This window comes from Paracidovorax wautersii (assembly GCF_900113035.1).
In the GTDB taxonomy this organism is placed as follows: Bacteria; Pseudomonadota; Gammaproteobacteria; order Burkholderiales; family Burkholderiaceae_C; genus Paracidovorax; species Paracidovorax wautersii.
The window spans coordinates 1-224510 of sequence record NZ_FONX01000002.1 but is presented as its reverse complement, the minus strand read 5'-3'; the positions used below and the strand labels follow the sequence as shown (position 1 = coordinate 224510).

Below are 224510 nucleotides of genomic sequence, written 5' to 3'. Positions count from 1 at the left end.
TGCCCAGGATGCCCGGGGCCTCGGCCGTGAGCCAGCGGTAGAGCGGCGCGGCGTCGGCGCCGTTCACGTCGATCTTGGCCATGACGGAGAAGCTCACGCCGTAGTTCAGCTGGCAGAAGCTGGCGATCTCGTCGTTGCTGCCCGGGTCCTGCCCGCCGAACTGGTTGCACGGAAAGCCCAGCACCACCAGGCCCCGGCCGGCGAACTGCTGGTGCAGCGCCTCCAGCCCCGCGAACTGGGGCGTGAAGCCGCAGGCGCTGGCGGTGTTGACGATGAGCAGCACCTGGCCTTCGTACTGGCGCAGCGGCACCGGCGGGCCGCTCATGGGCTGGGCTTCGAAGTCGTAGAGAGTGGTCATGGGCCGTGGCTCCTGGAGGTGAGGACGCAAAAAACCCATTGTGGCGCCCGGCGCTGCGGCGTGCAGGCCGGGGGACGCAGCGGCGTCAGCCGCAGGGGCGCAGCGTGCGGCCCACGAGCGCGGGGCGGGCGCGCTCCAGCCGGGCGGCCTGTGCGGCGTCGCCGGCGGGCAGGTTCAGCCGCAGCATGTATTCGCTGGGCGTGCCGGTGCGTTCCTGCACCACGCGGGCGGTGCGCACGCCCTGCGCGGCCAGCCCGTTTAGGGCGCGCTCCGCGGCCTCCTGGCTGGCATAGCGGCCCAGCGACAGGCCGGGCTCCAGCGCGCTGCCCGGTCGGTCGTAGGCCACCTTGCGCGCCTTCAGCTCGGCGCGCTTGCGGGCCAGCGCATCCTCGTCGGGGAAACGGCCCATATAGACCATCCAGCGGCCGGAGGTGGGCGTGAAATCCAGGCTCCAGCTGCCGGCCGTGAAGCCCGCCGCCGGCAGGGCCACGCGCAGGGTGTCGGCCTGGCTCTGGTCGAAGGGGCCGGCCTGCTGGCAGACGGTGTTGGCGATGGGGCCGACCGCGCCGATGGCGGAACTCGCCACGGCCGCTGCAGGCGCCACGGGTGCGCTGGCCGCCTCCGGCACGGAGGCAGCGGGGGCTTGCACGCCCACCGGAGCCGCAGAAGGCGCGGAAGCCGCGGCAGAAGCCGCCGGGGCCGCAGGCAGGGCGGCCGGTGCGCTGGCCGCTGCGGCAGCAGCGGATGCCGCAGGCCGGGGCGGCACATGCAGCTGCAGGATCTCCGGGTGGATCTGCTGCGCCAGGCGCTGCGGCTCGGACGTTTCCTCGGGCCCCCCTCCCCAGCCGCGCAGCATGCCGGCCGACCAGGCGTAGTAGCCGGCATTGGCCAGCAGCAGGACGAGAAAGGCGATGCGCAGCATGGCGGAGGGGACCGTGGAGGTGAAAAGGACGACAGGCTACCGCGTCGGCAGCGCCTGCCCGGCCGGGCGCACGCTGATCTCGGAGCTGGTGACGGTCTGCAGCCCGCCCGGCGTCTGCACCAGCAGGGCGCCGTCGGCCGCCACGCCCTGGGCGATGCCGCTCTGCCCGTCGCTCAGGGTCACGTCCCGGCCCGCCAGCGCGTCGCGCAGGGCGAAGCGCGGCTGCACGGGCGCGAAGCCCTGGCGCTCGAAGGCCTGCAGCATGCCCACCAGCGGCGCGGCGATGCGGGCCAGCGCGGCGGGTGCGTCCAGCGCGGCATCGAGCTCGCTCAGGCTGGCGGGCGGCCGGTTCATGCCGTCGCCCGGGCGCGGCAGCAGGTTGATGCCGATGCCCACCACCACGTAGCGCGCGCCGCCCGGGGCCGAGCCGCCGGCCTGGGGCGCGACGAAGCTGGCGGTTTCGACCAGGATGCCGGCCAGCTTGCGGTCGCCGTCCAGCCACACGTCGTTGGGCCATTTCAGGCCGATGCGCGGCGTGCCGCTGCCGGGCGCGGGCAGCACGGGCTGCAGGCTTTCGGCCACGCTCACGCCCACGGCCAGCGACAGGCCCGACCAGTCGGCCGGCGCCAGCGGCAGGCCCAGCGAGAAGGTGAGCGAGGCCAGCGCGCCCGAGCCCTCGGCCGGCGTGCCTTGCGCCTGGCTCTGCCACGGCCGGCCCATGCGGCCCCGGCCGGCGGTCTGCGACTCGGCCACCAGCAGCGTGGGCTCGGCGCGGCCGGCGCGGGCTCGGCGCATGAGTTCGGTGCTGGTGGAGTCGATGCTGGGCAGCACCTCGACGGTGAAGCCGGGCAGCATCGGCTCCACGGCCAGCCAGATGTCTTCGGCGAACCAGCGCACGGGGGCGGTGCCATTGTTGCTGTGCATGTTCATGCCCGGCGCCCCCGGCCCGGGGCGGGCGCCGGCGCTGCGGCCTGGGGCCGGGTCTGGGGCTTGCTCTTCTTCTGTCTGGCTTCGGCCTGCTTCGCCTGGGGCTTGGGCGCCAGCCCCGGCGGCACCCAGCCGCGCTTGGGCGCCAGCAGCGTGCCCCGGCAGTTGGCGCTGCCGCACCAGCAGGGGTATTCGGCCTTGAGCTTGGGGGTATAGCGCTCCTCGACGATCAGGCCGTAGTCGTAGCTCAGCTCTTCGCCCGCACGGATGTTGCGCAGCGCGGTGATGAAGATGCGGCCGCCCTGCTCGTCGGCGAAGCAATTGGGGTCGCAGCTGTGGTTGATCCAGCGCGAGGAGTTGCCGCCGTAGTTCGCGTCGATCACGCGATCTTCATCGACGTGGAAATAGAAGGTATGGTTCGGCTGCGCGGGATCGTGCGGATGCCGGTCCTGCGCTTCCTGCCAGGAAATGATCTCGCCGGTGTATTCGATGATGGGCTCGCCCTCGGCGATGTCCTGCACCGCGAAGACACCCTTGCCGTGCACGCCCGAGCGCCGGGTCTGGATGCGCCGCCCCGGAGCGAATGGGGAAACGGCGGACGAGGCGATGCGGGGCATGGCAAAACTCTGTTAGTTTGAATAGGCACACATGCGTGCGCATGCGCGCGTGAGGCTCACGAATTGTAGAAGCGCCTCTGGAGGCGAGACCCCAAAATGAACAAGACTCTGGTAATTGCAGAAAAACCATCGGTGGCGCAGGACATCGTGCGTGCGCTCACCCCCATTGCCGGCAAGTTCGACAAGCACGAGGACCATTTCGAGAACGACCGCTATCTGGTCACCAGCGCGGTGGGCCACCTGGTGGAGATCCAGGCGCCCGAGGAGTTCGACGTCAAGCGCGGCAAGTGGAGCTTCGCGCACCTGCCGGTGATCCCGCCGCACTTCGACCTCAAGCCGGTGGACAAGACCAAGAGCCGCCTGAACGCGGTGGTCAAGCTGGCCAAGCGCAAGGACGTGGGCGACCTGGTGAACGCCTGCGACGCGGGCCGCGAGGGTGAACTGATCTTCCGCCTGATCGAGCAGTACGCCGGCGGCGCCAAGGGCGGCTTGGGCAAGCCCATCCGCCGCCTCTGGCTGCAGTCGATGACGCCCCAGGCCATCCGCGACGGCTTCGAGAACCTGCGCAGCGACCAGCAGATGCAGGGCCTGGCCAGCGCCGCGCGCAGCCGCTCGGAGGCCGACTGGCTGGTCGGCATCAACGGCACGCGGGCGATGACGGCCTTCAACTCCCAGGGCGGCGGGTTCTTTTTGACCACCGTCGGCCGGGTGCAGACGCCCACGCTGTCGCTGGTGGTGGAGCGCGAGGAGAAGATCCGCAAGTTCGTCAGCCGCGAATACTGGGAAGTCCACGGCGGCTTCCATGCCGAGGCGGGCGAATACCTGGGCAAGTGGTTCGATCCGAAGTGGAAGAAAAACAGCGACGACCCCGAGGCCCGCGCCGACCGCATCTGGGAGATCCACGAGGCCCTGGCCATCGCCGAGGCCGTGCGCGGCAAGGCCGCCACCGTCACCGAGGAAAGCAAGCCCACCAGCCAGGCATCGCCCCTGCTGTTCGACCTGACCAGCCTGCAGCGCGAGGCCAACGGCAAGTTCGGCTTCTCGGCCAAGACCACGCTGGCGCTGGCGCAGAGCCTGTATGAACGCCACAAGGCGCTGACCTATCCGCGTACCGATTCGCGCGCCCTGCCCGAAGACTATCTGCCCGTGGCCCGCGACACCTTCGGCATGCTGGCCACCAGCGGCATGCGCCACCTGGCGCCCTTCGCCCAGCAGGCGCTGGACCAGAACTACGTGCGCCCCACCAAGCGCATCTTCGACAACGCCAAGGTCAGCGATCACTTCGCCATCATCCCGACCACGCAGGCGCCCAGCGGCCTCTCGGAAGCCGAACAGAAGCTCTACGACCTGGTCGTGCGCCGCTTCATGGCCGTGTTCTTCCCCAGCGCCGAGCATCTGGTCACCACCCGCATCAGCCAGGTGGTGGGCCACAGCTTCAAGACCGAGGGCAAGGTTCTGGTCAAGCCCGGCTGGCTCGCCATCTACGGCAAGGAAGCCGCGGGCGAGGTCGAGGACGGCAAGGCCGGCGACAAGGGCCAGCCGCTGGTGCCCGTGCAGCCCGGCGAGATGGTGCGCACCGAATTCGCCGAGGCCAAGGGCCTGAAGACCAAGCCGCCCGCACGCTACTCCGAAGCCACCCTGCTGGGCGCCATGGAAAGCGCCGGCAAGCAGGTGGAAGACGAGGAACTGCGCTCCGCCATGCAGGAAAAAGGCCTGGGCACCCCGGCCACGCGCGCGGCCATCATCGAAGGCCTGCTGACCGAGAAGTACATGCTGCGCGAAGGCCGCGAGCTGATCCCCACCGCCAAGGCCTTCCAGCTGATGACCCTGCTGCGCGGCCTGGAGGTGGACGAGCTCTGCCGCGCCGACCTGACCGGCGAGTGGGAGTACAAGCTCTCGCAGATGGAAAAGGGCCAGCTCAGCCGCGAAGCCTTCATGCAGCAGATCGCCGCCATGACCGAGCGCATGGTCAAGAAGGCCAAGGAATACGACCGCGACACCATCCCCGGCGACTACGCGACGCTCTCGGCCCCCTGCCCCAACTGCGGCGGCGTGGTCAAGGAGAACTACCGCCGCTACGCCTGCGTGGGCAAAGCCGGTGACGGCTCCGACGCCTGCGGCTTCTCGTTCGGCAAGTCGCCCGCCGGCCGCACCTTCGAGACCGCCGAGGCCGACCAGCTGCTGCGCGACCGCCGCATCGGCCCGCTGGAAGGCTTCCGCTCCAAGGCCGGCTGGCCGTTCACCGCCGAAGTCACCATCGTGCGCGACGAAGAAGCCGGCAACTACAAGCTCGAATTCGACTTCGGCGACGACCGCGCCGCCGAGGAATCGGGCGAACTGGTGGACTTCGGCGAGCAGGTCAGCCTGGGCGACTGCCCCGTCTGCGGCGCGCCCGTCTATGAGCACGGCGCCAACTACGTCTGCAGCAAGTCCGTGCCCACCGCCGCCCAGCCCACGCCCAGCTGCACCTTCAAGAGCGGCAAGGTCATCCTGCAGCAGCCCGTGGAGCGCTCGCAGATGAGCAAGCTGCTGGCCACCGGCAAGACCGACCTGCTCGACAAGTTCGTCAGCATGCGCACCCGCCGCAACTTCAAGGCCTTCCTGGCCTGGGACAAGGAAGCCGGCAAGGTCAATTTCGAGTTCGAGCAGAAGGCCAGCAAGTTCCCGCCGCGCAAGACCGCCGCGGGCAGCAGCACCGCCGCCGCTACCAAAACCGGAGCAGCCAGCGCAGGCCGCACGGGCGCTGCCGCCAAGAAAACCACCAAGCCCGCGGCCAAGAAGGCAGCCTCTGGCACCACCGCCGCCAAGGCCCCGCGCAAGAGCGCAGCCGGCAAACCGCCCAGCCCCGCCCTGGCCGCCGTGATCGGCCCCGAACCCGTCGCCCGGCCCGAGGCGGTCAAGAAAATGTGGGAATACATCAAGGCCCACAACCTGCAGGACCCCAAGGACAAGCGCACCATCGTCGCCGACGCCAAGCTGCGCGCCGTGTTCGGCAAGGACAGTGCGGGCATGTTCGAGCTGGCGGGCATCCTGGGCAAGCATCTGCAAGGAGATGGCGAATGACGACGATCACCGCGACCACCGACGAGGGGCGCCCCGCCCCTTCTTCTTCTTCTGCCGCCACGGCCCGCGAGGGCCGGCCCCAGGCCCCAGGGCGCGCGCGCCGCGCCGGCGCGGCGGCCTTGCTGGCCTGCTGCGCAGCCCTGGCTCTCAGCGGCTGCGGCACCGTCGCCTCGCGCCCCTCCAACGACCCGGCCACCAGCACCCAGGCCAGCGAAAGCGGGGTGACGGTGTTCGGGACGGTCGATGTGGGGGTGGGGGGAGTGCGGTCTTCGCGGTGAGCCGTGGGAGATAGGAAAGCGCCCAGGCTGGCTGGGGCTTCAAGGCACCACATCGACAACGCAGAACCTGTCAGCCCGTGGAGACCAGCATCCAACTCCTGACGACGCCGGACGCCGAAGCGGCCTGCGACATAGTCCGAAGCTCCATTGCTGAATGCTGCTTCGCTGATCACCGGGGTGACCCGGAAGTCATACGAACCTGGCTCGGCAACAAAACGCCCGACAACTTCAGCGCTTGGTTTTCATCGCCGCAAAACATTCCGCTCGGTGCATTCGATGGCGGCAGGCTTGTCGGCGTGGCTCTCGTATCTGAATCCAGCCTCAGCCTTTGCTATTTGGCGCCCGAAGCACTCCATCGCGGCATAGGCAAGAGCCTTCTGGCCGCCGCCGAAGCAGTGGCTCGCCAAAGAGGTGTCGAGGAGCTCCATTTGGAAAGCACCCGCACGGCAGAAGCGTTCTACCGGAGAAATGGGTTTCAGCCGTCCGGCCCGGTGCATTTCCGGGCGGGCCTGCAGGCGCTTCCGATGAGCAAGCGTTTGACGCCCGAAGCGACAATCGGCGCTGAGCAGCCGTAGGTGGCCGTGGCGTGGCGCAATACCGCTCATATCCTCGACTTGGACATGCCCATGACCGACCTGGAAACCTCCTGGCACCGCGCCTGGATCGACCTGTCCCTGCCACCACCCCCAGGCCTGCATGAGCAGCTCATCGCCGCCTACCAGGAGCCCCAGCGGCACTACCACTCACTGCAGCACCTAAGCGAATGCCTGGCCCACTTCGCCACCGTCCGCGATCAGGCGCGGCACCCCGGCGAGGTCGCCCTCGCGCTGTGGTTCCACGATGCGGTCTATGACGTCAAAGGCGCTTCCAACGAGCGCCTGAGCGCGGACTGGGCCGTCCGCGTGCTGCAGGCAGTGGGCGCGGATGTGGCCGTGCAAAGCCGCGTGGAGCGGCTCATCATGGCGACGCAGCACGGCGCGGCGGAGCCTGCCGCCGACGAGCCCGACCAGCAGTTGCTGGTGGATATCGACCTCGCCATCCTGGGCGCCGCGCCCGAGCGCTTTGCGGAATACGACCGGCAGGTGCGCGCCGAATACCGCTGGGTGCCCGGCATCATCTATCGCATGAAGCGCAAGGCCGTGCTGCAATCGTTCCTGGCACGCCCGTACATCTACGGCACGGCGCATTTCCGGGAGCGCTACGAGGCGCAGGCACGACGCAATCTGGCGCTTGCGGTGGCGTAGCGAGGGCAGCCGCCTACACCACCAACCGCGAATACCCCACGCCCCCGCCCTTCACCACCCGAATCTGCGCCGGTATCCGCTCCTTCAACGCCTCCACATGGCTGATGATCCCGATCATCTTGCCGCTGGCGTTGAGTGAATCCAGCGCCGTGAGCGCCACCTCCAGGGTGTCGCCGTCCAATGAACCAAACCCTTCGTCGAGGAACAGCGAATCGATGGAGGTCTTGTGGCTCACCAGGTCCGATAGCGCCAGCGCGAGCGCCAGGCTGACCAGAAAGCCTTCGCCGCCCGACAGGGTGCGCGTGTCGCGGGCCACGTCGCCTTGCCAGGCGTCCACGATTTCCAGTTCCAGCTCGCCGGTGGATTTGCGGCGCAGCAGGTAGCGGCCGTGCAGGCGGTTCAGGTGCTGGTTCGCCAGCTGCAGCAGATGGTCGAGCGTGAGGCCCTGGGCGAACTTGCGGAACTTGTCGCCCTTGGCGGAGCCGATCAGGCTGTCCAGCCGTTGCCACAGGTCCGTCTCCGCCGTCTGGCTGGCGATCTGCGCGAACAGGGCTTGCTGGTTGCTGCGCAGCTGGGCGTCTTGCGCCAGCAGCGCGCGGTGGGCGCCGATCTGTTCGCTGAAGGCGGTGCGCTGTGCTTCCAGCTCGGCCAGGCGGGCGCTCAGGTCGTCGAGGGAATGCGGGGTCGGCGCCTGGTCCTGCAACCGTGCGTGGCGGTCCTTCGCGGCCTGCAGCAGGGCGTCGGCGCGTTGCTGGGCGCCGTGCAAGGCGTCGCGCTGCTGGGCCAGGCGCTGGCGCTCGGGTTCCGGCAGCAAGGCGGCCTCGAAGGCGGCCAGATCGGCGAAGGGGCTGGCCTGCAGCGCGGCGAGCCAGGCGGCAGTGGCTTCTTCCAAGGCGGCCCTGTGCTGGGCCTGCGTGGCCTGCGCCTGGGACTGGCGGCCTTCCAGTTCGGCCAGGGTGCGCTGCATGCGGTCGATGGCCTGCACGGCCTCGGTCAGTGCAGTGGATGCGTCTTGGCCCGCGAGGTCTTCGGGGTGCGCAGGCGCCTGGGACACGCCTTCTGCGCCTGCGAGCCATTCCGCGCAGCGCTCGGCCCAGCGTCGGGCCTGGGCTTCGGACGCATCGCGCTGTGCCTGCAGGCGCGTGGTGGCGTGCGCCAGCGTCTGCAGCTCCGCCTGGGTATGGCGCCAGCGTTGCCATTCGGCTTCACGCGCCTGCAGCCAGGGGGCGTGGTCGCCCGGCAGGGTGTAGCCGGCTGCTTCGATATCGGTGCGCAGGCGCGACTCCAGCGTGGCGAGTTCTGTCTGGGCCGCGCCCACCGCTTGCGACAGCGTGGCATGGCGGGCCTGCGCTTCCTGGGCGGCCTGCTCCTGCAGCGCCAGCTGGTGCGTGGCGTTCTGCACGGCTTGGTCCGCGTCCCTGAGCGCGACCGTCGCCTGCTGCATTTGCAGCTCACCCGCTTCTGCGTGCTGCAAGGCGCTCGCCAGCTGTGCCAGCGCGTCCGTGGCCGATTGCAGTCGGACGGCCAGCGTCTCCGCGTGGCGCCAATCCTCGGTATCCAGTGCAGCAGGGGCGGCCAGCTGCGCGGTGGTCGTGGCCCACCGGGCCTGCCAGTCCGCTTGGTGCCGCTCGGATTGCACCTGCTGCTCCTTGCGGGCGGCCAGCTGGGCCTTGCTGGCGGCCAGCGACTCTGCGACCGCCTGGCCTTGGGCCCTCAGCGTCTCCAGTTCGGTTTCCTTCTGCTGCAGGGCCGCCGCGGTGGCCGACACGTCCAGCGCCTGGTAGGCGTCGATGGCAGGGTGCGCCGTGGCGCCGCACAGCGGGCAGGGCTCGCCAGGCTGCAGGGCGTGGCGGTGCGCGTCCAGGCTCTGGATGCGGCGCTCCTGCTCCAGCAGCTTCTGCTTGTCGGCCACCTGTTCCTTGACGGTGGCGTACTGGCCGCGCAGGGTCTGGCGGGCGGCCTCCTGCCGGGCCACGTCGGCTTCCACGCGCTGCACCTCGGCAGCCAGCGCGATGTGCTGGCCGGCCAGGTCACGGCGCTGCTGCCCCAGCTGTTCGATCTGCCGCCAGGCCGCCACCTGCCCCTGGGCGTGTTGCCAGCGCTCGCGCAGCGCGGCCAGGGGTTGGCCGCCCAGCCGTTGGCGCTGCTCCGCCTGGGCCGCCGCCAGTGCCGCAGCCGCAGCCGACCGGGCCTGCGTGGCTGCATCCGCCGCCGCGCGTTGGGTGGTGATGTGGCCGGTGCGCAGGGCCATGTCGTCCTGCAGCGCCTGCAGCGCCGTGCTTTGCTCGGCCAGCCGGCCTTGCAGGCCGTGGTGATGCGACAACTGTTGCCGCCATGCACCCAGGCGCTCGCCCAGGTGGGCGTGCTGCGGGTGGGCGGTGCAGTAGTCGGCGTGGCGTTGCTGCGCTGCTTCGGTCTGCGCCAGCTCGGTCTGCGCGGCATCCGCCACGCGGCGTGCCAGCCAGGCGGCGCGGTGGTGCTGCTGGGCGTGGGCTGCGGATTCGCGCGCGTGCTGCGTGTGCAGGTCGGCCAGCAGCGCTTCGCTGGCGCGGCAGGCCCCCTGCGCCTGCTGCCAGGCGGTATGCGGCGCGCGCAGGTGTTGCGCGGGTTCGCTGTCGGCCAGACGTTGCAGTTCAGACGCTGCGGCCTGCAGTGCGGCCAGGGCCTGCTGCTGGCCGGCCTCCGCGTCCTGAACGCCTTGCGCCGCGCGCGCCAGATCGATATGCCATTGGCGGTGGCCGGCGGTGGTGGCATGGGCGGCCTGCACGTCCTCCAGCGCCTGCGTCCAGGCCTGCATCTCTTCCTGCATGGCTGCGATGCGCTCTGCGGGCAGCAGCTCCACACCATCGGCGCGGGCCTTGAGCTGGTCGAGTTGCTGCCGGGCGTCGCGGGCCCGATCGAACACCTTGCGGGAGATTTCGCCGTAGATCTCGGTGCCCGTCAGTTCTTCCAGCAGCTCGGCCCGGTCATTGGCGCTGGCGTTCAGGAAGGCAGCGAACTGGCCTTGCGCCAGCAGCATGGAGCGGGTGAAGCGGCCGAAGTCCAGCCCGGTGATGCCGGCCACGCGCCGCAGCTTGTCGCTGCTCTGGCTGCTGAGGATGGTGCCCAGGCCGGTGGCCGGATCCACCTGGGCCAGCTCCACCCTCGGGTCTTGCAAGGCGCCGTCCACCTTGTCGCGCGCCCGGCGCTGGCTCCAGAAGGCGCGGTACACGGCGCCCTTCACCTCGAACTCCACCTCGGCGAGGCAATCGGCGGTGTGGCGCGTCATGATGTCGTTGGCCGTCTTGGAGACGCTGGCAAGGCGCGGCGTCTGGTGGTAGAGCGCCAGGCAGATGGCGTCCAGCAGCGTGGACTTGCCCGCCCCCATGGGGCCGGTGATGGCGAAGAGGCTGTTGTCCGTAAAGGGGGGCTGGGTGAAGTCGATCGCCCACTCGCCCTTGAGCGAATTCAGGTTCTTCAGGCGCAGCTTCAGAATCTTCATGCGGCGGTGCCTTCCGTGATGCCGCTGACCACTTCTGCATAGCGCTGCCGCAGGGCTTCCTGCGTGCCGGATTCCAGCTGTTCCAGCGCCAGGCGCCGGGCGAACACGTCGTCGGGGCTGAGCTCATCCAGCGTCTCCATGGCGCTGCCGGCTATCGCGGCCAGTGCGCTCGCCCGTTGGCGGCGCACTCGTAGCACCTCCACAGGAAGGCCCTGCGCCATGGCGCCGATGCGGGCAGGCAGGTCTTGCAGGTAGTCGTCCTCCGCCACCGTCACCTCCAGCCACACGGGCTGCTCTGCGGTGCCTTGCGTGGCAGCTGCGGCGATGGCACCTTGCAGTTCAGCCAGGTTGCCGCTGACGGACACCAGGGCCTGGAACCTGGGCACGGCCAGGGGCGTGACCTGGGCGCTGCCGTCGCCGGCCAGGTCCACCAGCAGCACTTCCTTCTGCTGCCGGGCCTCGTCGAATCCCAGCGGGATCGGCGAGCCGCAGTAGCGGATGTGGTTCAGGCCACCGACCTGCTGTGGCTTGTGGATATGCCCCAGCGCGATGTAGTCCACGGGCGGGAAGGCGGCCGTGGGGAAGGCGTCCAGCGAACCCACATAGATCTCGCGCACCGACTCGTTGCTGCTGGCGCCCACCGTCGTGAGGTGGCCCGTGGCGATGAGCGGGATGGGCCGGCCCAGCGTCTCCTGCAATTGCGCCTGCCGATCGCGCGCCGCCTCATGGACCCCCTGGTAATAGGCCTGGATCGCCCGTTGCAGCGCCTGCTGCCTTTCCTGCGCGCTCTGTCCGGCCTGGCTTTGCAGCACGTCGCGCGGGCGCAGGAACGGCACGGCGCAGACCACGCAACCGGCCTCGCCGTTGCCACCCCGCCGGGGCAGCACGACGACATGGTCCGCCGGGTTGCCGACCGCGCCGACGACCGTCGTGCTCAGCACGGCCAGCAGGGAACGGCTTTCGCCCAAGGTCGCCACCGAATCGTGGTTTCCGCCCAGCAGCAGCAGCGCGACCCCGGCGCGGTGCAGCCCCACGACCAGATCGCTGTACAGCTCGCGCGCATAGCTGGGCGGCGTGCCGGTGTCGAAGATGTCTCCCGCGATGAGCACGGCGTCCACGGCGTGCGCATCGACTTGCGCCAGCAACCAGTCGATCAGGGCGGCGTGCTCCGCCTGCCGGCTCTTGCCCATGAAATGCTGGCCGAGATGCCAGTCGGAGGTGTGGAGGATGCGCATGGTGGTGGGGGCGGGGTGGATGCTGCGGTGAGCAATATTCTGTCTGCCAAAGGCTGCGGGCCGCGGCCGGCCTGCACTTCATCGACGACCGCCGACATTGCCTGATCGGTCAGTGCCGGGCCTCATGGAACCAGCGCATAGGCCACATTGCGGCCGCCGCCTTCCAGCCGCACCAGCACGCCCCGGATCACCAGATCGTTGATGTCCCGCAGCGCGGTGTCCGATGAGCATTTGGCAAGGGCTGCCCACTTGGCGTTGTTCAGCTTCCCCTCCATTCCGTCCAGCACACGGTTCAGCACCAGGGTCTGCCTGGCATTCATGGGCGCATCCGCCCAGCGCTGCCAGAACTGCGCCTTGGCCAGCACGTCGGCCACCAGGCCATCGGCGCCCTGTACGGCGCGCAGCAGGCAGCCCAGGAACCAGGCCAGCCAGGGCGTGACGTCGAGCGTGCCGCGCTGGGTGGTTTCCAGCTGTTCGTAGTAGTGCTTGCGTTCGCGCTGGATCTGCGCGCTCAGGCTGTAGAAGCGCTGGGCGCTGCCTTCGGCACGGGCCAGGGCCATGTCGCCCACGGCGCGGCTGATGCGGCCGTTGCCGTCGTCGAAAGGGTGCAGCGCGACCAGCCACAGATGCGCCAGCCCGGCATGCACGAGGGGATCGCCCTGGGGCGAGGGGTGGTTGAACCAGTCGAGGAAAGCGGCGGCTTGCGCGGGCAGGCGGGCAGCGGGTGGTGCTTCGTAATGCACTGTCTCGCGCCCGATGGGGCCGGAGACGACCTGCATGGGCCCTGCGGCATCGTTGCGCCAGGCGCCGGTCTGGATACGCAGGCGGCCGCTGTAGCTGGTGGGGAAAAGCGCTGCATGCCAGCCGAAGAGGCGTTCGGCCGTCAGCGGCTCGGCAAAGCGCTGGGTGGCATCCAGCACCATGTCCACCACACCGTCCACATGCCGGTCGGCAGGGGCCAGCGCACCGATGTCCACGCCCAGGCGGCGCGCGATGGACGAGCGCACGGCCTCATGGCTGAGCGCTTCGCCTTCGATGGCGCTGGTGGTGATGACCTCTTGCGTCAGCGCCTGCAAGGTGGCCTGGTCGCGCTGCGCCAGGCCTACGCCAGCCATGCGGCCGGCCAGGTGGCCCTGGGCGCGGTGGACTTCGGCCAGGGATGCGGCCAGCGCGGCGGCATCGAACCGCCACTGCGGCCAGTCGGCGCGTTGCCAGAGGCAGGTGCGGCGGCGGGGGGCTTTGTCTGACCACATGCGGTGATTATGCGGCGCATTCACCGCAAAAAATGCGGCGAATAAGCCCCGCATTCACCGCAGCCCTTGCGAGACAGGCCCCGTGCCGGCGCCCGGCTAATATCCCCAGCCCGGCCCACCCGGGCCGGTTTTCCTTCTTTCCCACCTTCCTACTACCCACGGAGATAGCACCTCATGTTCAGCCATGTCATGGTCGGCGTCGCGGACCTCGAACGTTCCAAGCGTTTCTACGACGCCCTGCTGGGCACCCTGGGCGTCGGGCCCGGCGTTGCCAACAAAAGCCGGTTCTTCTACCGCAGCCCCACGGGCCTGTTCGGCATCACGCTGCCCATCAACGGCGAGCCGGCCACGCACGGCAACGGCAGCACCATCGGCTTCACCATGGATTCGCCCGAGCAGGCCGACGCCTTCCACGCCGCCGGCGTGGCCCACGGCGGCACGACCTGCGAAGACCCGCCGGGCTGGCGCGAATTCGGCGGCGGCCAGATCTATCTGGCCTATCTGCGCGACCCGGACGGCAACAAGCTCTGCGCCCTCTTCCGGCCGCAGCAGGCGTGAGATAGCTCACGGCCTTTTGCTTCGCTTTTGATAGCTGCCAGCGCCCATCCTTCGGGCGCTGGCGGGTGATTCCGCTTCCAACCTTTCATCTCTCCACCCCACCAAGGAACCCGCATTGCAATCCGCCAGCCCCAGCACCTTCGACGCGGCCTATTACCAGCGCTTTTATTTCGACAAGAAGACCAGCGTGGTGGACCCGGCCCACATGGAGCGGCTGGGCGCGTTCGTGTGCAGCTACCTGCACTACCTGCGGGTGCCGGTGCTGCGCGTGCTGGACGTGGGCTGCGGCATCGGGCTGTGGAAGGGCATCGTGGAAAAGCACATCCCGGCCGCCCGCTACCGGGGCGTGGAGTTCAGCCCCTACCTGTGCGAGCGCTTCGGCTGGCAGCAGGGCTCAGTGGTGGACTATGCGGCGCCCGAGCCGTTCGACTTCGTGATCTGCCAGGGCGTGCTGCCCTACCTGAGCGAGCCCGACCTGCAGGCCGCGCTGCGCAACCTGGGCCGCCTGTGCCACGGCGCGCTCTACATCGAGGCGGTGTCGCGCGAGGACTATGAGCAGGGCATCATCGACGAGGACCTGACCGACGGCCGCGTTTTCCGCCACAGCGCCGAGCTCTACCGCAGCGGCCTGCGCGAGCATTTCGTGGAGCTGGGCGGCGGGCTATGGCTGAGCCGGGAGGCGGAGGTGCCGCTGTTTGAGCTGGAGCATGTCAGCCGCTAGGGCACTGGCTGCCGCTGGCACGGCAAGATAGAAAGAGAACAACGACAGTGTGAGGAGGGGCAGGGATGGACAACACGGCGCTTGCTTTGGTCAACCCGAACGGGCTGGTAACGGCGCTGCCAGTGCTCTTGCCATTGGGCATTGCGGCCCTGTTCGGGTGGGTGATGTGGCGCACCGAATCCTGGCATGTGCTGCGGCAACGCATTTGGCGGGTGACGCACGGCAAAGGAGAGATCACCGACCCGGACATCCGCCGATTCATCGAAGAGCAGACTGATCTCGGTGCTTTCCGGATCTTCGTAGGCCCGGCCGTTCGCTCGATACGCGAAGCACGTGAATTGATGGAGTGGTGCCGATCGCGCGATGTGGATTTAGGCACGTTGCGCGAATGCGGAGAATACTTTGACCCACGTACGAGAAGGATCAAGGCGGGTGAGCGATACCTCAAGTGGGCGGGACGCGTCTGGGGCTGCAGCGCGATGCTGCTGCTCCTAGCGGGGATCGCCGCCCTTCAACTGATGACGGTTTCCAGCACCCTGCTCTCGATCAAGAGCAGCGGCCAACCGTTTCTAGCCTCGGAATCGACGGTAAGTAGCTTGTGGCCTCCCTTTTACGGTCCCAGCCTGACGCGTGCAGACTGCGCAGATCCCCGAGCCGCAGCCCAACGCATTTCCTTCAATCCTGAAGACACGGCTGTGGTGTGCGAACTGCTGGCCGCACCGGAATTCAAGGAGTTCTTGCGCAAAGCCTTGTTTGAGCAACGTACCAGCCTGCTCCTGATCGGCCTGATCGCCTTGGGAAGTATGTACTTCCTCGGCGTTTCGGCACTTCGCTGTAAGAGTGCCCGCGAATTGCGCGCACGCCAGCTCAATCCCGCAATGCCCGCACAGCAGATGGAACTGGATTTCGGCAACCCGCCGTAAGCCGGGGACAAGGGCCGCAACAGCCAAGCCGGCGAAGGGAGTCCTCAGTCACAATCGCGGCCCCGATGCATTCGCCCATTCCCCCCTCCCCCCACGCCGTCTCCCGCCTGCGCACCGCCCGCCTCGCCCGCAGCGCCAAGCCGTTCCTGGCCCGGGGCGGGCCCCGGGGCGAGCGCTGCCCGGGCTGCCGGCTGCAGCCCAGCCACTGCCTGTGCGCAGCGCGGCCGCAGGTGCCGGTGGATGCGGGCATGTGCCTGCTGATGGCCGACATCGAGCCGCTCAAGCCCAGCAATACCGGCTGGCTGATCGCCGATGTGGTGGCCGACACCTTCGCCTTCGGCTGGGCGCGCACGCAGGTGGACCCGGGCCTGCTGGCGCTGCTGCGCGATCCGCAGTGGCAGCCGTATGTAGTCTTTCCGGGCGAGTTCGTCGATCCGCGGCGCGTGGTCACCCAGCTGCTGGCGCCGGCGACAGCCCCCGTCGCACAGACGGCACAGGGCGCACCGGCCGCTGCCCCCAAGCGCCCGCTCTTCGTGCTGCTGGACGCCACCTGGCCCGAGGCGCGCAAGATGTTCCGCAAGAGCCCCTATCTCGACAACCTGCCGGTGCTGAGCCTGGAGTCGGGCCAGCTCTCGCGCTACCGGCTGCGGCGCTCCACGCGGGGCGACCATTTCTGCACGTCGGAGGTGGCGGCGCTGTGCCTGGAACTGGCGGGCGAGACCCGCGCCGCCCGCGTGCTGGAGGCGTATCTGGATGTCTTCACCCACCACTATCTGCAGGCCAAGCATCAGCTGCCGCCGCATTGGGATGGCGACGAGCACCGGCGGCTGCGTGCGCTGGCGGCGGGCGATGCGCTGCCGGACGAGGCCGTGGGGACACCCTCAGCCTGACCCTGCGGACCAACAGCCGCTTAGAACGTGTTCACGATCTCGCAGGGGATCGCGTTGGAGCGCAATCGGGATGAGTGGATGCTTCGGATGCGCCGCATGGGCTCTGAGCCCATGCAAGCAGCCGGGGCGTCAAAACGCGTTGCCATGGCCCGATTTCGCTCCAACCCGAAGGGCAGCGGTCTGGGCGGGCGGTCTGCGGCGTTGCGGCGCTTGTGGATAGCCGTGCTATCCACTGCGCATCGCGCCTTGCATCCATCCCGCCCACACCGCTGCGCGACCCCTGGGAGATCGGGAACACGTTCTTACAACCGCCACACGATCGGGCGATAGGATGGCCGGCCCGACCGTCATCGCGGCCCGACCGCCGCAGCCGCCCACTCCATGCAACGCCGCCTCCTGATCGCCACCGCCCCTGCCGCCGTCTTCGCCGCCCTGCTGGGCTGCGCCGCGACGGCCTCGGCCGGGCCGCGCTACACCATTCCCCGCGAAGAGATCGAAGAGACGCTGGCCCAGCGCTTTCCGCGCCGCTTTCCGCTGGCCGGGCTGGTGGAGCTGAACGTGCAGGCGCCGCGCATCGTGCTCAAGCCCGAGCGCAACCGGCTGGCGGCCGACATGGTGGTCGATGCGGGCGGCCCGCTGCTGCGGCGCAACTACCCCGGGCGGCTGAACGTGGAGTTCGGCCTGCGCTACGAGCCCAGCGACCGCACCGTGCGGGCGCACGACATCCAGCTGAACACGCTGGAGTTCCCCGACCTGCGGCCCGACGCGGCGGCCCTGCTGGCGCAATACGGGCCGCAGCTGGCGCGCGAGTCGGTGGGCGAGGTGGTGCTGCACACCCTGCGCCCGCAGGACCTGGCCCTGCCCGACGGGCTGGGCATGCAGCCTGGCGCCATCACCGTGACCGACCGCGGGCTGGCGGTGGAGCTGGTGCCCAAGCCGCTGTCCTGACGGGCGGCACGCGCCGCGCCATTCACCACGGCCGCCAGAGCGCTATGAAAAAGAGAGCTAGCTGCACGCACTCCACCTGGGCTGGCGGCATGAATGGCTTGCAGGGCGGCCTGCCGGGTGACTCGCAGGTGCGCTGCCGTCCTGCACCGCGCACGCGGCGCTTGGGCCACCCTGTGCGGATGAACGCCCCAGCCTCTCATCCCCCCACCGCCGCCCACGCCCCCACGTCTTCCGCTGCAACGCCGGCGCCCCCTGCAACGCAGCAGCACGAGCCTGACGTCACCCCGCGGCCCGGCCCGCGCCTGGCCGGCCAGGTGGCGCTGGTCACCGGCAGCGCACAGGGCATCGGCCTCGCGGTGGCCGAGCGGCTGGCGCAGGAGGGCGCGCACATCGCCCTGCATGTGCGCAAGGAAGACGAGCGCTCCGCCCGCGCGCAGCAGCGCATCGCCGCCACCGGCCAGCGCTGCGAGGTCTTCGCGGGCGACCTGAGCGACGTGCCGCGCATGCAGGCCCTGGTGGCCGAGGCGGGCGCCGCCTTCGGCCGGCTGGACGTGCTGGTCAACAACGGCGGGCTGGAGCTGCGCGCCGACTTCCTCGACACCACCGAAGCCGACTACGACACGGTGCTGGACGTGAACCTCAAGGGCGCCTTCTTCACCGCCCAGGCCTTCGCCCGCCAGCTGCGCGACGCCGGGCGGCCGGGCCGCATCATCCACATGAGCTCGGTGCACGAAGACCTGCCCTTCCCGCACTTCACCTCGTACTGCGCCAGCAAGGGCGGCCTGCGCATGCTGATGCGCAACATGGCGATCGAGCTGGCGCCGCTGGGCATCACCGTGAACAACGTGGCGCCCGGCGCCATCCGCACGCCCATCAACGATGCGCTGATGCAGCAGCCGGCCAAGCTGGCGGCGCTCAAGGGCCAGATCCCGCTGGGCCGCCTGGGCGAGCCGCCCGACGTGGCGGGCGCGGTGGCCTTCCTCGCCTCGCCCGATGCGGCCTACATCACCGGCGCCACGCTGGTGGTGGACGGCGGACTTTTATGGAACTATGCGGAGCAATGAGGACCGCACAGACATGAGCAGCATGAGCGCCACCACCGCCCCGCCCGCCCCCGTCAACCCGGCTGCGGCCAGCCAGCGCATCTCCGACCGGCATCCGGCCTACCGCATCCACCTGAACCTCTCGCGCGTGCAGGCGCCGGGCGCGCCGCCCTGCGACCATTGCACGCCGGCCGACCGCTACCAGGAGCTGTTCATCGCGGTGCAGAGCCAGCAGGTGTTCGCCGACAGCAAGACCTTCGTGGACTGCGCCCCGCGGCAGGAGCCCGAGGCGATCCTGGCCGCCTACCGCGCGCTGCACGCGCAGCCCGGCTTCGACCTGGGCGCTTTCGTCATGGAGCATTTCAGCTCGCCCGAGGTGACGAACGACGACTACGTGGGCACGCCAGGCCTCTCGCTGGCCGAGCACATCGACGCGCTCTGGCCCGTGCTCACGCGCAGCCCCAAGGAACACCCGCAGCGCGGCTCCGCCCTGCCGCTGGCCCACCCCTACGTGGTGCCGGGCGGGCGCTTCGCGGAGCTCTACTACTGGGATTCGTACTTCGCCATGCTGGGCCTGGCGGCCTCGGGCCGCACCACGCTGCTGCACCACATGACGGACAACTTCGCGCGGCTGATCGATGCCTTCGGCTTCGTGCCCAACGGCACGCGCACCTACTACCTGAGCCGCTCGCAGCCGCCGCTCTTCGCCTCCATGGCCGAGCTGAGCGCGCTGGCTGGCGGCCCGCCCGTGTCGCACTACCTGCCGCAGCTGCTGCAGGAGCACGCCTTCTGGATGGACGGCCTGCACGTGCTGCACCCCGGCGATGCGCGCCGCCGCGTGGTGGCGCTGCCGGGCGGCGAAGTGCTCAACCGCTACTGGGACGACCGCGACACGCCGCGCGAGGAGTCATGGCGCGAGGACGTGGAGACAGCGTCCCTGGCCGACCGCCCCTCGCCCGAGGTCTATCGCGACCTGCGCGCGGCCTGCGAGTCGGGCTGGGATTTCTCCACCCGCTGGCTGCGCGCACCCGACCCGGCCGATCCGGCCACGCTGCAGCTCTCGCAGATCTGCACCACGCAGCTGCTGCCGGTGGATCTGAACGCCTTCCTGTACCGGCTCGAAGTCTCCATCGCCAAGGCCAGCCAGACGATGGGCGATGCCGCCACGGCGCGCCACTTCCACGAGCTGGCCGCGCACCGGCGCGAGGCCGTCAACCGGCTGCTCTGGAACGAGGCCGAGGGCGCCTATTTCGACTACGACTGGAAGGCGGGCACGCTGCGCACGTGCCTGACCGCCGCCACGCTGGTGCCGCTCTACGCCGGCATGGCCACCGAGGCACAGGCCGCCGCGGTGGCCCGCACCGTGCAGGCGCGGCTGCTGGCGCCCGGGGGCCTGGCCACCACCGAATGCGCCAGCGGCCAGCAGTGGGACCGGCCCAACGGCTGGGCGCCGCTGCAGTGGATGGCCGTGCGCGGGCTGGAGCGCTACGGCCACCGCGCGCTGGCGCTGGAGGTGCGCCGCCGCTGGATCGACACCGTGCGCGCCGTCTATCAGCGCGAAGGCAAGCTGGTCGAGAAATACGCCCTGCGCGCCCATGAGCACGACACCGCCGCCGGCGGCGACGGCGGCGAATACCCGCTGCAGGACGGCTTCGGCTGGACCAACGGCGTGGTGCAATGCTGGCTGGACCCGCGCTACGACACCGAAGCCGCCGCCCAGGCCATCTACTACGGCCCGCCGGACGAAAGCCTGATGCGGCAGAGCTGGGCCGACGAGCCCACCGCCGAGGACAGCGCCACCCACGGCGCTACGGACGGCACCGCACGCGGCGGCTGATCCGCCGGCGGCAGGCCCGGGCGGCTTTCTTCTGCTGCTGCCTGCGCCTGCCCCCCCCCGCCGCCCCCTCGGCAACCCACCCACAGCGCAACGCGCTTCAGCGGTGCGGCAGCGGCATTGCCCCGCCGCCGCACACATCCCTTCAAACCTTCGTCATTTCACAGAGAGAGGATTCACCCGCATGGATAGAGAGCTCGCTTCCGCCACCGCCTGGCTGCACACCGAAACCTTCTGGGGCCTGACGGCCTCCAGCCTGCTGATCGCCGCAGCCGCCGCCCTGCTGACCTACCTGGTGCTCACGCTGCTGCTGCGCTGGGCCGTGGGCCGGGCGCAGCGGGTGGCGCAGGGGCAGGCAGCCGATGCCCCGCGCGGCGGGCCGGCCTCCATCGCCCTGCAGGTGCTGGCCGGCACCAGCCGCCTGCTGATCCTGCTGGCCGCGCTGCTGGTGGGCGCGGGCCTGCTCGATCTGCCCGGCCGCTGGCCGGCCAAGGTCGATCAGCTCTGGTTCCTGGCACTGGCGCTGCAGGTGGGCCTCTGGGGCACGCGCGCCACGGCGCTGGTGGTGGACCGCTACCGCCAGCACCACGGCGCCACCGGGCCGGCGCAGATGAGCGCATCGGCCACGCTGATGTCGTGGGGCCTGCGCACGCTGCTCTGGGCCACGGTGCTGCTGGCCATCCTCTCGAACCTGGGGGTGAACATCACCGCCTTCGTCGCCAGCCTGGGCGTGGGCGGCATCGCCATCGCGCTGGCGGTGCAGAACGTGCTGGGCGACCTGTTCGCCTCCATGGCCATCGCGGTGGACAAGCCCTTCGAGGTGGGCGACTTCATCGTCGTGGGCGGCGTTGCCGGCACGGTGCAGCAGATCGGCGTGAAGACCACGCGCATCCGCGCGCTGAGCGGCGAGCAGGTGGTGATGAGCAATACCGACCTGCTCAAGCAGACCATCAACAACTACCGCCACATGCGCGAGCGGCGCATCGTGTTCAACTTCCGCGTGCCCTACGGCACCCGCGCCGACACGGCCGAAGCCATCGCCCAGGCCGTGCGCCGCATCATCGAGGCCGAGCCCAACGCGCGCTTCGACCGCGCCCACCTGCAGTCGTTCAGCGAAACCGGCCTGGCCTACGAGGTGGTCTACATCGTTCTGGATGCGGGCTACAACGTCTATATGGACCTGCAGCAGAAGATCAACCTGGCGCTGATGCGCGAGCTGGAGGCCCTGGGCGTGGACTTCGCCGTGCCCGAACGCCGCCTGCACGTGGCCAGCCTGCCGCCGCAGCCCCCGGCCGCGCCGCTGCAGACGGGCCCGGCCCGGCCCCTGTCGGCATGACGCTATGGATTGAATAGCAGACCGCACCCGTAGAATCCGCGCTCCGCCCCGAAAGGGCCGGAGCGCTTTTTTCCATTCCCGTTTTCCGGACACCCTCCCCATGACCCGCGACACCGCCCGCCAGAACGAACTCAAGAAGATGGAGCTGTGCGAGCCGTGCTCGGGCATCCAGCGCAACTGGCGCCGCGCGCCCGGCCATGCCGAGCTGGTGCAGCGCGGCAGCCGCAAGGAAGAGCGCGAGGACGGCCGCATCGTCACCGTCACGCGCTACCGCTGCGACCGCTGCGGCACGGCCTGGGAATACGAGAACGACAAGGCCGACCAGCACGTGGGCTGGTCCGTCGTCGGCCGCTGAGCGGCCCTCAGCCCGCGCTCAGCGCAGGCTGCCCGGCGGCGGCTGCAGCACCGACGGGTCGGTATGCACCAGCTCCAGCGGAAAGCGCTGGCCCGCCAGATAGTCGCGGATGCATTCGAGCACCAGCGGGCTGCGCAGCCGGTCGGCGCAGCATTCGATCTCTTCGAGCGTCATCCACACCGTGCGCACGATGCCGTCGTCCAGCGTGCGCCAGGCATGCGGCGCGCCCACGCTGCCCGCGAAGGCGAAGCGCATGTAGGTGATGTCGTCGCCCGTGCGCGTGCGCGTGAAGCGGTTGAGATAGACGCCCACCAGCGCGGCGGGCGTGAAATCGCAGGCGGTTTCTTCCAGCACCTCGCGGATGCAGCCTTGCACGGGCGACTCGCCCGGGTCCAGGTGGCCCGCGGGATTGTTCAGGCGCAGCCCGTCGGCGGTGTCTTCTTCCACCAGCAGAAAGCGGCCTTCCTGCTCGACGACGGCGGCCACGGTGACGTTGGGTTTCCAGCGGTTGGGCATGGCGGCATTATGACCACGGCCCAGGCGCCGTGCAGCCCACGCGTCAGGAACGCGGCGGCGGCGGCGCCACGGGCCGCAGCACCAGCCACAGCGCACCACCGATCAGCCCGCCCCCGGCGGCGTGCGCCCAGGTGGCCGCCTCGCCCAGCACCAGCCAGCCCCAGGCCACGCCGAACGGCGGAATCAGGAAGGTCACGGTGAGCGCCTTGACCGGCCCCACGTCGGCGATGAGCCGGAAATAGAGCACGTAGGCCCAGGCCGTGCAGAGCAGGCCCGTGGCCAGCAACGCGGCCCAGACCACCGGCGACGCAGCCATCCAGGTGGCTGGCAGGCCCGGCTGGCGCCATGCCTCCCAGGCCGCGAAGGGAGCCAGCACCAGTACCGCGCCCCACTGGCTGCCCAGCGCGACCAGGCGGCTGTCGAGCCCGCCGCGCGCAGTGATCCAGCGCCGCGTGAGAAAGCCCGCCGTGCCGTAGCAGGCCGTAGCGACCAGGCAGGCACAGATACCGCCCAGCGCTGCGGGCGTGAGCGCCACCGGCCCGGCCTGCGCCAGCACGGCCACGCCGGCCATGCCCAGCAGCACGCCGCCCAGCCGTGCGGCGGTGATGCGCTCGCCGAAGGCCAGCGCGCCGATCAGCACGCCCATGAGCGGCGTGGTCGCGTTCAGGATGGCGCTGTAGCCGGCCGGCAGCACGCGCGCGGCCAGCGCGAACATCAGGAACGGAATGCCGGAATTCACCACGCCCAGCACCAGCGCCGCGCCCAGCTTGCCGTGGAAGGCCGGCCGCAGCCGCGCCACCGCCACCAGGGCCATCAACCCCGCCGCCGCCAGCACCACGCGGCCGAAGGTGGTGGGCACGGCCCCCAGCACCGGCACGGTCATGCGCACGAAGAGAAAGCTGCCGCCCCACAGGGCGGCCAGGGTAAAGAGGCGAACGAGGCTGGAGATGTTCATGGCGTGGTCGAGCCGGCGATGCGGAACAGGTGGTGAGGCGGTGAGGGCCAAGGGAGTCGGAAGCCTGCGGATTGTGCGAACCGTGGATAGCTGGCACAAACGATTTATCCTGTGAGCCTGTTGAGCCTTTCTAAACACCCATGCGTCTTCCTCCCCTCGTGTCCGTGCGTTTCTTCGAAGCCGCGGCGCGCCACCTGAGCGTTCGGCGCGCGGCGGCCGAGCTGCACGTGACGCCGGGAGCCGTGTCGCAGCAGGTGCGCAAGCTGGAAGACTTCCTGGGCTGTGCGCTGTTCGAGCGGCAGGCGCGCGGCCTGGCGCTGACGGCGGCGGGGCGCGACTATCAGGCGGCCTGCGGCGAGGCGCTGGGGCGCATCGGCCAGGCCACGTCGCGCCTGCTGGCAGCGCACGAACGACGCGTGGTGCTGGTCAGCTGCACGCCCGGCTTCGCCGCGCAATGGCTGGTGCCGCGCCTGCAGACCTTCCTGCAGACGGCGCCGCTGCTGGACGTGCACGTCAGCACCACCCAGCGCCTGGTGGACCTGCAGGCCGAGGGCGTGCAGTTCGCCGTGCGCCATGGCTGCGGCCCCTATCCCGGGCTGCGGTCCGAGCGTCTGCTGGACGATGACCTGATCGCCGTCTGCAGCCCGCGCCTGGTGGCGCCGCGCCGCATGGCCCGCACGCACGACATCACCGGCGAGCGGCTGCTGCACGACGGCCAGCGCGACGACTGGCGCCTGTGGTGCCAGGCCCGGGGCCTGCCGGGCGTGGATTGCGCGCAGGGGGTGGTATTCGCGCATTCCAATGGCGCGATAGAGGCCGCGCTGGCGGGCCGGGGCTTCGCGCTGGTGCGGCGTGCCCTGGTGGCACGGGAACTGGCCGCGCGGTCGCTGGTCGGCGTGCAGGGCGACAACGGCCTGCCCACGCCTCTGGCCTACCACCTGGTGTATGCACCCGACACGCTCATCGACCCGGCGCTGCGACAGTTCCGCGACTGGATCGTGGCGCAGGCGGCAGAAGAGGCGTGAGAACGACCGGGCGCACGCCCTAGCCCGGACCTTCCCGCACCATGTAGACGGCCCCTTCGCCATAGCCGGCCAGCCGCTGCCGCTGTGCCGCGCCGGCAAGTGCCCGCACGTCAAAGCCCTGCCGCGCCCAGTAGGCCTGGGTGCCCTGCACCGACACCAGGGCGGCATGCCGCAGCCCGTCGGCGCGGGCGCCCTGCCAGGCGGCCGCCAGCAGCCGCTGCGCCAGGCCCTGGCCGTGGAATGCGGGCAGCACGGCCATGTCGTGCAGGTAGAGCGTATCGGCGGTCCCCGGCACGGCGCAGAAGTCGCCCTGCAGCGGGGTAATGTGGCCGAGCACGCTGCGGTAGGCGGCCAGGTACGCGACCAGCGGGCCTTCCGCGCCATCGGGGCCGCGCACCAGCGCCAGCGAGCACTGCGCCGCGCTGGCCAGCCGCCGCGCGAACACCGCCTCGCCCTCGATCAGGCCGTCGCCGTAGCAGGTGCGCTGCACGGCCAGCAGGCCGGGCACGTCGGCCGGCCGCAGCGGGCGCAGCCGCAGGCCCGGCGGGGGCAGGCCGCGGGCGATGGGTGAAACATGGCGATCAGTCATGCGGATTGAAAAGAAACGTCATCGAAATGCCGTTGAATACGCTTGCCTTGCGGCAAGAGCGTGCCGGGCGGCAAGGGATATGTCAGGATCACCCTCCCGACTCGCCGATTGTCCGGCGCCGCCGGCCCTACAAGGGCTGGAAGGCCGCCCGTTTTTGCTGATTGCCATGTCTCTGAGTCGCCTGTTGCACCTGCTGAGCCTGACCCTGGCGGCCGTCACCGCCGCGCTGGTGGTGCGGGCCGGCGTGCAGGAATGGTGGCAGTGGCAGCAGGCTGTGCGCGGGTCGCAGGCCATTGCGCGGCTGCAGGCGGACCTGCTGTTGGCCGAGCGCCTCTCTTTCGAGCGCGGCCCGGCCAATGCGCTCATGGGGGCCCGGCAGGAGCCGCCCGATCCCGACCGGCTGCGCGCGCTGCAGCAGGCCCGCGAGCGCACCGACGCGGCCCTGGCCCGGCTGGCCGAGCTGCTGCAAACGCAGCGGCAGCCGCAGATAACCGGGGCCGAGAGCCACCTCCAGAACATCGCCGCCCGCCTGGCGGAGGCGCGCAGCAGGGTGGATGCCACCATCGCCCAGCCATCGGCCCAACGCACTGCGGCGCAGGTCCAGGCCAGCGTGCAGGGGATGATCGCCATCGTGCCGCTGCTGACGCCCCTGACCAATGCGTTGGAGCAGGCCGCCCGGCAGACGCAGCCGGCGACGGAACGCTATCTGCAGACCCTGCGGCTCACCGCCGACCTGCGCGAGCAGGCCGGCCTGCTGGGTTCGCACTTCACGGCGCCGCTGACCAGCGGGCAGCCCTTCACACCCAACGAGCGCCTGGCCATCGAGCGCACGCGCGGGCATGTCGCCACGCTGCAGGCGCTGATCGAGCACCGCTTCAGCGCGCCCGACACGCCCGCGGTGATGGCCGAGCGCTGGGCCGCCGTGCAGCGCGGCTACTTCGACGAGGCGCAGCGGCAGCTGGTGGCGCCGGTCATGGCGGCCGGCAATCCCCGGGGCACGGAGCGGTTCCCATGGACGGCCGCGGAATTCGCGGACCGCTACGTGCCGCGGCTGACGCTGGTGGTGGCCCTGCGCGACGCGGTGCTGGCCCAGCTGCAGGCCCAGGCCGCCGCAGCGCAACGCGCCGCCCTGCGCAGCCTGGCGCTGGTGATGGCGGCCTCGCTGGCGCTCTTGCTGCTGACGGGCTACCTGCTGCTCACGCTGCGGCGGCGCGTGCTGCGGCCGCTGGCGGAGGTGACCCGCGCGCTGCAGGCGCTCACGCGCAACGAGCTGGACGCGCCCCTGCCGCGCATCACCGTGGAGGACGAAGGTGCCGCCGTGGTGCGGGCCGTGCGCGCGCTGCAGCAGCAGACCCGGGCACGGCAGATGCTGGAAGTGGAGCGCGACGGCCTCATCGCGCAGCTGCGCGAGCAGTCGCTCACCGACGTGCTGACCAGCCTGCCCAACCGGCGCGCCTTCTTCGCCGACGCCGCGCAGCGCCTGTCGCTGGCGCTGCGCCAGCGCTTCGAGGTGGCGGTGGTGATGCTGGACGTGGACTCCTTCAAGGCCTTCAACGACCGCGCCGGCCACACCACGGGCGACGCCGCGCTGCGCCTCGTGGCGGCGGCCATGCGCTCGGCCCTGCGTGCGGAAGACAGCGCCGCCCGCTACGGCGGCGAGGAGTTCGTCGCGCTGCTGGCGCCCTGCGCGCTCCCCCAGGCCCGGCTGCTGGCCGAACGGGTGCGGGAGGCCGTCGCCGCCACGCCCGTGCCGCTGCCCGACGGCAGCACGGCGCTGCTGACCGCGAGCCTGGGCGTGGCGGTCTCCAGCATCAGCGGGTTCGATCTGGACCAGCTGCTCTCGGATGCCGACGACGCGCTCTACCGCGCCAAGCGGGGCGGGCGCAACCGGGTGGAGCTGGCCGAAGAGCCGGCGGCCGAAGCCGGGGCCGCTGCGGCGATCTGAGACGGATGCGCAGGGCGCTATCCATTCGATAGCTGATAGCGCAGGCACGGCAAGCGCCAACGCGGTAAAAGCCTCATATGCCACACGGGGCACGCACGGGCCGCCGGCCCGCAGGCACGCCCGGCCCAGGCGCCCGGGCCGGCGCCGCCTTCAGCGCGGCAGCGTCGGCGGCTGCACCAGGTCGTCGAGCGACAGGCCTTTTTCCTGGAGCAGCGCCTCCAGCACGGGCTTCAGGCGCCCCAGGCTTTCCTGCACGGCCTCGCGCACCGTGTCCACCACCACCTGGGTGCTGCGCTCGATCTCGATGTTGAGGCGGTCGCCCTCGCGCTTGCCCTCGAACACCGTGGCACGGCGGGTTTCGGGGATCAGCCAGACCTCGAACCAGCCCTCCTGCCGGTTGACCTCGGCCACCGTCAGGCTGGCGCCGTGGATGGCGATGTAGCCCTTGGCGAAGACGTAGCGGCGGAAGGGCTCGGGCACGGCCACGCGCCAGACCAGGTTGTTGTCGAACTCGCGGCGCTCCACGAGCGTGCCGGTGAAATCGATATGGCCTGAAAGCGGGTGGCCGCCGATCTCGGCGCCGTCCTTGGCGGCGCGCTCCACGTTCACGCGGTCGCCCTCAGCGTAGCTGCCCAGCGTGGTGATGTTCAGGCTCTGCAGCATCACGTCGAAGTTGGCGCGCGTGGGCGAGACCAGCTCGGTCACCGTCAGGCACACGCCGTCGGTCGCCACGCTGGCGCCGATGGCGAGGTCTTCGCAGAAGCCTGCGGGAAAGTCGAGCGTGAAGGTGCGCAGGCCCGCGCGGTCTGTGATGGCGGCGATGCCTGCCGTGGCCTGGACGATGCCGGTGAACATGGTGGACGGTCTTCTAGGAGGAAGGAAAAGGCGGCGAAACGGGCGAAGGGCGATTCTGCCAGCCGCCTCCATCCCGATGCTGCGGACATGAAAAAGGCTGCCCATCGGGCAGCCTGTGCGGCCGGCGCAGCGGGCTCTTTCAGCGGGCGCGCAGGAAGTCGCCCACGTCGAGCAGCACCAGCTCGTTGTCGTCGGCCTGGTTGGGCTCGCGGCTGGAGCTGAAGGGCAGGTTGTTGTCGTTGCCGACCACGATGTGGGTCGGGTCCACGATGTCCACGTTCTCGATGGTGAAGAACGGGAAGGCGAGCACGCCGCCCGTCAGCGGCTTGCGGGACAGGTGCTGCGGGTCCTGGATGTTCAGCAGGTCGATGTAGCCCAGCTTGCGCAGCGGGCCGCCCGCGTTGGCGTCGGTCAGCTCCACCTTGTAGACGCGCTTGAACTTCGCCACGTCGGAGAAGCAGTCGGCGCGCTTGGTGCCTTCGGGGCAGGCCTTGTCGGGTGTGCCTTCGCCGTTGTCGCGTTCGATGACGAGGCCCATGGTGGGGCTGACCATGTTGAAGTCGCCGATGGCGTTCTGGTTGGCCTCCAGCACGTACTTCCAGTGGCGGCCGGTCCACTTCTCGGCCTTCACGTCGAATTCGAGCACGCGCAGGTACTGCTTGCCGCCCTCCACCGATTCATAGGCCTTGGCGGATTCGTCCCACACCGGGCCTTCGAGCAACGCGTAGAGCTTGCTGCCGTCGGGGCTCGCGGCCATGCCCTCGAAGCCCTTGGAACGCTTGATGTCGAAGGCCGGGGCCTTGGCGTCGGGCGCGCCGGCGGTGGTGACGGCCGGGTTGTCGGGCGAGCGCACCACGCGGCCATCGACCTGCGTGTCGAACACGGCCAGCACGCGGCCGTTCAGGTCGGCCTTGATGAGGTAGGGGCCGAACTCTTCGCCGATCCAGAGCGCGCCACCCGCGAACTGGAAGCTCTCGGGATCGAAGTCGGCGCCGGTCAGGTAGCGCTGCCGGGTGCCCTCTTCGGCGATGCGGAAGGGCACCTTCTTGTCGGGGTCGTGCAGGAAGACGGTCTTCAGGCGCCTGAACTGGCCGCTCTTGAAGTCCACATGGTAGTGGTTCAGGTAGAGCATGAAGTCGGGCGAATTGGCCTTGGAGCCGGCGCCGTTGTCGGTCAGGATCCAGAAGCTGCCGTCGGGCATGTGCTTGATGCCCGAATGGCCTTGCGCGGGCTGGCCCTCGAACGGCAGCGACACGCCCGTGGGCCGGCCGGCGGACTGGCCTTCGACGGTGCCCACCGCGTCCACACGCCGGGCCGTGGTGAACTTGCCGCTGGTGCGCAGGTCGGCGGGCGCATCGGCGGGCGGCGCGATGAAGGAGCGCGCCGGCAGCACGGCATGGCCGGCCAGCACGGCGGGAAAGGCTTGCGGGGCCGTCTGGGCCTGCGGTTGCGTTTGGGCCTGTGCCGGCAGGGCGGCGATGCAGGCCAGCGCGGCGCAGGCGGCCAGGCGGAAGGTCGAAGGGAACAACATGGGCAGCGCTCTCTCGGGGCAATGGGAAGAGCCGCCACCATGCCCATGGCCCATGACGCCGCCATGACGCGGCACGAGCGCCCGGCCCCCGTTGCGCAGCGCGCTCAGCCGCCCGCGCGCCGCCGCTGCGCCAGCTGCCAGCCCAGGTAGGCGATCACCGCCGCATTCAGCGCGATCACCGCCGTGGCCGCGGCCGTGGGCCGGTGCAGCCAGTGCCAGAGCTCGAACGGGATATAGAGCCCGCCCGAGAGCGCGCCCAGCCATTCGCCCCAGGCGCGGTCGCGCCAGAGGCCGTAGGCCTCGGCGAAGCGCAGCGCCGCATAGCCGGTGGCCATGGCGGTGAGCATCTGCCAGTCGCCGTGGCCGGACCAGCGGTCGATGCCGGCCAGCAGCAGCGCGGGGTAGTGCGCGCCGGGGCTCAGCCCCACATGGCCGATGAGCGCGACCGCGATCTGGTGCAGGTCGTTGTGCAGCAGGCCCAGCACGCCGACGCCGGCGACGAGCGCGACGGCGCCCTTGAGCGCCTCGAAGGCCGCGATGGTGCGCAGCGTGCGGCGGGTGCGGTGCGGGGCGGAGGGAGAGGAAGAGGCCATGGGTGGGTCCGAAGAGGGCGATGCGATCCGGGGACGGGAACTGCAGTATCCACCGGCCAGCAGCCCCGGCGAACGAACGATGCAGCGGCCGCCTCTACCCGCCTGCAGCCCCCGTCAGGCCAGGCGGAACACCGCCACGGCCTGCACCAGCTGCTGTGCCTGCTCGTTCAGGCTGTTGGCGGCGGCGGCGCTTTCTTCCACCAGCGCGGCGTTCTGCTGCGTGGTGGTGTCCATCTGCGTGACCGCCTCGCCCACCTGGGCGATGCCCGAGCTCTGCTCGGAGGTGGCGGCGCTGATCGCGCCCACCAGTTCGCTGACCTTGCGGATGGAGTCAACGATCTCCTGCATGGTGCTGCCCGCCTGGGTGACCAGCTGCGCGCCCTGGCCGGCCCGGGCGACGCTGGTGGTGATGAGTTCCTTGATCTCGCGCGCCGCCGCGGCCGAGCGCTGCGCCAGGCTGCGCACCTCGCTCGCCACCACCGCGAAGCCGCGGCCCTGCTCGCCGGCGCGGGCGGCTTCCACGGCGGCATTGAGCGCCAGGATGTTGGTCTGGAAGGCGATGCCGTCGATCACGCCGATGATGTCCGCGATGCGGCTGGAGCCGGCGTTGATGTCCTGCATGGTCTGCACCACCTGCTGCACCACCTCGCCGCCGCGGGTGGCGACGCCGGCCGCGTTGCGGGCCATCTCGCTGGCCTGGCGGGCGGTGTCGGCGTTGTGCTGCACGGTGGAGCCGAGCTCTTCCATGGAGGCAGCGGTTTCCTCCAGGGCGCTGGCCTGGGTCTCGGTGCGCTGGCTCAGGTCGTTGTTGCCCTGGGCGATCTGCGCGCTGGCGGTGGCCACGCTTTCGGAGTTCTGCCGCACCGAGCCGACTACGCTGCTCAGGCGGGCCATCATGGACTGCAGGGCCGTCATGAGCTGTGCGATCTCGTCGCTGCCCTGGACCGGCACGCGCACCGAAAGATCACCGGCCGCCACCGACTCGGCGAGGTGCACCGCGGTGCCCAGCGCGCGGTTGGTGGTGCGCGTGATGGTGACCATCACCCAGACCGCCACGCAGGCCAGCGCGGCCAGCACAGACAGCAGGACCAGCAGCAGATGGCGCTGGCGCGCGATCTGCTGGTCGAGCGAGGTCTGCAGCAGGGAGAACGAGGCATTCACCAGCGAGAACTGCGCATCGACGAAGCCCGTCATGCGGGTGATCCAGGTCGTGGCCGGCAGCGTCAGCGCCTCGGGGCGCACGATCGACTCCTCGGCCAGCTTGAACGCGTCCTGGCCGGCGGCCACGGCGGTGTTGCGCGCCGAATCCACGGCGGCGGGCAGCGTGCCGGAACCGGCGGCCAGCTCGAGCGCCTTGCGCGCGTCTTCGTAGTACTGGCGCGCCCGGTCGGCGAGCGCTTCGAGGCGCGCACGATCTTCCGGCGAGGCCTCGCCCCGGCCCAGCAAGACCGCGCCCCGCGCCCGCATCTGCCCGAGCGATTCGGCCAGCTGCGGCAAGTGCGACAGCACGGCACGCTGCACGAAGTATGTGGAAGCCTCGGGGTCCAGCGCGAGGCCGGAGCTGTTGGCCACGTCGTCGATCAGGCTGAGCAGCCGGCCGATGACGGCCGTGTGCCGCTGGTTGCTCTGCGGGCCGGTGAGGGACTTGCCCGCGACGGCGCCGGCCAGCGCGTTGAAATCCGTGGCCATGCTGTCGAAGCGGTCGGAGAGCGCCTTGTCCGCCAGAGGCGGCAGTTCCTTGCGCACCTGGGCGATCGTGGCGTCGATGTCCTGCTGGCGCTTCTGGCGGTCGGCCTCTGCGGACGACGTGCCGCTCAACACCGCGGCGGACAGGCCCCGGTGCTGCTGCATCTGCTGCAGCAGGCGCAGCATGTCGGCGGCAGGGGCCAGGCCCAGGCGCTCGGTGCGCGCCACGTCGAGCTTGTCCATCGCGATGCTGACCAGCATGACGGTGGGTACGAGAAAGAGAGCCAGCGCCAGCGCACCGATGAGTGCGAACTTGCGCGAAAAGCGGAGATGAGTGATCCAGGAAGCCATGTTGATGCGTTAGATGTTTCAATTTGCTACGCATCGTGACGACAGATGGATCATCAGTTGCGTGCATTGCTGAGAGGGCAAGGCACGTCTTGGTGCTCCCATGCACCGATGTTAACCATACATATTGTTACCATGATGACGGAAGCGGTATCCGCCTACAGCTCCCCGCCCAGGGTGTGGCGCATGGGCCTCAGCCCGCGCCCGCGGGCCTCCCGCAGGGGCCGGTCCCCTATTCCGCCCACTGCTCGCGCACTTGCAGCAGCTGCGGCTTGAGCGCGGAGAAGGGGCCGACCAGATCCGGGTCGAAATGCCGCCCGGCCTGGGAGTGCAGGTAGTCCATCGCGTCCTCCACGTTCCAGGCATCCTTGTAGGGGCGGCGCGTGGTGAGGGCATCGAACACGTCGGCGATGGCGATGATGCGGGACTCCAGCGGAATCTCCCGGCCCACCAGCCCGCGGGGGTAGCCGGAGCCATCCCACTTCTCGTGATGGGTCAGCGCGATGGTGCTGGCCAGGCGCAGCACGCCGCCGGGGTGCTCGCCGATGATCTCGGCGCCGATGCTCGGGTGGGTGCGCATGACGTCCCACTCGGTGGCGTCGAGGCCGCCGGGCTTGCGCAGCACGGCGTCCGGAATGCCGATCTTGCCCACGTCGTGCAGCGGCGCGGCATGCAGCAGGTCTTCCGCCCAGGTGCTGTCCATGCCGATGGCCAGCGCCAGCATCTGCGCGTAGAGGCTCATGCGGATGACGTGCTTGCCGGTCTCGTTGTCCTTGTATTCGGCCGCGCGGCCCAGCCGCTGCAGGATCTGCAGGCGCGATTCGCGCAGCTCGTCCATGCGGACCAGCGACAGGTGCGTGCGCACGCGGGCACGCACCACCGCGGCGCTGATGGGCTTGGCGATGTAGTCCACCGCGCCCAGCTCCAGGCCGCGGGCCTCGTCGGCCGCGTCGCTCAGCGCGGTCACGAAGATCACCGGCATGCCGGCGACCTGCGGCTCGGCCGCGAGCCGCTGCAGGACGGCGTAGCCGTCCATGTCCGGCATCATCACGTCGAGCAGCATCAGGTCGGGCCGCTGCTGCAGCGCGATCTCGACGGCCTTGGGGCCGCTGGTGGCGAAGAGCAGCCGGTAGTCCTGCTGCAGCACCTGCCGCAGCACCTGCAGGTTGGCGGGCTCGTCGTCCACCAGCAGCAGGCGCGGGCGGTGGTCGGGGAGAGTCATGGCGGTCATGGCAACACCTCCTGGCCCACGGCGGCCTCGCCCCGGGACCGCAGATCCTGCAGGCAGTCGCGCGCTGCGTCGAAATCGAATGCGTCGATGGCGTCCTGCAGCCGCTGCGCGTCGCGCACGGGCAGCAGGGCGAGCAAGGCGTCCAGCGCGCCGACCGCGATCTCGCTGTGGGCCAGGGCCTGGTCCAGGGCGTCGATGGCCTGGCGCTGCTGCAGCGGGTCGGCCGCGGCGGCCGGTGCCGCCGGCACGGGCGGCTGCGCATCACCGCGCTCGGGCGCAGCGGGTGCGAGTGGCGCCAGGGCCACCGCCACCGCATCCAGGGCCGGCAGCAGCGCGTCGAGCGCTAGCCGCAGCGGCGCGGCCGGGGGCGCGGCATCGGTGCGCGCAGCGGCCAAGGCGAGCTGTTCCAGTTCGGCGGCCAGCGCCTGCACGCGCCGCATAGCCAGGTTGCCGGCGGCGCCGTGTAGGCGGTGCGCGGCGCCGGCCAGCATCGGCCAGTCGGCTTGCGTGGCGGCGGACTGCAGGCCGGCGGCCTGCTCTCGCGCCTGGGGCAGAAAGCGCTCGATGGACTGGCGCAGCCGGCCGGCATCGCCCCAGGTCCGCTCGGCGTGGAGCCAGTCGATGTCGGGCAGCGGCGCAGCCGTGTGCACGGCCTCGTCGGGCAGCCAGTCCGGCAGCAGGCCCAGCACCCGGCCCACCTCCTGCAGCAGGCGCGCGGCATCCACCGGCTTGCTGGCGAAGCCCGCCATGCCGGCGGCGCGGGCATTCTGCTGGTCCTGCGCCAGCACGCTGGCCGACAGGGCCACCACGGGCGTGGGCACCCGGCCGCTCGCCCGTTCCTGCGCGCGCAGCAGGCGCGTGGCTTCGAGGCCGTCCATCTCGGGCATCTGCAGGTCCATGAGCACGATGTCGAAGGTCTGGGCCGCTGCGGCCTGCAGCGCGGCGGCGGCGCTGCCCACGCAGGTGACGGCATGCCCGGCCCGGGCCAGCAGCAGCTGCAGCAGTTCGAGGTTGGCGGGCACGTCGTCCACCGCCAGCACGCGCAGGTGCGGCAATACCGGCAGCGCGGGCTGAGCGGGCAGCTGCGCGGCGGCCTGGGCGCGCGCCAGCGGCAGGCGCACGGTGAAGACGCTGCCTTCGCCCACCACGCTCTGCACGCCGATGCCGCCGCCCATGAGCTCGGCCAGCTGCCGCGAGATGGTGGTGCCCAGGCCCGTGCCTCCGTAGCGCCGGGTGGTGGACGGGTCGGCCTGCGAGAAGGCGTCGAAGATGCGGTGCGCGCTCTTCGCATCCATGCCGATGCCGGTGTCGATCACGGCCAGCTCGACCTGGCCTTCGGCATGCCGCACCCGCAGCGTGACGCCGCCCTGGTGCGTGAACTTGAGCGCATTGCCCAGCAGGTTCAGCAGGATCTGCTGCACGCGGAAGCCGTCGCCGTGCCAGAAGTCCGGCACCTCGGGCGGAAAGTCCAGCACCAGATCCAGCTGCTTGCTGCTGGCCTGGATGCGCAGCGAATCCATGATCTGCACGCACAGCGCGCGCAGGCTGAAGTCGGTGCATTCCAGGCCCATCGCGCCCTTGTCGAGCTTGGCGGTATCCAGGATGTCGTTGAGCAGGCGCAGCATGGAGCGGGCCGCGCGGTGGACGGTGCTCAGGTGGCGGCGCTGCGCCTCGTCGAGGCCGCTGTCGAGCAGCGCCTCGGAGAAGCCGATGATGGCGTTCATCGGCGTGCGGATCTCGTGGCTCATGTTGGCCAGGAAGGTGGCGCGCGAGCGGGCCGCCTGCTCGGCCGTGTCCTTGGCCAGGCGCAGGTCCTGCTCCATCGCCCGGCGCTCGCTCAGGTCGGTGGCGAACTTGATGATCTTGATGACCCGGCCGCCCGCATCGAGGATGGGGTTGTAGGTGGCATGGATCCACACCGGCCGGCCGTCCTTGGCCACGCGCTGGTATTCGCCCGCGTCCAGCTCGCCGCGCGCCAGGCGCGTCCAGAGCGTGGCATACGCCGGGTCCCGCACGTAGTCGGGCGTGCAGAACATGGCGTGCCGCCGCCCCACCACCTCGTCGAGCGTGTAGCCCATGAGCCGCAGGAAGTTGCCGTTGGCCGTCAGCAGGCGGCCGTTCAGGTCGAACTCGGCCACCGCCTGGGCGCGGTTGAGGGCGCGCACCACGCCGGAGAACTCGGCGTTGCGTGCCTTGACCTCGGTCTCGTCCACGATCACGCCGTCGATGTACTGCACCGCAGCGCCGTCATCCGCCAGCCCCCTCCCCGTTTCGGACACCCACACCACGGCGCCGGAGCGCGCCATGAGGCGGTATTCGACCCGGTAGGGCCGGCCTTCGGCCACGGCGTCCGCCACCGCGTGCCACACGCAGGCGGCATCCTCTTCGTGGATCAGGCTGGAGAGCGCCATGCGCCCCCCGACCAGCTCGTGCGCCGACCAGCCGGTGAGCGCTTCCACCGCGTCGCTGATGAACACCAGGGCCCGGTCGGGCTGGCAGCGGCTGCGGAACGCCACGCCCGGAATGTTGCCCACCAGCGAATGCAATTGCTCGGCGTTGCTGCGGCGTTCGGCCTCCAGCGCGCGGCGCTCGGTCAGATCGACGAGAAAGCCCACGTAGAGCGGCATGCCGGGCAGTTCGACGCGGCCCACGGCCAGGCGGATCGGCACCAGCGAGCCGTCCTTGCGCAGCGCCTCGACCTCGCGGCTGCCGCCGACCATCTCGCCGAAGGCCGTGCGGCCGTGCAGCTGGCGATAGAGCTCGTGCTTTTGCCGCAGGGCCGGCGGCATGAGCATGACGGCGTCGCGCCCCAGCACTTCCTGCTCGCGCCAGCCCAGCATCCGCTCGGCCGCCCGGTTGAAGGACTGGATCAGGCCGTCATCCCCAAGGGTGACGATGCCGTCCACCGCCGTCTGCACCACGGCGCGCAGGCGCGACTCGTCGGCCATGGCCTTGCGGTAGAGCAGCCGGTGGCGCAGGGCGCCGTTGGTGGCGGTGACCAGCACGCCCAGCCCCACGGCCACCGCCGCGATCGCGAGCGGCAGCGAGCCGGCGTAGGCGTGCGCGGAATGCGCCGGCTGCCCGACGAGGCGCACCGCATCGACGCTGATGTAGTGCATGCCGGCGATCGCCACGCCCATCACGGCGCCGCCGCCCACGTCGGCCAGCCAGCCGGGCATGCCCTCGCCCTGCGAGGGCTGGTGCGCGCGCAGCAGCCACTGCCGCGCATGCAGGGACGCCACGGCCATGCCCAGGGCGAATACCACGGAGGCCAGGAAGCCGTCCACGTCGTAGCGCATGATCGGCGCCAGGGTGGAGGCCGCCATGCCGAGGTAATGCATGGCGGCGATGCCCAGGCCCACCAGCAGGCCGCTGACCGTGACGCTGCGCCCGCTGGCCTGCGGCTGCGCCAGCACGTTCAGCGCCACCCACGAGGCCAGCAGCGCCGGCAGCACCGACAGCGCGGTGATGCCGGAATGGAACACCCCCTGGCGGCACAGATCGAAGGCCAGCATGCCGACGAAATGCATGGCCCAGATGCCGCCGCCCAGCCCCAGGGCGCCCGAAAGCACCACGGCCCGGCGGCCCAGGGGCGTGACCGCCACGCGCGCGAGCCCGGCCAGGTGCATGGCCATGATCGAGGCCAGGACCGCCAGCGCCACCGACAGTGCGACCAGCCAGGGATCGTGCCCCCAGGCAGCCAGCGGCCCACGGCCGACGTCGTTGACGAAATAGGCATCAAACATTTACTTACCAGCTGAAAATTTTGGTTGCGCATTCTGCCCAACGGAATACAGCCTTGCTTTCGCCTGCCGGAGCATTTGAGCGCGATGCCCGGGCTTTCGTCGCGCACGCGCCGTGGCGGCCGCATCGCGCACTGCAGGGCGCACGGCCAAGCGATAGTTTCTATCTCTTGATTAGAAAGCCGCAATTGGCGTAATCAACCACCCATCCGTAGCATGGGCGCATTGCCGATTCGAGAGGAACCCCACGATGTCCCGCCTGCGCGCCACCGCCCGCCAGAACCTGCCCACGCTGATGAAGACGGGCAGCTACTACCTGATCCACATCTGCGTCGCCGCCCTGGTGGCCTACGCGGTCACGGGCAATCTGATCGCGTCGCTCACGCTGAGCCTGCTGGAGCCTACGGTCCAGGCGGTGGCCTTCTTCTTCCATGAAAAGGCCTGGGAACGCGCGGCCCGCCGCCGCGAAGCCGCAGCGCTCGACAACGCGGCAGCCGCTGCCTGAACGCACAGCGCCAACGCCTCAGACGAAAGGAACGCACCATGCCCTCGACCTCACCGAACCGGCCCGGCACGCCCGCCGCACGGGCCTTCCAGCACTGGCTGATGGACCGCCTGGCCGGGCTGGCCTGGGCGCAGTGAGCCAGGGCCGCCGCAGGGCCCGGGACGAAACGCGAAGAGAGAGAAAGAAAAGAGAGAAAGAGATGAAGGCCGTCAGGCGCGCACGTCGAGCAGCGCGCCCATCATGCGGTCGTTGGTGCGCAGCACCTGCAGATTGGCCGTGAACGCGTAGCTGGCGGATAGCTGGTCCACCGCCTCGCCTTCGAGCGAGGTGCCCGAGGGTGCCGCCGCCGCCTCGCCACCCTGCGCGGGGGCCGGCGCGCCCGTCGCCGGCTTCACGCGTGCCGCGACGCCGCCCTGCCCTGGCACGGCCTCTTCCTGCACCGACTGCGGGCGAAAGCCCGGCGTGCTCGCATTGGCCACATTGTTCGCCGACACGTCCATGCGCATCTGCGCGGCGCGCAGGCCGGAGGAGGCGATAGCCGAAACGCTGCTGTTCATGGTGCGGGCTCCGAGGCAAGAGGCAGGGCGGGAAGAAGGCCGATTATGCGGCGGAGCGCGTTTCAGCGCCCGGCGGCACCCGCGGCATGGGCGCGCTCCAGGCACTGCACGAACACCTGCACGGCCCGGCTGGGCGTGGGCGAGCGGCGCACCAGGCTCACGAACTGGCAGCGGTAGAAGAAAAGCTCCGGCCGCACGGCCTGCATGCGGCCCTGGCGCTCGAAGCTCTCGGCATAGTGGTCGGGCAGAAAGCCCAGGTAGCGGCCCGAGAGCACCAGCGTGGCGATGGATTCCTGGTCGAACCCGGTGGCGCTGCGCGTAAGGCGCGCCTGGTGGCTCAACTCCATGTTGGGCGAGTGGTAGCCCAGGCCGGCGAAGGGGTGGGCGCGCAGCGCGTCCCAGTCGAGCGCGGCATGCTGTGCGCCGAAGAGCGGATGGCCCGCGCCGCAGTAGAGCTGCATCGTCTCGCCGAACAGGTCGGCATAGACCAGGCTCTGCGAGGCGCGGTGCGCCGGGATGATGCCCACCTGCCAGCTGCCGTCGATCACGCCGCGCTCGATGGCGTTGATGGAGGCCACATGCAGCTGCAGCTGCACGTCGGGCGCCTGGGCGGTGAAGGCGGCGATGGCCTGGCCGATGCGGGCAGCCGGATTGCTGGCGGTCTTGTCGAACACGGCCACGGCCAGCTGGCCGCCCATGCGGGCGTGGATGTCGTCGATGCCGTCGCGAAAGCCCCGCACGGCGGCCAGCAGGCGCAGGGTTTCCTCATAGACCCGCTGCCCCTCGGGCGTGAGCGCGAAGCCCGCGCGCCCGCGCCGGCACAGGGTGAGGCCCAGGCGCGCCTCCAGGTCCTTGACGTGGCGGCTCACGGTGCTGGTGCCGATGTTCAGCTCCAGTTCGGCCGCGGCCATGCCGCCGCATTCGACGACGCTCTTGAACACCTGCAGCAGGCGCAGATCCATGTCGGCCACCTGGCCCAGCACGGCACGCTGGCGCGGCAGGGGAACGGACGGGGCGGGAGCGGAGGCATCAGGCATGGGCATTCCGGGTCATTACTTGCACTACTGCGCAAGTGAACGGTGATATTGCGGCATTCAAGGGATTATCGGCCGCACGAACAATGGCGCATCGCATCGGCAGGCTGCCATGCGCCCATCGTTTCGCCACGCCCCGCTGTCATCCCGCTTTCACTCTCACCGGAGTCCCGCATGAGCTTCGTTCCCCTGGATACCCCCGTCGCCGACCAACCGGACGCCGGCGCCGCGCCGCGCATGGACGCCGCCTGGCTCGACGCCCACTGGATGCCCTTCACGGCCAACCGCCAGTTCAAGGCCAAGCCGCGCATGATCGTCGCGGGCCAGGGCGCCTACTACACCGACTCGGACGGCCGCAAGATCTTCGACGGCCTCTCGGGCCTGTGGTGCGCGGGCCTGGGCCACGGCCGCCGCGACATCGCCGAAGCCATCGGCCGCGCCGCCGCCACGCTGGACTACGCGCCGGCCTTCCAGTTCGGCCACCCGGCCTCGTTCACGCTCGCCAACACGATCCGCGAGCTGACCCCGGCGGGCCTGGACTACGTGTTCTTCACCGGCTCGGGCTCCGAATCCGCCGACACCTCGCTCAAGATGGCCCGCGCCTACTGGCGCGCCAAGGGCCAGGCGAGCAAGACGCGCCTGATCGGCCGCGAGAAGGGCTACCACGGCGTGAACTTCGGCGGCATCTCGGTGGGCGGCATCGTGGGCAACCGCAAGACCTTCGGCCAGGGGATCGAGGCCGACCACCTGCCGCACACCCAGCCGCCCGCCGGCTCCTTCGTGCAGGGCATGGCCGAAGACGGCGGCCGGGCGCTGGCCGACCGGCTGCTGGACGTGATCGCGCTGCACGACGCGAGCAACATCGCGGCGGTGATCGTGGAGCCGTTCTCGGGCTCGGCCGGCGTGGTCATCCCGCCCAAGGGCTACCTGGAGCGCATCCGCGAGATCTGCACGCAGAACAACATCCTGCTGATCTTCGACGAGGTCATCACCGGCTTCGGCCGCTGCGGCGCCTGGACGGGCGCGGAAGCCTTCGGCGTGACGCCGGACATCCTCAACTTCGCCAAGCAGGTGACCAACGGCGCCCAGCCGCTGGGCGGCGTGATCGCCACGCGCGAGATCTACGACACCTTCATGGCGGCGGGCGGCCCCGAGTACATGCTCGAATTCCCGCACGGCTACACCTATTCGGCCCACCCGGTGGCCTGCGCTGCGGGCAACGCGGTGCTCGACATCCTGCAAAAGGAAGACGCACCGGGCCGCGTGAAGGCGCTGGCGCCCTACTTCCAGCGCGCCGTGCACGGCCTCAAGGGCGCCAAGCACGTGGCGGACATCCGCAACTACGGCCTGGCGGCCGGCTTCACCATCGCCGCCCTGCCGGGCGAGCCGGCCCGCCGGCCCTATGAAATCGCCATGAAGTGCTGGGACAAGGGCTTCTACGTGCGCTACGGCGGCGACACCATCCAGCTCGCGCCGCCCTTCATCAGCACCGAGGCCGAGATCGACCGCCTGGTCAGCGCCCTGGGCGATGCCCTGGACGAAACCGCTTAACTCATCTTTTGATAGCAGGCAGCGCAGGCACCACCTGCGCTGCAGGCACTTTTGACCTTGAAACCATGCAACACGACAAATCCGTGACCTCCACCGTCGGCCACCTGATCGGCGGCCAGCTCGTCGCCGACACCGCCCGCACGCAGCCGGTGTTCAACCCCGCCACCGGCCAATCGACCACCAGCGTGGCCCTGGCCGACCAGGCCACCGTGGAGGCCGCCATCGCCTCGGCCGAAGCCGCCTTCCCCGCCTGGCGCAACACGCCGCCGCTCAAGCGCGCGCGGGTGTTCGCCAAGCTCAAGGTGCTGCTCGAAGAGCATGCCGACGAGATCGCCGCCCTCATCACCGCCGAGCACGGCAAGGTGCTCTCCGACGCGCACGGCGAGCTGCAGCGCGGCATCGAGAACGTGGAATACGCCAGCTACGCGCCCGAGCTGCTCAAGGGCGAGCACAGCCGCAACGTGGGCCCGGGCATCGACAGCTGGAGCGAATTCCAGGCGCTGGGCGTCACCGCCGGCATCACGCCCTTCAACTTCCCGGCCATGGTGCCGCTGTGGATGTGGCCCATGGCCGTGGCCTGCGGCAACACCTTCGTGCTCAAGCCCTCCGAGCGCGACCCCAGCAGCACGATGTTCATCGCCCGGCTGGCGCTGGAAGCGGGCCTGCCGCCCGGCGTGCTGAACGTGGTCAACGGCGACAAGACCGCCGTCGATACGCTGCTGCGCGATCCGCGCGTGAAGGCCGTGAGCTTCGTCGGCTCCACGCCCATCGCCGAATACATCTACGCCGAAGGCTGCAAGCACGGCAAGCGCGTGCAGGCCCTGGGCGGCGCCAAGAACCACGCCGTGCTGATGCCCGACGCCGACATCGGCAACGCCGTGAGCGCGCTGATGGGCGCGGCCTACGGCAGCTGCGGCGAGCGCTGCATGGCCATCCCGCTGGTGGTGGCCGTGGGCGACGAGACGGCCGATGCCGTGATCGCGGGCCTGAAGACCGAGATCGCCAAGATGAAGGTCGGCCCCGGCACCGACAACGGCAACGACATGGGCCCGCTGGTGACGAAGCAGCACTTCGAGAAGGTGAAGGCCTATGTGGACAGCGGCGTCGCCGAAGGCGCGACGCTGGTGGTGGACGGCCGCACGGTCAAGGTGGACGGCCACGAGGAAGGCTACTTCCTCGGCGCCTGCCTCTTCGACCACGTCAGGCCCGGCATGAAGATCTACCAAGAAGAGATCTTCGGCCCCGTGCTGGGCGTGGTGCGCGTCAAGACGCTGCAGGAAGCCATGCAGCTCATCGACGACCACGAATACGGCAACGGCACCTGCATCTTCACGCGCGACGGCGAGGCCGCCCGCTACTTCACCGACCACATCCAGGTCGGCATGGTGGGCGTGAACGTGCCGCTGCCCGTGCCGGTGGCCTACCACTCCTTCGGCGGCTGGAAGCGCAGCCTGTTCGGCGACCTGCACGCCTACGGCCCGGACGCCGTGCGCTTCTACACCAAGCGCAAGACCATCACCCAGCGCTGGCCCTCGGCCGGCGTGCGCGAAGGCGCGGTGTTCAGCTTCCCCAGCAGCCGCTGAGGCCCGCCACCGCCGCCGGCCCGCGCGGGCTGGCGGTCAGGACGGATTGCTTGCCTGCGGGCTTACTTGCCCGCAGCGCTGGCGGCGGGCTTCTTGTGCGCCGCATGGCCCGCCGGATGGGCGCCCGCCTTGTGCGGAGCGGCCTTCTGGGCCGTCTTGTGCGCCCCGGCTTTCGCCGGCGCGGCCTTGGCCCGGGAGGCCGGTGCCTTGCGCTCCTTCTTGTCCTTCAAGGCCTTCGCGGGCACCTTGGCGGTTTTGGCGGCCTTGGCCTCCGCATACTTTTGCGGCGGCAGGGCCTGCGCCGCAGGGGCCAGGGGCTGCAGCGCCGTGACTGCGGGCTGCGCCGCCGCAGCAGCGCCCTGCGGCAGCACCGTCACCACCTCGCGCGCCTCTTCGGTGCTGTACTTGACCCGCAGGTTCTGCGGCGGCACGCCCCGCAGCACCAGTTGCTTGCGCACCGACAGGGCCCGTGCCAGCGCGGCATCGCGCGCCGGTTCGGGCTTGTTGGCCTGCCGGTCGCTGTAGCCCTTGATCTCCCAGAGCGCCGTCTTGTCGCGGGCCAGCAGATCCAGCAGGGCCGCGGTGCCCGGCGGCAGGTCGGTCGCGATGCCGGAAAAACGCGCCAGCGTGCCGTCGTCGGGCATGCGCAGCGCCGCCGGGGCGGCCGGCGCCGGAGCGGGCGCGGCCACGGGCGGCGCAACAGGTTCTGCGGCGGGGGCCGCCACGGGCGCGGCGGATGGCTGAGGCGCCGGAGCCAGGGGCGCCGTGCAGCCTGCCGCCAGCACGGCAGCGCCCAGCAACAGGGCGGGAACGAGAGCGGGCACGAAGGGGGAAGGGGCCAGGGAAGGCCGGTCTGAACGCATGGGATACGGTCGGTTGAACATGGGAAAAGTGAGCCAGGGCCGCTGGCGCCGCGCCGATGCGGCACACCGGCAGGGCGAGGGCGCCACGGCGGCGATTGTGCGCCGAGCCGGACGGCCCCTGTGCAGCCAGTCGCACACGCCCTTTCCACGATCCACTGTTACAGTCATTTGGCCGACCCGCCGCCGATCGCCCTCCCGCATCATCCGCCCGCCAGCCCGCTCTCAGTCCATGCCCGCACCCGCTGCCCAGGCTCCTGCCCGCCCGACGCCCCGCAAGGTGCACTGGCTGGTGCGCATGAACCGGCGCAACCGCTCGGTCTTCTATGCCATGCTGGGCCTGTCCATCGCATCGCACCTGTGGTTCACGGGGGCCAGCGCGGTGCTGTGGGCGGTGATGGCCTTCCAGTTCTTCATCTACCCGCAGCTGGCCTATTGGCGCGCCCTGCGGTCGCAGGACCAGCGCGCCGCCGAGATGCAGAACTTCAACCTGGATGCGGTCTTCGGCGGACTGTGGTCGGGCCTGCTGGGCATGCCGCTATGGCTGAGCTTCGCGCTCATCATCGGCAACTGCATCAACATGGTGGTTTTCTACGACCTCAAGGGCCTGCGCCTGCTGGCGCTGACCACCGGCGGCGGCATCGCGCTGGCCGCCGGCGGCTGGCTGGCGGTGGCTGGCACCTGGCCGATCGACCCGTCCACCCACACGGTCACCGGGCTGTTCTGCATCGCATCCCTGGCCGTGTACTTCGTGGCCTTCGCGCACGACGGCTACGTGCGCGCCATGAAGCAGTACCGCGACAACGAGACGCTGCGCCTGCAATTCCAGGAACTCCAGTCGCTGCAGACGCGGCTGCGCGACCAGGCCCTGCGCGACCCGCTGACCGGCCTCTTCAACCGCCGCCAACTCGACGCCGTGCTGGCCCCGGAACTGGAACGCTGCCGCAAGGCCGGCACGCCGCTGGCGCTGCTGATGATCGATATCGACCACTTCAAGCGCATCAACGACACGCACGGACATCCGGCCGGCGACGCCATGCTGCAGGCGCTGGCGCAGCTGCTCCAAAGCCATGTGCGCCCGCAGGACCTGGCCTGCCGCCACGGCGGCGAAGAGTTCGTGCTGCTGCTGGCCGACACGCCGCTGCCCGTGGCGCTGCAGCGCGCCGAGGCCCTGCGCGAAGCCTTCCAGGGCCTGCTGGTGCGCTACGGCGAGGTGAGCATGTCGGCCACCCTGTCCTGCGGCCTCGCGGCCTTCCCCGAGCACGCCTCGCTGCCGCAGACCCTGACCGCCTGCGCCGACCAGGCCCTGTACGCGGCCAAGATGCAAGGGCGCAACCGGGTGGCGGCGCATGGCGCGCCGGAAGCCTGGAGCGCGCCGGGCTGAACTGCCGCTACTGGCGCCGGTGGACCGTCCGCGGGCCGCGCAGCGTGTCGGTGTCCAGGATCAGCCGGCCCTGGATGCGGCCCTTCATGCGCTGGACGCTGTTGGCTGCGTCCAGCATGTGCCGCGCCATCAGCTCGCGCACCAGGGCGGCGTCGCGCGCCCGCGCCGCCTGGACGATCTCGCGGTGGAAGCGGGCGTTGGCTTCGCCGAAGCGGCGGTGCTCGGCCTTCGGGGTGCGGTTGCCGTACACGATGAGCTGGCGCAGCATCTCGTTGATCAGCTCGCAGGCGAAGCGCAGGAACGGGTTCGGGTTGGCCGCGGCCAGGATGTCGTGGAAGTTCACGTCCTCGCGACGCTGGCTGAGCAGATCGTCGCTGCTGGAATGGGGGTCGCAGCAGGCGATGCTGTGCTCCAGCGCCTCGAAATCGGCGTCGGTCAGGTGCGGCACCGCGCCGGCCGCCAGTTCGGGCTCCAGGAACTGGCGCACGGCATAGATGTCGTCGATGGTCACGTCCTTGAAGAACAGGTAGTTCTGCAGGAACTGCAGCGTGCGGTCCAGCGGCACCTCGGCGATGGTGCCGCCGCCCGACGGGCCGGTGGAAATGGTCACCAGCCCCTGCACCTCCAGCGACTTGAGCGCCTCGCGGATGGTGCCCTTGCTCACCTCGAACTGCGCCTGCAGCTCGACCTCGCGCGGCAGCCGGTCGCCCGGGCTCAGGTTCTTCTCGGTGATGAGCCGCTTGATCTCCTGCGCCACCATGTCGGAGCGCTTGAGGGACTTGATCGGCTTGCCGGCGGGCGGTTTCGTGGCCATGGTGGGTTGCAGGTTTGAGGGCGGGAAAGGGTGCGGCACGGTGCAGGACGCCTGGCCGTCGGCTCCGTGGTGCAGTGTATGCACCACGAACGGGCAGCGAAGCGGCAAGCAGGGTTTACCTGCACGGCATTTGTTCTATTTATCACTATAAATAGGAAAGATACGTGGCACGCCACGTGCTTTGCAAAGAGCCGTGCCCAGGCTTTGTCGAAGCCAGCCGGCCTCACCCCCACAGGAGCTTTACCCATGCAACGCCGCCATCTCTTGCAACTCTCCGCACTGGGCGCGCTGCCCGCATCGCTGGGCCTCGCGCGCAGCGCCTGGGCGCAGTCCACGGGGGCGATCCAGTTCGGCTGCCCGGTGCCCATGTCCGGCGCCTTCGCGGCCAACGGCAAGTTCGCCGACCTGGGCATGAAGCTGGCCATCGAGCAGTACGGCAAGGCCCTGGGCCGCCCCCTGGCCTACACCGTGCTCGACACCGAAGGCAAGCCCGCCACCGCCGTGCGCAAGGTGCAGGAAGCGTCCGAGCAGCAAGGCACGCGCTTCTTCGCCGGCGGCATCCTGTCTTCCGAATCGCTGGCGATGGGCAAGGAGGCGGAGAAGATCGGCGGCGTGTTCATCACCACCGCCGGCGCCGACGAGATCACCGGCAAGGACTGCAACAGCGCCACCTTCCGCTGGTCGGTGCCCACCTTCGGCGCCATCGAACAGACGGTGCGCCCGCTTGCGGACATCCTGCCCAAGGCCAAGCGCTGGTACACCATCACGCCGCAATACGTGTTCGGCGACGGCCTGCTGTCGGCCGCCAAGAAGGTCTTCAAGGACAAGGGCCTGGAGCACGTCGGCAACAGCTACCACTCGCTGTCCGAAAAGGAATTCAGCGGCTACCTGACCAACGCCATGGCCGCCAAGCCCGACGTGCTGCTGCTGCTGAACTTCGGCTCGCAGTCGTCGGACGCGCTGCGCCAAGCGGTGAGCTTCGGCATGCACAAGAACATGACCATCCTGATCGCCTGGGCCTCGGGGCTGGAGCAGTTCGAATCGCTTGGTGCGGACCTGTGCGACGGCATCTATTTCGGCGCGCAGTACTGGCACACGGTGAACGCCCCGCTGAACCTGGAACTGGTCAAGCGCAGCCAGGAGAAGTTCAAGTCCAACCCCAACTACAGCCTGGCGGGCTCGTACATCTGCACCAAGCTGCTGATCGACGGGATCATCAAGGCCGGCACGGCGGACCCGAAGGCCGTGGTCGCGGCGATGGAGGGAATGAAGTACGCGGGCCTGACGGGCGAGGAAGAGATCCGCAAGGGTGACCACCAAGTGCTCAAGAACTACTACCTGCTCAAGGGCAAGCCCAAGGCCAAGATGGCGAACAAGGACGACTACGTGGACGTGGTGAGTTCCGGCAAGTCGTTCCTGCCGCTGGACCAGACCGGCTGCAAGCTGGGCTGACCTCCCCACCCGGCACTCGCACCCCGCGCCGCCCACGCGCGCCGCCGCCCCGCCCGCCCGTCTGCTGGCGGCGGGGCCACCTTTCCCTTCTGCCCCAGCCCCACTCCATGAGCATCTACCTGCTACAGGTCATCAACGGGATCGGCATCGGCATGCTGTATTTCCTGCTGGCCGTCGGCCTGTCCATCGTGTTCGGCCTGCTGCGCTTCGTGAACTTCGCGCATGGCGCGTTCTATCTGCTGGGCGCGTATTTCTGCTACCAGATGACGCGCTGGAGCCTGAGCTTCTGGCTCGCCCTGGCCGTGGTGCCGCTGGTGGTGGGCGCCCTGGGCTGGCTCACCGAGAAGCTGGTGCTGCGCCACGTGTACGCCAAGCCGCACGAGTTCCACATCCTCGTCACCGTGGGCCTGGCGCTTGCCATCCAGGAGCTGGTGATCCTGCAGTGGGGCCCGCTGGGCGACAGCGTGGCGGTGCCCGACCTGCTGCAGGGCGTGGTGATGTGGGGCAGCTTCGTCTATCCCAAATACCGGCTCTTCGTGATCGGCTTCACCGCCGTGCTGGCCGTGGGCCTGTGGTGGGTGCTCGAAGGCACGCGCCTGGGCAGCGCGGTGCGCGCCGGCAGCGAATCGACCGAGATGGTGTCGCTGCTGGGCATCAACGTATTCCGCATCTTCAGCCTGGTGTTCGCGCTGGGTGCGGCCACCGCCGCCATCGCGGGCGTGCTGGCCGCGCCCATCCGCGGCGCCGAGCCCTTCATGGGCATCGAGGCGCTGGGCGTGGCCTTCGTGGTCGTCGTCGTGGGCGGCATGGGCAGCTTCGGTGGCGCACTGGTCGGGGGGCTCCTGATCGGCATCGTGCAGAGCGTGATGAGCACCGTCTGGCCCGAAGGGGCACGCCTGATGATCTACATCGCCATGGCCGCCGTGCTGCTGCTGCGCCCGCATGGCCTGCTGGGCCGCAAAGGATGAACACCGCCATGACGCTCTTGCGCAAACACTTCCACCTGCTGCTGGCCCTGGCCTTCGTGCTGGCGATGCCGCTCACCATGCAGTCCGGCTCCCTGGCCAGCGAGGTGCTGATCTACGGCCTCGCGGCAATGGGCTGCAACCTGCTGCTGGGGCACACGGGGCTCTTGTCCTTCGGGCAGGGCATCTTCTTCGGGCTGGGCAGCTACACCATCGCCCTCACGCTCACGCGCTGGCCCCTGCCCATGCCGCTGGCCCTGGCGCTCGCCGTGGTGGCGGGCGCGGTGGGCGCGGCGCTGGTGGGCTGGGTCGCGATCCGGCAGCGCGGCACCTACTTCGTGATGCTGACGCTCGCCTTCGCGCAGATGTTCTACTTCCTCGCCTACTCCATGCCCGGGCTCACGGGCGGCGACAACGGCCTGATGGACATCCCGCGCCCCTCGCTGGCCGTGGGCGGGTTCACGCTGTGGCCGCTCGTCTCGCCCTGGCAGTACTACGGCTTCGTGGCCGTGGTGTTCCTCGTCGCCTTCTGGCTGCTGCAGAACGTGTCGGCCTCGGTCTTCGGCCGCACCCTGCTGGCCGTGCGCGACAACGAGGAGCGCGCGGGCGCCATCGGCTACGACCTCAGGCTGCTGAAGCTGCAGGCCTTCGTCATCTCCGGTGCCGTCACGGGCCTGGCCGGCGCGCTGCACGCCATGATGACCGGCATCGCCCCGCTGGCGAGCGCCGAATATCACACGAGCGAGATGATCCTCGTGATGACCGTGATCGGCGGCACCGGCAACCTGCTGGCCTCGCTGCTGGGTTCGGCCTTCTACCTGATCGTGGGCGACTGGCTCTCCACCCTGTGGCCGCGCTGGCTGCTGCTGCTGGGCGTGGTCCTGATGGTGATCAGCCTGGGGATGCAACGCGGCCTCTGGGGCCTGTTCGAATCGGCCTGGAACCGCCTGCGCGGCGCGAACGCCACGGCGAAGAAGCCTTCGGAAGCCGCCGCCGGCACGGGAGACAAAGCATGAGCGCCGCACCCATCCTGCTGGAAGCCATCGGCGTGGAAAAGCGCTACGACAAGTTCGCCGCGCTCTCGGGCGTGGACCTCAAGGTGCGCGCGAACACCGTGCATTCGGTGATCGGCCCCAACGGCGCGGGCAAGACCACGCTGTTCCACATGCTCACCGGCACCAAGGCGGTGAGCGGCGGTCGCATCGTGTTCGACGGCCACGACGTGACGCGCGAGCCCGCCCACCGCCGCGTGCAGCGCGGCATGGCGCGCTCGTTCCAGGTGACCAGCCTCTTTCTCACGCTGCCGGTGCGCGAGAACCTGCGGCTGGCCGCGCAGGGCACGGCGCCCGCGCAGGCCCTCAACTGCTGGAGCGCGCCCTTGGGCGCCCGCTCCCGCGCCGACGTGGTGGCCCGCGTGCTGGCTCGGCTGGGCCTGGAGCGCCATGCCGACACGCCCGTGGGCAACCTCTCGCACGGCCAGCAGCGCCGGCTGGAAGTAGGCATGGCGCTGGCCGCGGGGCCGAAGGCCATCTTCCTCGACGAGCCCACCTCGGGCATGGGCATCGACGACCTGGACGACATGAAGCGGCTGATCCAGGGCCTCAAGGACGAGCACACGGTGGTGCTCATCGAGCACAACATGAACATCGTGATGGACATCTCCGACACCGTCACCGTCATGCAGCAGGGCCGCGTGCTGGCCGAAGGCCATCCGCACGCCATCCGCAGCGACGAGCGGGTGCGCAGCGCCTATCTGGGCAACATGATCACCGGGGGCAAGGCATGAGCATCCTGCAGATCGAGGGGCTGCACGCCCACTACGGCAAGAGCCACGTGCTGCAGGGCATCGACCTGCACGTGGACGACGGCGAACTGGTCACGCTGCTCGGGCGCAACGGCGCGGGCAAGACCACGACGCTCAAGAGCATCTGCGGCGTGGTGCCGCCCAGCCAGGGGCGCGTGCGCTTCCTGGACACCGACGTGCAGGGCCTGCCCCCGCACCGCATCGCGCAGCGCGGCGTGTGCCTGGTGCCCGAGCACCGGGGCGTCTTCCGGCTGCTGACGGTGGAAGAGAACCTGCTGCTGGGCCAGCGCAAGCAGTCGCCCTGGCAACTGGCCGACATCTACCGGATCTTCCCGCGCCTGAAGGAGCGCCGCACCAACGGCGGCGCGCAGCTCTCGGGCGGCGAGCAGCAGATGCTGGCCATCGGCCGCGCGCTGATGAACGCGCCGCGCCTGCTCATGCTGGACGAGCCCGTGGAAGGCCTGGCGCCCGTGATCGTCGAGGAGATCGTGGCCCAGCTCAAGGCCATCAAGGCCGCGGGCGTGGCCATCCTGCTGGTGGAGCAGAACCTGGAGGTCTGCACCCAGCTGGCCGACCGCCACTACATCATAGAACAGGGCTCCGTCGTGCACGAAGCCGCCAATGCGGCCTTCCTGGCCGACGAGGCCACCAAGGACCGCTACCTGGGCGTGGGCCTGGCCTGAAGCACGCACTTTCTCCAACACCCGCCCCCATCGAGGATCACCGACCGTGGACATGAAGACCTCTTCTCCCGCCCAGCAGACCCGCGTGAACGGCGCGCGCCTGTGGCAATCGCTGATGGACCTGGCGCGCATCGGCGCCACCCCCAAGGGCGGCGTGTGCCGGCTGGCGCTCACCGCGCTGGACGGCGAAGGCCGCGACCTGTTCGTGCGCTGGGCGCGCGAAGCCGGCTGCAGCGTGCGCGTCGATGCCATCGGCAACATCTTCGCGCGCCGCGCCGGTCGTGACGACAGACTGCCGCCCGTGATGACCGGCAGCCACATCGACACCCAGCCCACCGGCGGCAAGTTCGACGGCAACTATGGCGTGCTGGCCGGCCTGGAAGTGGTGCGCAGCCTGAACGACGCGGGCATCGAGACCGAAGCACCCATCGAAGTCGCCGTCTGGACCAACGAGGAAGGCTCGCGCTTCGTTCCCGTGATGATGGGCTCCGGCGTGTTCGCGGGCGCCTTCACCCTGGAACATGCGCTGGCGCAGCGTGACGCAGCGGGCACCAGCGTGGCCGAGGCGCTGGATGCCATCGGCTATGCCGGCACGGCCGCGCCCACGCCCGCGGTGGGCGCGTATTTCGAAGCGCACATCGAGCAGGGGCCGGTGCTGGAGGCACACGGCTGCGTGATCGGCGTGGTGCAGGGCGCCCTGGGGCAGCGCTGGTACGACGTGACCGTGCAGGGCATGGAAGCCCACGCAGGCCCGACGCCCATGGAACTGCGCCGCGACGCGCTGCTGGCGGCGAGCGCCCTGGTGGAAGAGGTGAACCGCATCGCCCTCGCGCATGCCCCGCATGCGCGCGGCACGGTCGGCGTGCTGGAGGTGTTCCCCAGTTCGCGCAACGTGATCCCCGGCAGCGTGCGCATGACGGTGGACCTGCGCGCCGCCGACGACGCCGTGCTGCTGCAGATGGACGCCGCCCTGCGCGCAGCCTGCGAGCGCATCGGCACCACCCGCCGCACGCCCATGGCGGTGGAGCCGGTGGTGTACTTCCCGCCGCAGCCCTTCGCCCCCGAACTGGTCGAAGGCGTGCGCGCCGATGCGGCTGCGTTGGGCTACAGCGCCATGGACGTGGTGAGCGGCGCCGGGCACGACGCCGTGTACCTGGCGCGCCTGGCGCCCACGGCCATGGTCTTCGTGCCGTGTGCGGACGGCATCAGCCACAACGAGATCGAGGACGCCGAGCCCGAGCACCTGGAGGCCGGCTGCAACGTGCTGCTGCACGCCATGCTGCGCAGCGCGGGGGTGGCGGCATGACGATGAAATTCCTGATCGCACGGCTCAACCACGAGACCAACACCTTCTCGCCGGTGCCCACGCCGCTGGAAGCCTTCTCGCCCCGCTACGGGCACGACGCCCTGCAGGACAACCTGGGCATGCGCACCGCCATGGCGGCGTTCATCGACCTGGCCCGGTCCTTGAACGCCGAGATGGTGACGCCCGTGTCGGCCATGGCCAATCCCAGCGGCCCGGTGCATGCCGCCGCCTACGACGAACTCACCCGCCGCATCGTCGAGGCCGCACCCGGCTGCGACGCCATCCTGCTGGATCTGCACGGCGCCATGGTGGCCGAAAACAGCCCCGACGGCGAAGGCGACCTGCTGGAACGCGTGCGCGCGGCAGCGCCCGGCGTGCCCATAGCCGTGGCGCTGGACCTGCACGGCAACATCACGCCCAAGATGATCGCCAACGCCGACGTGATGGTGGGCTTCAAGACCTATCCACACGTGGACATGTACGAGACCGGCGAGCACGCCGGCCGCCTGCTGCTGGACATGCTGCAGGGCCGGGCGCGCTACACCGTGCACTGGCACCCGCTGCCCATGATGGGCCACACGCTGCGCAGCACCACGCTGCAGGGCGCGATGCTGCGGGCGGTGGACGCGGCGCGCGCAGCGGAGGCCGAGGGCGTTCCCGCCGTGACGGTGTTCGCGGGCTTTTCGCTGGCCGACATCGAGGCGCCCTGCATGAGCGTGGTGGTCACGGCCCGCGCTGACGACCCTGCGCCGGCCCAGGCCGCGGCCGAGCGCATCGCCGAGGCGATCTGGCAGGAGCGCGCCGAATTCATCTACGACAGCGAGCCGCTGGACACCTCCCTGCGACGTGCCCAGGCCCTGGCCCAAGGCGCGGACCGCCCGGTGCTGCTGCTGGACCACAGCGACAACTGCATGTCCGGCGGCACCTGCGACGCCATGGACGTGCTGCAGGCGGCGCTGGCCCAGGGCCTCACCGACATCGCCGTGGGCCCCCTGTGCGACCCCGAGGCCGTGGCCGAACTGGTGGCGGCCGGCGTGGGCGCGCGCATCACAGTGCGGCTGGGCAACAAGGTGCCGCTCACGCAGCTCGGCGTGGCCAAGGAGCCGGTGGCGGTCGAGGGCACGGTGATCGCCCTCAGCGATGGCGAATACACCGTGACCGGCCCCATCTACACCGGCCAGCGCTGCGCGATGGGGCGCACGGTGCTGCTGGACACCGGCGCCGCGCGCATCGTGGTGACCGAGCGCACGCACGAGCCCTGGGATCTGGGCGTCTTCTCCTGCGTGGGCCTGGACCCGACGGCCCACCGCTTCGTGCTGCTCAAGTCGCGCATGTACTGCCGGCCGGTGTTCGTGCCGCTCTCGCACGCCCTGGTCGAGTGCGACAGCCCCACGGGGGTGACGAGCTCCAACTACGCGCTCTTTCCGTTCAGGAACGTGCGCCGGCCGGTGTTCCCGCTCGACCCCATGTGACACCGGCGCGCCCCAGGCCGCAGGGCACGCATCCGGGTCAGGGGTGATTCACCCGGATTAAGACCAATTGCTTAACAGGGTGGGGGCGGCAGGCTGACTACAATCTCACCCCCTACGACCCCGACCCGCCTTCGAGCGCTCTGTTGGCGAGGTTTGGCAGACTTTACAGAGCTGGAGACCCGCCTGATGCCCGATACGACCCCGGTCAACGCCACGCCTGACAAGCGCGCCCTGCTGCGCCAAGCAGCCCTCGAATACCACGAGTTTCCGAAGCCGGGAAAGATCGCCATCGCTGCCACCAAGCAGATGGTCAACCAGCACGATCTGGCGCTGGCCTACTCGCCGGGCGTGGCCGCTCCCTGCGAAGAGATCGTCAAGGACCCCGCCGCCGCCTTCCGCTACACCTCGCGCGGCAACCTGGTGGGCGTGATCTCCAACGGCACGGCCGTGCTGGGCCTGGGCGACATCGGCGCGCTGGCCTCCAAGCCCGTCATGGAAGGCAAGGCGGTTCTGTTCAAGAAGTTCGCCGGCGTCGATGTCTTCGACATCGAAATCAACGAGAAAGACCCGGCCAAGCTGGTCGAGGTCATCGCCGCGCTGGAGCCGACCTTCGGCGCCATCAACCTCGAAGACATCAAGGCGCCCGAGTGCTTCTACGTGGAGCGCGAGCTGCGCAAGCGCCTCAATATTCCCGTCTTCCACGATGACCAGCACGGCACGGCCATCACCGTGGCCGCCGCCATGATCAACGCCCTGAAGGTGGTGGGCAAGGACATCGGCGCCGTGCGCCTGGTGGCCTCCGGTGCGGGCGCCGCGGCGCTGGCCTGCCTGAACCTGCTGCTGAAGGTGGGCCTCAAGCGCGAGAACGTGTTCGTGACCGACCTGGCCGGCGTGGTCTATGAAGGCCGCACCGAGCTGATGGACGAGGACAAGATCCAGTTCGCCCAGAAGACCGACATGCGCACCCTGGGCGAGGTCATCGAAGGCGCCGACGTGTTCCTGGGCCTGTCGGCCGGCGGCGTGCTCAAGCCCGCCATGGTGGCCAAGATGGCCGCCCGCCCGGTCATCTTCGCGCTGGCCAACCCCAACCCCGAAATCACGCCCGAAGACGCCCACGCGGTGCGCGGCGACGTGGTGATGGCCACCGGCCGCACGGACTACCCGAACCAGGTCAACAACGTCCTGTGCTTCCCGTACATCTTCCGCGGCGCGCTGGACTGCGGCGCGACGACCATCACGCTGGAGATGGAGATCGCTGCGGTGCATGCCATCGCCGAGCTGGCCCAGGCCGAGCAGAGCGAAGTGGTGGCTGCCGCCTATGTGGGCGAGCCGCTGGCCTTCGGCCCCGAATACCTTATCCCCAAGCCGTTCGACCCGCGGCTGATGATCAAGATCGCGCCGGCCGTGGCCCAGGCCGCCGCCGACAGCGGCGTGGCCCAGCGCCCGATCGCCGACATGGACGCCTACCGCGACCATCTGCAGACCTTCGTCTATGCCTCCGGCACGATGATGAAGCCCATCGTCAATGCCGCCAAGCTGGCCTCCAAGAAGCGCGTGGCCTATGCCGAAGGTGAAGAAGAGCGCGTGCTGCGCGCCGCGCAGATCGTGGTGGACGAGAAGATCGCCCGCCCGACGCTGATCGGCCGCCCGGCCATCATCGCCCAGCGCATCGAGAAGTTCGGCCTGCGCCTGAAGGAAGGCGTGGACTACGACGTGGTCAACGTCGAGAACGACCACCGCTACCGCGACTTCTGGCAGACCTACCACCGCATGACCGAGCGCAAGGGCATCACCGTGCCCATCGCCAAGATCGAGATGCGCCGCCGGCTGGCGCTGATCGCCTCCATGCTGCTGCACAAGGGCGAAGTGGACGGCATGATCTGCGGCACCTGGGGCAACACGGCGCACCACCTGAACTACATCGACCAGGTGATCGGCAAGCGCGCCGGCGTGAACACCTACGCCTGCATGAACGGCCTGCTGCTGCCCGAACGCCAGGTGTTCCTGGTGGACACGCACGTCAACTACGACCCCACGGCCGAACAGCTGGCCGAGATCACCGTGATGGCGGCCGAGGAAATGATGCGCTTCGGCATCAAGCCCAAGGCGGCGCTGCTGTCGCACTCCAACTTCGGCTCCAGCAACCAGCCCAGCGCGGTGAAGATGCGCCAGACCCTGGAACTGCTGCGCGTGCAGGCCCCCTGGCTGGAAGTGGACGGCGAGATGCACGGCGACGTAGCGCTCGATGCCGCGCTGCGCGCCCAGGTCATGCCCCACAGCACGCTGGCCGGCAGCGCCAACCTGCTGGTGCTGCCCAACATCGACGCGGCCAACATCTCCTACAACCTGCTGAAGACGGCCGCCGGCGGCGGCATCGCCATCGGCCCGGTGCTGCTGGGTGCGTCCGAACCGGTGCATATCCTGACGGCCAGCGCCACCGTGCGCCGCATCGTCAACATGACGGCCCTGACCGTCGCCGACGCCAACGCGGCCCGCTAAGCCCGCAGGAACGAGCAAGCGCTAACTTTTTGGCGCACTTTCAGTGCATGGCGCCTGCCCAACAATTGGGCAGGCGCTTGCTTTTTGAGCACCTTTCCGTCACACTAATGGCTCGAAATTCCGGGTTAACCCGTAGTTTCTGAAAGGCGTAGTGGATGTTGAAGGCTGTCGCCCTGCAGGCGTACAAAGCAAGTTGGGCAGGTGTTCTGGGGCTGGCGTTCGCGTTGGCTCCCCTGGCTGCATCGGCTCGTAGCACGCCGGAAATCACCGGTTCCCCCCCTATCGCATTGGCAGAGTTGCCCCCACAAGGGCGAGCAACCTACGCCCTGATCCACCAGGGCGGCCCCTTCCCGCATGACAAGGACGGATCGGTGTTCGGCAACCGCGAGCGGTTGCTGCCGGCGAACAAACGGGGCTATTACCGCGAATACACGGTCGCCACGCCCGGCGCGCGCAATCGGGGAGCCCGTCGCATCGTCTGCGGCGGCCCGCCGCGCACGCCGGACGCCTGCTACTACACCGGCGACCACTACGCGAGCTTTCGGGTCATCCAGGAATGACAAACGGGACGGCGGCCAGCACGCCCGCCCGCCGGTGCCCAGGCACCGGACCGATATCGCGTGACGGAAGAAGATTTTTTCCAGCAGACTCCCCCACCCGTCTGGCTGGCCTCATTTTTGTGGACATCTAAAGAAAGAGCAGCGGAGATGGAAACGCCACTTCGTAAAGATCAGGAAAACCCCTTGCGCGGCGTGCGCGGCAATATCGTGCAGTCGATCCGGGCCTTCCGGGTCCAGGACCTGCAAAGTGCCGCCAGCCACCTGGGTCACCATTTCCTGTACGCCAACCTGGCACATGCGCAGACCAAGCAGGACGTTCTCGACCTGATTGCCGCGCAATTCACCTTTCCGTCGCACTTCGGCAAGAACTTCGACGCGCTCTACGACTGCATGACGGACCCGCTGCACAAGTCGGGCCCGCAGCCGGGCTTCATCGTGGTGCTGGAGCAGATCCCGGCCACGGTGAAGTTCGACAAGGAAGCCCGCGAGCAGCTGCTCGACATCTTCCGCGACGCCGCCGACTACTGGGCCGACCGCAAGATCCCGTTCCGCTGCTTCTATTCTTTTCTGTAGCCCGTTCTGCAACCACTGGCCAGGCAGAACGGGCCAGCGAGGCTGGCGTCAAGGCAGCCCCCGCTCCGGCCACTGCGATCGTGATCGAGCCCGCTTCGGGCGAGAAGATGCCTACCGACAAGCTGGTGGACGTTTCGCCGCTGGCGCTGCGCATGAGCAGCCCGTTCAATGCGGGGTATTGGCTCGCGGCGGCCTGACTCGGTACATCCCCCTGAGGCGCTGCGCGCCTTCCCCCTTCTCTCGAATGGCTGCGCCATTCGGGAAGGGGGACGACACCAGTGGCCTGGCAAAGCCAGATCCACGGTGTCTCTGGCTGGGGCCGCGCCAGTCCGGACCGCCAGGACGAGACAAGGCTAAAGCCCTTGATCCACGGCGACTTCTCGCTCTGTTTTTAGCAGCAGGCTTGCGCCAGCGCCACGTAATCGGCCACGGGCACTTCCTCGGCGCGGCGCTGCGTGTCGAAGGTGCCGGCGAACTGGCGCGCTTCGAGCCAGCGGCCCAGGGTGTGGCGCAGCAGCTTGCGGCGCTGGCTGAACGCCACCTGCACCAGCTCTTCCAGCAGCTTGGGTGCCACCGGCACGGGCTCGGCGCGGGGCACCATGCGCACCACGGCGCTGTCCACGCGCGGGGGCGGCTCGAAGCTCTCGGGCGGCACGAAGAGCACGTCTTCCATGGCGTAGCGCCATTGCAGCATCACCGACAGGCGCCCGTAGTCGCTGGTGGCGGGCTGGGCCACCATGCGGTCGATGACTTCCTTTTGCAGCATGAAATGCTGGTCTTCGATGACGTCCACATGCTCCAGCAGATGGAACAGGATGGGCGTGGAGATGTTGTAGGGCAGATTACCCACCACTCTGATTTTCGGAGCACCCAGCGCTTGCTGCACCTGGGCGAAGTCCACTTTCAGCACATCGGATTCGATCACGTCGAGCTGGCCGTGCAGGCGCAGCCGGGCCGCCAGGTCGCGGTCGAGTTCGATGACGGTGAGGCGGCCCAGGCGCTCGACCAGGGGCTGCGTGAGCGCGGCCAGACCAGGGCCGATCTCGACCATGGGCTGGCCGGGGCGCGGGTCGATGGCCCGCACGATGGCGTCGATGATGCCGCCGTCGCTCAGGAAATGCTGGCCGAAGCGCTTGCGCGCGACGTGTTTGCCGTGGCTGCCGTGATTGCTCATTGCGGTGGGTCGCGGTATTCGACGTAGGCGCGGCCGCGGATTTCCTGCACCCAGTTGGCGAAGGCCTCGTCGAGCTTCTTCTCGCGCACGACGTCGCGCACCATGTCGCGCTGCTCGCGCTGGGTGAGCTTGGCTTCGCGGCGGTCCAGCAGCTGGATCAGGTGGACGCCGAAGCGCGACACCACGGGCTGGCTGATCTCGCCGGGCTGGAGGCCGTTGAGCGCCTCCTCGAATTCGGGCACGTAGCGGCCCGGGCCGGCCCAGCCCAGGTCACCGCCGTCCTTGGCGCTGCCGTCCTGCGAGTGTTCGCGTGCCAGCGTGGCGAAGTCGGCGGTGCCGGCCTGGATGCGGCGGCGGTAGTCGGCCAGCTGGTCGGCGGCCTGGGATTCCGACAGCTGCGGGCCCACGCGCAGCAGGATGTGGCGGGCATGCGTCTGCACGGCCATGGCGGCGACGGTGCCCTTGTTGCGTTCGAGCACCTTGAGCACGTGGAAGCCCGCGGGCGAGCGGATCGGGCCGACGATGCTGCCGACGGGCGCGTTCTGCGTGGCGCTCACGAAGAGCTCGGGATAGCGGTCGGCCGGGCGCAGGCCCAGCTCGCCGCCGGAGGCGGCCTCGGAGGCGTCCGAGGTCTCGCGCGCCACGGTGGCGAAGTCTTCGCCGGCGCGCACCCGGTCGGCCGCCTTCTGCGCGCGCGCGCGGCGCTGCTCGACGATCTCGGGCGAGGCGTTCTCGGGCACCACGACGAGGATGTGGCCCAGGTTGATCTCGATCTTGGACGGATCGGTGGTGTTCTGCTGCTCGCGCAGGTACTGGTCCACGTCCAGGTCGCTCACGCGCACGCGGGATTCGACCTCGCGCTCGCGCAGCCGCTGCATGAGCAGCTGGTTGCGCAGCTCCTGCAGGAAGCGGTCGCGGGTGATGCCGTCCTGCGACAGGCGGCGGTACATCTCGTCCATGCTCACGCTGTTTTGCCGCGCCACGGACTGGGCGGCCTGGGACACCGCGAGGTCGTCCACCTTGATGCCGTTCTCGGCCGCCAGCTGCAGCTGGATCTTCTCGAGGACCAGACGCTCCAGCACTTCCTTGGCCAGCTGGGCGGACGTGGGCTGCGGGCCGCCCTGGGCGGCGATCTGCTGCGCGACCCGCGCCATGCGGCTGCGCACCTCGTTGTTGGTGATGGGCTCGGAATTGACCACCGCCACGATGTAGTCGGCCTGGCGCGGCTGCGCGGCCGCGGTGCTGCTGGCGGCGCCCGCCGGCGGCAGGGTGATGGAGGGCATGCCGCGCGAAGAAGAAGCGGCGCCGCTGCCGCCCTTGCCGCTGCGCGTGCCGGTGCCGGCACTGCTGCCCTTGCCGGCGCTGTCGCCGGCGCCGGGGGTGGCCGTGGCGCCGGGCGAGAGGCGCAGCCCCTGGGCATGGACGGCTGCGGGCGGCAGGACGCTAGCCAGGGCGCTCAGGCAGGCCAGACCCAGGGTGATGGCGCGTTGTTTCATGGCGTGTTCAGACAAGAAGGAAGTGAGTGCGGAGCCTGCCGCCCCGCCCGGGGCGGACCCGGCGGGCTGGGCGGACGAAAGGCGTCAATCGTAGTTGGAGAAACGGCTGGGCGGCGTGCCGCTGCCTTGTTGGAGCACCTGATAGCCGGGGACGTTCCGTTGCAGGCTGGTCAGCGGGTTGGAGCCGACCGACAGGCGCGAGAAGCCGCGGAATTCGATCTGGAACAGCAGGCGGCTGTTGGTGGTGTTCAGGGAGTTCTGCAGGCGCTCCAGCACGACGCGGCCGATCCAGCAGCAGCCTTCGTATTCCACGCCCATCACGGAATCGACCAGGCGGCGGTCCTTCAGGCTGTAGTTGAGCCGGCCCACGGTGTACCAGCGGCCGCCTTCGTTGAGCGGCTTGTCGGCCCGGCCGCCCCAGAGCGCGGACAGCGGCCATTGCCAGCCCAGGTCGAGCTGCTCGCTGGGTTCGGTGATCAGGTCGGTCACGCGCTGCAGGCGGTAGGCGGCGCTGATGGTGCGGTACTTGCCCGGGCTGTAGCGCGCGCCCACGGTGGTGCGCTGCGAGCGGCCCGTGTCGGGGTTGTACTGCACCAGCGTGTCCAGGCTCCACTGCGGCGTCCAGTTGATGCCGGCGCCCAACAGCACGTCGGAGAGGCGGTCGTCCACCGGCGTGCCGCCGGGCATGGTCACGCGCTGGTCGGAAAAGCGCAGGCGCTGGGCGACGCCCAGGCGCACGGCCTCGGCGCCGGTGTTCGGGTCCAGCAGGCGGCTGGTGACACCCAGCGTGAGCAGGTTGTTGTCGGCGAAGCGGTCGTTGCCGCCGAAGGCGTTCTCGGTGTAGATGGAGGCGAAGTTGAAGTCGTTCGCCGCCGTGTCGTACACCGGCAGCATGCTCTGGTCGCGGAAGGGCGTGTAGGTGTAGAAGGCGCGCGGCTCCAGGGTCTGCACGAAGCTGCGGCCGAAGTACTTCGCATCGCGCTCGAAGAACAGGCCGCCGTCCAGGCTCAGGGTGGGCACCGTGCGCTGATAGTTGCGGTCGCCGTTGGCCAGCGGGCGGTCGAATTCGTACTGCGAGGCATGCAGCTGCACGCGCGGCGTGATGAAGCCCCAGGATGCCAGGAAGGGCCGGCTGACCTGCGCCATGGCATAGCTGCGGCGGGCGTTGGGCTGGCCGGTCAGCACGCTGTCGGCGCGGAAGTCGGTGTAGTCGGCATCCACACTGGCATCGAAGCCGGCGGGCAGCAGGAAGGGCGCATAGCGCCAGTGCAGCTGCGGCAGCCGGTCGTAGGGCGGCACGATGGGCGAATCGACGTCCTGCAGGGTCTGCCACTTCACCGTGCGCACGCTGGCGCTGTAGTCGCCCTGGGCCCAGGAGAGCGAGGCCTCGCCGGGCAGCAGGCGCTGGCTGAGCCGGTCGGCGCTGCTGGTGTTGGTGTTCAGGCTGCGCAGCGAGAAGTCGCGCCAGTACTGGTCGTCGCTCACGCGGCGCACGTTCACGTTCAGGCCCAGGCCGCCGATGGGGCTGTCGATGGACGCCTGGTGCTTGATGCCCCAGGCCCAGCGGTCGCGGTCGCGCAGGCGGTCGGAGGGCAGGTAGTCGCCCAGCAGCGTGCCGCTGTAGGTCGGCTCGAGGTAGCGGAACTCGCCGCCCACGTTCACGCCGCGCTTGCTCAGCAGCGTGGGGGTGATGGTGGCGTCGCGGTTGGGCGCGATGTTCCAGTAGTAGGGCTGCGAATATTCGGCGCCGCTCACGCTGTCGATGCCGATGGTGGGCGGCAGCAGGCCGGACTTGCGGCGCTCCGACAGCGGAAAGCTCAGGTGCGGCACGGGCAGGATGGGCACGCCCTTGAATTCGAGCACCGCGTTGTCGGCCGTGCCCACGTCGTTCGCCCGGTCCAGGTGGATGGTGCGCGCACGCAGGATCCAGTCGGGCTGCCAGCCGGCCTCGTCGGTGCGCTGGCAAGTGGTGTAGTTGCCCTCGTGGATGACCGAGCGGGAACGGTCGATGAAATCCACCCGCGAGGCATCGCCGTAGGCCGAGTTGGAGAGGAAGCGGTAGTTCGCGTCGGTGAAGAAGCCGCTGAACTCGTCCACCCGCAGCTGTAGCTTCGAGCCCTGATAGACGTTGCCCGCATTGTTGATGCGCACCTGGCCGGTGGCGGTGGCCAGGTCGGTGGGCATGTCGTATTCCATGCGGTCGGCATGGATCACCGTGTCGCCCCGGCGCAGCTCGGCATGGCCTTCGATATCGGCCTTGATGTCGGGTTGCAGGATGAGCTGGTCGCCCATCACGAAGGTGGGCAGCTGGCTGCGCGCGCCTTCGGGGATGGCTTCCTGCAGCACCGGGCTGGTGCGCAGCACGGGGCCGGCCGCAGCGGCGGGCGCTGCCGGGGCCCGGGTCGCCGCCGCTTCGGGGTCTCCCGCCCCCGGCTGCACCTGGGCCAGCACGCCCAGCGGCACGCCGCAGAGCATCCACGCGGCCAGCCGGGCCAGCAGGCGGCGCTCCAGGCGCGGGCCGCGCGCCCGCAGGGCGTGCGGTGCAGCGGCGGAAGCGACAGTCGGCGGGGAAGGCAGCGGTGAGAGCAGGTCGGGCAAGGAAGAGCGGTCCATGGAATCAGCCGTTCGGCGGTGCCGGCGCAGGCGCCGCGGGCCACCCGGCTTGGGGCGGACCGGGTTCTAAAATCGGATTATCCATGAGCCACCCTTGCCCCTCCCCCACCTCCGGCTCCGCGCCCGTCACCTGGGCCGACCCGGCCCGCCACGCCGCCTTCGACGCCTGGCTCGCCCCGCTGGCGGCCACGCACGGCCTGCTGGCGCACAGCCTGCGCCCGGCGTCGGCCGATGCGAGCTTTCGCCGCTACCTGCGGCTGGACCGCGCCGACGGCGCCGGCAGCTGCATCGCCATGGACGCGCCGCCCGACAAGGAAGACTGCCGCCCCTTCGCCCATGTGCAGCAACTGATGCAGGCGGCCGGCCTGCGCGTGCCGGACATCCTGGCCTGGGACGAGGCCCACGGCTTCATGCTGCTGTCCGACCTGGGGCAGCAGACGGTCATCGAGCACCTGGACCCCGCCCGCCCCGAGGCCGCCCGCAGCTGGTACCTGCAGGCGGTGGACGCGCTCGTGCAGTGGCAGAAAGCCTCGCGCCCCGGCGTGCTGCCGGCCTATGACGAGGCCCTGCTGCGGCGCGAACTGGCGCTCTTTCCCGACTGGTACATCGCCCGCCACCGCGGCCTGGCGCTGGACGACACCCAGCAGGCCACGCTGCAGCGCGCCTTCGACGCCATCGTGCGGCAGAACCTGAGCGCCCCCGCCGTCTTCGTCCACCGCGACTTCATGACGCGGAACCTGATGGCCCCGGCCTCCGGCAGCGGCGCTGCGCTGGGCGTGCTCGACTTCCAGGACGCCGTGTACGGCCCCGTCACCTACGACATCGCCAGCCTGCTGCGCGACGCCTTCATCTCGTGGGACGAGGAATTCGTCATCGACATTACCGTGCGTTACTGGGAAAAGGCCCGCCGTGCGGGCATTCTCGGCGCCGCGAGCGCCAGCGGCTGGGGCGACGACTTCGGCTCCTTCTACCGCGAAGTGGAATGGATGGGCCTGCAGCGCCACCTGAAGGTGGCCGGCATCTTCGCCCGCCTGACGCTGCGCGACGGCAAGCCCAAGTACCTGGCCGACGCGCCGCGCTTCATCGGCTACATCCGCTCCACCGCCAGCCGCTACCGCGAGCTGGGCCCGCTGCTGCGGCTGATCGACCAGATCGAAGGCATCTCGGCGCCCACCGGCTACGCCTTCGGCCGCGTCTGACCCCGGCCCCAATGAACCCAATGGCCCGCAGCGCTTGATATTCCAGCGCATGCAGCTTCTTTTTCCATAGCAATGCCCCGTTTCCACTGCCCCCTGCCCCTGGCCCCCGGCGCCGTGCTGGCACTGCCGCCCACGGCCGCGCGCCATGTGCAGGTGCTGCGGCTGCAGCCGGGCGACGCCATCACGCTCTTCGACGGGCGCGGCGGCGAGCATGCCGCCACCGTCACCCGCATGGGCCGCTCCGACGTGGAGGTCGAAGTCGGCACGCACGACCCCGTCGAGCGCGAGGCCGCCCGCGCCGTCCACCTGATCGTGGGCATGCCCGCCAACGAACGCATGGACTGGCTGGTCGAAAAGGCCACCGAGCTGGGCGCCGCCAGCATCCAGCCCGTGGCCGCCGCACGCAGCGTGCTCAAGCTGGCCGGCGAACGCGCCGCCAAGCGCCAGGCGCACTGGCAGGCGATCGCCGTGGCCGCCTGCGAGCAGTGCGGGCGCAACCGCGTGCCTACCGTCCACCCGCCCCTGCCGCTGGCCGAAGGACTGCGCAGCGTGGCGCAGGCCGATGGCACCCGCCTGGTGCTCTCGCTGCGCCCCGGCAGCCGGCCCCTGCGCGATGCGGCGGGCGGCGACGGCCCGGTGTGGGTGCTGCACGGCCCCGAAGGCGGGCTGACGGCGCAGGAAGAAGACGCGGCCTTCGCCGCCGGCTTCGCGCCCGCCAGCCTGGGCGCGCGCGTGCTGCGGGCCGAAACCGCCTCCGTCGCCGCGCTGGCGCAGCTGGTCTTCGCATGAGCGCGGGCCCCCACACGCTGGCGGCCGCGCAGCCGCCCGATGCGGCGTTGCCGCTGGCCGGCGATGCCGCCGCCCTGAGCGACTTCTTCCGTGATGCCGACGCCGCCGCCGACGCGCCCCTGCTCTGGCGCATCGCCCAGCAGCAGGCGCTGACGCACGCGCTCAGCGGCCTCTTCCACGGCCCGGCCGCGCTGGTGCAGCTGCGGCTGTGGGTCTTCCTGCAGCTGGCCGTGCACGGCGAGGCGCAGCTGCCGCGCGAGCGCATCGACGAGCTGTTCCACGCCCTGCGCCCCGAGGCGCTGGAGACCGTGCTCAAGCGCCTGCGCGACGCGGGCCTGCTGGTCTGGGACGACACCCAGCGCGCCTACGCCCTGCCCCCGCTGGCCCAGCGCGTGGCCGGCCTGATCTCGCCGCTGGCGAGCGAGGCCCCGCCGCTCGACGGCGACGACGAAGGCAGCGAACTGGCCGCTCTGCTGGGCTCGGTGGTCGGCGCCAACCAGCTGGGCCATGTCGATGCCGGCCAGGTGCAGCTGCTGCACGCGCAGCTGGCGCGGCTGCACGGCGAATTCGCCGACGCCATCGCCAGCGGCTCCGAATTCCGCCTGCGCGAGGCGCGCAAGCGCTACGACCGCGCCGCCACGCTGATCGACCGGGCGTCCGACGCCATCACCGCCATCATCTCCAACGCCCACGGCCACATCGCGCTGGAGCGCGCCGCGCGCGGCCTGGGCCAGGCCCAGTCGCGCCTGCTGGCCATGGCCAGCCAGTTCAACCGGGCGCTGCAGCAGGTGGACCGCCAGCGCGTCACGCTGGGCACCACGGGCCTGACCAGCACCGACGTCAAGCGCTGGCTGCAGTCCACGCCCCACCCGCACCGGCTGCTGCGCGGCGCGCTGGCCGCGCCCACGCCCTTCCTGGCCGCGCTGGCCCCGCACGAGCTGCTGGACGTGACGGAGGCCGAATTCGAGCGCGACCGCCCCACCCTCGAAGCGCCCGAGGACCTGCCCCAGCCCCAGGCCGCGCCCGCCGGCTCGCTGGCCGCCGTGGCGCTGCCGCACGAGCTGACCGACCTCTGCGCCCTGCTGGCCGGCTGGAACCTGTCCGCGGACGACGCCGCTGCCGCCACCCCGCGCACCGTGGCGGACGCCCTGCTGCACGCCGCCGGCGGCGAAGACGCCCGCTACGCCCAGGTCGCCTACAAGACCCAGCTGCTGCCCCTGCTGGGCGACCCGCAGGCCGCCGTGCTGCCCGGCGCCACGGGCGAGCTGGCGCGCCAGCCCTGGCGCGTGCAGTGGGAGCCGGCCACCGACGCGCTGGACCACCCCCAGGTCCGGCGCCTGAGCCGCGGCACGCTGGTGCCTGCGGACGCAGCCCCCCACCCCGCACCAGCCGCCGAAGCCGCTGCGCCCGCCCGCCAAGACGACTGACCGCACCCCGAACACGATCGATTCCATGGACGAAGCCGCCCTCCTCATCTCCGAACTGCTGGCCCGCCGCTGGCTGCCGCGCAGCCACCCGCGCGTCAAGCGCGCGCTGGTCGATGCCGAACTCTTCGCCCTGGTCGAGCAGCGCCTGGCGCAGTCCGGCCTGCGCTTTCTCGACAGCATCTACGCCGACCACGTCTGCCTGGGCCTGCTGCCCGCCGCGCAGAACGCCGTGCTGGGCGAAGCCGGCGCCAACGCCAACAACAACCTGGAGCTGCCGCGCGACGCGCAGGCGCTGCTGGTGGTGCTGTGGGCGCTCATCGTTTTACCGAAGCGCGAACGCCAGACCAGCCGCGTGCAGGAGGCCGACGCCGGCCAGAGCGACTTCTTCCCCGGCGCCAAGCCGCTGCCGGCGGCGAGCGTGTCCAGCCCCGTGCTGTCGTACAAGACCCTGCTGGAGGACTACGGCCCGCAACTGGGCAAGAAGCTGCGCCTGGACGCCAACCTCAAGCTGCTGGAGCGCCACGGCTTCATCCTGCGCCGCCAGGACGAGATCGCCGAAGGCCCGCTGCTCGACGTGCTGCTGGACTACGACGTGCTGGCCGCGCGCATCCTCGAAGGCGCCCTGGCCGACGTGCTGCAGCGCGAGCGCGCCGAAGCCGCCGCCGCAGCCAACACCGAAGCGGAACCGGCCGCAGCCCTTGATGCACCTGGGCACACCGCTATCAAAAACGAAGTGCAGGAGTAAAGCCCCTTGTTTCACCTGCAGACCCTCGAACTCGTCCACTGGGACTACTGCCAGCGCGTGGCCCTGCCGCTGGATGCTTCCATCATCACCATCGCCGGCCCCAACGGCTCGGGCAAGACCACGCTGCTGGACGCCATGCGCACGCTGCTGGGCCTGCGCTGCTCGTCGCCGCGCGACTGGCGCACCTACGCCCGCCATGCCGGCGCGCAGACCGCCTGGCTGCGCGCCGTGGTGGACAACCGCCCGCAGGGCCGCCAGACCTCCAGCCGGCCGTTCGCGCGGCGGCTGATCTACACCGAACAGGTCACGCTGGCCTGCCGCATCGACCGCAACGGCGGCGACTGGCAGCGCCGCTACTGCCTGCTCGAAGGCGACGCCAGCATCGAGCAGCTGCAGGCAACGCCCGAGAAAGACCTCGGCTTCATGGGCGTGGAAGCCTGGGGCCGGGTGCTCTCGGCCGCCGGCCTCTCGCCGGCCATCGCCCGCGTGCTGTCGCTGGAGCAGGGCCAGACCGACCGGCTGTGCGAATTCAGCCCGCGCGAGCTGCTGCGCCTGGTGTTCGACGTGTTCGGCGACCAGCAGGTGCTGGACGCCTACGACCAGGCCCGCGAGCACCAGCAGCAGCTGGTGCGCGAAATGGCCCAGGCCGACGGCGAGCTGCAGCACGCCCGCGCCCAGCTCACCGAGCTGCACAACCGCGTGAGCAGCTACAAGACCTGGCAGCTCAAGCTGGCCGAGCGCGAGCGCCTGGCCACCGAAGTGCTGCCCGTGCTGGCCTGGCACGGCGAGCGCGAAGGGCTGGCCCGGCAATCGCGCGAGCTGCGCCGCCAGAAGGGCCAGCACCGCGCAGCGCTGGCCGAGCAGGCCATCCAGAACAAGCGCCTCCTGCACCTGCTGGATGAAGGCGCCCGTGCCCAGGCCGATGCCGAGCGCCTGCAGGCCGAGCGCAACGAGGCCCGCGCCCAGCTCGACACCGCCACGCGCCACGAATCGCCGCTGGAGCAGATCGCCCGGCGCGAGGCCGAGCTTCTGGCCCTGGTGGACAAGGGCAGCAACGCCGACGAGCTGCAGGCCCACCTGGCCGACCTGCAGCAGCAGGAAGCCGCCGCGCAGGACGAGCGCAGCGTGCTGCAGCAGCGCCGCAAGCTCGCCGGCGAGGCGCTCAAGGCGCTGGAAGGCCAGCAGCTGCCGCCGCAGCCCGCGGAGGTGCAGCAGTTCCGCCGCCGCCTCGCGGCCCAGGGCATAGGCCACCAGTTCGTGGCCGAAGTGGTCGAGGTGGCCGACGAAGCCTGGCGCGCCGCCATCGAAGGCGTGCTGCGCGGCCACCGCTGGGTGACGCTGCTCGACAAGGACAGCGACCTCGCCGAGGCCTACGACATCGGCGAGCGCGAGCGCTTCCGGCACTACATCGTCGGCCCCGGCGAGAAGGTGCTGCGCGGCGAGCCCGGCACGCTGCTGGCCCATGTGCGCTTCACCGCGCCCGTGCCGCGCTGGCTGGTGCAGCAGCTGCAGCAGCTGCGCTGCGTGGCCGACCCGCGCGAGGGCAAGCGCCTGGGCGGCAGCTGGATCACGCCGCAGGCCTACATGCACGACGGGCGCGGCGCCCGCTCCATGTGGGTGGAGCCGCGCGACCACCAGTTCGGTGCCGCCGCCGTGCACGCGCGCCGCTCGGCCGCCGAGCGCGACCTGGCGCAGATCGACGCGCAGCTCGCGCCCGTGCTGGACCGCCTCATGGCCGTCAAGCGCCAGATCACCGACACCCGCCGCGCCCTGGAAGGCCACAGCGCCGCCGAAGAGCTGGCGCGCCGCAGCGACGAATTCGCCCAGGCCCGCGCCGAGCTGCCCGCCGCCAGGCAGGCCCGCATCGCCGCCGCCCAGCGCTGGCAGCGGCTCGACACCGACGCCGGGCGCGCCCAGGAACGCCACCGCGCCTTCACCGAAGAGCACCAGCGCCTCGAAAAGGAGCTGCAGCGCGCCCGGGGCGAGAGCGAACGCGCCGCGCAGGACTGGACGGCCCGCCGCCGCGCCCAGGCCGGCGCGGTGGAGCGCAGCCGGGCCCAGCGCACGCGCTTTCCGGCCCGCTGGGTGGCACCGGCCACCATCGCCTCGCTGGTCGAGGACTTCGTCAACGACACCCAGGCCCGGCTGCGCCTGCAGGCCGTGGAGCAGGAGCTGGAGCACGGCAGCTGGGAGCAGGACCCCACCGTCGAGGAGCGCCACCGCCGCATGGACATCACGGTGCGCGAGCAGGCCGCGAGCCTGGCCGACCACCAGGTCAAGAACGTCCAGGCCGGCACGGCCGTGATGAACGCGCGCGAGAGCTACATCGAGGTGCTGCGCAGCACCGTGCGCCGCTACCGCAAGAACATCCAGGAGCTGGGCGCCCTCGCCGGCGTGGAAGTGGCGGCCGAGCTGCCCCTCTTGGAGAACGACGACACCGTGCTCGCCCAGGCGGGCCTGAAGGTGCAGTTCGCCTTCGACGGCAAGGGCAGCATCGGCCTGAACGACGGCGAGGCCTCGGGCGGCCAGCAGGTCATCAAGTCGCTGATCCTGCTGGTGGGCCTGCTCAAGGACGAGGAAAGCGCCTCGGGCGGCTTCGTCTTCATCGACGAGCCCTTCGCCCACCTGGACGTGCGCAACATCCAGCTGGTGGGGCACTTCCTGCGCTCGACGCAGGCGCAGTACGTGCTGACCACGCCCATCACCCACAACCTCGAAGTCTTCGAGCCCGCCGAGATCACCCTGGTGACCAGCAAGAAGCCCAAGGGCAGCCGCTGGGCGCCGCCCATCGCGGTGGCGCAGCGGCGCGGCGTGCCGGTGCTGGAGCCGGTGCCTTCCTGAGCGGGCCAACCGCTGCATCGGCGCCCTGATCGCCATCAGGCGTCTCGAACCCCCTTCCGCCCCCTCCGAAACCGGGCAAGCGCCGCACCAGGCGCCTGCCCGGAGGGGGCGTTTCCGCCCGTAAAGGGCTGGAACAGCTCCTAACGAACGGGTTCTTGGCGATTTCGAGCCATTGGCTGATAGATTTTTTTCAGCGGAAGGCATAATTTGTTAATAAATGCGACTTAAAACACTTTCTTGTTAACGGCCCACTGAAAAAAATGATGCCGGCGGCTGTCCTCGTCCGACCCAACCCCTCAGGGCGCTTGCCGCCCTGCCAGGGCAGGCCAAGCCGCCGGCCTTCGCCCACGCACCCGGGGCGAACGGTATCGCGGCGCGCACTTGCGCTCAAGCCCGGGGCTGAAATGCCGAAGTCCAGAGATTCAGACCCAGGCGCAGGGCCCCTGCAGACCGCAGGCCCTGCGCCACGCCTGGCAGCGAACCGTGCCGGCGCCCCCCTCGTCCGCCCCCATCAGAACAGGATCCGGCCTTGACCGAGGCGCAGCAGCCGACCATTGCCCGCAACCGCCTCGCCAGCGTCTGGCATGCGGTGCTGGATGTCGTGCTGACCACCGAATGGCAGCAGCGGCACCGCCTGACGATGTGCGGGCTGGCCAACATGCTGATGTTCTGCGGCATCCTGACCATGCAGATCCTGTCGCGGGCCGGCCTGGCGGACCCGCGGCTGGTGGGCCCGTGGACCATGCTCAGCATGGCCGGCATGTTCGTGATCTTCGGGCTGATCCGCAGCGGCTTCGCGCTGCGCTTCGCCGACCCCTCCCTCACCGGCCCGCAGATCCTCTACGGCATCACCTGCACGGCCATGGCCTTCGTGATCCTGGCCGTGCCCGCGCGCGGCCTGGCGCTGCCGATGCTGGCCATCATCGTGATGTTCGGCATGTTCGGGCTCACGGCGCGCCAGATGCTGGGGGTGATGTGCTATGCGCTGGCGCTCTTCGCCCTGGCCATCCTGTCGGTGGACTGGCGCGGCTACTACGGCCAGCGGCCCAGCCTGTCGGCGAGCTACGGGCTCATCGTGGTGGTGCTGCTGATCGGCAGCACCTTCCTCACGCAGCGCATGCAGATGAAGCGCAACCGCCTGCGCCGCCAGCGCCATGAACTGGCCCTGGCGCTCGAACAGATCCGCCAGCAGGCCACGCACGACGAGCTGACCGGGCTGCCCAACCGGCGCCACATGCTCGACCTGATGCGGCACGAGGTGCTGCGGGCCAAGCGCGGCAAGCGGCAGCCGCTGCTGGCGCAGCTGGACGTGGACCACTTCAAGGTGGTCAACGACACCTACGGCCATGCCGTGGGCGATCTGGCGCTGCAGTCGTTCGTGCACACGGCGCGCAACGCCTTGCGCCAAACCGACATCCTCTCGCGCTGGGGCGGCGAGGAATTCGTGCTGATGCTCTGCGACACCACCCGGCCCGAGGCCGAAACGCTGCTGGAGCGGCTGCGCCTGCAGGTGGCCGAGCCGCGCACGGTGCGGCCCGAACTGCCCGCGCTGCGCGTGACCGTGTCGATGGGCGTGGCCTGCGTGGGCGCTGACGAACGCCTGGAAGCCGCGCTGGAGCGGGCGGACTTCGCCCTCTACGCGGCCAAGGCCGGTGGGCGCGACCGCGTGGTCTGGGCGGACTGACCGGCGGTCGGGCGGGCTGCCGCCCGCTCCTTTTCCACTATCGAAACAAGAGCGCCGGGCCCCGGCGCAAAGCCCTTCTGCAGCCAACGGGGCGCAACCCAGGCCCGCTGCCGGATACCATCCGCGCATGACGCTCCGCTACGACGCCCTTTCCTCCCCCGACGCCTACGCCGACGTCTTCAAGGTGCCCGCACCCGCAGAACTGGGCGAGCGCCGCATCAAGCCGCGCCAGCCCGGCTATGTCGTGCGGCTGGCCCCGGCCGATCCTGCGGCCCCGGCCACCGCTTCGGACGAGGCGGCGCCCGTCGATCCCGCCGATGCCGCAGCCCCCGCCCCGGTCGCCCGCGAGCTGCTGCCGCTGCAATGGGGCCTGGTGCCGCACTGGGTGAAGTCGGCCTCCGACGGGCGCCTGCGCGCGCCCAAGCTGGTCAATGCGCGCTCGGAAACCGTCACCACCTCCACGCCGTTCCGCGATGCCTGGCTGCGCGGCCAGCGCTGCATCGTGCCCATGCAGGCCTTCTACGTGGACGACCTGCGCGGCGGCGGCAAGCCGCTGGCCACGCGCATCGCCCGCATCGACGGCGCGCCCATGGGCGTGGCGGGCCTCTGGGCCTGCTGGACGGGGCCCGAGGGCGAGACGCTGGAGAGCTTCACCCTGCTCACGGTGAATGCCAACAGCCACGCGCTGCTGCACCGCTACGGCCAGCCGGGCAGCGAAAAGCGCATGCCGGCCATCCTGAGCGAAGGCGCGCAGGCCGCCTGGCTGACGGCTCCGGTGGCCAAGGCGGCGGAGTTCATGCGCGCCTACCCGGCGCAGTCGCTCACCGCCAACCCGGTGGAAACCAAGGCGGACAAGCGGCCCAAGGGCTGGCTGGACTGAGCGGGCACCGGCAGCGTGCCGGCGATTGCTATCTTATTGATAGCTATCAGCGCTTGATGGACAAGCGCTGGCGGCCTATGAAAGCCCGAAACCTCAGGCCGCGGCCGGCTCGACCTCAGCCTCGGCCCCACCCGCCGGCGGCAAGCTGGCGATGACCTGCGCCACGGCGGCGGTGAGCTTCTTGGCGTAGGGCACGTGCAGGAATTCGTTGGGCCCGTGCGCATTGCTCTTGGGGCCGAGCACGCCGCAGACCATCATCTGCGCCTTGGGGAAGCCCTGGCTCAGCAGGTTCATGAGCGGGATCGTGCCGCCCTGGCCGATGTAGCCGCAGGAGGCGCCGAACTGGGCCGTGCTCGCGGCGTTGAGGGCGCGCTCGAACCACGGCGCCGTGTCGGGCGCGTTCCAGCCGGTGGCGGCGCCGGCGGATTCGAAGGTCACCCGGGCCTGGTAGGGCGCGTTGTCTTCCAGCAGCGCCTTCATCTCCTGCACGCAGCGGGCGGCATCGACCAGCGGCGGCAGGCGCAGGCTGAGCTTGAAGGCCGTGTAGGGCCGCAGCACGTTGCCCGCGTCCTGCAGCGCCGGGAAGCCCTCGGCGCCGGTGACGCTGAGCGTGGGCTCCCAGGTGCGCCTGAGCAGCGCATCGACCGGCTCGGTCGTGGTGGGCAGCGCGAAGGTAGTGGAGCCGCCGCAGTCGTAGTGCGCCCACGGGAAGCGCCGGTAGATCTCGTCGCCCAGGATGGCGGCGGTGGCACGCGCCTGGGCCAGCCGCTCGGCCGGCACGTTGCAGTGGAAGCTGGCGGGCAGCAGGCGGCCGGTGGCGGAGTCTTCCAGCCGGTCGAGCACCTGCCGCATGATGCGGAACGACGAGGGCACCAGGCCCGAGGCATCGCCCGAATGCACGCCCTCGGTGAGGATCTCCACCTTCAGCGTGCCGCTGGCCATGCCGCGCAGGCTGGTGGTGAGCCAGAGCTGGTCGTAGTTGCCGGCGCCCGAGTCCAGGCAGATCACCAGCGCCACCTCGCCCAGACGCGGGCGCAGCTGGTCGATGTAGGGCAGCAAGTCGCGCGAGCCGCTTTCCTCGCAGGTCTCGATCAGGCCCACGATGCGCGGGTGCGGCACGTTCTGGCGCTTGAGCTCCTGCACCGCGGCGATGCTGGCATAGACGGCGTAGCCGTCGTCCGCGCTGCCCCGGCCGTAGAGCTTGCCGTCTTCGTACTTCGGCGTCCACGGGCCCAGGTCGCTGCGCCAGCCGTCGAATTCGGGCTGCTTGTCGAGGTGGCCGTACATCAGCACCGTGGGGCCGCTGGCGGCCTGCGGCTGGGTGCCGTCCACCTCGAAGAAGAGCACCGGCGTGCGGTCGGGCAGGCGCACGATCTCCAGCTTCAGGCCGGGCACCTTCTGCGCCTCCACCCACTGGGCGGCATTGCGCAGCACGCGGTCGAGCAGGCCCTGCTGCTCCCAGTCGGGCGCGAAGCCGGGCGACTTGGCGGGGATGGCGATGTATTCGGTCAGCTGGGGCAGGATGCCTTCGTCCCAGCGCTGGCTGAGCTGGGAGAGGGCCTCTTGCGGCTGGAAGGCGGAAGCGGGGATGCGGGCGTTCATGGGCGGCTCTTTCGTGCGGGGGCGTGGGCACTGGCAGCCCCGACGGCCGGGTGCCGGCCCGAGCGCCACGCCAAGCTGCCGATTGTGCTACTGCGCCCGCACCGCGCGCTGGCGCAGGGTCTGCGAAGGCGCTTCGCCGAACAGGGATTTGTAGTCCTGCGAGAAGTGGCCCATGTGGAAGAAGCCCCAGCGGGCCGCCACGGCCTGCACCGTCTCGCCCGGTGCGGCGGCGCGCAGGGCGCGGCGTGCGTTCAGGCGCACGGCCTTGAGGAAGTCGGCCGGCGGCTGGCCCAGCACGGCATGGAAGTGGTTCTGCAGCGTGCGGCGGGTGACGTGCAAGTATTCGCACAGCGCGGGCACGTCGCGGGCCTCTTCGCCATCGCACGGCTGGCTGGCCCAGGCGCGCGCGGCCATCACCAGCGCGAAGCGGCGCTGCGCCGAGCCCTGGGGCGCGGCGGCATCGGCCGGCACCGCGGGCGCGTCGCCGCACAGCAGGCCGAGCAGCTGCCGCGCCAGCGCTGCGTGGCGGGGCGTGCCGGCGAACTCAGGCGCGTCGTCTTCGCCCAGGCGCAGCAGCGATTCGATGGTGGCGCACAGGGCCGCATGGCTCGCGCTTTCCAGCGGCACGGCATGCGCCGGGCTGGCCAGCAGCGCGGCCGCGCCGCGCAGCTGCATCGCGTCGGCCTGGGCGCGCAGCCATTCCTGGTCCATGACCACGCCGTAGATGCCGAAGTCTTCCGGCGTGCGCAGCGTGAAGCCGTCGCTGGCGCGTGCCCGCAGCACGAAGCGCTGCGCATCGGTGCGCCGCTCGCGCCCGCAGAAGTGCAGCGGCTGCGCGCTGCGGCCGTCGGGCAGCCCGAACCAGACCGAGCCCTGCCAGGGTGCGCATTGCTGGCTGGTGGGCTGTGAGGTGTGCTCGTGAAAGACCTGCAGGCGCAGATCGCCCATCCAGAGTTCGCGCACGCGCCCGGCGAAGCGGCCGCCGCGCAGCTGGTCGTACTGCTGCGACCAGTCCGAGATCTGGTCGGCATGCTCGTCCACGTCGTCGCTCTCGCGCACCCGCCAGCGCAGCGGGCCCGGGCCGGGGGGCACCGAGGCAGTGCGAAGGGGGAGCGCGGCAGCCATGTCGTGGGGCATTCGGTGGGTGGAGTGGCGAATTTGATGCAAGAAAGACGCCAGATACCGCGCGCAAACCCCTATGGCGCTATCCCGGATCGGAAAAAAAGCCCGCTGCGGGGCGCTTTGCCCAATCGGGATAGGCAAGCCAGGCCCCGCGTTGATGCAATAGGCGGGAATTCTTCCCATCGCACCTTTCAACGCAGCAAGGTCGTTTCCCATGCACACATCGGCACCCACATCCGCCCCCACAGCCCACGCACCGCACCTGAAGAAGGTGCTGGGCACCTTCCAGCTCTGGGGCATCGCCGTCGGGCTGGTCATCTCCGGCGAATACTTCGGCTGGAGCTACGGCTGGGCCACGGCCGGCACGCTGGGCTTCCTGGTCGCCACCGTGCTGGTGGCGGCCATGTACACCAGCTTCATCTTCAGCTTCACCGAACTCACCACCGCCATCCCGCACGCGGGCGGCCCCTTCGCCTATGCGCGCCGCGCCTTCGGGCCGGCGGGCGGCTTCATCGCGGGCTACGCCACGCTGGTGGAATTCGTCTTCGCGCCGCCGGCCATCGCGCTGGCCATCGGCGCCTACCTGAACGTGCAGTTCCCGGCCATCAACGCCAAGTACATCGCCCTCGGCGCCTATGCGGTGTTCATCGGGCTGAACTGGGTGGGCGTGGGCATCGCGGCCACGTTCGAGCTGGTGGTCACGCTGCTGGCCATCTTCGAGCTGCTGGTGTTCATGGGCGTGGTCAGCCCCGGCTGGTCGTGGGCGCAGTTCGCCAACCTGGGCTGGGCCGGCAGCGACAGCTTCAGCGGCGCCACGGTGGCCGGCATCTTCGCCTCGATCCCGTTCGCCATCTGGTTCTTCCTGGCGATCGAGGGCGCGGCCATGGCGGCCGAAGAGGCGCGCGATCCGCAGCGCACCATTCCCCGCGCCTACATCGCCGGCATCCTCACGCTGGTGGCGCTGGCCTTCGGCGTGATGATCATGGCCGGCGGCGTGACCGACTGGCGCACGTTGGCCAACATCAACGACCCGCTGCCCCAGGCCATGAAGGCGCTGCTGGGCGCCAACAGCGGCTGGCTGCACATGATGGTCTGGATCGGCCTCTTCGGGCTGGTGGCCTCGTTCCACGGAATCATCATGGGCTATTCGCGCCAGATCTTCGCGCTGGCCCGCGCCGGCTACCTGCCCCGCGCCTTCGCCGAACTGAGCCCGCGCTTCAACACGCCCCACCGCGCCCTGCTGGCCGGCGGCGCCGTCGGCGTGGCCGCGATCTTCAGCGACGAGTGGATCCAGTTCGGCGGCCAGACGCTCACCGCCAACATCGTGACCATGGCGGTCTTCGGCGCCATCGTGATGTACATCGTCTCCATGGCCGCGCTGCTGCGCCTGCGCCGCACCGAGCCGGCCATGCACCGCCCCTACCGCGCGCCGCTCTACCCCTTCTTCCCCGTGCTGGCCCTGGCGCTGGGCGTGGTCTGCCTGATCGCCATGGTGTGGTTCAACACCGTGCTGGCCGGCATCTTCCTCGCGCTGATGGCGCTGGCCTGGGCCTACTACGCCCGCACCGCCAGCCGCCGCGCCGAGGCCGCGCCCGACGCGATGCTGGACACCGCCACCCCCTGACCCGACCACGAGCCTGCGACAGAAGAGCCCCGCCATGCGCTACCACACCACCCTGGGCGGCCAGGGCCATGCCTTCGACGACCTGCGCCAGGTGATGGCCCATGCCAGCCCCGCCCGCTCGGGCGACTACCTGGCCGGCGTGGGCGCGGCCACCGCCCAGCAGCGCATGGCGGCGCGCCACGTGCTGGCCGATCTGCCGCTCGCCACCTTCCTGAACGAGGCTCTGGTGCCCTACGAGGACGACGCCATCACCCGCCTCGTCATCGACGGCCACGACGCCGCGGCCTTCGCGCCCATCCGCCACATGACGGTGGGCGACTGGCGCAACTGGCTGCTGGGCGACGCCGCCACGCCCGAGACCCTGGCCGCGCTCGCGCCCGGGCTCACGCCCGAGATGGTGTCGGCCGTGAGCAAGATCATGCGCAACCAGGACCTGATCGCCGTGGCGCGCAAGTGCCGCGTGGTCACGCGCTTTCGCAACACGCAGGGCCTGGCCGGCCGCATCGGCGTGCGGCTGCAGCCCAACCACCCCACCGACGACCTGCGCGGCGTGGCCGCCTCGGTGCTGGACGGGCTGATGCTGGGCGCGGGCGATGCGGTGATCGGCATCAACCCCGTCTCCGACAGCATGGCCACGCTCGAAGGCCTGTGCCGCATGTTCGACACGCTGATCCAGGGCCTGGAGATCCCCACCCAGGCCTGCGTGCTGACCCACGTCACCAACACGCTGCAGCTCATGAACGCGGGCGTGCCGGTCGATCTGGTGTTCCAGTCCATCGGCGGCACCGAGAAGACCAACAGCGGCTTCGGCGTGAGCATCTCCGTGCTCGACGAAGCCTACGACGCCGCGCTGCAGCTGCGGCGCGGCACGGTGGGCGACAACGTCATGTACTTCGAGACCGGCCAGGGCAGCGCGCTCTCGGCCGGCGGCCACCACGGCGTGGACCAGCAGACCTGCGAGGTGCGCGCCTATGCGCTGGCGCGCCGCTACCACCCGCTGCTGGTGAACACGGTGGTGGGCTTCATCGGCCCCGAATACCTCTACGACGGCAAGCAGATCATCCGCGCCGGGCTGGAAGACCATTTCTGCGGCAAGCTGATGGGCCTGCCCATGGGCTGCGACATCTGCTACACCAACCACGCCGAGGCCGACCAGGACGACATGGACACCCTGCTGGTGCTGCTGGCCACGGCCGGGCTGAACTTCCTCATCGGCGTGCCGGGGGCGGACGACATCATGCTGAACTACCAGAGCACCTCGTTCCACGACGCGCTCTTCCTGCGCGACACGCTGGGCCTGCAGCGCGCGCCCGAGTTCGAGGCCTGGCTGCAGCGCCAGGGCCTGACCACGGCCCAGGGCCGGCTGCGCGACGGCGCTGCGCCGCTGGCGCTGGCACACGTGCTGGGCACGCCCGCCCCTTGAGCGCAGCGAACGACATGGACGATTCCAACGACCCAGCCCGCAACGCAGCGGCAACGCCTGCAGCCCTGCCCGCAGCCACGGACACCGCCACGCCGCCCGCCGTCACCGCCATGCCCTGGCAGGGCTGGCGCCAGGCCACCCCGGCGCGCATCGCCCTGGGCCGCGCCGGCGTGGCCATTCCCACCGACGAGGCATTGCGCTTCGGCTGGGCGCACGCCATGGCGCGCGACGCCATCCACGCGCCGCTGGATGCCGAGGCCCTGGCCGACGCGCTGCGCGGCGCCGGCCACGCGGTGCTGCAGGCCCGCAGCCGCGCGGACGACCGCGCCACCTACCTGCGCCGCCCCGACCTGGGCCGCCAGCTGCACCCCGAAGACGCCCTGGCGCTGCAGGCGCATACCGCGCAGTCCGCAGGCCCGAAGCCCACGCTGTGCGTGGTGGTGGGCGACGGGCTTTCGTCGCTGGCCGTGCAGCGCCACGCCGTGCCGCTGCTGCAGGCGCTGGCGCCGCTGCTGCCGGCCGATGCCACCGTGGCGCCGGTCGTGGTCGTGCGCCAGGCCCGCGTGGCGGTGGCCGACGAGGTGGGCGAGCTGCTGGGCGCGAGCCTGAGCGCGATGCTGATCGGCGAGCGGCCGGGCCTGAGCTCGCCCGACAGCCTGGGCATCTACCTCACCCTCGCACCCCGGCGCGGGCGCAGCGATGCGGAGCGCAACTGCATCTCCAACGTGCGCGCCGAAGGCCTGAGCTACGCCAGCGCCGCCTTCAAGCTGGCCTGGCTGATGCGCCAGGCCCGGCGGCTGGGCGCGACCGGCGTGGCGCTCAAGGACGACAGCGATGCGGAATGGGCCCTGGCGCAGGCGCAGCCCCCGGCGGGGCGGCTGCCCGGCGGCAGCGGCGGCTCACGCTGACGGCGCTGACGGCGCGGATGGCGTGGCCCGGGGCTACGCCAGGGCCGCAGCGGGAATGCAGTCCGACTCGGCCGACTCCACCCGGTTGCGCCCGGAACGCTTGGCGCGGTACATGGCTGCATCGGCGGAGTCGATCAGGCACTCCCAGCGGTCGCCCGGCCGCAGGCGGCAGCTCACCACGCCCACGCTGATGGTCACCGGCAGCTCGCTGTTGCCGACCTCGATATGCGCCTGCTCCACGGCCACGCAGAGCTGGCGGGCCAGTTCCAGCGCGCCCGCCAGCGGCGTGCGCGGCAGCAGCACCAGGAACTCTTCGCCGCCGTAGCGCCCGATGAAGTCCTGCGCGCGCAGCCGGCCACAGAGCACATCGACCACGCCGCACAGCACGCGGTCGCCCGCCAGATGGCCCAGGTCGTCGTTGACGCGCTTGAAGTGGTCGATGTCCACCATCAGCAGCGCCAGCGGCTGGCCAGTGTGCACGGACTGCGCCACGCCGCCTTCCAGCGCCGCGATGGTGGCGCGCCGGTTGGCCACGCCGGTCAGCGGGTCCTGCGAGGCCAGGCGCCGGTTGGCGGCATCTGCGCGCTCGATGGCCATGAGCACGAAGCCGAACGACGAGGCCTGCACCGTGATGAAGGCCAGCAGGAAGATCAGGTACTGGACGATGTCGCCATGCATCACGCCCTGGCCGGGCAGCAGTCCCATGGCGACCAGCACGGCGCGCAGCACCAGCACCACGGCCTGCAGCACCAGGGTCAGGAAGACGAGCCAGGCACCCCGGCCGTGGCGGAAGGCGTCCGATCGCCACAGCAAGGCGACAGGCAGCAGCAGCTGCAGCGGAAAGACGATGCCGCTCACGATCAGCCGCGCCGGGTAGCTCTGCAGGTACAGCGTGAACAGCACGCCGGTGGCCAGCACCGGCGGGATCATCCAGCGCCAGGGCAGCGGCCGCCCCAGGAACTGGTACATGCCCCCGAGCAGGCAGGCGAAGACGGCCGACACCAGCATGTTCGAGAGCACGATGGAGAGCAGGTCGGGCAGCTTGCCCCGCCCCATCACCAGCACATAGGCGAGCGCGTGCATGAAGAGGCCGAAGGCCCACAGCCCCAGGCCCTCGCGGCGATGGCTGGCGCCGACCACGAGCAGCCCCCCGGCGACCACGACGGAAGCGACGACGGTGACGAACAGCAGGGTGGGAACGTGGAGCAGGGAGTCCATGGCGGGATCAGGCGCCCTTCAGGCGGGTGGAGGCGTGGCGGAGCATGCCCCCGGCCTCCCGCAGCGGTCAGGCAGCCCCGTCATTTCGGCAACGCGGGCCGCGAAGCCCTGGCCGCAGGAGCCGGTGCCGGTGCCGACACGGGGCCGGACGCGGCTGGTTGCTGCTGCTGCTGCACGGCCGAGAGGCGGAAGAACTCCACCGCCTGGGCCAGCCGCGCGGCCTGGTCGCGCAGGCTCTGGGCCGCAGCGGCAGATTCTTCGACCAGCGCCGCGTTCTGCTGGGTCATCTGGTCGAGCTGGGTGATGGAACCGTTCACCTGGCCAATGCCGCTCGCCTGCTCGGCCGCCGCGGCGGAAATCTCCCCGACGATGTCGCCCACGCGGCGCACCGAGCCCAGAAGCTCTTCCATGGTGCTGCCGGCCGCCTGCACGCGCACCGCGCCGGCCTCGGCCTGCTCGACCGAAGCGCCGATCAGCGCCTTGATCTCGCGCGCGGCCTCGGCCGAGCGGCCCGCCAGCGCCCGCACTTCGCTGGCCACCACGGCGAAGCCGCGGCCCTGCTCGCCGGCACGCGCTGCTTCCACGGCGGCGTTGAGCGCCAGGATGTTGGTCTGGAAGGCGATGGTGTCGATCACGCCGATGATGTCGCCGATCTTGCGGCTGGAATCCTGGATGCCGCCCATGGTGGCCACCACATCGCCCACCACCTGCCCGCCGCGCTCGGCCACCTGGCCGGCCGACGTGGCCAGCTGGTGCGCCATGCGCGCCGCATCGGCCGACTGGCGCACCGTGGCGGTGAACTGCTCCATGCTCTGCGCCGTGCCCGCCAGGCTGGCCGCGGCGGATTCGGTGCGGCCCGAGAGATCCTGGTTGCCCATGGCGATCTCGGCGCTGGCGTTGGTGATGCTGTCCACCGCCGTGCGCACCTGCTGCAGCATCTGCACGTAGCGCTGGCGCAGCCCTTCGACCTCGCGGATGAGCGTGCCCATCTCGTCCTGCCGCTGCGTGGTGAAGGCCTGCGTCAGGTCGCCCTGGGCCACCAGGGTGACGGCCTGCGTCAGCTCGCGCAGCGGCTGGCTGATGCCGCGCCGCAGCACGAGGAAGAGGCCCGCGCCCATCACCACCAGCGCCCCGCCGATGACGCCCCACACGCCCCAGAGCGCGCTGCGCTGGTCCGCCAGCGCCTCGTCGTCCGAGACCTCGGCCACGACCCACCAGCCGGACTGCGTCTTGCTGCGCACCGCCCAGGGGTGGGCGCCCTGCACGGGCAGCAGGGCCGGCGCGGGGTCGATGAAACGCTGGTCCTGCAGCGCCTGGAGATAGTCGCGCGCCTGCGGAAAGGCCTGCAGCACCTTCTTGCCGATCGCCGTGGGATGGGCGATGAAGACGGCCTCTTCCGGCGACGAGCGCGGATCGATCACGAAACCGCCGCCGTGCTGGAAGAAGTGCAGGGCCGAGATCTGCTTCTGGATCTGCTCGCGGAAGATGGTCAGATCGACGCCCACGAAGAGCAGGCCGACGATCTGGCCGGACGCATCGCGGCGCGGTTCGTAGTTCGCCATGTAGGGCCGGCCGAAAAGCGTGGCGCGGCCGATGTAGGACTCGCCCTGGCTCACCTTCGCATAGGCGGGGCTGGAGCGGTCCAGCACCGTGCCCACGGCACGTGCGCCCCGCTCGTCCTGCAGGGACGTGGCGATGCGCACGAAATCGTCGCCCTTGCGCGCGAACACGGTGGCCACGCCGCCCGTCATCCGCGCGAAGCCATCGACGAGGTCGTTGGAGCCGTTGAGCAGCGTTGCGTTGCTGCGCAGTTCACCACTGGCCGGGTCCCATTGCAGGACCTTCGAGAACTGGGTGCCGAACGAGGCGGCGTTGCTGCGCACCACGCCCACGTTGGCCTGGTACATGGCGTCGAGCGAAGCGCTCACGGCATCGATGCCGTTGCCCACGCCTTCGACCGCCTGGCTGCGGGCCGTGCGGGTGGTGATATCCGCCACCGCCAGGCTGACCACCAGCAGCACGACGGACAGCAGGGCGATGGCCAGCAGCGTAATGCGGCGGGCCACAGAGCCGCTCGACGCACCGCCATGCGCAGGGCTGGAGTGTTTGAGACTCATGGTTGACGTACTTCAATGGGGAAAGTACTTAATTATGCGATTGATTTGTATTCTTTTGTAATTGTTTTTTACAAATGGTTCTCATCGGCCATCGCCACACCCTGCGCCTATCGGCGTAGACGCCGAAGCGATGGACGGGGCGGGGCCAGCGGCCCCATCAGGAGGGAAGAGCCGGAAAAGCGCTGGAAGCGCCCCACCCGCGCCCAAGCCGCCGGACCGGGCAGGAATGGGCAGGAATGGGCAGGGACGAGCGGAAGCCGCCGCGCAGGCAAGGCGGCGAAGATCAGAGATGACGAAAAGGAAAAGCGGGCCGCAGCGGACGGCCCACGGGCCGCCTTGCGCAGGCGTCAGTCGTGCTCGAAGTGGAACACCGCCGTGCCCGCCAGGGCATTGGGCAGGCGGCGCACCTCGCGGCCGTCCTGCAGGCCGAAGGCGTCGAGGATGCGCAGGCGGTTCTTGGTGGCCAGCACCTCGAAGTCCTTGAACGTGCCCACGCGGATGTTGGGCGTGTCGTACCACTGGTAGGGCAGGCGCCGCGTGACGGGCATGCGCCCGCGCAGCACCGACAGACGGTTGGGCCAGTGCGCGAAGTTGGGGAAGGCGACGATGCCGCTCTTGCCCACGCGCGCGGTCTCGCGCAGCATGACCTCGGTATTGCGCAGATGCTGCAGGGTGTCGATCTGCAGCACCACGTCGAAGGCGTTGTCGCCGAACATCGCCAGGCCCTCTTCCAGGTTCAGCTGCACGACGTTGACGCCCCGGCGCACGCAGGCCAGCACGTTGGCGTCGTCGATCTCCACGCCGTAGCCCGTGCAGCCGCGCTCGCGCTGCAGGTAGGCCAGCAGGCTGCCGTCGCCGCAGCCCAGATCGAGCACCCGCGCTCCGTGCGGCACCCGGCGGGCGATGGCGTCCATGGTGGTGCGTTCGCTCATGCGCCCAGCTCCTCGGCAATGCGGTTGAAATAGGCGCCGATGACGCCGTGGTAGCGGGCGTCGTCCAGCAGGAAGGCGTCGTGGCCGTGCGGCGCGTCGATCTCGGCGTAGCTCACGTCGCGGCGGTTGTCGAGCAGGGCCTTGACGATCTCGCGGCTGCGCGCGGGCGAGAAGCGCCAGTCGGTGGTGAAGCTCACGAGCATGAAGCGCGCCGTGGCGCGGGCCAGCGCCAGCGTGAGGTTGCCGCCATGCGCCAGCGCCGGGTCGAAGTAGTCGAGCGCGCGGGTGATGAGCAGGTAGGTGTTGGCGTCGAAGTAGTCGCTGAACTTGTCGCCCTGGTAGCGCAGGTAGCTCTCGATCTGGAACTCGATGTCCTGCGTGCTGTAGCGGGGCGCCAGGCCCTCGCGCAGCTGGCGGCCGAACTTCTCGTTCATCACGTCGTCCGACAGGTAGGTGATGTGCCCGATCATGCGAGCGATGCGCAGGCCGCGCTTGGGCACGACGCCGTGGCGGTAGAAGTGGCCGCCGTGGAAGTCCGGGTCGGTCACGATGGCGCGGCGCGCCACCTCGTTGAAGGCGATGTTCTCGGCCGTGAGGTTGGGGGCGCTGGCCACCACCACGGCGTGGCGCACGCGCTCGGGGTACTGCAGCGTCCACGACAGCGCCTGCATGCCACCCAGGCTGCCGCCCAGCACGGCCGCCAGCTGGCCGATGCCCAGGCGGTCGAGCAGCAGGGCCTGGGCGTTCACCCAGTCTTCCACCGTGACCACGGGAAAGTCCGCGCCATAGACCTCGCCCGTGTCGGGGTTGAGGTGCATGGGCCCCGTGGAGCCGAAGCACGAGCCCAGGTTGTTGATGCCGATGACGAAGAAGCGGTTGGTGTCCACCGGCTTGCCCGGGCCGATCATGTTGTCCCACCAGCCCTCGCTGCGGGGCTGGTCTTCATAGACGCCCGCCACGTGGTGCGAGGCGTTGAGCGCATGGCAGACCAGCACGGCGTTGGAGCTGTCGGCGTTGAGGCGGCCATACGTCTCGTAGGCCAGGGTGTAGTCGCGCAACGAGCCGCCGCCCTTCAGGGGCAGCGCTTCGGGAAAGCTCAGGAACTGGGGCGTGGCGATGAAGGACATGAAAAAACCCGGCATCGCTAAAAACGAGGCCGGGTCGGTGGGTGCCACTTCGCGGACGGGTCTTTAGCTGAATTTATAAAGCGCCCGCAAGCTGTAGCAAATCGGCGCGTGCGAAGACTATACCAAAGCCCTCGCAGCGCCCAGGCGTCAGCCCATGGGGTGCAGCAGCGCCAGCACGCCGAGCACCAGGAAGATCACCGCGGAGACCACATGCACGGCGCGGATGGGCACGCGGCGCGTGATGCGCTCGCCCAGCCAGACCACCGGCGCGTTGGCCAGCATCATGCCCAGCGTGGTGCCGGCCACCACGGCGAAATAGGCGCTGTACTGCGCGGCCAGCATCACCGTCGCCACCTGGGTCTTGTCACCCATCTCGGCCAGGAAGAACGCCACGACCGTGGTGCCGAACACGCCCCAGCGCGGCGTGGCGGCGGCGTCGTCCTCGTCGAGCTTGTCGGGGATCAGCATCCACACCGCCATGGCGATGAACGACAGGCCCAGCCCCCAGCGCAGCACGTTCGGCCCCACCACGGTGGTCACCCACGCGCCCACGGCGCCGGCCAGCGCATGGTTGGCGAGGGTGGATACGAAGATGCCCAGCACGATCGGCCAGGGCCTGCGGAAACGCGCTGCGAGAACCAGCGAGAGGAGTTGGGTCTTGTCGCCCATCTCGGCGAGGGCGACGATGGCGGTAGAGACGAAGAAGGCTTCCATGGGGCGGGGTCGTTATCCGGCCGGAGATACGACAGACGACATTGACTGCGCCCCGTCTCCGGCCTGTGGAACGGTGCGCAGTCAATGGTCTCGCCCAGCATGTCGTGCCGTGAGCGCCCCGCACAGCCTGGACAAAGCCTAGGCTGGCAAAGGGCCGCGCTCAACCGCCGCAGGCACCATAGACCGCGAAGGTCCAAGTTTGTTGATGCATGCTCCCTGGGCGCCGCAAGGCGCCGAAGGCGGGCTACTCCCCAAAGACTGGCGCGATTGTAGCCAAGACAAGGCGTTCATTCGGGTAAACACGCACGCAAAGTGTTGCGGGAGCGCTGAATGTTTGCCACCGCCGGCGAAACTATGGTTAATAATGGTTCCTGCCTTTCTGCCTTGCAGGAATGCAAGCTGCGGTGTTTGGTCGGTTTCGCGTCTTTGAAGTCGTCACAGGTTTGTTGATTGCGTAAGGCTCATCGCGTTTTCATGGTTTTTTGTAGGAGTCCTTCATGGGCAACAAACTTTACGTGGGCAACCTGCCCTATTCCTTCCGCGATAGCGACCTCGAGCAAACCTTCAGCCAATTCGGCTCGGTGAACAGCGCCAAGGTCATGATGGAACGCGACACCGGCCGTTCGAAGGGCTTCGGCTTCGTCGAAATGGGCAGCGACGCAGAAGCCCAGGCTGCCATCCAGGCCGTGCACGGCCAAAACTTCGGCGGCCGTGACCTCGTGGTCAACGAAGCCCGTCCGATGGAACCCCGTCCCCCCCGTAGCGGTGGCTTCGGCGGCGGCAACGGTGGTGGCGGCGGCTACGGCGGTGGCCGCAGCGGCGGCGGCTTCGGCGGCGGCAACGGTGGTGGCGGCTACGGCGGCGGCAATGGCGGCGGTTACGGCGGTGGCCGCAACAGCTACTAAGCACACGCTTGCCGTGCCGGAACGCGCTCTCGCAGCGCTCCGCACACTCTGAAAAAAGGCCCTTCGAGGGCCTTTTTTCATGGGCTTTTCACATCACGTCCCAGCATTTCACGCCAGAGGGAAAAAGGCCTTGCTTTTTCCGCGTTCTTGTGGCGCATAATGTTTCGCGCGGTGCTGCCGCGCCGAGGTCTGCGGTGATCCTTTCATTTCGCGCATAGGGCGTCTCTCGTGATTAACTGGCTGCGTTTCCGGGACTCCATCGCTTTATCAATGTGTTTTTGAGGAGTCCCTCAATGGGCAACAAACTGTACGTCGGCAATCTGCCGTACTCCGTGCGTGATGGCGACCTTGAACAGGCCTTCAGCCAGTTCGGCTCGGTCACCAGCGCCAAGGTCATGATGGAGCGCGACACCGGCCGCTCCAAGGGCTTTGGCTTCGTCGAGATGGGCAGTGAAGACGAAGCGCAGTCCGCCATCCACGGCATGAACGGCCAGCCCCTGGGCGGCCGCAGCATCGTGGTGAACGAAGCCCGCCCCATGGAAGCACGCCCCCCGCGCAGCGGTGGCTTCGGCGGCGGTGGTGGTGGTGGCGGTTTCGGCGGCGGTGGCCGCAGCGGTGGCGGTGGTTACGGCGGCGGCGGTGGCGGCTACGGTGGTGGCCGTGAAGGCGGCGGCGGTGGTGGTTTCGGCGGCGGCGGCCGGGGCGATGGCGGTTTCCGCAGCCCCTACGGCTCCGGCTCGCGCAACGGCGGTGGCCGCAGCGGCGGTGGTGGCGGCGGCTACGGTGGTGGCAACGGCGGCGGTTACTGATCGACCGCACCCCGCAACAGGCGCAGCCAGTGCACCTGGCCCACGAAAAAGGCTCCCTCGGGAGCCTTTTTGCTTTTCAGCCGGCAGCGCACGCGCTACGAGCCAGAACCGCGCCCTTCGCCCTGCCGGTGCTTGCGCGGGCGCCCGGCCAGCACGCGGTCGAAAAGGCCGTTGGGCAGCAGGCGCAGGAGCTTGGCGACGACGCCCATCTGCCAGGGAATGACGCGGTAGCTGGCCCCGGCCCGGATCGCATCGAACGCGCGGGCGGCGAAGTCTTCGGGCTGCATCAGGAACGGCATGGCGTAGCGGTTCTGCCGGGTGAGCGGCGTGTCGATGTAGCCCGGGCAGAGCGTGACGACCTTCACGCCCGATGGGCGCAGTTCGCCGCGCAGGCTTTCGCAATAGCTGATGACCGCGGCCTTGCTGGAGCAGTAGGCGCCGTGCCCGGGCAGGCCGCGGATGCCGGCCACGCTGCCGATGCCCACCAGCGCGCCGCTGCCGCGCTCCACCATGCCGGCGATGAAGGGCTGGAAGGTGGCGGCCATGCCGAGGTTGTTGGTGGCGAAGGTGCGCGCCATCACGTCCAGATCCTCGCGCAGCGCCGTGTCCATGCCGACGCTGATGCCCGCATTGGCGATGACCACGTCCGGCAGGCCCTGGGCCTGCAGGCAGGCGGCGCCGGCGGCGGCGATGCTGTCGGGCACGGACACGTCCGCACTATAGATTTGATAGCTATCAGCGCTGACTCTATGAGCGCTGGCCCAGGATTCGATCTCTGACGTGCGGCGTGCGACCAGGGCCAGCCGCCAGCCGGCCTGGTGGAAGCGCCAGGCCAGCGCCTGGCCGATGCCGCTGGAGGCGCCGGTGATGAAGACCAGGGGGCTGGAGGGCGCCATGCGATCGTTTCCGAGAAAGGGTGCCGGCGCCGTCAGCGCCCGGCGGGGGCCGGCTGGAAGGTGCCGCGCACCCGGCCGCGCAGCTGCACGATCTGGTCGAGGTTGTCGTAGTCCAGGTTGTCGGCCGTGAACACGTCGTCGCCGCGCTTGAGCGTGACGGGCAGGTCGGACTTCACGCGCTCTGAATTGACCCAGACCTGCAGGAATTCGCCCCGGAACTCCAGGCGCGGCAGCGCGTCCCGGCCGCTGCGGGGCAGCGATTCGCGGATGACGATGGCGTTGCCGAAGAGCTGGACCTCGGAGCCGTCGGCGTTGGACACCGCGCGGTTGGCCGAGGCGATGGTGACGCGGCCTTCGGGCGTGGACGCGCGCATGCGCATGCGGTCCACCTCGAGCGTGTCGGTGTCCACGTAGTGGCGGGCCATGTCGCCCTGCATCTCGCTGGCCAAGCGGCCGGTGGCGTCGAAGTTCTTGACCGAGAAGTCGCGCATGAAATAGTCCACCTCGTGCGCGGGGGCGCGGGGCGGCTCGGCCTGGGGCGGCTTGGGCGCGTTGCGCACCAGCCACCAGGTGCCGAGGGCCAGCACGAACATCAGCGCCACGGGCAGGTAGATGGAGAGCCGGTCCCAGCCCAGCCGCGCGCGTTGCAGCAGCAGCACGCCGCTCATGCGTAGTCCGCCAGCAACGCAGCGTAGCGGCCGCTGGCGACCAGCAGCAGATCGCAGAATTCGCGCGCGGCGCCGGCGCCGGCCGCTGCCGTGGTGACGTGGTGCGCCACGGCGCGCGCCTCGATGTGGCCGCCGGCGGGCGCGCAGGCCAGCGCGGCGCGGCGCATCACGGGCAGATCGGGCCAGTCGTCGCCCATGGCGGCGGCCTGGCTCCAGTCCAGGCCCAGCTCGGCCAGGATGGCTTCGGCGGCGGGGCGCTTGTCTTCGGTGCCGAAGCGCGCGTGCACCACGCCCAGGGCCTTCAGGCGCAGGCGCAGCGCGGGCGCGTCGCGGCCGGTGATGACGGCGGGCACGATGCCGGCGCGCTGCAGCAGCTTGATGCCGTGGCCGTCCAGGGTGTTGAAGCGCTTGAGGGTCTCGCCCGCCTCGGAGAAGTAGAGGCCGCCATCGGTCAGCACGCCATCGACGTCGAAGAAGGCCACGCGCACGCCCTGGGCCTTGAGCAGCAGCTCGGGCGGGTGCTGCAGGGCCGGGCGCAGCGGGGGCAGTTCGGGGGCGGAAAGGGCCATGCGGTCGTCGGCCATCAGATCACCTTGGCGCGCATGAGGTCGCCGATATGCACCACGCCGGCCAGCACGCCGGCCGCGTCGGTGACGAGCACGCTGGTGATGCCGTGGCGCTCCATGACGGCGGCGGCGTCCACGGCCAGCGCATCGGCGGCGATGGTGCGCGGGCCGGCATGCATGACTTCGCCGGCGGTGGCGGCGCGCAGGTCGGCGCCGGCCTCGATGCGGCGGCGCAGGTCGCCGTCCGTGAAGATGCCCAGCAGGCGCCCGCCGGCATCGACGATGGCCGAGGCGCCCAGGCGCTTGGCGCTCATCTCGCGCATGAGTTCGCTGAACGTGGCCCCGGGGCCCACGCGGGGCACTTCGTCGCCCGCGCGCATGACGTCGCTCACATGGGTCAGCAGCTTGCGGCCCAGGGCGCCGCCGGGGTGGGAGCGGGCGAAGTCCTCGGGCCGGAAGCCGCGCGCATCGAGCAGAGCCACGGCCAGCGCGTCGCCCATGGCGAGCTGCGCGGTGGTGCTGGTGGTGGGCGCCAGGTTGAGCGGGCAGGCCTCGCGCTCGACGCCGCAGTCCAGCACGGTGTCGGCATGGCGCGCCAGGGTGGACTGCAGCCCGCCGGTCATGGCGACGAGCGGCACGCCCAGGCGCTTGAGCACGGGCAGCAGCACGGTGAGTTCGTTGCTCTCGCCGCTGTTGGAAATGGCCAGCACCAGGTCGCCCTGGGTGACCATGCCCAGGTCGCCGTGGCTGGCCTCGGCCGGGTGCACGAAGAAGGCAGGCGTGCCGGTGGAGGCGAGCGTGGCGGCGATCTTGCGGCCCACGTGGCCGCTCTTGCCCATGCCCATGACGACGATGCGCCCAGGGGTGCCCAGCATGCCGCGCACGGCCTCGACGAAGGGCTCGCCCAGCCGCGCCGCGAGGCTGCCCAGCGCGGCGGCTTCGATGGCGAAGGTTTCGCGGGCCAGGCGCAGGACCTCGGCGGCGTCGAAGGGTGGCAGTGCAGCGGGAGCGGATGACATGGCGAGCGATTCTATCGACCGGCCCCGGCCGGCGTTCCCGGATGGGTCATAGCCCCGCCGTCCCGCGGCGGCGGCATCCGACGGGCGGGGCCCGGCCGTTACCAGGCGGCGCTGGCGCTGGGCTAGCATCGGAAGATGTCGTCGCTTGCGCTCACCCTGCTCTACCTGCTGGCCGCCGTGCTGGGCGTAGTGGCCTGCCGCAGCCTGAAGCTGCCGCCCATGCTGGGCTACCTGACGGCAGGCATCCTGATCGGGCCGCATGCGCTGGCCCTGGCGCAGGACTCGGAAGTGGTGCGGCACCTGGGCGAATTCGGCGTGGTGTTCCTCATGTTCGCCATCGGGCTCGAATTCAGCCTGCCCAAGCTGCGCGCCATGCGCCGCTACGTGTTCGGCCTGGGGCTGCTGCAGGTGGCGGGCACCATGGCCGCAGCCATGGTGGGCATGCTGCTGCTGGCGCGCTGGGCGGGCGGCGTGTGGGACGTGGGCTGGCAGACCGCGCTGGCGCTGTCGGGCACGCTGGCCATGAGCAGCACGGCCATCGTCGTCAAGCTGATGGCCGAGCGCGCCGAGCTGGAGGGCGAGCACGGCCGGCGGGTGCTGGGCATCCTGCTGTTCCAGGACCTGGCCGTGGTGCCGCTGCTGGTGCTGATCCCGGCGCTGGGCTCGTCGCCCGAGCGTCTGATGGTGGAGATGGGCCTGGCGCTGCTCAAGGCCACCGTGCTGGTGGGCGTGCTGCTGGCCGGCGGCCAGCGCGTGATGCGCTGGTGGCTCACGCTGGTGGCGCGGCGCAAGAGCGACGAGCTGTTCATGCTGAACCTGCTGCTCATCACGCTGGGGCTGGCCTGGATGACCGACCTGGCGGGGCTCTCGCTGGCGCTGGGCGCCTTCATCGCGGGCGTGCTGGTGTCAGAGACCGAATACCGCCACCAGGTGGGCACCGACATCCGCCCGTTCCACGACGTGCTGCTGGGTCTCTTTTTCATCACCGTGGGGATGATGCTGGACTGGCACATCCTGCTGGAGCGCTGGGCCCTGGTGCTGCTGCTGCTGGCCGTGCCCATGCTGCTGAAGATGGGCATCATCCTGCTGCTGGCGCGCGGCATGGGGGCCACCACGGGCGTGTCGCTGCGCACCGGCCTCTACCTGGCGCAGGCGGGCGAATTCGGCTTCGTGCTGCTGTCGCTCACGCAGGACCATGGCCTCGTCGCGCCCGCGCTGATGAACCCCATCCTCGCGGCCATGGTGCTGTCGATGTTGGCCACGCCTTTCCTCATCCTCTACAGCAACCCCATCGTGATGAAGCTGGTGGCCAGCGACTGGCTGCAGCAGTCGCTGCAGATGACGACCATCGCGCGCAAGGCCATCAACACCGACCGGCACGTGCTGATCTGCGGCTATGGCCGCTGCGGGCAGAACCTGGCGCGCATGCTGCAGCTCGAAGGCATTCCCTACCTGGCGCTGGACCTGGACCCCGACCGCGTGCGGCAGGCGGCGGCCGGCGGCGATTCGGTGGTGTACGGCGACGCCACGCGGCTGCAGGCGCTGGTGGCCGCCGGCCTGGCACGCGCCAGCGCCGTGGCCGTCACCTACCTGGACCTGCCCGCCACGCTGAAGGTGCTGGCCCACACCAGCAGCCATGCGCCGCATGTGCCGGTGGTGGTGCGCACACAGGACGACCAATACCTGGACCGCCTGCAGGCCGCCGGCGCCACCGAAGTGGTGCCCGAGGCCATCGAGGGTTCGCTGATGCTGGCCAGCCATGCGCTGGCGCTGGTGGGCGTGCCCATGCGGCGCGTGCTGCGCAGCGTGCAGGAGCAGCGCGATGCGCGCTACCACCTGCTGCGCGGCTATTTCCACGGGGCCGACGACGACACGGCCTCGGAGCGCGACCAGGAGCGGCTGACCTCCATCACCCTGCCCCCCGATGCCGCCTCGCTGGGCCAGGCGCTGGGGCAGCTGGCGCTGCACGCCATGGGCGCGCAGGTGGTCAGCCTACGGCACGGCAACGGGCAGATGACCCCCGCCAGCGACGAGGCCCAGTTGGCCGAGGGCGACACGCTGGTGATTTCGGGCCACCCGACGGCGCTGGCCCTGGCCGAGGACCGGCTGCTGCGCGGCTGACGCGCCGCGCAGGCCAAGGGCCGAACGGGCGGGGGTTGCCGCTACGCGGCCAGCATCTGTTCCGCCGGCGCGGGCCGCCCGAACAGATAGCCCTGGAAGCGCCGGCAGCCGTTGCGCAGCAGGAATTCGCGCTGGCCCTCCGTCTCCACGCCCTCGGCCACCACGTCCAGCCCCAGGCTGTGCGCCAGCGCGACGATGGTGCAGGCGATGGCCGCGTCGTTGGGGTCGGTGAGCACGTCGCGCACGAAGCTCTGGTCGATCTTGAGCTGGTCCAGCGGCAGACGCTTGAGGTAGGCGAGCGACGAGTAGCCGGTGCCGAAGTCGTCCAGCGAAAAGCCCACGCCCTGGGCGCGCAGCTCCTGCATCTTGGCGATGGTGTCTTCCACGTCGTGCAGCAGCAGGCTTTCGGTCAGCTCGATCTTCAGGCGCCGGGGGCTGGCGCCGCTTTCCTGCAGCGCGGCCGTCACCTGCTGCACGAAGTCCGGATGGCGGAACTCGTGCGCGCTGACGTTGACCGACACCGTCCACTCCGCGGTCTCGGGCCGCAGCGACCAGTCGGCCAGCTGCAGGCAGGCGGTGCGCAGCATCAGCTGGCCCAGCGGCATGATGAGCCCGGTCTGTTCGGCCACCTGGATGAATTCGTAGGGCGGCACCATGCCGCGCTGCGGATGGCGCCAGCGCACCAGGGCCTCGGCGCCCAGCACGCGGCCTTCGGCATCCACCACGGGCTGGTAATGGGGCAAAAACTCCGCCCGCTGCAGCCCGAGCCGGATGTCCGCCTCCAGCGCCGAGCGGGCATTGGCGGTGGTCTGCATCTGCGGGTCGAAGAAGCACAGGGTGTTGCGGCCCTGGGCCTTGGCCTGGTACATGGCCAGGTCGGCGCGCTTGAGCAAATCGTGCGTGGTTTCCTCGCGGCCGTGGAACAGCGCGGTGCCGATGCTGGCCGTGTTGTGGATCTCGCGGCCGTCCAGCAGATAGGGCTGGTTCAGCAGCTCCAGCAGCTTCTGGCCCAGGGCGCGGACTTCGATGACCGCCTGGGCCTCGTCGTCCGGCAGGCCCGAGAGCACCACCACGAACTCGTCGCCGCCCAGGCGGGCCACGGTGTCGCTGGCGCGCACGCTGCCGGACAGCCGCAGGGCCGCCTGCTGCAGGAGCTGGTCGCCCCATTCGTGGCCCAGCGTGTCGTTGATGCCCTTGAAGTTGTCCAGGTCCAGGAACAACAGGGCGCCGTACTGGCCCATGCGCGCGCCCGTGGCCAGCACGCGTTCCATGCGGTCCATCAGCAGGCGGCGGTTGGGCAGGCCGGTGAGTTCGTCGAAGAAAGCCAGGCGCTCGATCTGCGCCTCGGCGCGCTTGCGGTCGGAGACGTTGCGGCCCACCCCCCGGTAGCCGAGGAAGCTGCCATCGGCACCATAGAACGGCTCGCCGCTGACCGACACCCAGATGGTCGATCCATCCGGCATGGAATATTCGATCTCCAGGTCGTAGAAGACCTCGCGGGCCTGCAGCTGGGCCCGATGGGCCTGCCAGCGCTCTTGCGACATGCCGAAGTCGGACAGCTCCCATGGGGTCTTGCCCATGATGTCGTTCGACTCCAGGCCGGTGATCAGGCGGTTCGCGCCTTCCACGCGCACGAAGCGAAATTGCGTGTCCTGCTCCCAGTACCAGTCGGACGACAGCTGCGTCAGGCTGCGCCAGCGCGCCTCGCTGGTGCGCAGGGCCTCCTGGGCGGCGATGAAATCGGTGACGTCGGTGAAGCTGCGCACGCGCCCGCCGCTGGGCAGCTGGCGGGTGCGGACCTCGACATGGCGCCCGGTGTGCGTGCGGCGCACGTAGCTGGCCGGCATCTGCAGCGGCACGCCCTGCGCGGCATGCTCGCTGCGCACGTAGTCGCGGCCGCTGGCATCCACGTGCTGGAAGTCGGGGCCGAAATCGCCCCGCGCGGCCTGGAAGCGCACGACCTCCTCGACCCGGGGCCGGCGGGACATCATGTCCTCGGGCATCTCCAGCAGTTCCAGGTAGCGGCGGTTGAAGATGCAGATGCGGCCCTCGGCATTGACGTTGGTGATGCCCTGGTCCATGAAGTCGAGCGTGCTCTCCAGCACCTGGGTCTTTTCCACCAGCAGGGCCGTGGTGCGCGCCAGCTGCTCTTCGACGCTGCGCCGCGCCGCCTGGGCGCGCTGCGCCATCTCCATCTGCACCAGGGAGCTCAACAGGGGCTGCAGGGCGCGCGGCAGCTCGGCGGCGTAGCCGCTCGTGCGCCCGGCCAGCAGCAGCAGCACGACCGGCTCTTCGCCCACCCGCAGGGCCTGGGCGCAGCAGGTGCCCGGGAAAGGCCTGCCGCCGGGCCAGTCATCGGCCGGGCACGGCGAAGCCGCGTCGTTGTGCACGACCGCCGAACGGCTGGCCAGCGCGCGCGCCAGCACCCCGGCCGCGGCGCTGCCGGCGCCCGTGGGATGGGCCGGCTCCATCACCGCCCACTCCTCGCCCCTGCCAGGCGCCGTGTACCCGCTCGGCCACTGCCCCGCCTGGACCAAGAGGCGCAGGACACGGCTGCCGGGCGGGCCGGGGTCGGCCTCGCCGGGCGAGAGCACGCACGCCAGGAAGCCGCAGGGGCTGGAGGTATGGCCCAAAAGCTCCTGCAGCAGCAGCGTGAAGGCGGCGGAGGCCTGGCCGTCGATGAACAGCGACTGCGCGCGGGACATGGCGTTCAGCAGCCGGTGCTGGCGCGCCTGGAGGGTCTGGGTGGCCTCGCGCGCCAGCACGCTGCAGGACTGCTCCAGCACCTCCTCGATCTGCGCGGGCACCGTCAGCAGGTAGGCATGCTCATCATCGCGCACGATGAAATCGCGAAAGCCGTGCCGCAGCGCCGTGGCGGCGCGGGCCGCGCCGTCTTCCGGCACGGCCACGATCACGGGAATGCCGTGCGCCATCTCCAGCACGTCGAAGGCGTTGCCGTCGGCGAGCTGCTCTGCCGCCAGGATGACGTCGATGCCGCCAACCGCCAGCCGCTGCCAGGCACCGGCCACCGTGGGCACGACGTCCACCCGCCAGCCCAGCCATGCGTCGGCGAGGGCGCGCACAAGGCCTTGGGAATGGGAGGAGTCGCCATCGACGAGCAGTACCGAGACAGGCATGGATTGCCGAGCTTTCATCCAGGGAAACAAAGGGGCCATGCAGCGCCCAGGCAGCGTTGCCGGCTGCCTTGAGCGGCCATTATGCGATGGGCATCGTGGCTGTTTACACTGGCGGCCCGCCTGCGGTCCATCGACCCGCCCCTTTGCCCCACACCCCTCTGTCCATGCAGCAATTCAGCGTCAACCACTACCTGCGCCAGCACATCCGCACGGTGCCCGACTGGCCGGCGCCGGGCGTGCAGTTCCGCGACATCACCCCGCTGCTGCAGGACCCGAAGGTCTTCCGCGTGCTGATCGACGCCTTCGTGCATCGCTACATGGACCGCGCCCTGCGGCCCGACGTGGTGGCAGGCCTGGATGCGCGCGGCTTCATCCTGGGCGCGGTGGTGGCCTACGAGCTGAACGTGGGCTTCGTGCCGATCCGCAAGAAGGGCAAGCTGCCCTTCACCACGGTCGAGGAGACCTACGAGCTGGAATACGGCAGCGCCACCGTCGAGCTGCATGCCGACGCCGTCAAGCCCGGCGACCGGGTGCTGCTGATCGACGACCTGATCGCCACCGGCGGCACCATGATGGCCGGCAAGAACCTGCTGGAAAAGCTGGGCGCCACCGTGACCGAAGGCGCCGCCATCGTGGACCTGCCCGAACTGGGCGGCTCCCGGCGCCTCACCGAGGCCGGGCTGCCGCTCTTCACGCTGGTGGACTTCACCGGCCACTGACGCGTCCGGCCCTGCGCGAGCGCAGGCACAGGCCCGGACGCAGGCTCAGAGATCGCCGAACTGGCTCTTGCTGAGATGGTCCGGCCAGCTCGGCGGCGCCTGCGGGGCCGATGCCTGCGTGTCTTCGAAGCCCGTGCGCCCCGCGGCATCGCGCGCCCGCAGCGGCCCGATGCGTACCCCACCCGACGGTGGCTGCGGCGCCTGTGAAGCGGGCGCGGACGCGGATGGCCGTACCCCGCCGTTTCCCGCGCGGCCCGAGGACGCGGACTGCAGGGCCCGCTTGAACGCCTCGACCTCGTCCGCGCCGATGGGCTCGAAGCCCCCCGCACCCGCCGCAGCGCCGGCCGGCACCGGCGGCCCGCCCTGCGCCGCACGGGCCGGGTCATGGGCGGCCGAGGGCGCCGGTGCTGCGGACCGGGCTGCGGCAGCGGCAGCGTGCCTGGAACCGGCCAAGACTCCCAGGGCAGCGGTGGGCACGCCAGCGCCGAGCTGGTCGTTGATGCGCCAATAGACCGCCGTCACGCCGATGCCGAAACGCGTGTGGGCCGTCTGCACGATCAGCGCCTCGATCGCGCTCAGCCGCACGGTCTCTCCGCCGTATTCGCGGCCGAGATCGACCATCACCATGAACTGCTGGCCGCGCTGGTCCAGCGACAGCACCTTGAACTTGTAGCCGGCGGACAGCACGGCGGCCCGCATCATGGCCTCGCGCACCACGGCGTAGAGCAGCTCGCGGCGCTGCGTGCGTTCGCTGCGGTGCGTGGCGGCAGGTTCGGGTGAAGGCGCGTGGCCCTGCGCATGGTGGGTGCCGGCACGCGGAGGTTTGCGCGCGCCGGTCAGCCAGCGGAAAAAAGACATGCCTGACCTTCGCGATGCCCGTAGGAATCGATTCAATGGGTGGGGTGGCCCGGCGGGGCTCCTGAAAAGTGGAAAGGCCCCGACGAGGGGCCGCGCTGCCACAGCGCCCAGGCCTGGGGCCGGCGCTGAACGAGAGGCATCGGCGACAACGTACCTGCGAACCTGCGCAGGCACAAGCGGCGTTCCGTCCTTTTACAACTTTGACGAAATGGTGGGCGGCGGCAACCGCGGGCCGCGTGGCCTGCCCGCTCTCGCGGCACACGCCCGCTCACGCCGCTCACTTGCCGATACAGAAGCTGGAAAAGATCACGCCCAGCAGGTCGTCGGACGTGAATTCGCCGGTGATGGCGTTGAGCGCGTTCTGCGCCAGGCGCAGTTCCTCGGCCAGCAGGTCGAGCGCCGGGCCGGCCGCATGCAGCTGCGCGGCCGCTTCCATCAGGTGGCCATCCACCGCCTGCAGCGCGGCGATGTGGCGGGCGCGGGCGATGTAGAGGCCCTCGGGCGCGGCCTGCCAGCCGGCGACTTCCAGCAGCAGCCGGCGCAGCGCGTCCAGCCCCTCGCCCGTGCGGGCCGAGAGGCGCACGGACGGGTGGCTGCGCTCGCCGCCCTGCCCTGCCGCCGCGGCTTCAGCCGCAGCCTCGCCACCGACGAGCGCCACGCGGTCGATCTTGTTCCACACGTCGATGACGGGCACGCTGGCCGGCAGCTTCTGGGCGATGGTGCCGGCGATCAGCGCATCGGCCGCCGCGTACTCGGGCGTTTCGGCGCGGCTCAGGTCGTGCAGGAATAGCACGGCGTCTGCGGCGGCGATCTCGTCCCAGGCGCGGGCGATGCCGATCTTCTCCACCTCGTCGTCGCTCTCGCGCAGGCCGGCGGTGTCGATCACGTGCAGCGGCACGCCTTCGATCTGGATGGTCTGCTGCACCTTGTCGCGCGTGGTGCCGGCGATCGGCGTGACGATGGCCAGCTCCGCCCCCGCCAGAGCGTTGAGCAGCGAGCTCTTGCCCGCATTGGGCTGGCCCGCGATGACGACCTTGATGCCCTCGCGCAGCAGCGCGCCCTGGCTGGCGCGGCGCATCACGCCGGCCAGGGTCTGCTGCAGATTCGATAGCTGCCCGTGGGCGTCGGCCTTGCGCAGGAAGTCGATTTCCTCTTCGGGAAAGTCCAGCGTGGCCTCGACCAGCATGCGCAGGTGCACGAGCGCATCGCGCAGCGCGTGGATCTCCTGCGAGAAGGCGCCGGCCAGCGAGCGGCTGGCGCTGCGGGCGGCGGCCTCGGTGCTGGCGTCGATCAGGTCGGCGATGGCCTCGGCCTGGGCCAGGTCGATCTTGTCGTTGAGAAAGGCGCGCTCGGTGAATTCGCCGGGCTGGGCCAGGCGCAGGCCGGCCAGCACCGGGCGGCCGCTGGCGGCATCCGGCGCGGCCGCGGCTTCGAGGCAGCGGGCCAGCAGCAGCTGCAGCACCACGGGGCCGCCGTGCGCCTGCAGCTCCAGCACGTCTTCGCCGGTATAGCTGTGCGGCGCGGGAAAGTAGAGCGCCAGGCCCTGGTCGATGGGCTGGCCCGCCGCATCGCGGAAGGGCAGATAGGTGGCCTCGCGCGGCTTCAAAGCCCTGCCGCACAGCGCCTGCACCAGCGGGCCCAGCCCGGGCCCGGAGACCCGCACGATGCCCACGGCGCCGCGCCCCGGTGCGGTGGCGATGGCGGCGATGGGTTCGTTGTGGCGGGGCAGCATGGGGAGGGGATGGAGAGGCAGTGGGCGGCCCGGCGGGCCGAGGGCGAAACGGAGCGCGGATGATAGCCCCGCACCTGCAGGCCCTGCCCCAGGCCTTGGCCTGGCGGACCTGCAGGAACATCCACACCCGCAAAAAAGATAGCTGCCTGCGCAGGTCATCCGGGCCGCTACGACACATTTCGCATCGCAACGCCCGGAATGCCTGCGCAGGCAGCTATGGTTTCAGGAGCAGACCAGACCCTCGCGGGCCCGGCCGTCGCCGCTCAGTTGATGGTCGTCCAGGTCGGCATCGGGCGGTCGTCCGCGCGGTGCGGCGTGTCCACGCCCTTGCGCATGGCCCAGGGGCGGATCTGGTGGTGCAGCGGCAGGTAGTAGTACTCGTCTTTGACGCGCTGCAGCGCCTCGTTGATGAGCGCATCGCGCTTGGGCGCGTCCATCTCCACCTTGATCTGGTTGATCGTGGCGTCGAGCTTGGGATCGCTGATGCGGCCGCCGTTGTAGACGCCCGCCGCCGTCTTGCCATCCTTGGTGGACATCAGCGAGTCGAGCGTATAGAGCGCATCGAAAGTCGCCACACCCCAGCCGAAGAGGTAGGCATTGACGTCGTTGTTCATCACGCGGCTGACGAACTGGGACATGGGCGCGGTCTGCAGCGTGGTCTTGACGCCGATGCGCGTCCACATCGCCGTGACGGCCTGGCAGATGGCCTCGTCGTTCACGTAGCGGTCGTTGGGGCAGTCGAGCTTGAGCGCGAAGCCTTGCGGATAGCCGGCGTCGGCCAGCAGCTTCTTGGCGGCTTCCACGTCGTACTTGGAGGCGCGCTCGTCGAGCTGCTTGGTCCAGCCGTGGACCATGGGCGCGACCATGGTGCCCGCAGGCACCGACAAGTTGCGCATGGTGCGGCTGTGGATGCCGGCCGAGTCGATGGCCTGGTAGAGCGCCTGGCGCACGCGCTTGTCCTTGAGCGGGTTCTTGCCGGGGGTGCCGGCGCCGGGCAGTTCGTCGCGGAACTGGTCCAGGCCCAGGTAGATGGTGCGGTTCTCGGCGCCTTCGACCAGCTTGAGGTCGGGGCTGGCCTTCATGCGGGGCAGATCCTGCGGGGGCGGATCGACCACGAAGTCCACCTGGCCGGAAATGAGCGCGGCCGTGCGCGTGGCGGCCGACTTGATGGGCGTGAACACCACCTCGTCGACGTTGCCGGCGGGCTTGTCCCACCAGTTCGGGTTCTTCTTGAGCGTGAGCTTCACGTCGGGCTGCCAGCCCACCAGCATGAAGGGGCCGGTGCCGTTGGCGTTGCGCGAGGCGAAGTTCTCTTCCTTGCCCGCGTAGTCCTGCGCCTTGACCGAGTTGTTCTTCTCGGCCCAGGCCTTGTTCATGATGCGCGCCTCGGTCAGCTCGCGCAGCAGCACGGGGTTGGGGCCCTTGAGGATCAGATCGACGGTGAAGTCATCGACCTTCTTGACCTCCTTGACGCTCTGCACCGAGGAGATCATGTTGGACGGCGGCGTCATCACGCGGGTGATGGAGAACACCACGTCATCGGCAGTGAACGGCGCGCCGTCGTGGAATTTGACGCCGCGGCGCAGTTCGAAGCGCACCTGCGTGGGCGAGATCTGCGTCCACTTGGTGGCCAGCGCCGGCTGGATCTGGTAGTTCTTGTCGTAGCGCACCAGGCCTTCGTAGATCTGCTGCAGGAAAGCATGCGTCGTCTGATGGTTCTGGGCGTGCGGATCGACGGTGAGGATGTCGTTGGCGCCGGCCCAGCGCATGGTGGCTGCCTGGGCAGCCCCCACGGCCATGCAGGCGGCCAGGGCCACCACGCCCAGGGAGAGGTTCAAACGCAGCTTCATCAATCAGGCCTCCAAAAAGGATACGAAAGGATTTCGTCGGGGAAGCCAGCAGACTAGCAATGAACGTACCGAAATGACAGCGGCCGCCCGAGGGCGGCCGTTGGGGATTGTCCGGATGGCGCGCCGCCCAGGCGGCGCACCAATCTGGAGCACGGGCGTATCAGCGGAACTTGGGCAGGTTGAACTGCGGCGGCACGCCCATGCGCTTGTTGATGATCCACTGCTGCGCGATCGACAGCAGGTTGTTCGTCAGCCAGTACAGCACCAGGCCGGCCGGGAAGAAGAAGAACATCACGCTGAAGATCAGCGGCATGAACCACATCATCTTGGCCTGCATCGGGTCCGGCGGCGCGGGGTTGAGGGCGGTCTGCAGCAGCGAGCTGGCCGTCATCAGCAGGGGCAGGATGAAGTACGGATCAGGCGAGGACAGGTCGTGGATCCAGCCAATCCAGGGCGCGTTGCGCATTTCCACGCTGGACAGCAGCACCCAGTAGAGCGCGATGAACACGGGGATCTGGATCATGATGGGGAAGCAGCCGCCCATGGGGTTGACCTTCTCCTCGCGGTAGATGCGCATCATCTCCTGCTGCATCTGCTGCGGCTTGTCCTTCAGGCGCTCGCGCATCTCCATGATCTTGGGGTTGATGGCCTTCATCTTGGCCATGGAGGCGTAGGCCTTGGCGTTGAGCCAGAAGAAGGCCATCTTCAGCAGCAGCACCAGCGCCACGATGGACCAGCCCCAGTTGTTCAGCACCTTGTGCAACTGCTCCAGCAGCCAGTAGAGCGGCTTGGCCAGGATGGTCACCCAGCCGTAGTCCTTGACCAGCTCCAGCCCGGGGGCGAGCTTTTCCAGCAAGGTCTCGATCTGCGGGCCGGCGAAGAGGCGCGCATCGACGGTCTTGCTCTGGCCGGGGGCGATCTCGCCCACGTCGGTGATCATGCCCACCGCGTAGAGGTTGGTGTCCACCTTGCGCACGAACAGGTCGCGCTTGATGCCGTCGGCCAGCAGCCAGGCCGTGGCGAAGTAGTGCTGCACCATGGCCACGTAGCCGTTGTTCGAGGTGCGGTCGATCTCGGCCTTGCCGCTCTCGATGTCCTTGAACTCGACCTTGTGGTACTTCTTGGCTTCCGTGTAGACGGCCGGGCCGGTGAAGGTGGAATAGAACGACGATTCGCCCGCCGGCTTGTTGCCGTCGCGCACCAGCTGCAGGTAGAGCTGGGGCGAGACGGGCGCCGTGCCGGTGTTGACCACCTCGTGCTTGACGGCGATGTCGTAGGCGCCGCGCTTGACGGTCCAGGTCTTGACCAGCTTCACGCCGCCGAGGTCGGGCGACTCGAAGCGGATGTTCAGCTCGTCCTGGCCGTCGGCCAGGGCGCGCGGGCCCGGCACCACGGTCATCGGCGTCTTGTGGGTCGGGAAGTTGCCGCCGATCAGGCCGGTCTGCGCCACATAGACACGGTGCGAGCTCTCGTCCAGCAGCTCGAACGGCTTGGACTTGTCGGCCATTTCGGGGTACTTCAGCAGATCGCCCTCGACCAGCGAACCGCCGTCGCTGTCGAACTGCAGGCGCAGCACGTCGGTGGTGACGGTCACGCGCTCATGCGCGGGAGCCGGCGCCACGCCGCCCGGCACCTGCTGCACCGCGCCCGCGGGCGGGGTGCCAGCGGCAGCCGGTGCCGAAGGCACGCTGTTCGCACCCGCCGCAGCGGAGGAAGCTCCGGGCGTGGCGGGCGCCGCAGCCGTCTGCACCTCGGGCGAGGGAAAGAAGGTGGCCTTGTTGCCGTTGTGGATCTGCCATTTGTCCCAGAGCAGGACCATGGAGAAGCCAAAGATCACCCACAGGATGGTGCGGCGAATGTCGTTCATGAAGAAGTCTTCTTTGGTGAGGACGAGGAAGGTGCGGGGGGCGTCCACCGCGAAAACAGCCCGGCGCCGCGGGGCGCCACGTCAGGCACGGGATCGCACCCGCCGTCGCACCAGGGATGGCAGCGCGCCAGCCGGCGCAGCGTGAGGTAGCTGCCCATGGCAGCGCCATGGCGCTCCAGCGCCTGCAGCGAATAGACCGAGCAGGTGGGCTCGAAGCGGCAGGCCGAACCCAGCCAGGGGCTGAGCAGCAGCCGGTAGCCGCGGACGATGCCCATGAGCAGCGCGCGCATCATGCCTCAAGCCCGTTGCCCATCCGGCCGGCGGCCGGAACTGGCGTGGGGGAATGGGCCGCGGCCGGAGCCGTAGAAGCTGCTGCCGCCGGGACGCCGGGCGCAGCGCGCGGGGCCGCGCGCCGCACGGCGTGGCCGAAGAGCTGCAGCAGCTCTTCGCGCACGGCCTGCTTGAGCAGATCCGACGTGGCGCTGTGGAACTGCTTGCGGTCGAACCCGGCGCGCAGGCGCACCACATGCGCCGCCACCGGCAGTTGCGCCGCGAAGGTGGTGGACACGGCGTAGATCTGCCGCTTGATGGCGTTGCGGGTGACAGCGCGCCGGGCCCAGCGCTTGGGCACCATCGCGCCCATCCACGGGCCGGGGCGCTGGTCGGCGCACAAGCCGAACAGGGCCTGCGGCCCTTGCTCTTGCGGCAAGGAACCGGGCCCTGTCGGGGTCGGTATCGCGGGCGTTTCGGCGTTGGCGCCTTCCAGTCCCAACCGGTGCAGTGCGAAATGCGCAGTGCGGGAGACGGTCCCCCCGGCCATGGCGGCCTGGAACTGGGGACGGGTCTTCAGCCGGTGCATGGCAGCGATGTCCCTGGCGGGACGTGGCAGCGCAAGATGGGAAGGAGGGACAGCTGCGGGCCGAAAAGCCGTGCGCGAACCTGAAGGCTTAGACGGCCAGGCGCTTGCGGCCCTTGGCGCGGCGAGCGTTGATGACGGCGCGGCCGCCGCGGGTCTTCATGCGCACGAGGAAACCGTGGGTGCGGGCGCGGCGGGTCTTGGAAGGCTGGTAAGTACGTTTCATGGTCGATCCTTGAGGGTTGTTCAGTTACGGAGCGCACCCGGCTCACGCGAAGGCCGCACGGGCAGGCACCGCCGAGCAACTTCCCACACGAAGGAGAAAGAGGCCGCCCGGGCTTCATCACCCTGAACGCATTCAGGGAAACCGGCGATTATTGCAGGCTTGGCCGGGCGTGGCAACCACCGCGCTCATGCGTGCACCCTGGGGGGACAGAAGGCAGGCAGCCGGGGCAATGGCCCGGCGGGCGGGTGGGACAAGCCGGCCAGATTGTGGATAAGTCCTTGAAAAGCTAGAATCGCGCCCCTTTCCCCGTTCCTCCTATCCACAACAAGAAATCCCCGAAATGACCGAGGAACCCTCCCACAGCCCTCTGAACGAGCCCGCCGACGACGCCGGCCAGGGGCTGTGGCAAGCCTGCGTTGAACAACTGGCGCAGGACCTGCCCGAGCAGCAGTTCAACACCTGGATCAAGCCCCTGGCCGCCCAGGTGGCACCGGACTTCTCCAAGGTCACCGTGCTGGTGGCCAACCGCTTCAAGCTCGACTGGATCCGTGCGCAATACGCCGGCCGCATCTCCGCCCTGCTGGAGGGCCTCTACGGCCAGCCGGTGACCCTCGAGTTAGCGCTCGCTCAGAGGGAAAGCGTCGTGCGGACGTACGTTCGCCCCGCCGCAGCCGAGCCCTCCGCACAGAACGAAGCCCTGCCGCCCGCCACCGACGAGGCCGCGCCCGGAGCCGGCGCCTTCCGCACCCGGCTGAACTCCGCCCTGACCTTCGAGACCCTGGTGGAGGGGACGGCCAACCGCATGGCGCGCTCTGCCGCCATGCACGTGGCGGGCTCGCCCGGCCACCTCTACAACCCGCTCTTCATCTACGGCGGCGTGGGCCTGGGCAAGACCCACTTGATGCACGCGGTGGGCAACCGCCTGCTGCAGGACAAGCCCGACGCCAAAGTTCTCTACATCCATGCCGAGCAATTCGTGTCGGATGTGGTTAAGGCCTATCAGCGCCGCACCTTCGATGAATTCAAGGAGCGCTACCACTCGCTCGATCTGCTGCTGATCGACGATGTGCAGTTCTTCGCCAACAAGGACCGCACGCAGGAAGAATTCTTCAACGCGTTCGAGGCCCTGCTGACCAAGAAGAGCCACATCGTGATGACGTCGGACACCTATCCCAAGGGCCTGACCAACATCCACGACCGCCTGGTGTCGCGCTTCGATTCGGGCCTGACCGTGGCGCTGGAGCCGCCCGAGCTGGAAATGCGCGTGGCCATCCTGATCAACAAGGCCCGCGCCGAGAGCGCCGACATGCCCGAGGAAGTGGCCTTCTTCGTGGCCAAGAACGTGCGCTCCAACGTGCGCGAGCTCGAAGGCGCGCTGCGCAAGATCCTGGCGTATTCGCGCTTCAACCAGAAGGAAGTCTCGATCCAGCTGGCGCGCGAAGCCCTGCGCGATCTGCTGTCGATCCAGAACCGGCAGATCAGCGTGGAGAACATCCAGAAGACGGTGGCCGACTACTACAAGATCAAGGTCGCCGACATGTACAGCAAGAAACGGCCGGCCTCGATCGCGCGGCCGCGGCAGATCGCCATGTACCTGGCCAAGGAGCTCACGCAAAAGAGCCTGCCCGAGATCGGCGAGCTGTTCGGCGGGCGTGACCACACCACGGTGCTGCACGCGGTGCGCAAGATCGCCGGCGAGCGCCAGCAGCTGACCGAACTGAACCAGCAGCTGCACGTGCTGGAACAGACCCTCAAGGGGTGAGGCCCACCACCCCCGCCCGCATATGACGCGCACCCCGAAGGTACCGTCCCCGTTCCCGGGCAAAATGGCGTGTTGGACGGCCCGAGAGGGGGCCCGCGGCCCGGCGCCAGAGGCAGCCGGCCGCCGTCCATGCACCTCCTCCTATTCCACCGAAGGTTGACGACATGATTGTCCTCAAGGCAACACAAGACAAGGTTCTCGCAGTATTGCAATCGGTGTCCGGCATCGTCGAACGCCGGCACACGCTGCCCATCCTGGCCAATGTGCTGATCCGCAAGACGGGCAACGCGCTGCAGCTGACCACCAGCGATCTGGAAATCCAGATCCGCACCACCGCCGAGCTGGGCGGCGACACGGGCGACTTCACCACCACCGTGGGCGCGCGCAAGCTGATCGACATTCTCAAGACCATGCCCGGCGACCAGACCGTGAGCCTGGAATCGCAGCAGTCCAAGCTGGTGCTCAAGGGCGGCAAGAGCCGCTTCACGCTGCAGTCGCTGCCGGCCGAAGACTTCCCGCTGGTGCAGGAATCGGCCGCCTTCGGCCCGGCGTTCAGCGTGCCGCAGAAGGTGCTCAAGGACCTGCTGGGCCAGGTCTCGTTCGCCATGGCGGTGCAGGACATCCGCTACTACCTCAACGGCATCCTGTTCGTGGCCGAGGGCAACACGCTGAGCCTGGTCGCCACCGACGGCCACCGCCTGGCCTTCGCCAGCGCCACGCTCGACGTCGAAGTGCCCAAGCAGGAAGTCATCCTGCCGCGCAAGACCGTGCTGGAGCTGCAGCGCCTGCTGTCGGACGCCGGCGGCGAGAACCAGCCCCACATCGAGATGCAGTTCGCCAACAACCAGGCGAAGTTCACCTTCGGCGGCATGGAGTTCGTCACCAAGCTGGTCGAGGGCAAGTTCCCCGACTACAACCGCGTGATCCCCAAGAACCACAAGAACAGCGTCACCCTGGGCCGCGCGCCCCTGCTGGCCAGCCTGCAGCGCACGGCCATCATGACCAGCGACAAGTTCAAGGGCGTGCGCCTGAACATCGAACCCGGCACGCTGCGCGTGGCGTCCAACAACGCCGAGCAGGAAGAGGCCGTGGACGAGCTCGACATCGACTACGGCGGCGACACCATCGAGATCGGCTTCAACGTCACCTACCTCATCGACGCGCTGGCCAACATGGACCAGGACATGGTGAAGGTGGAGCTGTCCGACGGCAACAGCTCCGCGCTGATGACCATCCCCGACAACGACCGCTTCAAGTACGTCGTGATGCCCATGCGCATCTGACGCGCACCGGTCTCGGGGCGCAGGCATGCGCCGCTAGCATTTTGATAGCTGCATGCCCACCCCCGATGCGCGCCGGAGCCGCTTTCGGGCTCCGGACAGACCGCAACAACGATAGACAGATTGATTGACGGAAGCGCCGGGCTCCTCCCGACGTCTCCACGGACACCCCAAGGCTAGCCATCCATGACCGCTGAGAACCACCTGCCCGCACCTTCCGAGAACGGCGCGGGCGACGACGCCCAGCCCACGCCCACGCACAAGATCGACACCCAGCAGGCCGGCGCCAGCGAGGGCTACGGCGAAGGCGCGATCCAGATCCTGGAAGGCCTGGAGGCGGTGCGCAAGCGCCCGGGCATGTACATCGGCGACACGTCCGACGGCACCGGCCTGCACCACCTGGTGTTCGAAGTGGTGGACAACTCCATCGACGAGGCGCTGGCCGGCCACTGCGACGACATCGTCGTCACCATCCATTCCGACAACTCCATCAGCGTCACCGACAACGGCCGGGGCATCCCGACCGGCGTGAAGATGGACGACAAGCACGAGCCCAAGCGCTCGGCCGCCGAAATCGCGCTGACCGAACTGCACGCCGGCGGCAAGTTCAACCAGAACAGCTACAAGGTCTCGGGCGGCCTGCACGGCGTGGGCGTCTCGTGCGTGAACGCGCTCAGCAAGATGCTGCGCCTGACGGTGCGGCGCGACGGCCGTGTCCACGTGCTCGAATTCAGCCAGGGCTTCGTGCAGAACCGCATCCTGGAGACGGTGAACGGCGTCGAAGTCTCGCCCATGCGCGTGACCGGCGAGACCGACAAGCGCGGCACCGAAGTCCACTTCCTGCCCGACACCGAGATCTTCAAGGAAAACCACGACTTCCACTACGAGATCCTCGCCAAGCGCCTGCGCGAACTCTCCTTCCTGAACAACGGCGTGCGCATCCGCCTCAAGGACGAGCGCACCGGCAAGGAAGACGACTTCTCCGGCGCCGGCGGCGTCAAGGGCTTCGTCGATTTCATCAACGCCAACAAGAAGGTGCTGCACCCCACGCCCTTCCACGCAACCGGCAACCGCCCGGCCGACAGCTACGGCGGCATCCCCGGCACCGAGATCGGCGTCGAAGTCGCCATGCAGTGGAACGACGGCTACAGCGAGCAGGTGCTCTGCTTCACCAACAACATCCCGCAGCGCGACGGCGGCACCCACCTGACCGGCCTGCGTGCGGCCATGACGCGCGTCATCGGCAAGTACATCGAGCAGAACGAACTGGCCAAGAAGGCCAAGGTCGAAGTCAGCGGCGACGACATGCGCGAAGGCCTGTGCTGCGTGCTCTCCGTCAAGGTGCCCGAACCCAAGTTCAGCAGCCAGACCAAGGACAAGCTCGTCTCCAGCGAAGTGCGCGCCCCCGTCGAAGACATCGTCGCCAAGACGCTGACCGACTACCTGGAAGAGCGCCCGAACGACGCCAAGATCCTCTGCGGCAAGATCATCGAAGCCGCCCGCGCCCGCGAAGCCGCCCGCAAGGCCCGCGAAATGACGCGCCGCAAGGGCGTGCTCGACGGCATGGGCCTGCCCGGCAAGCTGGCCGACTGCCAGGAAAAAGACCCCGCCCTGTGCGAGATCTACATCGTCGAGGGCGACTCCGCCGGCGGCTCCGCCAAGCAGGGCCGCGACCGGAAGTTCCAGGCCATCCTGCCGCTGCGCGGCAAGATCCTGAACGTGGAAAAGGCGCGCTACGAAAAGCTGCTCACTTCCAATGAAATCCTGACCCTCATCACCGCCCTGGGCACCGGCATCGGCAAGGCCGGCGGCGCCATGGACGGCAAGAGCGGCGCCGACGATTTCAACGTGGACAAGCTGCGCTACCACCGCATCATCATCATGACCGACGCCGACGTGGACGGCGCGCACATCCGCACCCTGCTGCTCACCTTCTTCTACCGGCAGATGCCCGAGCTGGTCGAACGCGGCCACATCTACATCGCCCAGCCGCCGCTCTACAAGGTCAAGAACGGCAAGGAAGAGCTCTACCTGAAGGACGGCCCCGCGCTCGACACCTTCCTGCTGCGCGTGGCCCTGCGCGACGCCAGCGTCACCACCGGCGGCGACAGCCCGCAGACGCTGGCCGGCGAGCAGCTGGCCGAACTGGCGCGCAAGCACCAGCTGGCCGAGCACGTCATCGAGCGCCTCTCGGCCTTCATGGACCTGGAAGCCCTACGCGCCATCGCCGACGGCGTGAGCCTGAACCTGGACACGGTGGCCGATGCCGAAGCCAGCGCCGTCGCCCTGCAGGCCAAGCTGCGCGAGCTGTCCACCAACGGCATCCCCGCCGAAGTGGCCGGCGAATTCGACGCCCGCACCGACAAGCCCATCCTGCGCATCAGCCGCCGCCACCACGGCAACGTCAAGAGCAGCATCATCACGCAGGACTTCGTCCACGGCGCCGACTACGCCGCCCTGTCCGAAGCCGCCAACACCTTCCGCGACCTCATCGGCGAAGGTGCACGCGCCCTGCGCGGCGAAGGCGACAAGCAGAAGGAAGAAAAGATCGGCGACTTCCGCCAGGCCATGTCCTGGCTCATCAGCGAAGCCGAACGCACCACCGCCCGCCAGCGCTACAAGGGCCTGGGCGAAATGAACCCCGAACAGCTCTGGGAAACCACGATGGACCCCCAGGTCCGCCGCCTGCTGCGCGTGCAGATCGACGACGCCATCGAGGCCGACCGCGTGTTCACCATGCTGATGGGCGACGAGGTGGAACCGCGGCGGGACTTCATCGAGACCAACGCCTTGCGGGCTGGGAATATCGACGTTTAACTACAGTCACTCCCAACACGGCCTCCTTCAGTAGTGCACCTTGGTGCCTATTGCTTGGAGGTTTTTCTTTTTGCCCAGCGCTTACGTGCTAAAAATTCTCGCGAATTCCCTATGCTTCGCTTGGCGCCACGTCTCAGTCATATCGTCATTGCGTTCAAGAGCATCGTAGATTTCACGCACGAGGTCGTTGTCCACCACCTTTGCTGTCTTGAGCTTGGCAAGCAGTTCAAATCCATGCCAAACCTTGAGCCCCGCTTCCGACGCCAGCGTATGCATGCCCAGATCGTCGGTCACAACCACAGCATTTTTGACCTGGGCATAGGCCAATAGCCAGCAATCCGTAACGCCGGGCGGCTCGCGGCGGTGTGAGGTGTATTTATCAACCTCCATTTGCACCATGCCAAGCAGCACACCCTGCACCAACTTCATGGCGCTCTTGTCGTCAGCGGACAAGCGCTTTTGCTTGGCCATACGCTCCTGCGCAAACTCCGGGTCATCGAACCAGGGATTGTGGAACTTGAGTCTGGGGCTGCGATGCACCTCGTCTTCCACAGCCTTCAGGATCACCACCACATAGGGCACTTGCCCAAACTGTCGCCCCACTGCGGGGCGAATACGTTTGGCAAGCCGTAGGTAGGTGTTGGTGTCCAGAAGGACTTCCGTGGTCACCGGGTCAGTTCCCCATACAGCGCAAAGGCATCTTGCATGGGGATATCCATCACCTGCTGGAGATAGCCCGGGCCGGTTTGCTTCTCCTGCACCATCCGACGCAAGGCGTGGAAGAAGTCACTGCGAAACTGACGCTCGGCAGCAGCCAAATAGGCAGCAGGCTCGGGCGGCAGAGGGGCGAACAACGACTCACTGACCAGCTTGCCGCGCTGCCAGTTGCGCAACTTATGAATTTCGACCGCTTGGTGCTTGAGGGGGGTGAGCCCCTGCGAACTTGCAAACCGGTTGATCTCCTGAAAGACCGTATTCAACGAAATGTCGTGCTCGCTCGCATACGCTTGCAGCACTTCTGCCTCATGGGACTTGGACTGACCTGCCACCTGCGCGTAGGCTGCGCAGGCCAGCTCCCTGGGAAACAACAAGGCAGCGGCAAAAGCATCCGCAAAGTCTTCACCCTCTTCATAGCCTGCCAACCGAGGCGTGAACACATGCGCCAACTCGTGCGCCATCCAGAACTTGAAGTCCTCACGGTATGTATCCAGGTTCAGGAAGATGAAAGTGACCCGTTCCTGCGGCAGCAGAATGTGCAAAGCATTCTTGTGGTTATGCAGCGCACCCCACATCACGGGCACCACAACCGCTCCGTTGTCCGCGAATTCGCCCAACAGCAGTTCGTAGTGGAGTACCCCGCCTTCGCCCAAACCCAGACTCTTGCGCACCTGGGCGACCACGTCCTGCAGCGCAGCGTACTCTGTAGACGGCGCCGAAAGCTGACGGCGTAGCTGAGGGAGAGGGGACAGATAGGGCACCAAAGCTTTAAGCAACGCGCCCATACCCATCGCCTTCAGGACATGATCGTCTTTAGTCTTTGCGCCGCCCTTCTTGCGGAAAGCTACCACGGGCTGCTCGGCCTGAGGCAACTGCACCAAGTCGGAAAAACTCAGCTTCAGGGTAGTTGCCAGCTTGAGCAACTTGTCAGGGCGGGGGAAATCTGTGCCCTTCATCCAATTCGTAACTGCCTGCCCCGTCACCCCGAGCTGGGCGGCAAGATCCTTCTGTGTCCACCCCAACGCCTGGATGGCGTTCTTGACATTGATGGTGTGGATAACTTTGTGCATAGCCTCTGGATTATCGGTGCACACCATTAAAAATCAAGTTTGATCAAGTAGGTAGTAAGGACTTTCGGGGTGTGCGCCACAGCCGCCAATACACCTCGATCTGACGGGCGGTCTGCATCGAGTGGCGATCTGCCAGTCGCTGATGTAAGTCAGTGCACGAGCAGCTCAGGGAGACGACGATGCGGGATTGTTCGGCTAGGAAGAAGGCGCGAAAGTCGCCGCTGCTACCTACTTTTTCGATGTGTGTGGCACACCGTGCACAACAGCTGAGCACCTTCCGTACGAACTGTTGATCTGTGTGTCACACAAGGTCACGGCCATCCACAAGCCCCGCGCAGCTGTGCCAGAGGCAGTACGGAAAGCAGAGGCGAACCAAAACAACGACGGTCGCAGCAAGGAAAACTTCCCGCCGCCATCAATTGAGCAAATCCGGCGGCAGCAAATTCTTCTTGCGATAGATGGTGTTGCGCGAAACGCCCAGCGCCTTGGCGGCGGCCGAGAGGTTGCCCTTGTGCAGGCGCAGCATCTGCGCCATGGCCTGCAGGGTCACGTCCTGCAGGCAGGGGGTGGTGCTGCCGGCGGCGGGTTCGGCAGCGGCGGCAGCAGCCACAGGCACGGCCAGGCTCCGTGCGGCCGGGCGCAGCGGCACGCGCAGTTCGTCGAGGAAGTCGTCGGGCAGGTGTTCCACGCGGATGACGCGGTCGTCGTCCACCATGGCGCAGGCGGTGCGCAGCAGGTTGTACAGCTGGCGCACGTTGCCCGGCCAGTGGTAGGCGCGCATGAGCTCCAGCACCTGCGGCTCGATGGTGACCTGGGCGCCGCCGTCCTGCGCGTGCAGCACTTTCTTCATCACCGCGTCGAAGTCGCTGCGTTCGCGCAGCGCCGGCAGGCGCACGACCAGGCCGTTGAGACGGTAGTAGAGGTCTTCTCGGAAGCTGCCGCTGGCGATCAGTTCCTTGAGGTTCTTGTGCGTGGCGCTGATGACGGTCACATCGACCTCCACCTCCCGGCCCGCGCCCAGCGGGCTCACCTTGCGCTCCTGCAGCACGCGCAGCAGCCGCGCCTGCAGGTGCGGGGGCATGTCGCCGATCTCATCCAGAAACAGCGTGCCGCCGTGGGCCTGCTGGATCTTGCCGGGCGCGCCTTTCTTGCGCGCGCCGGTGAAGGCGCCTTCTTCGTAGCCGAAGAGTTCGGCTTCGATCAGCGTGTCGGGGATGGAGGCGCAGTTGACGGCCACGAAGGGCTGGGCGGCGCGGGCGGAGTCGTTGTGGATGGCCTGGGCCAGCAGGTCTTTGCCGGAGCCGGTTTCGCCCAGGATCATCACGGGGATGTCGCGGTCGGCCACCTTGCGCAGCTTGGCGATGATGGCGGCGAGCTGCGCGTCGCCCGTGTCGAGGTACTGCAGCGACGACAGCTGCGCCCGGCGCGTGGCCGCCGCTGCGGCGGCGCTGCTGCTGCTGCCGCCTGTGCGCTGCGGCGGCGCTTCGTGGGCCTTGCCGGAAAGGGGCGAGGTGGCCGGTGCAGTCCAGGGGCGGGCGGGCTGGGCTTCGGCATGGCACCAGACCATGACGCCGGTGTGCAGGCAGAACTGGCGCGGCACGGTGCTGGTGGTGTGGCCGAACAGGTCGTGCAGGGCCGAGATGGGCTGGCCGAAGAGCGAGGAAAAGGTGTACGCCTGCAACGCGCCGAAGGACATGCCCAGCTGCATCTGCGCGCTGCGGTTGGCCGAGATGAAGCGCCCTTCGGGCGTGAAGGCGGCGATGCCTTCGACCAGCGTGCCGAGGAATTCCACGCGCGAGTGGAAATGCACGCGCACCGCGTGCGGGAAGCTGCCCGCGAACATGTGGTTTTCGATCATCTGCGCGGACATGCGCACCAGCGCCAGCGTGTGCTGGTGGTAGCTGCGGTGGTCGCCCGTCACGTCCAGCGCGCCGACGAGGCGGCCGTAGGGGTCGAGGATGGGCGCGCAGGAGCAGGTCAGGCCGTGATTGGCGTTCATGTAGTGCTGGCTGCCATGCACGGTGATGGGCTGCTGCGCCGACAGCGCGGTGCCGACGGCGTTGGTGCCCTTGTTGCGCTCGCTCCAGTCCATGCCGGGCACCAGGGCCACGCGGTCGGCCTTTTCGAGGAAGTCGTTGTCGCCCATGGCATGCAGCACCAGGCCTTCCGCGGAGGTCAGCAGCACCATGCTGTGGGTGTTGGAGATCTGGCTGTTGAGCGCCTCCATGACCGGCACGGCGTGCTGGAACAGGAAGCGGTTCTCTTCGAGGGCGTCCTTGAGCAGGCTGGGCAGCAGGCCGGAATGGTCGGGCTTGTCGTCGGACGCGATGCCGAAGGCCCGCGAACGCAGATGGGCCTGGTCGATCAGCGCGAGGATGTCGTGCTCCTGGGGCAGGCTCGCGTGCCTGGCGAGGCGTGTGTCCATGTTGTCTCCTGGGACCAGGCCAGCGCGGGCCCGGAAACGCTGTGCCCGTATGCGGCGCGCCTCTTGCCGGGCGGGCTCTGAGCCGGATCGCTTGGGCAAAATTATTAGGGCAGGCCCGGGGCTTGGCAACCTGGCAGAACCCGCATGCGGCCGCCGGGCCGCGTGCCTTGGCACAATCGCCCACCCATGCGCTCCCCGATCTCCATCGTCAACGTCGACAACCCCGCCACCTGGACGCGCTGGCGCGCCGGCCTGTGCGACAGCTGCGCGGCCAACTGCTGCACCATGCCGCTGGAGGTGCAGCTGCCCGACCTGGTGCGGCTGGGCCTGGTGGATGCCTTCGAGGCCGAGCACGAGGCGCCCCGGCGCATCGCCAAGCGGCTGGAAAAAGCGCGGCTGATCGACCACTTCAACCACAAGAACGTGGTGTTCACCCTGGCGCGGCGCGCCAGCGGCGACTGCCACTTTCTCGATGCGCAGACGCGGCGCTGCACGGTCTATGAGCAGCGGCCGGACACCTGCCGGCTGCATCCGCGCACCAAGAGCCCCAAGCCGGGCTTCTGCGCCTATGGCGCGGCGGCCATGGCGAACCCGCAGCGCACGCCGCGCTGACGGACGGGGCGCCACCGCCACCACCGGAGCCGCGCCCTTCCCTCCTGCGCTGCCTCCACCACGCCCGCCGCCATCCCATGCCCCCCGCCGCCAAGGCCCTGCCGGTGATCGATGCCGCCCGCTGCACGGGCTGCGGCTGGTGCGTGGCCGTGTGCCCGCCGCATGTGCTGGCCCTGCAGGTGCAGGGGCCGCAGCCCTGGGGGCCGAAACGCTCGGTGCTGCACGATGCCGCCGGCTGCACCGGGTGCGCGCTGTGCGACGTGCGCTGCCCGTTCGACGCGATCCGCATGGAGCGGCGGCGCACGCCGGGCTGAGCCCCGCTGGCTCAGTCGCGGAAGGTCTGGGCGCTGCGGCCGGCCTCCCAGGTCAGCGCGGGAACGGGGCGGCCGTCGATCTGCAGGGCGACGCTCTGATCCTCTTCGCTGAGCCGCATCTCCAGCACGCCCGGGCCGGGCTCGCCGCGCCCGAAGGCCTTGTTGACGGCCGGCCAGTCGAAGGTGGCGGTGCCCTGCAGCACGTTGCCTCGGGCGGAGCGCCAGAAGACGGTGATCTCCTTCGGGATGGCGCGGGGGAAGGTGGCGGGCTGGTCCACCCAGGGGCGCAGCAGCATTTCCCTCTCGCCGTTGAAGTACTCGATCTGCGCGCGGTACAGCTGCGGGGCGCCGGGGGGCAGCACGAAGCGCGGCGTCCAGCGGTAACGCGTCTGGTAGGCCTGCCAGCGCTGCGGCGAGGCATCGGGATCGAAGCGGCTGGCGCGGATCTCCTCGCGCGTCGCCGAGATGCGCGAGAACAGCCGCCGGGCATAGGCACCGTCGTCCACGATGCGCTCGGCGCGGTATTCGCCGATCTGCACGGACACATAGCCGTACTGGAACCACACGACCACCATGCCCTGCGGGGCGAAGCCCAGCACCACCGACGACAGCGGCTCGTAGGCGTAGCCGATGCGGTTGAACTCCTCGGCGTATCCGGGGACCTCCTGGGTGTCGATGAAGGGCTTCAGCTGCTTGTCGGACGACTGGGATTCGTTGTTGGCATAGGCGCGGCGCGCCAGGGTCTTGACCACGTCCAGCGGAAATTCCGCCTTCAGGCGGTAGAAGGCGTCCTCGTAGCGCGAGAAGTACACGATGCGGGCGCCCACCGGCGTGCCGTGCTGCTCGGTGAAGTACTTGCCCGACTCGCCCCACTGCCCGGAAGAGCTGCCGTAGGGCAGTTGCGCGGGCAGGCCTTCCAGCGTGGGCAGCTCGCCCTCGATAGGCGTGACCACGTAGCGGTTGTCCGGGTGCGATAGCTGCACCGTGTATTCCGGCGCTGGCGGCACGCGGCCGGCGGCCTGCGCGGGGCCGGCCTGCAGGGCGGCCAGGGCGAGCGCGGCCAGGGGTGGGATGAAGGATCGGCGCATGGGCGGAAAACACCTCCAGGGTTGTCGGGCCGGCAGGCGTGCCGGGCCCGTCGTCGCGGGTTGCACTGCAGGTTAGCGCAGCACAGGCGCGGCAGCGCGCGTCAGACCCCAGGGCGCGGCGCCGTCCCACAGCGGGCGGGCCGTGGCGGATGGTCAGATGCAGGGTCAGTCTCCGCGCTCCTGCCGCCCCGGCGGGCGCCGCATCCCCCGCCATCATCGAAGGAGTTATCCACACCATGTCTGCAGAAAAATCCGCATCCGTGCATTGGGAAGGCGCCGGCAAGGCCGGCCTGGGCCAGATCAGCACCGAAACCGGCGCGCTGAACAAGGTGCCCTACGGCTTCGCCAGCCGCTTCGGCGACGACACGAAGAACAGCAACCCCGAGGAGATCGTGGGCGCCGCGCATGCCGCCTGCTTCACCATGGCGTTCTCGTTCGCCTGCGACAAGGCGGGCATCGCCACCGAAACGCTGGACACCACGGCCAAGGTGCGCCTGGCCAAGGAAGGCGACGGCTTCAAGATCGACCGCATCGCGCTGACGCTGAACGCCAAGGTGCCGGGCATCGACGAAGCGCAGTTCCAGAAGATCGCGAACGAGGCCAAGGCCAACTGCCCGCTCTCCAAGGCGCTGGCCGGCGTGCCGGAAGTGACGCTGACGGCCACGCTGCAGAAGTAACGAGCCGCCCCGGGCTTTGAGCCCCAAAAAGGCTGCCAGCGCTTGCAATACAAGCGCTGGCAGCTATTTTTTTGATAGCGGCGTGACCGCAGGCCGCAGCGGTGCGGGCCTTATTGCTTCTGCTTCTGGTAGGCGTCGTGCGTGGGCTGGCCGCGGTCGGTGTCCTGCAGGCCGCGCTGCACGTCGCGGTAGGCCTGCTCGACGTTGGCGTCGGGCGCGCCATCGGTCATGCCCACGGACTGGTCCCGCTCGTGGGGCATCAGGGGCGAGGAATGTTTCTCGTCCTTGCCGCCTTCCTCGGGCGGATGGGGCGGGAGTTCGGCGCGGGTGGTGTCCACCGAGCGGTGTTCGGTGCCGGCGTGCGCGTCGGGCGGCAGTTCGGAACGGGGGTTGCCGCCGGGGCGCTGGGCGGGATCGGTGGGGGGCGTGGAATGTTCGGCCATGTCGGGGGTCTCTTGGTGGTTCATGTCGCCGTGGGGCGATGGGCCATCCTAGGAGCGGCGCCGCGCACGGGCTGTAGGCTGGCGCGCTGGCCGGCTGTGACCCGGCTTCCATGTCACACTACTGTATGTCTCAACAGGAGTGGGCCGCTCAGGCCCTGCAGTCTTTCGATGCGGTGGTGTCGGCCACCGAGGGTTTCCGCAGCCGCACGGGCCAGCGCCGCATGGCCGAGCAGGTGGCCCACACCTTCTCGCGCGCGCAGCTGGGCAAGCTGGAGGATGGCGAGGGCGAAGGCGCCCCGCCGCCCGCGCCGCAGCGCTCCATCGCCGTGGTGCAGGCGGGCACGGGCGTGGGCAAGTCGCTGGCCTACAGCGTGCCGGCCATCGCCATGGCGCTGGAGCGCGGCACGCGGGTGCTGATCTCCACGGCCACGGTGGCGCTGCAGGAGCAGCTGGTCAACAAGGACCTGCCAGCGCTGGCCGCGCGCATGGCCCAGCCCTTCCGCTTCGCGCTCGCCAAGGGGCGCGGGCGCTACGTGTGCAAGCTCAAGCTCGAACGGCTGGCGAGCGGCGGCTCGGCCGGCGGCGATGGCGAAGGCGGTGAGGGCGACGATCTTTTCGCCGACGAGGAAGCCGAGGAACGCGCACGCCGGCCGCGCCACGAATCCGAAGCGCGCATGCAGTTCTATACCTCGATGGCCGATGCGCTCTCGGCCGGCCAGTGGGACGGCGACCGCGACACGCTGCAGGCCCCGCCCGAATCCGAGGTCTGGAGCCCGGTGGCGGCCGAGTCCAGCTCCTGCACCGGCAAGCACTGCCCGGTGTTCAGCCAATGCACCTATTACGACCGGCGCAAGGCGCTGGTGGCCGCGCAGGTCATCGTGGCCAACCACGACCTGCTGCTCTCCTCCATCGGCGCGCGGCTGCTGCCCGAGCTGGACAACTGCCTGCTGGTGCTGGACGAGGCCCACCACCTGCCCGCCACCGCGCTGCAGCAGTTCGCCTGCGAGGCCGACCTGAGCCGCCTGAACTGGATCGACAAGCTTGCCAGCCGCGCGCTGCGCATCGGCGCGCTGGTCGAGGTCGAGGAAATCGCCGACGTGCCCAACCACGCCGCCCGCCTGCGCACCGCGCTGCAGGACGCGGCCCGGCTGGCCATGGACGTCTATGGCGAAGAGCTGCGCGCCCCGCGCCCCGCCTGGGGCGGCCGCGCGCGCCCGCAGGCGCCCGGCGTGCCCACGCGCGCCCGGGTGGCCGGCGGCGTGCTGCCGCCCGAGCTCATCGAACCGCTGTCGCAGGCCGCGCACCATGCCGAGGGCTTTCTCGACGCGCTGCGCGCCATCTCCAAGGCCCTGCGCGCCGAGATCCGCGACAAGCCCGACGAGGCGCGGCGCCTGTCCACGCTCTACGCCCAGATCGGCGCGCTGGCGCCGCGGCTGGAGGCTGCGCACGCCACCGCCCAGCTGCTGCTGCAGGACGCGCCCGAGGGCGCCGTGCCCGCCGCCAAGTGGTTCACGCTGCAGGTCGATGGCGACTACATCGTCGTCAAGGCCCATGCCAGCCCGGTGCTGCCGGGCAACACGCTGCGCAACAACCTCTGGTCGGCCGTGCGCGGCGCGGTGCTGACCTCGGCCACGCTCACCAGCTGCGGGCAGTTCGACTTCTTCCTGCGCGAAGCCGGGCTCTTCGGCGACGAAGCCGTGACCACGCTGGAAGTGCCCAGCCCCTTCGACTACGCGCTGCAGGGCACGCTGATCGCCACCGAGACCACGGCCGACCCGCGCGAGGCCCAGGCCTTCACCGCCGAGATGGTCGATGCGCTGCTGAGCGACCTGGCGCTGGTCGAATCCGGCGCGCTGGTGCTGTTCACCTCGCGCGACCAGATGCGCCAGGCCGTCGATGCGCTGCCCACCGCCATGCGCGCCAGCGTGCTGGTGCAGACCGCCCTGCCCCGCCCGCAGCTGCTGGCGCAGCACCGCGAGCGCGTGGAACGCGGCGAGCCGTCCATCATCTTCGGCATGCAGTCGTTCGGCGAAGGGCTGGACCTGCCGGGCGCGCTGTGCGAATCGCTCTTCATCACCAAGCTGCCCTTCGCCCCGCCGGACGACCCGGTGGGCGAGGCCCGCGCCGAATGGCTGCGCGCCGCCGGGCGCGACCCGTTCAGCGAGCTGGTGGTGCCGGCCACCGCCATCCGCCTGGCGCAATGGGTGGGCCGCGCCATCCGCACCGAGGAAGACCGCGCCCACGTCTATTGCTACGACAAGCGGCTGGTGCGCACCTCCTACGGCCAGCGGCTGCTCAAGGGCCTGCCGCCCTTCACGCTGGAGCGGCGCGGGGCCGCGTAGGCGCGTGGCGGGCGGGGCCCGGCATGCGGCAGGTGCATACTCCCCGGCTTTTTGCGCCCCACGGCGCGACAACGACCATGCCCCACACGACCCCCGCCTGCCCCCAATGCGGCCTGGAGAACACCTACCCCGACGCCGACCTCTACATCTGCCCCGACTGCGGCCATGAATGGCCCCAGGCCGGCGCCGCTGCGCAGGCCGATGACGCCGGCGGCGATGCCGGCGAAGGCACGGTGCGCGACGCCAACGGCAACCCGCTGGCCGACGGCGACGCGGTGATCCTGGTGAAGGACCTGAAGGTGAAGGGCGCGGGCGCCACGCTCAAGAAGGGCACCAAGATCAAGGGCATCCGCCTGGTGGACGGCGCCGACGGCCACAACGTGGACTGCAAGACCGACCTGGGCAGCCTGCTGCTGAAGTCCGAGTTCCTGAAGAAGGCCTGAAGCCGGCCTGTGGACAACTTCGCCCGGGAGTTGTCCACAGCCGCTCACGGAACTGTCGGACGGCCCCCACAGGCAGCGGGGCCGCTTGCCGACCTGGCGCGGCCCAAGCCCGGCCTAGAGTGAATGAACCGACCGAAGGCGGATTCCCCTGCCTTCGTTCTTCCACCCCTTCATTCATTCAATCAACCCGCCGGAGACCTCTCATGAGCCAGACCGAATCGACCCACGCCACGCTGTGGAAGCTGATCAAGGACATCCGTTTCGGCATGCTCACGCACCGCGCCGACAGCGGCGAACTGCATGCCCACCCGCTGACCACGCAGAACAAGGACATCGACGAGCAATCGCAGCTGTACTTCTTCATCCCCAAGAACGGCGAGCTCTACCAGCGCCTGCAGCGCGACAGCCAGGTCAACGTGAACTATGCCGATCCAGGCAAGGACAGCTACGTGTCACTCTCCGGCCATGCCGCTTTCATCGAAGACATGGCCAAGAAAGAGGCCCTGTGGTCGCCCATGGCCAAGGCCTGGTTCCCCGACGGCGTTACCGACCCCAACCTGGCGCTGCTGTCCGTCCGTATCGGCCACGCCGAGTACTGGGACGTGAAGGAGAACAAGATGCTCCAGCTCTTCAAGATGGCCGCCGCCGCCGTCACCGGCAAGCCGCCCAAGGACATGGGCGAGCACAAGGAACTCTCGCTCGGCTGACCGGCAGCGGGGCATGGATTCCACAAAAAAACGAACTGCAATCGACAACGCCACCTGATAGTCATTGACAATCGGGCATGCTTTCATGCCCCCTGCCCGCCATCGTTGCCGAACCGCGCCCAGCCCGCCTGCGGCCGGCGTTGGCGACCGTGCTGGCATGGCTGCTGCTGCTGTGGATAACTGCCCTGCCTGCGCCCGCCTGGGCTTTCGAGGAGATCCCGGCCCAGGTGGCGCTGCTCATCGACCGGGACGGCTCGCAGACCATTGAATCCGTCCAGCATGCCGGCTTCCGCCCCGTCACCGTTCCGCTGAGCCTGGGCTACACCGGCGCCACCACCTGGTTGCGCCTCACCATCCCGCCCACGCACCTGCCCCGGCTGGTGCTGACGATGCAGCCCCAGGTGCTGGACGAGGTGCGCCTCTATCGGCGCGCCGGAGCCGGCCACGGCGACGACGGCTGGGAAGCGGTGGATGGCGGCGACCTGCACCCCTACGCCCAGCGCGAGCGGGCCGAGGTGCAGTCGAGCTTCAACCTCTCGCCCTCCGGCACCGCGCCGACCACGGTGTATCTGCGCATCCGCACCCAGGGCAGCAGCCTGCTGCGGCCCTGGGTGTTCTCGCCGGGCGACAGCCTGCGCTTCGACTCCGGACTGCACGGGCTGATCGGCCTCTACTGCGGCATGGTGCTGTGCCTGCTGGGTCTGTCGCTGATCTACTGGTGGAGCAGCCGCGAGCCGATCTGGGGCTACAGCGCGCTCTTCCACCTGCTGTCGCTGCTCTACACCGGCTTCGTGCTGGGCTTCGCGGCCAAGTACGCGCTGGACCAGCAGGCCTTCTGGGTGGACCGGGGCACCTCGCTGCTGGGCTGCGCCCATTTCGCGGGCTCCAACCTGCTGGGCTGGCAGCTGATGCGCACCTTCAAGGCGCCGCGCTGGACCCGGCTGGTCTATCTCGTACCGCTCGCTGCCTTCCCGCTGCAGCTGGCCTGCCTGCTGATCTGGGACGCGCCGCGCTGGGCGGTGTTCTCCAACGTCGTGCTGGTGCTGGTGCATGTCTGCATCGCGCCGGTGGCCATGTGGTGCATTTCGCTGCCCGACCGGATCGTGCGCTATCTCATGCGCTCGACCTCGCTGATCGTGGCGGTGTATGTGGTGTTCTACGCGCTGCCGCTGCTGGGCATCGGCCACATCTCGGAGCTGAACGTCTATCCGGCGCTGCCGGTCAACCTGGCGCTGGAAATCATGCAGCAGTGCGTGCTGGCGCGGCACATGCAGCTGCAGCTGCGCGAACGCCTGCTGCTGCAGAGCCAGCTGCACGACACGGCCACCCGGCTGGACGTGGAAGAGCGCGGCCGGCGCGAGGCCGCGAGCTTCCTGGACATGCTGATCCACGAGGTGAAGAACCCGCTGGCGGCGATCCGCGTGGCCGCCGCCACGCTGCGCAGCGGGCGCCTCACCGACGAGGGCCAGCGCACCGCGCGGCTGAACGCCATCCAGCGCTCGGTGGCCGACATCGATGCCGTGCTGCGCCAGTGCACCGACACCGACCTGCTGGAGCGCGGCGCCGTGCGCGTGGAGCGTGCGGACCACGACGTGGCCCAGCTGCTGCAGGCCGAGGTGGCGCTGCACGCGGCCGATGCCGAAACCAGCGGCGGCGAAGGCAGCGCCCCGGACCGCATCGCCCTGCATGCGCCCGGCCTGCCGGCCCGTGTCGATGCCGGCCTGCTGCGGCTGATGCTGCGCAACCTGCTGGACAACGCGCTGCGCTATTCGCCGGCCGGCAGCACGGTGCAGGTGACGCTCAGCCCGCAGCCGCAGGACGGCCGCGACGGATTCGAGATCGCGGTGCGCAACGCCGCCGGCCGCGCCGGCCTGCCGGATGCGCAGCGCCTCTTCGGCAAGTACTACCGCGCCCCCCGGGCGCAGCACCTCTCTGGCACCGGCCTGGGCCTGTTCTGGGTGCATGAAGTGGCGGCCCTGAACGGCGGCCACATCCGCTACCAACCCGTTTCCTCCTCCATCGATGGCGCGGAAGGCGCCGAGTTCACCCTATGGCTGCCCTGCTAGAGATCCTCCTGGTCGAAGACAACGACGCGCTGCGCGAGGAAATGGTTTCCTTCCTCCAGCGCCCCGGCTGGAACGTGCGCGGCGTGGACTGCGGCGAGACCATGGACGCCGCCCTGCGCCTGAGCCCGGCCGACATCGCCCTGCTGGACCTGAACCTGCCGTTCGAAGACGGCCTGAGCATCGCGAGGCGCCTGCGCGCGGCCTTCCCGATGATGGGCATCGTGCTGCTGACCGCGCGCACCCAGCCCAGCGACCGCAGCCGGGGCTACGAAGCCGGCGCCGACGTCTACCTGACCAAGCCGACCAGCGTGCAGGAGCTGGAATGCGTTATCCACAACCTGGGCCGGCGCATGCAGCCGGTGAGCGACATGGCGCTGCAGCTGAACCCGGCGGCGCTCACGCTCACCGCCCCGGGCCAGGCCGCCATGCGCCTGACCGTGACCGAGGCCGCCTTGCTGCATTGCCTGGCGCTGGCGCAGGAGCGCCAGCAAAGCACCGAGTTCCTGCTGCACACGCTGGCCTGCCAGGACATCGCCCTCACCCGCGAGAACCTGGCCGTGCTGATCAGCCGGCTGCGCGGCAAGCTGGAAACCACGCTGGGTTCGGCCGAAGTCATCAAGGCCGTGCGCGGCTTCGGCTACCGGCTCGCGCCCGTGGTGCGCATCGAGCACCGCATCGGCACCGCGGCCGGCGAGGCCCTCAGCGCCCGGCCGACACCCACCACAGGGTGAGATTGAACCAGGCATGCAGCCCGGCGTTCATCGCCAGGCTGCAGCGGCGGCGCCAGAGCTCGCCCAGCGCCAGCCCCGGCAGGCACCAGAGCACGCAGAGCCAGCCCGCCGACGGCGCATGCAACGCCGCGAAGAACAGCGTGGCCAGCACCTGTGCCCCATGCCCTGCGTGGCGCAGCCCGCGCAGGCGCTGCTCCAGCCATGCCTGCAGCTGCGCGCGCACCACCCATTCCTCCAGCAGCGGCGCCAGCACGAAGAACACGGCGGCATCGCGCCAGCGCGCCACCGGCAGGCCCAGGCCGAACAGCGCGTGGGCCAGCGCCGCGACCGGCACGGCCGCCGCCGCGGGCAGCAGCAAGGGCGCGAGCGCCGAGACGCGCCGCCAGAGGCCGCGCGGCACGGGCGTTGCCGAGGGCGGCCGGGGCCTGTGGATAACCGGGGCCATGGCCTCAGCCCGTCCGTCCGTCAGTGCCGCACCGGCACATCGAGCGCGGGCGAGAAATCGAAGATGGAGCCCAGGCTCGCGAGATCCGGCGCATCGCCTGCGCGCAACCCCACGGGGGGCATGGGCGCGCGGCCTGCGGCCCCGCCGCCTTCCAGCCAGCGCGCGCTGCGCTGCACGTAGTCGGCCACGATGCCGCTGGCCACCCGGCCGCTGGCGTCGATGCGCTCGCGCCGGTAGCCCTGCAGCGGCCAGACGCAGGGCTGCTGCGGCGCCTCGGCAGCCGCCTGCGCACGGGCCTGGGCCTGGCACCGCCCCGCGCCGAAGCGGAGATGGAAGCGCTCCAGCCCATCGGGAAAGACATAGTCCACCACCAGGGTGAAGCCGTCGGCCTCCGCGGCCAGCCGCTGCAGGCGCGGCGCGGCCTGGCCCAGCGGGTCGCGCGCCGGAAAGAGCTGCGGGTTATACACAGCCTGTTCCGAGCGCGGCGGCGCCACGGCGGCAGCGCCGCCACCTTCGGCCGTGGCTTTGGCTTCACGCATGCGCCGCGCACCGACGATCCAGCCCTCGGGGCCCGGGGAGGCCAGCACGAAGACGCGGTCGGTCTCGCCCGGCGCCACCACGTAGTCGAGCCGGGTCCACTGAGCGGACTGCAAAGGCGGCGCCGGCGGCTCGGCCCCGGCCGCCGGCAGCCCGGCCAGCAGGCCCAGGGCCGCGCCCCACGCCCGCACGCGGTGGGCGAGCGGCGCGATCCGGACCGGCGGCAACGGGCTTGGCTTCTTCACATCACTCCTGACGGGCAGCGCGGCGGCGGCGCAGCCCCAGCGCGGCGGCCGCCATGCCCAACAGTACCAGCAGGCCGGTGTCGCTGCCGCCGCCCACGGTGCAGCCGGCGCTGCCGCCGCTGCTGCTGCCGGAGCCCGTGCCGCCGCTGCCTGCGGGCGGGTTGGAGGGCGAGGTGCCGCCGCCGGTGCTGCCCACGCCGGTGGCGCCGGCTTCCAGCGCGAATTCGACCTGGGCCTGGCGGGCGATCTCGCCACCCACGGCCTTGGCATCGGGCGCGGGGCCGACGGCGAAGCGCTGCACGGGGTTGAACAGCGAGTCGGCGGTGGTCACGGCCGTCACCAGCGCTTCGTAGCTGCCGGCCGGCAGCTGGCCGGTCAGGTCCAGGGTGTAGATGCCGTCGGCCGCGCGCGCATCGCCGCCCGTGCCGGCGTCATTGGCCGCGGTGAGGTTGACCTGCTTGACCGCCACGCCCGTGATGGCGTTGTAGATGGCCACGGACACGTTGGCCTGCACGATCGGGAAGGCGCCCGCGAACTTCACCAGCAGCAGCGGACGGCGGTTGTCGGCCAGCGTGCCGCCATCGACCGTGGCCGTGGCTTCCACCGCCGTGCCACCGGCCGGCATCGAGACGATCTCGGTTTCCACGCCCGCGGCCTTGCCGGAGCCGGCCGCCACTTCGGTGCGCGCGATCCAGTCGCCCAGCGTGCGTGCGCCGCTGATGGAGCAGGTGGCGATGCCTTCGTCGGAGCCCGCCGGCACCTGCACGGTGACGGCGACGGGCGTGCCGCCAGCGGCCGGCGCGCAGCTGAAGCGCAGGCGCGCCTGGTCGGCCTTCTCGAAGTACCAGCGCACTTCCACCGTGCCGTCCAGCGCCTGCGGGCCGACCTTGAAGCGCACGTCGTGGCTGGTGCCGGCGGGCAGCGCATCGTCGCTGAGGTCGGAGGCGATCAGCGCCTCGCTCTCGCCCACGGCTTCCTTGAGCGCCTTGTCGGCCTGCTTGATGGCTTCGTTGGCCGACTTGACGACGGCATTGGAGCCGCCCGAATCCTTGGCGAGCTGGGCCAGCGATGCCTTGGGCACGGCCTTGGCGGCGGTGGCTTGCGCGGCGGCGGCGGTGGCGCCGGCCGGGTCGCGGAATCCGACCACGTTGAAGGCGATCTTGTCGCCGCGCGCCGTGTTGCCCAGATCGGCGGGCACGGTGGCGGTGTTGACGGTGTAGAGGCTGAAGGAGTCGGTGTTGCCGGCGTTCTCGGCACCGGCGCTGGCGCGCGCGGCCGTCACCAGATCCTTGCCGGCGGCGTAGGCGGCCTGGGCGTCGAGGCTGCCGTCGGTGCGGGCCAGCTGGTCCAGCGCGCTCTTGAGCTGGCCCTTGCCGGTGCCGTCCATGTCGAAGAACTTCGGCGTGCCCGTGGCGGGGCTGGCCACCAGCGCGAAGCGCGACGAGGCCGGCGCGCGGTCCACCAGGCCCTTGGCGGCCTGGATGATCTGGTCGAACACGGACTGCGGCACGGTGCGGTCCACCACGATGACGTTGCGCGGCTGCGCGGCGGCCTGGCTGGCGCCCTCGAACACCAGCTGCAGCTGGCTGTCGTAGCCCGCGAAGACGGAATCCGCCGCCAGCGTCCCGCGCTGGCCGTCGAAGCGGCCGGACGCGTTCTCTTCGGCCGTGGCGAACTGCTTGAGCTGCTGCAGCGTGGGCACGGCCTGGCCCTTGAAGGCATCGAACAGGATGCGGCGGCCGTTGTGCTCGGCACGGGCGTTGGCGGAGTCCTTGGCCGGGTCGCCCACCAGCATTTCCCAGGCGCTGCTGCGGCTGCCGTCGGCGCCGCCGTAGCCGCGCGCCTGCGCGGTGCGGTAGGCCGGCTGGCCCGCGTAGTCGGAGGGCAGCGAGAGGCGGTACGACAGGCGCTGGTCGTTCATCACCGTGGGCTTGGGGGAATCGTCCTGGCAAGGGCTGCCCAGCTGCTTGGACGGCTCTTCGCAGGCCTTGCCGCGTTCGACGTATTCGTCCAGCAGGCCATAGACGTAGTGGCCCAGCTCGTGCGCCACGACTTCGCCGGTTTCCTCGGGCGATTCCGCGGAGAGAGCGCCCGTCTTGTCGTCCTTGTTGGTGATGTAGTTGTTGGTGGTCAGCCCGCCTTCGGCGCGCCAGCCGGCGACCGAAGCGTTCGCGCGGCCCGGGGTGTTGAGCAGGCGGATATCCACATCGCTGCCGAACTTGCCGTTCTTGAACACATAGACCTTGCCGATGCGGTGGCGGCCGTTGGTCATCACGAACAGCGTGCGCGCGGTCTGGCGCACCAGCGCCTCGACATAGGCGCGGTCCAGCGTGCGCGCCGCCACGCCGTTGGCGCCGGTGCCGATCTGCGTCACGCCAGCGTCGTAGTCCCAGTCGGTGTTCAGGGTCAGGTCCAGCGACTCCTGCACCTCGCCGCTGCCGGTGGTCGTCTTGACGACGTTGCTCAGGCGGTTGTTGGCCGACCAGGCCAGGCCTGGAGCCAGGGCGGCGAAGCCGGTGGAGCCGGCGACGAGGCAGGCGATGAGCTTGCGCAGGGCAAGGTGGCGGGGATGCGTCATGGGAAATCCTCTCTGAGGGGGACTGATCGGGGGGCAGCAACAAGCGGGGGTGAAAGCCCCGGCGGACAGTCACCCACCCATCCGCCACCAGGAGCCAATGGACAGATGGCGCAGCCCGCCAGAGCGGCGCGAAAGTAGCAAGCGCCAAGCAGCCAAGATTGCGCTGGATTGCAGGGCGTGACGCCCGCACCGGCGGGGCAGGCCAGGGCGGGGACAATGGAGCCCATGTCTTCCAGCACCGCCATCGCCGTCATCGACTTCGAAACCACCGGCATGACGCCCGCCCAGGGCGCACGCGCCACCGAGGTCGCCATCGTGCTGCTGCAGGGCGGCCGGGTGGTGGACCGCTTCCAGAGCCTGATGAACACGGGTGCCTGGATCCCGCCCTTCATCACCCAGCTGACCGGCATCACCAACGCCATGGTGGCCGAGGCGCCGCCCGCCGCGGAGGTGATGCGCGAGGCCGCCCGCTTCGTGGGGTCGGCACCCATGGTGGCGCACAACGCCGCGTTCGACAGCAAGTTCTGGGGCGCCGAGCTGGCCCAGGCGGGCGTGGCCGCGCAGCAGCCCTTCGCCTGCACGGTGCTGCTCTCGCGCCGGCTCTACCCCGAGGCACCCAGCCACAAGCTGGGCCTCATCGTGGACCACCTGGGCCTGCCGCGCGCCGGCCGCGCCCACCGGGCGCTGGCCGATGCGGAAATGGCCGCCGCGCTGCTGGCCCGCATGCAGCACGACCTGCGCCAGCGCTGGCATGTGGATAACCCGGACCACGCGCTGCTCAGCACGCTGCAGCGCTGCGCGCGCCCCAAGGTGCCCGCCCTGCTGGCCGGCTGGGCCGCGGCCGCAGCGCGGCCCGCCATCGCGGCCTGAAAAACCGCTTGCTACGCTATCGATAGCAAAGGGCGCACGCTCCAAGCGCGCCGCGAGGGTGCGAGAGCCCGCTGTGCACCGGCCCCCAGGCAGATCGCGGAGGAAGCCGCGAGCAGGTGTGTGCCTGCTGCAAAGACTGTATCGAGTCCGCATCGCCCAGCCCCGCCCGGCCGAAGCGTGCCGTACATGCCACACCCCGGCCCTGCCGTGCAATTGGTTACTGCCGCGCCGACCGCGGTGACTAGGATTCGCTGCGGAGGACCCACGCTTCATGACCGATCCATCGCATGCACCGCCCAGGCTGGCGCGCGTTCCGCTGCAAGCCGACGACCAGGCGCATGCCCTGCTGATCGTGCAGGAAGACGGGCGCGCCATCGAGCCGGCGGGCGGCCTGCGCCAGGTGCTGGGCTTCGTGCCCGACGGCGCGGGCGGCTGGGTCGGTGCCGCCCAGGCCGGTGACGGGCGCTGGGGATATCTCGACGGCCAGGGCGCCTGGCGGGTTCCCGCCACGCTGGACGATGCCCGCAGCTTCTCGGCCGACGGCGTGGCGCGCTTTTGCGACCAGGGCCGCTGGGGCTTTCTGGATCTGTCCGGCCGCGTGACCATCGCCCCCTTCTTCTCCGCCGCCCGGCCCATGCGCGGCGGCGTGGCCGCCGTGCAGACCGCGCCGGACACCTGGCGCATCCTGCGCCATGGCGGCGACTTCGCATCCGATGGCGCCTTCGAAGACCTGGGCGCCTTCGCCGCCTGCGGGCTGGCGCGCGCGCGCAGCCACGGCGCCTTCGGCTATGTCGATCGCACCGGGCACTGGGCGATCGCGCCGCAGCTGCAGCGGGCGCGGGATTTCGCGGAGCAGCCGGTGGCCGTGGCCTCGATCGACGGCCATACCTACGGCCTGCTGGACGCCGAAGGCGCCTGGGTGCTGCCACCGCGCTATCCGCGCATCGACGCCTTCAACGACGACGGCCTGGCCTTCTTCGCCGAAGCCGACGAATGGCAGGACGGCCACGGCTACCTCGACACGCAAGGCCGCGTCGCGCTGCGCGGCGGGGCCTACCTTTCCCCACAGATGGCCTGCGGCCGCGTGGCCGACCACAGCGAAGAGGACGGCAGCGTCCGCTACCTCGCCGCTCCCGGCCCGGCCACGGCCGACGCATCGGCCGCCATTGCCGCACTGAGCCCGCCCTGGAGCTACGGCACCGACTTCCGCCGCGCCGGCTGCATGGCCGTGGTGCGGCGCGCATCGGCGGCGCTGCAGGTGGAAGCCAGCGAACGCGGCATGGGCCTGGTCGCACCCGGCCCGGCACGCGGCGCCTGGGGCCTGCTGCATGCCGACGGCAGATTCGTGCCCGCGCCCGGCGACGTGCTGGAGCCGCTGACCGGCGCCGACGGCTGGCTCGCGCCGCTGCAGCCGGGCACGGCCCTGGTGCCGTTCCACACCACCGATGGCCAGCTGGCCTGGATCGACGGCGAGGGCACCTCCGTCTGGCGCGCGCACTACGACGGCCAGCAGGCCGCGCTGCTCGATGCCGACGGCCGGCCGCTCTGGCACAGCGCGCCGCGCGAGGCCTGCTGGCCGCCGCGCCCCTTCTTCCATGCCCCGCTGGTGGACCATCTGCAATCGCTGGCCAGCGCCGACCAGATCGGCGTGCTGGCCCACACGCTGGCCGCCACGGCGGAGCAGCGCCTGCATGCGCTGGCCGCCGGCCAGCCCCCCGCCTCGGCCACCGAAGAGGCCGACCGCCAGGCCACCACCGTGAGCCGCTGCGTGCTGCGCGCCACGCTGAGCGAAGCCCATCAGGCCGCCTACGCCTTCCTCGTGCCCGAACGCGAACGCCTGCTGCGCGAAGGCCGGCGCGTGCTGGCGCAGCGCCTGGGCCAACGCCACGGCACGCCGGACCAGCACCCCGACCACGCCGCGCCTGCGGACTGCGGCGCGGGCGAAGACCTGCTCGCCTGGGCCGTGCCGCCATCGCAGGCCCTGCCGGGCGATGACGCCGAGCGGCCCGAAGGCGCCACCGCGCTGTGGCTGAGCCTCCATGCCCGCCGCAGCGAGGCCAGCCCCACGGAAGAAGGCGAGGCCTGGTGGGAACTCTGGCTGATGGCCGCACCCGACCGGAACGCGCTGCGTGCGGCCCAGGCCGCGCGCGCGGCGACGTTGCGGCCGGTGCCGGCCACGGCCCGCGAAGCGGAGGCAGCGCCCCAGGCCGCGCGGCCCGCGCCGCAACCCCTGCCACCGCCACTGTCACTGCCACGGGAAGAAACGGCGGCGCCGCGCGTGCCGGTCTTCCACGTCGTGCTGCCGCCGCTGACGCCCACCGTGAATGCAGCGGGCGCAAGCAGCACGGCCACCGCCACCAGCGCCAGAAAGCCGCCCGAGCAAAACGCACCGCGCAGCCCAGCGGCGCCACGGCCGCAGACATCGCAATCCCGCAAGCCGCAGCACCAGCCGCCCGACCTGGCGCTGATGGTGCATTTCGTGCTGAGCGTGGTCGCGCTGGCCTGCCACGTCAGCGTGGCGCTGACCGCCTGGAACGAGGCGGGGCCCCTGGCCGGCCTCGGCACGCTGGTCCTGATGGGTTTCGCCGAGCTGTACTGGGCCTGGCGCTTCGTCTTCCACACGCCCGAAAGCCTGGTGCTGGCAGCGGCCGCGCTGCTGGTCGTGCTCTACCTGTTCGCGTGGTTCCCGCTCTACCGGCGCATGGGCCAGTCGTTCTCGGCGCACGGCGCCGCGGCCTGAGCCCCCCGTCCAACCCCACTGCGCTTTGCGCAGCCCTGTGCTACGATCTTTCCCATGCAACGCCGCCAGGTCCTGTCCACCCTATCGCTAAGCCTAGTGCTCGGCCGGGGTCTGCCTGCGTTCGCCTCTTTCGTTGCCTGATTCCAGCGCAACACCGACTTCTCCCCTGACCCCGGCCCGCGAACCAGCCTCCACACCTGTGGAGGGCTGCAGGGAGTCGTCGCATCGTTTCAGTCCCCAGTGATTTTTCGGAACCCGCCGGCGCAGCCACAAGTCGCCGCCGGCCTCAACGATTCGCGGAGCCCATCATGATCGCCCAGCCCTCCACCAAGTACCAGGCATTCGCCCCCATCGCCTTGAACGACCGCACCTGGCCGTCCAAGACCCTCACGCGCGCCCCGATCTGGTTATCCACAGACCTGCGCGACGGCAACCAGGCGCTCTTCGAGCCCATGAACGGCGAGCGCAAGATGAAGCTCTTCCTGGAGCTGGTGCGCATCGGCTTCAAGGAGATCGAGGTGGGCTTTCCCGCCGCCTCGCAGACCGACTTCGACTTCGTGCGCCGCCTGATCGATGAGGACCTGATCCCCGACGACGTGACCATCATGGTCATGACGCAGTCGCGCAGCGACCTGATCGAGCGCACGGTCGAAGCCGTCAAGGGCGCGCCGCGCGCCATCGTCCACCTCTACAACGCCACCGCCCCGGTCTGGCGCCGCGTGGTGTTCGGCATGAACGTGACCCAGGTGATGGCCTTCATCACCGAGCACGTCTCGCACCTGAAGCGCCTGACCGACGCGCGCCCCGAAACGCGCTGGACGCTGCAGTACTCGCCCGAATGCTTCAGCGCGACCGAGCTCGACGTCTCGCTCAAGGCCTGCCAGACGGCGATCGCCGCCTGGGGCACGGGCCCGGGGCGCGAGATCATCATCAACCTGCCCACCACGGTGGAGAACGCCACGCCCAACGTGTTCGCCGACCAGATCGAGTGGATGCACCGGCACCTGAGCCCGCGCGAGCACGTCGTGCTCTCCGTGCACCCGCACAACGACCGCGGCACGGGCGTGGCGGCGGCCGAGCTGGCGATGATGGCCGGCGCGCAGCGCGTGGAAGGCTGCCTCTTCGGCAACGGCGAGCGCTGCGGCAACCTCGACGTGGTGACGGTGGCGCTCAACCTCTACACCCAGGGCGTCCACCCGGGCCTGGATTTCTCCGACATCAACGCCATCGCCCGCGTGGCCGAGGAATGCACCGGGCTGCCGATCCACCCGCGCCACCCGTATGTGGGCGATCTGGTGTTCACCTCGTTCTCGGGCTCGCACCAGGACGCGATCAAGAAGGGCTTCGCCGCGCACGAGGCGGACGGGCTCTGGGAGATCCCCTACCTGCCCATCGACCCCGCCGACCTGGGCCGCACCTACGACAGCGTGATCCGCGTGAACAGCCAGTCGGGCAAGGGCGGCATCGCCTTCCTGATGGAGCGCGAGCGCGGCGTGGTGATGCCGCGCCGCATGCAGGTGGAATTCAGCGCCGTGGTGCAGCGCCACACCGACACGAGCGACGGCGAGATGACCGGCGCGGCGCTCTGGGAACTCTTCCAGGCCACCTACCTGCGCACGCCCCAGGACGTTGACGGCGCCGTGCACTACCACGCGCACCGTCTCACCGAAGACGGCCAGAGCATCGAGATCGACGTGACCATCGACGGCACGCGCCAGACCCTGCAGGGCCAGGGCAACGGCCCCATCGATGCAGCCGTCGATGCACTCGGCCTGCCGCTGCGCGTGCATGGCTACGAAGAGCGCGCCACCGGCGCGGGTGCCGACGCACAGGCGCTGGCCTTGGTGGAAGCCGGCCTCGACGGCCAGCCCGGCGCGACTTTCGGCGTGGGTCTGCACCACAACATCGTCACGGCCTCGGTGCAGGCGGTGGTGAGCGCGGCCAACCGTCTCATCGCCCGCAACAAGGCTGCAGCGGCAGCGGCCACTGCCTGATCCACGTCCCCACGCACCACCCCGGCACCTGCCTGCATGCCCCGCGGCCACGAGCCGCGGGCGCGGCCGGAGCGCAGACTCCGCCCATCCGGCGATGACCCTGCACTCCGTGCGGCAGCCCCCCGCGAAGAGCGGACCGACGCCTGCATCCGTTACCCTCACGGACCATGCATGACGCCGCCTCCCGCCGTGTGGTCCTCCTGCGTTCCGCCCTGCTGGCGGCAGCGCCCATTCCTCTGCTGCTGGCCGGCTGCAGCTCCGCGCCGCCCCGGCGTGCTCCGCGCCGCATCGTCTATTCGCGCCTCACGCCCGAGCAGTCCAGCGACATCGCCATCCACGCCCTGGGCCTGGTGGGCACGCCCTACCGCTACGGCGGCAACACGCCCGACGGCGGCTTCGACTGCAGCGGCCTGATCGGCTACGTCTACATGAGCCGCGCCGGTGTGGCGCCGCCGCGCACGGTGGCGCAGCTCAGCGAATTCGGCGAGCCTGTGGATAGCGACGAGCTGCGCACCGGCGACCTGGTGGTGTTCGGCTACGGCCGGCCCACGCATGCCGGCATCTATGTGGGCGAGGGCCGCTTCGTGCATGCGCCCTCCACCGGCGGCACGGTGCGGCTGGACCGGCTGACCTCCGGCTACTGGGCCCGCCAGCCCACGGCGTTCCGCCGGCCTTGACGCCCGGCAGGCCCCCGCCAAGCGGGGCGCGCGACAATCGCGGGTTATGACGACCCACGCCCACCGCCCCGCCAAGCCCCTTTCCACCCACGACACCACCCGCATCGACGACACGCGCATCGGCGCGGTGCGCCCGCTGCTCACGCCCGCGCTGCTGCAGGAATGGCTGCCTGCGCCCGATGCCGCGCAGGCGCTGGTCGAATCCAGCCGCGCCGCCATCTCCCGCGTGCTGCACGGCGACGACGACCGCCTGGTGGTGGTGGTCGGCCCCTGCTCCATCCACGACCATGCACAGGCCATGGAATATGCGCGCGAGCTCAAGGTGCAGGCCGATGCGCTCCAGAGCGAGCTGCTGGTCGTGATGCGCGTCTATTTCGAGAAGCCCCGCACCACCGTGGGCTGGAAGGGCTACATCAACGACCCGCGCATGGACGGCAGCTTCGCCATCAACGAAGGGCTGGAGATGGCCCGCGCCCTGCTGCTGGACGTGCTGTCGCTGGGCCTGCCGGTGGGCACCGAATTCCTCGACCTGCTCTCGCCGCAGTTCATCAGCGACCTGGTGAGCTGGGGCGCCATCGGCGCGCGCACCACCGAGAGCCAGAGCCACCGCCAGCTGGCCAGCGGCCTGTCGTGCCCGGTGGGCTTCAAGAACGGCACCGACGGCGGCGTGAAGGTGGCGAGCGACGCCATCCTCGCCGCGCAGGCGCCCCACGCCTTCATGGGCATGACCAAGATGGGCCAGGCCGCGATCTTCGAGACGCGTGGCAACAACGACTGCCACGTGATCCTGCGCGGCGGCAAATACCCCAACTACGGCGCGGGCGACGTGCAGGCCGCCTGCGACCTGCTGCGCTCGGCCGGCCTGCGCGAGCAGGTGATGATCGACGTGTCGCACGCCAACAGCAGCAAGCAGCACCGCCGCCAGATCGAGGTGGCCGCCAACGTGGCCGAGCAGATCGCCGCCGGCGATGCGCGCATCACCGGCCTGATGATCGAAAGCCACCTGCAGGAAGGCCGCCAGGACATCGTGCCCGGCCAGCCGCTGGCGCACGGCGTGTCGGTGACCGACGCCTGCATCAGCCTGGAGCAGACCGTGCCGGTGCTGCAGCAGCTCGCCGCCGCCGTGCGCACACGCCGTGAACGGCCCAAAGCGTAGGACGCCATCCCGCGCTAGCCCTTGTCCTACAAACAAAGCATGCTATTGAACCGATAGCTAACAACATGAATGCGGGCGGCCGGTGTAGCATGAGAAACGGTCCAGAAGAAAACCTTTCTTAACAATCCCTCCCATGTTCATCTCTTTCTTTGCACAGGTTGCCGGCCGCGCGGGCAGGGCCTCGGAGCACGGCCGGAGCGGGCAGCTCCCGGGCGGGTGCGGTGATGTGGGACGTTCTTTCCTGCTGGTGGATGCCAGTGTGCCGAGGCGCTGAGCGTGAGCGCGCCGCCCGCCACCGCGCACGATGCGCGGCCCGAGCTGCCGCTGGACCACGGGCTTCCCGACGCCGCTGAAGAGGCGCTTTTCGACCAGCTGGCCCGGCTGGCGGCGCGGCTGTGCGGCATGCCGATGGCCGCCATCGGCTTCCTGGACACGGACGGCACCGCCGGTGCCCCGCGCGAATGGTGCAAGGCCGCCTGCGGCCTGCCGCGCCGCGCGCTCGACGGCGCCTCGCCTTTCTTCGCGCTGGCGCACGAGGCCGGCGCTTCCGCCCAGGAATCCATCGTGGTGGTGCCGGACGCCAGCGTGCATGCGCTCCTGCGCACGCACGCCCTGGTGCAGGCGCCCTACCGGGTGCGTGCCGTGGCCTGCGTTCCGCTGTTCGCGGCCGACGGCGTGACGGTGCTGGGCGCCGTCACCGCCATGGACACCCTGGTGCGGGATCTTCAGCCGCCGCAGCAAGAGGCGCTGCAGATCGTCGCCCGGCAGGTGACGGCGCAGCTGGAGCTGCGCCGCGCCCGCAATGCGGCCGCCCGGCTGGCGCTGGAGCGCGACGGGCTGGCAGCGCAGCTGCAGATGCAGGGCAGCGTGCTGCGCGACCTGAGCCTGCTGGCGCGCGCAGGCAGCTGGCAGGTGGAACTGCCCAGCCGCGTGCTCACCTGGTCGCCGGAACTGGCGTCCACCTTCGAGCTCGAGCAGCAGACGCTGCCCGTGGAAGACAGTTTCAATCTCTATCCGCCCGGCATCCGCGAACAGGTCGAAGCCGCTTTCGAGCGCTGCGCCAGCGAAGGCACGCCCATGGACATGCAGGTTCCGGTCTGCATGCCCGACAGCCGGCGCTATCGCTTGCGGATGGTGGCCCACGCCGTGCGCGACGGCGAGGGCCGCATCGTGCGCGTGCATGGCACCTTCCTCGACGTGAGCGACAGCCATGCGGCGCAGGCCGCGCGCGCCGCCAGCGACGAGCGCTTCAGGCTGGTGGCCCATGCCACCACCGACGCCGTCTGGGACTGGGACATGCAGAGCGACGCGGTCTGGTGGAACGAGGGCATGGAAAAGCTGTTCGGTGTGCCGCGCCACCTGCTGCCGCCCGACAGCACATCGTGGACGCAGCGCCTGCACCCCGACGACTGCCCCTGGGTGATGGGCAGCATCCGCACCGTGCTGGAAGGCCAGGGCGATTCGTGGAGCGCCGAATACCGCTTCCGCCGCTTCGACGGCAGCTATGCCTGGGTGAGCGATCGGGGCTTCATCATCCGCGACGCCAAGGGACGCGCCGTGCGCATGGTGGGCGGCATGGCCGACGTCAGCGCGCAGAAGGAAGCCGCACTGCAGGCCGAGCAGGACGCGCGCGCCCAGGCCGAAATGGTGCGCGAACAGCAGCGCCTGACTTCGGCGAATCTGCCGGAGGCCCAGATGCTGCAGCTGGCGGTGGACGCCGCCCTGGTGCTGACCCAGGCCGATGCCGCCGTGCTAGAGCTGGCCGAGGACGGCCAGATGCGCGTGCGGGCACGGGCGCAGGCCAGCCAGTCCGGCCTGGGCCCGCTGGTCGGCCAGGCCACCCCGGCCAAGAACGACGCGGAAGACGGCATGCATTTCCTGGCGGTGCCGCTGAACGCGGGCCGCACACTCACCGGCCGGCTGCGCGTGCTGCAGAGCGTGGGCGGCGCCTTCACCCCGCGCCAGGCGGTGCACCTGCAGACGCTGGCCGATTCGCTGGGAGCGACGCTGCAGCTGCGCGACATCGAGGCGCGCCTGCGCGCGTCAGAGGCGCAGTACCGGTCGCTCTTCGCCGACCACCCGCAGCCGATGTGGGTCTATGAATGCGACAGCCTGCGCATCCTGGCCGTGAACCGGGCCATGGTGCAGCTGCACGGCTATTCCGAAGCCGAGCTGATGCGCATGGCGATGCCGGACCTGTTCCTGCCCGAGGAGCGCGACCGGCTCGCCGCCGTCCTGCGCGACATGACGCACGACGGCCGGCCCGAGCCCCTGCGCCAGCGCCACGTGCGCCGCGACGGCACGGTCATCGACATGGAGATGTATTCCGGCAGCACGCGCTTCAACGGCGTGGCGGCATGCCAGGTGCTGGGCAACGACGTCACCGAACGCGTGCGCACCGAGCGCGAGCTGGCCCGCGTGGGCCGGGCCCAGCGGCTGCTGGGCGAATGCAACGAGATCCTGGTGCGCGCCACTTCCGAAGCCGAGCTGCTGCACGCCGTCTGCCGCGTGGCGGTGGACATCGGCGGCTACCGGCTGGGCTGGGTCGGCATGGCGCGCGACGATCCGGGCAAATCCATCGACATCGTGGCGCATGCCGGGCACGGCGAGCATTTCCTCGAAACGCTGCACCTGAGCTGGTCGGCCGACCACCCCGGCGGCCAGGGCCCGGCGGGCCAGTGCGTGCGCAGCGGCAGGACCGCGATCGTGCACGACGTGCGCAAGGCGACGGGCTTCGCGCATGTGCTCGACCGCATGCAAGCGCACGGCCTGCGCGCCGCGATCTGCCTGCCCCTGTGCGACACCCAGCGCACCTTCGGGCTGCTCTACCTCTACGCCTCCGAGCTGGTACACCTGAGCCCGGAAGAAGCCCATCTGCTCGAATCGCTGGCCAACGACGTGGCCTTCGGCATCAAGAGCCTGCGCGCGCGCACCGAGCAGCAGCACCTGCAGGCCATGGTGCTCAAGGTGGCGTCGGCGGTGTCGGCCGGCATCGGCGCCGAATTCTTCCAGCAGCTGGTGGTCAACATGTCGGACGTGCTGGGCGCGCCGCTGGCCGGCGTGGCACGCCTGCTGCCGGTCCCGGCGGGCGAGACGCCGCGCGCGAGCACCATGGCCTGGATGCTGGACGGCGCCCTACGGCCCCCGCTCGAATACGACCTGGCGAACATGCCCAGCGAGCAGCTGCTGACGCAGCGCCATGTGCTGGTGCCCGAGCAGGTTTCGCAGCGCTTTGCCTATTGCACGCAGTGCGCCGAGCTGGGCATGGAAGGCTATGTCGGCCACCAGCTGTCCGACAGCGAAGGCCGGCCGGTGGGCCTGATCTTCGTGGCCTTCCGCGAGCCGCTCACGCGGCCCGACTTCATGCTGCACACGATGCAGATCTTCGCGGCGCGCGCGTCGGCCGAGATGCAGCGCCAGATCGCCGACAGCCGCATCCGCCAGCAGGCCTCGCTGCTGGACAAGGCGCGCGACGCGATCATCGTGCGCGACCTGAACCACCGCATCACCTTCTGGAACCAGGGCGCCGAGCACATGTACGGCTGGACGCGCCAGGAAGCCATGGGCCGCAGCATCGCCGAGCTGCTCTACCGCGACCCGGAGGCCTTCCACTACGCCACCCAGGCCACGCTGGACCACGGCGAATGGACCGGCGAGATCCTGCAATACGACCGCCAGGGCACGCCGCTGGAGGTGGAAGGCCGCTGGACGCTGGTGCGCGCCGACGACGGCACGCCCGAATCGGTGCTGGCGCTGAACACCGACATCCGCCAGCGCAAGGCGACCGAGCGCGAGATCCAGCGCCTGGCCTTCTACGACCCGCTCACCGGCCTGCCCAACCGCATGCTGCTGATGGACCGCATCGGCCAGGCGCTGACCAAGGCCCAGCGCCAGCGCCAGGGCGGCGCGCTGCTCTTCATCGACCTGGACAACTTCAAGACGCTCAACGACACGCTGGGCCACGACAAGGGCGATCTGCTGCTGCAGCAGGTGGCCAAGCGCCTGAACACCTGCGTGCGCAGCGTGGACACGGTGGCGCGCCTGGGCGGCGACGAGTTCGTGGTGATGATCGAGGAGCTGAGCAACGAGACCGAGGCGCTCGCCCGCCATGCCCGCAGCGTGGGCGAGAAGGTGCTGACCGTGCTCTCCGCGCCCTATGCGCTCGCCGGCTACCAGTACCGCAGCACGCCCAGCATCGGCATCGCGCCCTTCGACGACGCGCCCACCAGCGTGGGCGAGCTGCTCAAGCAGGCGGATCTGGCCATGTACCAGGCCAAGACGGCCGGGCGCAACACGCTGCGCTTCTTCGATCCCGGCATGCAGGCCGTGGTCAGCGCCCGCGCCCTGCTGGAGGCCGACCTGCGCGCGGCCCTCTCGCAGGACGAATTCACGCTGCATTACCAGCCCCAGGTGGACCACCACGGCCACATCGTGGGCCTGGAGGCGCTGCTGCGCTGGTCGCAACCCCAGCGCGGCATGGTGTCGCCGGGCGAATTCATCCCGCTGGCCGAAGAGACCGGGCTGATCCTGCCGCTGGGCCGCTGGGTGCTGCACACGGCGTGCAAGCTGCTGGCCAGCTGGCGCGACGAGCCCGACCTGGCGCACCTGACCATGGCGGTGAACGTCAGCTCGCGCCAGTTCCGGCATGCGAGCTTCGTCGATGACGTGGCGCGCGTGCTGGCCATCACCGGGGCGCCGTCGGCCCAGCTGAAGCTGGAGCTGACCGAAACCCTGCTGGTGGAAGACATGGAAACCACCATCGCCACCATGACGGCGCTGCGCGCCTATGGCGTGCGCTTCTCGCTGGACGACTTCGGCACCGGCTACTCCTCGCTGAGCTATCTCAAGCGCATGCCGCTGGACCAGCTCAAGATCGACCAGAGCTTCGTGGCCGACCTGCTGACCGATCCGAACGACGCCGCCATCGTGGACACGATCATCGCCCTTTCGCGCAGCCTGGGCCTGCAGGTGATCGCAGAAGGTGTGGAAACCGCCGACCAGCGCGAACGCCTGGCGCAGGCCGGCTGCCGCTACTACCAGGGCTATCTGTTCAGCCGGCCGCTGTCGATGGAAGCCTTGGACCGCCTGCTGCATCCGCACCAGGCCCGCTGAGCGATTCAGGGATGGGGGTGCCACCCCCCCATACCCCTACCCCGCCAAACGCCTTTCCGGGCCCTATAGAGGCCTTCCTGCAGGCCTCTGCACGCACCCGAAGCCCGGCCGGAACGGGATTTTTCCCGGAGCGCAGAGCACGCCCAGCCCCCATTGTCCCTCCCCTGGTCTTCCTGTTGTCCTGTCTTCTTCTTTATATTTTTTATAAGGGGATAGTGGTAGTAGTAAGGCCCGGCCCGTTCTGTGGATAACTCTAAATTCCTTTGCCGGAAAAGGAACTTGGGCGCCGCACAAGCCTGTGCGCCGACCCCTCTTGCCACCGTACCGCCAACGGGGATAAACCGGCGCCGCGCGCCCGTTCTGTGGATAAGTGCCCGGTTGTGCCGGAGATGTCCCCAGACTTGTTCATTTCGAGGCCTCTGAAGGGCCTCCAGCACCCGAATCTGCCCCTGGCGCTGGCTGCCGAGACGGGTTTGGCTGGATTCTGTTGAAGCTCTGCTGCAGGGCTCCTGCAGATTCGGCCATAGAGCGCCGCGTCGCGCGCGGCACGGGCATGGCCGAGGCGCCGCGCAGGCGGCCCCAGGGCGGTTCTGCACGTACTTTTGCCCATCAGCCCACGCAGAACCGGCGTATTCCGCTCCCAAAAAAATAGCGAGGCGGCCCATTTCGCCGGAACCCCCTCTTTTCCTGCCTCGGAAGGGCCCTTGGCGCCCGAAACCGGCGCGGCCTTGTTGTCTGGTTATTCTTCTAAGGTCTTTATAAATACATAGTCGTAGTAGTAGAGCGCGCCGTTTTTTGTGGACAAGCGCCTTTTCTTCAATCGCGACAGGATGTTGGCCCGTCACCAACCCTGTGGCCGGAACCCGGGTGAAGGGCGACGCGAAAAGGGAACAACTTCGGCCCGCCGAAGGTTTCTGTGGATAACCCCTGTGTTGTTCTTCATCCATACCCAGGTTTATCCACAGGCCGTCCACTTTGTGGCGGGCAAGGGGCAAACGACGGACGAAAAAAAGGCCCCGGAAGGGGCCTTTGGCGGGAAATCCGGGCCTCGAGGCCCGGTCCGGAGCGGATCAGAAGTGGTAGCCGTAGCGCAACTGCACGAAGTTCTCGCCCGGGTTGGGGCTCTTGATGCCGGCGTTGGAGACATGCTGCACGCGCAGCGACAGCTCGTGGCGGCGCTGCTCGCCGAAGTTCACGCCGAAGCCCAGGTGCGAGGCGAAGTTGAAGCGCGTGCTGAATTCCTTGTTCACCGTGATGTAGCGGTCGCTGGCCACGGTGGCGCCGATGCCGCCTTCGAAGAACCAGGGCGAGCGGCCCTGGTCGGGGCGCAGCCGCAGCGTGGGCGTCACGCCCAGCACCGTCGTGTGGCTGGGCTGGCCGGCCGCAGCGTCGAAGGACCAGCGGCTGACGTACACGTCCCAGTGGCCGCGCACTTCGCCGCCCCAGAGTTCGGTGCGCCAGCTGTTCCAGGGCAGGGTCAGGCCGAGTGTGGCGGCGTCGGTGCTTTTTTCGGCCCAGCTGCCTTGAACGTAGAGCGAGGGGCTTTGCGTGGCGTCGGCGGACATGCCCTGGGCATGGGCCGCGGGCAGCAGGGGCGAAGCCAGGGCCAGCAGTGCGACGGCGCGCGCGAGAAAAGATCGGAATCCGGAGGGGCGTGATGCGAGGGTCATGGATGGAAAGACCAGTGTGAATTGTGTTTCGCACTGTATTCGGCCCCCGTGAGCACCCGCTGTAGGCGGCAGCCGTCAGCCCTTCCCCCATGGGGGGATTGGCGGCGGCGCAATACCTGCTTCGGAAATTTCCTTACAAGAAAAGCAACGGCCCGCCGGCCGTACCGGCGATGCGGTAGGGCGGGCGGGCCGTGCCGGCCTGGGTCAGGCCGGTGCGCTGTCAGTCGGCGATGCCGTTAGATCGTGAACACGTTCTTACTGGGGCGCGGCAGGTGCTCCGGGCGCTGCGGAACCCGGCTTGGCAGCGGGGCCGCCGTGGCGCGGATGCTCGCCGCCGGCCTTGGGGCCGCGCGGGCCGGCTCCGTCCGGGCCGGCCATGCGCTGGTGCATGCGGGCCGATTCGGCATCGAACACCTTCTGCTGGGCCGGGGTGAGCGCGGCGTAGAAGGTCTTCACGGCTTCGTCGCGGCGGTCGGCCTCGGCGGCGTGCTGGGTGCGCAGGGCGCGCAGGCGGTCGATGCGTTCGGGCGTGGTCAGCTTGTCCAGATCGCGCAGCGCTTCATGGCGGGCTTGCGCATCGGCGGGCGGCTGCATGGCGGTGGTGAAGGCCGTCCAGGCCGATTCCTGCGCCGGGGTGATCTGCAGCTTCTGCTTCAGTTCGGAAGCATGGCGTTCCATGCGCTGCTGGCGTTCCTCGGGCGAATGGGCACGGCGTTCGCCTTGGCGCGGGGCCTTGGCGCCGTCGGCCGCGGGCTGGCTGGCTGTTGGGGCCGGGGCGGCAGGTGCTGCAGCGGTCTGCGCGAAGGCCGGTGCAGCCAGCGCCACGAGCAGGGCCGTGGCCAGGGTGGTGGAAGCGAGACGTTGCTGGAGAGCGTTTGCCATGGAAATGTTCCTTTCGGGGAAGTCGGATCGTCGTCATCAGCGCCGCTGGTCACCGGGTGGTGTCTTTCGCAGCGCCTTGGAGTCAGTGTCTGCGGCCCATGTATCGCCGGCGTGCGCGCTTGATGTGGCTATGTAAAGTTGTGGCAACGGCCGGTTGCACAGGTAGTGAAATTCGCGTCGGGTGGCCCGCAGCCCTTGTGGAATGAGCGCATCCAGCTATGGAAACCGGAGCGTGGGGCGCATTCGGGCAGGCCGCGGGCCGGTAACCGTGCGTTGCGCCGCCGGCCGGCGGCCTGCGAACGCCGACAATGGCGGCCCGGCGCGCCGGCCCCAGCCAGGGCCGCGCTGCGCCATGACGAGCAAGACGGCTGGAATGTGGCGCGCCGCGCCACGGATTACGAAGGGTTGGATTTCCGTGTTCAAGAGCATGATCGTTTACCGCATCGCCCCGGGCTGGCAGGCGGACCTGACGCAGATGGAAGAGGCGCTGGCCAAGCTGCCCTTCGCCGAATGCGGCGCCACGCAGGAAAAGTCCATCGGCTGGGTGCCGCCGCGCGGCGAGGCCCACGGCCCCATGGCCGAATCGGTGGGCGGGCACTGGGTGCTGCGCTTCATGGCCGAGACCAAGGTGCTGCCCGGCTCGGTGCTGGCGCGCAAGGTCAAGGACAAGGCCGCCCGCATCGAGCAGGAAACCGGCCGCAAGCCCGGCAAGAAGGAATCGAAGGAGCTCAAGGAAGAGGCCAAGCTCGATTTGCTGCCCATGGCCTTCACCAAGCAGGGCTCGACCTGGGTGTGGATCGACCCGCAGGCGCTGACGCTGGTGCTGGACACCTCTTCCCAGGGCCGCGCCGACGAGGTGACCAGCCTGCTGGTCGAGGCGCTGCCGGGCCTGTCGCTCTCGCTGCTCGACACGCAGACCAGCCCGCAGGCCGCCATGGCGCACTGGCTCAAGGAGCAGGAGCCGCCCGCCGGCTTCAGCGTGGACCGCGAGTGCGAGCTGAAAAGCGCCGACGAGACCAAGGCCGTGGTGCGCTATGCGCGCCACCCGCTGGACATCGAGGAAGTGCAGGCGCACATCGCCGCGGGCAAGCTGCCCACCAAGCTGGCGATGACCTGGGACGACCGCGTCTCCTTCCTGCTGACCGAGGGGCTGCAGCTCAAGAAGGTCTCCTTCCTCGACACGGTGTTCGAGGGCCAGGGCTCGGGCAAGGACGACGGCGGCTTCGACACCGACGTGGCCATCGCCACGGGCGAGCTGAGCAAGCTGATCCCCGACCTGATCGAGGCGCTGGGCGGCGAAGGCCGCACCGGCCTGGGCGATGGCGCACCCGCTGCGCCCGCTGCCCCGGCTGCCGCTGCCGCTTCGGCCACCGCTGCTGCTGCGGCGGCTGCGGCGGCTGCGGACGACGACGACGCGCCGTTCTGACCGGCTTGCCTCAGTAACCACGACGCCCGGCCGCTTCGCGCCCCATGGTGCTCAACTGGCTCTGGATCGGCTTCTTCACCGTGGCCTTCGCCACGGCCGCCGTGCGCTGGGCGCTGGGCGACGCGGGCATCTTCCAGGCGTTGATGGCGGCGCTCTTCGACGGGGCGCGCTCGGGCTTCGAGATCTCGCTGGGCCTGGCCGGCGTGATGGCGCTGTGGCTGGGGCTGATGCGCGTGGGCGAGCGCGCCGGCGTCATCGCGCTGCTGGCGCGCGCGGCCGGGCCGCTCCTGCGGCGGCTCTTTCCGGGCGTGCCCGACGGCCACCCCGCGCAGGGCGCGATGACCATGAACGTCTCGGCCAACCTGCTGGGGCTGGACAACGCCGCCACCCCGCTGGGCCTGGCGGCCATGCGCGAGCTGCAGTCCATCAACCCGCGTGCGCCGGGCACCGCCAGCGACGCGCAGATCATGTTCGTGGTGATGAACACGGCCGGGCTCACGCTGATTCCGACCTCGGTCATCGCCATCCGCCAGAGCGTGGCGCTGCAGCAGGGCCTGGGCCCGGGCTTCAACGCGGCCGACATCTTCCTGCCCACGCTGATCGTGACCTTCATCTCGCTCTTGGCCGGCGTGCTGGCGGTGGCCGTCGCCCAGCGGCTGCCGCTCTGGCGTCCGCGCCTGCTGCTGCCGGTGCTGGCCGTGGGCGGGCTGCTGGCGGCGGCGGTCGCGGCGCTCTCGCGCCTGCCGGCCGAACAGGCCGCGCGCGTGGCCGGCGCCACCGGCGCCGGCGTGATCCTGGGCGTGGTGATGCTCTTCGTGCTGGCCGCCGCGTGGCGGCGGGTGAATGCCTATGAGGCGTTCATCGACGGCGCCAAGGAAGGCTTCGGCGTGGCGGTGCAGATCGTGCCCTACCTCATCGCCATCCTGATCGCGGTGGGCGTGTTCCGCGCGGCGGGCTGCATGGACTTTGTGCTCTCGGGCATCGGCGCGGGCGTGTCGGCGCTGGGCTGGAACACCGACTTCCTGCCCGCCCTGCCCGTGGGGCTGATGAAGGTGCTTTCGGGCGCGGGCGCGCGGGGCCTGATGATCGACGTGATGCAGGCCCACGGCGTGGATTCCTTCGCCGGGCGGCTCGCGGCCATCGTGCAGGGCTCCACCGAAACCACGTTCTACGTGCTGGCCGTGTATTTCGGCAGCGTGGGCGTGAAGCACACCCGCCACGCGCTGGCCTGCGCGCTGTTCGCCGACGCGGTGGGGCTGTTGGCGGCCATCGGCGTGGGCTACGCGCTGCTGCGCTGAAGGCGTGGCAGGGCTGTGGCGTCGGAGAGTTATCCACATCATTTCCAAATTACTGGAAATGTCGTATTAATGTCGTAGTATGGCCGCATGGATGAAACCGAAGCCGCCGCCACGCTGGGCGCCCTCTCCCACCCCATGCGCCTGCGCATCTTCCGGGCCCTGGTCGTGGCCGGGCCGGACGGGCTGACGCCGGGCGTGATCGGCGAAGCCCTGGGGCTGGCCAATGCCACGCTGTCGTTCCACTTGAAGGAGCTGGCCCAGGCGGGCCTGGTCTCGCAGGAGCGCGCCAGCCGCAACCTCATCTACCGCGCCAGCTTCGACCGCATGGGCAGCCTGCTGGGCTTTCTCACCGACAACTGCTGCGCCGGCGCGCCGTGCAGCGCCAGCCTGCCGGGCGCTGCCGCCTGCGCGCCTTCTTCCCCTTCCTCTCCTTCTTCTTCACGCAAAGACTGATCCACCCATGATCGCCGCCATCTGCATCTTCGTCGCCACGCTGGTTCTGGTCATCTGGCAGCCCCGAGGCCTGGGCATCGGCTGGAGCGCCTCGGCCGGCGCGCTGGCCGCGCTGGCGCTGGGCGTGGTCCACCTGGCCGACGTGCCGGTGGTCTGGGGCATCGTCTGGAACGCGACCGCGACCTTCGTGGCGCTGATCGTCATCAGCCTGCTGCTGGACGAAGCGGGTTTCTTCGAATGGGCCGCGCTGCACGTGGCCCGCTGGGGCCGCGGCCGTGGCGCGCGGCTCTTCGGCCTGACGGTGCTGCTGGGCGCCGCGGTGTCGGCGCTGTTCGCCAACGATGGCGCTGCGCTGATCCTCACGCCCATCGTCATGTCCATGCTGCTGGCGCTGGGCTTTTCTCCCGCTGCGACGCTGGCCTTCGTGATGGCGGCGGGCTTCATCGCCGACACGGCCAGCCTGCCGCTGGTGGTTTCCAACCTGGTGAACATCGTCACGGCGGATTTCTTCCAGCTGAGCTTCAGCGACTACGCGGCGGTGATGGTGCCGGTGAACCTCGCCTCCGTCGCCGCCAGCCTGGCCGTGCTCTACCTCTTCTACCGCCGCGACCTGCCCGCGACCTACGACCTGCGCCAGCTGAAGGCCCCGGCCGAGGCGGTGCGCGATGTGGCCACCTTCCGCGCCGGCTGGGTGGTGCTGGCTCTGCTGCTGCTGGGCTGCTTCGCGCTGGAGCCGCTGGGCGTGCCGATCAGCGCCGTGGCCGCGGCCTGCGCGGCGCTGCTGCTGGCCGTGGCCTGGCGCGGCCATGCCATCGGCGTGGGCCGGGTGCTGCGCGGCGCGCCCTGGCAGATCGTGGTCTTCTCGCTGGGCATGTACCTGGTGGTCTATGGCCTGCGCAACGCGGGGCTCACCTCGTACCTGGCCGGCGTGCTCGACGGCTTCGCGCGCGGCGGCGTCTGGGGCGCGGCCTTCGGCACGGGCTTTCTCGCGGCGGCGCTCTCGTCGGTGATGAACAACATGCCCACGGTGCTGGTGGGCGCGCTCTCCATCGACCAGTCCTCCGCCACCGGGCTGGTGAAGGAGGCCATGGTCTATGCCAACGTCATCGGCTGCGACCTGGGCCCGAAGATCACGCCCATCGGCAGCCTGGCGACCCTGCTGTGGCTGCACGTGCTTGCCCGCAAGGGCACGACCATCACCTGGGGCTACTACCTGCGCGTGGGCGCGGTGCTGACGCTGCCGGTGCTGGCCGTGACGCTGGCCGCGCTGGCGCTGCGCCTCGGTTTCGCGTGAACCCGTTCCACCCCGATCCTTCTTCTCTGCTTCGCACCATGACCGCTTCCATCACGATCTATCACAACCCGGCCTGCGGCACCTCGCGCAACACGCTGGCGCTGATCCGCAATTCGGGCGAGGAGCCCACCGTCGTCGAATACCTGAAGACGCCGCCCGACCGCGCCACGCTGCAGGCGCTGATCGCCGCCATGGGCCTGCCGGTGCGCGAGGTGATGCGCCGCAAGGGCACGCCCTACGACGAACTGGGCCTGGACGATCCGAAGTGGAGCGACGACGCGCTGATCGGCTGCATGCTGGAGCACCCCATCCTCATCAACCGCCCCATCGTCGCCACGCCGCTGGGCACGCGGCTGTGCCGGCCGTCGGAGCTGGTGCTGGACATCCTGCCCCAGCCGCAGCGCGGCGCCTTCGCCAAGGAAGATGGCGAGCCGGTGGTCGATGCCCAGGGCCGGCGCGTGGCGCCGGGTGGCTGATCACCCGCCACGCGCAGCGCCGGGCCGGCGGTGCCAAGGCCCCGGCCCCACCCCCGAGCACCGGGCCTTCGGCATCCCGTATCATCCTGGCCGCGTACAAGACGCACCCGGGCCCGCGGGAAGGGTTGAACCCACTTGCTCAGCATCAGCCAGCCATCCACGCCTTTTGTGCAGCCGACATTGCGGGTCTTCGGCATCTGAAGCACGGAGGTGTCCATGAAGCGCATTCCCCCCCGGCCGGATATCGGCTACCTGAAGAAACAAGCCAAGGAACTGCTCGCGCAGGTCCGTCTCGGCGAACCGGCCGCACTCCAGCGGCTGGGCGCATCCCTGCCCGCCGCGCGTGGGCAGAGCCTTGCGGCTCTGGCGGCGGCAGACTTTCGCCTGCACGACACGCAATCGTGCATCGCCCGCGAATACGGACTCCCGTCCTGGGCCGATCTGCAGCTTTTCGTGCAGGCCCGCCGCGCGCGGGCCGATGTGCCCGGCGAGGCGCTGCATCAGTGGCTGCGGCTGGTCTATGCCGGCGATGTCGTGGGCGGCCACAGCGGCAGCCGGCCGGCCGTGGCGGCGCGGATGCTGGAGGACGACCCCCAGCTGCGCGGCGGCGACCCCTACCTGGCCTGCGCCGTGGGCGATGTGCAGGTACTCCGGCACGCCACGGAGCGCGACCCGGGCTGGGTCCATCGGGCCGGTGGGCCGCTGCAGCTGCCGCCGCTGGTGGCCGTGACCCATTCGGGGCTGGCCCGCCTGCCGGGCTTCCGCGAGCGGCTGCAGGATTGCGCGCGCTGGCTGCTGTCTGCGGGCGCGGCGGCCGGCCAGTCCATCGGCAGCCGCTGGCCTCCGGCCTCGCTGCAGGCGCCCTCGGCGACCGAGCGGCTGTCGGCGCTGTACGGCGCGGCCGGCAAGGCGCACGATCCTGAGCTGACCGGCCTGCTGCTGGCGGCTGGCGCGGACCCCGACGACGGCGAATCGCTCTACCACGCGCTGGAAGCGCCGGCATGCGCCCGGCTGCTGCTGGAGGCGGGTGCCCGCATCGCCGGCTCCAACGCGATCTACCGAGCGCTGGACCTGGAGGACCCGGAGCCCCTTCAATTGCTGCTTGCCCACGGGGGCGATGCGAACGAGCCGCCGCTGGGGCCCCCCACCGCCGAGTGGGGTTCTCCGCTGCTCTGGGCCATTCGCCGCCGGTGCCCGGTCCCGCACGTACAGGCCTTGCTGAAGGCGGGCGCCCGGGCCGAAGCCTGCACGCCGGACGGTGTGCCGGCCCTTGCGCTTGCACTGCGTTTCGGCCGACCGGACCTGGCGCGGCTGCTGGAGCAGGCCGGCGCGACGCCTGCGCCCCTCGCGGCGGATGACGCCTTCGTGGCCGCCTGCGCGCGGGGCGATGCCGAAGCCGCGCGCGCGGTCCAGGCCGCCCATCCGGACGTGATCGGCCGGCTGGACGCGGCACGGCTGCGGATGCTGCCCGAGCTGGCGGCGCAGGGTTGCGGCGAGGCGGTCCGGGCGATGGTGGCCTGCGGCTGGCCGCTGGAGGTGCGGGGTGGCGATATCGATGCCACCGCGCTCAACCACGCGGTGTTCCGCGGCGACGCGGGCCTCGCACGCTGGCTGCTGGAGCGTGGCGCCGACTGGCGGACGCTGCACGGCTTCGGCGACAACGTCTGCGGCAGCCTGTCGTGGGCGTCGCTCAATGCGCCGGTGGCCGGAGGCGACTGGGCCGGCTGCGCGCTTGCCCTGCGCGATCACGGCCTGCCGCCGGCCCGGCCCGATCCGGAGCATGCCGATGCCGTGTGGATCGGCGAGCGGCGCTATGCCTTCGCGGACGACGTGGTGGATGTGCTGCTGGGCGCCGAGGCAACAGCTGTCGCCACCGGGGTGTGAGTGCCAGAAGAAGGAAGCCAGCGGGCGCGGCCCGCAGGCGGTTGACGATCCCCCGAGGGAACGTCGACAGGCTGTCAGGCCGTGGCCGCCGCAGCGCGCTGCTGCGCCGCCCGGGCCGCCACGCCCACTCCCACGACGCCGGCAGAGGCCACGCCCAGCACCAGTGCGGCGGCCGAGCCGTAGAAGATGCCCGAAGTCATGCCTGCATCGAGCATGGCGCCGAATACCGGGGCGGCGGTGCAAAAGCCCAGGTCCAGCCCCGAATACACCGTGCCGTAGACGCGGCCGGTGGCGCCGGGAGGCGCGGCGCGCTTGATGAGCATGTCGCGCGAGGGGCCCGCCAGGCCCGTGCCCACGCCGGCCAGCGCCACCAGCACCATCGTGCCCATGCCCGGCAGCCAGCCGGTGCCGGCCACGACCAGCATGGCGGCGGTGGTCAGCATGCAGACGGTGATGGTGCGTTCCAGCCGCGCCACGCGGCCGGCCAGGAAGCCGCCCACCACCATGCCGGCGGCGCCGCACAGCATGTAGCCGGTGACGACCAGGGAGGTGACGGACAGCGGCAGGCCGTACATCTTCTGCAGCGTGGGGCTGGCGAAGCTCTGGATCACGCTGAGCGAGCAGGTGGTCCAGAAGAAGAACGAGAAGCACAGCCACACCGAGGGCAGCTTGAGGAAGGCCATCGGGTGCTCGGCCGTGGCGCCGGGCACGGGCTTGGCGCCGGCCTGCGCACCGGCGGTGCCGCGCCGGTCGTCCAGCGCGTCGCGGTTGATGACCATCACCGTGAGCACCAGGGCCGCGAGCACGCCGCCGCACAGGCACGCCGTGCGCCAGGAGCCGGTGGCGGCGGTGATGCCGGCCATGAAGATGGGCGCCGTCGCCCAGCCCAGGTTGCCCGAGATGCCGTGCACCGAAAACCCGTGCCCCAGCCGCTGGGCCGAGACGCGCTTGTTGAGGATGGTGAAGTCCACCGGATGGAAGGGCGCGTTGCCCAGGCCCGCCAGCGCGGCGGCGGCCATCAGGCCGAAGTAGCCGGTGGCGAGGCTGGCCACCACCCCGGCCGCCGTGAAGCACGAGAGTGCGAAGAACATCACCGGCCGCGCGCCCACCCGGTCCACGATGAAGCCCGAGAGCGCCTGGCCCACGCCGGAGATGACGAAGAACACCGACACCAGCAGGCCCAGCTCGGAATAGCTGAAGCCGAATTCCTTGATGAGGAAGGGAAAGAGCGGCGGCAGCAGCAGGTGGAAGAAGTGCGAGGAGCCGTGCGCCAGGCCGATGAGGCCGATGGTGCGCGCGTCTTCGCGCAGCGTGGCGCTCGCTGCGGCGGTGGGTGGGTTGATCGAGGTCATGGCGGCGATCTTAGGCAGGGGCCTCGCGTCCGAATTACGATAGACGGCCAAACTCTGTCGAGAAAATGCCAAACACCGCCCTGCTGTTGCGCCCGCCCGCCGCCCGGCCGCGCGCGCGGCCCCTGTCCTACGTCGATTCGCTCACGCCGCACCTCTTCGTGCCGAGCGCGGCGCGGCCGGTGCGGGCCAAGGTGCGCGCGCTGAGCGCCGACACGCAGGTGATGCCGCACAGCCATCCCTGGGCGCAGGTGGCGATCTCGACTCAGGGCGTGATCCGGCTGACGGTGGCAGGCGGCACCTACATCGTGCCGCCTTCGCGTGCGGTGTGGATTCCGCCCGGCGTGGAGCATGCGGTGACCATGGTGGAGGACGCCGATCTGCGCACGCTCTACCTGCACCAGCCGCGCGGCCGCTGCGGCCCCGGCGTGGCGCGGGCCGACGAGGCGCCCTGGCGCCAGTGCCGCGTGCTGGAGATGTCCGAGCTGCTGCGCGCCCTGGTCTGCGAGATGCCCGCCGAGAACGACGACGCCCCGCCCCTGAAGCCCGAGGCGCTGCGCCGCGAGCGCCACCTGAGCGCGCTGATCCTCGAAGAACTGCGCCGCGCCAGCGCCGTGCGCCTGGGCGTGCCGCTGCCGCGCGACAAGCGCCTGCGCCATCTGTGCGAGGCGGTGCTGGCCGACCCGACCCGCCACGAGGCGCTGGCCGACTGGGCGCGCGACACGGGGGCCAGCCCGCGCACGGTGGCGCGGCTTTTCCGGCAGGAGTTATCCACAACCTTCACGCAGTGGCGCCAGCAGGTGCTGCTGGCCCAGGCGGTGGCGCTGGCCGCGGGTCGCAAGCCCGTCAACCAGATCGCGGCCGAGCTGGGCTACGCCAGCCCCAGCGCCTTCAGCGCCATGGTGCGGCGCGCGGTGGGCATGCCGCCGGCGCGCTTCCTGGGGCTGCAGCAGTGAGGTGAATTTTTGAGGCTTTTTCGGGCTGTAGCGCTTGTCTGGCCTGCGCATTGCGCTATCGAAAGATGAGCGAACGGGTTCTCAGCCCGGCTGCGGCTCAGCCACCATTTCGCGGATCAGCGCGATGGTGGCCTGCTGCGCCAGCGTGGCCGCCCGCCGCGCCGAGGTGACCAGATGCACCTGCCCCACCACGCGCGGCGCGTCGATGGGGTGCAGCAGGTAGCGCTGCGGATGGGCCGAGGCGCGCACCGCATGCCCGGGCAGCACGGCATAGCCCACGCCTTCGGAGACCAGGTCGAGGATGGCCGAGACGCCGTCGATCTCCATGGCGATGCGCGGCGTGCAGCCGATGTCGGCCATGCGCCGCTCCAGCAGCATGCGCAGGGCGTTGGGCCGGCTGGGTACGACCAGCGGGTGCGTGGCCAGAGTCGCCAGGGGCATGGGCGACTCAGTGCCGCCGCTGCCCGTGCCGGGGCGGGTGTCCGGGCGCGGGGCGATGGCGAAGAGTTCCTCGTCCATCAGGTGTTCGGCGGCCAGCTCGGGCGAGGTGGGCGGGTTGTAGAGCAGCGCCACGTCCAGCCGGCCGGTCTGCAGCCATTCCTGCATCTGCACCGACAGGCCTTCGCTGATCGACAGGGCCGCGTCGGGCAGGCGCTGGCGGAAGGCGCGCGAGAGCGGCACCGTGAGCCGCCGCGCCAGGCTGGGCGGCAGGCCGATGCTCACGCGCCCGGTGAGCGCGCCGCGTGCGCGGCCCAGGTCTTCGCGGGCGCGCTCCACCTGGTGCAGGATGCCGCGGCCGTGCTCCAGCATCAGCTGGCCGGCGTCGGTCAGCGTCACGCCCCGGCCGTTGCGCAGCAGCAGGTTCTGGCGCAGCTCCACCTCCAGCAGGCGGATCTGGCGGCTCAGGGCGGGCTGGGCCACCGCCAGCGCCAGCGCGGCGCGGGTGAAGCTGCCCAGCTCGGCCACGCGCACGAAGTATTCGATTTGCTTGAGATCCACGGAATGCCTGCGCCCCGCGGGCGCCTCCCAAAACGGGCCGTGCTGCACATCGCACGACAACATAGCTGGTGCCATGTTATGCCGATTTGCTCTAGCTGATAGCGGGCCAGCCCGGTGGGCAGCGGCGGGCGGGCGCGCAAGAATGCCCCACGCCTGCATTTCCGGGGAGGGTTGTCCACAGGATAGGACCCTGGCCCAGGCGCCCTGCACTGCCCCGGTTCCATAAAAACCCCCGTTCGGAGACACGCATCACCATGTCCACGCCCCAGGTTCGCGGTATTTCGTCCATGGCCACCCGGGCCCTGCTGGCCGAGCTGGTCGCCGCATGGCAGCAGCAGTCGGGCGGCGAGGCCGCCATCGAATCGGTGGGCGGGGTGGATGCCGCCCGGCGCGTGCGCGAAGGCGGCGAGCCCTTCGACGTGGTGGTGCTGGCCTCAGACGCCATCGCCAAGCTGGAGGCCGCCGGCCGCATCGTGCCCGGCAGCGTGACGCCGCTGGTGCGCTCGGGCGTGGCGGTGGCCGTGCCCGCCGGCGCGCCGCAGCCCGCCATCGGCACCGAAGCCCAGCTGCGCGATGCGGTGCTGGCCGCGCCCACCATCGGCTATTCGACCGGCCCGAGCGGCGTGGCGCTGCAGCAGCTGTTCGAGCGCTGGGGCATCGCCGAAACAGTCAAGGACCGCACCGTGCAGGCGCCGGCCGGCACGCCCGTGGGCGCGCTGGTGGCGCGCGGCGAGGTGGCGCTGGGCTTCCAGCAGCTGAGCGAAATGCTGCATGTCGAAGGCATCGCCGTGATCGGCCCGCTGCCCGATGCGGTGCAGATCACCACCGTCTTCAGCGCCGCCGTGGTGGCTGGCGCCGCGCAGGAATCTGCCGCGCGCGAGCTGCTGGCCTTCATGGCCTCGCCCGCCACGGCCGAGGCCAAGCGCCGCCAGGGCATGGAGCCGGCCTGATCCGCCGGCCGGCCCCTCCCCCTTTCTTCTTTCCCTCTTTTCCATCATTCCCACGGAGCTTTCCGCATCATGATCATCGACTGCCACGGCCACTACACGACCGCGCCCAAGGCGCTGGAGAACTGGCGCAATGCCCAGATCGCGGGCATCAAGGACCCGTCGGCCAAGCCCAATCCGTCCGACCTGAAGATCAGCGATGACGAGCTGCGCGAGTCCATCGAGAGCAACCAGCTGCGCCTGATGAAGGAACGCGGCAGCGACCTGACCATCTTCAGCCCGCGCGCGAGCTTCATGGCCCACCACATCGGCGACTTCGAGGTCTCCAGCACCTGGGCCGCCATCTGCAACGAGCTCTGCTATCGCGTCTCGCAGCTCTTTCCCGACCACTTCGTGCCAGCCGCGATGCTGCCGCAGTCGCCCGGCGTCGATCCCAAGACCTGCATCCCCGAACTGGTCAAGTGCGTGGAGCAGTACGGCAACGTGGGCATCAACCTGAACCCGGACCCGAGCGGCGGCCACTGGACGAGCCCGCCCCTCACCGACCGCCACTGGTACCCCATCTACGAGAAGATGGTGGAGTACGACATCCCGGCCATGATCCACGTGAGCACCAGCTGCAACGCGTGCTTCCACACCACCGGCGCGCACTACCTCAACGCCGACACCACGGCCGTGATGCAGTGCATCCAGGGCGACCTGTTCAAGGATTTCCCCACGCTGAAGTTCGTCATTCCGCACGGCGGCGGCGCGGTGCCCTACCACTGGGGCCGCTTCCGGGGCCTGGCGCAGGAGATGAAGAAGCCGCTGCTCGAAGACCACCTGCTGAACAACATCTTCTTCGACACCTGCGTCTATCACCAGCCCGGCATCGACCTGCTGACCAAGGTGATCCCGGTCAAGAACATCCTCTTCGCCAGCGAAATGATCGGCGCCGTGCGCGGCATCGACCCGCAGACCGGCCACTACTACGACGACACCAAGCGCTACGTGAGCGCCACCGCCAACCTGAGCGACGAAGAGCGCTACCAGGTCTTCGAAGGCAACGCGCGCCGCGTTTTCCCGCGCCTGGACGCACAGCTCAAGGCCAAGGGCCTTTAGAGCGACTCACAAAACCCTTCTGGCGTCGTTGCCGCATCTTGTCGTACTACTCGTACTGCCTGCGATGCGGCGCCTAGCCAGAACCGCTTCGCTGGGCTTTGTGAGCCGCTCTTAAGAACGTTCTGACGATCCCCCACAGTCATTGAATACACCCGGAGAAACACACCATGTACGAACTCGGAGTCGTCTATCGCAACATCCAGCGCGCCGACCGCGCTGCCGCCGACGGCCTGGCCGCGCTGGGCTCGGCCACGGTGCATGAGGCCATGGGCCGCGTGGGCCTGCTCAAGCCCTACATGCGCCCGATCTATCCCGGCGCGCAGGTCTCGGGCACGGCCGTGACGGTGCTGCTGCACCCCGGCGACAACTGGATGCTGCACGTCGCGGCCGAACAGATCCAGCCCGGCGACGTGGTGGTGGCTGCCATCACCGCCGAATGCACCGACGGCTATTTCGGCGACCTGCTGGCCACCAGCTTCCAGGCGCGCGGCGCCCGTGCGCTCATCATCGACGCCGGCGTGCGCGACGTGAAGACGCTGCAGGAGATGGACTTCCCCGTCTGGAGCAAGTGCATCAGCAGCAAGGGCTGCATCAAGGCCACCATCGGCTCGGTGAACATTCCCGTGGTCTGCGCCGGCATGCTGGTCACCCCCGGCGACGTGATCGTGGCCGACGACGACGGCGTGGTCTGCGTGCCCGCGGCGCGTGCCGTGGAAACGCTGGCCGCCGCCCGGAAGCGCGAATCCTTCGAGGGCGAGAAGCGCGCCAAGCTGGCCTCGGGCGTGCTGGGCCTGGACATGTACAAGATGCGCGAGCCGCTGGCCGCCGCCGGCCTCAAATACATCGACTGAAAGGCCGCCGCGCACACCACCCCAAACAAGCCGCCCGCCCGCCCGTCCCTTCACCGACTGCGTTCCCGCCCCTGGCCTTCCCACCATTCCCATAAAGAGAGACAAAAAGCCATGACGAACCGCGCCACTCCTGCCACTGCCACTTCCGCAGCAGCTGCTGCCTCCACCGCCGCCATCGCCCGCCGTGGCCTGCTGGCCCTGGCCGCCACCGCGGCCTGCGCCCTGCCCCTGGCTTCCCAGGCGCAGCCGGCGCCGGCCGCCTGGCCCACCAAGCCGGTGCGCATCATCACGCCCTTCCCGGTGGGCGGCGGCCCGGACGGCGTGGCGCGGCTCGTGGCCGACCGGCTCTCGCGCGCCTGGGGCCAGCCCGTGACTGTGGATAACCGCCCGGGCGGCAACGGCTTCATCGCCATCGACGCCTTCAAGCGCGGCGCCAAGGACGGCACCGACATGATCGTGCTGGACAACGTCCACCTGGCCGCCTACCCCAGCCTCTTCAAGAAGCTGCCCTACGACCCGGTGAAGGACTTCGACCCGCTGCTGCCGCTCTTCAAGGGCTACTTCTTCTTCACCGTCGCCAGCAACAGCCCCTACCGCTCGGTGGGCGACCTGATCGCCGACGCCAAGGCCCATCCGGGCAAGCTCAACTACGGCTCCTGGTCGGTGGGCAACCCGGTGCACCTGGGCTCGGAGCTGTTCGAGTCGATGACCGGCACGCAGATGGAGCACGTGGTCTACAAGGAAACCACGCAGCTCTACACCTCGGTGTCCACGGGCGACCTGGCCTTCGCGCTGGGCACCGCCGCCACGGCCGGGCCGCTGCAGCGCGCCGGCAAGCTGCGCTTTTTGGCCATCGCCGCGCCGCAGCGCTCGGCCAGCTACCCCGACGTGCCCACGGTGGCCGAATCGGGCGGCCCCAAGGGCTTCGAGGTGATCGGCTGGAACGCCATCGCCGTGCCGCCCGGCCTGCCCGCCGCCGTCACCGACAAGATCAAGCGCGACGTGGAAGACGCCCTGAAGGCGCCCGAGGTGCTGGAGAAGTTCAAGAGCTTCGCCTACGAGCCCTTCCCCACCACCCGCGCGCAGTTCAACCAGTTCATCCAGAGCGAGAGCCAGCGCTTCGGCGACGTGATCCGCAAGGCGAACGTGACGCTGGACTGAACGGAAGGCCGTGCGATGACCGTTCCTCCTCCCCACCCCCGCGCGCCGGCCTTCGCCTCCCGCCGCAGCCTGCTGGCGGGCACGGCGGCCCTGGCGGCGGGCGCCGCGCTGCCTGGCCTGCTGCCCCTGCCGGCGCATGCCGAGGACGCCGCGGCCTACCCCGCTCGGCCGGTGCGCCTGCTCGTGGGCTATTCGGCCGGTGGTGCGGTGGATGCCGTCGCCCGCAGCCTGGGCCAGGCGCTCGCCGCCAGCCTGGGCCAGCCCTTCGTTGTGGATAACAGGCCCGGCGCGGGCAGCAACATCGCCGTCAAGGCAGCCATCGATGCGCCGGCCGACGGTTACACCCTCATGGTCGCGGCCAATGCGCTGGCGGCCAACATGGCGCTCTACCAGCCCGCGCCCTTCGATGCGGAGCGCGACCTGGCCGCCATCTCGCTGATCGGGCGCGTGCCGGTGGTCATCGCCGCCAATACGCAGGCGCCCTACGCCAGCATCGGCCAGCTGATCGCGCAGGCCAAGGCCCGTCCGCGCGCCATCGCCTTCGCATCGCCCGGCAACGGATCGACGCCGCACATGGCGGTGGAATTCTTCGAGCGTGCCGCCGGCATCGAGCTGCAGCACGTGCCCTACCGCGGCGGCGCGCAGGCGCTGACCGACGTGCTCGGCGGGCAGGTGCCGCTGATCGCGGTGAACGCGCTGGAGGCCCTGCCCCATGCCAGGAGCGGCAAGCTCAAGGTGCTGGCCGTGCTCAGCCCCGGCCGCAGCGCCGTGCTGCCCGACGTGCCCACCATCGCCGAATCCGGCTTTCCCGGCTTCGAGGCCTCCGTCTGGTATGGCCTCGTGGCGCCGGCCGGCACGCCCCAGCCCATCGTGGACCGGCTGCACGCCGAAGTGCAGAAGGCCCTGCAGACCCCCGGCGTGCGCGAGCGCATGGCCCAGGTGGGCGGCGAGGTGCTGCCGGGCAGCCGCGACGCCTTCGTGCGGCTGATCCATTCCGAGCGGCAGCGCTACGAGAAGCTGGTGCGCGAGGCGCGCATCCAGCCCGACTGATCGAGCGAGGCCTGTCGCTCCCGCCCCTCCCCCTTTTCCTCTTTTTCCCTTCCGTGTGAAAGCGAACCCATCATGAGCAAACCGACCTCCGGCCCCTTCGAGAAAACCTCCGGCTGGCTCGACTGGTACACCGGCCCGTCCAAGCCGCGCTTCCAGGTGCCTGCGGGCAGCGTGGACGCGCACTGCCACGTGTTCGGCCCGGGCGCCGAATTCCCCTATGCGCCCGAGCGCAAGTACACGCCCTGCGACGCGAGCAAGGCACAGCTCTTCGCGCTGCGCGACCACCTGGGCTTCGCGCGCAACGTGATCGTGCAGGCCACCTGCCACGGCGCCGACAACCGCGCCATGGTCGATGCCTGCAAGGCCGCCGGCGGCAAGGCGCGCGGCGTGGCCACGGTGCGCCGCAGCATCAGCGACGCGGAACTGCAGGAGCTGCACGATGCCGGCGTGCGCGGCGTGCGCTTCAACTTCGTCAAGCGCCTGGTGGACTTCACGCCCAAGGACGAGCTGCTGGAGATCGCCGGCCGCATCGCCAAGCTCGGCTGGCACGTGGTGATCTATTTCGAGGCGGTGGACCTGCCCGAGCTGTGGGACTTCTTCACCAGCCTGCCGACCACCGTGGTGGTGGACCACATGGGCCGGCCCGACGTGACGAAACCCATCGACGGCCCCGAGTTCGAGCTGTTCCTGAAATTCATGCGCGAGCACCCCAACGTCTGGAGCAAGGTGAGCTGCCCCGAGCGCCTGTCCACCACTGGCCCGCAGGCGCTGAACGGCGAACAGAACGCCTACCGCGACGTGGTGCCCTTCGCGCGCCGCGTGGTCGAGGAGTTCCCCGACCGCGTGCTCTGGGGCACCGACTGGCCCCACCCCAACCTCAAGGGCCACATGCCCGACGACGGCCTGCTGGTGGACTTCATCCCGCACATCGCGCCCACGGCCGAGCTGCAGAAGAAGCTGCTGGTGGACAACCCCATGCGCCTCTACTGGCCCGAAGAAGCGGCCCCGCAGTAAGCAGGCGCGACGCACCGCAAGCAAGCACCTCACCGCACAAGGAGACCCAGCAATGGCACTCGAAAAACCGTACATGGACGTGCCCGGCACGATCATCTTCGACGCCGAGCAGAGCCGCAAAGGCTACTGGCTCAACCAGTTCTGCATGAGCCTGATGAAGCCCGAGAACCGCGAACGCTTCCGCGCCGACGAGCGCGCCTACCTCAACGAATGGCCCATGACCGAGGAGCAGCGCCAGGCCGTGCTGACGCGCGACCTGAACTGGTGCATGCGCACCGGCGGCAACATCTACTTCCTGGCCAAGATCGGCGCCACCGACGGCAAGAGCTTCCAGCAGATGGCCGGCAGCATGACCGGCATGACCGAGCAGGAATACCGCGACATGATGATCAGCGGCGGCCGCAGCATCGAAGGCAACCGTTATCTGGGCGAAGACGGCAGCGCGCAGCCGCACCGCCAGCCGCAGGGCGCATCGCACCCCGCCGCCGCCCCGCAACAACCCCCCCACAGCACCAGCAAGGGAGCCTGAGACCATGGCCCGCATCACCGCATCCGTCTTCACATCGCACGTGCCCGCTGTCGGCGCGGCCATGGACCTGGGCAAGACCCAGGAGCCCTACTGGCAGCCGCTCTTCGCGGGCTACGAGTTCTCCAAGCAGTGGATGAAGGACAACAAGCCCGACGTGGTCTTCCTGGTCTTCAACGACCACGCCACGGCCTTCAGCATGGACATGATCCCGACCTTCGCCATCGGCACGGCCGCCGAGTATTCGCCCGCCGACGAAGGCTGGGGCCCGCGCCCGGTGCCCAAGGTGGCCGGCCACCCCGAGCTCGCCAGCCACATCGCGCAGAGCGTGATCCAGCAGGACTTCGACCTCACCCTGGTCAACAAGATGGACGTGGACCACGGCCTCACCGTGCCGCTGTCGCTCATGTGCGGCGAGAAGGACCCGCACAAGGACGCCTGGCCCTGCCCGGTCATCCCCTTCGCCGTGAACGTGGTGCAGTACCCCGCGCCCAGCGGCCAGCGCTGCTTCAACCTGGGCCGCGCCATCCGCCGCGCCGTCGAGTCGTACGACGAAGACCTGAACGTCCACATCTGGGGCACGGGCGGCATGAGCCACCAGCTGCAGGGCGCGCGCGCCGGCCTGATCAACGCCGACTGGGACAACAAATTCCTGGACCGCCTGATCGCCGAGCCCGCAGAACTGGCCAAGGTGCCGCACATCGAATACGTGCGCGAAGCCGGCTCCGAAGGCATCGAGCTGGTGATGTGGCTGATCGCGCGCGGCGCGATGGCCGACTGCGCCGACGGCGCCCCCGCCGGCCTGCAGCCGCGCGTGGCGCACCGCTTCTTCCACGTGCCGGCCTCCAACACCGCCGTGGGCCACCTGATCCTCGAAGAAGCCGCCCGCTGAGACGGGCCACGCCCCGCGGCACGGACGCCGCGGGCCTAGCTTCTTCCACCTCCCCCCATCCACCACCTCTTCTACAAGGAACCCACCGCATGACCATCAAAGTCGCACTCGCCGGCGCCGGCGCCTTCGGCATCAAGCACCTGGACGGCATCAAGAACATCGACGGCGTCGAAGTCGTCTCCCTCATCAGCCGCGATCTGGAGAAGACCCGCGAAGTGGCTGACAAGTACGGCATCCCGCACGTCACCACCGATCTCGCCGACAGCCTGGCCATCAAGGAAGTCGATGCCGTGATCCTCTGCACCCCCACGCAGATGCACGCCGCGCAGACCAGGGCCTGCCTGGAAGCCGGCAAGCACGTGCAGGTCGAGATCCCGCTGTGCGATGTGCTCAAGGAAGGCCAGGACGTGCTGGCGCTGCAGCAGCAGACCGGCAAGGTCGCCATGGTGGGCCACACCCGCCGCTTCAACCCCAGCCACCAGTACGTGCACAACAAGATCCAGGCCGGCGAATTCAACATCCAGCAGATGGATGTGCAGACCTACTTCTTCCGCCGCACCAACATGAACGCGCTGGGCCAGCCCCGCAGCTGGACCGACCACCTGCTGTGGCACCACGCTGCCCACACGGTCGATCTGTTCGCCTACCAGGCCGGCAGCCCCATCGTCAAAGCCAACGCCATCCAGGGCCCCATCCACAAGGATCTCGGCATCGCCATGGACATGAGCATCCAGCTGCAGGCCGCCAACGGCGCCATCTGCACGCTGTCCTTGAGCTTCAACAACGACGGCCCGCTGGGCACCTTCTTCCGCTACATCGGCGACACCGCGACCTACATCGCGCGCTACGACGACCTGGTGCAATCGCACAGCAAGGGCGCCGAAGAGGCCGTGGACGTGAGCCAGGTGGCCGTGTCGATGAACGGCATCGAACTGCAGGACCGCGAATTCTTCGCCGCCATCCGCGAAGGCCGCGAGCCCAACAGCAGCATCGCGCAGGTGATGCCTTGCTACGAGGTGCTGCACCAGCTGGAGCAGCAGCTGAACGGCTGATCCGGCACTGCCGCTCGGATAAGATCGCGGGTAGGTGCTGAGGGGCGCCTACCCGCACAAGAGGCACTCACCCTTCCCATCTTTTCTTTTGTGGACAGACTGCGGTCATCGTTCGAGCCCCATGCGGGACCGGCTCGCCGACGATGACTTGGAGTGCTGCCATGACCCATTCTCTTTCTTCCCAGGCGCGCCGCGAGCTCACGCGCCAGTACAAGCAAGCCTTTCCATGCATGGGCATCTATGCCTTGCGCTGCGATGCCGCAGGCCTGCTGCGCCTGGGCCGGAGCCGCAATGCCGAGGGCATGCTCAACCGCCTTCGCTTCGAACTCGCGCGCGGCGGTCATCACGACAAGACTGTGCAGATCGCCTGGAACACGTATGGCTCCGAAGCCTTCAGTTTCGAGGTGATTGATCGCGTGAAGGAGCGCGACGATCCCGCTTTCGATTACGACGCCGAGCTTGATGCGCTGCTGACCTTGTGGGCGGCAGAGTTGCTGCCCAGTGGGGCGCCAACGAGCCCGCATGCGCGCATGCCGGAAGGCGGTTCGGCATGAGGCACGCAACCGACGACGAAGCCCTGCACCTGGGCCTGGCTCTGGCGCGTGCCCATGCCCGTCAGCAGCAGCGGCTGGAAGAGCATCTGGGCCTGTGGCACGGCCTGGCCCTGTCCGACTTCCTGCTGCTGCGCGTACTGGCGCAATCGCCGGAGGGCCGGCTCGCCACGTTGCCGTTGGCGCATGCCTTGTCCGTGTCGCCTTCGGCGCTCGTGCGGCAGTTGCTGCCGCTGGAGAAGACCGGACTGCTCATCCGTGAGGCCGGCACCGTCCGGCTGCGACCTGTCGGCAGGCAGTTGCATGGCGAGGCAGCGCAGACGGTCGGGGCGGCATGTGCCGGGGCCTGGCGCGGCGTGTCCATGACCGAAGACATTGCCTCCGCCTTGCGCTCACAGCTCGATGCAGTGGCATGCAACGCTGCGGGCCCTGCGCCGCGAGCCTGGCAATCATGAGAACCGACGCGCCTGTGGAGGAACTCAAGGTGCGTGCCCGCGTGCGCCTGAACCAGGCTCGCCGCGACGGTACCGGCGCCGCACAGACCTTGGGTTCGCACCTGCAGGCTGTTGCGCGCGAAGTCGGCTTCCTGCACTGGGAGCATGCCCGCCGCGTGCTGGGTGGCCTGGCCATGCAGAGCATGGACATGGGCGACTTCTGGCACGCTCCCCGTACCGGTTTGCTGCTTCATACCTGGTTCGCTCGCCATGATGAAGCCGCCGCGGTGCTCGCCGATCGGCGGGACGGATTCCTGTTGCCGTACCGTCGCCAATGCTTCATCGTGCAGGAACCCTTCATCAGTGCCCTGGGCTTGGATGCAGGCGATCCGGCATGGCAGGCCCTCGGTCATGACCTCGTGGCAGGCTACGGCACGCGGGCTTGGCAGCACCTGGCCTGGCAAAGAATCCGTGCACCGCTGCCGACCTTTCAACCCCGACTAAGCTCTTCCTATGCAAACACGACGTATCGCGAACTTTGAAGTCTCAGCCATCGGCCTTGGCTGCATGAACCTCTCCCACGCCTACGGCGCGCCGGTCTCCCCCGAGCAGGGCGAGCGCGTGCTGCTCACCGCGCTGGATGCGGGCGTGACGCTGTTCGACACGGCCACGCTCTATGGCTTCGGCGCCAACGAGACGCTGGTGGGCCGCGTGATGAAGCCGCACCGCAGCCGCTTCACGCTGGCCAGCAAGTGCGGCATGCAGGGCGTGGACGTGAATGGCGACGGCAAGCTGGTGCGCGTGATCGACGGGCGGCCCGAGACGCTGCGGCAGACCTGCGAAGACAGCCTGCGCCGGCTGCAGACCGACGTGATCGACCTCTACTACCTGCACCGCTGGGACAAGCGCGTGCCCATCGAAGACAGCGTGGGCGCGCTGGCCGATCTGGTGCGCGCGGGCAAGATCCGCAGCATCGGCCTCTCCGAAGTGTCGGCCGCCACGCTGCGCCGCGCTGCGGCCGTGCACCCCATCGCCGCGGTGCAGACCGAATATTCGCTCTGGACGCGCAACCCCGAGATCGCCGTGCTGGACGCCTGCCGCGAGCTGGGCACTGCCTTCGTGGCCTTCAGCCCGGTGGCGCGCGGCTTCTTGTGCGGGCCGATGGACGTGGGCGCGCTGGACGCCAAGGACATCCGCCGCGCCATGCCGCGCTTCAGCCCCGAGAACTACGCCGCCAATGCGCGCCTGCTGCCCGCCTACCAGGCGCTGGCGGCCGAGGCCGGCTGCACGCCCGCGCAGCTGGCGATCGCGTGGCTGCTGCAGCGCGGCGAGCACATCATTCCCATCCCGGGCACGACGAGCGTCGATCACCTGCTGGAAGACCTGGGCGCGGCGGAGGTGCGGCTGTCGGCCGACGTGATGGCGCGGGTGGAGGCGCTGATCAACCAGCAGACGGTGACCGGCCCGCGCTACAACCCGCAGGGCACGGGCGAGGTGGATACCGAGTCGTTCTGAGAGCGGCTAAAAGAGCGGCTCGGACGCCCGCAGTGCTGGCGTCGTTCCCCATCCTGCCTTCGCGCCTTGCCAGAGCCGCTTCGCGGGGCTGTGCGAGTCGCTCTGATTTCTTCGGCACCGTTTCCGTCACAGCATGGGCCGCAATTCCCGCGCTGCGTCCTGCAGCAGCGGCAGCAGATCGCGCTTGAGGCGCTCGGGCGAGAGCCGGTCCGGCGCGGTGACCACGTTGAGCGCGGCCACGGCGTGGCCCTGCAGGTCGCGCAGCGGCACGGCCAGGGCCAGAACGCCCAGCTCGTGCTCTTCGCTGGCGATGCAGCAATCCTCCGCGCGGGCCTGGTCGATGGCGGCGCGCAGCGCGGGCGCGTCGGTGCGGGTGTAGGCCGTCAGGCGCGGCAGCGGGTGGCCGCGCAGCCAGTCGCGCACGGCGCTCTTGGTGCGGGTGGCCAGCAGCATGCGGCCGGTGGAGGTGGCGTGCGCGGGCAGGCGGCTGCCCAGGTGCAGGCCATAGGCCAGCACGCGGTCGGCCGCGCCCTGGGCGCTGCTGTAGTGGCCCGTGCCGCGCACGGCGTCGCCCTGCGGCGTGGCGGCGCTGCGCGCCACGATGACCACCTCGCGCCCTTCCAGCACCACGGCGGAAAAGGGCAGCTGCGTCTGCGCGGCCAGCCGGTTGAGCGTGGGCTGCACCACGCGCGGCAGCCGCGCCGAAGCGAGATAGCTGCCGGCCAGCCGCAGCACCTTGGGCGCGAGCCAGAAGTACTGCCCGTCGCTTTCCAGATAGCCCAGGTACGCCAGCGTGAGCAGATGGCGCCGCGCCGCCGCGCGCGTGAGGCCGGCGCGCTCGGCCGCGAGCGTGGCGTTGAGGCGCTGGCGCTCGGTGTCGAAGCTCTCCAGCACCGCCAGGCCCTTGGCCATGCCGGCGATGAAGTCGGCATGGGCGATGCCGGCGGGCGTGGTGGTGGCCCTCTTGCGGGTGCCGGCCGGGGTTGCGGTGCGTGTTGCCATGGTGGGGCCTGCTGCGGATGGGGACTGCGTGCGGGGGGTGGCCGATGCGCCTGTGGATAAGTCGTGCGGATTTCTCTGCGCGATCATCGCATCGTTTGCGCGGTGATCGCGCAAGGCTTGCGGGCAGGCCCTGGCGTGCGGGGGGCTGGGCTCCTACGCTGCGGGCATCGGGTGGCATTGATCCGCGTCAACCACCTTTCACCGACCCCAGACCGAAGACCGCCGCATGCCGGCGGCAGGAGACAAAGAGCCATGACCGCCAGCGCGACGAACACCGCACCCATTCCCGCATCCACCCAGGTCGCCATCATCGGCGCCGGCCCCTCGGGCCTGCTGCTGGGCCAGCTGCTGCACAAGGCCGGCATCGACGCGGTCATCATCGAACGCCAGTCGCCCGACTACGTGCTGGGCCGCATCCGCGCCGGCGTGCTGGAGCAGGTGACCATCGACTTGCTGGATGAAGCCGGCGTGGGCGCGCGCATGCACCAGGAAGGGCTGGTGCATGGCGGTTTCGATCTGCTGCTGGACGGCCAGCGCCACCGCATCGACCTGGAGGCGCTCGCGGGCGGCAAGCATGTGATGGTCTATGGCCAGACCGAGGTCACGCGCGACCTGATGGATGCGCGCGCCGCCGCCGGCCTGCCCACCGTGTACAGCGCGGCCAACGTGCAGGTGCAGGGCTTCGACACCGCCCGCCCGACCGTCACCTTCGAGAAGGACGGCACCACGCACACGCTGCAGTGCGATTTCATCGCGGGCTGCGACGGCTTCCATGGCGTGTGCCGCGCCAGCGTGCCGCAGGGCGCGCTGCGCAACTACGAGAAGGTCTATCCGTTCGGCTGGCTGGGCCTGCTCTCGGACACGCCGCCCGTGCACCACGAACTGATCTACGCGAACACGCCGCGCGGCTTCGCGCTGTGCTCGCAGCGCAGCTCCACGCGCAGCCGCTACTACCTGCAGGTGCCGCTGACCGACAAGGTCGAGCAGTGGAGCGACGAGGCCTTCTGGAACGAGCTGCGCCTGCGCCTGGACCCGGAAGCCCGCGAGCATCTGGTGACTGGCCCCAGCCTGGAAAAGAGCATCGCGCCGCTGCGCAGCTTCGTCACCGAGCCGCTGCGCTTCGGCCGCATGTTCCTGGCCGGCGACGCGGGCCACATCGTGCCGCCCACGGGCGCCAAGGGGCTGAATCTGGCGGCGACGGACGTGAAGTTCCTTTCCTCCGCGCTGATCGAGTTCTATGCCGAGCGCAGCGAGGCCGGCATCGACGACTATTCGGCGCGGTGCCTGAAGCGCATCTGGCGCGCCGAGCGCTTCTCGTGGTGGTTCACGCAACTGATGCACAACTTCCCCGGCGATGACGCGGCCATCGCCGCGAAATTCCAGGCGGCCGAGATCGACTACCTGCTGCATTCCGAGGCGGGCTCGCGCACCATCGCCGAGAACTACGTGGGCCTGCCGCTGGACTTCGGCGGCTGACCGGCCACGGGTGGCGCACGGCCTTCGCCGAAAGACCTTGAGCCGTTCAGGCCCGCAGCGCAGGCGTGGTGCGGGCCTTCAGCTATTTATTCGATAGCAATTGCAGGCCGGCGCCAATGCCGGTATGGTGCCTTCGCATGAACGCACCCACACCCTCCCCTGCCGGCGGCGACGACGCGCGCTTTCACAGCTACCAGCCGCGCCAGGGCCACGGCCTGCCGCACGATCCCTTCAACGCCATCGTGGGGCCGCGCCCCATCGGCTGGATCAGCACGCAGAACGCTGCGGGCGCGCTCAACCTGGCGCCCTACAGCTTCTTCAACGCCTTCAACTACGTGCCGCCCATCGTGGGCTTCGCGAGCATCGGCGCCAAGGACACGCTGGCCAACGTGCAGGCCACGGGCGAATTCGTGTGGAACCTGGCCACCCGCGATCTGGCCGAGACCATGAACCAGACCTGCGCGGCCGTGCCGCCCGAGGTGGACGAATTCACGCTCGCGGGACTCACGCCCCTGGCCTCGTCGCTGGTGGCCCCGCCCCGCGTGGCCGAGAGCCCGGTGGGCTTCGAGTGCCGCTGCACGCAGATCCTGCAGCTGCAGGGCGCCGACGGCGTGCAGGTGCCGACCTGGCTGGTGCTGGGCGAGGTGGTCGCCATCCACATCGACCGGGCGCAGCTCAAGGACGGCATCTACGACACCGCCAGCGCCGGCCACATCCTGCGCGCGGGCGGCCCGGCCGACTATTTCACGGTGGGGCCGGAGCAGCTCTTCAAGATGTACCGGCCGCGCTGAGAGTCTGGCTGAGCGGCTGGCCGTGCGGTGGGCGCGCCGGCGTGGCTTATGCTCGCGCCCGGCATGCCGCCCGCCCCAGGCCGGGGTGTGCTGCAACGACAACATCACATCACATCGCATCACAGGGAGAACCGACACCATGAACGCCACCCGCATCGTCGCCATCGCACTCATCGTTGCCGGCGCCCTGGGCCTGGCCTACCGCAGCTTCAGCTACACCAAGGACACCACCGTGGTGAAGATGGGCCCGCTGGAGATCTCGGCCAAGGAAAAGGAAACCGTGAACATCCCGCTCTGGGCCGGCATCGGCGCCATCGTGATCGGCGGGGTGCTGCTGGTGGTGGGCGGGCGCAAGTGAGAGCCGGCCCGCAGGGCGCCGCATGATCCTCGAAGCCGCGCCCCTGCAGGTGCGCGCGGGCCAGGCCGCCGCGTTCGAAGATGCCTTCCGCCAGGCGCAGCGCATCATCGCGTCCATGCCCGGATACCGCTCGCACCGGCTGGAACGCTGCATTGAGCGCCCGGGCGAATACCTGCTGCTGGTGGAGTGGGACACGCTGCAGGCCCACGAACAGGGCTTTCGCGGATCGCCGCAGTATCAGGAGTGGAAGCGGCTGCTGCACCACTTCTACGAGCCGTTTCCCGTGGTGTCGCACTACGCGGCGGTCGAAGGTGCCTGTTCGCCCTGACCTGGGCCTTCGCCCTCGCCCTCGCCCTGCAGCGGCAGCGCGATGCCCGATGCGGCGAACACCTCGCGCACCACGCCCAGCGCATTGAGCGCGGCCGGAAAGCCCGCATAGACGGCCATCTGCATCGCCACCTCGACGATCTCCGCCGGGGTGCAGCCCACATGCAGCGCGGCATGCACATGCACGCGCAGCTGCGGCAGGGCGTGGCCCATGGCGCTCAGGGCCGCCACCGTGGCCAGCTCGCGTTCGCGCAGGCCCAGCGCGGGCCGGGCGTAAATGTCGCCGAAGGGGAATTCCACCAGCAGGCGGGCGAAGTCGGGGAAGGACTGCGCGAGCTGCTCCACCACGGCGAGGCCGGCGGGGCCGTCCACCCGGTGGAGCATGCGGGTGCCGCGTTCGTGGCGCAGGCCGTCGTCGGCTTGAGGGGGCATCTGCGGGCCTTCTTCTGCGTGGCGGGGCCGCGAGGCGGGGGATGGATGTCGCATGCAAAGCTCCTGGGGGATGGGTTGGATGCGAATGTAGAAATCCCGGCGCCGCCTGGGAATGACCGATTTGGTGATACCTTTTCGGTATGTCTGCCAAGCTCGATTCCCGCTCGCTCGCCCTCTTCCTCGCCGTGGCCGATGCGCAGAGCTTCCGCCAGGCCGCCGAGGCCCTGTACCTCTCGCAGCCGCCCCTGAGCCGCGCGATCCGCGAGCTGGAAGCACGCCTGGGCACGCCGCTCTTCGACCGCCACCCGCATGGCGTGAGCCTCACCGAAGCCGGGCGCCGGCTGCTGCCCTATGCGCGCGGCGTGGCCGATCTGCTGCGGCAGGCCGAGGCCGCCTTCCAGGGCGCCGCCGTGCCGTCCACGCTGCGGCTGGGGCTGACCAGCTCGGCCGAGCCGGCCTGGTTCCGCGGGCTGGCCGATCGCGTGCAGGCGCTGCGGCCCGGGGTGGCGGTGGCTGTGGCGTCGGACACGTCCCCGCGCCTCGTGCGGCGCGTGCGCGCAGGCCAGCTCGACGCGGCCTTCATCGCGCTGCCCACCGATGTGCGCGGGCTCGACGTGCTGGAGATTGGCCGCCTGCCCATGGTGGTGGCGCTGCCCTCCGCGCACCCGCTGGCCCGGCGCCGGCTGCTGCGGCTGGCCGACCTGGCGGCGGAACCCGTGTTCTGGTTCGAGCGCGCCCGGCAGCCCGCTTTTTATGACCACTGCCAGCAGGTGTTCGAGCGGCACCGCTTCGCGCCGCCCAAGCTGCACGAGCCGGCGGACCACCACGTCCTGCTGGCCGAAGTGGCCGCCGGCCGGGGCATGGCGCTGCTGGCCAGCTCCTTCACCGGATTGCGGCGGACTGGCGTGGCCTACCGGCGTTTGGCCGAAGGCGATGCGCTGGCCCTCGGCATCGGTCTCGTCACGCCGTCCGGCCAGTCTGCGCTGAGCGCGCTGCTGTCCAGGGCCGGGGGCGTGATGCGGGCATCGCACGCCGGACATCGAGACGTTGCCCTGCGGAAACCGATCTGATCGTCCAGGGGTGCGTAGCCTCGAATGAGTGCGGCCTGGGCGATGCGACACCAGCTTCCTGGCTCTGTTGCCCAGAAGATCGCAAATATGCTCTCAGAGGAAGTTCTCGCCGTCGTCGTCGAAGGCCGGGCCGCTGTCGTCGGGCAACCAGCCTGCGTCGCGGCTGCCCTCGTTGCCGCGGCTGTCGTAGAAATTCTCGTTGGTGATGTTCTGCACCACGGTTTCCTGCGGCAGCAGTTCGCCGCCGAACAGGCCGGCGTTGCTGCCGCCGCCCAGCAGGCCATTGCCCACGGCGCTGCCGCGGTTGCCCAGCAGGTGTTCCAGCCCGTTGAACAGGAACATGCCACCGGCCACACCGGCCGCCGCGCTGGCGGCGGTGCCCAGAAAGCCCGGCCCTGCAGGGGCGGCCGCAGCCGGTGCGCTGGCGTTGTTGCCGAACAGGCGGTCGCGCCAGCTCGGAGCGGGTGCCGGCTGCGCATAGCCCGCTGGGGGGGCTTGCGGCGGCATGGGCGTGGGTTGCGCTGCGGCGGCGCCCGGGCTGTAGGCCTGCGACGGGGCGCGGCCGAAGCCTTGCTCCAGGTCGGCGCCGATGAAGCTGCGATGGCTGTCTGCGGCCTGCTGCAGCCGTGCGATTTCTTCCTGTGCATGCGCGAGGCCGCGCTCGAGCAGCAGGCAGCGCTGCACCAGCAGGTAGAGCGCGTCGGGCTGCGCGGCCAGCGCCTGGTGGATGCGGCTGTCGGCCTCGCTGTCCTTGGTTGCCGGGCCGGCGTGGGCCAGGCGTTGCAGCAGGTCGTCGAGCAGCGGGCGTTCGTTCGGGGTCATCGTCACATTCCTTTGCCCGGTGGATGACGGGTATGTGCATCTGATCCCGCGTTGATTGGCGAGTTCCCGGCGCTGGCTCGCCATTGAGAGCGGCCCACAAAATCCAGCGAAGCGGTGCTGACGAGGCGCCACATCAGACGCCACATCGAAGGCAGTACGGGCAGCCCTATGCGCCCGTCGGTCCCTGGTGGAACACCAAGTCCTCGACCGGCTGGCCGCCGACGAGGTGCTTTTCGATGATGCGGTCCATGTTCTCGGGCGTGACGTTGTAGTACCAGGTGCCGTCGGGCTGCACGCACATCACGGGGCCGCCCTTGCAGGCGGCGAAGCAGCTGACGCGGCTGCGCTTCACGCGCAGCTCGCCGTCGTTCAGGCCGGCGGCCTTGAACTTCTCGCCCAGGCTGTCGAACAGGGCCTGGGCCTGGCCGTCTTCCGCGCAGCGCGGGCCGGTGCAGATGAGGATGTGGCGGCGGTAGCTGCCGATCTTGGGTTTGACGACGACGCGCACGCCCTCGGGCGCTGCTGCGGCTGCGGTGTTGGGTTGGTCGGCGCTCATGCCTCTTCCTCGGTGGTGGTGGCGGGCTCGGCGGCGAGCGGCTGGGCCAGGGTGTCGCGGATGTAGTCGGCCGGCAGACGGTGGCGGCGGGCCAGTTCTTCGATGCTCTCGCCGGCGGCGTGGTCGAGCTGCAGGTTCTCCAGCCAGCCGTTGAGGCCGGTGGAGAGCGAGCGGCCGGGGCGTTCGCCCTCGCGCGTGGTGCCTCCGCCTTCCACGTCGTACTTGTTGGCGTAGCCGCGCGGCGTGACCATGAGGCCGTGGCGCACGATGGTGTTGCTGTTGCCGATGAGCACGGTGCTCAGCATGCCGATGTCGGCATCGCACATGGTGGCCAGGGTGGCGAACTCGATGCGTTCGCGGCGGCGGTAGGCGCTCTTGACGATGGCCACGGGCGTGTCGGGGCTGCGGTGGCGCAGGAAGAGGCGCTGGGCTTCCTCGATCTGGCGCGTGCGGCGGCCGCTCTTGGGGTTGTAGAGCGCGACGACGAAGTCGGCCATGGCGGCGGCATCGAGCCGGCGCGCGATGGTGGGCCAGGGCGTGAGCAGGTCCGAGAGGGAAATGGCGCAGAAGTCGTGCGTGAGCGGCGCGCCCACGCGGGCCGCGCAGCTGTTGAGCGCGGAGGCGCCGGGCACGATCTCGACCTCGATGCCGCCGGGCTCGACCACGCCGTTCTCGTCGAAGGCGGGCGGCGTCCAGCCGGCCTGGAACAGCACCTCGAAGGTGGGGCCGGCCATGCCATAGACGCCGGCATCGCCCGAGGAGATGAGCGCGACCTTCTTGCCCTCGCGGGCGCGGGCCAGCGATTCGATGGCGCGGTCGAGCTCCTCGGTCATGGACTTGCGGATGATCTCCTTGCCCTCGATGAGATCGGCCACCAGCTTGATGTAGGTGACGTAGCCGATGATGGTGTCGGCCTCGGCGATGGCGGCGCGGGCGCGCGCGGTCATGTGGTCGGTGCTGCCGGGGCCGATGCCCACGAGCATGATCTTTCCTGCGGACATGTGCGTGTGTTCTTTTCTGTGGGGTGCGGGGTCAGAGGGCGGCAGCGGCCGCAGCGGTGCGGGGCGCGGCGATGCGCTGCAGCGTGCCTTCGTCGATGCAGGCGGCCAGCCAGCGGCGGCCGCGCAGGCGCGTGGCGCCGAGGGTGATGGCGATGGTCAGCAGCGGCTCCACGGCCACGAGGCTGAGGTAGGACGCGGCGAACAGCGCCCAGTCGGCCACGGGGGCCGGGTCGCTGCTGATGGAGAGCCAGAAGCCGACCATGAGGGTGACGCCGGCGTAGTACAGGGCGTCGAGCTTGAGCACGTTGGCGATGCTGATGCGTTCCAGGCGCTTGCCCAGGCCGTGGTGCACGGCCACCAGCGGCACGGCCAGGCTCAGGAAGTTGACGGCCAGGTGCGCCAGATCCTGCGGCTCGAAGACCAGGGCCTGGGCCAGCAGCCCCAGGCCGAAGCCGAACAGCGTGGGAATGAAGCCGAACAGCAGGTAGATGGGCATGGCGCCGACGAAGTGCAGCTCGGACGGGCCGATGGGCATGTGCCAGACCTGCATCAGCGCGCTGAAGAAGAACGCGGCCAGCAGCGTGCGCAGCCAGGCCGTGGGGCTCTTGAGCAGGGGCCGCGTGTGCGCGGCCAGCAGCGCGGTGGCGGCGACGGAGGCATAGGCGATCTTGTCCTGGGAGAGGATGCCGATTTCGATATGCATGGTGGACCTTTCAGGGGTTGGGGTGAGTCAATGGCTGGAGTGCCGGGGAGGCCTCAGCCGCCGGAATCGGAGGTGCCCTGCGGGATGCGGGCGATGGACACGGTGGCGTTGCGCCCGTCGGGCCCGCGCAGGCGGTGCTTTTCGACCAGCAGGGCCGACGCATCGGCCGCGCCCGCGGCCAGCAGCGCGGCGGCTTCGCTGACCGACGGCGTGCCCATGTAGCGCAGCACGGTCTCGGACGGGTTGGGCACGGGCACGGCGGCCAGCTGCGCGGCGGCGTACCAGCGCAGCGGCCAGCCGTGGCGCGCGGCCAGCGAGAGGAAGGCAGCTTCGTCCTGCTTGGCCTCGATGCTCGCGGCCACGGCCACCTGGGCGATCTGCGCGCCGGCCTGGGCCAGCGCCGCGTGCAGGCAGGCTTCGACCGTGGCCTCGGGCGTGCCGCGGTCGCAGCCCAGGCCGATCGCCAGGCGCATGGCGTGTCCGGTGCTCACGCGGCGGCGTCCACGGGCGGGCGATAGACCACCAGGCGCTCGTGCCAGGCGGCCCAGCGTTCGGGCGCGACCTCGTCGTGGGTGATCCACAGCACGGCCTGGAAGCGGCCGGGCTCCACGCCGCTCCAGTCGGCGAGGCAGGTGATGTTGGCGGGCAGCGGCGTGGGGCGGTTCCACCAGTGCGGGCTGCCGGCCTCCTGCACGACGGCGATGGGCTCGCCGTTGACCACGTGGGCCGAGACGCGGGTGATGTTGATCTTGGGCGCCTCCACGCGCCAGCCCAGGTGGCGGCCTAGTATGTCCACAGGGATGGTCTTGCCCACGTCGGACGCGGTGGTGAGCACGGGCGTGGCGCCGATCAGCGCGGCGATGCGCTCGCTCCATTCGTTGGCGCCGCCCACGTGGCCCGAGAGCACGGGGATGACGAACTGGCCGGCATCGTCCACCACCGTGACGCCCGGGTCTTCGTCCTTGGATTTCAGCACCGGCGCGATCAGGCGCACCACGGCGCCCAGCGAGACGAAGAAGACCAGCTGGTCGTACTGCGCGAAGAGCGGCGCGATCTCGTCGCGCAGCGCGCCTTCGTAGGCGCGCACGGTGTTGGGCAGGCCCTCGAAGGCAGAAGCGAACTTGGCGGCGGTGCAGACGTGCGCCTGGGGCACGTCGCGCGCCAGCTGCGCGGCCTGGGCGGCGCCGTGGCGGGTGATGGCGACGAGGCACACGCGCACCTCGCTGGCGGGCTGTGCGGGGGCGGAGAGCATCACGTCGGGCGCGGCAGGAGTGGTGGTCGGGGTCGTCATTCGGCAAGCTCCGGTTCGTCGTCGGACAGGGGTTGGCCCGCGGCGGCGGAGGCTGCGGCGGGCGAGGATTTCTTCAGGCAGCCCTTGATGCGCTCGCCGCGGATGCGGTGCGGGTTCTTCACCACCATGAGCGAGAGGTAGCTGACCTTGGTGCCGCGCAGCGCGGGCAGGTCAGGGCCTGCCACGCAGCGCTCGTCGGGTGCGCCCACGCGCTCGATGAACTGGGTGTGGGGCAGCAATGCGCGCTGCTCCAGCCAGTCGATCAGGTCGTCCATGAGCGGCTTGACCTTCATCAGCACCAGGGTGTCGAAGTCGGGCAGCAGGCGGTCCACCGCGCTCACGCCGTAGGCGGCGGGCACGATGGCGATGGTGTCGTCCTGCTCGGCCAGCGGCATGCCGCGCGTGGCGCAGGCGGCGGTGAAGGCGTTCACGCCGGCGATCACGGGCGCTTCGATGCGCGCATCCAGCGCCCGCACGGTGCGCGCCAGGTGGCCGAAGGTGGCGTAGGTGCTGGCGTCGCCTTCGACAAGGAAGAGCACGTCCTGCCCGGCCTGCAGCCAGGGCAGCACGGTGTCGGCGGCGCGCATCCAGGCCCGGGCGAGTTTGTCGCCGTCGTGCGTCATGGGAAAGAGCAGCGTCTGGTGCGTCGCGGGCGGCGTCAATCCTGCGCGCTGCACGATGTCGAAGGCGTAGCTGGGCGTCTTGGTGCTGCGGGCCGGGTAGGTCCATACGGCATCGCTGCGCTGCAGCTGCGCCCAGGCGGCGCGAGTGATGAGGCCGGGGTCGCCCGGGCCGAGGGAGACACCGATCAGGCGGCCCAGGGGCTGCTCGTGCGGGGCCTGCTCCTGTGCTGGGGATGTTGTGGTCATCTCGGTCATGCGCCCTCCTCCACGGCGGCGGCCGGTGCCGTGGCGCTGGCACTGCCCGCCTGCGCGCAGACGATCCACACCGGGTTCTCGGCCGCCATGCGGTGCATGTGCAGGATGGGCTTGCTGCGCGCGGCCTGCAGCTGCAGCACGTCCCACGCGGCGCCGCCGGCCTGCAGCGCCTGCGTGGCGGCGGCGAGGTTTTCCAGCGTGACGAAGTTCATCACCAGCCAGCCGCCGGGGCGCAGGCGCTTGAGGCACAGCGCGATCAGCTCGGCCAGCTCGCCGCCCGAGCCGCCGATGAAGACGGCGTCCGGGTCGGGCCAGGCATCCAGCCCCTCGGGCGCCTTGCCGTGCACCAGCGTGTGGTTGGAGACGCCGAAGTCGCGCACGTTGCGGCGCGCGATCTCCACGTCGCCCTCGTTCTTTTCCATGGCCCAGACATGGCCCTGCGGGCACAGGCGCGCGGCCTCCAGCCCCACGGAGCCGCTGCCCGCGCCGATGTCCCACACGCGGCTGGTGGCGCGCAGCTGCATGCGGGCCAGCGAGACGGCGCGCACTTCCTGCTTGGTGATGAGGCCTTTGTCGGGCTGGCGCTGGTGGTAGGCCGCATCGGGCAGGCCGAAGCGCACGGCGTCGGGCCGCTGGCGCGTGCGTACCAGCAGCACCACGTTGGGGTCGGCGAAGTCCTGCGCGGCGGCCTGGGCGGGCGCCATGTCGGCCCACACGCGCTCGTCGGGCGTGCACAGGCGCTCGGCCACGCTGATCTGGAAGTCCTCGCCCAGGCCCTCGGCCACCAGCAGGCGGGCGATGCGCGCGGGCGTGTTGTCGGGGCTGGTGAGCACGGCCAGACGGTCGTGCTGGCGCACGGCCTGGGCCAGCGCGTAGAGGCCGTGCGCGGGCGCGGCGCCCACGGCCCATTCGCCGGCATCCTTGGCGTGGACGGAGACGATGCGCGCGTCCTGCCAGGCCAGGCCCAGGCGGGCGCAGGCCAGCTGCAGGGTGGAGACGTTGGGCATCACCTCCAGCGCCTGGATGCAGAGGCGCGATGCCAGGTAGCTCGCGATGCCGTGGCAGAGCGGATCGCCCGTGGCCAGCACCACGCAGGCCTGCTCGGCGGCGCGGGCCTCGGCGATCCAGCCGGGCACGGACGAGAGGCAGCCGGTCAGGTCGCGCCGCACGGCCTGCGGGGCGATGTCGTCCTCCAGCAGCGCCAGGGTGCGCGTGCCGCCGATCACCAGGTCGGCGCGGCGCAGCAGCGCGAGCGCGGTGGCGCTGAGGCTGGCGGCGCCGTCGTCCAGCACGCCGATCACGCGGCAGGGCTGGGGGTCTTTTTCGAGCAGGTTCGTAGTCATGGTCAGGCGTTGGCGGCCGGCCCGGAGGCGGCCTCGGTGATCTTGCTGCCGTCGAAATCGCAGACCAGCACGGTGAGATGGAAGCGGTCGCCGTAGCGTTCGGGCGCCGTCAGCGTCTGCACGACGGCCTGGGCGAGCGCGTGGTGGAAGGGCTCGCCCAGGCCCAGGGCCTGCATGCGTTCGGCGCCGAAGCGTGCGGTCTCGGCGGCGGCGATCTCGGCGCAGACCTCGGGCGGCGCGCCCACGCGGGCGGCGAGTTCGGCCAGCAGCTGGGTATCGACCTCGGCGCGGTTGGCGTGGGTGATGGTCTCGCCCTGGGCGATCTTCGTGAGCTTGCCCACCATGCCGCCGATGACCACTTCGCGCAGGCCCTGCGCCACGGCTTCGTCGAGCGCATAGCGCAGGAAGTCGCCCATCTGCACGAAGCAGGCGGCGGGCAGTTCGGGCCGCTCCTTCATGGCGAACTGTTCGGTGCGACCGCCGGTGGTGAGCACCACCACGCCGTGGCCCAGCGTGGCGGCCACCTGCACGCCTTGCACCACGCTCGCGCGGTAGGCGGAGGTGGAATAGGGCTTGACGATGCCGGTGGTGCCGAGGATGGAGATGCCGCCCAAGATCCCTAAGCGCGCGTTCAGCGTCTTCTTGGCCATCTCCACGCCCTGGGGCACGGAGATGGTCACTTCCAGCCCCGCATGCTCCAGCAGCGGGCCGCCCACGGCGCGCACGTTGTCTTCGATGTTGCGGCGGGGCACGGGATTGATGGCCGGGCCGCCCACTTCCAGGCCCAGGCCGGCCATGGTGACGGTGCCCACGCCGAAGCCGCCGCACAGAACGACCTCGCCCGCGCGGCCGGGCAGCACGCGCACGTCGGCGGTGAGGTGGGCCTTGTCGGTGCAGTCGGGGTCGTCGCCCGCGTCCTTGATGACCATGGCGTGCGCGGCCTGGCCGCCTTCGCCGGTGCCATCGCAGCGGCCGTCGTTCACGGCGAAGCGCACCACGTCGCCGTTGGGCAGCAGGCATTCCACCGCCTCGGGCACGGCGCCTTCGACCAGGCCCAGCACGGCGGCGCGCGCGGCGGCGGCGGAGCAGGCCCCGGTGGTGAAGCCGGTGCGCGTGCCGCGGCGGACGGTTTTCTCCATCATGGCGGTGTCAGCCTCCGGCAGCGCCTGGTTGTTGCTGCTGCTGTTGCTTCTGCCGAGCCTCGGCCAGCGCCAGCAGCGCGTGCAGCGCGGCCACCACCAGGGTGGAGCCGCCCTTGCGGCCGCGGATGACGATCCAGGGCACCTCGGCCACATCGGCCATCAGGTCCTTGGATTCGGCGGCGGACACGAAGCCCACCGGCATGCCGACCACGAGGGCCGGGCGCACGCCCTCTTCGCGGATCAGGCGCACGAGTTCGATGAGCGCCGTGGGCGCGTTGCCGATACCGACCACGGCGCCCTGCAGCAGCCCCAGCCGGTGCGCCTTGCGCATGGCCTGCACGGCGCGGGTGGTGTCCTCGGCCTGGGCCTGGGCGATCACGTCGGCGTCGCTGATGAACTGGTGCGCGCGCATGCCGAAGTGCGCCAGGCGCGGCTGCGAGAGGCCCGAGCAGATCATCTCCACGTCGGCCACCACGGGCGCGCCGCCGCGCAGCAGGGCGGCGATGCCGGCTTCCACCGCTTCAGGGTGGAAGTCGGTCAGGCCGTTGAATTCGAAGTCGGCGTTGGCGTGGATCATGCGGCGCACGATGGGCCACTGCTGCGCCGTGTAGGGGTGCGGGCCGGCCTCGGCGTCGATGATGGCGAAGCTGTCGTGCTCGATGGCCTGGCCGGCGCGCGTGAGCTGTTCGGTGACGGTGTTGACGGTGCTCATGCCGCGGCTCCGGCCGGCTGGGGCACCGCGTGGTCGTGGTGGTGGCCGTTATCGTGGCCGTGCGCGTGCCCATGGGCATGGCCGTGGTCGCCGTGTGCGTGATCGTGTCCATGCGCGTGGTCGTGGCCATGGCTGTGGCCCGGCTCGGCGCCTGCTGCGGCTGCGGCGGGCGCATGGGCGTGCGTGTGTTCGTGGCTGTGGCCGTGGCCCAGGTCGTGGGCGATCTCGCGGTACTTGCAGCCGTCGCAGGGCAGGCGGCTGTCGGGCAGGCCGGCCTGCAGGTCGGCCACGCGCTGCTCCAGCAGCGTGAAGATCTCGGGCTCCATGCCGAAGTGGGCGGACTGCGCGAAGCGCAGCTGCGGGTACTGCACGCGCAGGTGCTCCACCTGCCGGGCGATGCGCTGCATCAGCGTGCCGGTGTAGAGGTAGTAGGGCAGCACCACGATCTGCTTCATGCCCAGCAGCGCCTGGCGCTGCACCACGCGCTCCAGGCGCGGCCAGGTGATGCCGGTGAAGGCGATCTCGACCAGTTCGTGGTGGCTGTCTTCCTGCAGCCAGCGCGCCATCTTGGCGACGTCGCCGTTGGCCTGGCGGTCGGACGAGCCCCGGCCCAGCAGCACCACGCCGGTGGTGGTGGGGTCGGGCATGTCCAGCTTCTGCATGCAGCGGCGCAGCTGGCGCTGCATGATGGTGAGGATGGGCTCGCAGGCCGTGAGGTGCGGGCCGTAGAGGAATTCGACGCCCGGGCAGTGCTCGCGCGCATGCTCGATGGCTTCGGGGATTTCCATCTTCACGTGGCCGGCCGCGTTCAGGATGAGCGGCAGCACCAGCACACGGGTGCTGCCCTTGGCGGCCATCAGCAGGCCGTCGTGCAAACCGGGCGGCGCGAATTCGATGAAGCAGACCTCGATGCGCCAGCCGGGCTGGCGCTCGCGCCACTGGCGCACGAAGGCGTGGATCTCGTCGTTGCCTTCGGGCTCGCGCGAGCCGTGGCCGATCAGGAGGATGGTGGTGGTCATGGTGCGGTCGGTTCGTGGGGTTCTTGGGGGGCGGCGGCCGGCTGGCTGGCGCGGCGGAAACGGTGGGTGAAGCTCGCGTCGTAGAGCTTGGACTTGGCCAGCTCCTGCCACTGGCGCGAGCCCAGCGTGGGGCTGGCGATCACCATGGCCTGGCTGACGATGCCGGCGGCGCGGCAGCGCTCGCGGATGTCGGCCAGCGTGCCGCGCACGATGACCTCCTCGCCCGGCCAGCTGGCCTTGTGGACGACCAGCATGGGCGCGTCGTCCGCCCAGCCCGCTTCGCGCAGGCCGGCCTGCACCTTGTGCAGCAGCGTGATCGACAGAAAGATGCAGAGCGTGCAGTGGTGGCGGCCCAGCTCGGCCAGCGATTCGCCGGGCGGCATGGGTGTGCGGCCTTCCACGCGGGTGAAGATCACGCTCTGGGTGACCTCGGGCAGCGTGAAGCTTTCCACCGCCGCGGCGGCCGAGGCCATGGCCGAGGACACGCCCGGCACCACGCGCACCGGCACGCCGGCCGCATCGAGCGGCTGCACGACCTCGATCAGCGCGCCGTAGAGCGCCGGGTCGCCGGTCTGCAGGCGGATCACGGTCTCGTGCTTCTGGGCATGCAGGATGAGCCAGGCGGCCATCTGCTCGAGCGTCATGTCCTTGCTGTCGGCGATGGTGCAGCCGGGTGGCGCCCAGCGGGTGGCGGCCTCGTTGACCAGCGAGCCGGCGAACAGGATGGCGCCGGCGCGCTCGATCAGCGCGCGGCCCTTGACGGTGATGAGCTCGGGATCGCCCGGCCCGGCGCCGACGAACCAGACGGTGCCTGGCGCTCTCATGGCTGGCGTCGCGCGGGCGAACGCGCGCTTGCGAAGGAAACTGGCATGGGACAACGACGATGGATGGCGGCAGGCTGCACCGCACGGGCCCGGACCCCTGCCTCCCCGCAGGTTCCGTGAAATGGTGTGCGGCGCTGTGCAAACGCCTTGCGCCTTGCGGCGCCGCACCCCCCTGTCGGCCGGTATCCGGGCTGGCGACGCTGGCGTGGGCCCTTCCCGGAAGCGCTGGCGGCTTCCAGTGGGCGTGATGTTCCACGCAGTCAAGGCGGCGCTCGTCGCCGTCCTTCGTCGCTTACCGTTGCGGGGGCAGCCCAGGTTGGGGAGCCGGCCTGGGCGGGCGGCTTCCTTCCTGGTTCCCGTTTAACTGCGCTGCCGCCAAAGAGGGCGGCCACGCGAGCACCAACGGGCGCGAGTATAAGGCGCCCGCCTGCCCTGCACACCGTTGCTTTGCCCCGCCGCCCCGGTGCCGCCTGGGTCGGATGCTATTGATTTATGAGCGTCAAAGCCATGCATGCCGGGCGGTCGCGCCCGGGCCCGAGGCGCGCGCGGTGCCCTGGCGCACCCCATATGGCGTGAGGGTTGCCCCCCGGGCCGGGCCGCGAAGCGCCACAATCGCGACACCCTTCCCTGCCCAGCGAAATCTTCCATGCGACGCCCCTCTTCCGCCCGCCGAGTCTTGCCGGCCTGTTCGATTCCTGCGGCCCTGCTGCTGCTCTGGGGCCTGAGCGGGCCCGCGGTGGCGGCCAACCCCGCTGCGGCGGCGCCCGACGGCTGCGCGGACGGCACCACGGTGACGATCGGCGCCAGCGCGGCCCAGGCCGCCGCTGCTGCCGCCTCTGCCGCTACGGCGGCGGCGTCCACGCCCACGCCGGCCGCTTCGGCCCCCCAGCCGGCCGCATCCGCGCCGGCAGCCGGAGCCAGCGATGCCGCTGCGCCTGCCGCCGCTCCTGCCCCGGCGCCGCTGCCCACGCTCTGCGGGCTGCGCGGCGCCATCACGCCGGCCGGCGCTACGGCGCCCGTGCCGGTCAACCGCTATATGGGCATCGAATACGCCAAGGCCGATCGCTTCAAGCCGCCGGTCATGCTGGCGCCCGGGGGCAACCTGGTGGCGCAGACGGTGCCCGGCCCCTTCTGCCCACAGTCGCCGCGCCCGCAGATCCCGGTGAGCGCGCAGGACGAGCGCTGCCTCTACCTGAACGTCTTCACGCCCCAGGCCGCCGTGGGCGCGGCGCAGCCCGCCCCGGGCCGGCTGCCGGTGCTGTTCTACATCCATGGCGGCGGCTTCACGCAGGGCAGCGGCTACCTGCCGCTCTACGACAGCCGCCGCAAGATCCTGACGGGCAACCTGTATGACGGCTCCTACCTGGCCGCGGCCGGCAACATGGTGGTGGTCACCATCAACTACCGCCTGGGCGCGCTGGGCTTTCTCGCCATCGACGACCCGGTGGAGAACGCCGCGCTGGGCGGGCCGCTGCGCGGCAACTTCGGCATCCAGGACCAGCAGATGGCGCTGCAGTGGGTGCAGAAGTACATCGCCGATTTCGGCGGCGACCCGGCCCGGGTGACCATCGCCGGCGCCAGCGCAGGCGCCATGGCGACCGGCCTGCACCTTTTCGCCGCGCCGGGCAGCGCGGGCAGCTTCCAGGCGGCCATCATGCAGAGCAACCCGGTGGCGTCGCTCTACCGCACCACGGCGCAGGCGCAGAAGCTGGGCGACGTGTTCCTCGACGCGCTGTGCAGCCGGGTCACGGCCTGCGTGCGCGGGCGGCCGGTGCTGCAGCGCGCCACCACGGCGCAGATCGTCACCGCGCAGTCGGCGGGCGTCTTCGGCCAGCAGGTATCGCCGCGCACCGCCGCCGCGCGCGAGGCCACGGCCCAGCCCCTGGCGCGCCTGCTGGGCGAGGCCTCGCTGCAGATCCACGACGGCCTGCCCTGGTCGCCCAACGTGGACGGCCGCGTCGTCGTGAGCCAGCCGCTGGCCGGCTTCGCCAGCGCGGCCGGCGTGCCGCCCAAGCCCTTCGTCTTCGGCATGAACCGCGACGAGGGCGCGGTGTTCGCCCACATGGCCTATCTGCGGCTGGGCTCGGGGCTGGACCCGCTGAGCTTCAACCGCATCCTGATCTCGCAGGTCTGGCCCAAGGACGGCCAGACCATCCTCAACTACGACAAGGCCACCCAGGGCCGGCCGATGTACCCCTACCGCGCCCCCGGCGCGCCCGCCCCCGGCTTCATGAACGGCACGGCGGTGACGCTGGCCAGCCTGATCGACGACTTCGCGTTCCGCTGCGGCAACCTGGCGCTGGCCGGCCGCGCGGTGAAGCAGGCCCAGGCGGCCTCCGCCGCCGCGCCGGTGTTCGGCTACCTCTTCTCGCAGCCGCCCCTGCTCAACCAGTACTACGCGGGCCGGCCCGAGGCCGAGGTGGAGGCCTGCGCGCCCGGCAGCGGCAACGCTTGCCACGGCGCAGAGGTGCCCTATGTCTTCCACACCCTGGATGCCGCCTATGCGGCCTACGTCCACGGCACCCAGCCGCCGCCGCCCGACAGCCAGGCGCTGACCAACACCATGAGCGCTGCCTGGGCCAGCTTCGTGAACAATCCGGCCCAGCCCGCGCCGTGGACGCCCTCGCCCGGCCGCGGCAGCGAGATCACCACCCTGCCCGGCGCCTGGACGCCCTACACCGGCCTCGCCTCGTCGCTGGCGCAGTGGAGCACTGCCCCGGGCAGCCCGGCACGCATCAGCGCCTCGGCCATCGATTCGGCGTCGAACTGCTCGGCGCTGTGGGACAAGGTTGCGCCGATATCGGGGATCTGAGAACGTGTTTACGATCTCCCAGGGGTCGCGCAGCTACGTCGGCGGGATGGGATGCAAGGCGCGGTGCGCAGTGGATAGCACGGCTATCCACAAGCGCCGCAACGCCGCAGACCGCCCGCCGACGTAGCTGCCCTTCGGGTTGGAGCGAAATCGGGCGATTGAACGCCCCGGCTGCTTGCATGGGCACGAGTCCATGCGGCGCATCCGAGGCATCCACTCATCCCGATTGCGTTCCAACGCGATCCCCTGCGAGATCGTAAACACGTTCTGAGCGCAGGCTGCGGCGCGGCGTCATTCCTGGAGTGACGCCGTCACTTTCGCCAGGCGATAGATGAATAGATTGCTTGATCGATCGAGGAGGCAGGCCATGGACGACGTCCAGACATTCGCGCAACAGATCTTTGCCAGCCAGCCCTTCAGCCGGTTCATCGGGGCCGAGCTGACGGCGGCGGGCCCGGGCAGCGCTGAGCTGGCGCTCACCATCGAGCCCCATCACCAGCAGCAGCACGGCTTCGTTCACGGCGGGGTGCTCAGCTACCTGGCCGACAACGCCATCACCTTCGCTGGCGGCCTGGCGCTGGGCGGCAATGCGCTGACGGCGGAGTTCAAGATCAACTACCTGCGCCCCGGCGTCGGCACCCGGCTCATCGCCCGGGCGCAGGCACGCAGCGCGGGCAAGCGCATGGCGGTCTGCCAATGCGAGATCTACGCCGTGGAGGGCGAATCCTCCAAGCTGTGCGCGCTGGCTCAGGGCACCGTGGTGCCGGCCGGGGACTCGCCCCCGCCTTCGCCCAGCCGATAGACCCACACCGCATGCCCGCCCGGCGGCTGCAGCCGGGCGAAGGGCGTGGCGCCGGGCACCTCGAAGGCCAGGCTGACCAGCCAGCTGCCGGGCGCCATCTCGGCCTGGGCCTTGGCGGCGGCGCGGGCCATGCTCTCGGGCCGCTGGAAGAGATAGACCAGCTGGTAGCCGCCCCAGCAGGCGGCCCAGATGTCGCCGCGCCGCACGCGGGCCCAGGGGCAGCGCAAGGCGCATAGCGCGCGCAGCGGCCAGCTCCATTCCAGGCCGTGCAGCCGGGCCTGCGGATAGGCGCGCCGCAGCGCGATGAGGCCGTCGCCCAGGCCGCAGCCCGCATCCAGCACGGCGGCGCCTGCGGGCAGCGGGGCTTGCTGCGCGAGCCCCCCTAAGGCCGCATGCGGAGTGGGAAAGAGCGGCGCGTCGCGCCAGGCATTGAGCGGATAGACCAGCAGCAGCAGCGCCAGCGGCACCAGCCAGGCCCAGGCGGGCACGCCCGCTGCCGCGCCGGTGAGCGCCAGCGAAAGCGGAAAGCCTGCCGCGATCAGCGCGCGCCGCCACCAGCCCTGCCCCAGCAGGCTGGCCGCCGTGCCCAGGGCGCATGCCAGGGCCAGCGCGGCGGCGGTCGGCAGCCAGCGCTGCAGGCCCGCGAAGGCCAGCCAGGCGCCGCTCCAGGCCAGCAAGGCTGGCAGGGGCCAGGGTAGCCAGCGCAGGCGTGCTCCAGGGGCTGCCAAGGGCTTGTGCGCCTTATCGGGAGGGGCTGGCGACGGTCAGGCGGCGGCTTCGGGGCCGCGCAGGCGCTCGATCAGGCCGTTGAGCGCGTCCAGCGAGCCGAACTGGATCGCCAGCTCGCCCATCTCCTCGGTCTGGCCGCCGCGCTTGACGCGCTTCTTGATGCGGATATCGACGGCGGCCATGAGCAGGTCGGCCAGCTCTTCTTCCACGCGCTGGAGGTCGCGCGACTTGCCGGCTTCCTTTTTGCCGGCCTGGGAGGGCGTGAGGCTGAATTCGGCGCCCAGCTTCTTCACCAGCGCCTCGGACTCGCGCACCGACAGCTTGCGCGCCGCGATCTGGTTGCCGGCCGTGATCTGCGCGGCCCGGTCCAGCGACAGCAGCGCGCGGGCATGGCCCATGTCGATGTCGCCGGCCATCAGCATGGTCTGCACCGGCTCGGCCAGGTTCAAGAGGCGCAGCAGGTTGCTGGCGGCGCTGCGCGAGCGGCCCACGGCCTGCGCGGCCTGCTCGTGCGTGAGGCCGAATTCACGCACCAGGCGCGCCAGGCCCTGGGCCTCTTCCAGCGGGTTCAGGTCTTCGCGCTGGATGTTCTCGATGAGCGCCATGGCGGCGGCGGCCTCGTCGGGCACCTCGCGCACCAGCACCGGCACTTCGGCCAGGCCCGCCAGGCGCGAGGCGCGGAAACGCCGCTCGCCCGCGATGATTTCGTACTTGCCGGCGTTCTCGCCCGACGCCAGCCGCCGCACCAGGATGGGCTGCATGATGCCCTGCGCCTTGATGCTCTCGGCCAGCTCGTAGAGCGCGCCTTCGTCCATGCGCGTGCGCGGCTGGTAGATGCCGGGCACGAGTTCGGTCAGCGCCAGCGTGCTGGGCAGGCCGGTGTTGGCGGCGGGTGCTTCGGGCGCGGCGGGGGTGGCAGCGGCAGCCGCAGCCGCCTTGCCGACCTGCAGGGGGTCTGCGACCTTGGGGCCGAGCAGCGCTTCGAGCCCGCGGCCGAGGCCCTTGGGTTTCTTGGTGGCCATATGGTGTCTTTCCTCGTACTAATTCTCAAGAGCGGGGACTGGATGAGTCCGCTGTGGGTTGGCCTTGCGCGCCGAGCCAGCGTTGGAGCAACCAATGGCGCTGCAACCAGTACAGCGCAGCGACTGCGGCCAGCACCCAGCCCCAGTTCCATGGCGCGAACCCAGGCTGGTCGTGGCGTACAGGAAGGCCGGTGGCTTCGACTAAAAAAGCCACCTCCAGCACTGCCGCCAATGCCGCCACGCAGCCGATCCAGGCCGGTGGCCGCGCTAGCGCCTGCCGTGCCTGCGTGCTTCGCCGCGCAGCGAACCGTAGGAAAACGCCCAGGGCCAGCGTGATCAGGATGGCTGTTGCTGCCAGCTTGCCCGTGGCCGCCGTGACCACTGCGCCGCTGAGGCTGGCGATCCCTAGGCCGAGTTCCACCGCCACCCGCAGGCCGGCCGCCATGCTGGCCTTGACCCGTGCGCGCCACGGAGGCCGCAGCACGGGTGCCGGCGTTTGTAGGGAGGGCGCCGAAAGGTCGGCGCGCTTGCGTTGCATCACGGTTGGAGCGCCTGCAGCAGCGCCTGCCCCTCAGGCCAGTCCCCCAGCCCGGATTCGGCGTTGAGGTGGCCGCGCTCGCCCGCGTCGTGCAGCTGCGCGCCCCAGGCGGCGGCCAGCGCGGTGGCGCGGTCCCAATGGCAATAGGGGTCGTTGCGGCTGGCGACCAGGGTGGCCGGGAATGGCAGGGGCTGGCGGGCGATGGGGCTCCAGCCGGGCAGCAGGGGCGCGACTTCGGGCGATTCCACGTCGCCGGGCGCGACCAGCAGCGCTCCCCGCACCTTGTGGGTGTTGCGCGAATGGGCGGCCCACCAGGCGGTGAGGATGCAGCCCAGGCTGTGGGCGACCAGCACGACGGGGCCGTCGGCATCGACCACGGTCTCTTCCAGCCGCGCGGACCAGTCGCCCCGCAGCGGGCGCTGCCAGTCGTGCTGCTCCACGCGATGCCAGCCGTGCAGCTGCTCCCAGCGGGTCTGCCAGTGGCCTTCGCCCGAGTTCTGCCAGCCGGGCAGGATCAGCACGTTGGAGGCTTGCATGGGGTTGCTCTGCTTTTGATAGCTATATGCGCAAGGGGGTCAAGCGCTGGCGGCCGGTTTGGGCGCCAAGCCCTCCTGCACGCGGCGCACCATCTCGCGGGCGAATTCGACGAAGGCCACGCTGCCGCGCGCCTGCGGGTCGAACACCACGCCGGGCAGGCCGTAGCTGGGCGCTTCGGCCAGGCGCACGTTGCGGGGGATGACGGTGTCGAACACCTTGTCGCCGAAATGGTCCTTGAGCTGGGCGCTGACCTGGGCCTGCAGCGTGATGCGCGGATCGAACATCACGCGCAAGAGGCCGATGATCTGCAGGTCGCGGTTGAGGTTGGCATGCACCTGCTTGATGGTGTTGACCAGGTCGGTGAGGCCTTCGAGCGCGAAGTATTCGCACTGCATGGGCACGATCACGCCGTGCGCGCTGCAGAGGCCGTTGAGCGTGAGCATGGACAGGCTGGGCGGGCAGTCGATGAGCACGAAGTCGTAGTCGGCATCGACCTCGGCGAGCGCGGCTTTCAGGCGGCGTTCGCGCTGGTCCAGCGTGACGAGCTCGACCTCGGCGCCGGCCAGCTCGCGGTTGGCGCCCAGCACTTGGTAGCCGCACTGTTCGGCGGCGACGGCGGCTTCCTTGATGGAGGCGGATTCGAGCAGCACGTCATAGACGCTCAGCTCCAGCGCGCGCTTGTCCACGCCCGAGCCCATGGTGGCGTTGCCCTGCGGGTCCAGATCGACCAGCAGCACGCGCTGGCCGATCTGGGCCAGGCCGGCGGCCAGGTTGACGGTGGTGGTCGTCTTGCCGACGCCGCCCTTTTGGTTGGCGATGCAAAAAATCTGGGCCATGGCTACGGTTGCCTCTGCGTTGGACGGACTGTGGAAAGGAGGGCGAGTGTATGCGACTGGCCTTGCGGATTCCGTGGCAAGCGGCGATGCGGGCGGCGGGGCCGCGTCACGCTGCGGTGGCGCGCTGCATCCAGACGATGCAGCGCTCGGCGTCCAGGCCGGGCACGGCCAGCGGTTCCACATGGGATACCGACACGCCCGCGGGCAGCGCGGCGATCTCGTCGGCCGGGTGCTTGCCCTTCATGGCGAGCCAGGTGCCGCTCTGTTTCAGTGCGCCGTTGGACCAGGTGGTGAAGTCCGGCAGCGAGGCGAAGGCGCGGCAGCTGACCACGTCGTAGGGCTGGGCCAGCGTCTCGACCCGCGCATGCAGGCCGTGCAGATGCGGCAGGCGCAGCGTGGCTGCGGTCTGCTGGATGAAGGCGGCCTTCTTGGCGACCGTGTCCACGCAGCTCACGTCGAGCGTGGGGCAGCAGATGGCGAACACCACGCCGGGCAGTCCGCCGCCCGAGCCCACGTCCAGCAGGCGCTGCGTGGCAGCTGCACCGCCCTGCTCCGCCTCGGCGGCCAGATGGCGCTGCAGCGGCGGCACGGCGGCCAGGCTGTCGAGCAGGTGGTGCGTGAGCATCTCCTGCGGGTCGCGCACGGCGGTGAGGTTATAGACCTTGTTCCACTTCTGCAGCAGCGCGAGGAAGTCCAGCAGCTGTTGCTGCTGCGCGTCCGACAGCGTGAGGCCCAGGGCTTCGATGCCGCGCTGCAGCGGCTGCAGCAAGGGATTGTGGGGTGCGGCCGTGGTGCTCATGCCGATGCTTCCGTCTCTGCGGTGGTTGCGGCGGCGGCAGCAGCGGCCTGCGGCTGCTGTGCGAAGCCCTTGAAGCCGCCCTTCTTCAGATGCACCAGCAGCAGCGAGATGGCGGCCGGCGTGACGCCGGAGATGCGCGAGGCCTGGCCCAGCGTCTCGGGCCGGTGCTTCTGCAGCTTCTGCCGCACTTCGATGGAGAGCGCGGGCACCTGCAGATAGTCCAGCGCCTCGGGCAGGCGCAGGGTTTCGTAATAGGCGGCGCGCTGCACCTCGTCGTTCTGTCGGTCGATGTAGCCGGAATACTTGGCGGAGATTTCCACCTGCTCGATCACGGCGGCGCTCAGCTCGCCCAACGTTTCACGTGAAACATCGGCCGAGCGGTACTTGCCGCCGTCCAGGCTCACCAGCTGCTCGTAGGGCACATCGGGGCGGCGCAGCAACTCGAAGAGGTTGTATTCGTGTTCGATGGCCTTGCCCAGCACGCGGGCCGATTCGGCGGCGGGCAGGTTGCGCGGGTTCACCCAGGTGCTCTTGAGGCGCTCTGTTTCACGTGAAACAGCGTCGCGCTTGCGGCTGAAGGCGTCCCAGCGGGCATCGTCCACCAGGCCCATGCGGCGCCCTGCTTCGGTCAGGCGCATGTCGGCGTTGTCTTCGCGCAGCTGCAGGCGGAATTCGGCGCGGCTGGTGAACATGCGGTAGGGCTCGGTCACGCCCTTGGTGATGAGGTCGTCCACCAGCACGCCCAGGTAGGCTTCGTCGCGGCGCGGCAGCCAGGCTTCTTCGCCACGGCACTGCAGTGCGGCGTTGATGCCCGCGAACAGGCCTTGCGCTGCGGCTTCCTCGTAGCCCGTGGTGCCGTTGATCTGGCCGGCGAAGAAGAGGCCCTGGATCTGGCGCGTCTCGAAGCTGCTCTTGAGCGAGCGCGGGTCGAAGTAGTCGTATTCGATGGCGTAGCCCGGGCGCAGGATGTGGGCGTTCTCCAGGCCGCGCATGGAGCGGACCAGGTCGTACTGCACGTCGAACGGCAGGCTGGTGGAGATGCCGTTGGGGTAGAACTCGTGGGTGGTGAGACCCTCGGGTTCCAGGAAGATCTGGTGGCTGTCCTTGTCGGCGAAGCGGTTGATCTTGTCTTCCACGCTGGGGCAGTAGCGCGGGCCCACGCCCTCGATCTTGCCGGTGAACATGGGGCTGCGGTCGAAGCCGGAGCGGATGATCTCGTGCGTGCGCTCGTTGGTGTGCGTGACCCAGCACGGCACCTGGCGCGGGTGCATGGCAGCGTTGCCCATGAAGCTGAACACGGGCACCGTGCCCTCGTTCACGCCGCCGGGCATGCCGTCGCCGGGCTGCTCTTCGAGCTGGCTGAAGTCGATGCTGCGGCCGTCGATGCGCGGCGGCGTGCCGGTCTTCAGGCGCCCTTGCGGCAGCTGCAGTTCCTTGAGGCGCGCCGACAGGCTCACGGCCGGCGGGTCGCCCGCGCGGCCTGCGGAATAGTTGTTCAGGCCGACGTGGATCTTGCCGTCCAGGAAGGTGCCGGCCGTCAGCACCACGGTGCGCGAGCGGAAGGCGATGCCCACCTGCGTGACGGCGCCCACCACGCGGTCGCCCTCCACCATCAGGTCATCGACGGCCTGCTGGAACAGCCACAGGTTGGGCTGGTTCTCCAGCATGCGGCGGATGGCAGCCTTGTAGAGCACGCGGTCGGCCTGCGCTCGGGTGGCGCGCACGGCCGGGCCCTTGGAGCTGTTGAGCGTGCGGAACTGGATGCCGCCTTCGTCGGTGGCCAGCGCCATGGCGCCGCCCAGCGCATCGACTTCCTTGACCAGATGGCCCTTGCCGATGCCGCCGATGCTGGGGTTGCAGCTCATCTGCCCCAGCGTCTCGATGTTGTGCGTCAGCAGCAAGGTCTTGCTGCCCATGCGTGCGGCGGCGAGCGCGGCCTCGGTGCCGGCATGGCCGCCACCGACGACGATGACATCGAATTCCTGGGGGTACAACATGGTGCTTCACTCTCCGGGCCGGTGGATGCGGCCCTCACAAACCTAAGGGGAACCGGCAATTTTCCCACGCTGGGCCTTTTCTGTCGCTGGTGGGGCCGGCCTGTGGTGTTTCACGTGAAACATCCGGTGCTTGTGTGGCCCCAATGGGCGCCGCAGAACGCTCCGGGCGGCGGTGGGCGCCACGACAATTTGTTGCAACGACTGACACCCCGCTGGCGCTGGCGTTGTTCACAGGCCAACCCGCGCAGCGCATGCGCCTGCCGCTATGAAATGGGGAGCGACGGGGTTTCTGGGCTCGGGCAGTAGTCCTACAGCGACGCGGAATCCTGCGAACATGGAGGCCGCGGCCGTTCGCAAGAGCTTCCTTTTCCCGTCCCTCGCATGTCCCAGCTCTCGCTTTCGCAATTCCTCTATACCAGCATGCTGCAGCCTGGCGAGCCCGCCACGGCCGTAGCCGCCATCATCCGCCATGCGCGTGCGACCAATGCCGTGCAGGGTCTTTCGGGGGTGCTGGTGTTCGACGGGCAGTCGTTCTGCCAGTACGTGGAAGGGCCCGTCCAGGCCGTCGATGCCCTGCTGGCACGCCTGCCGCAGGACCCCCGCCATACCGACTTCACGTTGCACCACTACGGCCCGCTGCGCGACGGCCGGCGGTTCCGCCAATGGACCATGGCCTATGCGCTGGCCAGCGACATCGTCTTGCTGGATCGGCTGCGGCCGCTGCGCGGGCCCGAGGCCCTCGATGCGCTCCAGGCCATGCTGCCCGAGCTGGACTTCGGCCCCTCCCAGCCGGGCTGAGCTGGGGCCAAGGCTCTCTCAGTCCGCCGCCAGCACGCGGGCGGGCTTCGCGCTAGCATGCAGTGCTGTCCCCTGAGGCCTGCTCCAGGCGGGGTGGCGCGCAGCGCCGCCCCTTTCCACGCCCCTCCCCGTTCAACCCTTTATTCAGGTCATTCCATGAAGCTCTACTACAGTCCCGGTGCCTGCTCCCTGTCTCCCCATATCGCGCTGCAGGAGGCCGGCCTCGCCTTCACGCCCGTGCTGGTGAGCACCAAGAGCCACAAGCTGCAGGACGGCTCGGACTTCTACGAGATCAACCCGCTGGGCTACGTGCCCGTGCTGGAGCTGGACGACGGCAGCCGCCTGCGCGAAGGCCCGGCCATCGTGCAATACATCGCCGATCAGGCCCCGCACAAGAACCTGGCGCCGGCCAACGGCACGCTGGGCCGCTACCGCCTGCAGGAATGGCTGAACTTCATCAGCACCGAACTGCACAAGGGCTTCAGCCCCCTCTTCAACCCGGCCACGCCCGACGCTTACAAGACCATCGCCCGCGACAAGCTGCTGCAGCGCATGCAGTGGATGGACAGCCAGCTCGAAGGCAAGGAATGGCTGCTGGGCGAACACTTCTCGGTCGCCGACGGCTATCTGTTCACCGTCTGCAACTGGGGCCGCCTGGTGGCGGTGGACCTCTCGGGCCTGCAGCACCTGCAGGCCTACCTGGCCCGCGTGGGCGCCCGCCCCGGCGTGCAGGCCGCGCTCAAGGCCGAAGGCCTGCTGAAGTAAGGCGTCAGACAGGAAGAGCGGCGTTGGCAGGAAGGCGCGGCGGCCCGCTGCTCAGCCGCGTCCCTTCCAGGGCACGAGGCGCGCCTCGGCCCAGCGCATGCCCAGGTCGAACGTCCAGGCCACCAGGCCGATCACCAGGATGCCGGCCACCACCAGGTCGGTGCGCAGGAAGTTCGAGGCATTGAGCACCATCTGCCCGATGCCCACCGTGGCCGCCACCATTTCGGCGGCCACCAGCGTAGTCCAGCCGAAGCCGATGGCGATGCGCAGGCCCACCAGGATCTCCGGCAGCGCAGCCGGCACGATCACATGGCGCACCAGCTGCCAGCGGCTCGCGCCTAGCGACAGGGCGGCGTTGATCTGCTCCACGCTGGCGCTGCGCACCCCGGCGCGGGCCGCCAGTGCGATGGGCGCGAAGCAGGCCAGGTAGATCAGCAGGATCTTGGCCGTCTCGTCGATGCCGAACCAGATCACGATCAGCGGCAGATAGGCCAGCGGCGGCAGCGGGCGGTAGAACTCGATGGCCGGGTCGAACACGCCGCGCGCCACCCGGTTCACCCCCATGGCGATGCCGATGGGCACGGCGGTGACGGCGGCCAGCGCGAAGGCGCCGAACACGCGGATGGCGCTCCACTCCAGATGCATCCAGAGCGGCTCGCCGCCCTGGATGCGGCCGGCCCAGGCGTCGCCCAGGGCCTGCAGCACCGCGCCGGGCGCCGGCAGAAAGAGCGGCTTGACCCATTGCAGCTCGGTCGCCAGCCACCACAGCAGCACCAGCGCGGCGATGCTGGCCGCGCTCAGGGCCCGGCTGTCGCCCTGGCCGGGCAGCCGGAACGGGGCGACGGCGGGCAGCGGCTGCGGGCCTGCGGGCTGGGCCCCGATTGCAGCATGGGCCGGGCGCGGTGCCGGCAGCGGCGTGGTCAAGGCGTGGTCAGACATGGGTGTGCTCCGGTTCGCGGGTGCGGCTGTGCGCCACCTCGTCCAGCACCCGCTCGCGCCAGGCGATGAATTCGGCGGCGGATTTCACGCTGCGTGCGGGCTGGCCCTGCAGGAAGGACTGGTTGAAGCCCAGCGCATGCTCGTGGGCGATGCGGCCCGGGCGCGGCGCCATCACGACCAGGCGCGAGGCGAGGAACAGCGCCTCCTCCACGTCGTGGGTGATGAAGAAGATGGTCTTGCCGGTGCCCTGCCAGAGCTGCAGCACCAGCTGCTGCAGCGATTCGCGGGTGAAGGCGTCCAGCGCGCTGAAGGGTTCGTCCATCAGCAGCACCTGCGGGTCGCTGGCCAGGGCCCGGGCGATGCCCACGCGCTGCTGCATGCCGCCCGAGAGCTGCCACACGGGCGCGTGCGCGAAAGATTCCAGCCCGACCTGCGCCAGCCGCTCGCCGGCCAGCCGCTGCCGTGTTTCACGTGAAACACCGCGCAGGCGCAGCCCCAGGGCCACGTTGTCGATCACGTTGAGCCAGGGCATGAGGGCATGCTTCTGGAACACCACGCCGCGTTCGGCGCCAGGCCCCGTGATGGGCTCGCCATCCAGCGCGATGCTGCCGGCCGAGGGTGCGGTGAAGCCGGCCATGCAATTGAGCAAGGTGGTCTTGCCGCAGCCGGAGGCGCCCAGCGCCACCACCAGCTCGCCGCCGGCGATGTCGAGATGGACGCCCTGCAGCGCGGGCTGCTCGGTGCCGGCATAGCGCACGCTCAGGCCCCGCACGGCCAGACGGCCCGGGGCGGCGGTACCGGTGGGCGTGCCGGGTTCAGGTTCAGCGCGCACGTTGCACCCAGGTGGGGTTCACGCCCACGGAATAGTCGGGCAGCACGGACTGGACCGTGCCCTGCTCTTTCAGGAAGGCGGCGGTGGCGGCCAGCGAGCGCGCCACGACCGAATCCTTGCCACCGCCCAGCCATTTCGGGCCGGCCTGCTCGGCGGGCGGCACGAAGGCATAGAGCGCCAGGCTGGCGGGCACCGTCTGCGCCTCGGCGCCGGACCACTTGGCCACCGCACGCACCGGCGCCGAATCGGCCGTCCAGCTGGCGGCGTGGGCGGTATAGGCCTTGTCGGCATCGGCCAGCACCTGCACGAACTGGGTGAGGAAGGCGTCGTTGTCGCGGGCGAAGTCCTTGCCCACGGCCAGCGCGTCGAAGGTGGCCTTGCCGGTCTTGGCGGCGATCTGGCCCGAGGTGACCAGCACCTTGCCGCTGTGCTTGACCTTGGCGAGCACCGGGTCCCAGACGAAGGTGGCGTCGATGTCGCCGCGCTCCCAGGCGGCCAGGATCTCGGGCGGGCGCAGGTTCACGATGCGCACGCTCTTCGTGTCCACGCCCGCGTCCTGCAGCGCCACCAGCGCATGGAAGTGGGTGGTGGAAACGAAGGGCAGGCCGATCTTCTTGCCCTTGAGATCCGCCAGCGTGGTCACGCCCGAACCGTTGCGCGCCACCAGCGCCTCGGCGTCGTTGATGTTGTCCAGCACCCAGAAGACCTCGATCGGCACGCCCTGCGAGAGCGCCGCCGCGATCGGCGCGGAGCCGGCCTCGCCGATCTGGATGGCGCCGGAGGCCAGCGCGCGCACCACCTCGGCCCCGCTGCCCAGCTTGCGGTAGCTGACCTTGTAGCCGGTGCGCTTCTCCAGCTCCTGGGTCTCCTGCGCCTGGCGCCAGGGCAGCACCATGTCCTGGTAGCCGATCACCACTTCCTTCTTGGCCTGGGCGGCGGCGGGGCCGGCCAGCAGCGCACCGGCCAGCAGCAGGGCCGTGCCCTGCAGGGCGCGGCGGCGGGAGAATGCGGTGGGGGGCACGGTGCGGGAGACGGGCTGGATGGGCATGGAGTGGGTTCCCTCGGGGTGGGTGAAGAGTCGTCGTTGTCTGCGAAGCAGGGAGCCGGGCGCGGAAAGGAGCGCGGGGATGTGGAGGTGTCCGCCAGGGCTGGCGGACCGGCGAATTCATTCTAGGAATCGCCCCCCATCCACCGAAGCGACACTTGCGCGCATGCTTATGCGGCCAACAGATAAGGACATGGCGCCGTCCCACGGCAGATTCGCGCCGATCGCGGTACTGTCTCTGCCTGCGCGAAACCGACGGGCCCGTGCGTACCCACCGGCCTGCCCCGCCCCTCTATCCCCATTCCGCTTTCAGGAGAACCACCGATGTCCCAGACGCTCTTCGATCCCATCCACGCCGGTGACCTGCACCTGGCCAACCGCATCGCCATGGCGCCGCTCACGCGCAACCGCTCGCCCGGCGCCGTGCCGCGCGACATCACCGCCACCTACTACGCCCAGCGCGCCAGCGCCGGCCTGCTGATCACCGAAGCCACCGCCATCAGCCACCAGGGCCAGGGCTATGCCGACGTGCCCGGCCTCTACGGCACCGAGCAGCTCGATGGCTGGAAGAAGGTGACCGCGGCCGTGCACGAAAAGGGCGGCAAGATCGTCACCCAGCTCTGGCATGTGGGCCGCATCTCGCACAACGACCTGCAGCCCGAAGGCGGCGCCCCGGTGGCGCCCTCGGCCATCGCCGCCAAGGCCAAGACCTACCTGATCGACAAGTCCACCGGCAAGGGCCATTTCGCGGCCACCTCCACCCCGCGCGCGCTGGACGCGGCCGAGCTGCCCGGCATCGTGCATGAATACGCCGCCGCCGCCCGCAACGCGGTGGAGACGGCCGGCTTCGACGGCGTGGAGATCCACGGCGCCAACGGCTATCTGCTAGACCAGTTCCTCAAGACCGGCGCCAACCAGCGCACCGACGACTACGGCGGCAGCATCGAGAACCGCGCCCGCCTGCTGCTGGAGGCGACCCGCGCCGTGGCCGACGCCATCGGCGGCGGCAAGGTGGGCATCCGCCTCTCGCCCGTCACGCCGGCCAACGACATCGTCGATGCCGACCCGCAGCCGCTCTTCGACTACGTGATCCGCCAGCTGGCGCCGCTGGGCCTGGCCTACGTCCACGTCATCGAAGGCTCCACCGGCGGCCCGCGCGAGCTGGAAGACCGTCCGTTCGACTACGAAGCGCTGAAGACCGCCTACCGCGAAGCCGGCGGCAAGGGCGCCTGGATGGTCAACAACGCCTACGACCGCGCCCTGGCGCTGGACGCCGTGGCCAGTGGCCGGGCCGACATCGTCGCCTTCGGCAAGGCCTTCATTTCCAACCCCGATCTGGTCGAGCGCCTGCGCCAGGACGCTCCGCTCAACGCCTGGGACCAGAGCACCTTCTACGGCGGCGGCGAGAAGGGCTACACCGACTACCCCACGCTGCAGCAGTCGAAGCAGCCCAGCTGACGGCATTGCGCGCCACGCGCGATGAGCGGGCCGGGCAGGCGACTGCCCGGCCTTTTTCATGGCCATTGTTCAGGTCGAATTGGCCTGTAGCCCTTGTGGATACTGGGGTGTATGCTATCGAATGAATAGCAATCGAGATGCGGCCAGCGCCAGCGCCAGCGCGCGCCGCAGCCCCCATCACTGCGATGAACGTGGTCTCCGCCTATCGCGGGCCATCGCCCCCCTCGCCCTCGCCGGCGGGCCGCAGCACCCACACCAGCCCGGCGCGCAGGCCCTGCCCGCCCGGCCCGGGGCCCAGCACCAGCCGCGTGCCCAGCAGCTCCGCATAGCGCGCCACGATGGCCAGGCCCAGGCCGGCGCCCTGCCCGAGGCGCTCGCCCTCGCGGCCCTGGGCCCAGCGCTGCATGAGGTCGGTGCGCTGGGCGTGGGAGATGCCCGTGCCGTTGTCGGCCACGGCCAGCGTCACGCTGCCCGGCACATCGGCGCCCTCGCCGCCGTGCAGGATCTCCACCGTGATGCGCGGCGGCGGCCCACCCTCGGGCGGGCGGCCGTAGCGCATGGCGTTGTCGATCAGGTTGTTCAGCACGCCCTCGATCAGCAGGGCCTGGCCCGGCACCGTTACCGGCTGGTCCAGCCCGCGCGCGCCCAGGTCCACGCCGGCCGCATCGGCGCGCGGCAGAAAGCGCAGCACGGCGTCGCGGGCCAGCTCGTCCAGGGCCACCGGCTCGGGCGCCACGGCGCTGCGCATCTCGTCGGCCAGCGCCAGGGCCAGCAGCTGGTCCACCAGATGGCTGGCGCGGGCCTCGCTCGCGGCCACGCCGGCCAGCTGTTCGTGCCACACGGCCGGGTCCTTGTGGGCCAGGCCATAGGCCGCCAGCGCGCGGATGCCGGCCAGCGGCGTGCGCAGCTCGTGCGCCACGTTGCCGGCGAATTCGCGCTGCGCCCGCACGCCCTGGGCGACGCGGCCCAGCAGGTCGTTCACGGCCGTGCCCAGGCGCTGCAGGTCGCGGGTGGAGGCCTCCACCGGGACCGGGGCCAGGTCGCGCGCATCGCGCCCCGACAGCTCCGCCTGGAAGGCCGCCAGCGGCTGCAGGTCGGCCTGGATGGCGCGGCGCAGCCACAGCGCCAGCGCGCCCAGCAGCAGCAGCTGCGAGACCACCGAATACAGCAGCACGCTGCGCAGGGTGACGCTGCGGGCATGCACCGTCTGCGCGGTGATGACCTCGAAGGGCTCGGGCTCGGCCACTTCCACCCGCACGGCGCGCAGGTCGCGCCCGCGGTGGTTGATGTCGGAAAAGCGGTAGGCGTCGCCCTCGCGCGGCGGCGGTGCGGGCAGGTAGGCATTGCCCGCCAGCAGGGTGCCGTCGGGCCGCAGCACCGCGAAATAGACCGTTTCCACCTGGTCGAACAGCACCGACTTGAGCTCGCGCGAGCTGAGCGCCAGGTCCAGCTTCCCGCCCTTGATGCGCACGTTGGCGGCGATGGTGTAGGCATCGTCGAGCAGCGCCCGGTCGAAGGCGCGCTGCGCGAAGCCGTTGGCCACCAGCACCGAGACGGCGGTGCCGGCGAACCAGGTGATCGCCAGCGGCGCCAGCACGTGGCGCAGCAGGCGGGTGCGCAGCGAGGGCGGCTGCGGCGCATCGGGCGTGGCCTTGCCGGCGGGCCGGGCGGGCGTCGCGGCGCCCTCCTCGCCGCTCATTCGGCCTCCAGCATGTAGCCCAGGCCGCGCAGCGTGCGGATGCCCGCGCCGCTACCCTGCAGCTTCTTGCGCAGGCGCGAGATGAAGGCCTCCAGCGCGTTGTCGCCCAGCATGCCGTCGAAGTCCGAGAGCTTGTCCGACAGGCTGCGCTTGCTCACCACGCGTCCGGGCGGCGTCATCAGCTCCCAGAGCACCTCGAACTCGCGCGCCGGCAGCTCGAAGGGCTGGCCGTGCAGCGTGAAGCGGCGCGCGCGCCGGTCCAGCTCCAGCGTGCCGGCGCTGGTGCGGTCGTCCGTGCCCTGCGTGCGGCGCACCAGGGCGCGCAGGCGCGCCTCCACCTCGTTGAGGTCGAAGGGCTTGCCCAGATAGTCGTCGGCGCCCGCGTCCAGGCCGGCGATGCGCTCCTCGGTGCGGTCGCGCGCGGTGAGCACCAGCACCGGCGTGCGATCGCCGCGCTTGCGGGCCGCGCGCAGCACGTCCAGGCCGCTGCCCACGGCGCTGCCGGGCGCGGCGCACTGCGGCAGGTTCAGGTCCAGCAGCACGGCGTCGAAGGGCTGCACCTTCCAGAAGTGGTCGGCCTCGGCCAGCGTGGCGGCCACGTCCACGCGGTGGCCCGCATCGGCCAGGCTGCGCTGCATCACGCCGCGCAGCACGGCATCGTCTTCGACTACGAGAATCCGCATGGGTGGTCAGGAGCTGGCAGGGAAAGAAAACAGGGGTGTGACAGGGTGGAACCCGCGGCGTGGCGCGGAAGCCGCATTGTGTCGCGCCTGCGGCCCGCCTGCCGGTTCAGGTCAGGCCGTGGTCAGGCTCGCGCGCCGATAAACGCGGCATGCTCTCCATCTTCCCTTCCCGTTCCCGCCGCCGCGGTGCGGCCGCCGTGCTGCGCCTCGCCGCCGGCCTGCTCGCCTGCGGCGGCGCTCTGCTGGCCGGGCCGCTGCCCGCCAGCGCGCAGGCCGCCGCCGCGCCCGCCGCTCCGCAACCCTCCGCTGCGCCCATCCCGGCCGCTCCTGCTCCCGCTCCCGCTGCGCGCCCTGCAGGCCTGACGCTGTCGCAGGCCCTGGCCGCCGCCCGCGAGAACAGCGACGTGCAGCAGGCCCGCCAGGAGCTGGCCGGGGCCCGTGCCGACGTGCTCAGCGCCGACCACGCGCCCCTGCCCAACCTGGTCACCAAGGCCGGCTCCATCGACCTGCAGCACGGCCCGGGCCCGGGCAACGTGTTCACGCGCAAGCGCATCGACAAGTCCATCGGCATCGACTGGACCTGGGAGCGCGGCGGCAAGCGCGCGCTGCGCAAGCAGGCCGCCGAAAGCGCCGCGAACGCGGCCGAGGCCGATGTGGAAGACACCCAGGTCCAGCAGCTGCAGATGGCGCTGTCGGCCTACTACGACCTGCTGGCCGCGCAGGACCGGCTGACCGAGGTGGGCGCCATCGAGCAGAGCCTGGCCGACGTGGCGCGCATGGCCGACCGCCGCGTGCAGGCGGGCGACCTCTCCGCGCAGGACGCCTCGCGCACCCGCATCGAGGCCGAGCGCGCCCGCGCCGAGACGCGCGCGGCCGAGCAGGCCCGTGACGACGCCGCGCTGGCCCTGGCCCAGGTCACGGGCCGCACCGGCAGCAGCCTGCAGGCCGTGGACACGCCCTGGCCCTCGCCCGCCGATGACAAGGCCCCCACCCCCGCCGACCTGGCCGCGCTGGCCGAGGGCCGCGCCGACGTGCGCGCCGCCCTGGCCCGCGCCCAGGCCGCCCAGGCCGCGCTGGACGGCGCCAACGCGCTGCGCAAGTCCGACTGGACGGTGGGCGCCTCCATCGACCACTTCCCCGGCACCTCCACCCGCCAGGTCGAACTGCGCCTGCAGATGCCGCTGCAGTGGGGCTACCAGTACCAGGGCGAGATCGGCCGCGCCCAGGCCGACTACGCCAAGGCGCAGGACGCGCTCGACAACACCCGCCGCCTGGCCGTGCTGGACCTGCAGCGCCTGCGCCAGACGCAGGACAACGCCGCCCGCCGCGCCGCCGACTACGACCAGGGCGTGCTGCCCCGCGCGCGCCAGGTGGCCGACAGCGCCGAGCTGGCCTACCGCAAGGGCGCCATCGCGCTGACCGACCTGCTCGACGCGCAGCGCACCCTGCGCGCCACGCTGCTGGACGCGCTCGCCGCCCGTGCCGACTACGCCAAGGCGCGCGGCGCCTGGCTGCTGCGCACGCGCCCGCAGGTGCTCACCAGCACGCCCTGACGGACGCACCCACCGTGAACGCCGCGCCACCGCCCGGCCTCGCCTCCCGCCTTCCACCGCATTCCTTTCCGGACCTCCCGACCATGATGGCTCCCCTCTCCTCCTTCTCCGCACGGCGCACGGCCCTGGCCGCGCTCGGCGCCGCCTGCGCGCTGCTGCTGGCCGGCTGCGGCAAGTCCGGCGCCGACACCGCCGCCGCCACGCCTCCTGAACCCGCACCGCCCGTGATGCAGTCCGGCCAGCTGCGCTATCCCGCCGGCCACCCGCAGCTCGCCCTGCTGGGCACGGTGGAGGCCCGCGCCGCCAAGGACGTGGCCGTGGACCTGCCCGCCCGCCTGGTGTGGAACGAAGAGCGCACCCAGCGCATCTACCCGGCCTTCGCGGGCCGCGTGACGGCCATCCAGGCCGATCTGGGCCAGTCGGTCAAGGCCGGCGCGCCGCTGGCCCTGATGGCCTCGCCCGACTTCGGCCAGGCCCAGGCCGACACGGCCAAGGCGCAGGCCGGCCAGTCGCTGGCGCAGCAATCGCTCAAGCGCCAGCGCGAGCTGTTCGAGGCCGGCATCATCGCCCGCAAGGACCTGGAGCAGGCCGAAGCCGACGCCGCCGGTGCCCAGGCCGAGGTGGCCCGCGCCGCGGCGCGCACGCGCCTCTACGGCAGCGCCAGCGGCGTCAACCAGCAGCTGGCCCTCACGGCCGGCATGGGCGGCGTGGTGGTCGAGCGCAACCTCAACCCCGGCCAGGAAGTGCGGCCCGACCAGTCCGGCCCGGCGCTCTTCGTGGTGACCGACCCGACCTCCCTCTGGGTGCAGATCGACGCGCGCGAGACCGACCTGGCCTCGCTGCGCCCGGGCGACCCGATCACGCTGCAGGTGCCGGCCTATCCCGGCGCCACCTTCACCGGCAAGGTCACGGCCACGGCCGATGCGATCGACCCCGGCACGCGCACGATCAAGGTGCGCGGCGTGGTCCCCAATGCCGACCGGCGCCTGAAGGCCGAGATGCTGGCCACCGCCCGCGTGCAGGAAAGCCGCGCCGGCGGCGTGGTGGTGCCCGCCAGCGCCATCGTGCTCGACGGCACGCGCCACATCGTCTTCGTGCGCCGCGAATCCGGCGTGTTCGAGCCGCGCAAGGTCGAGCTCGCCCATGAAGGCCCGGCCGAGGTGCTCGTCTCCTCCGGCCTGCAGCCCGGCGAAGCCGTGGTGAACCAGAACGCGCTGCTCTTGGCGCGCCAGTTCCAGTCCATGGCCGAAGACACCGCCACCGGCACCGGCGAGACGAAGAAGAAGAAAGACGCCCCATGAAGCGCCTCATCCACTACGCGGTGCACCAGCCGCTCTTCATCGTGCTGGGCACGCTGCTGTTCGCGCTGGCCGGCGTCATCGCCTTCAAGAACCTGTCGGTGGAGGCCTTCCCGGACGTCACCGACACCCAGGTCACCGTGATCGCGCTCTTTCCCGGCCGCGCGCCGGAAGAGGTCGAAAAGCAGGTCACGCTGCCCATCGAGACGGCCCTGGCGGGCCTGCCCAACTCCATCCGCGTGTTCTCGCACACGCAGTTCGGGCTCTCGTTCACCGTGGTCACGTACGACGACGCGGCCAACGTGAACATCGTGCGCCAGCAGGTGGCCGAGCGGCTCTCGACCGTCGATCTGCCGCCCGGCGTGCAGGCCGAGATCGCGCCCAACGCCACGCCGGTGGGCGAAATCATGCGCTATCGCCTCAAGGGCGACGGCCTCACCACCACCGAGATCCGCACCATCGAGGACTGGACCGTGGAGCGCGCGCTGCGCCAGGTGCCCGGCGTGGCCGACGTGGTGGCCATGGGCGGCGCCATCAAGCAGTACGAAGTGCAGCCTGACATGGACAAGCTGCGCGCGTACAAGGTGAGCTTCCAGAACCTGCTGGACGTGCTGGGCCGCGGCAACGCCAACGCGGGCGGCAGCTACGTGGCGCAGGGCGCGCAGCAGTACACCATCCGCGGCCTGGGGCTGCTGCGCTCGGCCGAGGACATCGGCCGCATCGTGGTGGCGTCGCGGGGCGGCACGCCGGTGCTGATCCGCGACATCGCGCAGGTGCGCATCGGCGCCGTGCCCCAGCTGGGCGTGGTGGGCCAGGACCAGGACGACGACATCGTCACCGGCATCGTGGTGATGCGCAAAGGCGAGAACCCGAGCGTGGTGCTCAAGGGCGTGAAGGACAAGATCGCCCAGCTGAACGAACGCGGCCTGCCGCCGGGCGTGAAGATCGTGCCCTTCTACGACCGCACCTGGCTCATGGACAAGACCCTCACCACCGTCTTCCACAACCTGGTGGAAGGCGCGCTGCTGGTCTCGCTGGTGCTCTACATCTTCCTGTCGAACCTGCGCGCCAGCCTGGCCGTGGTGGTGGTGATTCCGCTCGCGCTGCTGTCCACCTTCATGGGCCTGAAGATCATGGGCGTGCCGGCCAACCTGCTGAGCCTGGGCGCCATGGACTTCGGCATCATCGTGGACGGCGCGGTGATCGTGATCGAGAACATCATGCACCGCCTGGCCGAGCGCGGCGAGAACATGGACGAGCGCGACCGGCGCGACACCATCATCGAAGCCGCTGGCGAAGTGGGCCGGCCCACGCTGTTCTCGATGCTCATCATCATCGCGGCGCACATCCCCATCTTCGCGCTGCAGCGCCATGAAGGCCGCATCTTCCAGCCCATGGCGCTGTCGGTCACCACGGCCCTCATCGGCTCGCTGATCTTCTCGCTCACGCTGGTGCCGCTGCTGGCCTACTGGCTGCTGCGCCGCAAGCTGCCGCACGGCGACAACCGCGTGGTCACGCGCGCCAAGCGCATCTACGCGCCGGTGCTGGACTGGGCGCTGGAGCGCCGCCGCACGGTGGTCATCATCGCGCTGGCGGTGTTCGGCCTGGCCATGGTGGCGGCCGCGCGCCTGGGCTCGGAGTTCCTGCCCGAGCTGGACGAAGGCACGACCTGGGTGAACTTCAGCCTCTCGCCCAACGTCTCCACCGCCGAGGCCTCGCGCATCCTGCGCATGGCCCGCAAGGCGCTCTTGTCGGTGCCCGAGGTGCGCACCACCGTCTCCAAGGCCGGCCAGCCCGAGGACGGCACCGACCCCAAGACCATCTCCATGGCCGAGATCTTCGTGGACCTGAAACCCGAAGACCAGTGGCGCGCCGGCATGACGCGCGCCAAGATCACCGAGGAGATGGGCCGCGCGCTCTCGGCCATCCCCGGCATCGACCCGGCGTTCTCGCAGCCCATCCGCGACAACGTGCTCGAATCGATCTCGCAGATCAAGGGCCAGATCGTCATCAAGCTGGCCGGCGACGACCTGGCCGAGATGAAGCGCGTGACCGAGGAGATCGCCCGCGAGGTCAAGCAGGTGCAGGGCGTGGCCCGCGCCGAGATCGACCGCGAAGGCCAGGTGCCGCAGCTGCTGATCGACATCGACCGCGACCGCGCCGCGCGCTACGGCCTCAACGTGAGCGACATCCAGGACGTGATCGAGGCAGCCCTGGCCGGCAAGGCCGCCACCAACCTCTGGGAAGGCGAGCGCAAGTTCGCCGTGGCCGTGCGCCTGCCCTCGGACGAGCGCACCATCGCCAACCTGCCGCGCACGCCCATCGCCACGCCGGATGGCGGCTACGTGCAGCTGGGCGACGTCGCGAAGATCCGCGAAAGCTCGGGCGCCATGAACATCGCCCGCGAGGCCGGCCGCCGCACCACGGCCATCGGCATCTTCATCGCCGGGCGCGACATGGGCTCGGTGGTGGCCGACATGAAGGCCCGCGTGGAGAAGAACGTGAAGATCCCCGAGAACTACCAGGTCAACTGGTCGGGCGAGTTCGAGAACCAGGAACGCGCCATGAAGCGCCTCTCGGTGGTCGTGCCCATCTCGCTGCTGCTGATCTTCGTGCTGCTGTTCGACGCCTTCAAGTCGGTCAAGATGGCCTCGCTGATCCTGCTGAACGTGCCCCTGGCGCTCATCGGCGGCTTCGTGGCGCTCTGGGGCTTCGGCATCGCGCTGTCGGTGTCGGCCGCCATCGGCTTCATCGCGCTCTCGGGCCAGGCCGTGCTCAACGGCGTGGTGATGCTGTCGGTGTTCCAGCAGCTGCAGGCCGGCGGCTTGAGCGTGGTCGAGGCCGTGCGCCAGGGCTCCATGCAGCGCCTGCGCACCGTGCTGATGACCGCCCTGCTCGCCATGCTGGGCCTCCTGCCCATGGCGCTCTCGCACGAGATCGGCTCCGAAACGCAGCGGCCCCTGGCCATCGTGGTGATCGGCGGCCTGGTCACGGCCACGCTGCTCACGCTGGTGGTGCTGCCCGCGCTCTACGTGTCGTGGTTCGGCCCGAAGAAGGGCCAGGGGCCCGCTGCGCCGGCCACCGCCCCCACGGCCACAGCATAAAGCCTGCCGCCCCGCCGCCTGCGCGGGGCGGGCCTTCCCAAGAAAAAGCGCCCGGACCGATCATCGGTCCGGGCGCTTTTTCTTTATGGGCTGCCTGGTGCTGTGCGCCTCTTGCCGGGCGCCGCGTTCAGGCCGCGAGCAGGGCCTGATCGCCGTTGCCGCCAGACAGCGCACGGCGGCCGGGCTGCTGCGCCGAGGCCTGCAGGCCCGCCGCGCCCGTGTCGGCCAGATGGAACTGCTGCACGATCTGCGACAGGCGCGTGGCCTGCTCGCGCAGCGACTGCGCGGCGGCGGCGGATTCTTCCACCAGCGCGGCGTTCTGCTGCGTCATGCGGTCGATCTCGCCCACCGAGCCGTTGACCTGGCCGATGTTGGCGGCCTGCTCGGTGGCGGCAGAATTGATCTCGCCGATGATGTCGGAGACGCGCTGCACGCTGTCCACGATCTCCTGCATGGCGGTGCCCGCGTCTTCCACATGGCGCACGCCGCCGCTCACCGCCGCCACGCTGGAGTTGATCAGGCCCTTGATCTCCTTGGCGGCCTCGGCGCTGCGCTGCGCCAGCGAACGCACCTCGCCGGCCACCACGGCGAAGCCGCGGCCCTGCTCGCCGGCACGCGCCGCTTCTACGGCCGCGTTGAGCGCCAGGATGTTGGTCTGGAAGGCGATGGAATCGATCACGCCGATGATGTCGCCGATCTTGCGGCTGGAGGCCGAGATCTCATGCATGCTGGAGACGGCCTGCTGCACCACCGCGCCGCCGCGCGTGGCGATGCCCGACGCGGCGCTCACCAGCTGGTTGGCCACCTGCGACGAAGAAGCCGTGTGCTGCACCGTGCCCGTCAGCTCGGCCAGCGAGGCCACGGCCTCCTGCGCGTTGCTGGCCGTCTGCTCGGTGCGGCTCGACAGGTCCTGGTTGCCGGAGGCGATCTCGGCGCTGGCCGTGGCGATGTTGCCGCTGGAGTCGCGCACCTGCGAGACCAGCGAGCTCAGCCCGGCCTGCATGTCCACCAGCGAACGCTGCAGGTCGGCCACCTCGTCGCCGCCCTCGACTTCCAGGCGCTGCGAAAGATCGCCCCGGGCGATGGCCTGCGCCAGGCTGCGCGTGGCCACCAGCGGGCGGCAGATGGACACCATGTTCAGCAGCGTGAGCGGCACCACCACCGCCACCGTGATCACCACCGCCAGCACGAACAGCCACTGCGTCTGGCGGGAGATGTCGTTCTGCCGGTCGATCACCGCCTGCACCTCGGTGCGCAGGCGCTGGTCCAGGCCGTCGAGCAGCTTGTCGGCTTCCTGGAATTCGGCGATCGCGCGGCCGCTCATGCGGTTGGCGATGGTGGCGGAGTCGTAGCCGCCGGCCTCCAGCTGGCGCGCCACGTGCGCGAACTGCGTGCGGTAGCTGTCCAGGCGCTTGCCGATGTTGGCGGCCGTGTCGCCCTCCGCGCCGGCCGTGGTCTGCTGCAGCTCGGCGGCCACCTTCTTGGCCCGTTCCAGCGCGGCCATCCACTGCGTGTTCGCCTCCTTCACGCCTTCGGGCTTCTCGTACTGGATGATCATGTTCTTCTCTTGCTGGCGGATGTCGCCCATCGCGCCGCGCAGCTGCGCCAGGTGGCCGATGGCGGCATGCTCGTTGTGGATGAACGCCTGGCTCATCGCATGGATGCGGAACATGCCCAGCATGCCGGCTCCGCCCAGCAGGCCCAGCAAGGCGAGCACCACGCCGATTGCGCCGATCATCCTGAAGCGGATGGTGAATCGCCGCATGAGGCCGAAGAGAGTCATTTTTGTCATCCTTGGTAGTTGGAGGGGCCGGGCGCGCCTGGACCGTCACGACGTCCTTGGCACGCGCTGGCTTTGTCCTGGGGAACCGCTTCGGTCCCGTGTGCCCGCACCATTGCGGGCCGCCTGGCCGGCATCGCCGCGATGGGCCTGCCGCTGACCGATCCATTGCAGCCCCCTGGGCTGTGTGCAACAGAATGTTCCAGTTTGCCAGACAAGTCGATAGGAGTCGCTAGGGTTTTCTCAAACGCGCCAGCGCTTCAATAGCAAAGCATTCGCCATCACGCTGACCGAACTCAGCGCCATGGCCGCGCCCGCCACCACCGGGCTGAGGTAGCCCAGCGCCGCCAACGGGATGCCGGCCACGTTGTAGGCGAAGGCCCAGAACAGGTTCTGCCGTATCTTGGCGACGGTGCGCGCCGAAATATCCAGAGCGGCCGCCACCAGGCGCGGATCACCGCGCATCAATGTGATGCCGGCCGCATGCAGGGCCACATCGGTGCCGTTGCCCATGGCCATGCCCACGTCGGCCAGGGCCAGCGCGGGCGCGTCGTTCACCCCGTCGCCCACCATGGCGACCGTGTGGCGGCCGCCCTCGCGCAGCGCCTGCACCTGCGCGGCCTTGTCCTGTGGCAGCACCTCGGCCTGCACCTCGCCGGCATCCGGGTCCAGGCCCAGGCGGCGGGCCATGGCGTAGGCGGCTCCTCGGTTGTCGCCCGAGATCATCGCCAGCCGCAGGCCGCGCGCGCGCAGCGCGGCCAGGGCCTCGCGCGCGCCGGGCTTGGGCTCGTCGGCGAAGGCCAGCAGCGCCTGCGCGCTCCAGGCGCCTGCCGCGTTCCCTGCGCCCCCCGGTTCCTGCACCGCCACGGCCGACACGGTCGCGCCCTCGGCCTGCAGCGCCTGCGCGCGTTCGGCCAGCGGCCCGGCCAGGGCGGCGCCCAGCGTCTCCTGCACCCAGGGCAGATTGCCGATGGCCCAGCGGCGCCCGTCCACCGTGCCTTCGGCGCCCCGGCCGGGCACGGCGCGCACCTCGGTGGCCTCCGGCACGGCCAGGCCCCGGCTGCGGGCGGCCTCCAGCACGGCGCGGGCCAGCGGGTGCTCGCTGCCGGCCTGCACGCCGGCCACGGCGGCCAGCAGGGCAGCTTCGCCATCCTCTTGCGCCCCGGCCGGTGCCAGCGCCAGCGCGGTCAGGCGCGGCCGGCCCACGGTCAGCGTGCCGGTCTTGTCGAAGGCGACGGTGTCCACCCGGTGGGCGCGCTCCAGCGCCTCGGCGTCCTTGATGAGAATGCCGGCCCGCGCCGCCGTGCCCGTGCCGGCCATGATGGCGGCGGGCGTGGCCAGCCCCAGCGCGCAGGGGCAGGCGATCACCAGCACCGCCACGGCGTGCACCAGCGCCGTCTCGGCCCCGGCGCCGGCCAGCAGCCAGCCCAGCAGGGTGGCGAGCGCGATGGCCAGCACCACCGGCACGAAGACGGCGGCCACCTTGTCCACCAGCCGCTGGATGGGCGCCTTGGCCGCCTGCGCGTCTTCCACCAGGCGGGTGATGCGCGCCAGCACCGTGTCCGCGCCCACGGCCGTCACCTGCAGCACCACGCGCCCGTCGCCGTTGATGGAGCCGCCCGTCAGCGCATCGCCCGCTGTGCGCGCCACGGGCAGGGGCTCGCCGGTCAGCATGGACTCGTCCACCTGCGTGGCGCCCTCTTCCACCGTGCCATCGACCGGCACGCGCTCGCCCGGCCGCACCACGATGCGGTCGCCGGCCATCACCTCGGCCACGGGCACGTCCACCTCGCCGTCGCGCCCGAGCAGGTGCGCCCGGTCGGGCCGCAGCGCGTGCAGCGCGCGGATGGCGGCCGTCGTCTGCCGCTTGGCCCGCGCCTCCAGCCACTTGCCCAGCAGCACCAGGGTGATGACCACGGCCGAGGCCTCGAAATACAGATGCGGCACCTGCCCCGGCGGCGCGGTGAGCCACAGCCACAGCGACAGCCCGAAGCCCGCGCTGGTGCCGATGGCCACCAGCAGATCCATATTGCCCGTGAGCGCCCGCGCCGCATGCCAGCCCGCGCGGTAGAAGCGCGCGCCCAGCACGAACTGCACCGGCGCGGCCAGCAGCAGCTGCAGCCACGCGGGCAGCATGGCGTGCGGGCCGGCCAGCATGGGCAGCACCAGCGGCGCAGAGAGCGCCAGCCCCGCCGCCACCGGCCCGAAGCCGGCCCAGGGCGAGGCCCCGGCCGCATCGGCGGCGGCCTCCTGCTGCGCTGCCGCCAGCGGCTCGTAGCCCGCATTGCGCACGGCGCGGCGCAGCAGCGCGTCCATGCCGTCGCCGCCCGTGTGGGCGACGTGGGCACGCTCGGTCGCCAGGTTCACCGTGGCGTCCTGCACGCCCGGCACCTTGCGCAGGGCGCGCTCCACCCGCGCCACGCAGCTGGCACAGGTCATGCCGCCGATGCCCAGGTCGAGCGTGGCGGGGGCGGCGGGTGGCGAAGAAGACGAAGAAGCGTTCGGGGATAGGGTGGAGGAGTCCATGTCCTGCATCTTGAACCCTGACGCCATGGCAAGGTCAAGCATGGCCAAGGCCGCTTGACTCTGCCACCATGTCAGGGTTCAACATTGCAGCCGTCCCCATCCCTCATCCCCTCTCGTTGATCTTCGAAAAGGAGCCCGCCATGCAACACAGCTTCCAAGTCCAGGGCATGACCTGCGGCCACTGCGAGCGCGCCGTCGTCCACGCCGTGCGCAATGTCGATACCGACGCCACCGTGCAGGTGGACCTGCCCACCGGCCGCGTCGTGGTCGAAAGCGACCACCCCCGCGAGGCGCTGGCCGCGGCCATCACCGAAGAGGGCTACACCGTCGCCGCATGAGCGCGGCACCCCGGCAGCGCCGCGCCCGGCCCGCAGGCGCGGCGCCCTCCCCCGCTGACGCGCCGCAGCGCTGGCCCGTGCCCATCGGCACGGCCGCCGAGCGCGCCGGCGTGTCGCCGCGCATGGTGCGGCACTACGAGGCGCTGGGCCTGCTGCAGGGCGTGGCCCGCACCGACGGCGGCTACCGCCAGTACACCGAGGCCGACGTCCACACCCTGCGCTTCATCCGCCGCGCCCGCGACCTGGGCTTCGCCATGGACGAGATCGCCACCCTGCTCGGCCTCTGGCAAGACCAGCACCGCGCCAGCCGCGAGGTCAAGCACATCGCCCAGGCCCACATCGACGACCTGGGCCGCCGCATCGCCGCCATGCAGGCCATGCAGCGCTCGCTGCAGCAGCTCGTGGGCTGCTGCCAGGGCGACGGGCGGCCGGACTGCCCGATCCTGGACGACCTGGCTGCGGGCCAGGGCCGTTAGAGCCGCCGCCGCTGAAAGCGCGGCACTGCAGCCAAAATGGCCGCCAGCGCTTGCAGATCAAGCGCATGTTGCTATGAAAAAAGAAGCGTTCTGCAGCTGATTGCGGGGCTGTCGCGCAGTTGACAGCCCTGCCGGTATCGGCGTTTGGGCTCTGGCCTACGATGTGCGCCGCATCCGTCTCTGTGTGTTTCCTCCCCTAGGACCTGAAGCCATGACCCAACGCGACATCCTCATCGCCTCCATCGCCCGCACCGCCATCGGCACCTTCGGCGGCTCGCTCAAGGACATTCCCAACACCCAGCTCGCCACCACGGCAGTGCGCGCGGCCATCGAGCGCAGCGGCATCGCGGCCGATGCGGTGGGGCATGTGGTGATGGGCAACGTGATTCCCACCGACACCAAGGACGCCTACCTCTCGCGCGTGGCCGCCGTCGATGCGGGCTGCCCGGTGGAGACGCCGGCCTTCAACGTCAACCGCCTCTGCGGCTCGGGGCTGCAGGCCATCGTGTCGGCGGCGCAGGCCATTGCGCTGGGCGATTGCGACGTGGCCATCGGCGGCGGCAGCGAGTCGATGAGCCGGGGTCCCTACTTCGACACCGCCGCCCGCTGGGGCGCGCGCATGGGCGATACGAAGAGCGTCGACTACATGCTGGGCATCCTGCACGACCCCTGGCAGAAGATGCACATGGGCATCACGGCCGAGAACGTGGCCGAGCGCTACCGTATCAGCCGCGAGGCGCAGGACCAGCTGGCCGCCGAGAGCCAGCGCCGCGCCGCCGCCGCCATCGAGGCCGGCCATTTCGCGTCGCAGATCGTTCCGGTGGAGATCCCCGGCCGCAAGGGCGCGGTCACGCTGTTCGATACCGACGAGCACGTGCGTGCCGCCACCACGGTGGAGGCGCTGGCCGGCATGAAGCCCGCGTTCAAGAAGGAAGGCGGCACGGTGACGGCGGGCAATGCCTCGGGCATCAACGACGGCGCCGGCGCCGTGGTGCTGGTGGCGGGCGACCGCGCCGCCGCGCTGGGCGCCAAGCCGCTGGCGCGCCTGGTGGGCTATGCCCATGCGGGCGTGGACCCGGCCTACATGGGCATCGGCCCCGTGCCGGCCACGCGCCGCGTGCTGGAGCGCACGGGCCTGAAAGTGCAGGACATGGACGTGATCGAGGCCAACGAGGCCTTCGCCGCCCAGGCCTGCGCCGTGATCCAGGAGCTGGGCCTGGACCCGGCCAAGGTGAACCCGAACGGCTCGGGCATCTCGCTGGGCCACCCGGTGGGTGCCACCGGCGCCATCATCACCGCCAAGGCCATCGCGGAGCTGCACCGCATCGGCGGGCGCTACGCGCTGGTGACGATGTGCATCGGCGGCGGCCAGGGCATCGCCGCGATCTTCGAGCGGGTGTGACGTCGGTGTCGTGAGGTGATCTGGCCGCAGCGCGGGGCCAGAGCGGCCCCGCCTGCGCCCGCCCTGCCCTGCGGCTCGGCCGGGCGTTCAGTCGCTCAACCGACCAGGCCCATGGCCGGGTCCGACACCGAGTCGCGCCCCGTCTCCACCCGGCCCGCGAAGCGCCGCACGAAGGCCGTCGTCGCGCTGCAGCGCACGCTGAAGTCGTACCAGTTGCCGCTGTCGCCCAGCGCCCAGCTCATCTCGCCGACGGCGCCGGGCTCCACGCTGCTCGTCCACGGGCCGTCGTTGCGGTAGGCCTGGGCATCGGCCGTGAAGACGATGGTGGTGGACGTGCGGTTGTAGCACTTCACCCGCACGCGGGCCGGGCTGCAGAGCTCGTAGCAGACCTGCACCTCCGGGCCGCCCAGGGCCGACTGCTGCGTGAGGTCGCCCGCGAAGGCGCGGTGGTAGCCGTTGGGGCCCAGCACCCACAGGTCGTAGGCGCCGCCGTCGGCTGCCACGTTCCACACGCCGTTCAGCGTCTTGCCGGCCTCCACCACGTAGCGGCGCGGGATCGCGTCCAGGTGCTTCTTGTCATAGACGTGGAACACCCCCGCCGGGCTGCCGGCCGGCGCCGTGTTGGCGAAGAGCAGCGTCACCGTGCCCGTGCCGGCGTTCGCCTGGGCCGTGGTGTGCAGCTCGTAGGGCAGCGCGCGCGAGGGCCGCACGCCCGTGGCCTGCACCGGCAGGGCCGCGTTGGCGGCCGCGGCGGGCTGGGGCAGCTTGGGGGCCTGCACCTGCGCGGCGATGCGCGCGTCCACGGTCACCTTGTCCGTGCGGCCGGCCAGCGTCGGCAGCACCTCGTTGTTCGGATTGACGAAGTTGAAGCAGCTGGTCAGGTCGCCGCAGATCGCGCGGCGGTAGGCGCTGATCTGCGGCTCGGCCACGCCGAAGCGCTTTTCCAGGAACATGAGCGTGGAGGTGTGGTCGAACACCTGCGAATTCACCCAGCCGCCGCGGCTCCAGGGCGAGACGATCCACATCGGCACGCGCGGACCCGGGCCGTAGGGGCGGCCATCGGCCGGCGGCTGGCTGGGCGTGGCGGGCGCGAAGTCGTGGTATTCCACCGCCGTGTCGGCGGCGGCCAGCGTGCAGGCGCCGGCCAGGCTGCCGTCCGCGTTGCGCGAGGGCACGGCGGGCGACGGCAGGTGGTCGAAGAAGCCGTCGTTCTCGTCGTAGTTGATGAGCAGCACCGTCTTGCTCCACACGTCCGGGTTGGCGGTGAGCGCATCCAGCACCTCCTGCACGTACCAGCCGCCCTGCGCGGGGCTCGACGGGCCGGGGTGCTCGCTATAGACCGAGGGCGCGATGATCCATGACACGGCCGGCAGCTTGCCTTTGCTGATGTCGTCGCGGAAGGTCTCCAGGAAGCCCTGCGGCATGGTGTTGCCGAAGCCCTTGGCCAGCGGGCTCAGGGCGTCGTCGATGGCCGGGTCGTAGGTCGGGCCGGCCAGGCCCTGCGGCTGCGTGATGTCGGTCTTGGCCACGTAGAGCGGCTTGCGCGCGGCGGGCATCTTCTCGATCTCGGCGCGCCAGTGGCGAAAGCCCATCATCTCGTTGCAGCCGAAGTTGTCGATCAGGCTCTGATAGACCTTCCAGGTCACGCCCGCCTTCTGCAGCCGGTCGGCGTAGGTGGTCCAGGTCCAGCCGTCGGTCGATGCGCCGATGTCGTTGCCCGCGTTGAACTGGTTGTTCAGGCCCGCCACGTTCACGCGGGTGCCGTCGATGGGGCTCACGCCGTTCGGGCCGTTGGTGCCCGTCCAGTAGAAGAGCCGGTTGGCGATGGTGCCGGTGTGCATGCCGCAGTGGTAGTGGTCGCACAGCGTGAAGGCATCGGCCAGCGCGCGCTGGAACGAGACCTCGGTGGTTTCGTAGTAGCCCATCGACAGCGGCAGCTTGGAATCGGGCCAGCGCGACATGCGGCCCTGGTCCCAGGCCGCCTGCGAATCCAGCCAGGTGTGCGGCGTGCTGCCGGCGCGCTGGGCGTTGCCCTGGGCCTCGTCCAGGCGGAACGGCACGTAGGTGCTGGGCGGCGAGGTCTTGGTATAGGCCTGGTAGAAGACGTTGCGGCCGTACTGCGAGGGCACCGCGAAGCGGTCGCCGAAGCCGCGCACGCCCTTGAACGTGCCGAAGTAGCTGTCGAACGAGCGGTTCTCCATCATCAGCAGCACGACGTGCTGCACGTCCTGGATGGTGCCGGTGGCGTTGTTCGCCTCGATGGCGAGCGCGCGCCGGATGGCGGGCGGGAAGGCGGTCATCGCGGCCGCTGCGGCACCGGTGCCAAGCACGCCGGAGAGAAACTTGCGTTTGGAGGAATCGACGGTCATGTGGAGGAATCTTTGTAGAGGGTCGGACGAGGACGGGGCAGCGGGGCGGTAAGCAAGCAAGCAAGCCCGTACGCGGAGCGCGAGCTGCTGCCCTGGCGGGCCTCAGGGCTTGGGTGCGCAGTGCGTATCGGGGCTGCCGCAGGTGCCGGCCTGTGCCGGCAAGGAACCGCTGCCGCTGCCGCCGCCACCGCAGCCGCCCAGCAGCAATCCCAGAACGATCGCACAAGTGCCCAGCAAGGGGCGCAACAAAAGAAACGGCAGCGCGTGCTGCAAGGACATGTTCATGGCGTGGGGGGAGAGAAGAACGAAGAGGCTTCGCATTCTTCGGTCCCACTATGGCGAGGGGGTGACGGCCGGGTTGGGCCCACGCGGCGCGTGGCGGGGCCGTCACTGCCTGAGGCCGGGGCTCTGGCATCAAGCTGTTGTAAAGCTGGGGTGGTGTGGCTGTGGCGCTTGGGGAGCAGGAGATGCCGCATTCGTGGACTTCATTTCCGGGGCACGCGCCTACGGGTTTGGGATAGATCGGTGGCTTGGTCCATTCCCGTGTTCCGGGAGCGCTCGGTTCCCATCCTTGGAGTGCGTCAATGGCGCTGCACCGTGAACTCACGCTGTCTACTGAAGAAGACACGTCATCACGAAAAGACTGCGGCGCGGCTTCTAGCATGGCCTACACCTATCCAACGACAAGGAGATTGGCCATGTGGCGCTCAGAATCCATCACCGTTCACCCGGTGAAACAACCGATGTCCCAGTTGCCCGTACAGGCCTATTTCAGCGATGAACTGCTGAAACAGGAGGATCAGCAATTGTTCAGGCAAGGTCCGCAGTATGAGGGTCATGTACTGCTGGTTCCTGAGCTCAATGACTATTGCGTGCTGCCTCACCGCCACAATGGGATGACGCTCTTTCGTGGCGCGCATGGAGTCCAACTCATCTCCAATGTCTGCCGTCATCGGCAGGCCACCATCTTGCAAGGGCGGGGCAATGCCAAGCGTATCTCCTGTCCACTGCATCGATGGACTTACGGTACAGACGGCTCGTTACTCACGGCTCCACGCTTCGAGACCAAGCCATGCCTTGCGCTTGAAACGTTTCCCACCGCTACCTGGAACGGTCTGCATTTCACGGGCGCCGGTCTTGAGAATGCTGTTGCCGGAATTCCCTCGGATCTCGCCTATCTGTTGTCGTTCGACGATATGCACTTCGGCCACATGGAGGTCCATGAATGCAATTACAACTGGAAGACCTTTATCGAGTTCTACCTGGAGGACTACCATGTAGCGCCCTTCCACCCTGGTCTGGGACGCTTCGTGTCTTGTGACGACTTGCAATGGTCTTTCGGCAAGCTGTGGAGCATGCAGACCGTTGGCTTTCACAAAGGGCTGCTGCAACCGGGTGACAGCGAGGTGTATCGCGGCTGGCATGAGGCCGTGTTGCGCTACCACGATGGCCAACTCCCGGCGGTAGGTGCCATGTGGTTTCTTCTCTATCCCAATCTCATGATCGAGCGCTACCCGTTGGTCACCGTGATTTCTACAGTCCACCCTCGCGGTCCCCTTCGCTCGGTGAACGTCGTCGAGTACTACCACCCCAACAAGCTGCGGCAGTTTACGGATGGTGCGCGCATGGCCGAACTGGCTGCCGAGGCTTATCTCGAAACTGCGGTAGAGGACAACGAGATCGGCGAACGTATGCAGGAGGGGCGTTATGCGCTCATGTGCAGGGGCAGCACCGATGCCGGCCCTTACCACGAACGCCTGGAAGCAGGCATGGCGCATTTTCATCGCTATCTGCGCGAGCAGATGGGCGATGCTTGCTGGCGTTGAAGCCTTTCATCACGTCGGCTCTTTCTTCACGCCGCTTGATCTTCTGCTAGTCTCTAGGCCGTTCGAGGTACCGCTCTTTTTTCTCTCGGTCGCGCCCGGTACAGGTGCATCACCGCAGGGAAAGTGCCTCATGAACCAACAAATCCTCGCTTGGCTCGTACTTGCGGCCAGCGTGTTCGCAGAAGTGCTCGGCACATTTGCATTGCGTTACGCCGAGGGCTTCACCAGACCCCTGCCTTCTGCTGCCGTAGTGATCTGCTATGGCAGCGCTATTTGGTTGATGTCCCTTTCGATCAAGCATCTTGAAATGGGCCTTACCTATGCCGTATGGGCTGGCTGCGGCACTGCTCTCACGGCGGCCTTGGGCATTATCTGGTTCGACGAATCCTCCGGGCCCCTCAGGCTGGCAGGCCTGGGCTGCATCGTTCTGGGCGTGATAGCTCTGAACCTCAGCAGCCACTAGTAGGAGAACGGCACCATGGTGATCTGGGGTGATGCCTTGCCAGAACCCAGTCTCAAAGCACTGATGCGCCAGCGCTCGCGCGACTTGGGCAAAACATTCACCGCTCTGGCTGCAGAGGCAGGCTTGGCGCGTACCTATTTGTACAAGTTGGCAGCCGATAGCGGTGTGGACCCGTCTATTGGCACGCTGGCCCGGTTGGCCCATGCGCTGCAGGTATCTCCTGTTGCCGTGTTACGGCACTATGTGGCGTTGGGCATTGCGGGCCGGAGGCCTCGTCCACCAGTAACCAGCACCAGCATTTCGCGGGGCATCCGAATGCCGGCCGACGCAGTGGTATTCAATGCAGATATCACCATCCCGGACCACATGGCGGTGCGTGGCGGCGAAGCATTCCGCAAGGTCTGGGAAGTCCAAAACGTCGGGCAGGCCGCTTGGGCCGGCCGCCGGCTGATCCGTGCCGACGATGAATACGTGATTGCGAGATCAGGCGGCAGCGGCATGCTGCAGCCCCTCGTGCATGCCTACCTCGTGTCTATGCATCGGGAAGTCGCTATTCCTTACACCCCGCCGGGGGGCTGCGTCCGTTTGACCGTAGACTTTGTGGCGCCAAGCGAAAACTGCTCAGTCGCTTCAATCTGGCGCATCCATGATGCCGAAGGTCGGCCCTGCTTCGGGCCGGAGTTTTTTCTGCAGACCATCGTGACCGTGCTCGTGCAATGAGCGGATGCAAAACGGCTTTCTTGGTGGGACGCCTACCGTGCCCCACAGCCTCCTAAGACAGATGTCATCGGCGTTTTTTTGCTGCCGTCAGTCCGTAGATCACAAATTCGGCGCCAGCAGCCGCGCCAGCACTGCCTCTTCCATGCCGCGCCGCTCGGCCATGTCGTGCAACTGGTCTTCGCCGATCTTGCCGACGTTGAAATAGACGCTTTCGGGGTGGCCGATGTAGAAGCCGCTCACGCTGGCGGCCGGGGTCATGGCCAGGCTTTCGGTCAGGCCCATGCCGATCTCCTCGCACTGCAGCACGCGGAAGAGGTCGGTCTTGGCGCTGTGGTCCGGGCAGGCGGGGTAGCCGGGCGCGGGGCGGATGCCCTGGTACTTCTCGGCGATCATGTCTTCGTTGCTCAGGGCTTCGCCGGCGGCGTAGCCCCAGAGGTCGGTGCGCACGCGCTGGTGCAGGCATTCGGCGAAGGCTTCGGCCAGGCGGTCGGCCAGGCTTTTCAGCATGATGGCGGAGTAGTCGTCCAGCGCGTCGATGAAGGCCTGTTCCTTCTTCTCCACGCCCAGGCCGGCCGTCACGGCGAAGAGGCCGGCGTAGTCGGCGATGCCGCTGTCCTTGGGCGCGACGAAGTCGGCCAGGCAGCGGCTGGGGCGCGTCACGCCGTCGATCACCTGCTTTTCGGTCTGCTGGCGCAGGCCATACCAGGTCATGGCGACTTCGGTGCGCGATTCGTCGGTGTAGAACTCGATGTCGTCACCCACGCTGTTGGCGGGGTAGAGGGCCAGCACGCCGCTCGCGCTGAGCCAGCGGCCTTCGACCAGCTTCTTGAGCATGGCCTGGCCGTCGGCGAAGACGCGCTGGGCCTGCTCGCCCACGATCTCGTCGGTGAGGATGGCGGGGTACGGGCCGGCCAGGTCCCAGGTCTGGAAGAAGGGGCCCCAGTCGATGTACCGGGCCAGCTCGGTCAGGTCGAAGTTCTTGAACACGCGGCGGCCCAGCAGGCGCGGCTGGCGCGGGCGGTAGGCGCTGAAATCGACGGGCGTGCGGTTGGCGCGGGCCTTGGCCAGCGGCCACATGGGCGTCTGCTTCTTGTTGGCGTGCTGGGTGCGGACCTTGTCGTAGTCGGCGTTCAGCTCATCGACGTAGTGCTGCGCGCCATCGCCCAGCAGGCTCTGCGCCACGCTCACGCTGCGCGAGGCATCGGGCACATAGACGACGGGGCCTTCGTAGTGCGGCGCGATCTTGACGGCGGTGTGCACGCGGCTGGTGGTGGCGCCGCCGATGAGCAGCGGGATCTTCTTGATGCGGAAGTGGTCGTCCTTCTGCATCTCGCCGGCCACGTACTGCATCTCTTCCAGGCTGGGGGTGATGAGGCCCGACAGGCCCACGATGTCCGCGCCCTCGACCTTGGCGCGGGCCAGGATCTCGTGGCAGGGGACCATCACGCCCATGTTCACCACCTCGAAGTTGTTGCACTGCAGGACCACGGTGACGATGTTCTTGCCGATGTCGTGCACGTCGCCCTTGACGGTGGCGATGACGATCTTGCCCTTGCTGCGCACGTCGCGGCCGGCCAGCTCGTCCTGGCGCTTTTCTTCCTCGATGTAGGGAATGAGGTGGGCCACGGCGGACTTCATCACGCGCGCGCTCTTGACCACCTGGGGTAGGAACATCTTGCCGGCGCCGAACAGGTCGCCCACGATGTTCATGCCGTCCATCAGTGGGCCTTCGATCACGTGCAGCGGGCGGCCGCCCTTGGCGAGGATCTCGCGGTAGGCCTCTTCCGTGTCTTCGGTGATGAAGTCGGTGATGCCGTGCACCAGCGCGTGCGCCAGGCGCTCGCCCACGGTCTTGGGGTGCTCGGGCGTGCCGCGCCATTCGAGCTTCTTGCTCTCGTCCTTGGCGCCGCTCTTGGCGGTCTCGGCGATCTCGACCAGGCGCTCGCCCGCGTCGGGGCGGCGGTTGAGCACCACGTCTTCCACGCGCTCGCGCAGCACGGGTTCCAGGTCGTCATAGACGCCCACCATGCCGGCGTTGACGATGCCCATGTCCATGCCGGCCTTGATGGCGTGGTAGAGGAACACGGTGTGGATGGCTTCGCGCACCGGGTCGTTGCCGCGGAAGCTGAAGGAGACGTTCGACACGCCGCCCGAGACCTTAGCGCCCGGCAGGTGCTGCTTGATCCAGCGCACGGCCTCGATGAAATCGACGGCGTAGTTGTTGTGCTCTTCGATGCCCGTGGCCACCGCGAAGATGTTGGGGTCGAAGATGATGTCTTCGGGCGGAAAGCCCACCTCATCGACCAGCACGCGGTAGGCGCGCTCGCAGATCTCGATCTTGCGCGCGAAGGTGTCGGCCTGGCCCTGCTCGTCGAAGGCCATCACCACGGCGGCGGCGCCGTAGCGCTTGACGAGGCGCGCCTCGTGCTTGAACTTCTCCACGCCCTCCTTCATGGAGATGGAGTTGACGATGCCCTTGCCCTGGATGCAGCGCAGCCCGGCCTCGATCACCTCCCACTTGGAGGAGTCCACCATGATCGGCACGCGGGCGATGTCCGGCTCGGAGGCGATCAGCTGCAGGAAGCGCACCATGGCCGCCTTGCTGTCGAGCATGGCCTCGTCCATGTTGATGTCGATGACCTGGGCGCCGTTCTCCACCTGCTGGCGCGCCACGGCCAGGGCCTCTTCGTACTGGCCGTTGAGGATCATGCGCGCGAAGGCCTTGGAGCCCGTCACGTTGGTGCGCTCGCCGATGTTGACGAACAGCGTGCCCTCGCCGATGGATACCGGCTCCAGGCCGGACAGCTTCATGGGAGGGAGGGAAACAGCGGACATCAGGCTCACCTGTGCAATCGGTTGGGGGATGAAACAACAGGTGAGCGTCGTTGGAACGAAGGCGCAAAGCTGTGGGGCAACGGCCGGCCCGAGCCTGACGCCGCCGGCGGCTTTCATTGAAAAGCAAGGGCCGGCGTGCGCTGCAACGCTCCTCGGGGGGCGGACAATTTTAGGGCAACGCTGGCCCGTCCGCCGCGTGCCTACCGCACGGGCAGGAACTGCAGGAAGGTGCCGCCCAGCAGGTTCTGCACATAGCTGATGGCGGCGCGCCGGTACTTCTCGGCCACCACGGAGGCCAGCAGGTCCAGCCGCGCGATGATCTTGCCGTATTCGCGTTCGAAGCTCAGGTTGCGCACACCCGGCGCGATCTCGTCGGCCAGCAGCAGCGGCTGGCCGGTGGCCGCATCGCGCCGCTGGGCGATGAGCCACACGGCGATCTCCACGTTGCGCGCCGCGTTGTAGAGGTGCTGCGCATCCAGGCTGTCGATCAGGAAGAACTCGGTCTTGCCGCCGTGCGCGGTGATGATCATGTCGGCCGTGGCCCAGGTGACGGCGGCCACCCGGTCGCCCGTGAATTCGGGGCTGAGCGCCAGCGCCAGCGCGGCGATGTCGCGCCGGCCCTGCAGCGGCGCCCAGGGCTGGCGCTGCTCCACGGCCTCGCGCACGCGCTGGCCGGCCTGGATGCGGCCCGGCAGCTGGCCGGGCGCCAGCGTGCCCTTGCGCCACTCCGCCGGGTTGCGGCGGTAGAGCTTGTCCATCAGCAGGTAGAGGCTGTCGAGGTTTTCGCGCATGGCCAGCGTCGCCATGCGGTTCACGTCGGACTGCGCCAGCTCGGTGGACTGCAGGCCGGCCGCCTGCACCTCGCCCCGGTCGGTGTGTGCAGGCGTGCCGCAGCCGGCCAGCAGCAGCGCCGCACCGGCCAGCGCGCCGCCCTGCACCAGCAGGCGGCGGCGGGCAAGCGGGGTGGTGGTGTCCGTCGTTCGCATCAAGCGCTGATTATGGGCAGGTGCCCGCAGCGGCCCGGGCGCGCAGGGGCGGGCCGGTGCACGCCGGCGTGCTGCACCGCACCAAAGGCAGGCGGCGCCGGTGCATGGCAGGGCGCGGCGCGGTGCGCTTTTGCGGTGCGAATGGATGGCAAAAAGCGACTGCAGCGCTTGTATTACCAGGGTTGTTTGCTCCTCTTTTTGAAGTTGGCACGCTAATCGCTTTGAGGGTTGCAGTGGTCTGACCAGTCAGACCGGTTGGACCAGTCAGACCCCTCTAAGCCAAGCAAGCCAACAAGCACGCATTCACGCCCCCGCAAGCCGCATCCATGCACGCCCGCATCCCCTCCTCCATCGCGCAGACGCTGCAGCAGCAGATCCTGAGCGGCCACTACGCCAGCGGCAGCACGCTGCCCGCGCAGCGTGAGCTGGCGCAGCGCCTGGGCATCAGCCGGGCGTCGCTGCGCGAGGCGCTGTCGGTGCTGGAGACGCTGGGGCTGGTGGACATCCAGCCCGGCCGCGGCGTGATGGTGCGCGGCACGCATGCCCAGGGCGGCGACCGCGCCCACCGCGCCTTCGCCGCGCCCGAGATGGGCACGCTCTCGCCGCGCCAGCTGATCGAGCTGCGCCTGGTGCTCGAACCCGGCTGGACGGCCCTGGCCGCCACGCGCATCGACGCGGCGGCCCTGCAGCAGCTGCAGCGCCTGCAGCAGCTGCAGTCCGAAGCGCTGCAGCGCAACGACCTGCTGAGCGCGGCCGAGACCGACCTGCATTTCCACCTGCTGCTGGCCCAGCTGTCGGGCAACCCGGGCCTCGTCGCCATGGCGCGGCAGCTGGAGCCCGCCATCGCCCACAGCCTGCGCCTGCCCTTCGCCCGCACCGGCGCCGACGACCAGCCCGCCCGCGAGCACGAGGCCATCCTGAAAGCCCTGTGCGCGGGCGACGCCGAAGCCAGCGCCGAAGCCATGCGCGCGCACCTGCTGTCGGCGGCCCAGCGCGGCGGCATCGACATGGCCGCGCCGCCGCCGCTCGCCGACGCTGCCGTGCCGGCGGCCTTCCGCCTCGTTCCCCACCCCTCGTTCCCGTCCCCTGCTGAAGGAGTTTTCCAATGATCCGCACCACCCTCTCCTCTTCCCGCCGCAGCGCCCTGCGCACCCTGCTGGCCACCGCCGCCTTCGCGGGCGCAGCCTTCGGCGGCGCGGCGGCCCATGCCGACGTGCTGGCCAACATCCAGAAGGCCGGCGTGATCCGCGTGGCCATTCCGCAGGACTTCCCGCCCTTCGGCTCGCTGGGCACCGACCTGAAGCTGCAGGGCTACGACATCGACATGGCGCACCTGGTGGCCAAGGAACTGGGCGTGAAGCTCGAACTGGTGCCCGTCACCAGCACCAACCGCATCCCCTACCTGACCACCGGCAAGGCCGACCTGGTCATCTCCAGCCTGGGCAAGAACGCCGAGCGCGCCAAGGTGATCGACTTCACCCAGGCCTATGCGCCCTTCCCCAAGAGCGTCTATGGCCCCAAGGAAGCCGTCATCAAGGGCCCGGCCGACCTGGCGGGCAAGACCATCGGCGTGACGCGCGGCTCCACCGAAGACCTGTCGCTCACCAAGCTGGCCCCGGCCTCGGCCACCATCAAGCGCTATGAAGACAACAACGCCACGGCGCAGAGCTACCTGACCGGCCAGGTGCAGCTGGTGACGCTGGGCAACATCGTCGCCAACGCCGTGAACGAGCGCACCAAGCTGCGCCAGCTCGACGCCAAGTTCGCCGTGGAAGACACGCCCTGCTACGTGGGCGTCGCCAAGGGCGAAGAGCCCCTGCTGCAGAAGGTGGACGCGATCATCGCCAAGGCCAAGGCCGACGGCCGCCTGAACGAGATGTCGCAGCACTGGATGAAGCTGCCCCTGCCCGCAAAGATGTAAGCAGGCAGGGCACCGACTCCTCACCGAAGGTCCATTGGACCGGAACCGGAAGAACACCTCCATGGCATATGCATTCGACTTCGGCGCCGTCTTCGACTACAGCGGCATGCTGGCGCAGGGCGCCGCCTTCACGCTGGGGCTGACCACGGCCGGCGCCGTGCTGGGCGGCATCATCGGCGTGGCCGGCGGCGTCTGCCGCGCCTGGCGCATCACGCCGCTGAACTGGCTGTTCAAGCTGTACGTGGAGGCCATCCGCAACACGCCCTTCCTGGTGCAGCTGATGTTCGTGTTCTTCGGCCTGCCGTCGCTGGGCCTGCAGCTCAACGAATGGCAGGCCTGCCTGCTGACCACGGTGGTCAACCTGGGCGCCTATCTCACGGAGATCGTGCGCGCCGGCATCCAGGAAACGCCCCGCGGCCAGATGGAGGCCGCCAGCGCCCTCGGCATGAGCCGCTGGGCGTGCTTTCGCCACGTGGTGCTGCGGCCCGCGCTGCAGAAGGTCTGGCCCGCGCTCAGCAGCCAGATCGTCATCGTGATGCTGGGCACCTCGGTGGTCTCGCAGATCGCCGCGCAGGACCTGACCTTCGCCGCCAACTTCATCCAGTCGCGCAACTTCCGCGCGTTCGAAACCTACATCGTGGTGACGGCGCTCTACTTCGCGCTGGCCCTGGTGCTGCGCCAGGCGCTGGCCTGGGTGGGCCAGCATGTCATCGTGGCGCGCCGCACGCCGGCCGCCGCCCCACGCCCCGCTGCCGCCGCCGGAGACGCCGCATGATCGCCGACATCCCCCTGCTGCCCATCCTCCTGAAGCTGGCCGACGGCCTCTGGGCCACCCTGCTGCTGTCGCTCATGGCCTTCGCGCTGGGCGGCGCGGGCGGCCTGGTGGTGCTGTTCGCCCGCGTGGGCCGCCACCCCGGCCTGCAGCGCGTGAGCCGCGCCTACATCCAGCTCTTCCAGAACACGCCGCTGCTGATGCAGATGTTCCTCGTGTTCTTCGGCGCCTCGATGGCGGGCTTCGACGTGTCGGCCTGGACGGCCGCCGCCGTGGGCCTGACGCTCTACACCAGCGCCTACCTGGCCGAAGTCTGGCGCGGCTGCGTGCAGGCCATTCCCAACGGGCAGTGGGAGGCCTCGTCCAGCCTCGCCATGGGCTACTTCCAGCAGATGCGCCACGTGGTGCTGCCGCAGGCCGTGCGCCTGGCCATCGCGCCCACCGTGGGCTTCTCGGTGCAGATCGTCAAGGGCACGGCCGTGGCTTCGATCATCGGCTTCGAAGACCTCACCAAGCTCGGCTCCATGCTGGCCAACGCCACCTTCCAGCCCTTCCTCATCTACGGGCTCGTCGCCGCCGGCTACTTCCTGCTGTGCTGGCCGCTGTCCGCCTATGCATCCCACCTGGAGAAGAAACTCTATGCCGCTCGTTGACGTCTGCGCCGTACACAAGTACTACGGCGACAACCATGTTCTCAAGGGCGTCGATCTGCGCGTGGAAAGCGGCCAGGTCGTCGCCATCATCGGCCGCAGCGGTTCGGGCAAGAGCACGCTGCTGCGCTCCATCAACGGGCTGGAATCCATCAACGACGGCCAGATCGTCGTCGATGACGCGGTGCTCAAGGGCTCGCAGGCCACGCCCGCCCAGATGCGCGCGCTGCGCCTGAACGTGGGCATGGTGTTCCAGCAGTTCAACCTGTTCCCGCACCTCACGGCGGGCGAGAACGTGGCGCTCTCGCCCGTGGTGGTCAAGGGCGTGAAGAAGGCCGAGGCGCGCCAGCTCGCCCGCGAGATGCTTGCCAAGGTGGGCCTGGCGGAAAAGTACGACGCCTACCCCGATCAGCTCAGCGGCGGCCAGCAGCAGCGCGTGGCCATCGCCCGGGCCCTCGCCATGCAGCCCAAGGTGCTGCTGTGCGACGAGATCACCTCCGCGCTGGACCCGGAGCTGGTCAACGAAGTGCTGGCCGTGGTCAAGCAGCTCGCCACTGAGGGCATGACGCTCATCATGGTCACGCACGAAATGCGCTTCGCGCGCGACGTGGGCGACCAGCTGGTGTTCATGCACCAGGGCCGCGTGCACGAATGCGGCCCGGCCAAGGAGCTCTTCGCCAACCCGCGCACGCCGGAGCTGGCCGGCTTCATCGGCGCGGTGCAATGAGCGCCTGGCAAGCCGTGGCGGATCTCGCACAGGCCGCAGGCCACGCCCTGCCCGTGCAGCCGCTCACGGCCGAGGCCTTCGCGCCCTACGGCCAGGTGATCGAGCTGGGCGGCAGCGGCACGCGGCAGATTCCCATCAACGACGGCCGCTGCATGCGCCACCACGACCTGGCCCGGCCTCTGGCCGCAGCGCCCGGCGCCGTGGCCTTCAGCCTGTTCGATGCCGCCGCCACCGTGCTGCCGGCGCGGCTCACGCTGATGGAGCGGCACCGCCTGGGCAGCCAGTCCTTCGCGCCCTTCGGCGCCGGGCTGCAGCTGGTGGCCGTGGTGGCCGATGCCGCCATCGCGGCCGACGCGCTGGGCCCGCAGCACCTGCGCGCCTTCCTCACCAACGGGCAGCAGGGCCTGCAGCTCTCGCCCGGCGTGTGGCACCACCCGCTGCTTTCGCTGCAGGCCGGCCCCTGGCTGGTGGCCGACCGCATCGCGCCGGAGGTGGACTGCGACGTGGTGCGCATCGACGCCTGGGGCGTGGACTGCGGCGGGTAACGCCCACGGGTTCGCCGGCCATGCTGCGGTTTCCATAGCGCACTGCGCAGGCGGAACAAGGGCTGGTGGCCTGTTTCATTGCAGGAACCCGGCGCCGCGTCCAATGCGGTGCGCGATGATCGATATGCGGCTTTCTTCGTGGCTGCGGCGCTGCGGCCTCTTCAGCATGCAGGCTTTGAACCTTCCAAGCCCTGCCTGCCATGCCGACCGCATCGAACCGCCGCCCCGCCTTCCGTACCCCTGCCCGCACCCTGGCCCGCCGCCGGCGCGGCTCCGTCTCCGCCGCATCCGCCGCGCTGCTGCTCTCCATCGCCGGCCCGGCCCTGTGGCCCGTGGCGGCCCACGCCACCAACGGCTACTTCTCGCACGGCTACGGCGCCAAGGGCCTGGGCCAGGCCGGCGTCGGCATCGCCTGGGGGCAGGACGCGCTGGCCGCAGCCACCAACCCCGCCAACACCGCCCTGGTGGGCAACCGCGTCGATGCCGGCGCCAGCGTGTTCCTGCCGCGCCGCAGCGCCAGCATCGTGGGCAATGCCTTCGGCCCTGACGAGAGCTACGGCGGCAACGCGAGGAAGACCTTCCTCATCCCCGAATTCGGCATCACCCGGCAACTGTCGGACCAGTGGGGCGTGGGCATCGCGGCCTACGGCAACGGCGGCATGAACACCGACTACGAACGCAACCCCTACGGCCGCTTCGGCGCCCAGGGCCGGGCCGGCGTCAATCTGGAACAGCTCTTCATCACGCCCTCGGTGGCGTGGAAGCCCAATCCGCACAACAGCTTCGGCGTGGGGCTGAACCTGGCCTACCAACGCTTTTCCGCCAAGGGCATCGGCATCTTCTCGGGCTTCTCGTCCGCGCCGCAGCAGGTGAGCGACCAGGGCACCGACAGCAGCCTGGGCGCCGGCCTGCGCCTGGGCTGGACGGGCACCGTGGCGCCGGGCGTGACGCTGGGCGCCACCTGGGCCTCCAAGATCCGCGGCAAGTTCGACGACTACCGCGGCCTCTTCGCCGACGGCGGCCGTTTCGACGTGCCCGAGAACTACGGCATCGGCATCGCCTGGCGCCCCAACGACGCGTGGACGCTGGGCGCCGACGTGCAGCGCATCCGCTACAGCCAGGTCGCCGCCGTGGGCAACCCGCTCGCGCCGCTGCTGCGCGGCGTGCCGCTGGGCGCGGCCGGCGGCCCGGGCTTCGGCTGGCGCGACGTCAACGTGGTCAAGCTCGCCGTGGCCTACCAGGTCTCGCCCACGCTCACGCTGCGCGGCGGCATCAGCCACGCCACGCAGCCCGTGCCGTCCAGCGAGACCTTCCTGAGCGTGCTGGCGCCCGGCGTGGTGCAGGACCACCTGACGCTCGGCGCCACCTGGAAGACCGCCAGCGGCCTGGAACTGACCGGCTACGCCGCCCACGCCTTCGGCAAGACGGTGCGCGGCAACGGCTCCATTCCACCCGGCAACCCGCCCGCCGGCTTCGGCGGCGGCAATGCCGATGTGCGGCTGAAGGAAACGCTGTTCGGCGTGGCGGTGGGTTGGACCTTCTGAGAGCCTGTTTACGATCTTTTTAGAGCCGACAATTGCTTGGTGAAAAGAAAGCCCTACCCAAGCGACATAAGCAGAGAGAAGTTCGCCGAGATCGAGCCCTTGTTGCGCAGCGTTCGGCGCAGTACCAAGCCCATAGAGCTGGATCTCTACAAGGTGTTCTGCGCGGTGCTCTACCTACTGCGCACAGGCTGCCAGTGGAGGTTTCTTGCGCCGGAGTTTCCCAAGTGGCAGAACGTGTATGCGTACTGGCGCAAGTGGAGCGAGCCTGACCTGCACGGGATAAGCGTGCTGGAGCAGGCCCTCAAAAAATCAGGTTGGCGCGGCCCGCGAGAGACTGGGGCGCAGCGCCTCGAGCGCGCTCTTGATCGTGGACGCACAGAGCGTGAAGAACACGGATACAGCGACCCACAAGGGCTATGACGCGGGCAAGAAAGTCTCGGGCGTCAAGCGCCACATTGCAGTGGACACCCAAGGGCTACCGCACGCCATTGCAGTGACACGGCAGAAGTGACGGACCGCAAAGGAGCCTTGCAGGCGCT

Annotated in this window: 192 protein-coding genes, 1 pseudogene and 2 riboswitches (1 of these 195 running past the window's edge); of the genes and pseudogenes, 107 read left to right on the top strand and 86 right to left on the bottom strand. The window is 69.9% G+C overall.

The genetic code is table 11. The features are described 5' to 3' along the window. The 4 genes from BM070_RS03585 to BM070_RS03570 all read right to left on the bottom strand — a co-directional run. Positions 1–358, bottom strand: the 5' portion of a protein-coding gene (locus BM070_RS03585) for a glutathione peroxidase (RefSeq protein WP_092937666.1). Its footprint begins 128 nt before the window's first position; 358 of the gene's 486 nt are visible here — the first part of the coding sequence; it begins with the start codon at positions 356–358; the stop codon falls past the left edge of the window. Positions 359–443: 85 nt separating this feature from the next. Further along, positions 444–1280 (bottom strand): SPOR domain-containing protein, encoded by an 837-nt coding sequence (locus BM070_RS03580; protein WP_092937664.1) that lies wholly within the window; start codon positions 1278–1280, stop codon positions 444–446. A gap of 36 nt (positions 1281–1316) precedes the next feature. After that, positions 1317–2210: a biotin--[acetyl-CoA-carboxylase] ligase gene (locus BM070_RS03575; protein ID WP_245785095.1), complete on the bottom strand. Its 894-nt coding sequence runs from the start codon at positions 2208–2210 to the stop codon at positions 1317–1319. Beyond that, positions 2207–2824 carry an SET domain-containing protein gene (locus tag BM070_RS03570; protein WP_092937662.1) on the bottom strand — a complete coding sequence of 206 codons (618 nt, stop codon included), beginning with the start codon at positions 2822–2824 and terminating at the stop codon, positions 2207–2209. Before BM070_RS03570 ends, BM070_RS03575 begins: the two co-directional genes overlap by 4 nt. Before the next feature lie 96 nt (positions 2825–2920). Between BM070_RS03570 and BM070_RS03565 the strand changes: the two genes are divergently transcribed. The 4 genes from BM070_RS03565 to BM070_RS03550 all read left to right on the top strand — a co-directional run bounded on the left by BM070_RS03565 (position 2921) and on the right by BM070_RS03550 (position 7409). Continuing rightward, positions 2921–5887, top strand: a complete 2967-nt coding sequence (locus BM070_RS03565) for a DNA topoisomerase III (protein ID WP_092937660.1) — start codon at positions 2921–2923, stop codon at positions 5885–5887. Further along, positions 5884–6165 (top strand): hypothetical protein, encoded by a 282-nt coding sequence (locus BM070_RS03560; protein WP_092937658.1) that lies wholly within the window; start codon positions 5884–5886, stop codon positions 6163–6165. Before BM070_RS03565 ends, BM070_RS03560 begins: the two co-directional genes overlap by 4 nt. 77 nt (positions 6166–6242) lie before the next feature. Continuing rightward, on the top strand, positions 6243–6740 hold the full coding sequence (locus BM070_RS03555) for a GNAT family N-acetyltransferase (RefSeq protein WP_092937656.1): 498 nt from the start codon (positions 6243–6245) through the stop codon (positions 6738–6740). Between the two features lie 51 nt (positions 6741–6791). Next, positions 6792–7409 (top strand): HD domain-containing protein, encoded by a 618-nt coding sequence (locus BM070_RS03550; RefSeq protein ID WP_175518409.1) that lies wholly within the window; start codon positions 6792–6794, stop codon positions 7407–7409. 13 nt (positions 7410–7422) lie between these two features. Here BM070_RS03550 and BM070_RS03545 read toward each other — a convergent pair whose 3' ends face one another. From BM070_RS03545 to BM070_RS03535, 3 genes are all read right to left on the bottom strand, one after another. After that, positions 7423–10890 (bottom strand): AAA family ATPase, encoded by a 3468-nt coding sequence (locus tag BM070_RS03545; RefSeq protein ID WP_092937652.1) that lies wholly within the window; start codon positions 10888–10890, stop codon positions 7423–7425. Further along, positions 10887–12125: an exonuclease subunit SbcD gene (gene sbcD / locus BM070_RS03540; protein ID WP_092937650.1), complete on the bottom strand. Its 1239-nt coding sequence runs from the start codon at positions 12123–12125 to the stop codon at positions 10887–10889. Before sbcD ends, BM070_RS03545 begins: the two co-directional genes overlap by 4 nt. Before the next feature lie 122 nt (positions 12126–12247). Then, complete coding sequence (locus tag BM070_RS03535; protein WP_092937648.1) at positions 12248–13378, bottom strand: Fic family protein; 1131 nt, start codon at positions 13376–13378, stop codon at positions 12248–12250. 174 nt (positions 13379–13552) lie between these two features. Between BM070_RS03535 and BM070_RS03530 the strand changes: the two genes are divergently transcribed. From BM070_RS03530 to BM070_RS03490, 9 genes are all read left to right on the top strand, one after another. After that, positions 13553–13936, top strand: coding sequence for a VOC family protein (locus tag BM070_RS03530; RefSeq protein WP_092937646.1), 384 nt, complete (start codon positions 13553–13555; stop codon positions 13934–13936). Positions 13937–14051: 115 nt separating this feature from the next. Next, positions 14052–14657, top strand: a complete 606-nt coding sequence (locus BM070_RS03525; RefSeq protein WP_092937644.1) for a class I SAM-dependent methyltransferase — start codon at positions 14052–14054, stop codon at positions 14655–14657. 65 nt (positions 14658–14722) lie between these two features. Beyond that, positions 14723–15580 (top strand): DUF6216 family protein, encoded by an 858-nt coding sequence (locus BM070_RS03520; protein WP_092937642.1) that lies wholly within the window; start codon positions 14723–14725, stop codon positions 15578–15580. A 65-nt stretch (positions 15581–15645) separates the two neighbouring features. Further along, positions 15646–16470 carry a tRNA-uridine aminocarboxypropyltransferase gene (locus BM070_RS03515; protein WP_092937640.1) on the top strand — a complete coding sequence of 275 codons (825 nt, stop codon included), beginning with the start codon at positions 15646–15648 and terminating at the stop codon, positions 16468–16470. A 381-nt stretch (positions 16471–16851) separates the two neighbouring features. After that, positions 16852–17418, top strand: a complete 567-nt coding sequence (locus tag BM070_RS03510; RefSeq protein WP_092937638.1) for a DUF1439 domain-containing protein — start codon at positions 16852–16854, stop codon at positions 17416–17418. A gap of 179 nt (positions 17419–17597) precedes the next feature. After that, on the top strand, positions 17598–18482 hold the full coding sequence (locus BM070_RS03505; protein ID WP_092937636.1) for an SDR family NAD(P)-dependent oxidoreductase: 885 nt from the start codon (positions 17598–17600) through the stop codon (positions 18480–18482). A gap of 22 nt (positions 18483–18504) precedes the next feature. After that, complete coding sequence (treF, locus tag BM070_RS03500) at positions 18505–20298, top strand: alpha,alpha-trehalase TreF (protein ID WP_092938129.1); 1794 nt, start codon at positions 18505–18507, stop codon at positions 20296–20298. A gap of 181 nt (positions 20299–20479) precedes the next feature. Further along, a complete protein-coding gene (locus BM070_RS03495; protein WP_092937634.1) occupies positions 20480–21631 on the top strand; it encodes a mechanosensitive ion channel family protein in 1152 nt (383 codons plus the stop codon). 100 nt (positions 21632–21731) lie between these two features. Further along, positions 21732–21986 carry a hypothetical protein gene (locus tag BM070_RS03490; protein ID WP_092937632.1) on the top strand — a complete coding sequence of 85 codons (255 nt, stop codon included), beginning with the start codon at positions 21732–21734 and terminating at the stop codon, positions 21984–21986. An 18-nt stretch (positions 21987–22004) separates the two neighbouring features. Here the strand turns inward: BM070_RS03490 and BM070_RS03485 are convergent, their stop codons facing one another. Continuing rightward, complete coding sequence (locus BM070_RS03485; RefSeq protein WP_092937630.1) at positions 22005–22502, bottom strand: NUDIX hydrolase; 498 nt, start codon at positions 22500–22502, stop codon at positions 22005–22007. Between the two features lie 43 nt (positions 22503–22545). Then, positions 22546–23457, bottom strand: coding sequence for a DMT family transporter (locus tag BM070_RS03480; RefSeq protein WP_092937628.1), 912 nt, complete (start codon positions 23455–23457; stop codon positions 22546–22548). Between the two features lie 140 nt (positions 23458–23597). Here BM070_RS03480 and gcvA point away from each other — a divergent pair, with 140 nt between their 5' ends. After that, entirely contained in the window at positions 23598–24482 is an 885-nt protein-coding gene (gene gcvA / locus BM070_RS03475) for a transcriptional regulator GcvA (protein ID WP_092937626.1), read from the top strand. A 19-nt stretch (positions 24483–24501) separates the two neighbouring features. Here the strand turns inward: gcvA and BM070_RS03470 are convergent, their stop codons facing one another. Continuing rightward, positions 24502–25071: a GNAT family N-acetyltransferase gene (locus tag BM070_RS03470; protein ID WP_092937624.1), complete on the bottom strand. Its 570-nt coding sequence runs from the start codon at positions 25069–25071 to the stop codon at positions 24502–24504. Between the two features lie 166 nt (positions 25072–25237). On the opposite strand from BM070_RS03470, the gene BM070_RS03465 reads away from it, so the two are divergent. Continuing rightward, positions 25238–27016: a GGDEF domain-containing protein gene (locus BM070_RS03465; protein ID WP_092937622.1), complete on the top strand. Its 1779-nt coding sequence runs from the start codon at positions 25238–25240 to the stop codon at positions 27014–27016. Positions 27017–27166: 150 nt separating this feature from the next. Here BM070_RS03465 and BM070_RS03460 read toward each other — a convergent pair whose 3' ends face one another. The 6 genes from BM070_RS03460 to BM070_RS03435 all read right to left on the bottom strand — a co-directional run bounded on the left by BM070_RS03460 (position 27167) and on the right by BM070_RS03435 (position 37006). Further along, the gene (locus BM070_RS03460) at positions 27167–27871 is read right to left on the bottom strand and encodes a riboflavin synthase subunit alpha (protein WP_092937620.1); all 705 of its coding nucleotides are present in this window, start codon (positions 27869–27871) and stop codon (positions 27167–27169) included. A gap of 139 nt (positions 27872–28010) precedes the next feature. Beyond that, the gene (locus BM070_RS03455; RefSeq protein ID WP_092937618.1) at positions 28011–29402 is read right to left on the bottom strand and encodes an esterase-like activity of phytase family protein; all 1392 of its coding nucleotides are present in this window, start codon (positions 29400–29402) and stop codon (positions 28011–28013) included. Positions 29403–29506: 104 nt separating this feature from the next. Continuing rightward, positions 29507–29995, bottom strand: coding sequence for a DUF2127 domain-containing protein (locus tag BM070_RS03450; protein WP_092937616.1), 489 nt, complete (start codon positions 29993–29995; stop codon positions 29507–29509). A 114-nt stretch (positions 29996–30109) separates the two neighbouring features. After that, positions 30110–32032 (bottom strand): methyl-accepting chemotaxis protein, encoded by a 1923-nt coding sequence (locus BM070_RS03445; protein WP_092937614.1) that lies wholly within the window; start codon positions 32030–32032, stop codon positions 30110–30112. 229 nt (positions 32033–32261) lie between these two features. Continuing rightward, the gene (locus BM070_RS03440) at positions 32262–33251 is read right to left on the bottom strand and encodes an HD-GYP domain-containing protein (RefSeq protein WP_092938127.1); all 990 of its coding nucleotides are present in this window, start codon (positions 33249–33251) and stop codon (positions 32262–32264) included. Positions 33252–33256: 5 nt separating this feature from the next. Beyond that, complete coding sequence (locus BM070_RS03435; RefSeq protein ID WP_092937612.1) at positions 33257–37006, bottom strand: PAS domain S-box protein; 3750 nt, start codon at positions 37004–37006, stop codon at positions 33257–33259. Between the two features lie 247 nt (positions 37007–37253). Between BM070_RS03435 and BM070_RS03430 the strand changes: the two genes are divergently transcribed. After that, complete coding sequence (locus BM070_RS03430) at positions 37254–37508, top strand: DUF2061 domain-containing protein (protein ID WP_092937610.1); 255 nt, start codon at positions 37254–37256, stop codon at positions 37506–37508. A 209-nt stretch (positions 37509–37717) separates the two neighbouring features. On the opposite strand, the gene BM070_RS03425 is transcribed toward BM070_RS03430, so the two are convergent. Beyond that, on the bottom strand, positions 37718–38065 hold the full coding sequence (locus BM070_RS03425) for a flagellar basal body protein (protein WP_092937608.1): 348 nt from the start codon (positions 38063–38065) through the stop codon (positions 37718–37720). A 62-nt stretch (positions 38066–38127) separates the two neighbouring features. After that, positions 38128–39102 (bottom strand): LysR family transcriptional regulator, encoded by a 975-nt coding sequence (locus tag BM070_RS03420; protein WP_092938125.1) that lies wholly within the window; start codon positions 39100–39102, stop codon positions 38128–38130. A gap of 171 nt (positions 39103–39273) precedes the next feature. On the opposite strand from BM070_RS03420, the gene aptA reads away from it, so the two are divergent. Further along, positions 39274–40650 (top strand): omega-aminotransferase AptA, encoded by a 1377-nt coding sequence (aptA, locus tag BM070_RS03415; protein WP_092937606.1) that lies wholly within the window; start codon positions 39274–39276, stop codon positions 40648–40650. A gap of 65 nt (positions 40651–40715) precedes the next feature. Next, positions 40716–42233 (top strand): CoA-acylating methylmalonate-semialdehyde dehydrogenase, encoded by a 1518-nt coding sequence (locus tag BM070_RS03410; protein WP_092937604.1) that lies wholly within the window; start codon positions 40716–40718, stop codon positions 42231–42233. A gap of 62 nt (positions 42234–42295) precedes the next feature. On the opposite strand, the gene BM070_RS24735 is transcribed toward BM070_RS03410, so the two are convergent. Continuing rightward, positions 42296–43096, bottom strand: coding sequence for an OmpA family protein (locus BM070_RS24735; protein WP_175518405.1), 801 nt, complete (start codon positions 43094–43096; stop codon positions 42296–42298). A gap of 229 nt (positions 43097–43325) precedes the next feature. On the opposite strand from BM070_RS24735, the gene BM070_RS03400 reads away from it, so the two are divergent. Continuing rightward, the gene (locus tag BM070_RS03400; protein ID WP_245785094.1) at positions 43326–44477 is read left to right on the top strand and encodes a sensor domain-containing diguanylate cyclase; all 1152 of its coding nucleotides are present in this window, start codon (positions 43326–43328) and stop codon (positions 44475–44477) included. Positions 44478–44484: 7 nt separating this feature from the next. Here the strand turns inward: BM070_RS03400 and BM070_RS03395 are convergent, their stop codons facing one another. Continuing rightward, positions 44485–45291 carry a FadR/GntR family transcriptional regulator gene (locus tag BM070_RS03395; RefSeq protein WP_092937602.1) on the bottom strand — a complete coding sequence of 269 codons (807 nt, stop codon included), beginning with the start codon at positions 45289–45291 and terminating at the stop codon, positions 44485–44487. Between the two features lie 246 nt (positions 45292–45537). On the opposite strand from BM070_RS03395, the gene BM070_RS03390 reads away from it, so the two are divergent. From BM070_RS03390 to BM070_RS03345, 10 genes are all read left to right on the top strand, one after another. Continuing rightward, positions 45538–46743 (top strand): ABC transporter substrate-binding protein, encoded by a 1206-nt coding sequence (locus tag BM070_RS03390; protein ID WP_092937600.1) that lies wholly within the window; start codon positions 45538–45540, stop codon positions 46741–46743. 107 nt (positions 46744–46850) lie between these two features. Then, positions 46851–47711 carry a branched-chain amino acid ABC transporter permease gene (locus BM070_RS03385; protein WP_092937598.1) on the top strand — a complete coding sequence of 287 codons (861 nt, stop codon included), beginning with the start codon at positions 46851–46853 and terminating at the stop codon, positions 47709–47711. Positions 47712–47719: 8 nt separating this feature from the next. Further along, positions 47720–48724, top strand: coding sequence for a branched-chain amino acid ABC transporter permease (locus tag BM070_RS03380; protein WP_092938121.1), 1005 nt, complete (start codon positions 47720–47722; stop codon positions 48722–48724). Then, positions 48721–49494, top strand: a complete 774-nt coding sequence (locus tag BM070_RS03375; protein ID WP_092937596.1) for an ABC transporter ATP-binding protein — start codon at positions 48721–48723, stop codon at positions 49492–49494. Before BM070_RS03380 ends, BM070_RS03375 begins: the two co-directional genes overlap by 4 nt. Further along, entirely contained in the window at positions 49491–50195 is a 705-nt protein-coding gene (locus tag BM070_RS03370; protein WP_092937594.1) for an ABC transporter ATP-binding protein, read from the top strand. Before BM070_RS03375 ends, BM070_RS03370 begins: the two co-directional genes overlap by 4 nt. Positions 50196–50247: 52 nt before the next feature. Continuing rightward, on the top strand, positions 50248–51501 hold the full coding sequence (locus BM070_RS03365) for a Zn-dependent hydrolase (protein WP_092937592.1): 1254 nt from the start codon (positions 50248–50250) through the stop codon (positions 51499–51501). A gap of 2 nt (positions 51502–51503) precedes the next feature. Further along, a complete protein-coding gene (locus BM070_RS03360) occupies positions 51504–52973 on the top strand; it encodes a M81 family metallopeptidase (protein ID WP_092937590.1) in 1470 nt (489 codons plus the stop codon). A gap of 186 nt (positions 52974–53159) precedes the next feature. Then, the gene (locus tag BM070_RS03355; RefSeq protein ID WP_092937588.1) at positions 53160–55472 is read left to right on the top strand and encodes an NADP-dependent malic enzyme; all 2313 of its coding nucleotides are present in this window, start codon (positions 53160–53162) and stop codon (positions 55470–55472) included. 155 nt (positions 55473–55627) lie between these two features. Then, the gene (locus BM070_RS03350; protein ID WP_092937586.1) at positions 55628–56032 is read left to right on the top strand and encodes a guanyl-specific ribonuclease; all 405 of its coding nucleotides are present in this window, start codon (positions 55628–55630) and stop codon (positions 56030–56032) included. 147 nt (positions 56033–56179) lie between these two features. Next, the gene (locus BM070_RS03345) at positions 56180–56605 is read left to right on the top strand and encodes a barstar family protein (protein ID WP_092937584.1); all 426 of its coding nucleotides are present in this window, start codon (positions 56180–56182) and stop codon (positions 56603–56605) included. 391 nt (positions 56606–56996) lie between these two features. Here BM070_RS03345 and rsmA read toward each other — a convergent pair whose 3' ends face one another. From rsmA to BM070_RS03330, 3 genes are all read right to left on the bottom strand, one after another. After that, positions 56997–57779 carry a 16S rRNA (adenine(1518)-N(6)/adenine(1519)-N(6))-dimethyltransferase RsmA gene (rsmA, locus tag BM070_RS03340; RefSeq protein ID WP_092937582.1) on the bottom strand — a complete coding sequence of 261 codons (783 nt, stop codon included), beginning with the start codon at positions 57777–57779 and terminating at the stop codon, positions 56997–56999. Next, positions 57776–59275, bottom strand: coding sequence for a peptidylprolyl isomerase (locus tag BM070_RS03335; RefSeq protein WP_092937580.1), 1500 nt, complete (start codon positions 59273–59275; stop codon positions 57776–57778). Before BM070_RS03335 ends, rsmA begins: the two co-directional genes overlap by 4 nt. 84 nt (positions 59276–59359) lie before the next feature. Next, positions 59360–61888, bottom strand: a complete 2529-nt coding sequence (locus BM070_RS03330; protein ID WP_092937578.1) for an LPS-assembly protein LptD — start codon at positions 61886–61888, stop codon at positions 59360–59362. Between the two features lie 83 nt (positions 61889–61971). Between BM070_RS03330 and BM070_RS03325 the strand changes: the two genes are divergently transcribed. The 7 genes from BM070_RS03325 (at position 61972) to BM070_RS03295 (ending at position 71453) form a co-directional block, all read left to right on the top strand. Then, on the top strand, positions 61972–63087 hold the full coding sequence (locus tag BM070_RS03325; protein WP_092937576.1) for an aminoglycoside phosphotransferase family protein: 1116 nt from the start codon (positions 61972–61974) through the stop codon (positions 63085–63087). Positions 63088–63159: 72 nt separating this feature from the next. Continuing rightward, the gene (locus BM070_RS03320) at positions 63160–63876 is read left to right on the top strand and encodes a 16S rRNA (uracil(1498)-N(3))-methyltransferase (RefSeq protein ID WP_092937574.1); all 717 of its coding nucleotides are present in this window, start codon (positions 63160–63162) and stop codon (positions 63874–63876) included. Further along, a complete protein-coding gene (locus tag BM070_RS03315) occupies positions 63873–65303 on the top strand; it encodes a hypothetical protein (RefSeq protein ID WP_245785093.1) in 1431 nt (476 codons plus the stop codon). The genes BM070_RS03320 and BM070_RS03315 overlap by 4 nt, the downstream gene beginning before the upstream one ends. A gap of 25 nt (positions 65304–65328) precedes the next feature. Then, complete coding sequence (locus BM070_RS03310) at positions 65329–66048, top strand: hypothetical protein (RefSeq protein ID WP_092937572.1); 720 nt, start codon at positions 65329–65331, stop codon at positions 66046–66048. Between the two features lie 6 nt (positions 66049–66054). Further along, positions 66055–68889, top strand: coding sequence for an ATP-binding protein (locus tag BM070_RS03305; protein ID WP_092937570.1), 2835 nt, complete (start codon positions 66055–66057; stop codon positions 68887–68889). A gap of 529 nt (positions 68890–69418) precedes the next feature. After that, positions 69419–70573, top strand: a complete 1155-nt coding sequence (locus BM070_RS03300) for a GGDEF domain-containing protein (protein ID WP_245785092.1) — start codon at positions 69419–69421, stop codon at positions 70571–70573. Between the two features lie 127 nt (positions 70574–70700). Further along, positions 70701–71453 (top strand): SOS response-associated peptidase, encoded by a 753-nt coding sequence (locus BM070_RS03295; protein WP_092937568.1) that lies wholly within the window; start codon positions 70701–70703, stop codon positions 71451–71453. 93 nt (positions 71454–71546) lie between these two features. On the opposite strand, the gene BM070_RS03290 is transcribed toward BM070_RS03295, so the two are convergent. Together BM070_RS03290 and BM070_RS03285 are read right to left on the bottom strand one after the other, a co-directional pair. Continuing rightward, complete coding sequence (locus tag BM070_RS03290; protein WP_092937566.1) at positions 71547–73055, bottom strand: M20 family metallopeptidase; 1509 nt, start codon at positions 73053–73055, stop codon at positions 71547–71549. A gap of 87 nt (positions 73056–73142) precedes the next feature. Further along, the gene (locus tag BM070_RS03285; RefSeq protein WP_092938115.1) at positions 73143–74180 is read right to left on the bottom strand and encodes a helix-turn-helix domain-containing protein; all 1038 of its coding nucleotides are present in this window, start codon (positions 74178–74180) and stop codon (positions 73143–73145) included. Positions 74181–74391: 211 nt separating this feature from the next. On the opposite strand from BM070_RS03285, the gene eat reads away from it, so the two are divergent. The 3 genes from eat to eutC are packed head-to-tail and all read left to right on the top strand — an operon-like array spanning position 74392 to position 78132. After that, complete coding sequence (gene eat, locus BM070_RS03280; RefSeq protein WP_092937564.1) at positions 74392–75801, top strand: ethanolamine permease; 1410 nt, start codon at positions 74392–74394, stop codon at positions 75799–75801. A 34-nt stretch (positions 75802–75835) separates the two neighbouring features. Beyond that, positions 75836–77224, top strand: a complete 1389-nt coding sequence (locus tag BM070_RS03275; protein WP_092937562.1) for an ethanolamine ammonia-lyase subunit EutB — start codon at positions 75836–75838, stop codon at positions 77222–77224. A 14-nt stretch (positions 77225–77238) separates the two neighbouring features. Beyond that, a complete protein-coding gene (gene eutC, locus BM070_RS03270) occupies positions 77239–78132 on the top strand; it encodes an ethanolamine ammonia-lyase subunit EutC (RefSeq protein ID WP_092937560.1) in 894 nt (297 codons plus the stop codon). Positions 78133–78165: 33 nt separating this feature from the next. Here eutC and BM070_RS03265 read toward each other — a convergent pair whose 3' ends face one another. From BM070_RS03265 to BM070_RS03245, 5 genes are all read right to left on the bottom strand, one after another. Then, positions 78166–79350, bottom strand: coding sequence for a GGDEF domain-containing protein (locus BM070_RS03265; RefSeq protein WP_092937557.1), 1185 nt, complete (start codon positions 79348–79350; stop codon positions 78166–78168). An 80-nt stretch (positions 79351–79430) separates the two neighbouring features. Continuing rightward, a complete protein-coding gene (locus BM070_RS03260) occupies positions 79431–81467 on the bottom strand; it encodes a methyl-accepting chemotaxis protein (protein WP_092937555.1) in 2037 nt (678 codons plus the stop codon). Positions 81468–81814: 347 nt separating this feature from the next. Further along, positions 81815–82399 carry a methionine biosynthesis protein MetW gene (metW, locus tag BM070_RS03255; protein ID WP_092937553.1) on the bottom strand — a complete coding sequence of 195 codons (585 nt, stop codon included), beginning with the start codon at positions 82397–82399 and terminating at the stop codon, positions 81815–81817. Next, the gene (gene metX, locus BM070_RS03250; protein ID WP_092938113.1) at positions 82396–83526 is read right to left on the bottom strand and encodes a homoserine O-succinyltransferase MetX; all 1131 of its coding nucleotides are present in this window, start codon (positions 83524–83526) and stop codon (positions 82396–82398) included. Before metX ends, metW begins: the two co-directional genes overlap by 4 nt. A gap of 147 nt (positions 83527–83673) precedes the next feature. Beyond that, on the bottom strand, positions 83674–84240 hold the full coding sequence (locus tag BM070_RS03245; RefSeq protein ID WP_092937551.1) for a TMEM165/GDT1 family protein: 567 nt from the start codon (positions 84238–84240) through the stop codon (positions 83674–83676). Between the two features lie 497 nt (positions 84241–84737). Here BM070_RS03245 and rbp (BM070_RS03240) point away from each other — a divergent pair, with 497 nt between their 5' ends. After that, positions 84738–85145 (top strand): RNA-binding regulator, encoded by a 408-nt coding sequence (rbp, locus tag BM070_RS03240; protein ID WP_092937549.1) that lies wholly within the window; start codon positions 84738–84740, stop codon positions 85143–85145. 293 nt (positions 85146–85438) lie between these two features. Further along, entirely contained in the window at positions 85439–85954 is a 516-nt protein-coding gene (gene rbp, locus BM070_RS03235; protein ID WP_092937547.1) for an RNA-binding regulator, read from the top strand. Positions 85955–86049: 95 nt separating this feature from the next. Here rbp (BM070_RS03235) and BM070_RS03230 read toward each other — a convergent pair whose 3' ends face one another. The 4 genes from BM070_RS03230 to BM070_RS03215 are packed head-to-tail and all read right to left on the bottom strand — an operon-like array spanning position 86050 to position 89103. Continuing rightward, on the bottom strand, positions 86050–86850 hold the full coding sequence (locus BM070_RS03230; RefSeq protein WP_092937545.1) for an SDR family oxidoreductase: 801 nt from the start codon (positions 86848–86850) through the stop codon (positions 86050–86052). A gap of 32 nt (positions 86851–86882) precedes the next feature. Then, positions 86883–87518: an LPS export ABC transporter periplasmic protein LptC gene (gene lptC, locus BM070_RS03225; protein WP_434803159.1), complete on the bottom strand. Its 636-nt coding sequence runs from the start codon at positions 87516–87518 to the stop codon at positions 86883–86885. Continuing rightward, complete coding sequence (locus BM070_RS03220) at positions 87515–88087, bottom strand: KdsC family phosphatase (protein ID WP_092938109.1); 573 nt, start codon at positions 88085–88087, stop codon at positions 87515–87517. Before BM070_RS03220 ends, lptC begins: the two co-directional genes overlap by 4 nt. A gap of 14 nt (positions 88088–88101) precedes the next feature. Continuing rightward, positions 88102–89103, bottom strand: coding sequence for a KpsF/GutQ family sugar-phosphate isomerase (locus BM070_RS03215; RefSeq protein WP_092937543.1), 1002 nt, complete (start codon positions 89101–89103; stop codon positions 88102–88104). 135 nt (positions 89104–89238) lie between these two features. Between BM070_RS03215 and BM070_RS03210 the strand changes: the two genes are divergently transcribed. After that, positions 89239–91224 (top strand): monovalent cation:proton antiporter family protein, encoded by a 1986-nt coding sequence (locus tag BM070_RS03210; protein ID WP_092937541.1) that lies wholly within the window; start codon positions 89239–89241, stop codon positions 91222–91224. 41 nt (positions 91225–91265) lie between these two features. Here BM070_RS03210 and BM070_RS03205 read toward each other — a convergent pair whose 3' ends face one another. Further along, complete coding sequence (locus BM070_RS03205) at positions 91266–94361, bottom strand: EAL domain-containing response regulator (protein ID WP_092937539.1); 3096 nt, start codon at positions 94359–94361, stop codon at positions 91266–91268. Between the two features lie 164 nt (positions 94362–94525). Between BM070_RS03205 and BM070_RS03200 the strand changes: the two genes are divergently transcribed. Then, positions 94526–95080 carry an adenine phosphoribosyltransferase gene (locus BM070_RS03200; RefSeq protein ID WP_092937537.1) on the top strand — a complete coding sequence of 185 codons (555 nt, stop codon included), beginning with the start codon at positions 94526–94528 and terminating at the stop codon, positions 95078–95080. A 45-nt stretch (positions 95081–95125) separates the two neighbouring features. On the opposite strand, the gene BM070_RS03195 is transcribed toward BM070_RS03200, so the two are convergent. The 7 genes from BM070_RS03195 to rpmH form a co-directional block, all read right to left on the bottom strand. Next, entirely contained in the window at positions 95126–95938 is an 813-nt protein-coding gene (locus BM070_RS03195) for a hypothetical protein (protein ID WP_092937535.1), read from the bottom strand. A 277-nt stretch (positions 95939–96215) separates the two neighbouring features. Further along, on the bottom strand, positions 96216–97670 hold the full coding sequence (mnmE, locus tag BM070_RS03190; protein WP_092937533.1) for a tRNA uridine-5-carboxymethylaminomethyl(34) synthesis GTPase MnmE: 1455 nt from the start codon (positions 97668–97670) through the stop codon (positions 96216–96218). A gap of 263 nt (positions 97671–97933) precedes the next feature. After that, on the bottom strand, positions 97934–99520 hold the full coding sequence (locus tag BM070_RS03185; protein WP_092937531.1) for an ABC transporter substrate-binding protein: 1587 nt from the start codon (positions 99518–99520) through the stop codon (positions 97934–97936). Positions 99521–99680: 160 nt separating this feature from the next. After that, positions 99681–101387 (bottom strand): membrane protein insertase YidC, encoded by a 1707-nt coding sequence (gene yidC, locus BM070_RS03180; RefSeq protein ID WP_092937529.1) that lies wholly within the window; start codon positions 101385–101387, stop codon positions 99681–99683. Next, positions 101384–101680: a membrane protein insertion efficiency factor YidD gene (yidD, locus tag BM070_RS03175; protein WP_092937527.1), complete on the bottom strand. Its 297-nt coding sequence runs from the start codon at positions 101678–101680 to the stop codon at positions 101384–101386. The genes yidC and yidD overlap by 4 nt, the downstream gene beginning before the upstream one ends. Beyond that, the gene (locus BM070_RS03170; protein WP_092937525.1) at positions 101677–102246 is read right to left on the bottom strand and encodes a ribonuclease P protein component; all 570 of its coding nucleotides are present in this window, start codon (positions 102244–102246) and stop codon (positions 101677–101679) included. Before BM070_RS03170 ends, yidD begins: the two co-directional genes overlap by 4 nt. Before the next feature lie 88 nt (positions 102247–102334). Then, positions 102335–102469 (bottom strand): 50S ribosomal protein L34, encoded by a 135-nt coding sequence (gene rpmH, locus BM070_RS03165; RefSeq protein WP_005798102.1) that lies wholly within the window; start codon positions 102467–102469, stop codon positions 102335–102337. A gap of 340 nt (positions 102470–102809) precedes the next feature. Here rpmH and dnaA point away from each other — a divergent pair, with 340 nt between their 5' ends. The 3 genes from dnaA to gyrB all read left to right on the top strand — a co-directional run bounded on the left by dnaA (position 102810) and on the right by gyrB (position 108328). Continuing rightward, positions 102810–104231, top strand: coding sequence for a chromosomal replication initiator protein DnaA (gene dnaA, locus BM070_RS03160; protein ID WP_092937523.1), 1422 nt, complete (start codon positions 102810–102812; stop codon positions 104229–104231). 164 nt (positions 104232–104395) lie between these two features. Continuing rightward, positions 104396–105514: a DNA polymerase III subunit beta gene (gene dnaN, locus BM070_RS03155; RefSeq protein WP_092937521.1), complete on the top strand. Its 1119-nt coding sequence runs from the start codon at positions 104396–104398 to the stop codon at positions 105512–105514. A gap of 183 nt (positions 105515–105697) precedes the next feature. Further along, the gene (gene gyrB, locus BM070_RS03150; RefSeq protein WP_092937519.1) at positions 105698–108328 is read left to right on the top strand and encodes a DNA topoisomerase (ATP-hydrolyzing) subunit B; all 2631 of its coding nucleotides are present in this window, start codon (positions 105698–105700) and stop codon (positions 108326–108328) included. Positions 108329–108409: 81 nt separating this feature from the next. Here gyrB and BM070_RS03145 read toward each other — a convergent pair whose 3' ends face one another. The 3 genes from BM070_RS03145 to BM070_RS03135 form a co-directional block, all read right to left on the bottom strand. Next, on the bottom strand, positions 108410–108997 hold the full coding sequence (locus BM070_RS03145; RefSeq protein ID WP_092937517.1) for a hypothetical protein: 588 nt from the start codon (positions 108995–108997) through the stop codon (positions 108410–108412). Beyond that, positions 108994–110115, bottom strand: a complete 1122-nt coding sequence (locus BM070_RS03140; RefSeq protein WP_092937515.1) for a helix-turn-helix domain-containing protein — start codon at positions 110113–110115, stop codon at positions 108994–108996. The genes BM070_RS03145 and BM070_RS03140 overlap by 4 nt, the downstream gene beginning before the upstream one ends. Before the next feature lie 415 nt (positions 110116–110530). After that, complete coding sequence (locus BM070_RS03135) at positions 110531–112540, bottom strand: sigma-54-dependent Fis family transcriptional regulator (RefSeq protein ID WP_092937512.1); 2010 nt, start codon at positions 112538–112540, stop codon at positions 110531–110533. 186 nt (positions 112541–112726) lie between these two features. Here BM070_RS03135 and BM070_RS03130 point away from each other — a divergent pair, with 186 nt between their 5' ends. Both BM070_RS03130 and BM070_RS03125 read left to right on the top strand, forming a co-directional pair. Beyond that, positions 112727–113152: a YkgJ family cysteine cluster protein gene (locus BM070_RS03130; protein ID WP_092937510.1), complete on the top strand. Its 426-nt coding sequence runs from the start codon at positions 112727–112729 to the stop codon at positions 113150–113152. Between the two features lie 77 nt (positions 113153–113229). Next, positions 113230–113466, top strand: a complete 237-nt coding sequence (locus tag BM070_RS03125) for an ATP-binding protein (RefSeq protein WP_092937508.1) — start codon at positions 113230–113232, stop codon at positions 113464–113466. Between the two features lie 11 nt (positions 113467–113477). Here BM070_RS03125 and BM070_RS03120 read toward each other — a convergent pair whose 3' ends face one another. Next, a complete protein-coding gene (locus BM070_RS03120; protein WP_092937506.1) occupies positions 113478–114554 on the bottom strand; it encodes a DUF2931 family protein in 1077 nt (358 codons plus the stop codon). A gap of 236 nt (positions 114555–114790) precedes the next feature. Here BM070_RS03120 and BM070_RS03115 point away from each other — a divergent pair, with 236 nt between their 5' ends. Next, positions 114791–115231, top strand: a complete 441-nt coding sequence (locus BM070_RS03115; protein WP_092937504.1) for an OsmC family protein — start codon at positions 114791–114793, stop codon at positions 115229–115231. Between the two features lie 110 nt (positions 115232–115341). On the opposite strand, the gene BM070_RS03110 is transcribed toward BM070_RS03115, so the two are convergent. After that, on the bottom strand, positions 115342–115698 hold the full coding sequence (locus tag BM070_RS03110; RefSeq protein ID WP_092937502.1) for a hypothetical protein: 357 nt from the start codon (positions 115696–115698) through the stop codon (positions 115342–115344). Between the two features lie 101 nt (positions 115699–115799). Between BM070_RS03110 and dinG the strand changes: the two genes are divergently transcribed. From dinG to BM070_RS03085, 5 genes are all read left to right on the top strand, one after another. Further along, positions 115800–118016 carry an ATP-dependent DNA helicase DinG gene (gene dinG / locus BM070_RS03105; protein ID WP_092937500.1) on the top strand — a complete coding sequence of 739 codons (2217 nt, stop codon included), beginning with the start codon at positions 115800–115802 and terminating at the stop codon, positions 118014–118016. Between the two features lie 77 nt (positions 118017–118093). Further along, positions 118094–118459, top strand: coding sequence for a zinc ribbon domain-containing protein YjdM (locus BM070_RS03100; protein WP_092937498.1), 366 nt, complete (start codon positions 118094–118096; stop codon positions 118457–118459). Between the two features lie 203 nt (positions 118460–118662). After that, positions 118663–119166: a pyridoxamine 5'-phosphate oxidase family protein gene (locus BM070_RS03095; protein WP_092937496.1), complete on the top strand. Its 504-nt coding sequence runs from the start codon at positions 118663–118665 to the stop codon at positions 119164–119166. 77 nt (positions 119167–119243) lie between these two features. After that, entirely contained in the window at positions 119244–121232 is a 1989-nt protein-coding gene (locus BM070_RS03090) for a sensor histidine kinase (protein ID WP_092937494.1), read from the top strand. Beyond that, entirely contained in the window at positions 121217–121963 is a 747-nt protein-coding gene (locus tag BM070_RS03085; protein WP_092937492.1) for a response regulator transcription factor, read from the top strand. Before BM070_RS03090 ends, BM070_RS03085 begins: the two co-directional genes overlap by 16 nt. On the opposite strand, the gene BM070_RS03080 is transcribed toward BM070_RS03085, so the two are convergent. From BM070_RS03080 to BM070_RS03070, 3 genes are all read right to left on the bottom strand, one after another. Further along, entirely contained in the window at positions 121932–122363 is a 432-nt protein-coding gene (locus BM070_RS03080) for a CPBP family intramembrane glutamic endopeptidase (RefSeq protein ID WP_175518404.1), read from the bottom strand. The genes BM070_RS03085 and BM070_RS03080 overlap by 32 nt on opposite strands. Before the next feature lie 65 nt (positions 122364–122428). Continuing rightward, positions 122429–123190 carry a hypothetical protein gene (locus BM070_RS03075; protein WP_139222760.1) on the bottom strand — a complete coding sequence of 254 codons (762 nt, stop codon included), beginning with the start codon at positions 123188–123190 and terminating at the stop codon, positions 122429–122431. A 1-nt stretch (position 123191) separates the two neighbouring features. Further along, positions 123192–125768: a choice-of-anchor X domain-containing protein gene (locus BM070_RS03070; protein WP_092937486.1), complete on the bottom strand. Its 2577-nt coding sequence runs from the start codon at positions 125766–125768 to the stop codon at positions 123192–123194. Between the two features lie 225 nt (positions 125769–125993). On the opposite strand from BM070_RS03070, the gene BM070_RS03065 reads away from it, so the two are divergent. The 6 genes from BM070_RS03065 (at position 125994) to BM070_RS03040 (ending at position 138317) form a co-directional block, all read left to right on the top strand. Beyond that, positions 125994–126638, top strand: a complete 645-nt coding sequence (locus tag BM070_RS03065) for a 3'-5' exonuclease (protein ID WP_092937484.1) — start codon at positions 125994–125996, stop codon at positions 126636–126638. 271 nt (positions 126639–126909) lie between these two features. Further along, a complete protein-coding gene (locus BM070_RS03060) occupies positions 126910–129378 on the top strand; it encodes a WG repeat-containing protein (RefSeq protein WP_092937482.1) in 2469 nt (822 codons plus the stop codon). 308 nt (positions 129379–129686) lie between these two features. Then, positions 129687–131372: a 2-isopropylmalate synthase gene (gene leuA, locus BM070_RS03055; RefSeq protein WP_092937480.1), complete on the top strand. Its 1686-nt coding sequence runs from the start codon at positions 129687–129689 to the stop codon at positions 131370–131372. 167 nt (positions 131373–131539) lie between these two features. Beyond that, positions 131540–132049, top strand: a complete 510-nt coding sequence (locus tag BM070_RS03050) for a C40 family peptidase (RefSeq protein WP_092937478.1) — start codon at positions 131540–131542, stop codon at positions 132047–132049. Between the two features lie 46 nt (positions 132050–132095). Then, positions 132096–133205 (top strand): 3-deoxy-7-phosphoheptulonate synthase, encoded by a 1110-nt coding sequence (locus tag BM070_RS03045; RefSeq protein WP_092937476.1) that lies wholly within the window; start codon positions 132096–132098, stop codon positions 133203–133205. 276 nt (positions 133206–133481) lie between these two features. After that, complete coding sequence (locus BM070_RS03040) at positions 133482–138317, top strand: EAL domain-containing protein (protein WP_245785091.1); 4836 nt, start codon at positions 133482–133484, stop codon at positions 138315–138317. A gap of 1070 nt (positions 138318–139387) precedes the next feature. On the opposite strand, the gene BM070_RS03035 is transcribed toward BM070_RS03040, so the two are convergent. Beyond that, positions 139388–139987: an acyloxyacyl hydrolase gene (locus BM070_RS03035; RefSeq protein WP_092937474.1), complete on the bottom strand. Its 600-nt coding sequence runs from the start codon at positions 139985–139987 to the stop codon at positions 139388–139390. Positions 139988–140242: 255 nt separating this feature from the next. Further along, complete coding sequence (locus BM070_RS03030) at positions 140243–140869, bottom strand: Spy/CpxP family protein refolding chaperone (protein ID WP_092937472.1); 627 nt, start codon at positions 140867–140869, stop codon at positions 140243–140245. Between the two features lie 415 nt (positions 140870–141284). Here BM070_RS03030 and BM070_RS03025 point away from each other — a divergent pair, with 415 nt between their 5' ends. The 6 genes from BM070_RS03025 (at position 141285) to BM070_RS03000 (ending at position 147700) form a co-directional block, all read left to right on the top strand. After that, positions 141285–142295 carry a recombination-associated protein RdgC gene (locus tag BM070_RS03025; protein ID WP_092937470.1) on the top strand — a complete coding sequence of 337 codons (1011 nt, stop codon included), beginning with the start codon at positions 141285–141287 and terminating at the stop codon, positions 142293–142295. A gap of 44 nt (positions 142296–142339) precedes the next feature. Further along, positions 142340–143593, top strand: coding sequence for a nucleoside recognition domain-containing protein (locus tag BM070_RS03020; protein WP_092937468.1), 1254 nt, complete (start codon positions 142340–142342; stop codon positions 143591–143593). An 87-nt stretch (positions 143594–143680) separates the two neighbouring features. Next, on the top strand, positions 143681–144046 hold the full coding sequence (locus BM070_RS03015; RefSeq protein ID WP_092937466.1) for an ArsR/SmtB family transcription factor: 366 nt from the start codon (positions 143681–143683) through the stop codon (positions 144044–144046). A 7-nt stretch (positions 144047–144053) separates the two neighbouring features. Next, positions 144054–145340, top strand: coding sequence for an arsenic transporter (locus BM070_RS03010; protein ID WP_092937464.1), 1287 nt, complete (start codon positions 144054–144056; stop codon positions 145338–145340). Positions 145341–145378: 38 nt separating this feature from the next. Continuing rightward, positions 145379–145816, top strand: coding sequence for an arsenate reductase (glutaredoxin) (arsC, locus tag BM070_RS03005; RefSeq protein WP_092937462.1), 438 nt, complete (start codon positions 145379–145381; stop codon positions 145814–145816). 216 nt (positions 145817–146032) lie between these two features. Beyond that, positions 146033–147700: an ankyrin repeat domain-containing protein gene (locus tag BM070_RS03000; RefSeq protein WP_092937460.1), complete on the top strand. Its 1668-nt coding sequence runs from the start codon at positions 146033–146035 to the stop codon at positions 147698–147700. Between the two features lie 74 nt (positions 147701–147774). On the opposite strand, the gene BM070_RS02995 is transcribed toward BM070_RS03000, so the two are convergent. After that, positions 147775–149052, bottom strand: coding sequence for an MFS transporter (locus BM070_RS02995; protein WP_092937458.1), 1278 nt, complete (start codon positions 149050–149052; stop codon positions 147775–147777). Between the two features lie 65 nt (positions 149053–149117). On the opposite strand from BM070_RS02995, the gene BM070_RS02990 reads away from it, so the two are divergent. After that, a complete protein-coding gene (locus BM070_RS02990; RefSeq protein WP_092937456.1) occupies positions 149118–150005 on the top strand; it encodes an AraC family transcriptional regulator in 888 nt (295 codons plus the stop codon). Between the two features lie 81 nt (positions 150006–150086). Here the strand turns inward: BM070_RS02990 and BM070_RS02985 are convergent, their stop codons facing one another. Beyond that, complete coding sequence (locus tag BM070_RS02985) at positions 150087–151004, bottom strand: LysR family transcriptional regulator (RefSeq protein WP_092937454.1); 918 nt, start codon at positions 151002–151004, stop codon at positions 150087–150089. 254 nt (positions 151005–151258) lie between these two features. On the opposite strand from BM070_RS02985, the gene BM070_RS02980 reads away from it, so the two are divergent. The 13 genes from BM070_RS02980 to BM070_RS02920 all read left to right on the top strand — a co-directional run bounded on the left by BM070_RS02980 (position 151259) and on the right by BM070_RS02920 (position 162098). Continuing rightward, a complete protein-coding gene (locus BM070_RS02980; RefSeq protein ID WP_175518403.1) occupies positions 151259–151954 on the top strand; it encodes a substrate-binding domain-containing protein in 696 nt (231 codons plus the stop codon). 69 nt (positions 151955–152023) lie between these two features. Then, complete coding sequence (locus BM070_RS02975) at positions 152024–153052, top strand: amidohydrolase family protein (protein ID WP_092937450.1); 1029 nt, start codon at positions 152024–152026, stop codon at positions 153050–153052. 167 nt (positions 153053–153219) lie between these two features. Further along, entirely contained in the window at positions 153220–153903 is a 684-nt protein-coding gene (ligK, locus tag BM070_RS02970) for a 4-carboxy-4-hydroxy-2-oxoadipate aldolase/oxaloacetate decarboxylase (RefSeq protein WP_092937448.1), read from the top strand. Between the two features lie 111 nt (positions 153904–154014). Further along, positions 154015–155064: a Bug family tripartite tricarboxylate transporter substrate binding protein gene (locus tag BM070_RS02965; RefSeq protein WP_092937446.1), complete on the top strand. Its 1050-nt coding sequence runs from the start codon at positions 154015–154017 to the stop codon at positions 155062–155064. 15 nt (positions 155065–155079) lie between these two features. After that, entirely contained in the window at positions 155080–156114 is a 1035-nt protein-coding gene (locus tag BM070_RS02960; protein ID WP_092937444.1) for a tripartite tricarboxylate transporter substrate binding protein, read from the top strand. 72 nt (positions 156115–156186) lie between these two features. Beyond that, a complete protein-coding gene (locus tag BM070_RS02955; RefSeq protein WP_092937442.1) occupies positions 156187–157128 on the top strand; it encodes an amidohydrolase family protein in 942 nt (313 codons plus the stop codon). Positions 157129–157180: 52 nt separating this feature from the next. After that, positions 157181–157657: a protocatechuate 4,5-dioxygenase subunit alpha gene (gene ligA, locus BM070_RS02950; protein WP_092937440.1), complete on the top strand. Its 477-nt coding sequence runs from the start codon at positions 157181–157183 to the stop codon at positions 157655–157657. A gap of 4 nt (positions 157658–157661) precedes the next feature. Beyond that, entirely contained in the window at positions 157662–158546 is an 885-nt protein-coding gene (locus BM070_RS02945; protein WP_092937438.1) for a class III extradiol dioxygenase subunit beta, read from the top strand. 89 nt (positions 158547–158635) lie between these two features. Next, a complete protein-coding gene (locus BM070_RS02940) occupies positions 158636–159598 on the top strand; it encodes a Gfo/Idh/MocA family oxidoreductase (protein ID WP_092937436.1) in 963 nt (320 codons plus the stop codon). 161 nt (positions 159599–159759) lie between these two features. Next, positions 159760–160152 (top strand): GIY-YIG nuclease family protein, encoded by a 393-nt coding sequence (locus BM070_RS02935; protein WP_092937434.1) that lies wholly within the window; start codon positions 159760–159762, stop codon positions 160150–160152. Beyond that, the gene (locus BM070_RS02930) at positions 160149–160604 is read left to right on the top strand and encodes a MarR family winged helix-turn-helix transcriptional regulator (protein ID WP_092937432.1); all 456 of its coding nucleotides are present in this window, start codon (positions 160149–160151) and stop codon (positions 160602–160604) included. Before BM070_RS02935 ends, BM070_RS02930 begins: the two co-directional genes overlap by 4 nt. After that, positions 160601–161125: a hypothetical protein gene (locus BM070_RS02925; RefSeq protein ID WP_092937430.1), complete on the top strand. Its 525-nt coding sequence runs from the start codon at positions 160601–160603 to the stop codon at positions 161123–161125. Before BM070_RS02930 ends, BM070_RS02925 begins: the two co-directional genes overlap by 4 nt. Next, complete coding sequence (locus BM070_RS02920) at positions 161097–162098, top strand: aldo/keto reductase (RefSeq protein WP_092937428.1); 1002 nt, start codon at positions 161097–161099, stop codon at positions 162096–162098. Before BM070_RS02925 ends, BM070_RS02920 begins: the two co-directional genes overlap by 29 nt. A 126-nt stretch (positions 162099–162224) precedes the next feature. Here BM070_RS02920 and BM070_RS02915 read toward each other — a convergent pair whose 3' ends face one another. Continuing rightward, positions 162225–163010 carry an IclR family transcriptional regulator domain-containing protein gene (locus BM070_RS02915; RefSeq protein WP_245785106.1) on the bottom strand — a complete coding sequence of 262 codons (786 nt, stop codon included), beginning with the start codon at positions 163008–163010 and terminating at the stop codon, positions 162225–162227. A gap of 342 nt (positions 163011–163352) precedes the next feature. Between BM070_RS02915 and pobA the strand changes: the two genes are divergently transcribed. The 4 genes from pobA to BM070_RS02895 all read left to right on the top strand — a co-directional run bounded on the left by pobA (position 163353) and on the right by BM070_RS02895 (position 166053). Next, a complete protein-coding gene (gene pobA / locus BM070_RS02910) occupies positions 163353–164576 on the top strand; it encodes a 4-hydroxybenzoate 3-monooxygenase (protein WP_092937424.1) in 1224 nt (407 codons plus the stop codon). A 137-nt stretch (positions 164577–164713) separates the two neighbouring features. Further along, a complete protein-coding gene (locus tag BM070_RS02905; protein ID WP_175518401.1) occupies positions 164714–165367 on the top strand; it encodes a flavin reductase family protein in 654 nt (217 codons plus the stop codon). A gap of 139 nt (positions 165368–165506) precedes the next feature. After that, positions 165507–165725 (top strand): hypothetical protein, encoded by a 219-nt coding sequence (locus BM070_RS02900; RefSeq protein ID WP_092937420.1) that lies wholly within the window; start codon positions 165507–165509, stop codon positions 165723–165725. Positions 165726–165747: 22 nt separating this feature from the next. Continuing rightward, the gene (locus BM070_RS02895; protein WP_092937418.1) at positions 165748–166053 is read left to right on the top strand and encodes an antibiotic biosynthesis monooxygenase family protein; all 306 of its coding nucleotides are present in this window, start codon (positions 165748–165750) and stop codon (positions 166051–166053) included. On the opposite strand, the gene BM070_RS02890 is transcribed toward BM070_RS02895, so the two are convergent. Then, complete coding sequence (locus tag BM070_RS02890; protein ID WP_092938107.1) at positions 166020–166484, bottom strand: carboxymuconolactone decarboxylase family protein; 465 nt, start codon at positions 166482–166484, stop codon at positions 166020–166022. The genes BM070_RS02895 and BM070_RS02890 overlap by 34 nt on opposite strands. 140 nt (positions 166485–166624) lie before the next feature. Between BM070_RS02890 and BM070_RS02885 the strand changes: the two genes are divergently transcribed. Continuing rightward, positions 166625–167554 carry a LysR family transcriptional regulator gene (locus BM070_RS02885; protein ID WP_092937416.1) on the top strand — a complete coding sequence of 310 codons (930 nt, stop codon included), beginning with the start codon at positions 166625–166627 and terminating at the stop codon, positions 167552–167554. 93 nt (positions 167555–167647) lie between these two features. On the opposite strand, the gene BM070_RS02880 is transcribed toward BM070_RS02885, so the two are convergent. From BM070_RS02880 to cobM, 12 genes are all read right to left on the bottom strand, one after another. Beyond that, positions 167648–168376, bottom strand: a complete 729-nt coding sequence (locus BM070_RS02880) for a DUF2076 domain-containing protein (RefSeq protein ID WP_092937414.1) — start codon at positions 168374–168376, stop codon at positions 167648–167650. Positions 168377–168542: 166 nt separating this feature from the next. Then, the gene (locus tag BM070_RS02875; protein ID WP_092937412.1) at positions 168543–168932 is read right to left on the bottom strand and encodes a (2Fe-2S) ferredoxin domain-containing protein; all 390 of its coding nucleotides are present in this window, start codon (positions 168930–168932) and stop codon (positions 168543–168545) included. Continuing rightward, entirely contained in the window at positions 168929–169933 is a 1005-nt protein-coding gene (cobJ, locus tag BM070_RS02870) for a precorrin-3B C(17)-methyltransferase (protein ID WP_092937410.1), read from the bottom strand. The genes BM070_RS02875 and cobJ overlap by 4 nt, the downstream gene beginning before the upstream one ends. 31 nt (positions 169934–169964) lie before the next feature. Next, the gene (locus BM070_RS02865; RefSeq protein ID WP_092937408.1) at positions 169965–170636 is read right to left on the bottom strand and encodes an energy-coupling factor ABC transporter permease; all 672 of its coding nucleotides are present in this window, start codon (positions 170634–170636) and stop codon (positions 169965–169967) included. Positions 170637–170689: 53 nt separating this feature from the next. Continuing rightward, positions 170690–171109, bottom strand: a complete 420-nt coding sequence (locus BM070_RS02860; protein ID WP_175518423.1) for a cobalamin biosynthesis protein — start codon at positions 171107–171109, stop codon at positions 170690–170692. Between the two features lie 14 nt (positions 171110–171123). Continuing rightward, positions 171124–171888 (bottom strand): cobalamin biosynthesis central domain-containing protein, encoded by a 765-nt coding sequence (locus BM070_RS02855; RefSeq protein WP_092937404.1) that lies wholly within the window; start codon positions 171886–171888, stop codon positions 171124–171126. Between the two features lie 35 nt (positions 171889–171923). Beyond that, positions 171924–172805 carry a precorrin-2 C(20)-methyltransferase gene (gene cobI / locus BM070_RS02850; protein WP_092937402.1) on the bottom strand — a complete coding sequence of 294 codons (882 nt, stop codon included), beginning with the start codon at positions 172803–172805 and terminating at the stop codon, positions 171924–171926. Beyond that, entirely contained in the window at positions 172802–174148 is a 1347-nt protein-coding gene (cbiE, locus tag BM070_RS02845; protein WP_092937400.1) for a precorrin-6y C5,15-methyltransferase (decarboxylating) subunit CbiE, read from the bottom strand. Before cbiE ends, cobI begins: the two co-directional genes overlap by 4 nt. Before the next feature lie 2 nt (positions 174149–174150). After that, positions 174151–175290: a cobalt-precorrin-5B (C(1))-methyltransferase gene (locus tag BM070_RS02840; protein ID WP_092937398.1), complete on the bottom strand. Its 1140-nt coding sequence runs from the start codon at positions 175288–175290 to the stop codon at positions 174151–174153. Between the two features lie 7 nt (positions 175291–175297). Beyond that, positions 175298–176002, bottom strand: coding sequence for a precorrin-8X methylmutase (locus BM070_RS02835; RefSeq protein ID WP_092937396.1), 705 nt, complete (start codon positions 176000–176002; stop codon positions 175298–175300). After that, complete coding sequence (locus tag BM070_RS02830; protein WP_092937394.1) at positions 175999–177021, bottom strand: sirohydrochlorin chelatase; 1023 nt, start codon at positions 177019–177021, stop codon at positions 175999–176001. The genes BM070_RS02835 and BM070_RS02830 overlap by 4 nt, the downstream gene beginning before the upstream one ends. Next, a complete protein-coding gene (gene cobM / locus BM070_RS02825; RefSeq protein ID WP_092937392.1) occupies positions 177018–177845 on the bottom strand; it encodes a precorrin-4 C(11)-methyltransferase in 828 nt (275 codons plus the stop codon). Before cobM ends, BM070_RS02830 begins: the two co-directional genes overlap by 4 nt. A 160-nt stretch (positions 177846–178005) precedes the next feature. Next, a riboswitch (cobalamin riboswitch) is annotated at positions 178006–178264 on the bottom strand. Between the two features lie 227 nt (positions 178265–178491). On the opposite strand from cobM, the gene BM070_RS02820 reads away from it, so the two are divergent. Together BM070_RS02820 and BM070_RS02815 are read left to right on the top strand one after the other, a co-directional pair. Beyond that, complete coding sequence (locus BM070_RS02820) at positions 178492–180657, top strand: carboxylesterase family protein (protein WP_245785089.1); 2166 nt, start codon at positions 178492–178494, stop codon at positions 180655–180657. A 367-nt stretch (positions 180658–181024) separates the two neighbouring features. Further along, entirely contained in the window at positions 181025–181459 is a 435-nt protein-coding gene (locus BM070_RS02815; protein ID WP_092937390.1) for a PaaI family thioesterase, read from the top strand. On the opposite strand, the gene BM070_RS02810 is transcribed toward BM070_RS02815, so the two are convergent. The 7 genes from BM070_RS02810 to mnmG form a co-directional block, all read right to left on the bottom strand. Next, positions 181405–182187 (bottom strand): class I SAM-dependent methyltransferase, encoded by a 783-nt coding sequence (locus BM070_RS02810; protein WP_245785088.1) that lies wholly within the window; start codon positions 182185–182187, stop codon positions 181405–181407. The genes BM070_RS02815 and BM070_RS02810 overlap by 55 nt on opposite strands. 36 nt (positions 182188–182223) lie before the next feature. Continuing rightward, positions 182224–183210: a ParB/RepB/Spo0J family partition protein gene (locus tag BM070_RS02805; protein WP_092937388.1), complete on the bottom strand. Its 987-nt coding sequence runs from the start codon at positions 183208–183210 to the stop codon at positions 182224–182226. Positions 183211–183235: 25 nt separating this feature from the next. After that, a complete protein-coding gene (locus BM070_RS02800; protein ID WP_139222759.1) occupies positions 183236–183748 on the bottom strand; it encodes a hypothetical protein in 513 nt (170 codons plus the stop codon). Then, positions 183748–184284, bottom strand: coding sequence for an RBBP9/YdeN family alpha/beta hydrolase (locus tag BM070_RS02795; protein ID WP_092937384.1), 537 nt, complete (start codon positions 184282–184284; stop codon positions 183748–183750). The genes BM070_RS02800 and BM070_RS02795 overlap by 1 nt, the downstream gene beginning before the upstream one ends. 39 nt (positions 184285–184323) lie before the next feature. Next, positions 184324–185121, bottom strand: a complete 798-nt coding sequence (locus BM070_RS02790) for a ParA family protein (protein WP_092937382.1) — start codon at positions 185119–185121, stop codon at positions 184324–184326. A 106-nt stretch (positions 185122–185227) separates the two neighbouring features. After that, the gene (gene rsmG, locus BM070_RS02785; protein ID WP_092937380.1) at positions 185228–185920 is read right to left on the bottom strand and encodes a 16S rRNA (guanine(527)-N(7))-methyltransferase RsmG; all 693 of its coding nucleotides are present in this window, start codon (positions 185918–185920) and stop codon (positions 185228–185230) included. Beyond that, complete coding sequence (gene mnmG, locus BM070_RS02780) at positions 185917–187917, bottom strand: tRNA uridine-5-carboxymethylaminomethyl(34) synthesis enzyme MnmG (protein ID WP_092937379.1); 2001 nt, start codon at positions 187915–187917, stop codon at positions 185917–185919. Before mnmG ends, rsmG begins: the two co-directional genes overlap by 4 nt. Positions 187918–188298: 381 nt before the next feature. Here mnmG and BM070_RS02775 point away from each other — a divergent pair, with 381 nt between their 5' ends. Next, positions 188299–188715, top strand: a complete 417-nt coding sequence (locus tag BM070_RS02775) for a BLUF domain-containing protein (RefSeq protein WP_092937377.1) — start codon at positions 188299–188301, stop codon at positions 188713–188715. A gap of 156 nt (positions 188716–188871) precedes the next feature. Next, the gene (gene gstA, locus BM070_RS02770; RefSeq protein WP_092937375.1) at positions 188872–189480 is read left to right on the top strand and encodes a glutathione transferase GstA; all 609 of its coding nucleotides are present in this window, start codon (positions 188872–188874) and stop codon (positions 189478–189480) included. Positions 189481–189531: 51 nt separating this feature from the next. Here gstA and BM070_RS02765 read toward each other — a convergent pair whose 3' ends face one another. The 3 genes from BM070_RS02765 to tauA are packed head-to-tail and all read right to left on the bottom strand — an operon-like array spanning position 189532 to position 192299. After that, positions 189532–190419 (bottom strand): ABC transporter permease subunit, encoded by an 888-nt coding sequence (locus BM070_RS02765; protein WP_092937373.1) that lies wholly within the window; start codon positions 190417–190419, stop codon positions 189532–189534. After that, positions 190412–191251: a taurine ABC transporter ATP-binding protein gene (locus BM070_RS02760; RefSeq protein ID WP_434803158.1), complete on the bottom strand. Its 840-nt coding sequence runs from the start codon at positions 191249–191251 to the stop codon at positions 190412–190414. The genes BM070_RS02765 and BM070_RS02760 overlap by 8 nt, the downstream gene beginning before the upstream one ends. Further along, complete coding sequence (tauA, locus tag BM070_RS02755; protein WP_092937371.1) at positions 191241–192299, bottom strand: taurine ABC transporter substrate-binding protein; 1059 nt, start codon at positions 192297–192299, stop codon at positions 191241–191243. The genes BM070_RS02760 and tauA overlap by 11 nt, the downstream gene beginning before the upstream one ends. A gap of 321 nt (positions 192300–192620) precedes the next feature. Here tauA and BM070_RS02750 point away from each other — a divergent pair, with 321 nt between their 5' ends. Further along, entirely contained in the window at positions 192621–193754 is a 1134-nt protein-coding gene (locus BM070_RS02750; protein WP_092937369.1) for an alkene reductase, read from the top strand. 202 nt (positions 193755–193956) lie between these two features. Here BM070_RS02750 and BM070_RS02745 read toward each other — a convergent pair whose 3' ends face one another. Together BM070_RS02745 and BM070_RS02740 are read right to left on the bottom strand one after the other, a co-directional pair. Then, the gene (locus BM070_RS02745) at positions 193957–195453 is read right to left on the bottom strand and encodes a sensor histidine kinase (protein WP_092937367.1); all 1497 of its coding nucleotides are present in this window, start codon (positions 195451–195453) and stop codon (positions 193957–193959) included. After that, positions 195450–196136: a response regulator transcription factor gene (locus BM070_RS02740; RefSeq protein WP_092937365.1), complete on the bottom strand. Its 687-nt coding sequence runs from the start codon at positions 196134–196136 to the stop codon at positions 195450–195452. The genes BM070_RS02745 and BM070_RS02740 overlap by 4 nt, the downstream gene beginning before the upstream one ends. Before the next feature lie 149 nt (positions 196137–196285). Between BM070_RS02740 and BM070_RS02735 the strand changes: the two genes are divergently transcribed. From BM070_RS02735 to BM070_RS02725, 3 genes are all read left to right on the top strand, one after another. After that, positions 196286–197689, top strand: coding sequence for a TolC family protein (locus BM070_RS02735; RefSeq protein ID WP_175518400.1), 1404 nt, complete (start codon positions 196286–196288; stop codon positions 197687–197689). Positions 197690–197772: 83 nt separating this feature from the next. Continuing rightward, positions 197773–198990: an efflux RND transporter periplasmic adaptor subunit gene (locus tag BM070_RS02730; RefSeq protein WP_092937363.1), complete on the top strand. Its 1218-nt coding sequence runs from the start codon at positions 197773–197775 to the stop codon at positions 198988–198990. Next, a complete protein-coding gene (locus BM070_RS02725; RefSeq protein ID WP_092937361.1) occupies positions 198987–202091 on the top strand; it encodes an efflux RND transporter permease subunit in 3105 nt (1034 codons plus the stop codon). Before BM070_RS02730 ends, BM070_RS02725 begins: the two co-directional genes overlap by 4 nt. Positions 202092–202218: 127 nt before the next feature. Here BM070_RS02725 and BM070_RS02720 read toward each other — a convergent pair whose 3' ends face one another. Further along, entirely contained in the window at positions 202219–203874 is a 1656-nt protein-coding gene (locus BM070_RS02720) for a methyl-accepting chemotaxis protein (protein ID WP_092937358.1), read from the bottom strand. 240 nt (positions 203875–204114) lie between these two features. After that, on the bottom strand, positions 204115–206397 hold the full coding sequence (locus tag BM070_RS02715) for a heavy metal translocating P-type ATPase (RefSeq protein ID WP_092938097.1): 2283 nt from the start codon (positions 206395–206397) through the stop codon (positions 204115–204117). Positions 206398–206537: 140 nt separating this feature from the next. Here BM070_RS02715 and BM070_RS02710 point away from each other — a divergent pair, with 140 nt between their 5' ends. The 3 genes from BM070_RS02710 (at position 206538) to BM070_RS02700 (ending at position 208613) form a co-directional block, all read left to right on the top strand. Then, complete coding sequence (locus BM070_RS02710) at positions 206538–206735, top strand: heavy-metal-associated domain-containing protein (RefSeq protein WP_092938095.1); 198 nt, start codon at positions 206538–206540, stop codon at positions 206733–206735. Continuing rightward, the gene (locus BM070_RS02705; protein ID WP_175518399.1) at positions 206732–207211 is read left to right on the top strand and encodes a Cu(I)-responsive transcriptional regulator; all 480 of its coding nucleotides are present in this window, start codon (positions 206732–206734) and stop codon (positions 207209–207211) included. Before BM070_RS02710 ends, BM070_RS02705 begins: the two co-directional genes overlap by 4 nt. A gap of 211 nt (positions 207212–207422) precedes the next feature. Continuing rightward, positions 207423–208613 (top strand): acetyl-CoA C-acyltransferase family protein, encoded by a 1191-nt coding sequence (locus BM070_RS02700; protein WP_092937356.1) that lies wholly within the window; start codon positions 207423–207425, stop codon positions 208611–208613. A 95-nt stretch (positions 208614–208708) separates the two neighbouring features. On the opposite strand, the gene BM070_RS02695 is transcribed toward BM070_RS02700, so the two are convergent. Together BM070_RS02695 and BM070_RS24015 are read right to left on the bottom strand one after the other, a co-directional pair. Continuing rightward, a complete protein-coding gene (locus BM070_RS02695) occupies positions 208709–210982 on the bottom strand; it encodes a phosphocholine-specific phospholipase C (RefSeq protein WP_092937354.1) in 2274 nt (757 codons plus the stop codon). 102 nt (positions 210983–211084) lie between these two features. Next, positions 211085–211267 (bottom strand): hypothetical protein, encoded by a 183-nt coding sequence (locus BM070_RS24015; protein ID WP_139222758.1) that lies wholly within the window; start codon positions 211265–211267, stop codon positions 211085–211087. A gap of 413 nt (positions 211268–211680) precedes the next feature. Here BM070_RS24015 and BM070_RS02690 point away from each other — a divergent pair, with 413 nt between their 5' ends. From BM070_RS02690 to BM070_RS02680, 3 genes are all read left to right on the top strand, one after another. Beyond that, positions 211681–212808, top strand: a complete 1128-nt coding sequence (locus BM070_RS02690) for an aromatic ring-hydroxylating oxygenase subunit alpha (RefSeq protein WP_434803160.1) — start codon at positions 211681–211683, stop codon at positions 212806–212808. A gap of 130 nt (positions 212809–212938) precedes the next feature. After that, positions 212939–213271 carry a DMT family transporter gene (locus BM070_RS02685; RefSeq protein WP_092937350.1) on the top strand — a complete coding sequence of 111 codons (333 nt, stop codon included), beginning with the start codon at positions 212939–212941 and terminating at the stop codon, positions 213269–213271. A 15-nt stretch (positions 213272–213286) separates the two neighbouring features. Next, complete coding sequence (locus tag BM070_RS02680; protein WP_245785087.1) at positions 213287–213991, top strand: NBR1-Ig-like domain-containing protein; 705 nt, start codon at positions 213287–213289, stop codon at positions 213989–213991. Positions 213992–214090: 99 nt separating this feature from the next. Here the strand turns inward: BM070_RS02680 and metH are convergent, their stop codons facing one another. Then, complete coding sequence (gene metH, locus BM070_RS02675) at positions 214091–216826, bottom strand: methionine synthase (RefSeq protein WP_092937346.1); 2736 nt, start codon at positions 216824–216826, stop codon at positions 214091–214093. 35 nt (positions 216827–216861) lie between these two features. Continuing rightward, positions 216862–216986: riboswitch (S-adenosyl-L-homocysteine riboswitch) on the bottom strand. Positions 216987–217026: 40 nt separating this feature from the next. Continuing rightward, entirely contained in the window at positions 217027–217812 is a 786-nt protein-coding gene (locus BM070_RS02670) for a hypothetical protein (protein ID WP_092937344.1), read from the bottom strand. Between the two features lie 326 nt (positions 217813–218138). On the opposite strand from BM070_RS02670, the gene BM070_RS02665 reads away from it, so the two are divergent. The 8 genes and pseudogenes from BM070_RS02665 to BM070_RS02630 form a co-directional block, all read left to right on the top strand. Continuing rightward, positions 218139–218921 (top strand): FadR/GntR family transcriptional regulator, encoded by a 783-nt coding sequence (locus BM070_RS02665; protein WP_092937342.1) that lies wholly within the window; start codon positions 218139–218141, stop codon positions 218919–218921. Then, a complete protein-coding gene (locus tag BM070_RS02660; protein ID WP_092937340.1) occupies positions 218918–219733 on the top strand; it encodes a transporter substrate-binding domain-containing protein in 816 nt (271 codons plus the stop codon). Before BM070_RS02665 ends, BM070_RS02660 begins: the two co-directional genes overlap by 4 nt. Before the next feature lie 61 nt (positions 219734–219794). Then, a complete protein-coding gene (locus tag BM070_RS02655) occupies positions 219795–220508 on the top strand; it encodes an amino acid ABC transporter permease (RefSeq protein WP_092937338.1) in 714 nt (237 codons plus the stop codon). Next, positions 220505–221158 (top strand): amino acid ABC transporter permease, encoded by a 654-nt coding sequence (locus BM070_RS02650; protein ID WP_092937336.1) that lies wholly within the window; start codon positions 220505–220507, stop codon positions 221156–221158. The genes BM070_RS02655 and BM070_RS02650 overlap by 4 nt, the downstream gene beginning before the upstream one ends. Beyond that, complete coding sequence (locus BM070_RS02645; RefSeq protein ID WP_092937334.1) at positions 221145–221882, top strand: amino acid ABC transporter ATP-binding protein; 738 nt, start codon at positions 221145–221147, stop codon at positions 221880–221882. Before BM070_RS02650 ends, BM070_RS02645 begins: the two co-directional genes overlap by 14 nt. Further along, positions 221879–222427 (top strand): ureidoglycolate lyase, encoded by a 549-nt coding sequence (locus BM070_RS02640; RefSeq protein ID WP_092937332.1) that lies wholly within the window; start codon positions 221879–221881, stop codon positions 222425–222427. The genes BM070_RS02645 and BM070_RS02640 overlap by 4 nt, the downstream gene beginning before the upstream one ends. 200 nt (positions 222428–222627) lie before the next feature. After that, positions 222628–223971 (top strand): OmpP1/FadL family transporter, encoded by a 1344-nt coding sequence (locus BM070_RS02635; RefSeq protein ID WP_092937330.1) that lies wholly within the window; start codon positions 222628–222630, stop codon positions 223969–223971. A 39-nt stretch (positions 223972–224010) separates the two neighbouring features. Further along, positions 224011–224510, top strand: a pseudogene (locus tag BM070_RS02630) (IS5 family transposase); the annotation flags it as partial.

What these genes read in the sequence shown, in the direction of transcription:
- BM070_RS03375 (WP_092937596.1), top strand. Translation starts at nt 48,721, where the DNA reads ATGAGCGCCGCACCCATCCTGCTGGAAGCCATCGGCGTGGAAAAGCGC.
- BM070_RS03455 (WP_092937618.1), bottom strand. Translation starts at nt 29,402, where the DNA reads ATGTTGTTCCCTTCGACCTTCCGCCTGGCCGCCTGCGCCGCGCTGGCC.
- BM070_RS03185 (WP_092937531.1), bottom strand. Translation starts at nt 99,520, where the DNA reads ATGAAGCTGCGTTTGAACCTCTCCCTGGGCGTGGTGGCCCTGGCCGCC.
- BM070_RS02635 (WP_092937330.1), top strand. Translation starts at nt 222,628, where the DNA reads ATGCCGACCGCATCGAACCGCCGCCCCGCCTTCCGTACCCCTGCCCGC.
- BM070_RS02930 (WP_092937432.1), top strand. Translation starts at nt 160,149, where the DNA reads ATGAGGCACGCAACCGACGACGAAGCCCTGCACCTGGGCCTGGCTCTG.
- pobA (WP_092937424.1), top strand. Translation starts at nt 163,353, where the DNA reads ATGACCGCCAGCGCGACGAACACCGCACCCATTCCCGCATCCACCCAG.
- BM070_RS02710 (WP_092938095.1), top strand. Translation starts at nt 206,538, where the DNA reads ATGCAACACAGCTTCCAAGTCCAGGGCATGACCTGCGGCCACTGCGAG.
- cobI (WP_092937402.1), bottom strand. Translation starts at nt 172,805, where the DNA reads ATGACCGAGATGACCACAACATCCCCAGCACAGGAGCAGGCCCCGCAC.
- BM070_RS03450 (WP_092937616.1), bottom strand. Translation starts at nt 29,995, where the DNA reads ATGGCCTCTTCCTCTCCCTCCGCCCCGCACCGCACCCGCCGCACGCTG.
- BM070_RS03020 (WP_092937468.1), top strand. Translation starts at nt 142,340, where the DNA reads ATGGTGCTCAACTGGCTCTGGATCGGCTTCTTCACCGTGGCCTTCGCC.
- BM070_RS03370 (WP_092937594.1), top strand. Translation starts at nt 49,491, where the DNA reads ATGAGCATCCTGCAGATCGAGGGGCTGCACGCCCACTACGGCAAGAGC.
- BM070_RS02800 (WP_139222759.1), bottom strand. Translation starts at nt 183,748, where the DNA reads ATGCAACGCAAGCGCGCCGACCTTTCGGCGCCCTCCCTACAAACGCCG.
- yidD (WP_092937527.1), bottom strand. Translation starts at nt 101,680, where the DNA reads ATGATGCGCGCGCTGCTCATGGGCATCGTCCGCGGCTACCGGCTGCTG.
- BM070_RS03070 (WP_092937486.1), bottom strand. Translation starts at nt 125,768, where the DNA reads ATGACGCATCCCCGCCACCTTGCCCTGCGCAAGCTCATCGCCTGCCTC.
- BM070_RS03100 (WP_092937498.1), top strand. Translation starts at nt 118,094, where the DNA reads ATGCCCCACACGACCCCCGCCTGCCCCCAATGCGGCCTGGAGAACACC.
- BM070_RS02790 (WP_092937382.1), bottom strand. Translation starts at nt 185,121, where the DNA reads ATGGCCCAGATTTTTTGCATCGCCAACCAAAAGGGCGGCGTCGGCAAG.
- BM070_RS03060 (WP_092937482.1), top strand. Translation starts at nt 126,910, where the DNA reads ATGACCGATCCATCGCATGCACCGCCCAGGCTGGCGCGCGTTCCGCTG.
- BM070_RS03360 (WP_092937590.1), top strand. Translation starts at nt 51,504, where the DNA reads ATGAAATTCCTGATCGCACGGCTCAACCACGAGACCAACACCTTCTCG.
- metW (WP_092937553.1), bottom strand. Translation starts at nt 82,399, where the DNA reads ATGAGCGAACGCACCACCATGGACGCCATCGCCCGCCGGGTGCCGCAC.
- BM070_RS02990 (WP_092937456.1), top strand. Translation starts at nt 149,118, where the DNA reads ATGCCAAACACCGCCCTGCTGTTGCGCCCGCCCGCCGCCCGGCCGCGC.
- BM070_RS02765 (WP_092937373.1), bottom strand. Translation starts at nt 190,419, where the DNA reads ATGTCTGACCACGCCTTGACCACGCCGCTGCCGGCACCGCGCCCGGCC.
- BM070_RS02735 (WP_175518400.1), top strand. Translation starts at nt 196,286, where the DNA reads ATGCTCTCCATCTTCCCTTCCCGTTCCCGCCGCCGCGGTGCGGCCGCC.
- BM070_RS02830 (WP_092937394.1), bottom strand. Translation starts at nt 177,021, where the DNA reads ATGACCACCACCATCCTCCTGATCGGCCACGGCTCGCGCGAGCCCGAA.
- BM070_RS03215 (WP_092937543.1), bottom strand. Translation starts at nt 89,103, where the DNA reads ATGTCATCCGCTCCCGCTGCACTGCCACCCTTCGACGCCGCCGAGGTC.
- BM070_RS03195 (WP_092937535.1), bottom strand. Translation starts at nt 95,938, where the DNA reads ATGTCTTTTTTCCGCTGGCTGACCGGCGCGCGCAAACCTCCGCGTGCC.
- cobJ (WP_092937410.1), bottom strand. Translation starts at nt 169,933, where the DNA reads ATGTCCGCAGGAAAGATCATGCTCGTGGGCATCGGCCCCGGCAGCACC.
- BM070_RS02685 (WP_092937350.1), top strand. Translation starts at nt 212,939, where the DNA reads ATGAACCAACAAATCCTCGCTTGGCTCGTACTTGCGGCCAGCGTGTTC.
- BM070_RS03535 (WP_092937648.1), bottom strand. Translation starts at nt 13,378, where the DNA reads ATGTGGTCAGACAAAGCCCCCCGCCGCCGCACCTGCCTCTGGCAACGC.
- BM070_RS03510 (WP_092937638.1), top strand. Translation starts at nt 16,852, where the DNA reads ATGCAACGCCGCCTCCTGATCGCCACCGCCCCTGCCGCCGTCTTCGCC.
- BM070_RS02955 (WP_092937442.1), top strand. Translation starts at nt 156,187, where the DNA reads ATGAGCAAACCGACCTCCGGCCCCTTCGAGAAAACCTCCGGCTGGCTC.
- leuA (WP_092937480.1), top strand. Translation starts at nt 129,687, where the DNA reads ATGATCGCCCAGCCCTCCACCAAGTACCAGGCATTCGCCCCCATCGCC.
- BM070_RS02980 (WP_175518403.1), top strand. Translation starts at nt 151,259, where the DNA reads ATGTCCACGCCCCAGGTTCGCGGTATTTCGTCCATGGCCACCCGGGCC.
- metX (WP_092938113.1), bottom strand. Translation starts at nt 83,526, where the DNA reads ATGTCCTTCATCGCCACGCCCCAGTTCCTGAGCTTTCCCGAAGCGCTG.
- BM070_RS02975 (WP_092937450.1), top strand. Translation starts at nt 152,024, where the DNA reads ATGATCATCGACTGCCACGGCCACTACACGACCGCGCCCAAGGCGCTG.
- BM070_RS02745 (WP_092937367.1), bottom strand. Translation starts at nt 195,453, where the DNA reads ATGAGCGGCGAGGAGGGCGCCGCGACGCCCGCCCGGCCCGCCGGCAAG.
- BM070_RS03170 (WP_092937525.1), bottom strand. Translation starts at nt 102,246, where the DNA reads ATGCACCGGCTGAAGACCCGTCCCCAGTTCCAGGCCGCCATGGCCGGG.
- gstA (WP_092937375.1), top strand. Translation starts at nt 188,872, where the DNA reads ATGAAGCTCTACTACAGTCCCGGTGCCTGCTCCCTGTCTCCCCATATC.
- BM070_RS03550 (WP_175518409.1), top strand. Translation starts at nt 6,792, where the DNA reads ATGACCGACCTGGAAACCTCCTGGCACCGCGCCTGGATCGACCTGTCC.
- BM070_RS24015 (WP_139222758.1), bottom strand. Translation starts at nt 211,267, where the DNA reads ATGAACATGTCCTTGCAGCACGCGCTGCCGTTTCTTTTGTTGCGCCCC.
- BM070_RS02905 (WP_175518401.1), top strand. Translation starts at nt 164,714, where the DNA reads ATGAACGCACCCACACCCTCCCCTGCCGGCGGCGACGACGCGCGCTTT.
- BM070_RS03345 (WP_092937584.1), top strand. Translation starts at nt 56,180, where the DNA reads ATGGAAACGCCACTTCGTAAAGATCAGGAAAACCCCTTGCGCGGCGTG.
- rbp (WP_092937549.1), top strand. Translation starts at nt 84,738, where the DNA reads ATGGGCAACAAACTTTACGTGGGCAACCTGCCCTATTCCTTCCGCGAT.
- BM070_RS03440 (WP_092938127.1), bottom strand. Translation starts at nt 33,251, where the DNA reads ATGACTCTCCCCGACCACCGCCCGCGCCTGCTGCTGGTGGACGACGAG.
- BM070_RS02775 (WP_092937377.1), top strand. Translation starts at nt 188,299, where the DNA reads ATGTCCCAGCTCTCGCTTTCGCAATTCCTCTATACCAGCATGCTGCAG.
- BM070_RS02695 (WP_092937354.1), bottom strand. Translation starts at nt 210,982, where the DNA reads ATGACCGTCGATTCCTCCAAACGCAAGTTTCTCTCCGGCGTGCTTGGC.
- BM070_RS03480 (WP_092937628.1), bottom strand. Translation starts at nt 23,457, where the DNA reads ATGAACATCTCCAGCCTCGTTCGCCTCTTTACCCTGGCCGCCCTGTGG.
- BM070_RS03380 (WP_092938121.1), top strand. Translation starts at nt 47,720, where the DNA reads ATGACGCTCTTGCGCAAACACTTCCACCTGCTGCTGGCCCTGGCCTTC.
- ligK (WP_092937448.1), top strand. Translation starts at nt 153,220, where the DNA reads ATGTACGAACTCGGAGTCGTCTATCGCAACATCCAGCGCGCCGACCGC.
- BM070_RS03350 (WP_092937586.1), top strand. Translation starts at nt 55,628, where the DNA reads ATGTTGAAGGCTGTCGCCCTGCAGGCGTACAAAGCAAGTTGGGCAGGT.
- BM070_RS03495 (WP_092937634.1), top strand. Translation starts at nt 20,480, where the DNA reads ATGGATAGAGAGCTCGCTTCCGCCACCGCCTGGCTGCACACCGAAACC.
- rsmG (WP_092937380.1), bottom strand. Translation starts at nt 185,920, where the DNA reads ATGAGCACCACGGCCGCACCCCACAATCCCTTGCTGCAGCCGCTGCAG.
- BM070_RS03410 (WP_092937604.1), top strand. Translation starts at nt 40,716, where the DNA reads ATGCAACACGACAAATCCGTGACCTCCACCGTCGGCCACCTGATCGGC.
- BM070_RS02885 (WP_092937416.1), top strand. Translation starts at nt 166,625, where the DNA reads ATGTCTGCCAAGCTCGATTCCCGCTCGCTCGCCCTCTTCCTCGCCGTG.
- BM070_RS03275 (WP_092937562.1), top strand. Translation starts at nt 75,836, where the DNA reads ATGCGCTACCACACCACCCTGGGCGGCCAGGGCCATGCCTTCGACGAC.
- gyrB (WP_092937519.1), top strand. Translation starts at nt 105,698, where the DNA reads ATGACCGCTGAGAACCACCTGCCCGCACCTTCCGAGAACGGCGCGGGC.
- BM070_RS03095 (WP_092937496.1), top strand. Translation starts at nt 118,663, where the DNA reads ATGAGCCAGACCGAATCGACCCACGCCACGCTGTGGAAGCTGATCAAG.
- BM070_RS03520 (WP_092937642.1), top strand. Translation starts at nt 14,723, where the DNA reads ATGGACAACACGGCGCTTGCTTTGGTCAACCCGAACGGGCTGGTAACG.
- BM070_RS03570 (WP_092937662.1), bottom strand. Translation starts at nt 2,824, where the DNA reads ATGCCCCGCATCGCCTCGTCCGCCGTTTCCCCATTCGCTCCGGGGCGG.
- BM070_RS02805 (WP_092937388.1), bottom strand. Translation starts at nt 183,210, where the DNA reads ATGGCCACCAAGAAACCCAAGGGCCTCGGCCGCGGGCTCGAAGCGCTG.
- BM070_RS03390 (WP_092937600.1), top strand. Translation starts at nt 45,538, where the DNA reads ATGCAACGCCGCCATCTCTTGCAACTCTCCGCACTGGGCGCGCTGCCC.
- BM070_RS03085 (WP_092937492.1), top strand. Translation starts at nt 121,217, where the DNA reads ATGGCTGCCCTGCTAGAGATCCTCCTGGTCGAAGACAACGACGCGCTG.
- BM070_RS03465 (WP_092937622.1), top strand. Translation starts at nt 25,238, where the DNA reads ATGTCTCTGAGTCGCCTGTTGCACCTGCTGAGCCTGACCCTGGCGGCC.
- BM070_RS03430 (WP_092937610.1), top strand. Translation starts at nt 37,254, where the DNA reads ATGTCCCGCCTGCGCGCCACCGCCCGCCAGAACCTGCCCACGCTGATG.
- BM070_RS03490 (WP_092937632.1), top strand. Translation starts at nt 21,732, where the DNA reads ATGACCCGCGACACCGCCCGCCAGAACGAACTCAAGAAGATGGAGCTG.
- BM070_RS03560 (WP_092937658.1), top strand. Translation starts at nt 5,884, where the DNA reads ATGACGACGATCACCGCGACCACCGACGAGGGGCGCCCCGCCCCTTCT.
- BM070_RS03320 (WP_092937574.1), top strand. Translation starts at nt 63,160, where the DNA reads ATGCCCCGTTTCCACTGCCCCCTGCCCCTGGCCCCCGGCGCCGTGCTG.
- BM070_RS02840 (WP_092937398.1), bottom strand. Translation starts at nt 175,290, where the DNA reads ATGATGGAGAAAACCGTCCGCCGCGGCACGCGCACCGGCTTCACCACC.
- mnmG (WP_092937379.1), bottom strand. Translation starts at nt 187,917, where the DNA reads ATGTTGTACCCCCAGGAATTCGATGTCATCGTCGTCGGTGGCGGCCAT.
- BM070_RS03090 (WP_092937494.1), top strand. Translation starts at nt 119,244, where the DNA reads ATGCTTTCATGCCCCCTGCCCGCCATCGTTGCCGAACCGCGCCCAGCC.
- aptA (WP_092937606.1), top strand. Translation starts at nt 39,274, where the DNA reads ATGAGCTTCGTTCCCCTGGATACCCCCGTCGCCGACCAACCGGACGCC.
- BM070_RS03505 (WP_092937636.1), top strand. Translation starts at nt 17,598, where the DNA reads ATGAACGCCCCAGCCTCTCATCCCCCCACCGCCGCCCACGCCCCCACG.
- BM070_RS02645 (WP_092937334.1), top strand. Translation starts at nt 221,145, where the DNA reads ATGCCGCTCGTTGACGTCTGCGCCGTACACAAGTACTACGGCGACAAC.
- BM070_RS02730 (WP_092937363.1), top strand. Translation starts at nt 197,773, where the DNA reads ATGATGGCTCCCCTCTCCTCCTTCTCCGCACGGCGCACGGCCCTGGCC.
- cobM (WP_092937392.1), bottom strand. Translation starts at nt 177,845, where the DNA reads ATGAGAGCGCCAGGCACCGTCTGGTTCGTCGGCGCCGGGCCGGGCGAT.
- BM070_RS03205 (WP_092937539.1), bottom strand. Translation starts at nt 94,361, where the DNA reads ATGCCTGTCTCGGTACTGCTCGTCGATGGCGACTCCTCCCATTCCCAA.
- BM070_RS03115 (WP_092937504.1), top strand. Translation starts at nt 114,791, where the DNA reads ATGTCTGCAGAAAAATCCGCATCCGTGCATTGGGAAGGCGCCGGCAAG.
- BM070_RS03445 (WP_092937614.1), bottom strand. Translation starts at nt 32,032, where the DNA reads ATGGCTTCCTGGATCACTCATCTCCGCTTTTCGCGCAAGTTCGCACTC.
- BM070_RS03120 (WP_092937506.1), bottom strand. Translation starts at nt 114,554, where the DNA reads ATGCGCCGATCCTTCATCCCACCCCTGGCCGCGCTCGCCCTGGCCGCC.
- BM070_RS03050 (WP_092937478.1), top strand. Translation starts at nt 131,540, where the DNA reads ATGCATGACGCCGCCTCCCGCCGTGTGGTCCTCCTGCGTTCCGCCCTG.
- cbiE (WP_092937400.1), bottom strand. Translation starts at nt 174,148, where the DNA reads ATGACTACGAACCTGCTCGAAAAAGACCCCCAGCCCTGCCGCGTGATC.
- BM070_RS02705 (WP_175518399.1), top strand. Translation starts at nt 206,732, where the DNA reads ATGAGCGCGGCACCCCGGCAGCGCCGCGCCCGGCCCGCAGGCGCGGCG.
- BM070_RS02665 (WP_092937342.1), top strand. Translation starts at nt 218,139, where the DNA reads ATGCACGCCCGCATCCCCTCCTCCATCGCGCAGACGCTGCAGCAGCAG.
- BM070_RS03210 (WP_092937541.1), top strand. Translation starts at nt 89,239, where the DNA reads ATGTCGTCGCTTGCGCTCACCCTGCTCTACCTGCTGGCCGCCGTGCTG.
- BM070_RS03260 (WP_092937555.1), bottom strand. Translation starts at nt 81,467, where the DNA reads ATGAGTCTCAAACACTCCAGCCCTGCGCATGGCGGTGCGTCGAGCGGC.
- eutC (WP_092937560.1), top strand. Translation starts at nt 77,239, where the DNA reads ATGGACGATTCCAACGACCCAGCCCGCAACGCAGCGGCAACGCCTGCA.
- BM070_RS02655 (WP_092937338.1), top strand. Translation starts at nt 219,795, where the DNA reads ATGGCATATGCATTCGACTTCGGCGCCGTCTTCGACTACAGCGGCATG.
- BM070_RS02835 (WP_092937396.1), bottom strand. Translation starts at nt 176,002, where the DNA reads ATGAGCACCGTCAACACCGTCACCGAACAGCTCACGCGCGCCGGCCAG.
- BM070_RS03365 (WP_092937592.1), top strand. Translation starts at nt 50,248, where the DNA reads ATGAAGACCTCTTCTCCCGCCCAGCAGACCCGCGTGAACGGCGCGCGC.
- BM070_RS02715 (WP_092938097.1), bottom strand. Translation starts at nt 206,397, where the DNA reads ATGGACTCCTCCACCCTATCCCCGAACGCTTCTTCGTCTTCTTCGCCA.
- BM070_RS03265 (WP_092937557.1), bottom strand. Translation starts at nt 79,350, where the DNA reads ATGGACTCCCTGCTCCACGTTCCCACCCTGCTGTTCGTCACCGTCGTC.
- BM070_RS02875 (WP_092937412.1), bottom strand. Translation starts at nt 168,932, where the DNA reads ATGAGCGCCGACCAACCCAACACCGCAGCCGCAGCAGCGCCCGAGGGC.
- BM070_RS02855 (WP_092937404.1), bottom strand. Translation starts at nt 171,888, where the DNA reads ATGCTCTCCGCCCCCGCACAGCCCGCCAGCGAGGTGCGCGTGTGCCTC.
- BM070_RS02895 (WP_092937418.1), top strand. Translation starts at nt 165,748, where the DNA reads ATGATCCTCGAAGCCGCGCCCCTGCAGGTGCGCGCGGGCCAGGCCGCC.
- eat (WP_092937564.1), top strand. Translation starts at nt 74,392, where the DNA reads ATGCACACATCGGCACCCACATCCGCCCCCACAGCCCACGCACCGCAC.
- BM070_RS03230 (WP_092937545.1), bottom strand. Translation starts at nt 86,850, where the DNA reads ATGGCGCCCTCCAGCCCCCTGGTCTTCATCACCGGCGCCTCCAGCGGC.
- BM070_RS02945 (WP_092937438.1), top strand. Translation starts at nt 157,662, where the DNA reads ATGGCCCGCATCACCGCATCCGTCTTCACATCGCACGTGCCCGCTGTC.
- BM070_RS02700 (WP_092937356.1), top strand. Translation starts at nt 207,423, where the DNA reads ATGACCCAACGCGACATCCTCATCGCCTCCATCGCCCGCACCGCCATC.
- BM070_RS02640 (WP_092937332.1), top strand. Translation starts at nt 221,879, where the DNA reads ATGAGCGCCTGGCAAGCCGTGGCGGATCTCGCACAGGCCGCAGGCCAC.
- BM070_RS03285 (WP_092938115.1), bottom strand. Translation starts at nt 74,180, where the DNA reads ATGGCTGCCGCGCTCCCCCTTCGCACTGCCTCGGTGCCCCCCGGCCCG.
- lptC (WP_434803159.1), bottom strand. Translation starts at nt 87,518, where the DNA reads ATGAGCGGCGTGCTGCTGCTGCAACGCGCGCGGCTGGGCTGGGACCGG.
- BM070_RS03565 (WP_092937660.1), top strand. Translation starts at nt 2,921, where the DNA reads ATGAACAAGACTCTGGTAATTGCAGAAAAACCATCGGTGGCGCAGGAC.
- BM070_RS02740 (WP_092937365.1), bottom strand. Translation starts at nt 196,136, where the DNA reads ATGCGGATTCTCGTAGTCGAAGACGATGCCGTGCTGCGCGGCGTGATG.
- BM070_RS02670 (WP_092937344.1), bottom strand. Translation starts at nt 217,812, where the DNA reads ATGCGAACGACGGACACCACCACCCCGCTTGCCCGCCGCCGCCTGCTG.
- BM070_RS03065 (WP_092937484.1), top strand. Translation starts at nt 125,994, where the DNA reads ATGTCTTCCAGCACCGCCATCGCCGTCATCGACTTCGAAACCACCGGC.
- BM070_RS03035 (WP_092937474.1), bottom strand. Translation starts at nt 139,987, where the DNA reads ATGACCCTCGCATCACGCCCCTCCGGATTCCGATCTTTTCTCGCGCGC.
- BM070_RS03470 (WP_092937624.1), bottom strand. Translation starts at nt 25,071, where the DNA reads ATGACTGATCGCCATGTTTCACCCATCGCCCGCGGCCTGCCCCCGCCG.
- sbcD (WP_092937650.1), bottom strand. Translation starts at nt 12,125, where the DNA reads ATGCGCATCCTCCACACCTCCGACTGGCATCTCGGCCAGCATTTCATG.
- BM070_RS03515 (WP_092937640.1), top strand. Translation starts at nt 15,646, where the DNA reads ATGCATTCGCCCATTCCCCCCTCCCCCCACGCCGTCTCCCGCCTGCGC.
- BM070_RS02935 (WP_092937434.1), top strand. Translation starts at nt 159,760, where the DNA reads ATGACCCATTCTCTTTCTTCCCAGGCGCGCCGCGAGCTCACGCGCCAG.
- BM070_RS03385 (WP_092937598.1), top strand. Translation starts at nt 46,851, where the DNA reads ATGAGCATCTACCTGCTACAGGTCATCAACGGGATCGGCATCGGCATG.
- BM070_RS03140 (WP_092937515.1), bottom strand. Translation starts at nt 110,115, where the DNA reads ATGCACAAAGTTATCCACACCATCAATGTCAAGAACGCCATCCAGGCG.
- BM070_RS02925 (WP_092937430.1), top strand. Translation starts at nt 160,601, where the DNA reads ATGAGAACCGACGCGCCTGTGGAGGAACTCAAGGTGCGTGCCCGCGTG.
- BM070_RS02820 (WP_245785089.1), top strand. Translation starts at nt 178,492, where the DNA reads ATGCGACGCCCCTCTTCCGCCCGCCGAGTCTTGCCGGCCTGTTCGATT.
- BM070_RS02940 (WP_092937436.1), top strand. Translation starts at nt 158,636, where the DNA reads ATGACCATCAAAGTCGCACTCGCCGGCGCCGGCGCCTTCGGCATCAAG.
- gcvA (WP_092937626.1), top strand. Translation starts at nt 23,598, where the DNA reads ATGCGTCTTCCTCCCCTCGTGTCCGTGCGTTTCTTCGAAGCCGCGGCG.
- BM070_RS02880 (WP_092937414.1), bottom strand. Translation starts at nt 168,376, where the DNA reads ATGACCCCGAACGAACGCCCGCTGCTCGACGACCTGCTGCAACGCCTG.
- BM070_RS03010 (WP_092937464.1), top strand. Translation starts at nt 144,054, where the DNA reads ATGATCGCCGCCATCTGCATCTTCGTCGCCACGCTGGTTCTGGTCATC.
- BM070_RS24735 (WP_175518405.1), bottom strand. Translation starts at nt 43,096, where the DNA reads ATGCGTTCAGACCGGCCTTCCCTGGCCCCTTCCCCCTTCGTGCCCGCT.
- BM070_RS02650 (WP_092937336.1), top strand. Translation starts at nt 220,505, where the DNA reads ATGATCGCCGACATCCCCCTGCTGCCCATCCTCCTGAAGCTGGCCGAC.
- BM070_RS02815 (WP_092937390.1), top strand. Translation starts at nt 181,025, where the DNA reads ATGGACGACGTCCAGACATTCGCGCAACAGATCTTTGCCAGCCAGCCC.
- rsmA (WP_092937582.1), bottom strand. Translation starts at nt 57,779, where the DNA reads ATGAGCAATCACGGCAGCCACGGCAAACACGTCGCGCGCAAGCGCTTC.
- treF (WP_092938129.1), top strand. Translation starts at nt 18,505, where the DNA reads ATGAGCGCCACCACCGCCCCGCCCGCCCCCGTCAACCCGGCTGCGGCC.
- BM070_RS03400 (WP_245785094.1), top strand. Translation starts at nt 43,326, where the DNA reads ATGCCCGCACCCGCTGCCCAGGCTCCTGCCCGCCCGACGCCCCGCAAG.
- ligA (WP_092937440.1), top strand. Translation starts at nt 157,181, where the DNA reads ATGGCACTCGAAAAACCGTACATGGACGTGCCCGGCACGATCATCTTC.
- BM070_RS03545 (WP_092937652.1), bottom strand. Translation starts at nt 10,890, where the DNA reads ATGAAGATTCTGAAGCTGCGCCTGAAGAACCTGAATTCGCTCAAGGGC.
- BM070_RS02725 (WP_092937361.1), top strand. Translation starts at nt 198,987, where the DNA reads ATGAAGCGCCTCATCCACTACGCGGTGCACCAGCCGCTCTTCATCGTG.
- BM070_RS03355 (WP_092937588.1), top strand. Translation starts at nt 53,160, where the DNA reads ATGCCCGATACGACCCCGGTCAACGCCACGCCTGACAAGCGCGCCCTG.
- BM070_RS03220 (WP_092938109.1), bottom strand. Translation starts at nt 88,087, where the DNA reads ATGGCCCTTTCCGCCCCCGAACTGCCCCCGCTGCGCCCGGCCCTGCAG.
- BM070_RS03045 (WP_092937476.1), top strand. Translation starts at nt 132,096, where the DNA reads ATGACGACCCACGCCCACCGCCCCGCCAAGCCCCTTTCCACCCACGAC.
- rbp (WP_092937547.1), top strand. Translation starts at nt 85,439, where the DNA reads ATGGGCAACAAACTGTACGTCGGCAATCTGCCGTACTCCGTGCGTGAT.
- BM070_RS03295 (WP_092937568.1), top strand. Translation starts at nt 70,701, where the DNA reads ATGACGCTCCGCTACGACGCCCTTTCCTCCCCCGACGCCTACGCCGAC.
- BM070_RS03135 (WP_092937512.1), bottom strand. Translation starts at nt 112,540, where the DNA reads ATGGACACACGCCTCGCCAGGCACGCGAGCCTGCCCCAGGAGCACGAC.
- BM070_RS03420 (WP_092938125.1), bottom strand. Translation starts at nt 39,102, where the DNA reads ATGCCTGATGCCTCCGCTCCCGCCCCGTCCGTTCCCCTGCCGCGCCAG.
- dnaN (WP_092937521.1), top strand. Translation starts at nt 104,396, where the DNA reads ATGATTGTCCTCAAGGCAACACAAGACAAGGTTCTCGCAGTATTGCAA.
- BM070_RS02965 (WP_092937446.1), top strand. Translation starts at nt 154,015, where the DNA reads ATGACGAACCGCGCCACTCCTGCCACTGCCACTTCCGCAGCAGCTGCT.
- metH (WP_092937346.1), bottom strand. Translation starts at nt 216,826, where the DNA reads ATGTCCGCTGTTTCCCTCCCTCCCATGAAGCTGTCCGGCCTGGAGCCG.
- BM070_RS03315 (WP_245785093.1), top strand. Translation starts at nt 63,873, where the DNA reads ATGAGCGCGGGCCCCCACACGCTGGCGGCCGCGCAGCCGCCCGATGCG.
- dnaA (WP_092937523.1), top strand. Translation starts at nt 102,810, where the DNA reads ATGACCGAGGAACCCTCCCACAGCCCTCTGAACGAGCCCGCCGACGAC.
- BM070_RS02860 (WP_175518423.1), bottom strand. Translation starts at nt 171,109, where the DNA reads ATGCGCCTGGCGATCGGCCTGGGCTGCGACCGCGGCACGCCCGAGGCC.
- mnmE (WP_092937533.1), bottom strand. Translation starts at nt 97,670, where the DNA reads ATGCTGCCCCGCCACAACGAACCCATCGCCGCCATCGCCACCGCACCG.
- arsC (WP_092937462.1), top strand. Translation starts at nt 145,379, where the DNA reads ATGACCGCTTCCATCACGATCTATCACAACCCGGCCTGCGGCACCTCG.
- BM070_RS03310 (WP_092937572.1), top strand. Translation starts at nt 65,329, where the DNA reads ATGGACGAAGCCGCCCTCCTCATCTCCGAACTGCTGGCCCGCCGCTGG.
- BM070_RS03530 (WP_092937646.1), top strand. Translation starts at nt 13,553, where the DNA reads ATGTTCAGCCATGTCATGGTCGGCGTCGCGGACCTCGAACGTTCCAAG.
- BM070_RS02680 (WP_245785087.1), top strand. Translation starts at nt 213,287, where the DNA reads ATGGTGATCTGGGGTGATGCCTTGCCAGAACCCAGTCTCAAAGCACTG.
- BM070_RS03125 (WP_092937508.1), top strand. Translation starts at nt 113,230, where the DNA reads ATGCCCCCCGCCGCCAAGGCCCTGCCGGTGATCGATGCCGCCCGCTGC.
- BM070_RS03460 (WP_092937620.1), bottom strand. Translation starts at nt 27,871, where the DNA reads ATGTTCACCGGCATCGTCCAGGCCACGGCAGGCATCGCCGCCATCACA.
- BM070_RS02915 (WP_245785106.1), bottom strand. Translation starts at nt 163,010, where the DNA reads ATGGCCAAGGGCCTGGCGGTGCTGGAGAGCTTCGACACCGAGCGCCAG.
- BM070_RS02795 (WP_092937384.1), bottom strand. Translation starts at nt 184,284, where the DNA reads ATGCAAGCCTCCAACGTGCTGATCCTGCCCGGCTGGCAGAACTCGGGC.
- BM070_RS03425 (WP_092937608.1), bottom strand. Translation starts at nt 38,065, where the DNA reads ATGAACAGCAGCGTTTCGGCTATCGCCTCCTCCGGCCTGCGCGCCGCG.
- BM070_RS03130 (WP_092937510.1), top strand. Translation starts at nt 112,727, where the DNA reads ATGCGCTCCCCGATCTCCATCGTCAACGTCGACAACCCCGCCACCTGG.
- BM070_RS03015 (WP_092937466.1), top strand. Translation starts at nt 143,681, where the DNA reads ATGGATGAAACCGAAGCCGCCGCCACGCTGGGCGCCCTCTCCCACCCC.
- BM070_RS02960 (WP_092937444.1), top strand. Translation starts at nt 155,080, where the DNA reads ATGACCGTTCCTCCTCCCCACCCCCGCGCGCCGGCCTTCGCCTCCCGC.
- BM070_RS03575 (WP_245785095.1), bottom strand. Translation starts at nt 2,210, where the DNA reads ATGAACATGCACAGCAACAATGGCACCGCCCCCGTGCGCTGGTTCGCC.
- BM070_RS02995 (WP_092937458.1), bottom strand. Translation starts at nt 149,052, where the DNA reads ATGACCTCGATCAACCCACCCACCGCCGCAGCGAGCGCCACGCTGCGC.
- BM070_RS02865 (WP_092937408.1), bottom strand. Translation starts at nt 170,636, where the DNA reads ATGCATATCGAAATCGGCATCCTCTCCCAGGACAAGATCGCCTATGCC.
- BM070_RS03335 (WP_092937580.1), bottom strand. Translation starts at nt 59,275, where the DNA reads ATGAAACAACGCGCCATCACCCTGGGTCTGGCCTGCCTGAGCGCCCTG.
- rpmH (WP_005798102.1), bottom strand. Translation starts at nt 102,469, where the DNA reads ATGAAACGTACTTACCAGCCTTCCAAGACCCGCCGCGCCCGCACCCAC.
- BM070_RS03580 (WP_092937664.1), bottom strand. Translation starts at nt 1,280, where the DNA reads ATGCTGCGCATCGCCTTTCTCGTCCTGCTGCTGGCCAATGCCGGCTAC.
- BM070_RS02750 (WP_092937369.1), top strand. Translation starts at nt 192,621, where the DNA reads ATGTCCCAGACGCTCTTCGATCCCATCCACGCCGGTGACCTGCACCTG.
- BM070_RS03000 (WP_092937460.1), top strand. Translation starts at nt 146,033, where the DNA reads ATGAAGCGCATTCCCCCCCGGCCGGATATCGGCTACCTGAAGAAACAA.
- tauA (WP_092937371.1), bottom strand. Translation starts at nt 192,299, where the DNA reads ATGCCCATCCAGCCCGTCTCCCGCACCGTGCCCCCCACCGCATTCTCC.
- BM070_RS03110 (WP_092937502.1), bottom strand. Translation starts at nt 115,698, where the DNA reads ATGAACCACCAAGAGACCCCCGACATGGCCGAACATTCCACGCCCCCC.
- BM070_RS02720 (WP_092937358.1), bottom strand. Translation starts at nt 203,874, where the DNA reads ATGACTCTCTTCGGCCTCATGCGGCGATTCACCATCCGCTTCAGGATG.
- BM070_RS03485 (WP_092937630.1), bottom strand. Translation starts at nt 22,502, where the DNA reads ATGCCCAACCGCTGGAAACCCAACGTCACCGTGGCCGCCGTCGTCGAG.
- BM070_RS02920 (WP_092937428.1), top strand. Translation starts at nt 161,097, where the DNA reads ATGCAAACACGACGTATCGCGAACTTTGAAGTCTCAGCCATCGGCCTT.
- BM070_RS02690 (WP_434803160.1), top strand. Translation starts at nt 211,681, where the DNA reads ATGTGGCGCTCAGAATCCATCACCGTTCACCCGGTGAAACAACCGATG.
- BM070_RS02660 (WP_092937340.1), top strand. Translation starts at nt 218,918, where the DNA reads ATGATCCGCACCACCCTCTCCTCTTCCCGCCGCAGCGCCCTGCGCACC.
- BM070_RS02890 (WP_092938107.1), bottom strand. Translation starts at nt 166,484, where the DNA reads ATGCCCCCTCAAGCCGACGACGGCCTGCGCCACGAACGCGGCACCCGC.
- BM070_RS03330 (WP_092937578.1), bottom strand. Translation starts at nt 61,888, where the DNA reads ATGGACCGCTCTTCCTTGCCCGACCTGCTCTCACCGCTGCCTTCCCCG.
- BM070_RS03435 (WP_092937612.1), bottom strand. Translation starts at nt 37,006, where the DNA reads ATGTTTGATGCCTATTTCGTCAACGACGTCGGCCGTGGGCCGCTGGCT.
- BM070_RS03030 (WP_092937472.1), bottom strand. Translation starts at nt 140,869, where the DNA reads ATGGCAAACGCTCTCCAGCAACGTCTCGCTTCCACCACCCTGGCCACG.
- BM070_RS02900 (WP_092937420.1), top strand. Translation starts at nt 165,507, where the DNA reads ATGAACGCCACCCGCATCGTCGCCATCGCACTCATCGTTGCCGGCGCC.
- BM070_RS03395 (WP_092937602.1), bottom strand. Translation starts at nt 45,291, where the DNA reads ATGGCCACGAAACCGCCCGCCGGCAAGCCGATCAAGTCCCTCAAGCGC.
- BM070_RS03290 (WP_092937566.1), bottom strand. Translation starts at nt 73,055, where the DNA reads ATGAACGCCCGCATCCCCGCTTCCGCCTTCCAGCCGCAAGAGGCCCTC.
- BM070_RS03245 (WP_092937551.1), bottom strand. Translation starts at nt 84,240, where the DNA reads ATGGAAGCCTTCTTCGTCTCTACCGCCATCGTCGCCCTCGCCGAGATG.
- BM070_RS03200 (WP_092937537.1), top strand. Translation starts at nt 94,526, where the DNA reads ATGCAGCAATTCAGCGTCAACCACTACCTGCGCCAGCACATCCGCACG.
- dinG (WP_092937500.1), top strand. Translation starts at nt 115,800, where the DNA reads ATGTCTCAACAGGAGTGGGCCGCTCAGGCCCTGCAGTCTTTCGATGCG.
- yidC (WP_092937529.1), bottom strand. Translation starts at nt 101,387, where the DNA reads ATGAACGACATTCGCCGCACCATCCTGTGGGTGATCTTTGGCTTCTCC.
- BM070_RS03325 (WP_092937576.1), top strand. Translation starts at nt 61,972, where the DNA reads ATGAGCCACCCTTGCCCCTCCCCCACCTCCGGCTCCGCGCCCGTCACC.